At 75.7% G+C, this 227,786-nt stretch carries 197 protein-coding genes, 1 other RNA gene and 18 pseudogenes (1 of these 216 only partly in view); 106 read left to right on the forward strand and 110 right to left on the reverse strand.

All coding sequences use genetic code 11. The features are described 5' to 3' along the window. From AC1VL8_RS09810 to AC1VL8_RS09850, 9 genes are all read right to left on the reverse strand, one after another. A protein-coding gene (locus tag AC1VL8_RS09810; RefSeq protein ID WP_483075035.1) for a GH1 family beta-glucosidase crosses the window boundary here: on the reverse strand, window positions 1–414 show its beginning. 1,113 nt of this gene lie to the left of the window's left edge; the window shows 414 of its 1,527 coding nt (coding positions 1–414); the start codon lies at window positions 412–414; its stop codon lies beyond the left edge, outside the window. Further along, on the reverse strand, window positions 411–611 hold the full coding sequence (locus tag AC1VL8_RS09815; RefSeq protein WP_483075036.1) for a hypothetical protein: 201 nt from the start codon (window positions 609–611) through the stop codon (window positions 411–413). The genes AC1VL8_RS09810 and AC1VL8_RS09815 overlap by 4 nt, the downstream gene beginning before the upstream one ends. Beyond that, window positions 577–3,000: a glycoside hydrolase family 2 protein gene (locus AC1VL8_RS09820; protein ID WP_483075037.1), complete on the reverse strand. Its 2,424-nt coding sequence runs from the start codon at window positions 2,998–3,000 to the stop codon at window positions 577–579. The genes AC1VL8_RS09815 and AC1VL8_RS09820 overlap by 35 nt, the downstream gene beginning before the upstream one ends. A gap of 48 nt (window positions 3,001–3,048) precedes the next feature. Next, complete coding sequence (locus tag AC1VL8_RS09825; protein WP_483075038.1) at window positions 3,049–5,118, reverse strand: beta-galactosidase; 2,070 nt, start codon at window positions 5,116–5,118, stop codon at window positions 3,049–3,051. A 10-nt stretch (window positions 5,119–5,128) separates the two neighbouring features. Further along, the gene (locus tag AC1VL8_RS09830) at window positions 5,129–6,061 is read right to left on the reverse strand and encodes an ABC transporter ATP-binding protein (RefSeq protein WP_483075039.1); all 933 of its coding nucleotides are present in this window, start codon (window positions 6,059–6,061) and stop codon (window positions 5,129–5,131) included. Beyond that, on the reverse strand, window positions 6,058–6,957 hold the full coding sequence (locus AC1VL8_RS09835; RefSeq protein ID WP_483075040.1) for an ABC transporter ATP-binding protein: 900 nt from the start codon (window positions 6,955–6,957) through the stop codon (window positions 6,058–6,060). Before AC1VL8_RS09835 ends, AC1VL8_RS09830 begins: the two co-directional genes overlap by 4 nt. Beyond that, on the reverse strand, window positions 6,957–7,967 hold the full coding sequence (locus AC1VL8_RS09840; RefSeq protein WP_483075041.1) for an ABC transporter permease: 1,011 nt from the start codon (window positions 7,965–7,967) through the stop codon (window positions 6,957–6,959). Before AC1VL8_RS09840 ends, AC1VL8_RS09835 begins: the two co-directional genes overlap by 1 nt. Before the next feature lie 12 nt (window positions 7,968–7,979). Continuing rightward, the gene (locus AC1VL8_RS09845) at window positions 7,980–8,969 is read right to left on the reverse strand and encodes an ABC transporter permease (protein WP_389226413.1); all 990 of its coding nucleotides are present in this window, start codon (window positions 8,967–8,969) and stop codon (window positions 7,980–7,982) included. An 82-nt stretch (window positions 8,970–9,051) separates the two neighbouring features. Continuing rightward, window positions 9,052–10,770, reverse strand: coding sequence for an ABC transporter substrate-binding protein (locus tag AC1VL8_RS09850; protein ID WP_483075042.1), 1,719 nt, complete (start codon window positions 10,768–10,770; stop codon window positions 9,052–9,054). Between the two features lie 120 nt (window positions 10,771–10,890). Here AC1VL8_RS09850 and AC1VL8_RS09855 point away from each other — a divergent pair, with 120 nt between their 5' ends. The 3 genes and pseudogenes from AC1VL8_RS09855 to AC1VL8_RS09865 all read left to right on the forward strand — a co-directional run bounded on the left by AC1VL8_RS09855 (window position 10,891) and on the right by AC1VL8_RS09865 (window position 14,406). Next, window positions 10,891–12,126 (forward strand): ROK family transcriptional regulator, encoded by a 1,236-nt coding sequence (locus tag AC1VL8_RS09855; protein ID WP_389226419.1) that lies wholly within the window; start codon window positions 10,891–10,893, stop codon window positions 12,124–12,126. Between the two features lie 175 nt (window positions 12,127–12,301). Beyond that, a pseudogene (locus tag AC1VL8_RS09860) lies at window positions 12,302–12,574 on the forward strand (glycoside hydrolase family 36 N-terminal domain-containing protein); the annotation flags it as partial. Between the two features lie 80 nt (window positions 12,575–12,654). After that, window positions 12,655–14,406 carry an alpha-galactosidase gene (locus AC1VL8_RS09865; protein WP_483075043.1) on the forward strand — a complete coding sequence of 584 codons (1,752 nt, stop codon included), beginning with the start codon at window positions 12,655–12,657 and terminating at the stop codon, window positions 14,404–14,406. A gap of 43 nt (window positions 14,407–14,449) precedes the next feature. Here AC1VL8_RS09865 and AC1VL8_RS09870 read toward each other — a convergent pair whose 3' ends face one another. After that, entirely contained in the window at window positions 14,450–15,319 is an 870-nt protein-coding gene (locus AC1VL8_RS09870; protein ID WP_483075044.1) for a LacI family DNA-binding transcriptional regulator, read from the reverse strand. A 137-nt stretch (window positions 15,320–15,456) separates the two neighbouring features. Between AC1VL8_RS09870 and AC1VL8_RS09875 the strand changes: the two genes are divergently transcribed. Then, on the forward strand, window positions 15,457–16,791 hold the full coding sequence (locus AC1VL8_RS09875) for an ROK family transcriptional regulator (RefSeq protein WP_483075045.1): 1,335 nt from the start codon (window positions 15,457–15,459) through the stop codon (window positions 16,789–16,791). A gap of 324 nt (window positions 16,792–17,115) precedes the next feature. On the opposite strand, the pseudogene AC1VL8_RS09880 reads toward AC1VL8_RS09875, so the two are convergent. From AC1VL8_RS09880 to AC1VL8_RS09895, 4 genes and pseudogenes are all read right to left on the reverse strand, one after another. Then, window positions 17,116–17,855, reverse strand: a pseudogene (locus tag AC1VL8_RS09880) (YoaK family protein). A gap of 63 nt (window positions 17,856–17,918) precedes the next feature. Next, window positions 17,919–18,785, reverse strand: coding sequence for an ABC transporter permease (locus tag AC1VL8_RS09885; protein WP_483075046.1), 867 nt, complete (start codon window positions 18,783–18,785; stop codon window positions 17,919–17,921). Beyond that, window positions 18,772–19,749, reverse strand: a complete 978-nt coding sequence (locus AC1VL8_RS09890) for an ABC transporter ATP-binding protein (protein WP_483075047.1) — start codon at window positions 19,747–19,749, stop codon at window positions 18,772–18,774. Before AC1VL8_RS09890 ends, AC1VL8_RS09885 begins: the two co-directional genes overlap by 14 nt. Beyond that, entirely contained in the window at window positions 19,746–20,999 is a 1,254-nt protein-coding gene (locus AC1VL8_RS09895; RefSeq protein WP_483075048.1) for a LolA family protein, read from the reverse strand. Before AC1VL8_RS09895 ends, AC1VL8_RS09890 begins: the two co-directional genes overlap by 4 nt. Window positions 21,000–21,093: 94 nt before the next feature. Between AC1VL8_RS09895 and AC1VL8_RS09900 the strand changes: the two genes are divergently transcribed. From AC1VL8_RS09900 to AC1VL8_RS09920, 5 genes are all read left to right on the forward strand, one after another. Further along, entirely contained in the window at window positions 21,094–21,747 is a 654-nt protein-coding gene (locus AC1VL8_RS09900) for a response regulator transcription factor (RefSeq protein WP_483075049.1), read from the forward strand. Continuing rightward, the gene (locus tag AC1VL8_RS09905) at window positions 21,744–23,144 is read left to right on the forward strand and encodes an ATP-binding protein (RefSeq protein ID WP_483075050.1); all 1,401 of its coding nucleotides are present in this window, start codon (window positions 21,744–21,746) and stop codon (window positions 23,142–23,144) included. The genes AC1VL8_RS09900 and AC1VL8_RS09905 overlap by 4 nt, the downstream gene beginning before the upstream one ends. A gap of 83 nt (window positions 23,145–23,227) precedes the next feature. Further along, window positions 23,228–23,626, forward strand: a complete 399-nt coding sequence (locus tag AC1VL8_RS09910) for a peptidase inhibitor family I36 protein (protein ID WP_483075051.1) — start codon at window positions 23,228–23,230, stop codon at window positions 23,624–23,626. 19 nt (window positions 23,627–23,645) lie between these two features. Then, on the forward strand, window positions 23,646–24,242 hold the full coding sequence (locus tag AC1VL8_RS09915; RefSeq protein ID WP_483075052.1) for an RNA polymerase sigma factor: 597 nt from the start codon (window positions 23,646–23,648) through the stop codon (window positions 24,240–24,242). Continuing rightward, complete coding sequence (locus AC1VL8_RS09920; RefSeq protein WP_483075053.1) at window positions 24,239–25,483, forward strand: CU044_5270 family protein; 1,245 nt, start codon at window positions 24,239–24,241, stop codon at window positions 25,481–25,483. Before AC1VL8_RS09915 ends, AC1VL8_RS09920 begins: the two co-directional genes overlap by 4 nt. Window positions 25,484–25,498: 15 nt before the next feature. Here the strand turns inward: AC1VL8_RS09920 and AC1VL8_RS09925 are convergent, their stop codons facing one another. From AC1VL8_RS09925 to AC1VL8_RS09940, 4 genes and pseudogenes are all read right to left on the reverse strand, one after another. Continuing rightward, complete coding sequence (locus AC1VL8_RS09925; protein WP_483075054.1) at window positions 25,499–26,359, reverse strand: NAD(P)H-hydrate dehydratase; 861 nt, start codon at window positions 26,357–26,359, stop codon at window positions 25,499–25,501. After that, on the reverse strand, window positions 26,352–27,074 hold the full coding sequence (locus tag AC1VL8_RS09930; protein WP_483075055.1) for a histidine phosphatase family protein: 723 nt from the start codon (window positions 27,072–27,074) through the stop codon (window positions 26,352–26,354). Before AC1VL8_RS09930 ends, AC1VL8_RS09925 begins: the two co-directional genes overlap by 8 nt. Before the next feature lie 265 nt (window positions 27,075–27,339). Continuing rightward, window positions 27,340–28,880, reverse strand: a pseudogene (mqo, locus tag AC1VL8_RS09935) (malate dehydrogenase (quinone)). A 249-nt stretch (window positions 28,881–29,129) separates the two neighbouring features. Then, window positions 29,130–29,399, reverse strand: coding sequence for a hypothetical protein (locus AC1VL8_RS09940; RefSeq protein ID WP_483075056.1), 270 nt, complete (start codon window positions 29,397–29,399; stop codon window positions 29,130–29,132). Here AC1VL8_RS09940 and AC1VL8_RS09945 point away from each other — a divergent pair. From AC1VL8_RS09945 to AC1VL8_RS09955, 3 genes are read left to right on the forward strand one after another with little or no spacing between them, the layout of a single operon-like run. Continuing rightward, window positions 29,398–29,649: a hypothetical protein gene (locus tag AC1VL8_RS09945; RefSeq protein ID WP_483075057.1), complete on the forward strand. Its 252-nt coding sequence runs from the start codon at window positions 29,398–29,400 to the stop codon at window positions 29,647–29,649. The genes AC1VL8_RS09940 and AC1VL8_RS09945 overlap by 2 nt on opposite strands. After that, window positions 29,646–30,677, forward strand: coding sequence for an NAD-dependent epimerase/dehydratase family protein (locus AC1VL8_RS09950; RefSeq protein ID WP_483075058.1), 1,032 nt, complete (start codon window positions 29,646–29,648; stop codon window positions 30,675–30,677). Before AC1VL8_RS09945 ends, AC1VL8_RS09950 begins: the two co-directional genes overlap by 4 nt. A gap of 50 nt (window positions 30,678–30,727) precedes the next feature. Further along, complete coding sequence (locus AC1VL8_RS09955) at window positions 30,728–31,237, forward strand: DsbA family protein (protein ID WP_483075059.1); 510 nt, start codon at window positions 30,728–30,730, stop codon at window positions 31,235–31,237. On the opposite strand, the gene AC1VL8_RS09960 is transcribed toward AC1VL8_RS09955, so the two are convergent. Together AC1VL8_RS09960 and nhaA are read right to left on the reverse strand one after the other, a co-directional pair. Further along, entirely contained in the window at window positions 31,234–31,923 is a 690-nt protein-coding gene (locus AC1VL8_RS09960; RefSeq protein WP_483075060.1) for a hypothetical protein, read from the reverse strand. The two genes, AC1VL8_RS09955 and AC1VL8_RS09960, sit on opposite strands and share 4 nt — an antisense overlap. A 40-nt stretch (window positions 31,924–31,963) precedes the next feature. Next, a complete protein-coding gene (gene nhaA, locus AC1VL8_RS09965; RefSeq protein ID WP_483075061.1) occupies window positions 31,964–33,364 on the reverse strand; it encodes a Na+/H+ antiporter NhaA in 1,401 nt (466 codons plus the stop codon). A gap of 126 nt (window positions 33,365–33,490) precedes the next feature. On the opposite strand from nhaA, the gene AC1VL8_RS09970 reads away from it, so the two are divergent. Then, window positions 33,491–34,345 (forward strand): SDR family NAD(P)-dependent oxidoreductase, encoded by an 855-nt coding sequence (locus AC1VL8_RS09970; protein ID WP_483075062.1) that lies wholly within the window; start codon window positions 33,491–33,493, stop codon window positions 34,343–34,345. Between the two features lie 17 nt (window positions 34,346–34,362). Here the strand turns inward: AC1VL8_RS09970 and AC1VL8_RS09975 are convergent, their stop codons facing one another. The 3 genes from AC1VL8_RS09975 to AC1VL8_RS09985 all read right to left on the reverse strand — a co-directional run bounded on the left by AC1VL8_RS09975 (window position 34,363) and on the right by AC1VL8_RS09985 (window position 36,100). Continuing rightward, window positions 34,363–34,809 carry an HIT family protein gene (locus AC1VL8_RS09975; protein WP_483075063.1) on the reverse strand — a complete coding sequence of 149 codons (447 nt, stop codon included), beginning with the start codon at window positions 34,807–34,809 and terminating at the stop codon, window positions 34,363–34,365. Between the two features lie 154 nt (window positions 34,810–34,963). Next, the gene (locus AC1VL8_RS09980; protein ID WP_483075064.1) at window positions 34,964–35,533 is read right to left on the reverse strand and encodes a DUF1697 domain-containing protein; all 570 of its coding nucleotides are present in this window, start codon (window positions 35,531–35,533) and stop codon (window positions 34,964–34,966) included. A 3-nt stretch (window positions 35,534–35,536) separates the two neighbouring features. Continuing rightward, window positions 35,537–36,100: an NYN domain-containing protein gene (locus tag AC1VL8_RS09985; RefSeq protein ID WP_389226492.1), complete on the reverse strand. Its 564-nt coding sequence runs from the start codon at window positions 36,098–36,100 to the stop codon at window positions 35,537–35,539. Window positions 36,101–36,219: 119 nt separating this feature from the next. On the opposite strand from AC1VL8_RS09985, the gene AC1VL8_RS09990 reads away from it, so the two are divergent. The 4 genes from AC1VL8_RS09990 (at window position 36,220) to hemQ (ending at window position 39,436) form a co-directional block, all read left to right on the forward strand. After that, entirely contained in the window at window positions 36,220–36,729 is a 510-nt protein-coding gene (locus AC1VL8_RS09990; protein WP_483075065.1) for a MarR family winged helix-turn-helix transcriptional regulator, read from the forward strand. A 174-nt stretch (window positions 36,730–36,903) separates the two neighbouring features. After that, window positions 36,904–37,428 (forward strand): flavodoxin domain-containing protein, encoded by a 525-nt coding sequence (locus tag AC1VL8_RS09995; RefSeq protein ID WP_389226498.1) that lies wholly within the window; start codon window positions 36,904–36,906, stop codon window positions 37,426–37,428. An 80-nt stretch (window positions 37,429–37,508) separates the two neighbouring features. After that, a complete protein-coding gene (locus AC1VL8_RS10000) occupies window positions 37,509–38,702 on the forward strand; it encodes a ferrochelatase (RefSeq protein WP_389226501.1) in 1,194 nt (397 codons plus the stop codon). Then, a complete protein-coding gene (gene hemQ / locus AC1VL8_RS10005) occupies window positions 38,699–39,436 on the forward strand; it encodes a hydrogen peroxide-dependent heme synthase (RefSeq protein ID WP_389226504.1) in 738 nt (245 codons plus the stop codon). Before AC1VL8_RS10000 ends, hemQ begins: the two co-directional genes overlap by 4 nt. A 28-nt stretch (window positions 39,437–39,464) precedes the next feature. Here hemQ and AC1VL8_RS10010 read toward each other — a convergent pair whose 3' ends face one another. From AC1VL8_RS10010 to AC1VL8_RS10040, 7 genes and pseudogenes are all read right to left on the reverse strand, one after another. Continuing rightward, window positions 39,465–39,827, reverse strand: coding sequence for an META domain-containing protein (locus AC1VL8_RS10010; RefSeq protein WP_483075066.1), 363 nt, complete (start codon window positions 39,825–39,827; stop codon window positions 39,465–39,467). A gap of 43 nt (window positions 39,828–39,870) precedes the next feature. Beyond that, entirely contained in the window at window positions 39,871–40,911 is a 1,041-nt protein-coding gene (locus AC1VL8_RS10015; protein WP_483075067.1) for an LLM class flavin-dependent oxidoreductase, read from the reverse strand. A gap of 101 nt (window positions 40,912–41,012) precedes the next feature. Next, window positions 41,013–42,287: a Glu/Leu/Phe/Val family dehydrogenase gene (locus AC1VL8_RS10020; RefSeq protein WP_389226513.1), complete on the reverse strand. Its 1,275-nt coding sequence runs from the start codon at window positions 42,285–42,287 to the stop codon at window positions 41,013–41,015. A gap of 108 nt (window positions 42,288–42,395) precedes the next feature. Next, window positions 42,396–43,451, reverse strand: a complete 1,056-nt coding sequence (locus tag AC1VL8_RS10025) for a M15 family metallopeptidase (protein ID WP_483075068.1) — start codon at window positions 43,449–43,451, stop codon at window positions 42,396–42,398. Continuing rightward, window positions 43,448–44,233 carry an aldo/keto reductase gene (locus tag AC1VL8_RS10030; RefSeq protein WP_483076227.1) on the reverse strand — a complete coding sequence of 262 codons (786 nt, stop codon included), beginning with the start codon at window positions 44,231–44,233 and terminating at the stop codon, window positions 43,448–43,450. Before AC1VL8_RS10030 ends, AC1VL8_RS10025 begins: the two co-directional genes overlap by 4 nt. Beyond that, window positions 44,230–44,673, reverse strand: coding sequence for a helix-turn-helix domain-containing protein (locus tag AC1VL8_RS10035; RefSeq protein WP_483076228.1), 444 nt, complete (start codon window positions 44,671–44,673; stop codon window positions 44,230–44,232). Before AC1VL8_RS10035 ends, AC1VL8_RS10030 begins: the two co-directional genes overlap by 4 nt. A 130-nt stretch (window positions 44,674–44,803) precedes the next feature. Continuing rightward, window positions 44,804–45,067: pseudogene (locus AC1VL8_RS10040) on the reverse strand (AraC family transcriptional regulator); the annotation flags it as partial. Between the two features lie 111 nt (window positions 45,068–45,178). Between AC1VL8_RS10040 and AC1VL8_RS10045 the strand changes: the two are divergent. Beyond that, window positions 45,179–48,565 (forward strand): proline dehydrogenase family protein, encoded by a 3,387-nt coding sequence (locus tag AC1VL8_RS10045; protein WP_483075069.1) that lies wholly within the window; start codon window positions 45,179–45,181, stop codon window positions 48,563–48,565. A gap of 137 nt (window positions 48,566–48,702) precedes the next feature. Here AC1VL8_RS10045 and AC1VL8_RS10050 read toward each other — a convergent pair whose 3' ends face one another. From AC1VL8_RS10050 to AC1VL8_RS10070, 5 genes are all read right to left on the reverse strand, one after another. After that, on the reverse strand, window positions 48,703–49,725 hold the full coding sequence (locus AC1VL8_RS10050) for a LacI family DNA-binding transcriptional regulator (RefSeq protein WP_483076229.1): 1,023 nt from the start codon (window positions 49,723–49,725) through the stop codon (window positions 48,703–48,705). A 115-nt stretch (window positions 49,726–49,840) separates the two neighbouring features. Further along, the gene (locus tag AC1VL8_RS10055; protein ID WP_389226528.1) at window positions 49,841–50,764 is read right to left on the reverse strand and encodes a carbohydrate ABC transporter permease; all 924 of its coding nucleotides are present in this window, start codon (window positions 50,762–50,764) and stop codon (window positions 49,841–49,843) included. Then, window positions 50,761–51,861 carry a carbohydrate ABC transporter permease gene (locus tag AC1VL8_RS10060; RefSeq protein ID WP_483075070.1) on the reverse strand — a complete coding sequence of 367 codons (1,101 nt, stop codon included), beginning with the start codon at window positions 51,859–51,861 and terminating at the stop codon, window positions 50,761–50,763. Before AC1VL8_RS10060 ends, AC1VL8_RS10055 begins: the two co-directional genes overlap by 4 nt. Continuing rightward, window positions 51,812–53,260: an ABC transporter substrate-binding protein gene (locus AC1VL8_RS10065; protein WP_483075071.1), complete on the reverse strand. Its 1,449-nt coding sequence runs from the start codon at window positions 53,258–53,260 to the stop codon at window positions 51,812–51,814. Before AC1VL8_RS10065 ends, AC1VL8_RS10060 begins: the two co-directional genes overlap by 50 nt. A 295-nt stretch (window positions 53,261–53,555) precedes the next feature. After that, window positions 53,556–54,062 (reverse strand): DUF2505 domain-containing protein, encoded by a 507-nt coding sequence (locus AC1VL8_RS10070; RefSeq protein WP_483075072.1) that lies wholly within the window; start codon window positions 54,060–54,062, stop codon window positions 53,556–53,558. A 169-nt stretch (window positions 54,063–54,231) separates the two neighbouring features. Here AC1VL8_RS10070 and AC1VL8_RS10075 point away from each other — a divergent pair, with 169 nt between their 5' ends. Next, entirely contained in the window at window positions 54,232–55,713 is a 1,482-nt protein-coding gene (locus tag AC1VL8_RS10075; protein ID WP_389226540.1) for a sensor histidine kinase, read from the forward strand. 543 nt (window positions 55,714–56,256) lie between these two features. Here AC1VL8_RS10075 and AC1VL8_RS10080 read toward each other — a convergent pair. After that, window positions 56,257–56,505 (reverse strand): WhiB family transcriptional regulator, encoded by a 249-nt coding sequence (locus AC1VL8_RS10080; protein WP_122151410.1) that lies wholly within the window; start codon window positions 56,503–56,505, stop codon window positions 56,257–56,259. A 401-nt stretch (window positions 56,506–56,906) separates the two neighbouring features. On the opposite strand from AC1VL8_RS10080, the gene AC1VL8_RS10085 reads away from it, so the two are divergent. Further along, window positions 56,907–57,356, forward strand: a complete 450-nt coding sequence (locus tag AC1VL8_RS10085; protein WP_483075073.1) for a hypothetical protein — start codon at window positions 56,907–56,909, stop codon at window positions 57,354–57,356. A gap of 88 nt (window positions 57,357–57,444) precedes the next feature. Here AC1VL8_RS10085 and AC1VL8_RS10090 read toward each other — a convergent pair whose 3' ends face one another. From AC1VL8_RS10090 to AC1VL8_RS10105, 4 genes and pseudogenes are all read right to left on the reverse strand, one after another. After that, window positions 57,445–60,069 (reverse strand): ABC transporter permease, encoded by a 2,625-nt coding sequence (locus AC1VL8_RS10090; RefSeq protein WP_483075074.1) that lies wholly within the window; start codon window positions 60,067–60,069, stop codon window positions 57,445–57,447. After that, a pseudogene (locus AC1VL8_RS10095) lies at window positions 60,069–60,795 on the reverse strand (ABC transporter ATP-binding protein). The gene AC1VL8_RS10090 and the pseudogene AC1VL8_RS10095 overlap by 1 nt, the downstream one beginning before the upstream one ends. A gap of 275 nt (window positions 60,796–61,070) precedes the next feature. Continuing rightward, window positions 61,071–61,784 carry a response regulator gene (locus AC1VL8_RS10100; RefSeq protein WP_389226553.1) on the reverse strand — a complete coding sequence of 238 codons (714 nt, stop codon included), beginning with the start codon at window positions 61,782–61,784 and terminating at the stop codon, window positions 61,071–61,073. 10 nt (window positions 61,785–61,794) lie between these two features. Then, window positions 61,795–63,066, reverse strand: a complete 1,272-nt coding sequence (locus AC1VL8_RS10105) for a sensor histidine kinase (RefSeq protein ID WP_483075075.1) — start codon at window positions 63,064–63,066, stop codon at window positions 61,795–61,797. Window positions 63,067–63,266: 200 nt separating this feature from the next. Here AC1VL8_RS10105 and AC1VL8_RS10110 point away from each other — a divergent pair, with 200 nt between their 5' ends. The 3 genes from AC1VL8_RS10110 (at window position 63,267) to AC1VL8_RS10120 (ending at window position 66,750) form a co-directional block, all read left to right on the forward strand. Beyond that, window positions 63,267–63,959, forward strand: coding sequence for a response regulator transcription factor (locus AC1VL8_RS10110; RefSeq protein WP_389226559.1), 693 nt, complete (start codon window positions 63,267–63,269; stop codon window positions 63,957–63,959). 3 nt (window positions 63,960–63,962) lie between these two features. Next, on the forward strand, window positions 63,963–65,288 hold the full coding sequence (locus tag AC1VL8_RS10115; RefSeq protein ID WP_389226562.1) for an ATP-binding protein: 1,326 nt from the start codon (window positions 63,963–63,965) through the stop codon (window positions 65,286–65,288). A 100-nt stretch (window positions 65,289–65,388) separates the two neighbouring features. After that, window positions 65,389–66,750 (forward strand): hypothetical protein, encoded by a 1,362-nt coding sequence (locus AC1VL8_RS10120; RefSeq protein WP_483075076.1) that lies wholly within the window; start codon window positions 65,389–65,391, stop codon window positions 66,748–66,750. A 13-nt stretch (window positions 66,751–66,763) separates the two neighbouring features. On the opposite strand, the gene AC1VL8_RS10125 is transcribed toward AC1VL8_RS10120, so the two are convergent. Both AC1VL8_RS10125 and AC1VL8_RS10130 read right to left on the reverse strand, forming a co-directional pair. Further along, a complete protein-coding gene (locus tag AC1VL8_RS10125) occupies window positions 66,764–67,066 on the reverse strand; it encodes a GtrA family protein (protein WP_483075077.1) in 303 nt (100 codons plus the stop codon). Then, window positions 67,051–67,377 carry a GtrA family protein gene (locus AC1VL8_RS10130; protein ID WP_483075078.1) on the reverse strand — a complete coding sequence of 109 codons (327 nt, stop codon included), beginning with the start codon at window positions 67,375–67,377 and terminating at the stop codon, window positions 67,051–67,053. Before AC1VL8_RS10130 ends, AC1VL8_RS10125 begins: the two co-directional genes overlap by 16 nt. 102 nt (window positions 67,378–67,479) lie before the next feature. Between AC1VL8_RS10130 and AC1VL8_RS10135 the strand changes: the two genes are divergently transcribed. The 4 genes from AC1VL8_RS10135 to AC1VL8_RS10150 all read left to right on the forward strand — a co-directional run bounded on the left by AC1VL8_RS10135 (window position 67,480) and on the right by AC1VL8_RS10150 (window position 70,592). Continuing rightward, window positions 67,480–68,652 (forward strand): 5-(carboxyamino)imidazole ribonucleotide synthase, encoded by a 1,173-nt coding sequence (locus AC1VL8_RS10135; protein ID WP_483075079.1) that lies wholly within the window; start codon window positions 67,480–67,482, stop codon window positions 68,650–68,652. Between the two features lie 34 nt (window positions 68,653–68,686). After that, entirely contained in the window at window positions 68,687–69,226 is a 540-nt protein-coding gene (gene purE / locus AC1VL8_RS10140) for a 5-(carboxyamino)imidazole ribonucleotide mutase (RefSeq protein ID WP_389226574.1), read from the forward strand. A gap of 119 nt (window positions 69,227–69,345) precedes the next feature. After that, window positions 69,346–69,600: a hypothetical protein gene (locus tag AC1VL8_RS10145; RefSeq protein WP_483075080.1), complete on the forward strand. Its 255-nt coding sequence runs from the start codon at window positions 69,346–69,348 to the stop codon at window positions 69,598–69,600. Next, on the forward strand, window positions 69,597–70,592 hold the full coding sequence (locus tag AC1VL8_RS10150; protein WP_483075081.1) for an acyltransferase family protein: 996 nt from the start codon (window positions 69,597–69,599) through the stop codon (window positions 70,590–70,592). The genes AC1VL8_RS10145 and AC1VL8_RS10150 overlap by 4 nt, the downstream gene beginning before the upstream one ends. A gap of 52 nt (window positions 70,593–70,644) precedes the next feature. Here AC1VL8_RS10150 and AC1VL8_RS10155 read toward each other — a convergent pair whose 3' ends face one another. Then, complete coding sequence (locus tag AC1VL8_RS10155; RefSeq protein ID WP_483075082.1) at window positions 70,645–71,595, reverse strand: LCP family protein; 951 nt, start codon at window positions 71,593–71,595, stop codon at window positions 70,645–70,647. A gap of 365 nt (window positions 71,596–71,960) precedes the next feature. Here AC1VL8_RS10155 and AC1VL8_RS10160 point away from each other — a divergent pair, with 365 nt between their 5' ends. Further along, a complete protein-coding gene (locus AC1VL8_RS10160) occupies window positions 71,961–72,245 on the forward strand; it encodes a hypothetical protein (RefSeq protein ID WP_483075083.1) in 285 nt (94 codons plus the stop codon). Here the strand turns inward: AC1VL8_RS10160 and AC1VL8_RS10165 are convergent. Next, the gene (locus tag AC1VL8_RS10165) at window positions 72,229–73,521 is read right to left on the reverse strand and encodes an LCP family protein (RefSeq protein ID WP_389226586.1); all 1,293 of its coding nucleotides are present in this window, start codon (window positions 73,519–73,521) and stop codon (window positions 72,229–72,231) included. The genes AC1VL8_RS10160 and AC1VL8_RS10165 overlap by 17 nt on opposite strands. A 97-nt stretch (window positions 73,522–73,618) precedes the next feature. Here AC1VL8_RS10165 and galE point away from each other — a divergent pair, with 97 nt between their 5' ends. After that, complete coding sequence (galE, locus tag AC1VL8_RS10170) at window positions 73,619–74,638, forward strand: UDP-glucose 4-epimerase GalE (protein WP_483075084.1); 1,020 nt, start codon at window positions 73,619–73,621, stop codon at window positions 74,636–74,638. 70 nt (window positions 74,639–74,708) lie between these two features. Here galE and rfbB read toward each other — a convergent pair whose 3' ends face one another. After that, the gene (gene rfbB / locus AC1VL8_RS10175) at window positions 74,709–75,704 is read right to left on the reverse strand and encodes a dTDP-glucose 4,6-dehydratase (protein WP_389226592.1); all 996 of its coding nucleotides are present in this window, start codon (window positions 75,702–75,704) and stop codon (window positions 74,709–74,711) included. A 190-nt stretch (window positions 75,705–75,894) separates the two neighbouring features. On the opposite strand from rfbB, the gene AC1VL8_RS10180 reads away from it, so the two are divergent. From AC1VL8_RS10180 to AC1VL8_RS10215, 8 genes and pseudogenes are all read left to right on the forward strand, one after another. Continuing rightward, the gene (locus AC1VL8_RS10180) at window positions 75,895–76,737 is read left to right on the forward strand and encodes an ABC transporter permease (protein ID WP_483075085.1); all 843 of its coding nucleotides are present in this window, start codon (window positions 75,895–75,897) and stop codon (window positions 76,735–76,737) included. Then, the gene (locus AC1VL8_RS10185; protein ID WP_483075086.1) at window positions 76,734–78,035 is read left to right on the forward strand and encodes an ABC transporter ATP-binding protein; all 1,302 of its coding nucleotides are present in this window, start codon (window positions 76,734–76,736) and stop codon (window positions 78,033–78,035) included. Before AC1VL8_RS10180 ends, AC1VL8_RS10185 begins: the two co-directional genes overlap by 4 nt. Further along, window positions 78,032–78,226, forward strand: coding sequence for a hypothetical protein (locus AC1VL8_RS10190; protein WP_483075087.1), 195 nt, complete (start codon window positions 78,032–78,034; stop codon window positions 78,224–78,226). Before AC1VL8_RS10185 ends, AC1VL8_RS10190 begins: the two co-directional genes overlap by 4 nt. Window positions 78,227–78,228: 2 nt before the next feature. Next, window positions 78,229–79,065, forward strand: a complete 837-nt coding sequence (locus AC1VL8_RS10195; protein WP_483075088.1) for a rhamnan synthesis F family protein — start codon at window positions 78,229–78,231, stop codon at window positions 79,063–79,065. Window positions 79,066–79,336: 271 nt separating this feature from the next. Continuing rightward, window positions 79,337–80,620 (forward strand): annotated as a pseudogene (locus tag AC1VL8_RS10200) (glycoside hydrolase family 99-like domain-containing protein); the annotation flags it as partial. Between the two features lie 238 nt (window positions 80,621–80,858). Beyond that, the gene (locus tag AC1VL8_RS10205) at window positions 80,859–81,158 is read left to right on the forward strand and encodes a glycoside hydrolase family 99-like domain-containing protein (RefSeq protein ID WP_483076230.1); all 300 of its coding nucleotides are present in this window, start codon (window positions 80,859–80,861) and stop codon (window positions 81,156–81,158) included. 46 nt (window positions 81,159–81,204) lie between these two features. Next, window positions 81,205–83,085: a methyltransferase gene (locus AC1VL8_RS10210; protein WP_483075089.1), complete on the forward strand. Its 1,881-nt coding sequence runs from the start codon at window positions 81,205–81,207 to the stop codon at window positions 83,083–83,085. Window positions 83,086–83,205: 120 nt separating this feature from the next. Further along, window positions 83,206–86,058 (forward strand): SpoIID/LytB domain-containing protein, encoded by a 2,853-nt coding sequence (locus tag AC1VL8_RS10215; protein ID WP_483075090.1) that lies wholly within the window; start codon window positions 83,206–83,208, stop codon window positions 86,056–86,058. A 13-nt stretch (window positions 86,059–86,071) separates the two neighbouring features. Here AC1VL8_RS10215 and AC1VL8_RS10220 read toward each other — a convergent pair whose 3' ends face one another. From AC1VL8_RS10220 to AC1VL8_RS10250, 7 genes are all read right to left on the reverse strand, one after another. Then, window positions 86,072–87,634, reverse strand: coding sequence for a DUF2142 domain-containing protein (locus AC1VL8_RS10220; RefSeq protein WP_483075091.1), 1,563 nt, complete (start codon window positions 87,632–87,634; stop codon window positions 86,072–86,074). A 62-nt stretch (window positions 87,635–87,696) separates the two neighbouring features. Continuing rightward, a complete protein-coding gene (locus AC1VL8_RS10225) occupies window positions 87,697–88,719 on the reverse strand; it encodes a glycosyltransferase family 2 protein (protein ID WP_483075092.1) in 1,023 nt (340 codons plus the stop codon). Continuing rightward, window positions 88,716–90,029, reverse strand: coding sequence for a lipopolysaccharide biosynthesis protein (locus tag AC1VL8_RS10230; protein ID WP_483075093.1), 1,314 nt, complete (start codon window positions 90,027–90,029; stop codon window positions 88,716–88,718). Before AC1VL8_RS10230 ends, AC1VL8_RS10225 begins: the two co-directional genes overlap by 4 nt. Beyond that, window positions 90,026–90,406 carry a DUF2304 domain-containing protein gene (locus tag AC1VL8_RS10235; protein WP_483075094.1) on the reverse strand — a complete coding sequence of 127 codons (381 nt, stop codon included), beginning with the start codon at window positions 90,404–90,406 and terminating at the stop codon, window positions 90,026–90,028. The genes AC1VL8_RS10230 and AC1VL8_RS10235 overlap by 4 nt, the downstream gene beginning before the upstream one ends. Continuing rightward, the gene (locus AC1VL8_RS10240) at window positions 90,403–91,143 is read right to left on the reverse strand and encodes a glycosyltransferase family 2 protein (RefSeq protein WP_483075095.1); all 741 of its coding nucleotides are present in this window, start codon (window positions 91,141–91,143) and stop codon (window positions 90,403–90,405) included. Before AC1VL8_RS10240 ends, AC1VL8_RS10235 begins: the two co-directional genes overlap by 4 nt. A 10-nt stretch (window positions 91,144–91,153) precedes the next feature. After that, window positions 91,154–92,101, reverse strand: a complete 948-nt coding sequence (locus AC1VL8_RS10245; protein WP_483075096.1) for a glycosyltransferase family 2 protein — start codon at window positions 92,099–92,101, stop codon at window positions 91,154–91,156. Then, window positions 92,094–92,711 carry a dTDP-4-dehydrorhamnose 3,5-epimerase family protein gene (locus AC1VL8_RS10250; RefSeq protein WP_483075097.1) on the reverse strand — a complete coding sequence of 206 codons (618 nt, stop codon included), beginning with the start codon at window positions 92,709–92,711 and terminating at the stop codon, window positions 92,094–92,096. The genes AC1VL8_RS10245 and AC1VL8_RS10250 overlap by 8 nt, the downstream gene beginning before the upstream one ends. A 106-nt stretch (window positions 92,712–92,817) precedes the next feature. Between AC1VL8_RS10250 and rfbD the strand changes: the two genes are divergently transcribed. After that, the gene (gene rfbD / locus AC1VL8_RS10255; protein ID WP_483075098.1) at window positions 92,818–93,669 is read left to right on the forward strand and encodes a dTDP-4-dehydrorhamnose reductase; all 852 of its coding nucleotides are present in this window, start codon (window positions 92,818–92,820) and stop codon (window positions 93,667–93,669) included. A gap of 43 nt (window positions 93,670–93,712) precedes the next feature. Here rfbD and AC1VL8_RS10260 read toward each other — a convergent pair whose 3' ends face one another. From AC1VL8_RS10260 to pseI, 5 genes are all read right to left on the reverse strand, one after another. Beyond that, entirely contained in the window at window positions 93,713–95,098 is a 1,386-nt protein-coding gene (locus AC1VL8_RS10260) for a hypothetical protein (RefSeq protein ID WP_483075099.1), read from the reverse strand. A gap of 42 nt (window positions 95,099–95,140) precedes the next feature. After that, window positions 95,141–95,803 (reverse strand): formyltransferase family protein, encoded by a 663-nt coding sequence (locus tag AC1VL8_RS10265; RefSeq protein WP_483075100.1) that lies wholly within the window; start codon window positions 95,801–95,803, stop codon window positions 95,141–95,143. A gap of 1 nt (window position 95,804) precedes the next feature. Next, a complete protein-coding gene (locus AC1VL8_RS10270) occupies window positions 95,805–96,104 on the reverse strand; it encodes a hypothetical protein (protein WP_483075101.1) in 300 nt (99 codons plus the stop codon). 700 nt (window positions 96,105–96,804) lie between these two features. Beyond that, entirely contained in the window at window positions 96,805–97,557 is a 753-nt protein-coding gene (locus AC1VL8_RS10275; protein ID WP_483075102.1) for a cytidylyltransferase domain-containing protein, read from the reverse strand. After that, window positions 97,554–98,639: a pseudaminic acid synthase gene (gene pseI / locus AC1VL8_RS10280; protein ID WP_483075103.1), complete on the reverse strand. Its 1,086-nt coding sequence runs from the start codon at window positions 98,637–98,639 to the stop codon at window positions 97,554–97,556. Before pseI ends, AC1VL8_RS10275 begins: the two co-directional genes overlap by 4 nt. A 117-nt stretch (window positions 98,640–98,756) precedes the next feature. On the opposite strand from pseI, the gene pseB reads away from it, so the two are divergent. From pseB to AC1VL8_RS10320, 8 genes are all read left to right on the forward strand, one after another. Beyond that, entirely contained in the window at window positions 98,757–99,545 is a 789-nt protein-coding gene (gene pseB, locus AC1VL8_RS10285) for a UDP-N-acetylglucosamine 4,6-dehydratase (inverting) (RefSeq protein WP_483075104.1), read from the forward strand. Beyond that, on the forward strand, window positions 99,542–99,739 hold the full coding sequence (locus tag AC1VL8_RS10290) for a hypothetical protein (RefSeq protein ID WP_483075105.1): 198 nt from the start codon (window positions 99,542–99,544) through the stop codon (window positions 99,737–99,739). Before pseB ends, AC1VL8_RS10290 begins: the two co-directional genes overlap by 4 nt. A 10-nt stretch (window positions 99,740–99,749) precedes the next feature. Further along, window positions 99,750–100,880: a UDP-4-amino-4,6-dideoxy-N-acetyl-beta-L-altrosamine transaminase gene (gene pseC, locus AC1VL8_RS10295; protein ID WP_483075106.1), complete on the forward strand. Its 1,131-nt coding sequence runs from the start codon at window positions 99,750–99,752 to the stop codon at window positions 100,878–100,880. A 7-nt stretch (window positions 100,881–100,887) separates the two neighbouring features. Next, on the forward strand, window positions 100,888–102,330 hold the full coding sequence (locus tag AC1VL8_RS10300) for a lipopolysaccharide biosynthesis protein (RefSeq protein ID WP_483075107.1): 1,443 nt from the start codon (window positions 100,888–100,890) through the stop codon (window positions 102,328–102,330). A gap of 1,150 nt (window positions 102,331–103,480) precedes the next feature. Beyond that, window positions 103,481–104,902 carry a hypothetical protein gene (locus AC1VL8_RS10305; protein ID WP_483075108.1) on the forward strand — a complete coding sequence of 474 codons (1,422 nt, stop codon included), beginning with the start codon at window positions 103,481–103,483 and terminating at the stop codon, window positions 104,900–104,902. A gap of 36 nt (window positions 104,903–104,938) precedes the next feature. Continuing rightward, window positions 104,939–105,610 (forward strand): glycosyltransferase family 2 protein, encoded by a 672-nt coding sequence (locus tag AC1VL8_RS10310; RefSeq protein ID WP_483075109.1) that lies wholly within the window; start codon window positions 104,939–104,941, stop codon window positions 105,608–105,610. 4 nt (window positions 105,611–105,614) lie between these two features. Beyond that, the gene (locus AC1VL8_RS10315) at window positions 105,615–105,992 is read left to right on the forward strand and encodes a DUF2304 family protein (RefSeq protein WP_483075110.1); all 378 of its coding nucleotides are present in this window, start codon (window positions 105,615–105,617) and stop codon (window positions 105,990–105,992) included. Next, window positions 105,989–107,851: a DUF6077 domain-containing protein gene (locus AC1VL8_RS10320; RefSeq protein ID WP_483075111.1), complete on the forward strand. Its 1,863-nt coding sequence runs from the start codon at window positions 105,989–105,991 to the stop codon at window positions 107,849–107,851. The genes AC1VL8_RS10315 and AC1VL8_RS10320 overlap by 4 nt, the downstream gene beginning before the upstream one ends. Here AC1VL8_RS10320 and AC1VL8_RS10325 read toward each other — a convergent pair. The 8 genes from AC1VL8_RS10325 to AC1VL8_RS10360 form a co-directional block, all read right to left on the reverse strand. Next, a complete protein-coding gene (locus AC1VL8_RS10325) occupies window positions 107,794–110,136 on the reverse strand; it encodes a hypothetical protein (RefSeq protein WP_483075112.1) in 2,343 nt (780 codons plus the stop codon). The two genes, AC1VL8_RS10320 and AC1VL8_RS10325, sit on opposite strands and share 58 nt — an antisense overlap. Beyond that, entirely contained in the window at window positions 110,124–112,451 is a 2,328-nt protein-coding gene (locus AC1VL8_RS10330; protein WP_483075113.1) for a hypothetical protein, read from the reverse strand. Before AC1VL8_RS10330 ends, AC1VL8_RS10325 begins: the two co-directional genes overlap by 13 nt. Then, window positions 112,448–113,386: a WxcM-like domain-containing protein gene (locus AC1VL8_RS10335; protein ID WP_483075114.1), complete on the reverse strand. Its 939-nt coding sequence runs from the start codon at window positions 113,384–113,386 to the stop codon at window positions 112,448–112,450. Before AC1VL8_RS10335 ends, AC1VL8_RS10330 begins: the two co-directional genes overlap by 4 nt. After that, window positions 113,383–113,799 carry a hypothetical protein gene (locus AC1VL8_RS10340; RefSeq protein WP_483075115.1) on the reverse strand — a complete coding sequence of 139 codons (417 nt, stop codon included), beginning with the start codon at window positions 113,797–113,799 and terminating at the stop codon, window positions 113,383–113,385. The genes AC1VL8_RS10335 and AC1VL8_RS10340 overlap by 4 nt, the downstream gene beginning before the upstream one ends. Continuing rightward, window positions 113,792–114,754, reverse strand: a complete 963-nt coding sequence (locus AC1VL8_RS10345) for a glycosyltransferase family 2 protein (RefSeq protein ID WP_483075116.1) — start codon at window positions 114,752–114,754, stop codon at window positions 113,792–113,794. The genes AC1VL8_RS10340 and AC1VL8_RS10345 overlap by 8 nt, the downstream gene beginning before the upstream one ends. Further along, window positions 114,741–115,844 carry a DegT/DnrJ/EryC1/StrS family aminotransferase gene (locus tag AC1VL8_RS10350; protein WP_483075117.1) on the reverse strand — a complete coding sequence of 368 codons (1,104 nt, stop codon included), beginning with the start codon at window positions 115,842–115,844 and terminating at the stop codon, window positions 114,741–114,743. The genes AC1VL8_RS10345 and AC1VL8_RS10350 overlap by 14 nt, the downstream gene beginning before the upstream one ends. After that, window positions 115,841–116,713 (reverse strand): glucose-1-phosphate thymidylyltransferase RfbA, encoded by an 873-nt coding sequence (gene rfbA, locus AC1VL8_RS10355; RefSeq protein ID WP_483075118.1) that lies wholly within the window; start codon window positions 116,711–116,713, stop codon window positions 115,841–115,843. The genes AC1VL8_RS10350 and rfbA overlap by 4 nt, the downstream gene beginning before the upstream one ends. 62 nt (window positions 116,714–116,775) lie before the next feature. Then, a complete protein-coding gene (locus AC1VL8_RS10360; protein WP_483075119.1) occupies window positions 116,776–119,610 on the reverse strand; it encodes an N-acetylmuramoyl-L-alanine amidase in 2,835 nt (944 codons plus the stop codon). 216 nt (window positions 119,611–119,826) lie between these two features. Here AC1VL8_RS10360 and AC1VL8_RS10365 point away from each other — a divergent pair. Continuing rightward, window positions 119,827–120,231, forward strand: a pseudogene (locus AC1VL8_RS10365) (type I phosphomannose isomerase catalytic subunit); the annotation flags it as partial. Window positions 120,232–120,445: 214 nt separating this feature from the next. After that, window positions 120,446–121,045, forward strand: coding sequence for a hypothetical protein (locus AC1VL8_RS10370; RefSeq protein WP_483075120.1), 600 nt, complete (start codon window positions 120,446–120,448; stop codon window positions 121,043–121,045). 164 nt (window positions 121,046–121,209) lie between these two features. Here the strand turns inward: AC1VL8_RS10370 and AC1VL8_RS10375 are convergent. Both AC1VL8_RS10375 and AC1VL8_RS10380 read right to left on the reverse strand, forming a co-directional pair. Beyond that, a pseudogene (locus AC1VL8_RS10375) lies at window positions 121,210–122,022 on the reverse strand (GDP-mannose 4,6-dehydratase); the annotation flags it as partial. After that, window positions 122,019–123,002 (reverse strand): GDP-mannose 4,6-dehydratase, encoded by a 984-nt coding sequence (locus tag AC1VL8_RS10380; protein ID WP_483075121.1) that lies wholly within the window; start codon window positions 123,000–123,002, stop codon window positions 122,019–122,021. The pseudogene AC1VL8_RS10375 and the gene AC1VL8_RS10380, both read right to left, overlap by 4 nt. 123 nt (window positions 123,003–123,125) lie before the next feature. On the opposite strand from AC1VL8_RS10380, the gene AC1VL8_RS10385 reads away from it, so the two are divergent. The 3 genes from AC1VL8_RS10385 to AC1VL8_RS10395 all read left to right on the forward strand — a co-directional run bounded on the left by AC1VL8_RS10385 (window position 123,126) and on the right by AC1VL8_RS10395 (window position 127,035). Beyond that, window positions 123,126–124,076 carry a glycosyltransferase family 2 protein gene (locus AC1VL8_RS10385; protein WP_483075122.1) on the forward strand — a complete coding sequence of 317 codons (951 nt, stop codon included), beginning with the start codon at window positions 123,126–123,128 and terminating at the stop codon, window positions 124,074–124,076. An 86-nt stretch (window positions 124,077–124,162) separates the two neighbouring features. Continuing rightward, a complete protein-coding gene (locus AC1VL8_RS10390; protein WP_483075123.1) occupies window positions 124,163–124,915 on the forward strand; it encodes a class I SAM-dependent methyltransferase in 753 nt (250 codons plus the stop codon). Further along, window positions 124,912–127,035, forward strand: a complete 2,124-nt coding sequence (locus tag AC1VL8_RS10395) for a hypothetical protein (protein ID WP_483075124.1) — start codon at window positions 124,912–124,914, stop codon at window positions 127,033–127,035. The genes AC1VL8_RS10390 and AC1VL8_RS10395 overlap by 4 nt, the downstream gene beginning before the upstream one ends. A gap of 123 nt (window positions 127,036–127,158) precedes the next feature. Here the strand turns inward: AC1VL8_RS10395 and AC1VL8_RS10400 are convergent, their stop codons facing one another. Next, entirely contained in the window at window positions 127,159–127,920 is a 762-nt protein-coding gene (locus tag AC1VL8_RS10400; RefSeq protein WP_483075125.1) for a TIGR03089 family protein, read from the reverse strand. A gap of 278 nt (window positions 127,921–128,198) precedes the next feature. Between AC1VL8_RS10400 and AC1VL8_RS10405 the strand changes: the two genes are divergently transcribed. From AC1VL8_RS10405 to AC1VL8_RS10420, 4 genes and pseudogenes are all read left to right on the forward strand, one after another. After that, window positions 128,199–128,444 (forward strand): WhiB family transcriptional regulator, encoded by a 246-nt coding sequence (locus AC1VL8_RS10405; protein ID WP_389227836.1) that lies wholly within the window; start codon window positions 128,199–128,201, stop codon window positions 128,442–128,444. Window positions 128,445–128,477: 33 nt separating this feature from the next. Next, a complete protein-coding gene (locus tag AC1VL8_RS10410; protein ID WP_483075126.1) occupies window positions 128,478–132,389 on the forward strand; it encodes a glycosyltransferase family 2 protein in 3,912 nt (1,303 codons plus the stop codon). Continuing rightward, window positions 132,386–132,931 (forward strand): annotated as a pseudogene (locus AC1VL8_RS10415) (DUF5719 family protein); the annotation flags it as partial. The gene AC1VL8_RS10410 and the pseudogene AC1VL8_RS10415, both read left to right, overlap by 4 nt. Before the next feature lie 28 nt (window positions 132,932–132,959). Next, window positions 132,960–134,033 (forward strand): annotated as a pseudogene (locus tag AC1VL8_RS10420) (DUF5719 family protein); the annotation flags it as partial. 69 nt (window positions 134,034–134,102) lie between these two features. Here the strand turns inward: AC1VL8_RS10420 and AC1VL8_RS10425 are convergent. Continuing rightward, on the reverse strand, window positions 134,103–134,999 hold the full coding sequence (locus AC1VL8_RS10425; protein WP_389226718.1) for a glycosyltransferase family 2 protein: 897 nt from the start codon (window positions 134,997–134,999) through the stop codon (window positions 134,103–134,105). 12 nt (window positions 135,000–135,011) lie between these two features. Next, on the reverse strand, window positions 135,012–135,476 hold the full coding sequence (locus AC1VL8_RS10430) for a metallopeptidase family protein (protein WP_483075127.1): 465 nt from the start codon (window positions 135,474–135,476) through the stop codon (window positions 135,012–135,014). A gap of 73 nt (window positions 135,477–135,549) precedes the next feature. Between AC1VL8_RS10430 and AC1VL8_RS10435 the strand changes: the two genes are divergently transcribed. The 5 genes from AC1VL8_RS10435 to AC1VL8_RS10455 all read left to right on the forward strand — a co-directional run bounded on the left by AC1VL8_RS10435 (window position 135,550) and on the right by AC1VL8_RS10455 (window position 138,972). After that, the gene (locus AC1VL8_RS10435) at window positions 135,550–135,945 is read left to right on the forward strand and encodes a DUF3499 domain-containing protein (protein ID WP_389226724.1); all 396 of its coding nucleotides are present in this window, start codon (window positions 135,550–135,552) and stop codon (window positions 135,943–135,945) included. Window positions 135,946–135,950: 5 nt separating this feature from the next. Then, complete coding sequence (locus tag AC1VL8_RS10440; protein ID WP_483075128.1) at window positions 135,951–136,235, forward strand: hypothetical protein; 285 nt, start codon at window positions 135,951–135,953, stop codon at window positions 136,233–136,235. Window positions 136,236–136,302: 67 nt separating this feature from the next. After that, a complete protein-coding gene (locus tag AC1VL8_RS10445) occupies window positions 136,303–137,775 on the forward strand; it encodes a phosphomannomutase/phosphoglucomutase (RefSeq protein ID WP_483075129.1) in 1,473 nt (490 codons plus the stop codon). Window positions 137,776–137,777: 2 nt separating this feature from the next. After that, entirely contained in the window at window positions 137,778–137,984 is a 207-nt protein-coding gene (locus tag AC1VL8_RS10450; protein WP_483075130.1) for a Trm112 family protein, read from the forward strand. 64 nt (window positions 137,985–138,048) lie between these two features. Then, window positions 138,049–138,972: a cation diffusion facilitator family transporter gene (locus AC1VL8_RS10455; RefSeq protein ID WP_389226736.1), complete on the forward strand. Its 924-nt coding sequence runs from the start codon at window positions 138,049–138,051 to the stop codon at window positions 138,970–138,972. Window positions 138,973–139,190: 218 nt separating this feature from the next. Here AC1VL8_RS10455 and AC1VL8_RS10460 read toward each other — a convergent pair whose 3' ends face one another. The 3 genes from AC1VL8_RS10460 to AC1VL8_RS10470 form a co-directional block, all read right to left on the reverse strand. Next, window positions 139,191–140,108, reverse strand: a complete 918-nt coding sequence (locus tag AC1VL8_RS10460; RefSeq protein WP_483075131.1) for a glycine betaine ABC transporter substrate-binding protein — start codon at window positions 140,106–140,108, stop codon at window positions 139,191–139,193. Window positions 140,109–140,194: 86 nt separating this feature from the next. Then, window positions 140,195–141,097: an ABC transporter permease gene (locus AC1VL8_RS10465; RefSeq protein ID WP_483075132.1), complete on the reverse strand. Its 903-nt coding sequence runs from the start codon at window positions 141,095–141,097 to the stop codon at window positions 140,195–140,197. Continuing rightward, window positions 141,094–142,344, reverse strand: coding sequence for a quaternary amine ABC transporter ATP-binding protein (locus AC1VL8_RS10470; RefSeq protein ID WP_483075133.1), 1,251 nt, complete (start codon window positions 142,342–142,344; stop codon window positions 141,094–141,096). Before AC1VL8_RS10470 ends, AC1VL8_RS10465 begins: the two co-directional genes overlap by 4 nt. A gap of 517 nt (window positions 142,345–142,861) precedes the next feature. On the opposite strand from AC1VL8_RS10470, the gene AC1VL8_RS10475 reads away from it, so the two are divergent. The 7 genes from AC1VL8_RS10475 to AC1VL8_RS10505 all read left to right on the forward strand — a co-directional run bounded on the left by AC1VL8_RS10475 (window position 142,862) and on the right by AC1VL8_RS10505 (window position 148,253). Next, window positions 142,862–144,292: a sensor histidine kinase gene (locus AC1VL8_RS10475; RefSeq protein ID WP_483075134.1), complete on the forward strand. Its 1,431-nt coding sequence runs from the start codon at window positions 142,862–142,864 to the stop codon at window positions 144,290–144,292. Window positions 144,293–144,335: 43 nt separating this feature from the next. Continuing rightward, window positions 144,336–145,001, forward strand: a complete 666-nt coding sequence (locus tag AC1VL8_RS10480) for a response regulator transcription factor (RefSeq protein WP_389226751.1) — start codon at window positions 144,336–144,338, stop codon at window positions 144,999–145,001. Between the two features lie 160 nt (window positions 145,002–145,161). Then, entirely contained in the window at window positions 145,162–145,575 is a 414-nt protein-coding gene (locus tag AC1VL8_RS10485) for a hypothetical protein (RefSeq protein WP_483075135.1), read from the forward strand. A gap of 133 nt (window positions 145,576–145,708) precedes the next feature. Further along, complete coding sequence (locus tag AC1VL8_RS10490) at window positions 145,709–146,947, forward strand: acyltransferase family protein (RefSeq protein WP_483075136.1); 1,239 nt, start codon at window positions 145,709–145,711, stop codon at window positions 146,945–146,947. A 39-nt stretch (window positions 146,948–146,986) separates the two neighbouring features. Beyond that, a complete protein-coding gene (locus AC1VL8_RS10495; protein ID WP_389226757.1) occupies window positions 146,987–147,235 on the forward strand; it encodes a type II toxin-antitoxin system Phd/YefM family antitoxin in 249 nt (82 codons plus the stop codon). After that, window positions 147,232–147,486, forward strand: a complete 255-nt coding sequence (locus AC1VL8_RS10500; protein ID WP_389226759.1) for a Txe/YoeB family addiction module toxin — start codon at window positions 147,232–147,234, stop codon at window positions 147,484–147,486. Before AC1VL8_RS10495 ends, AC1VL8_RS10500 begins: the two co-directional genes overlap by 4 nt. 80 nt (window positions 147,487–147,566) lie before the next feature. After that, window positions 147,567–148,253 carry a hypothetical protein gene (locus tag AC1VL8_RS10505; RefSeq protein WP_483075137.1) on the forward strand — a complete coding sequence of 229 codons (687 nt, stop codon included), beginning with the start codon at window positions 147,567–147,569 and terminating at the stop codon, window positions 148,251–148,253. 54 nt (window positions 148,254–148,307) lie between these two features. Here the strand turns inward: AC1VL8_RS10505 and AC1VL8_RS10510 are convergent, their stop codons facing one another. Beyond that, window positions 148,308–149,297, reverse strand: a complete 990-nt coding sequence (locus AC1VL8_RS10510) for a stage II sporulation protein M (protein ID WP_389226764.1) — start codon at window positions 149,295–149,297, stop codon at window positions 148,308–148,310. A 34-nt stretch (window positions 149,298–149,331) separates the two neighbouring features. On the opposite strand from AC1VL8_RS10510, the gene AC1VL8_RS10515 reads away from it, so the two are divergent. Together AC1VL8_RS10515 and gdhA are read left to right on the forward strand one after the other, a co-directional pair. Continuing rightward, on the forward strand, window positions 149,332–150,171 hold the full coding sequence (locus AC1VL8_RS10515) for an RDD family protein (protein ID WP_483075138.1): 840 nt from the start codon (window positions 149,332–149,334) through the stop codon (window positions 150,169–150,171). A gap of 105 nt (window positions 150,172–150,276) precedes the next feature. Beyond that, a complete protein-coding gene (gene gdhA, locus AC1VL8_RS10520) occupies window positions 150,277–151,617 on the forward strand; it encodes an NADP-specific glutamate dehydrogenase (RefSeq protein WP_483075139.1) in 1,341 nt (446 codons plus the stop codon). A gap of 4 nt (window positions 151,618–151,621) precedes the next feature. Here the strand turns inward: gdhA and AC1VL8_RS10525 are convergent, their stop codons facing one another. Then, window positions 151,622–152,071, reverse strand: a complete 450-nt coding sequence (locus AC1VL8_RS10525; RefSeq protein WP_389226773.1) for a MarR family winged helix-turn-helix transcriptional regulator — start codon at window positions 152,069–152,071, stop codon at window positions 151,622–151,624. Window positions 152,072–152,141: 70 nt separating this feature from the next. On the opposite strand from AC1VL8_RS10525, the gene AC1VL8_RS10530 reads away from it, so the two are divergent. Next, window positions 152,142–154,034: an ABC transporter ATP-binding protein gene (locus AC1VL8_RS10530; protein WP_389226776.1), complete on the forward strand. Its 1,893-nt coding sequence runs from the start codon at window positions 152,142–152,144 to the stop codon at window positions 154,032–154,034. Between the two features lie 33 nt (window positions 154,035–154,067). Here the strand turns inward: AC1VL8_RS10530 and AC1VL8_RS10535 are convergent, their stop codons facing one another. From AC1VL8_RS10535 to AC1VL8_RS10570, 8 genes and pseudogenes are all read right to left on the reverse strand, one after another. After that, the gene (locus AC1VL8_RS10535) at window positions 154,068–154,835 is read right to left on the reverse strand and encodes a serine hydrolase domain-containing protein (RefSeq protein ID WP_483075140.1); all 768 of its coding nucleotides are present in this window, start codon (window positions 154,833–154,835) and stop codon (window positions 154,068–154,070) included. Beyond that, a pseudogene (locus tag AC1VL8_RS10540) lies at window positions 154,798–155,151 on the reverse strand (serine hydrolase); the annotation flags it as partial. The pseudogene AC1VL8_RS10540 and the gene AC1VL8_RS10535, both read right to left, overlap by 38 nt. Before the next feature lie 75 nt (window positions 155,152–155,226). After that, window positions 155,227–156,432, reverse strand: coding sequence for a winged helix DNA-binding domain-containing protein (locus AC1VL8_RS10545; RefSeq protein WP_483075141.1), 1,206 nt, complete (start codon window positions 156,430–156,432; stop codon window positions 155,227–155,229). A 33-nt stretch (window positions 156,433–156,465) separates the two neighbouring features. Beyond that, window positions 156,466–157,758, reverse strand: a complete 1,293-nt coding sequence (locus tag AC1VL8_RS10550) for a DUF58 domain-containing protein (protein ID WP_389226785.1) — start codon at window positions 157,756–157,758, stop codon at window positions 156,466–156,468. Window positions 157,759–157,768: 10 nt separating this feature from the next. Then, window positions 157,769–158,914, reverse strand: coding sequence for an AAA family ATPase (locus tag AC1VL8_RS10555; RefSeq protein ID WP_483075142.1), 1,146 nt, complete (start codon window positions 158,912–158,914; stop codon window positions 157,769–157,771). After that, window positions 158,911–160,134, reverse strand: coding sequence for a DUF4350 domain-containing protein (locus tag AC1VL8_RS10560; protein ID WP_483075143.1), 1,224 nt, complete (start codon window positions 160,132–160,134; stop codon window positions 158,911–158,913). Before AC1VL8_RS10560 ends, AC1VL8_RS10555 begins: the two co-directional genes overlap by 4 nt. Beyond that, window positions 160,131–160,829 (reverse strand): DUF4129 domain-containing protein, encoded by a 699-nt coding sequence (locus AC1VL8_RS10565; RefSeq protein ID WP_483075144.1) that lies wholly within the window; start codon window positions 160,827–160,829, stop codon window positions 160,131–160,133. Before AC1VL8_RS10565 ends, AC1VL8_RS10560 begins: the two co-directional genes overlap by 4 nt. Continuing rightward, window positions 160,826–162,178 (reverse strand): glycerophosphoryl diester phosphodiesterase membrane domain-containing protein, encoded by a 1,353-nt coding sequence (locus AC1VL8_RS10570; protein ID WP_483075145.1) that lies wholly within the window; start codon window positions 162,176–162,178, stop codon window positions 160,826–160,828. Before AC1VL8_RS10570 ends, AC1VL8_RS10565 begins: the two co-directional genes overlap by 4 nt. A gap of 183 nt (window positions 162,179–162,361) precedes the next feature. On the opposite strand from AC1VL8_RS10570, the gene mtrA reads away from it, so the two are divergent. The 7 genes and pseudogenes from mtrA (at window position 162,362) to secA (ending at window position 172,911) form a co-directional block, all read left to right on the forward strand. Further along, a complete protein-coding gene (mtrA, locus tag AC1VL8_RS10575; RefSeq protein ID WP_389226797.1) occupies window positions 162,362–163,045 on the forward strand; it encodes an MtrAB system response regulator MtrA in 684 nt (227 codons plus the stop codon). After that, complete coding sequence (gene mtrB / locus AC1VL8_RS10580) at window positions 163,042–164,928, forward strand: MtrAB system histidine kinase MtrB (protein ID WP_483075146.1); 1,887 nt, start codon at window positions 163,042–163,044, stop codon at window positions 164,926–164,928. Before mtrA ends, mtrB begins: the two co-directional genes overlap by 4 nt. After that, complete coding sequence (locus AC1VL8_RS10585) at window positions 164,925–166,703, forward strand: LpqB family beta-propeller domain-containing protein (RefSeq protein WP_389226803.1); 1,779 nt, start codon at window positions 164,925–164,927, stop codon at window positions 166,701–166,703. Before mtrB ends, AC1VL8_RS10585 begins: the two co-directional genes overlap by 4 nt. A gap of 113 nt (window positions 166,704–166,816) precedes the next feature. After that, window positions 166,817–167,662 (forward strand): ComF family protein, encoded by an 846-nt coding sequence (locus AC1VL8_RS10590; protein WP_483075147.1) that lies wholly within the window; start codon window positions 166,817–166,819, stop codon window positions 167,660–167,662. Window positions 167,663–167,829: 167 nt separating this feature from the next. After that, entirely contained in the window at window positions 167,830–168,492 is a 663-nt protein-coding gene (gene hpf / locus AC1VL8_RS10595) for a ribosome hibernation-promoting factor, HPF/YfiA family (RefSeq protein WP_389226809.1), read from the forward strand. 130 nt (window positions 168,493–168,622) lie between these two features. Next, window positions 168,623–169,939 carry a winged helix-turn-helix domain-containing protein gene (locus tag AC1VL8_RS10600; protein ID WP_483075148.1) on the forward strand — a complete coding sequence of 439 codons (1,317 nt, stop codon included), beginning with the start codon at window positions 168,623–168,625 and terminating at the stop codon, window positions 169,937–169,939. A gap of 171 nt (window positions 169,940–170,110) precedes the next feature. After that, window positions 170,111–172,911, forward strand: a pseudogene (gene secA / locus AC1VL8_RS10605) (preprotein translocase subunit SecA). A 254-nt stretch (window positions 172,912–173,165) separates the two neighbouring features. Here the strand turns inward: secA and AC1VL8_RS10610 are convergent. Beyond that, window positions 173,166–173,915, reverse strand: a complete 750-nt coding sequence (locus AC1VL8_RS10610) for an Rv3235 family protein (protein WP_483075149.1) — start codon at window positions 173,913–173,915, stop codon at window positions 173,166–173,168. A 227-nt stretch (window positions 173,916–174,142) separates the two neighbouring features. Between AC1VL8_RS10610 and AC1VL8_RS10615 the strand changes: the two genes are divergently transcribed. Beyond that, complete coding sequence (locus AC1VL8_RS10615) at window positions 174,143–174,628, forward strand: DUF6912 family protein (RefSeq protein ID WP_389226821.1); 486 nt, start codon at window positions 174,143–174,145, stop codon at window positions 174,626–174,628. 20 nt (window positions 174,629–174,648) lie between these two features. On the opposite strand, the gene hisN is transcribed toward AC1VL8_RS10615, so the two are convergent. The 4 genes from hisN to AC1VL8_RS10635 all read right to left on the reverse strand — a co-directional run bounded on the left by hisN (window position 174,649) and on the right by AC1VL8_RS10635 (window position 178,529). Then, window positions 174,649–175,443 (reverse strand): histidinol-phosphatase, encoded by a 795-nt coding sequence (gene hisN / locus AC1VL8_RS10620; RefSeq protein WP_483075150.1) that lies wholly within the window; start codon window positions 175,441–175,443, stop codon window positions 174,649–174,651. A 10-nt stretch (window positions 175,444–175,453) separates the two neighbouring features. Beyond that, complete coding sequence (gene rsgA, locus AC1VL8_RS10625; protein ID WP_483075151.1) at window positions 175,454–176,554, reverse strand: ribosome small subunit-dependent GTPase A; 1,101 nt, start codon at window positions 176,552–176,554, stop codon at window positions 175,454–175,456. 16 nt (window positions 176,555–176,570) lie between these two features. Beyond that, a complete protein-coding gene (gene aroA / locus AC1VL8_RS10630) occupies window positions 176,571–177,878 on the reverse strand; it encodes a 3-phosphoshikimate 1-carboxyvinyltransferase (RefSeq protein ID WP_483075152.1) in 1,308 nt (435 codons plus the stop codon). Window positions 177,879–177,950: 72 nt separating this feature from the next. Continuing rightward, window positions 177,951–178,529 carry a DoxX family protein gene (locus AC1VL8_RS10635; RefSeq protein WP_483075153.1) on the reverse strand — a complete coding sequence of 193 codons (579 nt, stop codon included), beginning with the start codon at window positions 178,527–178,529 and terminating at the stop codon, window positions 177,951–177,953. A gap of 137 nt (window positions 178,530–178,666) precedes the next feature. On the opposite strand from AC1VL8_RS10635, the gene AC1VL8_RS10640 reads away from it, so the two are divergent. Both AC1VL8_RS10640 and rsrA read left to right on the forward strand, forming a co-directional pair. Beyond that, the gene (locus AC1VL8_RS10640) at window positions 178,667–179,425 is read left to right on the forward strand and encodes a sigma-70 family RNA polymerase sigma factor (RefSeq protein ID WP_389226836.1); all 759 of its coding nucleotides are present in this window, start codon (window positions 178,667–178,669) and stop codon (window positions 179,423–179,425) included. Next, window positions 179,422–179,715 carry a mycothiol system anti-sigma-R factor gene (gene rsrA / locus AC1VL8_RS10645; RefSeq protein WP_483075154.1) on the forward strand — a complete coding sequence of 98 codons (294 nt, stop codon included), beginning with the start codon at window positions 179,422–179,424 and terminating at the stop codon, window positions 179,713–179,715. Before AC1VL8_RS10640 ends, rsrA begins: the two co-directional genes overlap by 4 nt. A 93-nt stretch (window positions 179,716–179,808) precedes the next feature. Here the strand turns inward: rsrA and AC1VL8_RS10650 are convergent. Continuing rightward, a pseudogene (locus tag AC1VL8_RS10650) lies at window positions 179,809–179,884 on the reverse strand (50S ribosomal protein bL37). Between the two features lie 375 nt (window positions 179,885–180,259). Here AC1VL8_RS10650 and AC1VL8_RS10655 point away from each other — a divergent pair. The 3 genes from AC1VL8_RS10655 to AC1VL8_RS10665 all read left to right on the forward strand — a co-directional run bounded on the left by AC1VL8_RS10655 (window position 180,260) and on the right by AC1VL8_RS10665 (window position 182,708). Continuing rightward, window positions 180,260–181,111, forward strand: coding sequence for a type IV pilus twitching motility protein PilT (locus tag AC1VL8_RS10655; RefSeq protein WP_483076231.1), 852 nt, complete (start codon window positions 180,260–180,262; stop codon window positions 181,109–181,111). A gap of 116 nt (window positions 181,112–181,227) precedes the next feature. Next, window positions 181,228–182,070: a DUF4097 family beta strand repeat-containing protein gene (locus AC1VL8_RS10660; protein ID WP_483075155.1), complete on the forward strand. Its 843-nt coding sequence runs from the start codon at window positions 181,228–181,230 to the stop codon at window positions 182,068–182,070. Continuing rightward, a complete protein-coding gene (locus tag AC1VL8_RS10665; RefSeq protein ID WP_483075156.1) occupies window positions 182,070–182,708 on the forward strand; it encodes a PadR family transcriptional regulator in 639 nt (212 codons plus the stop codon). The genes AC1VL8_RS10660 and AC1VL8_RS10665 overlap by 1 nt, the downstream gene beginning before the upstream one ends. Window positions 182,709–182,792: 84 nt before the next feature. Here AC1VL8_RS10665 and AC1VL8_RS10670 read toward each other — a convergent pair whose 3' ends face one another. Beyond that, window positions 182,793–183,392, reverse strand: a complete 600-nt coding sequence (locus tag AC1VL8_RS10670; protein ID WP_389226851.1) for a GDSL-type esterase/lipase family protein — start codon at window positions 183,390–183,392, stop codon at window positions 182,793–182,795. 125 nt (window positions 183,393–183,517) lie between these two features. Then, window positions 183,518–183,673: a hypothetical protein gene (locus tag AC1VL8_RS10675; protein ID WP_389226854.1), complete on the reverse strand. Its 156-nt coding sequence runs from the start codon at window positions 183,671–183,673 to the stop codon at window positions 183,518–183,520. A gap of 93 nt (window positions 183,674–183,766) precedes the next feature. On the opposite strand from AC1VL8_RS10675, the gene AC1VL8_RS10680 reads away from it, so the two are divergent. Next, window positions 183,767–184,741 (forward strand): GlxA family transcriptional regulator, encoded by a 975-nt coding sequence (locus AC1VL8_RS10680; RefSeq protein ID WP_389226857.1) that lies wholly within the window; start codon window positions 183,767–183,769, stop codon window positions 184,739–184,741. Window positions 184,742–184,880: 139 nt separating this feature from the next. Here AC1VL8_RS10680 and AC1VL8_RS10685 read toward each other — a convergent pair. The 5 genes and pseudogenes from AC1VL8_RS10685 to AC1VL8_RS10705 all read right to left on the reverse strand — a co-directional run bounded on the left by AC1VL8_RS10685 (window position 184,881) and on the right by AC1VL8_RS10705 (window position 192,896). Then, window positions 184,881–188,820: pseudogene (locus tag AC1VL8_RS10685) on the reverse strand (multifunctional oxoglutarate decarboxylase/oxoglutarate dehydrogenase thiamine pyrophosphate-binding subunit/dihydrolipoyllysine-residue succinyltransferase subunit). Window positions 188,821–189,124: 304 nt separating this feature from the next. Beyond that, window positions 189,125–189,943: an ABC transporter permease gene (locus AC1VL8_RS10690; RefSeq protein ID WP_389226863.1), complete on the reverse strand. Its 819-nt coding sequence runs from the start codon at window positions 189,941–189,943 to the stop codon at window positions 189,125–189,127. Continuing rightward, complete coding sequence (locus AC1VL8_RS10695; protein ID WP_483075157.1) at window positions 189,940–190,947, reverse strand: ABC transporter ATP-binding protein; 1,008 nt, start codon at window positions 190,945–190,947, stop codon at window positions 189,940–189,942. The genes AC1VL8_RS10690 and AC1VL8_RS10695 overlap by 4 nt, the downstream gene beginning before the upstream one ends. 81 nt (window positions 190,948–191,028) lie before the next feature. After that, window positions 191,029–192,084 (reverse strand): sensor histidine kinase, encoded by a 1,056-nt coding sequence (locus AC1VL8_RS10700; RefSeq protein WP_389227843.1) that lies wholly within the window; start codon window positions 192,082–192,084, stop codon window positions 191,029–191,031. Window positions 192,085–192,113: 29 nt separating this feature from the next. Further along, entirely contained in the window at window positions 192,114–192,896 is a 783-nt protein-coding gene (locus AC1VL8_RS10705; protein WP_389226869.1) for a response regulator transcription factor, read from the reverse strand. Between the two features lie 156 nt (window positions 192,897–193,052). Here AC1VL8_RS10705 and AC1VL8_RS10710 point away from each other — a divergent pair, with 156 nt between their 5' ends. The 3 genes from AC1VL8_RS10710 (at window position 193,053) to AC1VL8_RS10720 (ending at window position 196,526) form a co-directional block, all read left to right on the forward strand. Further along, window positions 193,053–194,387 (forward strand): hemolysin family protein, encoded by a 1,335-nt coding sequence (locus AC1VL8_RS10710; RefSeq protein WP_389226872.1) that lies wholly within the window; start codon window positions 193,053–193,055, stop codon window positions 194,385–194,387. Next, on the forward strand, window positions 194,384–195,430 hold the full coding sequence (locus AC1VL8_RS10715) for a hemolysin family protein (RefSeq protein ID WP_483075158.1): 1,047 nt from the start codon (window positions 194,384–194,386) through the stop codon (window positions 195,428–195,430). The genes AC1VL8_RS10710 and AC1VL8_RS10715 overlap by 4 nt, the downstream gene beginning before the upstream one ends. 250 nt (window positions 195,431–195,680) lie before the next feature. After that, window positions 195,681–196,526, forward strand: a complete 846-nt coding sequence (locus AC1VL8_RS10720; protein ID WP_483075159.1) for a M15 family metallopeptidase — start codon at window positions 195,681–195,683, stop codon at window positions 196,524–196,526. Window positions 196,527–196,608: 82 nt separating this feature from the next. Here the strand turns inward: AC1VL8_RS10720 and AC1VL8_RS10725 are convergent, their stop codons facing one another. Then, a complete protein-coding gene (locus tag AC1VL8_RS10725; protein ID WP_389226882.1) occupies window positions 196,609–197,532 on the reverse strand; it encodes an aldose 1-epimerase family protein in 924 nt (307 codons plus the stop codon). Window positions 197,533–197,609: 77 nt separating this feature from the next. Between AC1VL8_RS10725 and prfB the strand changes: the two genes are divergently transcribed. From prfB to smpB, 5 genes are all read left to right on the forward strand, one after another. Continuing rightward, window positions 197,610–198,726, forward strand: a protein-coding gene (gene prfB, locus AC1VL8_RS10730; RefSeq protein ID WP_483075160.1) for a peptide chain release factor 2 whose coding sequence is annotated in 2 segments (ribosomal slippage) — window positions 197,610–197,807 and window positions 197,809–198,726 — 1,116 coding nt in all. Because the reading frame shifts where the segments join, the coding sequence is not laid out codon by codon here. Window positions 198,727–198,891: 165 nt separating this feature from the next. Further along, window positions 198,892–199,581 (forward strand): cell division ATP-binding protein FtsE, encoded by a 690-nt coding sequence (gene ftsE / locus AC1VL8_RS10735; protein WP_389226888.1) that lies wholly within the window; start codon window positions 198,892–198,894, stop codon window positions 199,579–199,581. Between the two features lie 12 nt (window positions 199,582–199,593). After that, window positions 199,594–200,511 (forward strand): permease-like cell division protein FtsX, encoded by a 918-nt coding sequence (gene ftsX, locus AC1VL8_RS10740; protein WP_389226892.1) that lies wholly within the window; start codon window positions 199,594–199,596, stop codon window positions 200,509–200,511. A 266-nt stretch (window positions 200,512–200,777) separates the two neighbouring features. Further along, window positions 200,778–201,848, forward strand: a complete 1,071-nt coding sequence (locus AC1VL8_RS10745) for a peptidoglycan DD-metalloendopeptidase family protein (protein WP_483075161.1) — start codon at window positions 200,778–200,780, stop codon at window positions 201,846–201,848. 94 nt (window positions 201,849–201,942) lie between these two features. Next, window positions 201,943–202,413 carry an SsrA-binding protein SmpB gene (gene smpB / locus AC1VL8_RS10750; protein WP_389226898.1) on the forward strand — a complete coding sequence of 157 codons (471 nt, stop codon included), beginning with the start codon at window positions 201,943–201,945 and terminating at the stop codon, window positions 202,411–202,413. Window positions 202,414–202,440: 27 nt separating this feature from the next. Here smpB and AC1VL8_RS10755 read toward each other — a convergent pair whose 3' ends face one another. After that, the gene (locus tag AC1VL8_RS10755) at window positions 202,441–204,558 is read right to left on the reverse strand and encodes a thioredoxin domain-containing protein (protein ID WP_483075162.1); all 2,118 of its coding nucleotides are present in this window, start codon (window positions 204,556–204,558) and stop codon (window positions 202,441–202,443) included. Between the two features lie 122 nt (window positions 204,559–204,680). Between AC1VL8_RS10755 and AC1VL8_RS10760 the strand changes: the two genes are divergently transcribed. Both AC1VL8_RS10760 and AC1VL8_RS10765 read left to right on the forward strand, forming a co-directional pair. Beyond that, window positions 204,681–205,433 (forward strand): alpha/beta fold hydrolase, encoded by a 753-nt coding sequence (locus tag AC1VL8_RS10760; RefSeq protein WP_483075163.1) that lies wholly within the window; start codon window positions 204,681–204,683, stop codon window positions 205,431–205,433. Continuing rightward, a complete protein-coding gene (locus AC1VL8_RS10765) occupies window positions 205,430–206,278 on the forward strand; it encodes an esterase/lipase family protein (protein ID WP_483075164.1) in 849 nt (282 codons plus the stop codon). Before AC1VL8_RS10760 ends, AC1VL8_RS10765 begins: the two co-directional genes overlap by 4 nt. Before the next feature lie 13 nt (window positions 206,279–206,291). On the opposite strand, the gene AC1VL8_RS10770 is transcribed toward AC1VL8_RS10765, so the two are convergent. From AC1VL8_RS10770 to AC1VL8_RS10790, 5 genes and pseudogenes are all read right to left on the reverse strand, one after another. Then, a complete protein-coding gene (locus AC1VL8_RS10770; protein ID WP_483076232.1) occupies window positions 206,292–207,662 on the reverse strand; it encodes an NAD(P)/FAD-dependent oxidoreductase in 1,371 nt (456 codons plus the stop codon). 72 nt (window positions 207,663–207,734) lie between these two features. Next, window positions 207,735–208,805: pseudogene (locus AC1VL8_RS10775) on the reverse strand (ATP-dependent DNA ligase); the annotation flags it as partial. A gap of 44 nt (window positions 208,806–208,849) precedes the next feature. Continuing rightward, window positions 208,850–209,614 carry a histidine phosphatase family protein gene (locus AC1VL8_RS10780; RefSeq protein ID WP_483075165.1) on the reverse strand — a complete coding sequence of 255 codons (765 nt, stop codon included), beginning with the start codon at window positions 209,612–209,614 and terminating at the stop codon, window positions 208,850–208,852. 81 nt (window positions 209,615–209,695) lie between these two features. Then, window positions 209,696–210,430 carry an ABC transporter permease gene (locus AC1VL8_RS10785; RefSeq protein WP_483075166.1) on the reverse strand — a complete coding sequence of 245 codons (735 nt, stop codon included), beginning with the start codon at window positions 210,428–210,430 and terminating at the stop codon, window positions 209,696–209,698. Then, a complete protein-coding gene (locus AC1VL8_RS10790; protein WP_483075167.1) occupies window positions 210,427–211,443 on the reverse strand; it encodes an ABC transporter ATP-binding protein in 1,017 nt (338 codons plus the stop codon). The genes AC1VL8_RS10785 and AC1VL8_RS10790 overlap by 4 nt, the downstream gene beginning before the upstream one ends. 276 nt (window positions 211,444–211,719) lie before the next feature. On the opposite strand from AC1VL8_RS10790, the pseudogene AC1VL8_RS10795 reads away from it, so the two are divergent. Together AC1VL8_RS10795 and AC1VL8_RS10800 are read left to right on the forward strand one after the other, a co-directional pair. After that, window positions 211,720–211,974: pseudogene (locus AC1VL8_RS10795) on the forward strand (TetR family transcriptional regulator); the annotation flags it as partial. A 338-nt stretch (window positions 211,975–212,312) separates the two neighbouring features. Then, window positions 212,313–212,456: a hypothetical protein gene (locus AC1VL8_RS10800; protein WP_483075168.1), complete on the forward strand. Its 144-nt coding sequence runs from the start codon at window positions 212,313–212,315 to the stop codon at window positions 212,454–212,456. 52 nt (window positions 212,457–212,508) lie between these two features. Here the strand turns inward: AC1VL8_RS10800 and AC1VL8_RS10805 are convergent, their stop codons facing one another. Both AC1VL8_RS10805 and AC1VL8_RS10810 read right to left on the reverse strand, forming a co-directional pair. After that, complete coding sequence (locus AC1VL8_RS10805) at window positions 212,509–212,712, reverse strand: DUF6328 family protein (RefSeq protein ID WP_483075169.1); 204 nt, start codon at window positions 212,710–212,712, stop codon at window positions 212,509–212,511. A 64-nt stretch (window positions 212,713–212,776) separates the two neighbouring features. Beyond that, window positions 212,777–213,013: pseudogene (locus AC1VL8_RS10810) on the reverse strand (DUF6328 family protein); the annotation flags it as partial. Between the two features lie 195 nt (window positions 213,014–213,208). On the opposite strand from AC1VL8_RS10810, the gene ssrA reads away from it, so the two are divergent. Beyond that, window positions 213,209–213,575: a transfer-messenger RNA gene (gene ssrA / locus AC1VL8_RS10815) on the forward strand. A gap of 76 nt (window positions 213,576–213,651) precedes the next feature. On the opposite strand, the gene AC1VL8_RS10820 is transcribed toward ssrA, so the two are convergent. Next, entirely contained in the window at window positions 213,652–213,999 is a 348-nt protein-coding gene (locus tag AC1VL8_RS10820; RefSeq protein ID WP_483075170.1) for a type II toxin-antitoxin system PemK/MazF family toxin, read from the reverse strand. Between the two features lie 175 nt (window positions 214,000–214,174). Here AC1VL8_RS10820 and AC1VL8_RS10825 point away from each other — a divergent pair, with 175 nt between their 5' ends. The 6 genes from AC1VL8_RS10825 to AC1VL8_RS10850 all read left to right on the forward strand — a co-directional run bounded on the left by AC1VL8_RS10825 (window position 214,175) and on the right by AC1VL8_RS10850 (window position 221,222). Continuing rightward, entirely contained in the window at window positions 214,175–214,825 is a 651-nt protein-coding gene (locus tag AC1VL8_RS10825) for a TetR/AcrR family transcriptional regulator (RefSeq protein ID WP_483075171.1), read from the forward strand. Window positions 214,826–214,891: 66 nt separating this feature from the next. Then, window positions 214,892–215,749, forward strand: a complete 858-nt coding sequence (locus AC1VL8_RS10830; RefSeq protein ID WP_483075172.1) for a DUF5692 family protein — start codon at window positions 214,892–214,894, stop codon at window positions 215,747–215,749. A gap of 135 nt (window positions 215,750–215,884) precedes the next feature. Then, window positions 215,885–217,666, forward strand: a complete 1,782-nt coding sequence (locus tag AC1VL8_RS10835; protein WP_483075173.1) for an HNH endonuclease signature motif containing protein — start codon at window positions 215,885–215,887, stop codon at window positions 217,664–217,666. 153 nt (window positions 217,667–217,819) lie between these two features. Continuing rightward, window positions 217,820–218,755: an aldo/keto reductase gene (locus AC1VL8_RS10840; protein WP_389226953.1), complete on the forward strand. Its 936-nt coding sequence runs from the start codon at window positions 217,820–217,822 to the stop codon at window positions 218,753–218,755. Between the two features lie 356 nt (window positions 218,756–219,111). Further along, window positions 219,112–220,746: a carbohydrate-binding module family 20 domain-containing protein gene (locus tag AC1VL8_RS10845; protein WP_483075174.1), complete on the forward strand. Its 1,635-nt coding sequence runs from the start codon at window positions 219,112–219,114 to the stop codon at window positions 220,744–220,746. Between the two features lie 179 nt (window positions 220,747–220,925). Beyond that, entirely contained in the window at window positions 220,926–221,222 is a 297-nt protein-coding gene (locus AC1VL8_RS10850; protein WP_483075175.1) for a DUF1905 domain-containing protein, read from the forward strand. A gap of 62 nt (window positions 221,223–221,284) precedes the next feature. On the opposite strand, the gene AC1VL8_RS10855 is transcribed toward AC1VL8_RS10850, so the two are convergent. Beyond that, the gene (locus AC1VL8_RS10855; protein ID WP_389226962.1) at window positions 221,285–221,644 is read right to left on the reverse strand and encodes a CBU_0592 family membrane protein; all 360 of its coding nucleotides are present in this window, start codon (window positions 221,642–221,644) and stop codon (window positions 221,285–221,287) included. Between the two features lie 154 nt (window positions 221,645–221,798). On the opposite strand from AC1VL8_RS10855, the gene AC1VL8_RS10860 reads away from it, so the two are divergent. Beyond that, window positions 221,799–222,701: a LysR family transcriptional regulator gene (locus AC1VL8_RS10860; RefSeq protein ID WP_389226965.1), complete on the forward strand. Its 903-nt coding sequence runs from the start codon at window positions 221,799–221,801 to the stop codon at window positions 222,699–222,701. A gap of 64 nt (window positions 222,702–222,765) precedes the next feature. After that, entirely contained in the window at window positions 222,766–224,013 is a 1,248-nt protein-coding gene (locus tag AC1VL8_RS10865; RefSeq protein WP_483075176.1) for an NAD(P)/FAD-dependent oxidoreductase, read from the forward strand. A gap of 178 nt (window positions 224,014–224,191) precedes the next feature. Here the strand turns inward: AC1VL8_RS10865 and AC1VL8_RS10870 are convergent. The 3 genes and pseudogenes from AC1VL8_RS10870 to AC1VL8_RS10880 all read right to left on the reverse strand — a co-directional run. Then, window positions 224,192–224,662: pseudogene (locus AC1VL8_RS10870) on the reverse strand (GNAT family N-acetyltransferase); the annotation flags it as partial. Continuing rightward, window positions 224,619–225,737: a glycosyltransferase gene (locus AC1VL8_RS10875; protein ID WP_483075177.1), complete on the reverse strand. Its 1,119-nt coding sequence runs from the start codon at window positions 225,735–225,737 to the stop codon at window positions 224,619–224,621. The gene AC1VL8_RS10875 and the pseudogene AC1VL8_RS10870, both read right to left, overlap by 44 nt. A gap of 3 nt (window positions 225,738–225,740) precedes the next feature. Continuing rightward, entirely contained in the window at window positions 225,741–226,748 is a 1,008-nt protein-coding gene (locus tag AC1VL8_RS10880; protein ID WP_483075178.1) for a phosphodiester glycosidase family protein, read from the reverse strand. Between the two features lie 156 nt (window positions 226,749–226,904). Here AC1VL8_RS10880 and AC1VL8_RS10885 point away from each other — a divergent pair, with 156 nt between their 5' ends. Further along, a complete protein-coding gene (locus AC1VL8_RS10885) occupies window positions 226,905–227,762 on the forward strand; it encodes a class I SAM-dependent methyltransferase (protein ID WP_483075179.1) in 858 nt (285 codons plus the stop codon). Window positions 227,763–227,786: the final 24 nt, after the last annotated feature.

Below are 227,786 nucleotides of genomic sequence, written 5' to 3' on the forward strand. Positions count from 1 at the left end.
GCGCTCGGGCCACCCGCCGGCGTCCTCCAGCGGCTGCGGCAGGTCCCAGTGGTACAGGGTGACGACGGGCGCGATGCCGCGGTCCAGCAGCCGGTCGGTGAGCCGGCGGTACAGGTCGAGCCCGCGCTGCTCGGCGGGGCCGCGGCCGGTGGGCTGGACGCGCGGCCAGGCGACGGAGAACCGGTAGGCGCGCAGCCCGAGGTCGGCCATCAGCGCCACGTCCTCGTCGAGGCGGTGGTAGTGGTCGGTCCCGGTGTCGCCGGTGTCGCCGTTCAGCACGGCGCCGGGGGTGCGGGAGAACGTGTCCCAGATCGACGGGCCGCGGCCGTCGGCGGTGACCGCGCCCTCGATCTGGTACGCGGCCGTCGCGGCGCCCCAGAGGAAGTCCGGCGGGAACCGGCGGGGCGCGGTCACCGGACGGCCTCGGCCTCGAGCGGAGCCGGTGCGGCGCCGAGGTCCTGCGGGATCTCGCGCTGCGCGACGCCCCGCAGGTCGTTCGCGGACCGCAGCACGGGCGCGGCGACGAGCGCCGCGAGGTCGAGGACCTCCGCGGTGCGGACGTGGAACGTGGCGCGCTCACCGGCGGGCAGGGTGACGAGGGCCCGGTCCACGGTGGCGTCGGCGGCGAGCCGGTCGACGTGCAGCGTGACGTCGGCGGCGTAGGACCGGGCGACGACGTCGACGCGGTAACCGCCGGGTTCCCGGGCGGCGGTGGCGCGCACGGCGTCCGGGTCGAGGTGCAGGTCGACGTCCTCGACGGCGGTCCACGTGGCGAGCCGGGCGTCGGGCCCGGTGCCGCACCGCGCGAGGACGACCTCCGCCGCCGGGTCGCCGGGGGTGGCGACGTCGCGGGGGACGGGCAGCACGGCCACGGACCGCGGCGCGACCTCGACGGGCAGGTGCGCGGCCGCGGCGACGACACCGACCAGGGACTCGCGCCGGACCTCGGCGGTGCCGGTCCACGGCTCGTCGGTGTCGTTGGTGACGACCACGTGCAGCACGTCGTCGCGCTCGGTGAGGAACACCGCGCGGGGCTCGCCGGCCGCGCGCAGGGCGAACCACAGCGGCTTGGGCCGCCCGGCGCCGTCGACGGCCGCCCAGGAGGTGACGGGCCAGCAGTCGTTGACGCTGCCACACGATCCAGCCGGCGGTGCGCGGCCACCAGGACCGGTAGTGCTCGACGGCGTGCCGGACCGCGCGGGCCTGGTTGAGCTGGGCCGCCCAGTGCCAGTCCGCGAAGTCGGCGGGCACCCCGAGGTGCGGGGCCATGCCGCGGTCGAGCTTGCCGTTGCCGTCCTCGGCCTTCTGGTGCACGAGGAACACCGGGTCCTCCTGCGGGGCGGGCGCGTCGGCGAGAGGCCCGCCGTCGGCGGCGTGCACCGACTCGGTCAGGGTGCGCCAGGCGGGCGGTCCCTGGAAGCCGAACTCCGAGCAGAACCGGGGGATCTCCGAGCGGTACACGGTGTAGTCGACGCGGTTCCACACCTCCCACTGGTGGTGCGAGCCGTGGTCCGGGTCGTTGGGGTGCACGTCCTCGGGGTCGCGGCGGGGCGTGAACGGGCTGTTCGTCGCGTACGGCCGGGTCGGGTCGAGCTCGGCGAGCACGGCGGGGAACAGCTCCGCGGCGTACCACCGGCCCCAGGTGGCGTCGCCGAGCTCCTGCTTCCAGCCCCAGTCCTCGTGGCCCCACAGGTTCTCGTTGCCGCCGTTCCAGAGCACGAGCGAGGGGTGCGGCATCAGCCGGACGACGTTCTCCCGCGCCTCGGCCTCGATCTCGGAGCGCAGCGGCTCCTCCTCGGGGTAGGCGGCGCAGGCCAGCAGGAAGTCCTGCCAGACGAGCAGCCCGCGCTCGTCGCACGCGGCGTAGAAGTCCTCGGACTCGTACATCCCGCCGCCCCAGACGCGCAGCAGGTTGAGGTGCGCGCCGAGCGCCTGGTCCAGCCGGGCGTCGAGGCGCTCGCGGGTGATCCGGGTGACCAGGTGGTCGTCGGGGATCCAGTTGGCGCCGCGCACGTCGACCGCCCGGCCGTTGACGACGAGCGTGAACCGGGTGCCGTGCTCGTCGTCGGCGGTGTCCAGCACGACGGAGCGGAACCCGATCCGGCGCCGCCAGGTGTCGAGCGGCGCGCCGGCGAGCGGCGCGTCGGCGGACGGCGCGTCGGCAGCCAGCGTCACCTCCAGGTCGGCGAGCGGCTGCGCGCCGTGCCCGACGGGCCACCACACGGGGGCGTCGGGGACGGCGAGCTCGACGGCGGCGGTGTCCGCGCCCGCGGGGACCTCGACCGACGCCGACACCCCGAGCACCGTCGCCCGCACGGTCAGCGGGCCGGCGGGCGCCAGGCCCGAGCGCTCGACGTCGACGTGCACGGCGACGCGGCCGGTGCCGTCGGGGTCGAGCGCGACGAGCGGCCGGACCCGCGCGAGCCGTGCGACGGACCAGCGCTCGACGCGCACGGGCTTCCACAGCCCGAGGGTCCGCAGGTCGGGCCCCCAGTCCCAGCCGAACGAGCAGGCCATCTTCCGGACGAAGTTGAACGGCCGGGGGCTGTAGGCGGACGGCCGGGCGCCGAGGGCGTCGCGGAGCTCGTCGCCGTAGGCGGTCGCGGACCGCAGGTCGACGGTGAGCAGCCGGGAGCGGCCGTCGGCGAGGTCGCGCACGTCGTAGCGGTAGGACCGGTGCATGTTGGCGGACGCGCCCAGCACGCGGGTGCCGACCGCGACGGTGGCGACGGTGTCGACGCCGTCGAGCACGAGGTCGACGCGCTCGCCGTCCGCCGCGGGCGCCAGGGTCAGGCCGCGCTCGTACTGCCAGTCGGTGTCGTGCAGCCAGCGCACGGCGTCCTCGTGCGCGTCGAGGTACGGGTCGGGGATCAGGCCCGCGGCGAGCAGGTCCGTGTGCACGGAGCCGGGGACGGCCGCGTCGAGGGTGCCGATGCCCGCCGGGACGGGGCCGGCGGTGGGCGTGACGGTCCAGCCGTCGGTCAGGTCGTGGTGCTGCACGGGGTCGCTCCCGGGTGTCGCAGGGTCTCAGGGCTTCGCAGGGGTGGGTCAGGGGGTCGCGGGGTGCTCGCGCAGGACGCGCACCCCGCCGGCGGGCACGGTGGTCACCGGGCCGTGGTCGGTGCCGGTGAGCAGGTCGGTGCCTGCGGCGGTGGCCTTCCGGTCGGAGTCGGTGCGGTTGAGCAGGAACAGGTACGACCCGCCCGCGCCGACCCGGCGGACGGCCTCGATGCCGTGCTCCGCCTCGGCGGTGCGCGGCAGCCCGGCCTCCTCGACCAGCCGGTCGACGACGCGGTCGACGCCGTCGCGGGGGAGCGCGGCCGACACGTACCAGGCGGCGCCGTCGCCGACCTGCCGCCGGGTCACCGCCGCGCCGCCGGCCAGGGACGACGTCGCGTACCGGACGACGGCCTCCGCGCCGTCGAGCTCGACGCGCTCGGTCCAGTCCTCGACGGTGCTGCCGTCGTCGAGCCGCACCTGCTCGCCGGCCTGGAGGGGGTAGAACTCGTCGGTCCACGCGCCGAGCACGTCCGCGAGCGCGCCCAGGCCCGGGCGCACGCGGCCGGTGGGCTCGCACACGCCGGTGAGGTACGTGACCAGCAGGGTGCCGCCGCGGGCGGGCACGGCGCGCAGCCGGTCGGCCTCGGCGTCGGACAGCACCTGCAGGGTCGGGGCGAGCACCAGGTCGTACCCGTCGAGGTCGGTGCCGGGCGGGACGACGTCGCAGAGCACCTGCCGCTCCCACAGGGCGCGGTGCCAGGTCCGCAGCTCGCGCCCGTACCGCAGCGCGCGGTGCGGCGCGAGCCCGTGCTGGAGCGCCCAGCCGGCGACGTCGTCGACGACCATCGCGGCGCGGGCGGGCTCGACCACGGAGCCCTGCACCTCGGCGAGCGACCGCAGGTGGCCGCCGAGCTCGACGACCTCCCGCCAGATCCGGGACCGGGTCCCGCTGTGCGGCACCATCGCCGAGTGGAACTGCTCGGCGCCCGCCGTGGACGCGCGCCACTGGAAGAACAGGGCGCCGTCCGACCCGCGGGCGACGTGGGCGAGGGCGTTCCGGGCGATCTCGCCGGGGTCCTTCGCGCGGTTGCGCTGCTGCCAGCTCGGCGCGCCCGTGGAGTGCTCCATCAGCAGCCACGGGCGGCGCGAGGCGGACATGCCGCGCATCCGGTCGCCCGCGAACGCGAGGTCCTGCTCGCGGTCCGGGTCGTCGACCAGCGTGTAGTGGTCGTTCGCGACGAGGTCGGTGTGCGGCGCCCAGGATGCGTAGTCGACGACCTGCGCGCCGGGGCCGACCATCATGTTCGTGGTCACGGGCGCGTCGGAGTGCTGCTCGAGCACCGCCTTCTCGGCGAGGTAGTGCGCGAGCAGGGCGTCGGAGGAGTACCGCTCGTAGTCGAGGTACAGCCCGGGGTTGGGTGCCCCGTGCTTCCCGCGCGGCGGCAGGATCTGCTCCCACGCGCCGAACCGGTGGCCCCACTGCGCGGTGCCCCACGCCGCGTTGACGGCGTCGACGGACCCGTACCGGTGCGCGAGCCAGTCGCGGAACGCCGCGGCGGACACGTCGCAGTAGCAGCGGGCGTTCCCGCCGCCGAGCTCGTTGCTGACGTGCCACAGCCGGACCGCGGGGTGCCGGCCGTACCGGCGGGCCAGCGCCTCGACGAACCGCAGCGCGTACCGCCGGAACACCGGCGAGCTCGGGCACCAGGCCAGCCGCCCGCCCGGGGGCTGCTGGTAGAGGTCGGCGTCGAACGGCAGCACCTCGGGGTGCGCGGTGTGCAGCCAGGACGGCGGCGCGGCCGTCGGGGTCGCCAGGTCGATCCGGATGCCGTGGTCGTGCAGCAGCGCGACGACCTCGTCCAGCCAGGTCCAGTCCCACACGTCGTCGGCGGTCTCGACCAGGCCCCAGGAGAACACGCCGAGCGTCACGACGTTGACGCCCGCCTCGGCCATCAGCCGGACGTCCTGCTCCCACACCTCGCGCGGCCACTGCTCGGGGCTGTAGTCGCCGCCGTAGGACAGGCCGTCGGTCGGCCACTCGACGGCGCGCGGCGGTCCGGCCGCCGGGACGACGGCGCTCGCGAACACCGCGTCGGCCACGGGCGTCGCCTCAGCCACGGACGCTGCCTCAGCCACGGGTCCGCTCCAGCCGGGCGGCCTGACGCGCGGCGTCCTCGGCGTCGTCGATCGGCACCCAGGCGCCGAGCCCGTGGTCGTAGCAGACCGAGTTGTCGATGGCGTCCCGCGCGACGGCGGTGTCCCCGTCGCGGCCGACGCTGCCCACCCGGTCGGGGTCGGGCGCGGCCATCGCGAGCATCTTCGTGTAGTCGTGGTGCGGGTCGAGGATGACGGCGTCCGCGGGCCCGCGCTCGACGACCCGGCCCCGGTAGAGGACCAGGATCTCGTCGGAGAAGTGCCGCGCGGTCGCGAGGTCGTGCGTGATGTAGAGGACCGCGAGGTTGTCCTCGCGCTGCAGCCGGCCCAGGAGGTTGAGCACCCCGAGCCGGATCGACACGTCGAGCATGGACACCGGCTCGTCCGCGATCAGCACCTGCGCGCCGGGGGCCAGGGCCCGGGCGATGGCGACGCGCTGGCGCTGCCCGCCGGACAGCTCGTGCGGCCGGCGCGCGGCGATGTCCTCGGCCGGGTGCAGGTTGACCCGCTCGAGCATCTCGACGACCCGGGCGTGCGTGCTCGCCGCGTCGTGGGTGCGGTGGTGGATCCGCAGCGGGCGGGCGACGTGGTGCTCGATGGTGTGGAACGGGTTCAGCGACGCGAACGGGTCCTGGAACACCATCTGCACGTGCCGCTGGTAGACCGAGCCCATCACGGGGGTGCGGTCGTCGAGCTGGACGTCGATCCGCCCGGACGACGGCTTCTCCATCCGGGTCAGCAGCTTGGCGATCGTGGACTTGCCGGAGCCCGACTCGCCGACGAGCGCCACCGTCCGCCGCGGCACGAGGTCGAACGACACCCGGTCGACGGCCCGCAGCCGGGTGCGCCGCAAGCCCGAGCGCAGCGCGTAGTCCTTGGTCAGGTTGGTCACGTGCACGCTGGTCATGCCAGATCTCCTTCGACCGGGCGGTCGTCGCCCTCGCGGATGAACGCGCCGCGCTCGCCGGACAGGCTCGGGAACGAGCCCAGCAGACGGCGGGTGTACGGGTGCGCGGGGGCGCGGTGCAGCCGGGCGGCGGTGTCCAGCTCGACGATCTCCCCGGCGAGCATGACCGCGATCCGGTCGCTGATCTCGAGCAGCAGCGGCAGGTCGTGGGTGATGAACACGACGGCGAAGTCGAGCTCGTCGCGCAGCCGGACGATCTCCCGGAGGATCTCGCGCTGCACCACGACGTCGAGGGCGGTGGTCGGCTCGTCCATGATCATGATCTGCGGCTCGAGCAGCATGGCCATCGCGATCATCACCCGCTGCCGCATCCCGCCGGACAGCTCGTGCGGGTACGACCGCAGCCGCCCGGGGTCGACGCCGACCCGGGTGAGCACGTCCGCGGACCGCGCACGCCGCTCGGCCCGTGACATCCGGGCGTGCGCCCGCAGGGTGTCGTCGAGCTGGGCGCCGATGGTCCGCACCGGGTTGAGCGAGTTCATCGCGCCCTGGAACACCATCGACAGCTGCGACCAGCGGAACCGGCGCAGCGGCTCGTCGTCGAGGGCGAGCAGGTCGACGTCGGTGCCGTCCCGGTCGTGGAACACCACCGAGCCGCCGGCGATCCGGGCGGGTGCCTGGTGCAGCCGGTTGATCGCGTACGCCAGCGTCGTCTTGCCGCAGCCGGACTCGCCGGCCAGGCCGAGGATCTCCCCGCGGCCCAGCTCGAGCGACGCGTCGCGGACGGCGGTGACGGGCGGGTCGACGTCGTAGACGACCGTGAGGTCGCGGACGGTGAGGACGGGCCGGCGCGCGGGCGCGGAGGCGGCCGGGGCGGACTCGGAGAGGGCGGTCATCACGCGGCCTTCCTGGCGGACCGTGCCGACGCCCTGGCGCGGCGGCGCGCGGTGCGGGCGGTCTTGAGCCGGGGGTTGATGATCTCGTCGATCGAGAAGTTGATGAGCGACAGCCCCATGCCGAACAGGGCGATCACGAGGCCCGGCGGCACGAACCACCACCAGGCGCCCAGCGGGAGGGCGAACCCGTTCTGGGCGTAGAACAGCATCGTCCCGAGGGTCGAGGAGTTCGAGGCGCCGAGGCCGAGGAACGACAGGCCGGCCTCGCCGAGGATCGCCGCGATCACCGCGTACACGAACTGCGACGCCAGCACCGGCAGCAGGTTCGGCAGGATCTCGACGCCGATCACCCGCCACGGCTTCTCCCCGGACAGCCGGGACGCGGCCACGTAGTCGCGGGACCGCACCGACAGGGTCTGCGCGCGCAGCACCCGGGCGGACGCCGCCCACGACGTCAGGGCCAGCACCACGGCGATGGTCCACAGCCCGCGGCTCTCCCGGGGCACGAACCCCGAGATGACGATGACCAGCGGCAGGCCCGGGATCACCAGGAACACGTTGGACAGCAGCGAGAAGCCCTCGTCCGCGACGCCCCCGAGGTACGCGCCGTAGATGCCGAAGAACGCGGACAGCACGGTGGCGATCACGCCGACCATGAGGCCGATCTGCAGCGAGCCGCGGGTGGCGTGCGCGAGCTGGGCGAGCACGTCCTGCCCGGTCTGGGTGGTGCCGAGCCAGTGCTCCGCGGACGGCCCCGACAGGCCGATGTCGCCGATCGCGTCCGGGTCGCCGACCAGGTACGGCCCGACGAGGCCGAACAGCGCGATCGCGCCGACCAGGACCAGGCCCGTGGCGAGCCAGGGGGTCATGGTGGGCAGCAGCAGCCGCCACGCGGCGCGCGGCCGCCGGCCCGGCGCCCGGGGTTCGGGCGCGCGGTCCCGCCCGGTGGTCTCGATCGGGCCGCCGGGTCCCTCGACGGCCACCTGCACGTCCGGTCCGATGTTCGTCATCGCCGGCTCCCCTCAGGCCTTCGCGCGGGTGCGCGGGTCGATGAGGCCGTACAGGAGGTCGACGACGAGGTTCGCGCCGAGCACGGCCAGGGTGATGAACAGGAACACGCCCTGCATGAGCGCGTAGTCGTTGTTGGTGACCGCCGCCAGCAGCCGCGAGCCGATGCCGGGGTAGGAGAACACCTGCTCGGTGACGACCGACCCGGACACGACGAACCCGAGCGAGATCGCGAAGCCGGCGATCGACGGGAGCACGGCGTTGCGGGCGGCGTAGTTCCGCAGGATCTGGTTCTGGGGCAGGCCCTTGGCGCGGGCGGTCAGCACGTAGTCCTCGGACAGCGTGGAGACCATCATGTTGCGCATCCCGAGCAGCCAGCCGCCGATGGAGGCGATCACGATGGTCAGCGCGGGCACGAACCCGTACTCGATCGCCGAGCCGATGAACTCCGGCGTCCAGCCGGGGTCGAGCACCACGTCGTACCCGCCCTGCGACGGGAACCAGCCGAGCACCCGGGACAGCAGGTAGACCAGCACGAGCGCGAGCCAGAAGTACGGCACGGCCGCGAGCAGCGTGGTCACCGGGACCATCGAGTCGAGCCAGGTGCCGGGGCGCCAGCCGACGAACGCGCCGAGCAGCACGCCGATCGTCGCCGCGAGCACGGTGGCGATGCCGACCAGCACCACCGTCCACGGCATCGAGGTCCCGATGACCTCGTTCACCGGGGCGGGGAAGTAGGTGACCGAGACGCCGAGGTCGCCGCGCAGCAGATTGCCGAGGTATGTGACGTACTGGCTGACCAGCGAGTCGGTGCTGTCGCCGCCGAGCAGCGCGGCGTAGGCGGCGCGGGTCTCGGGGGTCACGGTGCCGCCGCGCTGCTGCAGCTTGGTCAGCATGATGTCGACCGGGTTGCCGGGCAGCAGGCGGGGGATGAGGAAGTTCAGGGTGACGGCGGCCCAGAGGGCCACGGCGTAGAAACCGAGCTTGCGCAGGACGTAGTTCACTTCGGCGACCCCTTGGGTAGGCGAGGACGGGGTGGGGCTCCGGGCCGCCGGCACCACGGGGGTGCCGGCGGCCCGCAGGCGCTCAGCCCGCCGCGGGCTCGAGCCGCTTGAAGATCTCGGCTGCGTCGAACGCGGACCAGACCGCCGGGAACGCGTACATGTCGTCCTGCGTGGGCCAGCCGGTGAACCGCTCGACGTTCCACTCGCTCGTGGTGCCGCCGGTGAGGATCGGGATGTACGGCATGTCCTCGACGACCGCGGACTGGATGGTGTCGAAGTGCGGCTGCCGGGCGGCGGCGTCGTCGAGCGGCAGCGTCTTCAGCGCCTCGAGCGCGGCGTCGACCTCCGGGTTCGCGAACCGGGAGTAGTTGTTGCCCGCGGCCTCGCCGACCGGGGCCGACGCGGCCGAGGAGAAGAAGTACGTGTAGAGGTAGTACGGGTCGGGCGCGGGGCCCTGCCAGAGCGAGTCGATCGCGAGCTGGAAGTTGCCCTGGGTGCGGCGCTCGGTCCACTCGTTCCACGACGACTGCGCGGTCTGCAGGTCGATGCCCGCGGCCTTGGCCTGCTGCGCGATGGTCTGCACGGCGGTGATGTAGTCGGTCCAGCCGGAGACGACCTCGACGGTGACGGTCAGCTTCTGGCCGTCCTTGGCGTAGATGCCGTCGGAGCCCTTCGCCCAGCCGGCGGCCTCGAGCACCGCGGCGGCGCCGTCGGGGTCGGCCTTCTCGGGGGCGACCGGCTGCTCGACCGCGTCGGAGATGAACGACTCCTGGGTGGAGGTCAGCGCGAACGTCGGGGAGATCTCGGACGCGGTCTCCTCGAACGCCAGCTGGTTCAGCTGGGTCCGGTCCATCGCGAGGTAGAGCGCCTGGCGCACGGCCGGGTCGGTCTGCGGACCGGAGCAGCCCAGCTCGACGCTGGAGCAGGTGGCCAGGACCATCTGGTTCTGGGCGGCGGTCAGCGTGTCGTAGCCGGGGAAGTTCTCGGCGACGTTCTGGATGTCCGGCACGGGGCCGGTCTGCCAGTCGATGGTGCCGTTCGCGATGCCGTCCGCGCCGGCGGTGTTGCCGGACAGCGACAGGAACCGGATGGTCTTCACCTCGGGCTCGCCGCCCCAGTAGTCCGGGTTGGCGGTGTAGGTGAACGCCTGCGGCTTGAAGTCGCCGAGCTCGAACGCGCCGGTGCCGACGGGCTGCTCGACGACGTCGGCGGTCGGGTCGACGTCGGCCCACAGGTGCTCGGGGACGATCGGCACGGCGGACAGGACGTCCGGGCCGCCGACGAACGCGGGGGCGTCGAACGTGAACACGACGTGGGTGTCGTCGGTGGCGGTCGCGGTGCCCTGGTAGCCGATGTTGTTGATCGCGGGGGTGTCCTTGAGCAGGTCGAACGTGAACACCACGTCGTCGGCGGTGAAGGGCTCGCCGTCGGTCCAGGTGACGTCCTCGCGCAGGGTGACGGTGAGCTCGGTGCCGTCGTCGTTCCAGGCGTACTCGGTGCCGAGCAGCGGGACGGGGTCGGACTCCTGGGCCTTGTTGATGAAGAACAGCTGCTCGTAGATCGGGCCGAGGCCGCCGATCCGGGACGGGGAGAACGGGTTGAAGTTGATCTGGTAGTCCCCGGACTGGCCGGTGTAGGCGACGAGGGTGCTGCCGTCGCCGGAGGCGCCGGTGCTGCCCGAGCCGCCCGAGCTGCCGCCGCTGCACGCGGTGGCGAGCAGGGCGACGGCGGCGGCGCCGGCGACGACGCCGGTGACCTGACGGGGACGGCGCCGGGGCGCCCGTGCTGACCTGAGGAACATCGCTGGTCCTTTCCACCCGTCGCGGCCGACGGTCTGGTCGTGGCCGCGGCAGTGCGGCCCTGGGTGACGCCCGCATATCGTTACGTGCGTAAATTAACCATGTCAAGATATGGTCGCGACATGCGAGCCCCGTCCCGCGCCGCGACCGGCGCGCTCGTCCTCGACCTGATCCGCACCCACGGGACGGTCAGCCGCGTCGAGCTCGCCGACCGGTCCGGCCTCACCGCGGCCACCATCACGCACGTCGTCCGGGACCTCATCGGCGAGGGCCTGGTGCACGAGGTCGGCCGCCTGACCGGCGGCGTCGGCTCGCCCCGCCGGCTGATCGGCCTCGACGCCACCGCCTGGTACGCCGTCGGCGTGCAGCTCGACCGGTGCGCCAGCAGCGTCGTGGTCACCGACTTCGCCGGACGGCGGATCGCGTCGGCCGGGGTGCGCGGCGTGGGCCGGGGCGCGCCCGCGGACACGCTGCCCGAGCTCGCCCGGCACATCGACCTGCTGCTGGCCGGCACCGGCATCGCGCGCGAGCGGGTGCTCGGCGTCGGCCTCGTCACCCACGGGCCGCAGGACCGCGAGGCCGGGATGGTGCTCACCGGGCAGCCGACGCCCGAGTGGCGCGAGTTCCCGCTGACGGCGACGCTGTCCGCGCTGCTCGACCTGCCCGTGCTGCTGGAGAACGACGCGACCGCCGCCGCCGTCGGTGAGCAGTGGGTCGGCGCGCTCGACGTCGACACGTTCGGGGTGCTCTACATGGCGACCGGCATCGGCGGCGGTGTGATCGCCGAGTCCGAGGTGTACCGGGGTCGCACCGCCAACCCCGTCGAGATCGGGCACGTCCCCGTCGACCCCGCCGGCCCGGCGTGCGCGTGCGGCAGCCGCGGCTGCGTCGAGGTGCTCGCCGGCCCCGGGGCGGTGGTGCACCGCGCGCTCGACGACCCGGCGCTCGCGGCCCGGCTCGGCCTCGACGGCGGGCTCGACGCGCAGCTCGCGGACTTCCAGCGCGTCGCCCGCGCCGCCGTCACCGGGGACCGGGCCGCGCTCGCGCTCGTCGACGACTCCGCGCGCCGGCTCGGCACCGCCGCGGTCACGCTGATGAACCTGTTCGACCTGGATACCGTGGTGCTCGCCGGTCCCGGGTTCGGCGTCGCCGGCCCGCTCTACGTCGAGCGGGCGCAGGAGGCCGTCGAGGCGGGCGCGCTCGCGCGGCTGCTCCGGCCCGTGCACGTGCGGCTGTCCCGCGACGTCCGGGTGTCCGCGGCCGTGGGCGGCGCGCTGGTCGTGCTGCGGTCGCCGCTCGGACGACCCGCCGCCGCGCCCGCGGCACCCGCGGCGCCCGTCGCGCTCAGCTCCGCGTGATCCCCGTCCCGCCGCCCGCCGCCCGCCCTGAATCGCACCGCATCGCACCGCACCCGCACCGCACCGACTCGAAGGAGAGCCCGTGACCGTCGCCGTCCCCACCCCCGCTCCCGTCCCCGCTCCCACCCCCGCGATCACCGGCTGGGCCGTGCTCCGGCGCGACGGCGTCGCGGTCGTGCTCGCGCAGCCCGCCGCCGGGCTGCCGCAGGTCCAGCACTGGGGCGCCGACCTCGGCCCGCTGACGCCCGCGGACCTGACCGCGCTGCGGGCCGCCACCGACCGGCAGACCCCGCCCGGCACGCTCGACGCCGCCGCCCAGCCGAGCCTGCTGCCCCAGGAGACCGACGGCTGGCCCGGCCGGCCCGGGCTCCAGCTGGTGCGCGACGGGGTGCCGCTCACCCCGGCGTGGGTGACCGCGGAGGTGCGGGCCGACGCCGACGGGCACGCCGCCGAGGTCGTGGCGCACGACCCGGCGGCCGGGCTGACGCTGCGCTCGCGCGTGCACCTCGAGCCGGGGGACTCGTCGGGGTGGTGCACCGGCTGGCGCTCGACGCCGACGCCCCCGGACCCGTCGAGGTGCACGCGCTCGAGGCCACGCTGCCCGTGCCCACCCGTGCGGACACCGCCACGACGTTCGCCGGCCGGTGGACCCGGGAGAAGGCCCCGGCGACCGGGCCGCTCGCCCGCGGCAGCCTCGCGCGCCAGACCCGCCGCGGACGCCCCGGGCACGACCACCCGTGGCTGCTCGCGCTGTCCGACGGCGAGGGCCGCCCGCGCGACCGGTCCGGCGCCGTGTGGGCGGTGCACCTCGCCTGGCCCGCCGACGCGACCTACCGGACCGACCGGCTGCCCGACCAGCCCACCGTGCTCGGCGCCGGCGAGCTGGTCCGGCCCGGGGAGGTGGTGGTCGCGCCCGGCGAGGAGCACGCCGCACCGGTCGCCTGGTTCGCGTGGTCGGACGCCGGGCTCGACGGCGTCACGGCGCGGTTCCACACGTCCCTGCGCGCGCGGCCGCAGCACCCCCGGCGCCCCCGGCCGCTCGTGCTGAACACCTGGGAGGCCGTGTACTTCGACCACGACCCCGCCACCGTGCTCCGGCTCGCCGAGCGCGCCGCGGCGATCGGCGTGGAGCGGTTCGTCCTCGACGACGGCTGGTTCCTCGCCCGGCGGGACGACACCCGCGGGCTCGGCGACTGGGAGGTGGACCGCGCGGTCTGGCCCGACGGGCTGGCGCCCCTGGCCGAGCGGGTGCACGGCCTCGGCATGGAGCTCGGGCTGTGGTTCGAGCCCGAGATGGTCAGCCTCGACTCCGACGTGGCCCGCGCGCACCCCGACTGGCTGCTCCAGGACCTCGCGCAGGTGCCCGCGCCCGACGGGCTGTCGTTCCGCACGCAGTACGTGCTCGACCTCGCCCGGCCCGAGGCGTACGCCCACGTCCTGCGGCAGATGGACACCCTGGTCGGGGAGCTCGGCATCGACTTCATCAAGTGGGACCACAACCGCGACCTCGTCGACGCCCGGCACGACGGGCGACCCGGGGTCGGGGTGCAGACCCGCGCGGCGCTCGCGCTGATCGCCGAGCTCAAGTCCCGGCACCCGGGCCTGGAGATCGAGTCCTGCTCGTCCGGCGGGGCGCGCAGCGACCTCGGCGTGCTCGAGGTGACGGACCGGGTGTGGGCGTCCGACTCCAACGACGCCGTCGAGCGGCAGGACATCCAGCGGTGGACCCAGCTGCTGCTCCCGCCGGAGCTCGTCGGCGGCCACGTCGGACCGCCCACCGCGCACAGCTCCGGCCGGACCGTCGACCTGTCCTACCGGCTCGCGACCAGCCTGATGGGGTCGGCCGGGTTCGAGTGGGACGTGCTGGGCTGCCCCGACGAGGAGGTCGCCGTGCTCACCCGGTTCGCCGCGCTGTACCGGGAGCTGCGCGGGCTGATCCACACCGGCGTCGCCGTGCACGCCGACGTCCGCGACCCCGCGCTGCGCGTCACCGGCGCCGTCGCACCCGACCGGTCCGCCGGCGTGTGGACGGTCGCGACCGTCGCGACGCTCGAGGACGCCCGCCCCGAGCCCGTCCGGCTGCACGGGCTCGACCCCGACGCGCGCTACCGGGTGCGGCTGCGCGACGAGGTCGGCCCCGCGCGGTGGGGCTGGATCACGCCGCCGTGGCTCTCCGTCGGGGAGGTGGTGCTGCCCGGTGCCGTGCTCGGGACCGTGGGGCTGCAGATCCCCGCGCTGTGGCCCGCGCAGGCGCTGGTGCTGCACGCCGTGCGGGTCTGAGGCGGGCGGGTCCGAGGCGGGCGGGGGTGAGGCGCAGCCCCGCTCAGGCGCGGGGCGGCGCCGTCGAGCCGCGCGGGACGACCCGGACCCCCGGGGTGCGGGTCGTCCCCGGGGCGCCGCCCTCGACCGCGCGCAGCAGCACCTCCGCGGTCAGGGCGCCGAGCTCGTGCACGTCCCGGCTCACGACCGACAGCGGCGGGTGCGAGATGCGCACGTTCGCGGAGTCGTCCCACGCCAGCACCGACAGGTCCTGCGGCACCCGCACGCCCCGGCGCTCCGCCTCGCGCAACCCCGCCAGGGGCATGAGGTCGTTGTCGTAGACGATCGCCGTCGGCGGCTCCGGCAGCGCGAGCAGCTCCGCGGTGCCGGCCGCGCCGCTCGCCTCGCCGTAGTCGCCCTCGCGGTGCACGCCCTGCGCGCCGGCCGCCGCGACCGCCTCGGCGAACGCCGCCGCGCGCACCTGCGTGTGCCGGTAGCGCTGCGGGCCGGACACCCAGCCGATCCGCCGGTGACCCAGGTCGGCGAGGAACGCGACCGCGGTCCGCATCGCGCCGTCGTTGTCGTAGTCGACCACCCAGCGGCCGTCGCCCGGCTCGCCGCCGAGCAGCACCGACGGCAGGCCCAGGTCCCGGCACGCCTGCTCGCGCGGGTCGGAGTCGACCAGGTCCGAGATCACCACGGCGTCGACCAGGCCCTCGCGCGCCCACCGCCGGTACGCCACCAGCTCCGCGTCGAGGTCCGGCACCACGTGCACGAACACGCTCGCGCCCCGCGCGTCGAGCGCCTCCTCCATGCCCGCGAGCAGGTCCGCGTAGAACGGCTCCAGCGTGCCGTCGTCGTCCGCGGGCAGCAGGGCCAGGCCCACCCGGACGCCCGGTCCGTGCCGGTCGGGGGTGCCGGGGTTCCTCGTCATGGTCGCCCAGCATGGCACGGCGGCCGGGCCGGGGGAGCGGTCCCGGCGGCACGCGTCGCGGGGGCGCCACGACGTCACCCGCCCGGGGGTGCCGTGGGGGTCGGGCAGGGGGTCGCGCGCGTGCCATGCTGAGCGGCATGGACGGTGTCGAGGGTGGGCAGACCGTCCCCCGACGCGGTGGCCGCGCCCCGTCGAGCAGCCGCGCCCGGGTGCTGGACCTCGTCCGCACCCGCGCGCCGATCAGCCGCGTCGAGCTCGCCGAGCTCACCGGGCTGACGCAGGCCGCGATCTCGCACGCCGTGCGCGCGCTGCTCGACGAGGGCCTGCTGCGCGAGACCGGCGACCGCGAGTGGACCGGCGGCAAGCCGCGGGTGATGCTCACCCTCGACCCCCTCGCACGGTGCGCCGTCGGGGTGCAGCTCGGCGCGGACTGGCTCGTGGTGGTGCTCACCGACGCCCGCGGCGCCGTCGTCGCCCGCACCCGGGTCCGCGGCGCCCGCCTGCACCAGCCCGACGCCGTCGTCGCGACCATCGCCCGGCACGTCGACGTCCTGCTCCGTGCCTCCGGCGTCGGCCGGCGCGGGGTCGTCGGCCTCGGCCTCGCGGTGCCCGGGACGCTCGACCTCGACGCCGGGGCGATCGCGGTGTCCCGGTCGCTCGACCGCTGGCAGGGCTTCCCGGTGCGCTCCCGGCTCGGCGCCGCGGTGGGGCTGCCGGTCGTGATGGACAACGACGCCACCGCCGCGGCCGTCGGCGAGTACTGGGCCGGCCGCACCGCCGGCTCCGTCGCGCACTGCACGCTCTACATGGGGGCGGGCCTCGGTGCCGGCATCGTGGTCGGCGGCACCGTCTACCGGGGTGCGAGCGGCAACCCCGGGCCGATCGGGCGGATGCACCTGCACCGGTCCGCGGCGCCGGGCGCCGGCGGTGGTGCGCCGGGTGCCGGCGGTGGTGCGCCGGGTGCCGGCGGTGGTGCGCGGGGTGGGGGCGCCGCCGTGCCGGGCGCCGACGGTGCCGCGACGCGCGACCCAGGGCCGACGCTCGAGGAGCTCGCCGCCCCGCACGCCGTCGCCCGCCGGGCCCGGCGCGCCGTCGCCGCCGGTCGCCGCACCAGCGCCCGGCTCAGTCCCGACGGCGACCCGATCGTCGACTTCGGTGCCGTCGCCACCGCGGCCGTCCAGGGCGACGCGCTCGCGGTCGAGCTCGTCGAGGAGTCCGCCGGCTACCTCGCCGACGCGGCCGTGACCGTCGCGAACCTGCTCGACGTCGACTCCGTGGTCCTCGCCGGTCCGGCGTTCAGCACCGCGGGCTCGCTCTACGTGGACGTGGTCGCGCGCCGGCTCCGCGCCGAGCTGCACGCCGGCGGCCAGCACGGGGTGCGGGTCGCCCTCGCCGCGCACGTCGCCGACGCCGCCGCCGTCGGCGCCGCGGCCCTGGTCCTCCAGCAGGACCTGGCCCCCCGCCGCCGCTGACCTTCCCGCGCCGCCCACGCCCCCCCCGCGCCCTCCGCCCCCGCCGCGCGCCCCGACCCCGCCGCGCCCCGATGGCGAGAGGTCACGACTCGCGGGTGCGGCGGGACGCGCCCCAGCGTGTCGTGACCTCTCGCCATGCGCGGAAGGCGTGCGGTGCGGGTCCTCGGGTGCGGCGGCGCGCCCGAGTGCCCCCGCCCCGCCGCGGGCGAGAGGTCACGACACGCTGGCGCGGTGGGACGCGTCCCAGCGTGTCGTGACCTCTCGACGCAGGGCCGACGCGCGCGTGGGCCGGGCGGCGGCGTGCGGGGCGGGCGGCGGCGCGGGTCAGTCGTCGGCGGCGGGTGGGAGCGGGGTCGTCGGCGGGGGCGAGGTGGTGCCGCGGCGGCGCAGGTGCCGGGTGTGGGTCTCGACGGCGGCGAGCACGACGGCGAGCACCGCGGCGGCGACCAGCGTGGCGCGGGTGCCGAGCGCGTCGGGGCCGCTGACCAGCGCGCCGATCCCGGCACCGCCGGCGAACGCCAGGACGATCACCGCGAGCCGCCCGGCGACGACGCGCTGGGCCCGGTCGTAGCCGCTGAGCCACTCGTAGGCGGCCGTCACCAGCGTGCGGAGGTTCCCGGTGGTCATCGTCGTGCTGTAGTCGTCTCGCCGACCAGCCGGAACGTCGTCACCTGGAGCGCGGCGACGAACGCGACGGCGGTGGTGGTCCACAGCGACGGGGTGCCGACCGGCAGGCACGCGACGGCGACGAGCACGGCGATCTCGGCGGCCAGCACCGCGCGCGTCGGGTCGGAGAGCCAGCGGCGGTGCCGGCGGGCCGCGAGCGACTCGGCGGCGAGCAGGCCCAGGACGAACGCGCCGATGATGGGCAGGTACCGCGCGGCGTCGGCCCAGCGGCCCTGGGCGGCGTCGATCGCGACGAACACGACGTTGCCGGTCTGGGCGTTGGCGAACACGCCGCCGTGGGCGACGTAGGTGTACGCGTCGAGGAACCCGCCGACGACGGCGAGCGTCGCGCCGGTGGCCAGGTGCTCGGGGCGGTTCCGGACTCTCACACCCGCCATTGTCCCGCAGTCGTCCCATGACTGCGCACGGGGTCGTGCCTCAGCGCGCCCCGGCCCCGCGCGTCAGGACGTCACGTCCGCCGTCGTGAACCGCGCCCAGGCCAGCGACCCGAACACCGCGACCCACGCGACCTGCACCAGCAGCCCGCCGCCGAGCACGCCCCAGTCGACCTGGATCCGCAGGAACTCCGCGAAGTCGAACCAGTGGTGCGTCAGCAGGCCGGGGTGGATCGCCGACACCTGCGGCAGGGAGTCGAGCACGGTGGACACGATCGCGACCACGACGGTCGCGGCCATCGCGCCGACGGGCACCTCGGTGAGGGTGGAGAAGAACAGCCCGACGGCGACCAGCCCGGTCAGGGACAGCGCCACGTAGGCCACGACGCCGGCGACGCGCAGCACGCCCTCGCCGACGGGGACCGAGCCGCCGGACAGCAGCGTCACGTCGTGCAGCCCGAAGTACGCCGCACCGACGACGATCCCGGTGACGGCGACCGCGAGGACGGCGGCGCCCGCGAACGCCAGGGCGGCGACGGCCTTGACGGTCAGCAGCCGGGTGCGCGGCACGGGGACGACGAGCAGGTAGCGCAGCGTCCCGGCCTGCGCCTCACCGGCGACGGCGTCGCCCGACGCGATCCCGACGCACAGCGGCAGCAGGAACGGCAGGCACAGGAACAGCGCGGCGATCACGAGGAACAGCCCGTTGCCGGTGACCTGCCCGACGAACGACGGTCCCTGCCCGGACAGCGCGCTGTCCCGGGTGACGAACAGGACCGTGCCCAGCAGCAGCGGGACGAGGGCGAGGCCGACGAGCAGCACCTGGTTGCGGCGCCGGCCGAAGACGAGCCGCAGCTCGGAGCGCAGCAGCCGGGACCACGCGACCGGTGCGGGTGCGGCGACGGGAGCGGCCGGGGCCTCAGCGAGCGACATCGAAGCCCTCCCCGGTCAGACCCACGAACACCTGCTCCAGGCTCGGGCGCGCGACCTCGAGGCCGAGCAGGTCGACCCCGGCGTGCACGAGCGCCGCGGCGACCTTCTCCGGCGGCGTCGGGCCGAGCGCGGCGGTCACCCGGGCGGGCACGTCGCGGGACGCGTCGCCGGGTGGTTCGTCCGGGGGCTCGACCTCCGTCAGCCCGAGCCCGGTCAGCACCTCCGCCGCGGCGCCGGCCTGCGCGCCGCGGGTGGTGACGACGAGGCGCGCGGCGCCGCGGTCGAGCAGCTCGGTGCGGTCGCCCTGGAGCAGCAGGTGGCCGCGGCTCATGATCCCGACGTGGCTGCACACCTGCTCGATCTCGGCGAGCAGGTGCGACGAGACGAGCACGGTCGCGCCGCCGTCGGCGAGCTCGCGCACCAGGTGCCGGACCTCCCGGGTGCCCTGGGGGTCGAGCCCGTTGGTCGGTTCGTCGAGCACGAGCAGGTCCCGCGGCTGGAGCAGCGCGGCGGCGAGGCCGAGCCGCTGCTTCATGCCGAGCGAGTACTGCCGGTACGGCTTGGCGGCCGCCGCGGTCAGGCCCACGCGCTCCAGCGCCGACTCGGCGCGACGGCGGGAGGTGCGGGGGTCGGCCGTGGCGTCGCCGGCGTCGAGCCGGGCGAGGTTCGCCCGACCGGTCAGGTACGGGTGGAACGCGGGGCCCTCGACGAGCGCCCCGACGCGCGGGAGCACCCGCGTGGCCTCGTGCGGCACCTCGGCGCCGAGCAGCCACGCCCGCCCGCTCGTGGGGCGGGCGAGGCCCAGCAGCATCCGGATGGTCGTCGTCTTGCCCGAGCCGTTCGGCCCGAGGAACCCGTAGACCGCCCCGCGCGGCACGGCCAGGTCGATGCCGTCGACCGCGACCTGCCCGGACCGGAAGCGCTTGGTCAGCGCCTGGGTCCGGATCGCGAGCCCGTCGCTCATGCCGCGGCGCGCAGCGTGTCCGCGGGCACCGCGCCGACCAGCACGCGGCCGTCGTCGGTGACCAGCACGCTCAGCAGGGTCGAGCTGAGCAGCCGGCCCTCGGGCACCTCGGTGGTGAGCTGCTCGTAGAGGGCGGTGCCGTCGAGCTCCGGGCGGGCGGGTCGGCCGTCCTCGTCGCTCGGCACGAACTCGCCGATCAGGTCCTGCGCGGCCTCGGAGCCGAGGACGCGCTCGCTGCCGGGCACGGTGCCCAGCGAGGCGGGGTCGCCGCCGACCAGGCCCGCGACGTCGACGTCCGCCAGCGAGACGACGGTCGACCAGCCGGAGCCGGCGACGGTCACGCCCTCGGGCAGCGCGGGGACGCCGGACCGCTCGGCCAGGGCCGCCTCGTCGACGTCGGGCAGCGGCACGACGACCTCCTCGGTGGTCGCGCCGGCCGGTGCGGAGAACGCGAGCACGGAGTCGTCCGGCGCGGTGAACGCGACGTCCGTGAACCCGACCTCGAGGGAGGGGGCGTCGCCGTCCTGGACCGCCCAGACCTGCACCCGCAGGGGCGCGGAGGTCGCGGCGTCCACGGCGACGACGACGCGGGAGACGAGCGTCGCGTCGTCGGTCGGGCTCACGACGAGCTGGTAGGCGTCGCGCCCGGCGACGGTGGTCGGACGGTCCACGGTGACGTCGCTGTCCTGCTCGGCGCGGGCGAGCACCTGGGCGGCGGCCTGGTCGGGGGTCGGCAGGTCGGCGCCCTCGGGGACCAGGGCGCCGGAGCGGGCCTGCTCGGCGAGCGCGTCGTACCGCGCCTGGTCGGCGGGGTCGAGCGCGAGGTGAGTCACGGCGTCGTCGGTCGACGAGTAGGTCCACGCCTGCGCGCCGTCGCGGACCACCGAGTACTCGGAGGTCGCACCGAGCAGCGACACCCGCGACCGGTCGGCGCCGTCGGACCAGACCCGCAGCGTCGAGGACCCGCCCAGCAGGTTGAGCGGGTCGGCACCCGTCATCTCGGAGATCGGCAGCTCGGGCAGCCCGAGCCGCGCGGTATAGACCACGGTGCCCTGCACGGGCGTCGACTCGGCGGACGCGACCCGGCTCAGCAGCTGCTCGGCGGTGACGTCCGGCAGGCCGGCGCCGTCGGCGGACGCGAGCGCGGGGACGCCCACGGCGGCGGCCACCGCGGCGACGACCACGCCGGGCACGGCCCAGCGTGCACGGGGGGAGAAGGTGCGGCGGGGACGGGGCGTGGACTCGGACATGCGTCCACTGTGCGCCCCCGACCCTGAGGCGGTGCTGAGAGGACCCGGGCCCGGCGGGACGCGCGCGGCGACGCGGGGGTGCGATGCTGCCGGGGTGCGGGTGCTGGTGGTGGACGACGAGCGGGGCCTGGTGAGCGCCCTGCGCCGCGGGCTGACCGCGGAGGGCTTCGCCGTCGACGTCGCGCACGACGGCCGGACCGGACTGGACCTCGCGACGGACCGCGACTACGACGTGGTCGTGCTCGACGTGATGCTCCCGCGTCTGAGCGGGTACGACGTGCTGACCGGGCTGCGCGCCGCTGGGGTCACCACCCCGGTGCTGCTGCTCAGCGCGAAGGACGGCGAGCACGACGTCGCCGACGGCCTCGACATCGGGGCCGACGACTACCTCACCAAGCCGTTCTCGTTCGTGGTGCTGGTTGCCCGGCTCCGCGCCCTGCTGCGCCGTCCGGCGCAGGTGCGGCCCGCGGTGCTCGCCGCGGGCGACCTGGTGCTCGACCCCGCCGCCCGGACGGTCACGCGCGCGGGGCAGCCGGTGGACCTGACCACCCGGGAGCTCGCGCTGCTCGAGTACCTGATGCGGCACGCGGACCGCGTGGTGGGCAAGGTCGAGCTCCGCGACCACGTGTGGGACGGGCCGGGCGAGGACGGCAACGTCGTCGAGGTGTACGTCGGCTACCTGCGGCGCAAGCTCGGCCGGGACGCCGTGCTGACCGTGCGCGGCGCGGGCTACCGGGTCGCGGGGTGAGCGCGGCCGCGCGGCCGGCGGGCTGGTCGCTGCGGGTCCGGCTCACGGTGGTCACCGCGGGGCTGCTGTGCGTGGCGCTGGTCGTCGGGGCGGTGGTGCTCAGCACCGTCCTGTCGCGCGGGCGGGTCGCCGCGCTGGACGCGGTGGTCCGGGCGCGGGTGCTGACGGTCGCCGACCTGGTCCGCAGCGACCAGGTGCCGGACGCGCTGCCCGTCGCCGAGCCGGGGGAGATCGTGCAGGTGCTCGACCCCGACGGCCGCGTGGTGGCGTCGTCGACCACGGCGAGCCGGACGCTGCCGGTGCTGCCGTCGGACCTGCTGCGGGACCTCGTGACGCGCGCCGACGGCCCCGACCCGCTGCTGGTCAGCACCTCGGCGTCCGGGTACGACGACGCGGTCCGCGCCGCGGTGCTGGTGCCGGACGGCGGGGACGGCGCGGTGGTCGTCGCCACCGTGCCGCTCACCGAGGTCGAGGGTCTGGTGCGGGCGCTGCGGCTGTCGCTGGTGGGCGTCGTGCCGGTGCTGACGGCGCTGCTCGCGGCGGCGATCTGGCTGGCGCTGGGCCGTGCGCTGCGCCCGGTCGAGGAGCTGCGCGCCGCCGCGGCGCAGGTGGCCCGGTCCGGCGGCCCGGGCTCGCTCCCGGACCCCGGCACGGACGACGAGATCGGCGCGCTGGCGCGGACGCTGAACGAGATGCTCGACCGGCTCGAGGTCGCCGCGGCGCGGCAGCGGGCGTTCGTGGCGGACGCGGCCCACGAGCTGCGCACGCCGCTGGCGGCCGTCGTCGCCGCGCTGGACGTCGCCCGCACGCACCCGGACGCGTACGAGCGGGACGAGCTCGTCGCGGACCTCACGGCCGAGGCGCAGCGGATGCGGGCGCTCGTGGACGACCTGCTGCTGCTCGCGCGGGTCGGCTCGCGCCCGGTGCCCGCGCAGGACGTGGACCTGGGCGCGGTGGCCCGGGACGCGGTCGCGCTGGCGCGGGCCGCGGCGGGCCGGGCGGACGTCGGGGTGGAGGTCCGCGGCGCGGGTCGGGCCACCGGGGACCCCGGCGCGCTCGGACGCGTGGTGCGCAACCTCGCCGACAACGCGCTGCGGCACGCGGTGTCGCGGGTGCTCGTGGAGGTGACCGACGGCCGGGTGGTCGTCGACGACGACGGGCCCGGGCTGGACCCCGCGGACCGGGAGCGGGTGTTCGAGCGGTTCGTGCGGCTGGACGACGCCCGGGCGCGCGAGGGCGCGGGCACCGGTGCGGGCGGCGTCGGGTCCGGCAGCGGGCTGGGGCTCGCGATCGCCCGGGAGATCGCCCGGGAGCACGGCGGCGACGTGCTGCTGTCCGGCGGACGCGGGGGTGTCGGGGGCGGCCTGCGCGCCGAGCTGCGCCTCGGGCCGCGGTGACGACACGCCGTCGCTGCGGCGCTGTGGGGTATCTCACACCGAGCCCGCGTGACGTGACGTGGCCACCCGCGGAGTTCCGGGGTGTGTCCCCGACCTCCCCCGCGCGTCCCCGTCCGCTCGCCGTCACGGCCGTCGCCCTGCTGCTGTCGGCGGCTGCAGGACCGGTGGCGCGCGCGGACGACGCCGTGGGCCCCGACGTCCCGCCGCCGACGGCGGTGAGCAGCGGGCAGTGCCCCGCGGGCCACTTCTGCCTCTGGTCCGGCACGGGGTTCTCCGGCCTGTTCTGGTCGACCTCCGGTGCGGGCCTGCGCGACGTCGGGATGGTGGCGGGCTCGCTGTGGAACCGCCAGACGGTCGACGTCCGGACGTTCACCGGGTCCGGCGGGACCGGGACACCGACCTGCTGGAACGCGGGCGCCCAGGCCACGTCGATCGCGCTCGGCGTCGGATCGGTCCGTACGATGACGGCGACGACGTGTTAGCGGACGATCTGAAGGTGGCGTGGGGACGCACGGCGACGACGGGCCCGCTGACGGCACGTCGTCCCGCGACGCCGCAGCCGCGTTCGCCGACGTCTACCGGCTGCTCGCCCCGCAGGTCCGGGGGTACGCCCGCCGCCAGGTGCCCGACGACCTCGCCGAGGACGTGGTCGCCGAGACGTTCCTGGTGCTGTGGCGCCGCTGGTCCGACGCGCCCGCCGGCACCGACCTGCGGCCCTGGGTGTTCGGCGTCGCCCGGAACAAGATCCTGCGCGTCCGCGAGCAGCAGCACCGGGCGCTGCGGTCCGTGGCGCACGTCGCCGCCGCCGAGCCGGCCCGCCCGCACGGCGCCGACCCCGCGGACGACGTCGCCGCGGCCGACCGCGCCCGCCGGCTGCTCGCGCATCTGCCGCCCGCCGAGGCCGAGGCGATGGCCCTGACCGTCTGGGCCGGGCTCGCCCCGGCGGAGGCCGCTCAGGTGCTGGGGTGCTCGGTCACCGCCCTCACCTCGCGGCTGAGCCGCGCCCGCACGCGGCTCGCCGCGGTGCTCGGCGCACCGGGCACGACCGACGACGCCGGGGGCCGCCGGGACGACCGCGCGCGGGAGGGAGGACGATGACCGGGCACGAGCACGAGCACGAGCACGAGCAGGACGACGCCGCCCGCGCCGAGGTCGCCGCGCTCCGTGCGCTGCTGGCCGGGGAGGGGCTGGCCGGGGAGGGGCTGGCCGGCGAGGGGCCGGCCGGCGTCGACCCCGCCGACCGGCGCACCGAGGCCGACGACGCGGCGGCGGTCGCGCGGATCCTCGCGCGCGCGGCAGCGGACCCCGTCGACCCCGACGCCGCACCCCGTGCCGCCACCGACCCCGGCGCCCACCCCGCGCCGGTCGTCCCGCTGCGTCGGCGCGCCGCGCGGCGGTGGTTCGTCGCCGCCGGCGCCGCGGCCGCCGCGGTGGCCGCGGTCGTGGTCGGGCTGGGCGTGCTGCCCGGCGACGAGCCGCCGGCGGCCGTCGCGACGGGCTCGCCGCCGATGCTCGCGTACCCGCTCGCCCCCGACCGGCTCGCCGCGGGGGAGGGCGAACCGGCCCGGGTGACCCTCCTCGAGCTGGCCCGCACGGCAGCCGCGCAGACCGACCCCGAGCCCGCGGGCGAGGTCCAGCACGTGCTGTCGCAGAACTGGTGGACGAGCACCACGGTGCACGCGGACGGCTCGACGACGACGATCGACCCGACGGTCCTCGAGACCTGGCTGTCCCCGGACGGCTCCTACGCCGCCGCGGAGTGGCGGGGTGCGCCGCTGGGGGAGGACGGCCTGCTCGAGCCCGTCGACACCGCGCCCGGCAGCGCCGCGGTCGACCGGCTGCCGGCCGGCACGTTCGACGCGGGGCTGGTCGACGCCCTGCCCACCGACCCCGCGCTCCTGCGCGACCGCCTGCTGGAGCCGTACGCGGGGTTCGGCTGCGGGCCCGACGCGGACCCGTCGACCGAGGCGTGGTGCGTCTACACGGCGATCACGGACCTCGCCCTGCGGTACGTGCTCCCCTCGGACGTCGAGGCGGCGGTCTGGACCCTGCTCGCCGAGCAGCCCGGGGTGCGGGTGGCCGGCACGGTCGTCGACCGCGTGGGGCAGGAGGCCGTGGCGCTGTCGGTCCCCGCCGGCCCCGCGGACGTCGACCCCGTCGTCCGGGTGCTGCTCGTGGACCGGGGCACCGGACGGCTGTCGGGGCGCGAGGAGGTCACGCTGTCCTCCGAGGTGCTCGGGTTCACCGAGCCCACGGTGTCGCTGTTCGAGTACGTGATCGCCTCGGACCGGGTCGCGGAGGTCGGGGGCGTCGCGGGCGGGAGCGCGGCCGGCGGCTGACCGGCGAGGACCGCGTCAGGGCTGCAGCTCGACCAGCACCGCCGGCACCTCGTCCGCGAGCTCGCGCGCGAGGTACCCCAGCGGGCCGACGCGCGCCGCCAGCCGGTCGCCCGCCGCGCCGTGGACGGCGGTGCCCCAGCACGCGGCCTGCTCGGGCGGGCAGTCGCCGGCGAGCAGTCCCGCGACCGCCCCGGCGAGCACGTCCCCGCTGCCGGAGGTGCCGAGCCCGGCGTACCCGGTCGCGGAGGACCACCGGCGGCCGTCGGGGTGCGCCACGAGGCCGGCGCACGTGACGACCACGCCCCAGCGGTCGGCGACCCGGGCGGCGGCGTCGGCCGGGTCCGCGTCGTCGGTGCCGAGGAGCCGGGCCGCCTCGGCGAGGTTCGGGGTGAGGACGGTGCGGCCGGCGGGCGGCGTCACGCCGAGCCCCGGCAGCACGCCGAGCGCGAACGCGTCCAGCAGCACGGCGGTGCCCCGGTCGGCCACGGCGTCGAGCACGGTGCGGACCAGCGCGGCCGTGCCGTCCGGCTCGTCCAGGCCGGGTCCGACGACGACCACGTCCGCCCGGTCGATCTCGTCCGCGAGGTGCGGGCCCGGGGCGCCCGTCGGCGACCCGCCGGGGTCCTCGGGCAGCGCTAGCACGCCGGCCTCGGGGGTGGCGACGGCCTGGGCCACCTGGACGGACGCGGCGACCGCGAGGGTCAGCCGGCCCGCGCCGATCCGCAGCGCGGTGATCCCGGTGAGGGCGGCGGCGCCGGGCGTGCGGCGTGCCCCGCCCACCACGAGCACGCCGCCGCGGTCGTCCTTGCTGCCGTCGCGCGCGGGCAGCGGCCAGTCGCGCAGCAGCGCCGGGGTGAGGGCCGGTGCGTCAGTCATCGCCCTGGCCCGGGTGCTCGGTAACAGCCGCGTCGTGGCCGCCGAGGTGGGCGACGTCGTCGACGGACTCCGCCCGCCACAGCCGTGGGCCGCCGACCAGCACGGTCACGGACGCGTTCCGCACGCTGCGGGCGTCGACCTCGGCCATGAGCCGGTCCTCCGTCATCTGCTCGCACACGTAGCGCAGCAGCCAGATCACCGCGTCGTGGCAGACGACGAGCACCCGCCGGTCGGGCTCGGCACGCACCAGGTCGCCGACGACCGAGCGGAGCCGCAGCGCGACGTCGGCCCAGGACTCGCCGCCGGGCGGCCGGTAGTACATCTTGCCGAGGTGGTCCCGCCGGGCGGCCTCGTCGGGGAACCGCTCGGCCACGCCGTGGCTGGTCAGCCCGTCGAGGACGCCGAGCTCCCGGTCGCGCAGGCGCTCGTCGACGACCGTCGGCAGGTCCAGGCCCGCGGACCCCAGGGCGAGCGCGGCGGTGCGCCGGGCGCGGACGTACGGGGAGCACCACACGACCTCGGGGGCGTCCTCGGGCGGCAGCCCGGCTAGGTGGTCGCCGAGCGCCCGCGCCTGGTCCTCGCCGCGGGCGGACAGCGGGGTGTCGGCGTCCCGCGTGGCGATGCCGACGAGGGACGCGCCGCTGCGCTCCGCGCGGGTCGCGGCGACGTTCCCCTCGCTCTCCCCGTGGCGGACGAGCACGAGCCTGCTGGTCATGGACCCACCCTCACAGCGCTCCACGCGGGTCGCATCCGGGCGGGGTCACGACGACCTGTGACGCACTGTGAGCCACATCACACGACAGCGGTGTGACGGATCCGGTAGTGCGCGGGATGTCGGGGAGGTAGACGGTCGGCGGGCGCGGAGGGTGCCCACCGGCGCACGGTGGCCCGTCCGAGCCCGCAGGGGGCGGCTCGGCCGGGCCACCGGTCTGCGGGCCCACCGGTTCGCGCTGGAGCGACCGGGACCCCGCCCGCAGCCGTCAGGCGACCGGCGTGTCCCGGCGGCGCGGCGGCGTGGGGCGCGACGGGCGGCCGGGTCGCGACGCGGTCGTCCGCGCGGCGTCGGCGTCCCGGGGCGCCGACGCCCCCTCGCCGGCGTCCAGGTCCGGGTCGGCGTCGGGCGCCTCGCCGGTCGTGGCGCTGTCCGGCGCGGCGGCGTCCCGGGCCAGCCCGGGCATCATCCGCTCGAGCCGCGGCCGCCAGGCGGGGTACCGGTCCGGGTAGCAGCGCTCGAGCAGGTCGAGCATCGCGGACGCCGCCGTCGACGCGCCGGGCGAGGCGCCCAGCAGGCCGGCGATCGACCCGTCCGCGGCGGTGACGAGCTCGGTGCCGAACTCCAGCACGCCGCCACCCTTGCCGCGCTTGATGACCTGCACGCGCTGGCCCGCGGTGATGAGCTTCCCAGTCGCGGTCGCGGGCCGTCGGCATGAACCCGCGCAGCGTGCGCAGGCGAGCCGCTCGCGACGCGACGACCTCGGTGACGAGGTACTTCAGCAGGTCGAGGTTGTGCAGGCCCACGGCGACCAGCGGCACGAGGTTGCCGGGCCGGATGGTGCGGAGCAGGTCGGTCCACGAGCCCTGCTTGAGGAACTTCATGCTCCAGCCGGCGTACGGCCCGAACAGCAGCGCGGGGGTGTCGTCGACGACCCGGGTGTCGAGGTGCGGGACGGACATCGGCGGCGAGCCCACGGCGGCCTTGCCGTACACCTTCGCGGTGTGCCGGGCGACCAGCGCCGGGTCGGTGGTGCGCAGGAACTGCCCGCTGATCGGGAACCCGCCGTAGCCCCGGGCCTCGGCGATCCCGGACGACTGCAGCAGCCGCAGCGCGCCGCCGCCGGCGCCGATGAACACGAACCGCGCGTCCAGCGTCGACCGCCGGGGGCTGGCGTTCCAGGTGCGGTCGGTGAGGTGCAGCCGCCACCCACCACCGCGCCGGCGGGTCACCCGGCGGACCTCGTGCTGGAGCCGGACGCGGGTGCCGCGGGCGACGAGGTCGTCCACGAGGTGCCGGGTGAGGGCGCCGAAGTCCACGTCGAGGCCGTCGGCCGCGCGGGTCGCGGCGACCGGCTCGTCGGGGTCGCGGCCCTCGAGCACGAGCGGCGCCCAGGTCGCGATCGTCGCGGGGTCGTCGGAGAACTCGAGGTGCGCGAACCGCGGGTGGGCGGTCAGCGCGGCGTGCCGGCGGCGGAGGTAGTCGACGTCCGCCGCGCCGCGCACGAAGGTCAGGTGCGGCACGGGGGAGCGGAACCGGTCGTCCGGGATCCGGCCCGTGGCGCGCAGGTGGTCCCACAGCTCGCAGGACAGCTCGAACTGCTCGTTGATCGTGACGGCCTTGGCGATCTCGATCGTGCCGTCGGGCCGCTCGGGGGTGTAGTTCAGCTCGCAGAGCGCGGCGTGCCCGGTGCCGGCGTTGTTCCAGCCGCCGGTGCTCTCCAGGGCGATCCCGTCCAGCCGCTCGACGATCTCGATCCGCCAGGACGGCTCGAGCTTCCGAGAGCAGCGTGGCGAGGGTCGCGGACATGATGCCGCCACCCACCAGGACGACGTCGACCGGTTCCACCGTTGAGGACACCGCTCGATGGTAACCAGCGCGAGGGCCCCCTCGTGCACCATCGCCGCGACGCGGACGCCAGGGACCTCGGTCCCAGGGGTGGCACCGGCTCGGGGTGCGCCGGGGGTCCGGCGGTGCCAGCGTGGGTGGATGAGCACCCGCGACAGCGCGCACGGCCCGGTCGACCGCGTCCTCCTGCAGTCCTACCTGGGCGACCACCTAGGCGGCGCCGTCGGCGGCAGCGCGCGGTTCGCCCGGATGGCCGAGGCGTACGCGCGGACGCCGCTCGGCCCGGCGCTCGCGCGGATCGCGCAGCAGGTCGCCGACGAGCGCGAGTGGCTCCGGGAGACGGCGCACCGGCTCGAGGTCCGGCCGAGCCTGGTCAAGCGCGTCGGCATCGCCGTGACCGAGCGCGTCGGCCGGCTCAAGCCCAACGGGCGGCTGACGGACGCGTCCCCGCTGTCCGCCGTCCTGGAGCTTCGACCTCATGCGCGCCGCGGTCACCGCCAAGCGCGGCCTGTGGGAGACCCTGGAGATCTGGGCCGACGACCTCGACCTGGACGACGCCACGGTGCAGCGCATGCTGACGCAGGCCGACGACCAGATCGCCACCCTGAAGCGCCTCGGGGCGGTCGCCCGCGAGCAGGCGTTCACCCGCCGCGCGGAGCCCGGTGGCGACGGCCCGCCCGTGCAGCCGGTCGGCACGCTGCGCACCACGCCGCCGCTGGACCCGGCATGAGGGTCGTCGTCATCGGGGCCAGCGGGAACGTCGGCACGGCCCTGCTGCGCCGGCTGCGCACCGACCCGACCGTCACGTCGCTGGTCGGCGTCGTCCGTCGCCCGCCCCGGGGGGAGGTCCCCGCGCCGTACGACACCGCCGAGTGGCACGGCATCGACATCGGGGCGCCCGGCCCGGACGGTCCGGTCGTCGAGCGGCTGGCCCGGGTGCTCGCCGGCGCGGACGCGGCCGTGCACCTCGCGTGGCTGATCCAGCCGAGCCACGACCGCGACCTCCTGCGGCGCACGCACGTCGACGGGACGCGCCGGGTCCTCGCCGCCGTCGTCGCCGCGGCCGTCCCGCACCTGGTCGTCGCGTCCTCCGTCGGCGCGTACGCCCCGTCGTACGGCGAGCAGCCACGGGACGAGGACTGGGACCTCGGCGGCGTCCGCACGTCGTCGTACAGCGTCGACAAGGTGGCCGTCGAGCGGCTGCTCGACGAGGCCGAGCTGCGCCACCCCGGTCTCGCGGTCGCCCGGCTGCGCCCCGCGCTGGTGTTCCAGCGCGCCGCGGGGTCGCAGATCAAGCGGTACTTCCTCGGGCCGCTGGTGCCGACGCGGCTCCTCGAGGGCCACCTGCCGACGCTGCCGTGGCCCGCGGGGCTGCACGTGCAGGCGGTGCACGCCGACGACCTCGCCGACGCCTACCGGGAGACGGTCGTCCGGCAGGCCCGCGGGCCGTTCAACATCGCCGGGCCCGGCCTGGTGCGCGCGTCCGACGTGGCCGACGTCCTGTCGCAGGGCCGGTGGCGCGAGGTCCCGCACGCGCCGGTCCGCACGGCGCTGGCGGCGGCCTGGCACGCGCGCCTCGCACCGGTCGGCCCGGGCTGGTTCGACCTGGCCGTCGCCGCACCCGTGCTCGACACGGGGCGCGCCGAGCGAGAGCTGGGGTTCCGGCCCCGGTACACCGGCGTGCAGGCGGTCCGGGACCTGCTCGACGGCCTGGTGCGCGGCCGGGGCACGGCGAGCCCGCCGATGCGCCCCCGCTGAGCCGGGCGTCCCCGGCGTCCCGGAGCGCCCGACGCGGCATGCTGGGACCCATGCCGACCGACCGCCTGCCGACCGACCGCCTCGTCCTGGGCGACCCCGCCGCGCCCGTCACCGTCGCCGAGTTCGGCGACCTCGAGTGCCCGTACTGCCGGTCCGCCGCCCCCGTGCTGCGCGCGCTCGTGGAGGAGTCCGGCGGCCGGGTGCGGCTCGTGTGGCACCACTTCCCGCTGTTCCAGGTCCACCCGCACGCGCTGATCGCGGCGCTCGCGGCCGAGGCCGCCGCCGAGCAGGGCCGGTTCTGGGAGATGCAGGAGGCGCTGTTCGCCCAGCAGGACCGGCTCGCGGAGCCCGATCTGCGCGCCGTCGGCGCCCGGCTGGGGCTGGACCCGGACCTCGTCGCCGGGCCGGGCGCGCAGCGGTTCGCCGACCTCGTCGAGGCGGACTACCTCGGCGGGCTCGACCTGGGCGTCCGGGGCACGCCGACGCTGCTGGTGCAGGGGGAGCGGTACCGCGGGCCGATCGAGCTGCCGGCGCTGCGGGCGGCCGTCGCCGCGGTCTAGTCCCGGACCACCCGGAACGTCACGACGTCCAGCGCGGCGTCGGGCGGCAGGTCCGGGTAGTGCCGCAGCAGCGACCCGTGCAGGGCCACGTCCGCGGGGACGCCGGGGTCGAGCCGCCGGGGCTCGACAGCGTCCACCACGCCGCGGAGCCGACGCACGGGGGTGTCCTCGCCCTCCTCGAACACGAGCCACGCCGGCCCGGGGTCCACCGGGTCCTCGTACCGCACGGTGGTGGTCTTGCGCCCCGCGACGACGTCGTCGTAGTACGCCGGGCTGAACCGGACGAGCCGCTCCGGCGCGGCGTCGGGGTGCCGGTACGACGTCGGCAGCAGCGTCCGGACCGGTACGGCGTCGGGGCCGTCGGCGCCCGGCACGAGCACGTGCGCGTCGGGGTGCAGGTCGAGCAGCACCTGGCGGCAGCGCCCGCAGGGCGGCAGGACGTCGCGGCCCCCGTCGCCGACCGCCGCCACCAGGAGCAGCGGTCCCGCGCCGGCCGCGGCGGCGACGCCGAGCACGACCAGCTCCGCGCAGGGCCCGCCGGTGAAGTGGTGCACGTTCACCGCGGTGTGCACCCGCCCGGTGGTGTCCACCGCCGCCGCGGCGACGGTGTGCTCGGGACGGCCGGTCAGGACGGCGGCCTGGGCGCGCGCGGCGTCGAGGACGCGCCGCTCGTCGGGGTGCAGCATCGGCCCATCCTCACAGGTCGGGGGTGCGTGCGGGCCCGGTTCAGGACCCCGCGACCCAGGGCCGCGGCGGCAGCCCCGGCGGCGGGTCCTCGGCGGGCGAGCAGAGCGGGAGCCGGTCGCCGAGGATCCGCAGCAGCACGGTCCCGATGACGGCGGCGATCAGCGACCCCGCGAGGATGCCGATCTTCGCCTGCTCGCGCAGCGCCCCCTCGAACGCCAGCTCCGCGATGAACAGCGAGATCGTGAAGCCGATGCCCGCGAGCACCGCCCCGCCGACCAGGTGGCCCCACCGCACGCGGCCCGGCAGCACGCCCAGCCCGGTGCGGATCGCGAGCGTCGCCGCGCCGGTGATGCCGATCGTGTTGCCGAGCACCAGCGCCACCGCGACGCCGATCGTCACCGGGGAGGTCGCGGCGGCGCGCAGGGCCTCGGCGTCGAGGCGCACGCCCGCGTTCGCCAGGCCGAACACCGGCACGATCACGTACGCGGACCAGGGGTGCAGCACCCGCTGCAGCCGCTCGCTCGCGGGCACCGCCGCACGTGCGGCCAGCTCGGTCAGCCGCTCGCGCGCCGCGGTGGTGTCCGCGACCAGCCCGTCCGCCCAGCGCGGCACGGCGTCGACCTGGGACTGCGGCATCGCCCGCGACGGCAGCAGCAGGCCGACGAGCACGCCCGCCAGGGTCGCGTGCACGCCCGAGGCGTTCACCGCCAGCCACAGCGCGATGCCGACGAGCGCGTACGGCGTCAGCCGCCAGACCCGCAGCCAGCGCAGCGCGACCAGCCCCGCGACCAGCACGCCCGCCACCGCCAGGGCCACCAGGTCGACGCCGTCGTTGTAGAAGACCGCCATCACGGTGATCGCGCCGATGTCGTCGACGATCGCGAGCGTCAGCAGGAACAGCCGGAGCCGGTCCGGGCACGCCGGGCCGAACAGCGCCAGGATGCCGACCAGGAACGCCGTGTCCGTCGACATCACGACGCCCCAGCCGTGCGCGGCCTCGGTGCCGGCGTTGAACGCCAGGTAGATCAGCGCGGGCACGGCGAGCCCGCCGAGCGCCCCGAGCGCCGGGACCGCGATCGTGCGCCGGTCGCGCAGCTCGCCGCTGGTGACCTCCCGGTTGATCTCCAGCCCGACGACGCAGAAGAACACGGCCATCGCCGCGTCGTTCACCCAGTGGTGCAGGTCGAGGTCCAGGCCGAACGGTCCCAGGTGGAACCCCGCGGACGTCGACCAGAGCGTGTCGTAGGAGCCGGCCAGCGGCGAGTTCGCCCACACCAGCGCCAGCACGGTCGCCGCGAGCAGGAAGATCGCGCTGCCGGCCTCCGTCGCGAGGAAGTCCCGCACCGACGGGCTGACCGAGGGCAGCCGCACCCGCAGCGGCGGGCCGGGGAGCGTCCGCTCGGCGTCGGTGCTGGGCGGTCCGGCGGCGTCCGTGGCCACGGCGGCTCCTTGGGTGACGGCTGAGGGGGGCGGCGGGACACCGTGGCCCCGTCGCCGGTCAACGTCCCTGCGTGCGCCAGTATGCCGACCGGGCGCCGCCCGCGTCAGGTGCGCGACGATGGGGACATGACGACGCGCACGACGCCCACGCCGCACCCCGCCCCCCGCACCGCCCTCGTCACCGGCGCCGGTCGCGGCATCGGCCGGGGGATCGCCCTCGGCCTGGTCCGCGCGGGCTGGGACGTCGCGCTGGTCGGCCGCACGCGGGCGCACCTCGACGCGGTCGCCGCCGAGGCCCGGGCGGTGCTCGACGCCGAGGGGCGGGGCGCGGCGCGGGTGCTCGTCGCGCAGGCCGACGTCGTGGACGCCGAGGCGGTCGCCGGGGCCGTGGCGCGCGTCGAGGGCGAGCTCGGCGGGATCGGGCTGCTCGTGAACAACGCCGGCGTCATCGAGCAGCGCGAGACGGACCTCGCGGCCGACGACGTCGAGGACGTGTGGCGGGTCATCGAGGTCAACGTGCGCGGGCCGCTGCTGGTCACGCACGCGGTGCTCCCCGGGATGCTCGCGCGCGGGTCCGGGCACGTGGTGAACATCAACTCCGGCTCCGGGCACCGGCCCTCGCCCGTCTACACCGGCTACGGGATCAGCAAGGGGGCGCTCGCCCGGCTGACCACGATGCTCGACCGGCAGTACGCCGACCGCGGGGTGCGGGTGCTCGACGTCGCGCCGGGCGTCGTCGTCACGGACATGACCCAGGCGATGCCGCTGCACGACGAGCGCAGCGAGTGGACGCCCGTCGAGGCGACCGTCGAGCTGGTCGACGCGTTCGGGTCCGGGCGCCTCGACGCGCTGTCGGGGCGGTTCGTGCGCGCCGGCACCGACACACCGGACACGCTCGCGGCGGTCGCCGACCGGATCCTGGCGGCCGACGCGCGCACGCTGCGGCTCGCCGCGTACGGCGACGACGACCCGGTGGCCTGACACCGCACGCCGGCAGGTCAGAGCGCCGGGGACCCCAGTGCCGCGGGGACGTGCGCCCCGTGACCGGCGGCGCGCAGGGCGGCACGCAGGCGCTCGGCGGCCGCGTCGAGCTGCTCGGCGGGCAGGTCGTGCCGGGCGTTCGCGAAGCTCAGCTCGCCCTCGCCCCACACCGGCAGGACGTGCAGGTGCAGGTGCGGCACCTCGAACCCGGCGACGACCAGCGCGGCCCGGGGGGCGTCCCACGCGGTCTCCTGCGCACGGCCGATCGCCTTGGCGACCCCCGTGAGGTGCGCGAGCAGGTGATCGTCGGCGTCGGTGAACCGGGGCACCTCGGCCCGCGGGACCACCAGCACGTGGCCGTCGGTGATCGGCGCGATGGTCCCGAAGGCCACCGCGTGCTCGTCGGCCCACACGAACCGGCCGGGGATCTCGCCGTCGATGATGCGGCTGAACAGCGTCGTCATGCCGCCCACGCTACCCACCCCGCTCCGCGCGCCGCCCACCCCGCTCCGCGCGCCGACGAGAGGTCACGACACGCTGGCGCACCCGTGGCACGACCCGCGTGTCGTGACCTCTCGCGCGGGCGCAGGGGTCGGGCGCAGGGGTCGGGAGCAGGGGTCAGGGCGCGAGGCGGGTGTGCAGGGCCTGGACCGTGCGCCAGCTGCGGCCCGTGCCGGTGCGGCCGGCGAGGCGGTCGAGGACGGCGGCGGTGACCTTCGACCGGCCGATGCCGTCGGGGTAGTGCACGTAGCCCTCCCGGCCGCGGACGGTGCCGCGCTCGCGCCCGTACCGGCCGAGGTCGAGCGGCCCGGGCGGCACGTCGCCGTCCCAGAACACCACGACGAGGTGCGCGGGGTCGGCGGCCGCCTCGTCGGGGTAGGGGTTGCCGGCCACGACGTCGTCCACCTGCGCGCGGGTCCGCACGGTCAGCGCGAGCGGCCGACCCAGGCGGTCGCCCAGGTCGGCGGTCAGCGCGCCGGCGAGCGCGTCGACCGTCCCCGGCGAGCCCGCGGCCGGGGTCAGCAGCAGGTTGCCGGTGGCGAGGTGCGTCGCGACGTCGGTGTGCCCGAGCGCCGTCGCCGCCGCGCGGAGGTCGGCCATCGGCAGCGTGCCCGTCCCACCGACGTTGACCGCGCGGAGCAGCACGAGCACGCGCTCGCCCGCCGGGACGGGGACGTCGGCGGCCACGGGTTACAGGTAGCGCAGCGGGTCGAACTCCTCCAGCGGGATGATCCGCAGGCGGGGGAGCGTGACGTTGAAGGCCTTCACGTCGGACTCGAGGTCGAACGCCTGGAGCCCGCGCTCGGCCATGCTGGACAGCTGGGTGCTGGTGAACTCGCGGAACGCGAGCAGCCCGACGCGGCGGTCGGTGCCGAGCAGCGCCTCGATCTCCGGGGCGAAGTCGCCGTCGTGCGAGGCCAGCAGCACGTCGCCGTCGCGGGAGGCCAGCGCCTCGAGCGTGCGCTTGATGCCGATGTCGACGACCTTGCCCTCGCCGGCCAGCGGGATCGGCTGGTACCCGATCGCCAGCAGCGCCTGCACGAACGACATCGGCAGCGAGCCGGAGGTGGCGTTGAGGAAGAACAGGCCCTTGGTCGGCCGGCCCCACTGGCGCTCCGCGAAGTCGAGCACGCGCTCCCAGCGGGGGCGCTGCTCGGGCGTCGGCCGCCCGTTGAGGATGGACGACCCGAGGGTCGCGTCGATGTTCTCGCCGTCGACCAGCACGTACGTCGAGCGGACGCCGTCGTTCTGCATGTCGGCCAGCGTAGGCGGTCGGCGGCCCCGCCGGGTGCCGACGGGCGGAACAGCGACGGGGGTGCCCGGGTTGGGGCAGGGTGGATGCGAACGCATGGACCGACCGGACCGGGGACCTGATGGACGAGCAGACCGACGAGCGCCCGGCCGACGAGCACCCCGTCGACGTGCGCGCGGCCGCCGCCGCGTGGGAGGAGCTGTTCCGCGCGCAGGTCGCGATCATGCGCCGGCTGCAGCGCGACCCGATCTGGGAGCGCGTCACCCTGCGCGAGTACGACGTGCTGTTCACGCTGTCGACCGCGCCGGGCGGGCTGCGGCTGCGCGACCTCGCGGAGCACAGCCTGCTGAGCCAGCCGAGCCTGAGCCGGATGGTCGAGCGGCTCGCGGACGCGGGCTGGGTGCACCGGGGGCCGGCCGCGGGGGACGGGCGCGGCGTCGTCGTGACGCTGACCGACGCCGGGGCGGCCCTGCAGCGGGAGGTCGGCCGTCGGCACGTGCAGGCGATCGCCCACTACGTCGGTGGGGCGCTGGACGACGCGCGGCTGGCCGAGCTGACCGCGCTCACCGGCGCGCTGCGCACCGCCCAGCGCGGCATCCCCGACCTGGTCCGGCCGCCCGCGGGAGCCTGAGGGCCGGGCACCGGAGCGGGGCATGACCCCGGTCACACCCGACGCGCGGACGGCCCCGCAGGGACCTCCGGCCCACGCGCCCGGGCGCGGCGCCACGGACGATGGTGCAGGCGGGACGGGCACGTGCTCGGTCCGTGACCACCACCGACCGAGCAGCCGCAGGAGGGCAGAGGGATGCAGATCCTGGTGACGGTGGCCTCGCGCCACGGGGCCACCGCGGAGATCGGCACCGCCGTGGCGGACGTGCTTCGCGCCGACGGCCACGTCGTGGACGAGGTCGCGCCGCAGGACGTGACCGACGTCGAGCGGTACGACGCCGTGGTGCTCGGGTCCGCCGTGTACACCGCGCACTGGCTGTCGCCGGCGCGCGACCTCGCGGCCCGGCTCGCCCCGCAGCTGCGCGACCGCGCGGTCTGGGTGTTCTCCTCCGGTCTCGCCACGCAGCCCGCGGCGTCCGCGAACAGCCCGCACGAGCTCCGCGCCCTGATCCAGGACGTCGGCGCGCTCGGGCACCGGGCGTTCGCCGGCCGGCTGCGGCGCGCGGACCTGGCGTTCGCCGAGCGCGCGATCATCGCCGGCGCACGCGCCAAGGAGGGCGACCACCGCGACTTCGAGGCCGTCGAGGCGTGGGCCCGGCAGATCGCCGCCGAGCTGCGCACCCGCGAGGGCGCCGTCGCGGGGGCCGTGGCCGGGTTCTGACACCGCGTCGCGACAAGATCACGCCCCGGGTCGACCGGGCTCGACAGGGCCGTCCCGGCGGTCGGTGGGATGATGGCGCGGTGACTTCCCCCACCCTGACGTCGTCGTCGCTCGCACCGTACGACGCCGTGCTCCTGCTCTCGTTCGGCGGACCGGAGAAGCCCGAGGACGTGCTGCCCTTCATGCGCAACGTCACGCGCGGCAAGGGCATCCCCGAGGAGCGCCTGGTCGAGGTCAGCCAGCACTACGCGCTGTTCGGCGGGCGCAGCCCGATCAACGACCAGAACCGCGCGCTGCTGGCCGCCCTGCGGGCCGAGCTGGACGCGCGCGGCGTCGAGACCCCGCTCGTCTGGGGCAACCGGAACTGGGAGCCGTTCACCGACGGCGCCCTGGCCGGCCTCCGGGACGCGGGCGCCCACCGGGTGCTCGCGCTCGTGACCAGCGCGTACGGCTCCTACTCGGGCTGCCGCCAGTACCGCGAGCACGTCGCCGCGGCGCTGGAGGAGGTCCCCGGCACGCAGGACGTGCGCGTCGACAAGCTGCGGCACTACTTCAACCACCCCGGGTTCGTCCGCGCGAACGCCGACGCGGTGGTCGAGGCGTTCGGCACGCTGAGCGAGCGCACCGGCCGCCCGGTCGCCGAGCTGCTGGCCGACGCCCCGCTGCTGTTCGTCACGCACTCCATCCCGCTCGCGATGCAGGACGGCTCCGCCGCGGCCCGCCCCGGGTACGTCGCGCAGCACGAGGACGCCTGCCGGCAGGTCGCCGACCTGGTCGCCGCCGAGCTGGGCGCGGCGCCGTCGTGGAGCCTGGCGTTCTGCTCCCGGTCCGGCCCGCCGTCGCAGCCGTGGCTCGAGCCCGACGTCAACGACGTGCTCACCGAGCGGGCCGCGGCGGGCACCACCGCGTTCGTGATGTCGCCGATCGGGTTCGTCTCCGACCACATGGAGGTCGCCTACGACCTCGACACCGAGGCGATGGCCACCGCCGAGGGGCTGGGCGTCACCGCGGTGCGCGCCGGGTCGGCCTCGACCCGGGCGCCGTTCGTCGCCGGCCTGGTCGACCTGCTGCTCGAGCGTGCCGCCGCCGAGCGCGGCGAGGACCCCGAGCGCGTCACCGTCGGCGACCTCGGCCCGTGGCCCGACGTCTGCGCCGTGGGGTGCTGCTTCCAGCGCGCCGGCGTCGAGACCGGGCTCCCCGCGATCTCCGGGGCGGGCGACGTCCCGCCCCACGCCGGAAGCACCGACAGCCCCGAAGGAGCACCCGCACGATGACCAGCACCACCGAGCACGCCGGAGGCCACGGCCCCGAGGTCGCCGACGAGATCAACGCCTCGATCCGCTACGCGATGTACGCGGTCTTCGAGACGTCCTCCGGTCTGCCCGCCGACGCCGCCGAGCGCCGCCGGGTCGTCGACGCCGCGCTGGCCGCGCTCACCGGGCCCGACGCGCCCGAGGGCCTGGTCGTGCGCGGCTGGTACGACGTCGCGGGCCTGCGGGCCGACGCGGACCTCATGGTCTGGTGGTGGGCGCCGACGGTCGAGGCCGTCCAGGAGGCGTTCCACCGGCTGCGCGCCAGCGAGCTCGGCGAGCACCTGCTGCCCGTCTGGTCGGTCGTGGCGATGCACCGCCCGGCGGAGTTCAACCGCGGCCACGTCCCGGCGTTCCTCGCGGGGGAGTCGGCGGGGGCGTACCTGTGCGTGTACCCGTTCGTGCGGTCCTACGAGTGGTACCTGCTCAGCGACGAGGAGCGGCGCGAGCTCCTGCGCGAGCACGGCCACGCCGCCCGCGACTACGCCGACGTCCGGGCCAACACCCTGTCGTCGTTCGCGCTCGGCGACTACGAGTGGATCCTCGGGTTCGAGGCCGACGAGCTGCACCGGATCGTGGACCTCATGCGTGACCTGCGGGCCACCGGCGCGCGCCGGCACGTCCGCGAGGAGGTGCCGTTCTACACCGGCCCGCGCGTCGAGCTGGCCGAGTGGGCGGAGCGGCAGCCGCGGGGCTGAGCGGCGCACCGGGGTCGACCTGCGCAGGTCAGACCTCGGACTCCTCCGGCGGGGCGGGCAGCAGGCGGCTGACCCGCCCCTGCCCGTCGGTGAGCAGCAGCGCGCCGTCGTCGACCTCGGCCCGCAGCGGCCCGGCCAGCAGGTCCAGCACCACGCGCTCGCGCGCGGTGTGCTCGGGCGTCCCGGCCATCAGCGTCGTCACCACCGGCCCGAACCGCAGCAGCCCGTCCTCGACCGCCCAGGTCCCGCGCAGGCGGTTCACCCCGCCGGTGCCGTAGACCTGGCCGTCGCCGGAGAACGTCAGCGACGGGTGCGCGCGCTCGGGCCCGTCGGCGAGCGCCACCCCCGCGAGCTCGGTGAACCGCCACGTGTGCCCGACGACCTCGTCCATGCCGCCGATCCTGGCACCCCGCCCCCTGCGGCGCACCTGCCCGTCACCAGGCGGTGGCGAGGGCCTCCAGGGTGGCGACGCGGTCCGCTACGTCGTGGGTCGTGGACGTGACCAGCAGCTCGTCGGCGCCGGTGCGGCGGACCAGCTCGCGCAGGGCCTCGACGGCGGGGCCGACGGTGGTGGCGACCTGGGTGCCGGGGGACCGGGCGAAGAAGTCCCGCGCCTGGTCGGGGTCCAGCGACGCGAGCAGGTGCTCGGCGTCCTCGGGGGTCTCGATCGGCGCGAGGGCACCGCCGGTACGCAGCCGGACGGCCATCACCTTGCTCGGGCCGGCGAGCCACGCGGCGCGCTCGTCGGACTCGGCGACGATCACGGACGCGGACACCATCAGGTGCGGGGCGTCGAGCACCGCGGACGGCCGGAACGACGCCCGGTACACCTCCGCTGCCTGCGTGGTGATGCCGGTGCCGAAGTGGTGCGCGTAGGAGAACGGCAGCCCGAGCTCGCCGGCCAGCTGGGCGCTGAAGGTGCTGGACCCGAGCAGCCACACCTGCGGCGTGCCGGTGGGTGCCGGGGTCGCGGCGAGGCGGCTCGCGGTGGCGCTCGGCGCCTTCCCGGCGGGCAGCTGGCCCAGCAGGTGCAGGACGTCGAGCAGCTCGGCGGGGAAGTCCTCGGCGCCCAGGCCCTCGACGGTGCGGCGCAGCGCGGCGGCGGTCGCGGGGTCCGCGCCGGGTGCGCGGCCGATGCCGAGGTCGACCCGGCCGGGGTGCAGGGCCTCGAGCATCGCGAACTGCTCGGCGATCACCAGCGGCGGGTGGTTGGGCAGCATGACGCCACCGGAGCCGACCCGGATCCGCTCGGTCGACGCGGCGAGGTGCGCGAGCAGCACGCCCGGGGACGTCGACGCGACCGCCGGCATCGAGTGGTGCTCCGCGACCCAGAACCGGCGGTAGCCCAGCGCGTCGGCGCGCTGCGCGAGGACGGTCGAGTCGGCGAGGGCCTGCGCGCTGGTGCGCCCCGTCCCGACCGGGGACAGGTCGAGGACGGACAGGGGGACGGCGGTGGTCTGCGGGTCGGTGCTCACACCAGGGCCAACGCGGCGGGCCGGGAGGTGCTTCCCGGCTCCGCCGCGTCGCGGGTCACACGCCGGGCCGCGGGCCCGGGCCGGTGGTCACGGGCCGGTGGTCACGGGTACAGGCCGCGCAGCTGGTGCGCCTCGGCGACCCGGCGGACCCCGATGACGAGCGCCGCGTCCCGCAGGGTGATCCCGTCGGCGCGGGCCCGCTGGGCGACGGCGGCGTACGCGGACCGCATCCGGTGCTCGAGGCGGTCCTCGATCTCCCGCTCGGTCCACCAGTAGGCCTGGTTGGCCTGCACCCACTCGAAGTACGACACGACCACGCCGCCCGCGTTGGCGAGGATGTCCGGCACGACGGTGATCCCGCGCTCGGCGAGCACCCGGTCGCCGGCGCTGGTGGTGGGGCCGTTCGCGCCCTCGACGACCCAGCGGGCCTTGACGGTGCGGGCGGTGTCCTCGTCGAGCACGTCCTCGACGGCGGCGGGGATCAGGACGTCGACGTCGAGCGCCAGCAGGGCGTCGTTGTCGATCGGGTCGGCGCCGGCGAAGTCCACGACGGACCCGGTCTCGGCGACGTGCGCGAGCAGCGCGGCGACGTCGAGCCCGCCGGGTGCGTGCACGCCGCCGTACTGGTCGCTGACGGCGACGACGCGGGCGCCGCCCTCGGCGAGGAACCGTGCGGCGTGCGAGCCGACCTTGCCGAACCCCTGGACGGCGGCGGTCACCTCGGCGAGCTCGGTGCCGGCGTCGGCGAGCGCGGCGGCCGTGGCGTGCACGACGCCGCGGGAGGTCGCGGTGGCGCGGCCGAGGGAGCCGCCGACGGCGAGCGGCTTGCCCGTGACGACGGCGGGGATGGTGTACCCGGAGTTCACCGAGTAGGTGTCCATCACCCAGCTCATCGTCTGCTCGGTGGTGCCGACGTCGGGCGCCATGATGTCCCGCTCCGGGCCGATGATCGGCATCACCTCGGAGGTGTACCGCCGGGTGACCCGCTCGAGCTCCGCGGGGGAGTAGCCCCGCGGGTCGATCGCCACGCCTCCCTTCGCGCCGCCGTAGGGCAGCTCGACGACCGCGCACTTCCACGTCATCCACATCGCCAGGGCGCGCACCTCGTCGATGTCCACGCCCGGGGCGTACCGCAGGCCGCCCTTGCCGGGACCGCGGGAGATGTTGTGCTGCACCCGGTAGCCGGCGTGCAGCTCGACCCGCCCGTCGTCCCGGCGCAGCGGGACCGCGACGTGCAGCTCGCGGCGCGGGGTGGCGAGCATCTGGTGCAGGCCCTCGTCGTAGCCGAGCAGCTCGACGGCCGACGACAGCTGGGCGAGGGCGGTGGTCAGGGGGCCGGTGGGGGTCCCGGTGGGGTCCGGCTCGTGCGCGGTCATGCAGGCGCCTCCTGGGCATCTGGTCCGCCGGCCCGGGCGCGGCCTCGTCGCCGCCCCCACGGGTGAGCCGCCGGGTCGGGGCCACTGTGCCACACCGGCACCGGCCGCTCAGGACGTGCGGCCGGGCCCGTACTCGAAGTGCCAGTACTCCGCGTACGGCTGGCCCTGCCGGACCCGCGCGGGGGCGTACCAGCCGTAGGTCGGGCCGTTCGCGACCAGCCAGTCGTACCGGGCGGTGCCGAACCCGTAGGTGCCGGGCCACTCCTGGACGTCGAGCGCGGTGCCCAGGCCGTGCGACGACGTGCCCGGTGCGGCGGCGAGCCCGCCGAACGCGGCCTTCATCGCGACCTGGTCGTCGTAGGACCGGTAGGTCAGGTCGAGGTCGAGCGGCGCGCCGAACGCGGCGGTGAACGCGTCGTTCAGCGCCGTGAGCGCGTCGGCGGCGTCGCACCGCAGGTACTGGGCGAACCCGAGCTGGTCGGTGCCCCACGGGACCCGGCACATCGCCGACATCGGCATGTGGCCGTTCGAGCCGTCGCCGTCGGCGGTGGGCACGGACGTCACCCACAGGACGTTCCCCGCCGCGTCGACGGGGCGGCCGTCGCGGTAGCCGGCGATGCCGGGGGCGCCGGCGGTCCCGGAGGAGCCGGGCTTCGCCGCGGCGTCGCGGGCGGCCTGGGCCTGCGCGGCGGCCTCGGCGGCGGCCTGCTCCTCGGCGACGCGTGCGGCCTCGGCCTCGGCGGCGGCCTGCGCGACGGCGGCCTCGGCCGCTGCCTGCTCGCGTGCCGCCCGGGCGGTGTCGGACGAGCGCAGCGACGCGTCCAGGAGCGCCGCGCGCCCGCGGTCGGTCAGGAACGCGTCCTCCTGCGCGGCCAGCTCGGCCTGCAGCCCGAGGGCCACGGCGGTGCGCTCGGCCTCGGCGGCCCGCTCCCGACCCGCGTGCAGCTGGACGCCGGCGACCGCCACGGCGGCGACGAGCAGGGCGCTGGTGGCCGACGCGACCACGACGCGGGCGCGCCCGGCCCCGCGGCCCTCGCCGCCCTGCCGCCGCCCGCCCTGCTCCCGCCCACCCTGCTGCCGCCCGCCTTGCCGCCGCCCACGCTCCGCCACCCGCCGGGCGCGACGGCCGGGCGGGGCGGCGGGTGCGGGTGCCGGGTCGGTCACGCGCCGCCCAGGCCGTCGATCCGCGCGACCTCGTCGGCGGTCAGCGTCAGGTCCAGCGCGGCGAGGTTGTGCTCGATCCGCTCGCGGCTGGTCGACTTCGGGATGACGACGACCTCGTGCGCGAGGTGCCACGCCAGGACGACCTGGCGGGTGCTGGCGTCGTGCGCGGCGGCGACCTCGGTGAGCACCGGGTGGTCGAGGTCGGTGCGCTTGAACGCGCTGTACCCCTCGATCCGGACGCCGCGGGCCTCGTGCTCGGCGACCAGCGCGGCGTCCCAGTCGGTCGGGCTCCACGGGATCTGGTTCACGGCGGGGGCCTCGCCGGTCGCGGCGATCAGCTCGTCGATCTGCGCCACCGAGTAGTTCGAGACGCCGATCGACCGGACCAGGCCCTCGTCACGGGCGGCGATGAGCTGCTCCCACGTCGCGGGCGTCGCCTGCTTGTGCGGCGGCCAGTGGATCAGCCACAGGTCCAGGTGGTCGGTGCCGAGGTGCGCGAGCGACTCCATCAGCGTCTGGCGCTCGCGGCCCGCGTGGTCCGGCGGGAGCTTGGTGGTGACGAACACGGCGTCCCGGTCGATGCCGACGGCGGCGAGCGCGCGGCCGACCTCGGCCTCGTTGCCGTACCCGGTGGCGGTGTCGACGTGCGTGTAGCCGAGCTCGAGGGCGGCGATGACGGCGCGTTCGGCGTCGGTGCCCTCGGACTGCCAGGTGCCGAGGCCGAGCAGCGGCATCGCGCCGCCGGGGAGCTGGACGGTGGGGGTCCGACGGTCAGCTGTCATGGCTCCATCGTGTCCCAGGCCGCCGGACGCGGCCACGGCAGCGGGTCGGCGGCGGGCGCCACGGGGGTCGGGGCGGTGCGCGCGGCGCGGCGGAACTGGGCCGGGGTCTCGCCGGTCAGCCGCCCGAACGTCCGCGTGAACGACGCCTGGTCGTAGAACCCGGCGGCGGCCGCGACCTCGGCCAGCGGCAGGTCCCCGCCGCCGAGCAGCGCCGCGGCGTGGTCGACCCGCGCCCGCAGCACGTACTGCTGGGGCGACAGCGCGTACACCCGGCGCACCCGGCGGTCGAGCGTGGACGTCGAGCATCCCGCGGCCGCGGCGAGCTCCGCGACCGTCGGCGGCGTCGCGAGCCTGGCCTGCACGAACGCCGCGACGCGGGACAGCGCGGCCACGGTCGCGGCGTCGGCGTCGCCCGCGCGCAGGGCCTGGGAGATGCTCACCAGCCCGACCACGGCGCCCGCGTCGTCCCGGACCGGGACCTTGGACGACAGGTACCACCCGGGCGGACCGCCGGGCCGGCGGATCAGCTCGAGCTTCCCGGTGCATCGAGCGCCCGTCCGCGAGCACGTCGCGGTCCTGGGCGTCGTACCGCTCCGCGAGGTGCGGCTCGAACAGCTCGCTCGCGGTGCGCCCGACCACCGCCCGCCGCGACCGCTCGGGGGTGCGGCGCACGAACGCCTCGTTGACGACGACGTACCGGCCGGTGACGTCCTTGGCGCAGAACATCGTGCCGGTCAGGTCGTCGCACAGGCGCAGCAGCGCCGGGGTGAGGGCGCGCAGCAGCGCACCGGCCTCCGGGGAGGCGGCGGTCGTGAGCGGTGGACGGCGTGCCATGTCGCAGGCAGCGTAGGCGGTGCGGATGACGCGCACGTGTCACGGATCCGGGGCCGTGGCCCGCGTGATCGGTGCAAGACGCGCCCCGGCCCGCCAGGGAAGGATCCCGCCATGACGACGACCGACCCCGCGGCCCCCGCCGCGCACCCCGGCAGCCCCGCGCCGGCCCCTCAGCCCGCCGCTGTGCCCGCCGGTCCCGACGCCGACCTCACCGCCGCCGCCGTGCACCTGGCCCGCCGCTGGATGTCGGCCACCGCCGCCGACGAGACCCCGGCCGAGCGCCGCGCCACGGGCCGGCTCGCCGCGCTGGTCGCCGACCCGGCGGGCCTCGAGCTCGCGGTGCGGTTCGTCGACCGGGTGGCCCGCCCGCAGGACGTGCGGGTCGCCGCCGCGGAGCTCGCGGACCTGGGCGACCGGGCCGCGGACGCCGCCGGGTTCCTCGGCGCCGTCGACCGCGTGCTGCTGGGGGTGGGCGCCCGCGTCGCCCCGGTGCTGCCCTCGGCGGTCGTCCCCGCGGCCCGGATCCGGCTGCGTCAGCTCGTCGGCCACCTCGTCGCGGACGCCGGCCCCGGGCTGGCGGGCCACATCGCCCGCGCGCGCCGCGACGGGTTCCGGCTCAACCTCAACCTGCTGGGCGAGGCCGTGCTCGGGGAGGACGAGGCGAACCGGCGGCTGCAGCGCGTCGCCGAGCTGGTCGCGCGCCCCGACGTGGACTACGTGTCGGTCAAGGTGTCCGCGGTCGCCAGCCAGCTGTCCACCTGGGACACCGAGGGCAGCGTCCGGCGCGTCGTGCAGCGGCTGCGCCCCCTGTACCGGGCCGCCGCGGAGTCCGGCACGTTCGTCAACCTCGACATGGAGGAGTACCGCGACCTCGCGCTGACCGTCCGGGTGTTCGACGAGCTCGTCTCCGACCCTGCCGTCCGGCACCACGAGCTCGGCATCGTGCTCCAGGCGTACCTGCCCGACACCTCCGCCGCGCTCGAGGAGATCACCGCGATCGCCCGCCGCCGGGTCGCGGCCGGCGGTGCCCGGCTCAAGGTCCGCCTGGTCAAGGGCGCGAACCTCGCGATGGAGCAGGTCGAGGCCGAGCTGCACGACTGGGAGCAGGCGCCGTACGCCGACAAGCCCGAGGTCGACGCGCACTACGTCCGGCTCGTGCGCCGGGCCCTCGACCCCGACCGCACCGGCGCCCTGCGGGTCGGCGTCGCCAGCCACAACCTGTTCCACGTCGCGTACGCGCACCTGCTCGCGGAGGCGCGCGGCGTGACCGAGGCGCTCGACGTCGAGATGCTGCAGGGCATGGCGCCGGCGCAGGCCCGCGCCGTGCAGCGCGAGGTCGGCCAGGTGCTCCTGTACACGCCGGTCGTCGCGAAGCAGGACTTCGACGTCGCGATCTCCTACCTGGTGCGCCGGCTGGAGGAGAACTCCGCCCACCAGAACTTCCTGCACGCGCTGTTCGCCGAGGGCGAGGTGCCCGACCCCGACCGCGGGATCGGCGGGCAGGAGCGCGCGTTCCTCGCCTCGGTGCACGACGCCGAGGCCGTGCCCACCGAGCGTCGCCGGCTGCCGCGGGCCGAGTCCGTGCACGAGGTGCTGCCCGGCGCGTTCCGCAACGCCGCCGACACCGACCCGGCCGTCGCCGAGTCCCGGGCCTGGGCCGCGGGGCTCGTGGCGCACGACGTCGAGCCGCCCGCCGGGGCCGTCGAGGTCGCCACCACCGCCGAGGTCGACGCCGTCGTGGCCCGCGCCGCCGCCGCCGCGCCCGTGTGGTCCGCCCGGACCCCCGCCGAGCGCGCCGAGGTGCTGCGCCGCGCCGCGGACGCGCTCGAGGCCGCCCGCGGCGACCTGGTCGCGACGATGGTGCACGAGGGCGGCAAGACCGTCGCCGAGGCCGACCCCGAGGTCAGCGAGGCCGTGGACTTCGCCCGGTACTACGCCGACCGCGCCGAGGACCTCGCGGACGGCCGCGTCGCCGGCGCCCGGTTCACGCCGCACGGCGTCACCGTCGTCACCCCGCCGTGGAACTTCCCGGTCGCGATCCCGGTCGGCTCGACGCTCGCGGCGCTCGCGGCCGGGTCGCCGGTGCTGGTCAAGCCCGCGCCCCAGACCCCGCGGTGCGTCCGGGTGGCGATGGCCGCCGTCCAGGGCGCGCTCGACGCGGCCGGCGTCACCGAGCCGGCGCTCCAGGTCGTGCTGTCGCCCGAGGGCGAGGTCGGCCGGCGCCTCGTGACGCACCCCGACGTCGCGCGGGTGCTGCTGACCGGCTCGTTGGAGACCGCGCAGCTGTTCGCCGGCTGGCGGCCCGACCTCGACGTGCTCGCGGAGACGTCGGGCAAGAACGCGCTGGTCATCACCCCGTCCGCCGACGTCGACCTCGCCGTCGCGGACCTGGTGCGGTCGGCGTTCGGGCACGCGGGGCAGAAGTGCTCGGCGGCGTCGCTGGCGATCCTCGTCGGCTCGGCCGGGACGTCCGACCGGCTGCGCCGGCAGCTCGCGGACGCGGTCACCTCGCTGCGGGTCGGCTGGTCGGACGACCTCGGCACCGCGATGGGCCCGCTGGTCGAGCCCGCGTCGGGCAGGCTGCTGCGGGCGCTGACCACGCTGGACGAGGGCGAGGGCTGGCTGGTGCGGCCGCGCCGGCTCGACGACGAGGGCCGGCTGTGGACGCCGGGCGTGAAGCACGGCGTGCGCCCCGGGTCGTGGTTCCACCTGACGGAGTGCTTCGGGCCCGTGCTCGGCGTGATCCGGGTCGACACCCTGGACGAGGCGATCGCGGTGCAGAACCAGGTCGCGCTCGGGCTGACCGGCGGCCTGCACTCGCTGGACGAGGCCGAGATCGCGCACTGGCTCGAGCGGGTCGAGGTGGGCAACGCCTACGTCAACCGGCACATCACGGGGGCGGTCGTGCAGCGCCAGCCGTTCGGTGGCTGGAAGGCGTCCGTCGTCGGACCCGGCGCCAAGGCCGGCGGCCCGTCCTACGTCGCGCAGCTCGGCACCTGGGCGGACGACGACGACGTGGCCGCGCTGGACGACGACGCGTGGCTCGCGTGGGCGCAGCGCGACGACGCCCGGGTGTGGCAGGACGAGCTCGGCGTCGACCGCGACCCCACCGGCCTGGCCGCGGAGGAGAACACGCTGCGGCACCGCCCCGTGCCGCACCTGACCGTGCGGGTCGGCGCCGACGCCCGGGACCGCGACCTGGCGCGCGTGCTCGGCGCCGCCCGGACCGTCGGGGTGCCGGTCACCGTCAGCCGGGCCGCGGACGAGCCGGACGACGCGTTCGCCGCCCGGGTGGTCGCGGGCGAGGTCACCGGGCGGGTCCGCGTGGTCGGCACCGCCCCCGGCCTGCGCGCCGCGGCGGTCCTGCGCACCGGCGAGGTCACCGTCCTGGACGCCCCGGTCGTCGCGAGCGCCCGACGCGAGCTGATGACGGTCGTCCGCGAGCAGGCGGTCAGCCGCACCCGGCACCGCTTCGGCCACATCGACCGCACCCGCTGACCGCACCCGCTGACCGCACCCGCGGCCCGCTGACCGCGGCCGCCAGGGCGCATCCGACGCCACGAGGGCGTACTCCACGGAGTACGCCCTCGTGGTGTCTCGTGCGCCCTCGCGGGGCGGGAAACGCGCGGGGTGGGTCAGGCGGAGCCGCGGACGACGAGCTCCGGCTCGAAGATGTGCGGGTCGCGGCGCGGCTCGCGGCCCTGGAGCTGGGCGACCAGCTCCTCGCCGGCGGCGCGGGCCATCGCGATGACCGGCTGGGTCACCGTCGTGAGGTTCGGCTTCGTGGTGGTGGCCAGGCCAGAGTTGTCGTAGCCGACGACCGCGACGTCCCCGGGCACGTCCCGACCCAGCTCGGCGAGCACGGGCAGCGCACCCGCGGCCATCAGGTCGGAGGCGATGAACACCGCGTCCAGGTCGGGGTGCCGCTCGAGCAGCTCGCGGACGCCCGCCGCACCGCCGTCGACGGTGAAGTCGCCGTGCACGACGGCGTCGTCGGGCAGACCCGCCTCGGTGAGCGCGGCGCGCCACCCGGCGAGCCGGTCGATGCCCGCGGACATGTCCGCGGGCCCGGTGATCGTGCCGATCCGCCGCCGGCCGAGGCCGATCAGGTGCTCCGTGGCGAGGCGCCCGCCGCGCACGTTGTCGGTGTCGACCACGGCCGCCGTCTCGCCGCCGGCCAGCGGGCGGCCGATGAACACGGTCGGGAGCCCCGAGCCCTGCAGGGCGCGGTCGATGGAGTCGTCCCGGTGGTGGGACACGACGATCGCGCCGTCGACGTGCCCGGCGCGCAGGTAGCGGGCGGTCCGCTCGGACTCGCCGGGCCGCGCGATGATGAGCAGCAGCTGCAGGTCGGACTGCGCGAGCGGGGTGGATACGCCGTTGAGCACGCCCGCGAAGAACGGGTCGGACAGCACGCGCTCGTCGGGCTCGGGCACCACGAGGGCGACGGACTCGGTGCGCCGGGTCACCAGGGACCGCGCGGCGCGGTTCGGCGTGTAGCCGAGCTCGGCGACCGCGGCGGCGACGGACTCCATCGCCTCGGGGGACACGCGCAGGCCGCCGTTGATCGCGCGGGACGCGGTGGACCGCGAGACGCCGGCGCGCTCGGCGACCTGCTCGAGGGTGGGCGCGGTCGTCGACGGGACAGTCTGGTCGATCACGGTGGATCGCCCCCTTGCTGGGATGACGGGTGGCCGGGCGGGGGCACGGGCCCACGGCTCGCCGCTGGTGCGCGGGGACCCGGGTCCGGGCCCCCGCGCGGAAGCGTAACGGTCAGCCCTTGACGGCCCCGGCCATGATGCCGGCGACGAGCTGGCGACCGGCGACCAGGAACAGCAGGAGCAGCGGGATGATCGACAGGACGACGCCCGCCATGATCAGCGGCAGGTCCTGGAAGAACCCGGCCTGCAGCAGCTTCAGCGCCACCGGCAGCGTGGGGTTCTGGGTGCCGAGGACGATCGACGGCCAGAAGAAGTTCGTCCACGACGTGATGAAGGTGAACAGCGCGAGCATCGCGGCGGCGGGCCGGGCGGCCGGCAGCGCGACCGACCAGAACGTCCGGAACATCGACGCGCCGTCCACGCGGGCGGCCTCGATGAGCTCGTAGGGGAGCGCGGAGTCGAGGTACTGGGTCATCCAGAACACGCCGAACGCGGTGACCAGCGCCGGCAGGATCACCGCCAGCAGGTTGCCGGTGAGGCCGAGCTGGCGCATCACGATGTAGAGCGGCACGACGCCGAGCTGGGTCGGCACGGCCATCGTCGCGATGACGAACACCAGCAGCGGGCCGCGGCCCTTGAACCGCAGCTTGGAGAACGAGTACCCGGCGAGCGTGGAGAAGAACACCACGGACGCGCTGGTCACCAGCGCCACGACCAGCGAGTTGCCGGTGGCACGCACCAGGTCGATGTCGGCGTCGAACACGCGCTGCAGGTTGTCGAGGAAGTGCCCGCCCGGCAGGAACGCCGGGATCGGGTTCTGCGCGACCTCCGCGGACGTCGAGGACGCCAGCTGGAACGTGAAGTACAGCGGGTACGCGGAGATCAGCACGAACGCGCCGAGGACCAGGTAGGTCACCCAGCCCGGACGCCGGTCGGCGCCGCCGCCGTTGCCGCCGCGGCCGCGCTTGCGGGCCGCCGCGCGCGCCGCGCCCTTGCCGGCGGTCTGCTCGATGACGGGGATGGACGGGGCGCTCATCGGGGATCCACCTCGATCGGGGCCGCGGCGGTGACCGCGGCGTCGGACGTCTGCTTGACGCGCCGGGTGAGCTCGCGGCCGTTGCGGCGCGTCTGCCTCCGGGCGGCCTTGGCGGAGCGGCTCATGTCGTCCGCCGACGCGATCCGTCGCGTCAGCCAGTTGTTGAGCAGCGCGAACAGGATGATGATCAGGAACAGCAGCCAGGCGACCGCCGCCGCGCGTCCGAGCTGCTGCTTGTTCCAGCCGAGCTCGTACAGGTAGAGCGTGACGGTCTTCCACTGGCCGTTGGAGCCGCCGAGGCCGGTCGCGTCGTACATGCGCGGCTCGTCGAAGATCTGCAGGCCGCCGATGGTCGACGTCAGGATCACGAAGATCATCGTGGGCCGGACCATCGGGACGGTGATGGAGAAGAACTGCCGCAGCCGGTTGGCGCCGTCGAGCGTGGCGGCCTCGTACAGGTCGCGGGGGATCGCCTGCATCGCGGCCAGCAGGATCAGCGCGTTGTAGCCGGTCCAGCGGAAGTTCACCATCGAGGAGATGGCGAGGTGCGACGCGAGCGCGTCCTTGTGCCAGCCGATCGGGTCGATGCCGATGTGGCCGAGGATCGTGTTGATCATGCCGGAGCCGTCGGCGAACATCTGCGAGAACACCAGGCCGACGGCCACGGGGGCGACGACGTAGGGGAGCAGGACGCCCATCCGCCAGAACGTCTTGGCCCGCAGGTTCGCGTCCAGCATCGCGGCGATCACGAGGGCGGCGACGACCTGGGGGACGGTCGACAGCAGGAAGATGCTCAGCGTGTTGCGCAGCGCCTTCCAGAAGAAGGTCTGGCCGAGCACGAAGGTGAAGTTGTCGAACCCGACGAACTCGCCCTTGCCGCCGATGAGGCTCCACTCGTGCAGCGAGACCCAGCCGGTGTAGAGCAGCGGGAACAGGCCGACGACGGCGAACAGCAGGAAGAACGGCGAGATGTACAGGTAGGGCGAGACCTTCACGTCCCAGCGGCCCAGCGTCTGCCGGAAGCCGATCTTGCGGGGTGGGCGGTCGTCACCGCTGCGCGGTGCCGCGCCCACCGGGGGCGCCGTCTGGGTGGCCATCGTGTTCCTTCGTGCGGGGTGGGACTGCGGGGTCGAGCGGGCGCGCGACGGGCCGCGCGCGACGGGCCGGGCCGCCGGGGTGTCCCGACGGCCCGGCCCGGAGGGTCAGCCGATCGCGGCGACCGCGTCCTCGAAGCCCTTCCAGGACTCGTCGGGCGTCATCGACTTGTCGACGTCGACGCGGTTGAAGGCGTCGGACAGGCCGTTGCGGACGGTGAAGTAGTTCTCGCCCTTGAACGGCTGGGTCGAGATGCCCGCGGAGCGGTCCGTGTAGATCGCGCCGGTGGGGGCGTTGTTGAAGAACTCGCGGGTCATGCCCTGGAAGCTCGTCCGACTTCTGCGCGTCGATCTGGCTCGGGAAGTTGCCGTTCACCGCGAACGCCTTGAGCTGCTGCTCGGGGGCGGTCAGCCAGTCGGCGAGCGCCTTGGCCTCCTCCGGGTGCTCCGACATCGTCGGGACGGTCAGGAACGAGCCGCCCCAGTTGCCGCCGCCGCCGGGGAAGACGTTGGCGATGTCCCAGCCCTCGACGCCGGCCGCGTTGCCCTCGATGTTGCCGAGGAACCAGGCCGGGGCGAGCGCGACCGCGAAGCCGTTGCTCTGGAAGGCGTTGGTCCAGTCGGTCTCCCACTGCTTGAGACCGGCGGACTGGTTGCCGTGCGACAGGATCGTGTCGTAGATGTCGCGGATCTCGGGGTTGTCGAGCGCGATGATCTCGCCGGAGTCGGGGTCCTCGAAGGGCACCTCGACCTGGTTGATCATGCCCTGGGCGATCGCGTCGGCCGAGTCGAAGAACGCCGGGCCGGTGCCCGCGGCCATGAACTGGTCGCCGACGGCGAAGAAGTCGTCCCAGGTGGCGTCGTCGCCGCCGAAGAGGTCGGCGACCGCCTCGCGGTCCGTCGGCAGGCCGGCGGCGGCGAACAGGTCGGCGCGGTAGGCGATGGCCTCGGGGCCGATGTCGGTGGGGTAGCCGAGCAGCGCGCCGTCCTGCGACGTCGCCTGGTCCAGGGTCCACTGGTTCCAGCGACCGTCGACGGAGTCGCTGGTCAGGTCCACGAACTGGTCCGAGTACTGGATGATCTGCGGCATCCAGTCGACCTCGGCGCCCACGACGTCCGCGAGGCCCGAGCCGGCGCCGAGCGCCGTCTGGAACTGCTCCTTGGCGTCGTCGGACTTGCCGAACTTGTTGTGCTCGATCGTGATGTTCGGGTGCTCCTCCTCGTACTGCTTGAGGAGGTCCTCGTAGCCGAACTGGTTGAACGTCGAGATGGTCAGCGTGACCTTCCCGCCGTCATCGCCGGCGGCGTCGTCCGACGACCCGCCGCCGCACGCCGTGGCGAGCAGGGCCACGCCCGTCGCTCCGGCCACGGCCACCCACGTCTTGCGCGTGCTCCTGCGCACCTTGACTCCCTCGTCATCCGGCGGCGTCATCGCCGCGTCCGTTGTGGCGCCGTCGCTGGCGCCTGGAGCGCCATCGCTGGCGCCTGGAGCGCCATCGCTGGCGCCGATCGTGAGAGCGTTCCCAACACCAGGTGCGGGAGCGCTTCCACGCCCATGACCTGACCCTCGCGGGCGGAGGGGAGGGGTGTCAAGCCACGGGTCGCCCGAACGGGTGTGGAAACGCTTCCACGGGTGCATCCGCGCAGGTCAGCGACCTGACGGGGTGAGTCGCGTTACGGAATCGTTACGCGTCCGCTCAGGCGCGGGAGGTGCCGGCGACCCAGTCGCGGGCGACGGCCTCCTCGGCCTGCAGCGCACCACGCACCGCGCCGGCCGCGGCCTCCTCGACGGCCGCGCCGAACAGCGGCACGTTCGCCCGCAGGTCGCCGTCGTACGTGATCCGCGACCCGTCGCCGTCACCGCTCAGCACCACCGTGCCGGTCAGGCGCACCGGCGCGCCGGCGATCTCCACCGCGACCGTGCCCGTGCGCGAGCCGTCCGGCGTGGCAGGCTCCCACGCCTCCACCTGGCGCACCTCCAGGCGCGACCCGACGAACGCCCGCGCCTGCGGCGGGATCTGGTCGGTCGGCAGCGACCGGCGGGTGGTCACCGTGAACGAGCCGTCCTCGCCCGGCGCGACGTCGACCGCCAGCTCCTCGGCGCCGCTCGCGCGCACCTTCGCGGCGACGTACGCGGGGTCGGCCAGCATCGCCCCGGTCGTCCGGGGGTCGGCGGGGACGGAGAGGGTGACCTGCAGGTGCACGACGGGTCCTTCCAGGAGCGCGGGACGCGGGGGTGCGGGGTGCTGAGGCGACATTATCCGCCGGGTGACCGCGGCGCGTGCGCAGGCGGGCGGCGGGCGTGGCGTGGCGGCGCGGGTGACGCGTGGACGCCCCGCGCCCGGGCCCGGCGGTGGTGTCTACGCTGGGACGGTGTCCACCCTGAGCGAGCTCGTGCAGCGCCACTCCGACCTCGACGCCGCGGACCTCGAGTGGTTGCACCTGCTGGTCGGCGACTGGCAGGTCATCTCCGACCTCGCGTTCGCCGACCTGGTGCTGTGGCTGCCGGTCGCGGAGGGCGACTTCGTCGCGGTCGCCCAGTGCCGACCCAGCACCGGCGCCACGGTGCACTACGACGACGTCGTCGGCTCCCGCGCACCCGACGGCCAGCGCCCGCAGCTCGCACGCTCGCTCAGCGAGGTGAAGTCGCTGCGGTCGCGCGAGCCCCGCTGGTTCGGCTCCTACGCCGTGCGGGAGGAGGCCGTCCCCGTCGTGCGCGACGGCCGGGCCATCGCCGTCATCGCCCGGCAGACCAACCTCGGCGGCGCGCGGACCCCCAGCCGCCTCGAGCTCAACTACGTCGAGGCCGCGGACGACCTGATGGCGATGATCGCGCGCGGCGAGTTCCCGCTGCCCAACGCCGCCACCGGCCCCCGGCGGGGCGCACCCCGGGTCGGCGACGGCCTGGTGCGGCTCAACTCCGAGGGCGAGGTGCTCTACGCCAGCCCCAACGCCCTGTCCTGCTTCCACCGGCTCGGCGCGATGGACGACCTCGTGGGCCGGTCGCTGGTCGAGGTGGTCGCCGACCTGGTCGAGCAGAAGTCCACCGTCGACGAGTCGATGCCCCTGGTGCTCATGGGCCGCGCGCCGTGGCGGACCGACATCGAGGCGCACGGCGTCGCGCTGTCCCTGCGTGCCGTCCCGCTCACCGAGGACCACGAGCGGATCGGCGCCGTGCTGCTGTGCCGCGACGTGTCCGAGCTCCGGCGTCGCGAGCGGGAGCTCATCACCAAGGACGCGACGATCCGCGAGATCCACCACCGCGTGAAGAACAACCTGCAGACCGTCGCGGCGCTGCTGCGGCTGCAGGCCCGGCGCATCAAGGTCCCCGAGGCCCGGGCCGCCCTCGAGGAGGCCATGCGCCGCGTCGCCACCATCGCGCTGGTGCACGAGACCCTGTCGCAGACCCTCGACGAGACCGTGGTGTTCGACGACCTGGTCGGCCGGTCCCTGCGGCTCGCCGCCGACGTCGCCTCCGCCGGCAACAGCGTCCGCACCGTCGTGCGCGGCACCTTCGGGCCGGTCTCCGCCGAGGACGCCACGGCCCTCGCGCTGGTGCTCACCGAGCTGGTGACCAACGCCGTCGAGCACGGCCTGGCGGGCCGGGAGTCCGGGACCGTCGAGGTCACCGCCGACCGCGTCGACGACGAGGTCACGGTCATCGTCGCCGACGACGGCGCGGGCATCCCCGCCGACGCGGGCGCGGGCACCGGGCTCGGCACCCAGATCGTCTCGACCCTCGTCACCAACGAGCTGCGCGGGTCCATCGCGTGGTCGGCCCGCGAGGGCGGCGGCACCCAGGTCGAGCTCCGCGCCACCCTGCGCACCCCGAACCACGCGAACACGGTCGCGTAGCGCGGCGACGCCGCGCACCCGCACCCGCGCTCTCCCGGCCCCGCGCCGCCCCGCGCCCGCGCCGCGCCGCCGAGATGACACCGCCCGCCTGCGTCGCCACCCGCGCGCCCAGGCGGGCACTGCCATCTCGGCGTCGGCGTCGGCGTCGGTCTCGGCGTCGGGAGGCGCGTGGCGGCGAGAGGTCACGACACGCGGGTGGTCCGGGGCGGGCGCCGGCGTGTCGTGACCTCTCGTCGCCCGGGCCCCGGGGGAGCGGGTGGGTGGGACCGGGCGAGCGCCCGCACCGCCGAGATGACACCGCCCGCCTGCGTCGCCACCCGCGCGCACAGGCGGGCGCTGCCATCTCGGCGTCGGCGTCGGGAGGTGCGTGGCGGCGAGAGGTCACGACACGCGGGTGGTCCGGGGTGGACGCTCGCGTGTCGTGACCTCTCGTCGCCCGAGCCCGGGGGAGCGGGCGCGCGGGAGCGGCCCGGGGTGGACGCGACGACGCCCGCCTGCCCCGGAAGGGGCGGCGGGCGTCGGCGGCGGGTGCGCGGCGGGTGGTCAGCCGGCGCGGCGCTGGCGGGCGGTGCGGCGCTTGAGGGCGCGGCGCTCGTCCTCGGACAGGCCGCCCCAGACGCCGGCGTCCTGACCGGACTCGAGGGCCCACTTGAGGCACGTGTCGACGACGTCGCAGCGACGGCACACGGCCTTCGCCTCCTCGATCTGCAGCAGGGCCGGGCCCGTGTTGCCGATCGGGAAGAACAGCTCCGGGTCCTCGGTCAGGCACGCTGCGCGGTGGCGCCAATCCATCGAAAACACTCCTCAGCACGGGGGCATGCCACTCACCAGGGGGCTGGGTGGCGTGGGGGCGCAGAAGCACACGTCGACGCAAGGGATTCGCGGGGGCGTGAGCGTCGGCGCTCGGGATTCGAACTGCTGAGTACAAGATTCACATGGGCGCAGACGGCGCACAAGGGGTTACGCGGAGGTTTCTCGCGCGTAACGACTGAGGCGTCGGTCACACCTGTGGGGATCCTGGACGCCTCGGCCGCAGGCTACTCCGGTCGGCGCTCCCGGCGCCAATTCCACCCGCACGCTGGGACGAAGGTCCCGACGGCGGAGGGCCCCGGCGCGCTGACCTGCGGCGACGTCGAGACCGTCGAACCCCGGGAGACGGGGCGTGGCGGGACCGGCGCCGCTAGGGTCGCGACGTGACCGCCACGCCCCCGCCCGCCCCGCTCCCGCCCCGGCCCGCGCGCCCCCCGGTCCCGGTCCGCGTGCTCACCGCGCTGGTGCTCGCCCAAGCCGCGGCGCTGCTCGTCGCGGCGGTGGCCTGCGTGGTCGCGCTGGTCCGCGGGACCGACCTGCCGGGGCCGGTCGTGTTCCTCGCGGTCCTCGCGGCCGGGATGGGCGCGCTGCTCGGCGGCGCGGGCCGCGCCCTGCTCCAGGGCCACCGCTGGGGCCGCGCACCGGTGATGACGGTCCAGATCCTGCTGGTGGTGCTCGCGATCGGCTGGCTGGGCGTCGAGGTGGCGCCCTGGTCGGTCGGGGTCCTCGTGCTCGCCCTCGTCACCGGCGGGCTGCTGCTCGTGCCCGCGGTGGTGGGCTGGACGTTCGGCACGCCGGGGGAGCGCCGCGACGGCGAGGCCGACCGCGGCTAGGTGAACGGCGGGTGGACGACGGCGGGGCCGCCCGGTCCACGACCGGACGACCCCGCGCGGGTCGGACGCCGTCGGGCGCCCGGGCCGCTCAGTCCACGGCGAGCGCCGCGACCGGCGGGGTGCGCGCCGCGCTGCGGCCCGGGAGCACCGACGCCAGCACCCCGGCGACCAGTGCGACCAGCAGCACCGCGGCGAGGTCCCGCCACGGGACCCGGAGCTGCACGTCCGACAGGGACGCGAGCACCGAGGCGGAGCCCAGCCAGCCGTAGGCCAGCCCGAGCAGGACGCCGACCACCGCGCCGACCCCGGCGATCAGGGCGCCCTCGACCGCCATCGACGCCCGCAGCTGCCGCCGGGTCAGACCGAGCGCGCGCAGCGTCGCGGACTCACGGCGGCGCTCGATGACCGACAGGCTGAGGGTGTTGGTCACGCCGATCAGGGCGATGACGACCGCGACCGCGAGCAGCCCGACGACCACGGCCAGCATCACGTCGATCGTCCGCTGGTAGAGCGCGCGCTCGACCGCCGCGCCGGAGATGTCGAGCACCGAGTCCAGCGTGAGGTCCTGGACGCCCTGGACCACGCGCCCGGAGGCGTCGATGTCGGCGACCCGGACCCACGCCGTCGACGGCGTGCCGGCGGAGCCGATCGCGTCGAGCGTGCCGGGCGTCACCAGCACCGACCAGTCGTCCAGGTCGCTGACGACCACCCGCAGGTCGGTGCTCGCGGCGCCGGGCTCCGCCTGGCCGGTGAGCGCGTCCCCGAGGGCGAGCGAGAGGGTGTCGCCGTCGCTCAGGTGGAAGTACGAGGCCATGCTCGACGGCACGACCACGGTGGCGTCCGTGACCGCCTCGACGAGGTCGGGGTCGCGGAGCACGTCGGCGGCCTGGTCGGGGCTGACGGCGACGGCCGTCGCGGTCTCCCCGGCGTCCCCGATCGCCACGGTGGCGGTCGGCAGGACGGCGACGTCTGACACGCCCGCGACCTCGCGCAGCCGGTCGGCGGTGCCGGCGGGCAGCGGCTCGATCACGGTGCGACCCTCGGCGTCGACGGAGGTCGGTGCCGAGACCTGCAGGTCCACCGGGAACCGGGCGTCGAGCTCGCCGTCGAGGGTGGCACGGGAGGTGACGGCGCCGGTGCTCATCATCGTCACCAGGGTGACGCCGATCAGCAGCGCGGTGCTGGTCGCGGCCGTGCGGGCCGGGTTGCGTCCGGTGTTGGCGGCGGCCAGCCGGGCCGGCACCCCGGTGCGGCCGACGAGCCCGCCGGTGGCGGCCACGACCTTCGGCATCCAGAACACGGCGCTGACGAGCACGCCGACGAACGACGCCGCACCGCCGAGGAACGCGACGCCGAGGGCGAGCGCCGGGTCGACGGTCCGGGACAGGACGACCCCGGCGGCCAGCAGCACCGCGCCGCCGACGACGGCGAGCAGGCTCAGCACCAGCCGGACCCGACCGGCCCCGCTGCCGAGCGCCGGCGCGTCGGCAGGGCGCAGGGCCGCGACCGGGGCGACGCGGGTGGCGACGCGGGCGGGCGTCAGTGCCGCCAGGACGGTGACCACGGTGCCGACCAGCAGCGGCGCGAGCACGCTCGCGACGGTGGGCCGCACGACCGCGGGGACCGGGAACGGCAGGTCCGCGCCCCGCATCGCGAGGAGCGCGAGCTGGACCAGGAGCGTGCCGAGCAGCGCACCGGCGGCGGACGCGACCGCGCCGAGGATCGTCGCCTCGAGCAGGACCGACCGCCGGACCTGGGACCGCACCGCGCCCACGCAGCGCAGCAGCGCGAGCATGCGGGTGCGCTGGGCGACCAGCACCTGGAACGTGTTGGCGATCACGAGGCCGGCGACGACCATCGCGACGGCGGCGAACGCCAGGACCACCAGGAGGATGGCGCTGGTGCCGTCGCCGGAGATCGCGCGCTCGGCCGCGGCGTCGCGGGTGAGCACCAGCGGCTCGCCCGCGCCCGTCGCGAGGACGCCGCGCACGGCGTCCTGCACGACCGCGGTGTCGGCGCCCGGCTCCAGGGCGATCAGCACCTGGTTGGTGCCGGCGACCTCGAGCGGCTGGGCCTCGGGGCCGCGGCCCCAGCCGGACCAGCGCAGCACCGCCTCGGTCGTGGACATGCCCACGCCGTCGTACTGGGCCCACGCGGCCGTGGGGTCCGTGGTCAGCGCGACGACCGTGACGGCCTGGTCGCGCTCCAGGACGGTCGCCCCGTCGTCCTTCTCGTCGGGGGTGCGCTGCCACTCGTTGTAGGACACCGTGACGCGGTCGCCGAGCGCGACGCCGAGCCGCTCGGCGGAGCGCTCCGGCAGCGCGATCTCGTCGTCGCCGGCGGGCAGCTCGCCCGCGGTGACCTGCTGGGTGTCGAAGGCGTCGTCGCTCGGCACGGGGACGAAGGTCTGCGTGATCTGCTTGTCGCCCGCGGTGAGGTGCACGTACGGGACGATCACGCGGGGATCCGCGCCGGCGACGCCGGGCTGGGACCGCACCGCGTCCATCGTCGCGTCGGTGAGCGCCTGCGGGGAGCTGCCGATCAGGTCGGCGGTCCCGTACGACGCCGTGATGGAGTCGTAGGAGATCCGCCGCATCACGTCACCGGCGAGCAGCGTCGCCGCGACGAAGGCCGTGCCGATCGCGATCGCGATGCCCGCGGCGGTCAGCCGCCCGAGGCTGCGGCGCATCTGCGCCAGGGTGAGGCGCCACATCAGGCACCTGCCGGGACGTCGGCGACCTCGAGCTGGCGCAGCGCGTCCAGCCCGGCGAGCACGGCCTCGGGCGTCGGGTCGACGATGTCGCCCGCGATCCGGCCGTCGGCGAGCAGCACCACGCGGTCGGCGTAGGCGGCGGCCGTCGGGTCGTGGGTGACCATGATGATCGTGCGGCCCAGCCCGCACCGAGCGGCGCAGGAAGCTCAGCACCTCGGCGCCGGAGCGCGAGTCGAGGTTACCGGTGGGCTCGTCGGCGAACACGACCTCCGGCTTGGCGATCAGGGCGCGGGCGATCGCGACGCGCTGCTGCTGCCCGCCGGACAGCTCGGAGGGCCGGTGCGTGAGGCGCCGGGTGAGCCCGAGCGTGGTCACGAGGGTGTCGAACCAGGCGCGGTCGACGGGGGCGCCGGCGAGCTCCAGCGGCAGCAGGATGTTCTGCTCCGCGGTGAACATCGGCAGCAGGTTGAACGACTGGAACACGAAGCCGACGCGGTCGCGGCGCAGCCGGGTCAGGGCGTCGTCGTCGAGGGTGGTGACGTCGGTGGGGCCGAGGAACGCGGAGCCCGCGGTCGCGGCGTCCAGCCCGGCGAGGACGTGCATCAGCGTGGACTTGCCGGAGCCGGACGGGCCCATGATCGCGGTGAACTCACCGGCCGCGAAGTCGACGTCGACCCCGGCCAGGGCGCGGACCTCGGCCTCGCCGCGCCCGTAGACCTTGGTCAGGCCCCGGGCGCGGACGGCGGCCTGGGCGGCCGGCGCGGCGTGGGCCGGCGGTCCGGCGGGGGGTGCGGCGTGCGGGGCGGGTGCTCCGGCGGGGGTGAACGGGTCCACGGCAGTGCTCCTGGTGATCGGCGTATCCGGTGCCCTCGACGCTACGGAGCGGCGTGGCGCGGTGTCGTCCACCCGGGGCCCGGTCCGGGGGTCATCCCGGGGTACGACCTGGGTCGCACCGGGTCGGGCCCGGGGTCGCAGGAGGTCGGTCCCCGGGTCGCAGGAGGTCAGGCCCCCGGGACGACCAGGCCGGTCTCGTAGGCGACGACGACGGCCTGCACCCGGTCGCGGGCGCCGAGCTTGGCGAGGATCCGCCCGACGTGCGTCTTGACGGTGGCCTCCGCGACGAACAGGTCCGACCCGATCTCGGTGTTCGACCGGCCGCGGGCCATCAGCACCAGCACCTCCCGCTCGCGCTCGGTGAGCGAGGCGAGCTGCTCCTGCGCCGCGGCGGTCTGGGGCTGCTCGGCGGGCAGCGCGGTGACGAGGTGCTCGAGCAGGCGGCGGGTGCTGGACGGCGCGATCACGGCGTCGCCGCGGTGCACGGTGCGGATGGCCTCCAGCATGTCCTCCGGCGGCGCGTCCTTGAGGAGGAACCCGCTGGCGCCGGCGCGGATCGCGGACAGCACGTACTCGTCGAGGTCGAACGTCGTCAGCACGATGATCCGGGGCGCGGGGTGCTCGGGGGTGCCGGCGGCGACGATCCGCTCGGTGGCGGCCAGCCCGTCGAGCCCGGGCATCCGGACGTCCATCAGCACGACGTCGACCGGACCGAGCACCTGGGCCTGCGCGGTCGTCGGGGTGAGGGCCTGCACGGCCTGCACGCCGTCGCCGGCCTCCAGGACGACGGACAGGTCGGGCTGGGAGTCGATGACGAGCCGGAAACCCGCCCGCACGAGCTGCTGGTCGTCCACCACGCCGACGCGGATCGTCTCGGTCATGCGGGCCAGCCTAGGGCTGCGCCGCAGGTGCCGGCGCCGCCGCGTCCAGCTCGGGGGCTCCCGGGGGCAGCGGCAGCTCGACCCGGACCCGGAACCCGCCGCCCGGACGCGGCGCCGCGGTGAGGGCCCCGCCGACCATCGCGGCCCGCTCGCGCATGCCGAGCAGGCCGTGCCCGGCGCCGTCGGAGTCGGCGGCGGCGCCGCGCCCGTCGTCGTCGACCTGGAGCACCAGGGCGGACGGCTGCCACTGCACCAGCACGGTGACGGCCGGGGCGGGTCCGGCGTGCTTGAGCACGTTGGTCAGCGCCTCCTGGCAGATCCGGTAGACGGTCAGGCCGATGCCCGGCGGCAGCCGGCGCGCGGTGCCCATCCGGACCAGCGACACCCGGGCGCCGGACCCGCGCACCTGCTCCACGAGCGACTCGAGGTCCTGCTCCGCGGGCTGCGGCGTGTAGGGCGTCGCCCCGGTGCCGGGCGCCGCACCACCGGCGGCCGGGTCGCGCAGCACGCCGAGCAGCCGGCGCATGTCCGCCAGGGCGGCGCGGCCGGTCTCGCCGATCGTGGTGAGCGCCCGGGTGGCCGCGTCGGGGTCGGCCGCGGCCGCGTAGCGCCCGCCGTCGGCCTGCGCGACCACCACGGACAGGGAGTGGGCGACGATGTCGTGCATCTCCCGGGCGATGCGGGTGCGCTCGGCCGCCGTGGCGATCTGGGCCTGCTGGTCGCGCTCGACCTCGAGCCGCTCGGCCCGGTCGCGCAGGGTGGTGATCATCTCGCGGCGGGACCGGCGCATCAGCCCGAACGCCCAGGCCGCGACCGCGCAGGCGCAGCAGAACACCCACAGCGCCATCATCGTCGCGGCGAGCTCGGGGGCGTTGCGGTACCCGACCGTGGCCATCAGGGCCACCGACATCACCAGGGCGCCGACCACGGCCGACGCGATCGCGGTCCAGTGCGCCCAGCGCGGGCCGTGCACCGTGACGGAGTACAGGGCGACCAGCACCGCCAGGTCGGCGGGCATCAGCGTCGGCATCCCGAGCAGGATGTGCAGCAGCCCGGCCGCGTAGACGGCGATGACGGAGGCGACCGGGTTCCGGCGGCGCCAGGCCAGCGGCAGCCAGACCAGCGCCGACAGCACCACCCCCGCGACCGGGGTCCGGTCCCAGCCGGTCGCCACACCGGCGCCGAGCGGGATCATGACCAGCCCGGTGAGCACCGTGACGGTCGCGTCGATCCCGAGCTGGTGCCGCTCCTCCCAGGTCTGCAGCCGTTCCCACCACGTCATCGGGCCAGCGTAGGTCGGGCCTCGGGGCCGTCGCGTGCCCCCGCAGGCGGACCGGGCCGGCGCCGACGTCGTCCTACGGGCGGAGCGCGACGGCGGGCGGACCCGCCACGCGGCCCGAGGAGGCCGCCTGAGGACGACCCGACCGGACTGTGACCCGGTTGTGCCGTGTGCCAGACCGTTCCGTGACCTAACATGGCGCCATGACCCAGGTGCTGCTGGCCGAGGACGACCCCGCGATCGCCGAGCCGCTGGCCCGCGCGCTGGGCCGCGAGGGCTACGACGTGCGCGTCCAGGGCACCGGTCAGGGTGCCATCGACCGGGCCAGCGAGGCCGACCTCGTGGTCCTGGACCTCGGGCTGCCGGACATGGACGGCCTCGACGTCGCCCGCGCGATCCGCAACCAGGGCCTCACCACGCCGGTGCTGGTGCTGACGGCCCGGGCGGACGAGGTCGACCTGGTCGTCGGCCTCGACGCCGGCGCCGACGACTACGTGACCAAGCCGTTCCGCCTGGCCGAGCTGCTCGCCCGCGTCCGGGCGCTGCTGCGGCGCACCGGTGGCGACGCCCCCGACGAGGACGAGCTGCGCAGCCAGGACGTGCGCGTCGACGTCGCCGCGCACCGCGCGTTCCAGGCCGACCGCGAGCTGCACCTGACCGCCAAGGAGTTCGACCTGCTCCGCGTGCTGGTCGGCGCCGCGGGCACGGTCGTCGCCCGCGAGACCCTCATGCGCGAGGTCTGGGGCTCCGACCCCACCGGCTCGACGAAGACGCTCGACATGCACGTGTCCTGGCTGCGCCGCAAGCTCGGCGACGACGCGAGCGCCCCGCGGTACATCAGCACGGTGCGTGGCATGGGCTTCCGGTTCGAGTCCGGCGAGGGCACCCGGGGCTGACCCGTGCGCCGCCGCGTCCTCCAGGCCACCATCGCGGCCGTCACGGTCGCGGTCCTCCTGCTCGGCTTCCCCCTCGCGTTCCTCGGCGCCCAGTACGTCCGGGACAACGAGATCGGGGCGCTCGAGACGCGCGCGTCCGACCTGGCGCGCCAGATCGACAGCCGCGACCAGGAGAACCAGCCGCTGTCCGACCGCGTCCTCGAGCCCTACGTGGAGCGCGGGGGCGGCATCGCCGTCAGCGTGTTCGTCGTCACCGCCGACGGCGCCCGGTACCAGGCGGGACCCGAGGTCCCGGACCGCACGGTGACGATCACCGACGTGTCCTCGAACGGCACGCGCATCACGATGTACGCGTCGTGGTGGGAGGTGTTCCTCGCCAGCGCGCAGATCATGGGGCTCGTCGTGGTCGCCGCGGTCGTGGCGTTCGCCGCGGGCATCTCGATGGCGATCTGGCAGGCGAACCGCCTCGCGGCGCCGCTGGTCTACCTCGCGGCGTCCGCGGAGCAGCTGGGCTCCGGCCAGGTGCGCCCGCAGCTCGAGGCGTCCGGGGTCGAGGAGATCGACCTCGTCGCCGCCGAGCTGGCCCGCAGCGCCGACCGGATGGCCGGGCGGCTCGCTGCCGAGCGGCAGTTCGCGTCCGACGCGTCCCACCAGCTCCGCACGCCGCTCACGGCGCTCACGATGCGGCTGGAGGAGATCATGCTCGCCTCCGACGACGAGGCGATCCGCGAGGAGGCCCGGATCTCGCTGGAGCAGGTCGAGCGGCTGGTGACGGTCGTCGACGACCTGCTGACCCGGTCCCGGCGTGCGCAGGGCGGCACCACCGAGGCGATCCGGCTGGTCGACGTGGTGCACCAGCAGGAGGAGGAGTGGCGGCCGACCTTCGAGGCCGCGGGACGCCACCTCGTCATCGAGGTCGACCCCGCGGCGCAGGTGCTGGCCACGCCCGGCGCGCTCGCGCAGGTGCTCGCGACGCTGATCGAGAACTCGCTGCGGCACGGCGGCGGCACGACCACGGTGCGGTCCCGGCCGGGGGCGTCCCGCGCTGTCGTGGTCGAGGTCGCCGACGAGGGCGACGGCGTGCCCGACGACCTGGCGCCGCGGATCTTCGAGCGCGAGGTGACCTCCGGCCAGGGCACCGGCCTGGGGCTGGCGCTCGCCCGCGACCTCGCGTCCGCGGACGGCGCGCGGCTCGAGCTCGCGCAGCGCCGGCCCGCGGTGTTCGCGCTGTTCCTCACCGGCGTGCCCGCGGCGATGGCGCCCGACGTGGTGCTGCCGCGCGGGTCGGTCATCTCGCCGCGCAGCGAGCGGCAGCGCCGGCGGCGGTGACGGCACGTCGCGGGCTCGTCCGCCGCGGGTGGTGCGGTGCCCGTCCCGACGTGCGTAGGTTCGCCCTCGGGGATCCCACGAGGAGCGGGCGGGTGGCGCGGTGGAGGAACGACGGCAGGACGCGGGTGCGGACGACGTCGACGCGCTGACCGCGCGGGTCGCGGCGCTGGAGGCCGAGAACGCCCGGCTGCGCGCGTCCCACGCCGCGCAACCGGCTCCCGGCGACCCGCAGCGCCGCCGTCCCGGCCGGTCGGCGGCGGTGGTCGCCCTGCTGGTCGTCGCAGGCCTGCTCGCCCCGGTCGCGGTGGTCGCGACCTGGGCGCGGGACCTGCTGACCGACACCGACCGGTACCTCGCCACCGTCGGGCCGCTCGCGCGGGACCCGCAGATCCGGTCCGCCGTCACCGAGCGGGTCACCGCGGCGGTGGTCGACGCGGTCGACGTGCCCGGGCTGGCCGCCGACGCCACCGGGGCGGTCACCGGGCTCGGGCTGCCGCCGCGGGTCGCGGGCGCGGTCGACGCGTTGCAGGGGCCGCTCGTGACCGCCGTGACGGGGTTCGTCCGGCAGACCGTCGCCCGGGTCGTCGACTCCGACGGGTTCGCCACGGTGTGGGACGGGGCGAACCGCGCGGTGCACGCCCAGCTCGCCGCGGCCCTGAGCGGGGACCCGGACGCGCTGGCGACGATCGGCGCGGACGGGACGCTCACCGTGGACCTCACCGACGTGGTCGTGGCGGTCCGTGCCGCGCTGTCCGACGCGGGGTTCACCGTCGTCGACCGGCTGCCGACCATCGGCGCGAGCTTCCCGCTGCTGACCAGCGCCGACCTCGTCCGGGCGCAGGGCGCGTACCGGCTGCTGGACGTGCTCGGGGCGTGGCTGGTCTGGGTCGTGCTCGGGCTGCTGGTCGCGGCGGTGCTGGCGGCGCGGCACCGGTCCCGCGCCGTCGTGGCGGCCGGGCTGGCACTCGCCGGGGGGATGCTGCTGCTCGGGGTCGCGCTGACGGCCGGGCGGCAGCTCTACGCCCGGGCGCTGCCCCCGACGGTGCAGCGGCCCGACGCCGCGGTGGCCGTCTACGACCAGGTCGTCACGCTGCTGCGCGTCACGCTGCGCACGGGGCTGGTGCTCGGGCTGCTGGTGGCGGCGGTCGCGTTCGTCGCCGGCGGCAGCGCGCCCGCCCGGGCGCTGCGGGCGTCCTGGTCCCGCGCCGCGGCCGGGCTCGCCGCGGCGGGCGACCGGCGGGGCGTGGGCACCGGCAGGGCCGGGGTGTGGCTCGCCGAGCAGCGCACGACCGTGCGGGTCGTGGTCGCGGGCGCCGCCGCGGTGGCGCTGGTGCTGCCCGACCACCTGACGCCGGGGTACGTCGCCGGGGTCGCGGTCGTGGCGGTGGCCGTGCTGGCGGTCGCGGGGCTGGCGGCGCGGCCGGGGTCGCCGCCACGACCGGGCGGGCGTCCGCCCGGGTGAGCGGGGGACGCGGTCAGGCGTCGTCGGCCGGGTGCGGCCGGGGGTGCGGCACCTCGTGGGAGCGGGCCTCGTGCGTGCGGGCCTCGTGCGTGCGGGCCTCGTGCCCGACGTCCGCGAGGGCGACGGGCAGCGCCGACGTGCCGGTGAACACGAACATCTTGTAGCCCGCGTACCGCGCGATGGTGCCGAGCCCGATGCCCACCACGTTGGCGACGTTGTCCGCGAACGGGCCCTGCTGGCCCAGCACGTAGTGCGAGAACGCCAGCGTGCCGATCGTGATGCCGGAGCCGAGGACGTTGATCAGGGCGAACAGCACGAGCTCCGCCCGTGCCGGTGGGTCCGCTGGTCCGCGAAGGTCCAGTGCCGGCTGCCGAGCCAGGACACGAGCGTCGCCAGGACGACCGCGATCACCCGCGCGGTGAGCGGCTTGTCGTGCAGCACGGCGACCGGTCCGAACCGCAGCAGGTTGTACGTGCCGAGGTCCACGACGAACGCCACGCTGCCCACCGAGCCGAACCGGGCGAGCTCGAGCAGCCGGGCGCGCAGGGCGTCGCTCAGCAGTCCGGGACGGGCCTCGGGGGCGGGTCCCGGTGCGGCCGTGAGGCCGGGCGCACCGGAGGAAGTCACCGCCCCACGGTATCTCCCCGCACTGGGTGGGTGCTGTGCGGGAGGTCCCGGGACGGACCGGCGCAGCGAGGTCGGCGGCGCGGCCGGGTAGGCTCACCGGTCGTGGCAGCACCCGTGGTGGCAGTGGTCGGTGGTGGGCAGCTCGCCCGCATGATGGCGCCCGCGGCGACCGCGCTCGGCGTGCACCTGCGGGTCCTGGTGGAGGACGCGGTGTCGTCGGCCGCCCAGGTCGTCGTGGACGCCCCCGTGGGCGTGGCGTCGGACCCGGTCGCGGTGGAGCGGCTGGTGGTGGGCGCGGACGCGCTGACCTTCGAGCACGAGCACGTGCCGAACGGCCTGCTCACCGAGCTCGAGGACCGCGGCGTCGCGGTGCGCCCCGGCCCGGACGCGCTCGTGCACGCGCAGGACAAGATCGTGATGCGCACGCGGCTGACCGCGCTCGGCGTGCCGTGCCCGCGCTGGGCGCCGCTGGCGACCGCCGACGACCTGACGGCGTTCCTCGCGGCCGGTGACGGCACGGCCGTGGTGAAGACGGCGCGCGGCGGCTACGACGGCAAGGGCGTGCGGGTCGTGCGGTCGGTCGACGAGGTCGCGGACTGGTTCGATGCCGCCACCGCCGGCACCGGGGCCCCGCTGCTCGCCGAGGAGCGCGTCCCGTTCACCCGCGAGCTCGCGGTCCTGGTCGCGCGGACGCCGTCGGGCGAGGTCCGGACCTGGCCGGTCGTGGAGTCCGTGCAGCGCGACGGCGTCTGCTCCGAGGTGGTCGCGCCCGCACCCGACCTCGACCCGCGCACCGCCGCGACCGCCGAGGGGATCGCCCGCGAGGTCGCCGGGGGGTTGGGCGTCACCGGCGTGCTGGCCGTCGAGCTGTTCGAGGTCGCGGACCCCGATGGCGGGGCGCCGCGCGTGCTGGTGAACGAGCTCGCGATGCGCCCGCACAACTCGGGCCACTGGACGATCGACGGCTCCGTGACGAGCCAGTTCGAGCAGCACCTGCGCGCCGTGCTCGACCTGCCCCTCGGCGGGACCGCGGCGCGGGCGCCGTGGACGGTGATGGCGAACGTGCTCGGCAGCACCCGCGCGGCGCTGACCGACGGGCTCGCCGAGGTCGCGGCGCTCGACCCGGACGCCAAGGTCCACCTGTACGGCAAGGGCGTGCGGCCGGGCCGCAAGCTCGGGCACGTCACGGTGTCCGGCACGGACCTCGACGACGTGCGCCGCCGGGCCGTGGCCGCCGCGGCCGTGCTGCGCGGCGAGGCACCCGCCCCCGCCTGACCCCCCGCTCCACCACCAGCACCCGGAGGTACGCATGTCCCCGCTCGTCGGCATCGTCATGGGCTCGGACTCGGACTGGCCCGTCATGGAGGCCGCCGCGCAGGCGCTGGCCGAGTTCGACGTGCCGGTCGAGGTGGACGTCGTCTCCGCGCACCGGCAGCCGGACAAGATGGTCGAGTACGGCCGCACCGCCGCCGACCGCGGGCTGCGCGTGATCGTCGCCGGCGCCGGGGGAGCGGCCCACCTGCCGGGGATGCTCGCCGCCGTCACCCCGCTGCCGGTGATCGGCGTCCCGGTGCCGCTCGCGCGCCTGGACGGGCTCGACTCCCTGCTCTCGATCGTGCAGATGCCCGCCGGCGTCCCGGTCGCGACGGTGTCGATCGGCGGCGCGCGGAACGCCGGCCTGCTGGCCGCCCGGATCCTCGGCTCGGGCACGGACGAGACCGCCCGGCGGGTCGCCGCGCAGATGCTGACGTTCCAGGACGGGCTCCGCGAGCAGGCCGACGCGAAGGGCGAGCGGCTGCGCGCCCAGCACGGCGGCGGGCGCCGGCAGGGCGTGGGCTTCGGGTCCTGAGGACCCCGCGCCGGGTACGCGCCGGGTACGCGCCGGGCTCGTGAAGGTCTCGTCGAGGACCGTGCGGTGGCCCGGATCTCGACGGGCGGCCCCGGCGGGTCCGACCTACCGTCGAGCGGGTGACGACCACCGCGCCGCCCCGGCAGCTCCCCGACGCGACCACCACGCAGCCCCCCGCCCGGACCCCCGCACCGGCGCGCGCGCCGCGCCTGGCGGCCCTCGACGGCCTGCGGTTCCTCGCCGCCGTCGGGGTCGTGGCGTACCACTTCACCACGCGGGAGACGACCGCCTGGGGCCGTGATCTCGCGGAGGTCGCACCCGCGGTGTCGTCCTGGGCCGTCTACGCCTCGCTCGGGCCGAGCTGTTCTTCGTGATCAGCGGGTTCGTCATCCTGATGACCGCGTGGGGGCGGTCCGTCCCGGACATCGTCGGCTCGCGGGTGGGCCGGCTCTACCCGGCGTACTGGGTGGGTGTGCTGGCGACGGGCGCGCTGCTGCTGCTGGTCTGGCCGGGCAAGGAGATCACCGGCGGCCAGGTGCTGGTCAACCTCACGCTGCTGCAGAGCCTCGTGGACGTCGGGCACGTGGACGGCGTGTACTGGACGCTCTGGGTGGAGCTGCGGTTCTACCTGCTGATCACCCTGTTCGCGGCGTTCGGCATCACCCGTGCGCGGGTGCTGTGGTTCGCGGCGCTGTGGCCCGCTGCGGCGATGCTGGCGCGCACCCTCGGCTGGTCCGACGCGGTGACGTGGCTGGTCGCCCCGTACGCGCCGCTGTTCGCCGCCGGGATGGCGCTCTACGTGATCCACCGGACCGGGCACGCCCTGGTCCCGTGGCTGCTCGTCGGCGTGAACGCCGCCGTCGCGACCGCCGCCCTGGTGCCTGCGCGGATGGGCTCGCTCGGCGCCAACTCGGTCGTGCCGCCGCAGCCGGTCCTGCTCGGGGTGTGCCTGGTGGCGTGCGTGGGCCTCGTCGCCCTGGTGTCGCTGACGCCGCTCGCGCGGTGGCGGTGGTCCGGGCTGACCGCGGTCGGCGCGCTGACCTACCCGCTGTACCTCACGCACGAGTACTGGGGGCTGTGGGCCATCCACCTGCTGCACGACCGGGTGCCGGTGTGGGCGGCGCTCGGCGCGGCCGTGGCGTTCTCGGTGGCGCTGGCCTGGCTGGTGCACCGGTGCGTGGAGCGGCCGTTCGGCCCGCTGTTGCGCCGTGCCACCACCCGCGCGTGCGAGCGCGTGCGGGACGGGGTCGTCGCCGTGTGGGACCAGGCGGTCGCGGTGCAGGAGCGCCGCCTGCGGGCCGACCGGGCGTCGGCGTACGACCGCGGCTCGTCGGGGGCGCCGACCCGCTCCGCCGCCGCCCGCTGACCGCGACCGGCCAGGCGCTCGGCAGCGCACCCGCCGCCCGCCGGGACGTCCGTCAGGGGGCGGGGACGCCGCCGTACACGCCAGGGGCGAGGGTGCCGTCCGCGATCGAGGAGAAGAACGTCGGCGTCTGGTCCGGGTCGAGCCGGACGGTGGAGCCCGCGCCGCCGGGGCGGTAGTCGAGGTCGGAGATCGGCGGGGTGCCGGTGATGCCGCCGGGCCCGGTCGCGGACCGGAACGCCAGCGCGAGGCGCCCGAGGTCCACGATGCCGGTCTCGTCGCTGGCGGTGAGCGCCCCGGTGCCGGAGTCGATCAGCGCGACCTGCTTGCCGGGCTGCAGGAGCACGGCGGGGTCGGCGGCCTTCGCGGCGACCGCGCTGATGAGCTGCCGCTGCCGCAGACCGCGGCCGATGTCGCCCGACGGGTCCGCGTACCGCATGCGCGAGAACGCGAGGGCCTGCACCCCGTCGACGGTCTTGCAGCCGGGGGTGTCCCAGATCAGACCGGACTTCGGCTCGTTCACCGGGAACGCGATGCCGGTGCTGCCGTCGAGGCACAGCTCGACCCCGCCGAGCGCGTCCACGATCTCCTCGACGCCGCCGAAGCCGACCTCGACGTAGTGGTCGACCGTCAGGCCGGTGAGCTCCTCGACCGTCTGCACGAGCAGCGGCGCACCGCCCCACGCGAACGCGGCGTTGATCTTGTTCGGGTCGTAGCCCGGGATGTCGACGTAGGCGTCGCGGGGGATCGAGATGAGCGCCGCGGGGCCCGACTCCGGGACGTGCAGCACGAGGATCGTGTCCGTGCGGGCGCCGACCGTCTCGGTGTCCTCGATGACGCCGTCGGCGCGCGAGTCCGACCCGGCGAGCAGGTAGGTCGTGCCCGGCGTGTTCGCGGCACCGGACAGCGCGGCGGTGTGCTGGATCTTGCCGTCCGCCCAGACCAGCAGCCCGACCGGCCAGGCGATGACGAGCAGCAGCACCAGCACGAGCACCGCGGCGACCACGCGGCCCCGGCGTCGGCGGCGCGGCGCGGTGGCCGCCGGACCGGGTGTGCCGGGCGTGCCGGGCGTCCCGGGGGAGGACGGACGGGCGGGCGACCCCGCGCCCGTGGCCCGACGCCCCGGTCCCGTCGGCGCCGACTGCCGGGGCGCGCGCGGACCGGCCGGGTCGGCGGCGGTGCGCGCGGCGGGGGACCCGGTCCGGCCCGGCGCGGGAGAAGCTCGCCCGACCCGCCGCGGGCGAGCCCGTCCGGCCCGCCGCGGGAGAGCCCGCGGTCCGACCGGCGACCCGGACCGGGCGCGGGGCGTCCTCGGGCCGGGCGCCCTGCGGCGCGAAGCTGCCCGGCGTCCCGGAACCGGCCTCGGGTGCGGTGGGCCGCCCCTGCTCGCGGGGGGTCGACGGCCGGGCGACGGGCGGCGTCACCGCGGGGCGCGCCGTCGACGACCGGGCCGGTGCGCTGGGTCTGGTCGGCCGTGCGGGCGGGGTCGAGCGCCGGTCCGGTGCCGCGCCGGTCGGCGGTGTGCCCACCGGCGTGGCGCCGTCGGGGGACGGCCGGCGGCTCCCGGTCGCGGGGGAGAAGCTGGGCGGCGTCCCCCGGGACGGGTCCCGCGGGTTCTGGTCCTCGGCGCGCGCCACGGTCAGCAGACCGCGGTGACGTCGCCGGCGGAGAACGCCTCCTTGCCGGCCTCACGGGTCTGGGTGGGGGCGGGGGCCGCGGGCGCCTCGGTGGCGGTCTGGCCGGGGGCGGGCGCCGACGCGCCGGGGTCCGGGGTGCCGGGGTCGGTGGTGCCCCCGCCGGCGGCGGCGTCCGGGTCCTGGCTGGTGCCGGTGAGCATCGGCTGGTCGGACGCCACGTTCGCCCAGATGGTGTCGGCCTCGGAGGTCCACACCACCCGGTTCGGGTCGCTCGGCGCGGTCGCGAACGGGATCGTCATGAAGGAGATGTTCCCAGCCGGGGTGCTGCGCAGGCTGTAGGCGAGGCCGGCCATGTCGGTGATCGAGCTGAACCCGCTGTCGATGGACAGCGACTCCGTCGCGGAGTCCAGGAACCGGATCAGCTGCGTGATGTCGGTGAGCATGTTCTTGCCGAGCACCTCGCGCACCACGCCCGCGAGCAGCTCCTGCTGACGACCGAGCCGGTTGGTGTCGGAGCCGTCGCCGACACCGACGCCCGTGCGCGCGCGGGCGAACGCCAGGGCCTGGGTGCCGTCGAGCGTCTGCTGGCCGGCGGACAGGGACAGGCCGGCCTTGGGGGCGACCATGTCGTTGGGCACGCACATCGGGACGCCACCGACCGCGTCGACCATCTTGGTGAACCCGGCGAAGTCCACGACCACGAAGTGGTGGATCGGCACGCCGGTGTTCTCCATGACCGTGTTGACCGTGCAGGCGGCGGCCGAGGCGATGTCGCCGCCGCGGTCGGCACCGAGCGCGAACGCGGAGTTGAACATCGCGCTGCGCTGCGGGCTGGTCGTCGAGCCGTCGGACATGGTGCAGGTCGGGATCCGCACGAGGGAGTCGCGGGGGATCGAGATGAGCTCGACCCGGGTCCGGTCCGCGGAGATGTGGGCCACGATCGTCGTGTCCGACCGCATGCCGTCGACGTGGCCGCCGATGGCCTCGTTCTCGCCGTCGCGCTCGTCCGATCCCATGAGCAGGATGTTGACGGGCTGGCCCGCGTTCGGGTCGTCCGGGTCGGCCGGGCCGGTGGCCGTGACCTCGGGCTCGGGCAGCGCCTGGATGAGGTCGCTCGCGTCGATGGTGTTGATGTTCCCGTTCAGGCGCACGTACAGCGCGGAGGCGCCCGACGCGCCGAAGCAGAGCACCGCGACGGCGGTGAGCGCGACGCCCCGCAGCACGGCGTGCGAGCGACGCGGCCGACCGTGCCGGACGGTGCGGGGGCGTGCGGGAGCAGCGTGGCGGGAGGTCACGAGGACCGAGCATAGGAGCAGCGACCGGGCAGGTGAGGGACCCCGGGGGGTGAGCGCGTGGAGGAATCGTGCAGGCGCCGCTGGTTAGGGTGGCGGGATGACCGTCCTCGTCACCGGTGGTGCCGGCTACATCGGCACGCACGTCGTCCGCCTCCTGCGGGCGACCGGCCGGGACGTCGTGGTGGTCGACGACCTGTCGTCGGGGCGCGCGGAGCGGGTCGCCGGGACCGAGCTGGTGCGCCTCGACGTGGCCGGGCCGGGAGCGGTCCGGGCGCTCGGCGACGTGGTGCGCCGCCGCGGCGTGTCCGCGGTGGTGCACCTCGCGGCGCGCAAGCGCGTGGACGAGTCCGTCGCGCAGCCGCTGCGGTACTACCGCGAGAACATCGAGGGGTTCGCGGCCGTGCTGGCGGCCTGCACGGAGCACGGGGTGCGGTCGGTGGTGTTCTCGTCGTCCGCGGCGGTGTACGGGGACGTCGCGGGTGGCCTGGTCGGCGAGGACGCGCCCACGAGGCCGGTCAACCCGTACGGCCGGTCGAAGCTGGTCGGCGAGTGGCTGCTGCGGGACGTCGCGGCCACCGGTGTGCTGCGGGGCACCGCGCTGCGGTACTTCAACGTGGCCGGGGCGGGTTGGCCCGACCTCGGGGACCCGGCGGTGACGAACCTCGTGACGCTCGTGCTCGACGCGGTGCGGCACGGCCGGGCGCCGCGGGTGCTGGGCACGGACTTCCCGACGCCCGACGGGTCCGGGGTGCGGGACTACGTGCACGTGCTGGACCTGGCGCGCGCGCACGTGGCGGCGCTGGACGGCCTGGCGGGCGCGGGCGCCGGCACGGACGCGGGCGCCGCGCCCGCGCCGCCGTTCCGGGCGCTGAACGTCGGCACGGGCGTGGGGACGTCGGTGCTGGCGGTCATCCGGGGGCTGTCCGCGGCGATGGGCGTGCCCGTGGTGCCGGAGCTCGTGGACCGGCGGCCGGGCGACCCCGCGGAGGTGGTGGCGGACCCGCGCGCGATCGAGGCCGCCCTGGGCTGGCGCGCGGTCGAGCCGCTGGACGCCACGCTGGCCAGCGCGTGGGCGGCGTGGCAGCACGCGCACGGCGGCGAGGGCACCGGGGCCTGACCGCTCGCACGCGACGGGGCCCGCCGCACCTGCCGGTGCGACGGGCCCCGTCGGTCGTGCGGGCCGCGGGTCAGCGGCCGAGCTGGGCGTACTTCGCCTCGGTCGCGTCCTTCTGCGGCCGCCACCACGCCTCGTTGGCCTGGTACCACTCGATCGTCGCGGCGAGGCCGTCGCGGAACGTCGTGTAGCGCGGCTCCCAGCCGAGCTCCGTGCGGAGCTTGGTCGCGTCGATCGCGTAGCGCAGGTCGTGACCCGGGCGGTCGCTCACGAGGTCGTACGCGTCGGACGGCTGGCCGGTGAGCTCGAGGATCAGCTCGACGACGGTCTTGTTGTTCTCCTCGCCGTCGGCGCCGATCAGGTAGGTCTCGCCGAGGCGGCCCTTCGTGATGATGTCCCAGACCGCGCTGTTGTGGTCCTCGACGTGGATCCAGTCGCGGACGTTCTCGCCCGTGCCGTAGAGCTTGGGGCGGATGCCGTCGACGACGTTGGTGATCTGGCGCGGGATGAACTTCTCGACGTGCTGGTACGGCCCGTAGTTGTTCGAGCAGTTCGACAGCGTGGCGCGCACCCCGAACGACCGCGCCCACGCCCGGACCAGGAGGTCCGAGGAGGCCTTGGTCGAGGAGTACGGGCTGGACGGGTTGTACGGGGTGTCCGGCGTGAACTTCGCCGGGTCGTCCAGCTCGAGGTCGCCGTAGACCTCGTCGGTGGAGATGTGGTGGTAGCGCACGTCGTGCCGGCGCACGGCCTCGAGCAGCGTGTAGGTGCCGATGACGTTGGTGTGCACGAACGGCCACGGGTCGTGCAGCGAGTTGTCGTTGTGCGACTCGGCGGCGAAGTGCACGACGACGTCGGCGTTCTTCACGAGGTCGTCGACCAGGTCGTGGTCGGTGATGCTGCCCTTGGCGAAGGTGATCTGCTCCCAGACGGGGGCGAGGCTCTTCTCGTCGCCCGCGTAGGTGAGGGCGTCGAGCACGGTCACCTGGACCTCGGGGTGCTCGCGCACCACCTGGTGGACGAAGTTGGAGCCGATGAACCCGGCTCCGCCGGTGACGAGCATGCGCACGAGAGGACCTCCGTCGGATGGTGAGAGTGACCGAGTCTAGGGGACGGGCTCTCGCTGCTAAGGTCTGGTGTCCGGCCGTCCTGGCCCGGGGGCCGTCCGAGGTCGCCCCGCCGGGGGTCCAGGTCCGCAGGCCCCGCCCGGCACCCGCCGGCGCGTGGGGGCCTCCCTTCGTCAGAGCAGGAGCGTCGGTGTGACGCAGGTCGACTCGGTCCCGGTGCGGGAGGTGCGCCACTCGGCGCCCCTGTGGCGCCAGTGGAACCTGATCTGGAACTTCGCCCAGCGGGACCTCAAGTCCAAGTTCAAGGGCTCCGCCCTGGGCTGGGCGTGGTCGCTGGTCGTGCCCCTGGCGACGCTCGGGGTCTACACCATCGTCTTCTCCGTCGTGTTCCGGGGCAGCCCGCCCGACTTCGGCAACGGCGAGAAGGGCATCTTCGTCATCTGGCTGTTCGCCGGCCTGACCGCGTGGTCGTTCTTCTCCGCCACGGTCAACGGGGGGATCAGCGGGCTGATCGGCACCGGCGCCCTGCTGAAGAAGATCTACTTCCCGGCGTACGCGCCGGTGCTCGGCTCGACCGTCGCCCAGGGCGTGCAGAGCCTCATCGAGCTCGGGCTGTACCTGCTGGTGCTGCTGGTGATCGGCAACGTCGGCGTCAGCTGGCTGCTCGCCCCGGTGGTCGTCGGCCTGCTCGTCGTGTTCAGCGCGTCGGTGGCGACGGCGCTCGCGATCCTCAACGTGCACGTGCGGGACCTCGCGCACCTGGTGTCCGTCGCGCTGCAGCTGCTGTTCTACGCGACGCCGATCATCTACACGCTGGACATCGTCCCGGTGTCGGCGGGCGGCATCCCGATGCGGGCGATCGTCGAGTGGCTGCCCACCGGCCTGTTCGTCGAGATCCTGCGGGACGTCACCTACGGGCTGACCGCCGGGCCGTGGCAGGCGTGGGCCGGCCTGGTCGGCTGGACCGCCCTGGCCCTCGGGCTGGCCGTGCTCGTGAACCGCCGACGGGGCGGCGACCTGGGGGAGGAGCTGTGAGCGTGCGTCCGAACGGTCCCGCGATCCGGGTCGAGGGGCTGTCGAAGTCCTTCAAGCTGCACAAGGAGCGCCGCAACTCGCTCAAGGAGCGCGTGGTGCGCGGGCGCGAGCGCACCGACGGCATGTTCCACGCCCTCAAGGACGTCACGTTCGAGGTGCCCCGCGGCACGACGATCGGGCTCATCGGGCACAACGGCTCGGGCAAGTCGACGCTGCTCAAGGTGCTCGCGGGGGTCTACCGCCCGACCAGCGGCTCCGTGCTGGTCGACGGCCGCGTCTCGGCGCTGCTGGAGCTCGGCGCCGGGTTCCACGGCGAGCTGACCGGCCGCGAGAACATCCACCTGAACGGCTCGATCCTCGGTCTGAGCAAGAAGCAGATCGAGGCGTCGATCGACGACATCATCGAGTTCGCCGGCCTCGGGGAGTTCATCGACTCGCCCGTGAAGATCTACTCCTCCGGCATGTACGTGCGCCTCGGTTTCGCCATCGCGGTGACGCTCGAGCCCGAGATCCTCATCGTCGACGAGATCATCGCGGTCGGCGACGAGGAGTTCCAGCGCAAGTGCTTCGACCACCTGTTCAAGCTGCGCAACCAGGGCACGACGATCGTGCTGGTCACGCACTCGATGGGCCTGGCGGCGGAGCTGTGCGACTCGGCGGTCTGGCTCGACCACGGTGACGTGCGGGCGATCGGCAAGGCGCCCGAGGTCATCGACGCGTACCTCGCGGAGGTCAACGAGCGCGAGGCCGAGGCCCGGCAGGACGACGAGACGGCCGCGGAGACCGCCCCCGGCGTGACGCGCACCGGCTCCGGCGAGATCCAGGTGACCGGCGTCGAGCTGCTGGGCTCCGACGGGGAGCCCGCGCCGATCCTGCTGACCGGTGAGCCGCTGACGGTGCGCGTCGAGTTCACCGCGCGGCAGCGGGTCGAGGACGTCGCGTTCTTCCTCGGGTTCGTGCACGAGAACGGCGTCGGGATCACCGGCACCAACACGCGCATGCACCACCGTGGCGCCGTGTCGCTCGACCCCGGCTCCGGCTACGTGGACTACACGTTCGACGCGCTGCCGCTGCTGCCCGCCAACTGGCGGCTGTCGGTCGCGATCCGCAGCAAGGGCCACACGTACGACCACCTCGACAAGGCCTACCCGCTCGCGGTGCGGGCGTCCGGCGACACCGAGAACGGCGCCGTGCGCATCTCGGGCCGGTGGAGCGACCCGGTCGTCGGCGGGGCGGTCGCCCCGACCACGCCGACCCCCACCACCGTCGGCCCGACCGGCGGGTCGGTGACGCCGTGACGGCGCCGACGACGGGCGCGGGCGCCGACGGCCCGGCCGAGGACCCGCGGGTGACGGAGCTCGAGCGGGAGGTCGCCGCGCTGCGCGACCAGCGCGACCGCGCCTGGATGGAGCTGCAGGCCATGCGCCGCAGCACCTCCTGGCGCGTGACGTGGCCGCTGCGGCGCCTGCGCACGCTGGGGCGGCGCTGAGCGTGCGCGCCGGGACCAGCCGGCCGCGCCGCGCGCTCGACCTGGTCGCCGGCCGGACGCACGTCGAGCGTGCCGGGAGCGACCTGGGCGGCTCCGACCGGGTTGCGGTGCTCGTGCACCACGGCGCCCGCCCGGAGGTGACGCGGTCGTTCCGCGAGCTGGTCGGGGCGTTCGTCGCGCAGGACTACCGCGTGCTCGTCGTGTCGAGCTCGGAGTTCCGCGAGCCCCTGGTCTGGGGCGACGGCGGTCCCGACGGCGCGGTGACGGTGCTGCGCAAGCCCAACATCGGGTACGACTTCGGCTCGTGGGCGGTCGGCCTCGCGACCTACCCGCAGCTGCGGGCCGCCGGCACGGTGGTGCTCGCGAACGACTCGCTGGTGGGGCCGTTCGCCGGTCTCGACGGCGTGCTCGGCCGGCTGCACGCGTCGCCCGCGGACGTGTGGGGGCTCACCGAGACCCTCCAGTTCGCCCGGCACCTGCAGAGCTACTTCGTCGGGTACCGGGGCGGGGTGCTCGCCGACGCGCCCCTGGACTGGTTCTGGCGGAGCGTGCGGCACCACGCCGACAAGCAGGCGATCATCCACCGCAACGAGATCGGGCTGGGGCGGCTGCTCGAGACCGAGGGCTACGCCGTGGACGCGATGTTCGGCGCCGGGCAGGTCGTGCCCGCCGCGGACAACCCGACGATCGCGGGCTGGCGGACGCTGCTCGAGCGCGGGCTGCCGTTCGTGAAGCGGGAGATCGTCCGGTCTCCCGAGCTCGCGCCACGCGGGCAGGAGATCCCGGCGGAGCTGCGTGCCCGGTACGCGGTGGACGTCGAGCAGTGGCTGGACCGATGAGGGTCGAGGTGGCACGAGGCCGCCTCGCAGGAAGGTGTCGTGCATGAGAAGGATCACGCGAGCGGGCCTCGTGGGCCGGGTCAAGCGGCTGCGGATCGCCGTCGGCATCAGGATCGCCGGGACCCGACCTCGGCGGCCCGACACCGGTGCGCCCACGAGCATGGCGTCCTGGCAGCGGCGGCAGCGCGGCCGCCGCACCGGCACCTTCCCGGACGCGTGGCGCGTGCACCCGGCCCTGCCGTTCGAGGGCCCGAGCCGCGTGGCCGTCCTCATGCACGTGCACTTCCCGGAGCTGGTGCCCGAGCTGCTGGGGCAGCTGCGGCACGTGCCGGTGGACGTCGACCTCGTCGTCACGAACTCGTCGGGCACCGTGCTCGACCTCGACACCGCGGCGCTGCCGCAGGTCAAGCACGTCGCCGTGCTCGACGTCGAGAACCACGGGCGCGACGTCCTGCCCACGGTGGGCGTGATCAACGCGGGTCTGCTCGACCCGTACGACCTCGTGCTCAAGATCCACACGAAGCGCAGCGCCTGGCGCGACACCCGTGACGACCTCGCCGGGACCGGCGAGGAGTGGAAGGACGCGTTCCTCACCGCGCTGCTCGACTCCCGGGAGAACGTCGAGGCGATCCTCGACGCGTTCGCCGCGGACCCGGACCTCGGCCTCGTCACGGCCGACGGCAGCCTGCACGGGCCGGAGCACTGGGGCGGGGACGAGGAGATCGTGCGCGACCTCCTGGACCGGATCGGCCTGCCCGTGGACCACGACGGCCTGTGGTTCCCCGGCGGCTCGATGTACTGGATCCGGGGCTTCGTGCTCCAGGGCCTGCGCTCCCTCGCGCTGACGTCGGACGACTTCGCCGCCGAGGCCGGGCAGATCGACGGCACGACGGCGCACGCCGTCGAGCGCCTGGTCGGCATCCTGTCGAAGGAGGCCGGCCTGCGCATCTCCGACCGCAGCTCGCTGCCCGCCGCGCCCACGTCCGTCGCCGGCACGGGCGTCGAGCGGTACGCGACCGGCTCCGAGCCGCCGCGACGCATCCGCCTGGTGCCGTTCTACCTGCCGCAGTTCCACCCGTTCCCCGAGAACGACCGGTGGTGGGGGACCGGGTTCACGGAGTGGGCGAACGTCACTGCCGCGCACCCGGTCTACCCGGGCCACGAGCAGCCGCTGCTGCCGGCCGACTTCGGGTTCTACGACCTGCGGCTCGACGTCGTGCGCGACGCCCAGCAGGACCTCGCGACGACGTACGGCGTCGAGGGCTTCATGTACTACTACTACTGGTTCGCGGGCAAGCGGCTGATGTCGATGCCGGTCGAGAAGCTCGTCGCGGGCTCGACGCCGAAGACGTTCTGCCTGATGTGGGCGAACGAGAACTGGACCCGGCGCTGGGACGGCCGGCAGTCCGACATGCTCATCGGCCAGAACTACGACGAGGTGCCGGCGACGCAGTTCATCGAGGACATCCTCGAGTTCCTGCGCGACCCCCGGTACCTGACGGTCGACGGCCGCAAGGTCGTGTCGGTCTACCGCATCTCCCAGATCCCGGACTACCCGTCGGTGCTCGAGCACTGGCGTGCGCGGGCCCGCGAGGAGGGCCTCGGCGAGCTTGCTGCTGGTGAACGTGGACGTCGCGCGCGAGTTCGACGGGCTCGACCGCGCCGCCGCGACCGCCGGCCTGGACGGCACGCACTGGTTCCCGCCGCACAACGCCAAGTGGGACTGGATCGACTACGGCGACCTCGGGGCGGACGCGGAGTTCCGCGGCAACCTGCTGAGCTACGGCTCGCTGGTGCGCGACGCCGAGAAGCGCCTGGAGCGGCTCGAGCCCGACATCTACCCGGCGGTGATGGTCAACTTCGACAACACCGCCCGGCGGCAGTGGGGCGCCGACATCTGGCACGGCTCGAACCCGTACACGTTCCGCCGCTGGCTGTCCGCGACGGCGCGGGCGGTGCAGAACCGTCCGGTCGAGCAGCGTCTCGTGATGTGCAACGCCTGGAACGAGTGGGCCGAGGGCGCCGTCCTCGAGCCGACGACCCGGCACGGGCACGGGTATCTTGCCGCTGTGCGGGACGTCGTGCGGGGGTGACGGCGTCCCGTCAGCCGCCTGTCCGCACCACCGAGAGCGAGATGCCATGACCAGCACCACCCCCCTGCGGGCCCTGCCGGCCGAGGTCGTCGACGGCGTCCGGGTCCTGCGGGCCGCGACGACGCCGTGGCTCGACGGCTCCGAGGCGGAGCTCTACGACCGGATGGGGTCCGGCCTGCCGCTGGACTCGCTGTCCGACGAGCTGTACGCCACGGCGACGAGCTGGCCCGAGCGCTACCACCTGTCCCCGTCCCGGGCCAACGTGGTCCGGGCGCTCGACCTCCCGGCCGACGCCACCGTGCTCGAGATCGGGGCCGGTTGCGGCGCGATCACGCGGTACCTGGGCGAGACCTGCGCCACCGTCGACGCGCTCGAGCCCACGTTCGAGCGCGCGCGTGTCGCGGCGCGGCGCACGGCGGAGCTGCCGGGCGTCACCGTGCACAACGCCGAGGTCGCCGACCTGCCGGCCGAGCCCGCGTACGACCTGGTGGTCGTGGTCGGCGTGCTCGAGTACGTCGGTGGCGGCGGGCGGGACGAGCGCCCCTACGTCGAGTTCCTCGAGGCGCTCCGGCGCACGCTGCGGCCCGGCGGCCGGCTGGTCCTGGCGATCGAGAACGAGCTCGGCGTGAAGTACCTCGCCGGCGCGCCGGAGGACCACTCCAACCAGGTCTTCCACTCGGTGCAGGGCTACCCGGTCGACGGCCCGGCCCGCACGTTCTCCCGCCGTCGGCTGGCGGAGCTGGCGCGGACCGCGGGCTTCACCGGCACCGAGGTGCTGGGCGCGTTCCCGGACTACAAGCTGACCCGCGCGGTGCTGGCGGAGCGGCTGTACGACCGGGCGCCGGAGCTCGCGGAGGACCTGCCCGACTTCCCGAGCCCGGACTGGACCACGCCGCGCCCCGAGCTGCTCGACGAGGCCGCGCTGTGGGGCGAGCTCGTCGCCGCCGGCACCGGACCGGACTTCGCCAACTCGTTCCTGCTGGTCGCGGGGACCGGGGGCGACCCCGCGCCGCTGTGGCCCGAGGACCGGCTGGCCCGGTACTTCTCCCTGCACCGCCGGCGTGCGCTCCAGGTGCGCAAGACCGTGCACGAGGACGGCGACGACGTCGTGATCACCAGCGAGCGGCTGGGTTCCGGGGCGCAGGACGGCGTGGAGGTGCTTGCGTACTCCGAGCGCTGGCGCACCGGCGAGCCGCTGGCCCGGCTCGCGCTGCGCGACCCGGCGTCCCTCGACGCGCTGGTCGGGTCGTGGGCGGGGCTGCTGCGCGAGCGCGCGGCGGCCAGCGCGCCGACGCAGCCGTTCGACGTCGTCCCCGGGAACGTGCTCCGGAGGGACGACGCCGCGTGGGTCATCGACGACGAGTGGCGGTCGTCCGGCAGCAGCCTGGACGAGGTCGTGCTGCGCGGGGCGCTGCTCCTGGCGCGCGACCTGCTCGCCGAGGCGCCCGCGTCGAGGTGGGGCTGCGAGGACGGCCGGGCGCTGGTGCGCCGGGTGGCCGCGGCGGCCGGACGCGCGGACGTGACGGACGCGGACGTCGAGTCCGCCGTCGAGCGCGAGGCGGTGCTCCAGGCCATCATCGGCGGTGGCGCCCCGGGCACCCCGGTGCACGAGCGGACCCGCGTGCTGCTGGCCGACGAGCTGCGCACGCGGCTCGACGAGCCGGTGGCCGGAGCCGTCCCGGAGCGCGTCTGGGAGGCGGAGGCGCGGCTGCAGCACGAGGCCATCGAGGCACGCGACCTGCTGCTGTGGACCGGCACCCAGCTCGACGAGGCGCGCGCGGAGCAGGACGCCCTGCGGGCGGAGCTCGAGCGGACGACCGCGGCGCTGACGCGTGCGCACGACGACATCCGGCAGATGCGGGCCAACCCCGGGGTGCGGGTGGCGACGGCGGTCGGCAACCGGCTGCGCCGCGGCCGCACCGACTGACCCGACCGGGACGAACCACCACGACTCGGACGTCCGTGCGTGCCCCGACCGGGGGACGCACGGACGTCCGCTACCGTGCACCGGGGGTCGGCCGCCGGAGCCGTCCGGCACGGAGGAACCATGGTCCCGCGCGTCGTCACCGCGCTGCGTCTGCTGCTGCGCACCGTCGGCGGGCTCGCCGCCGCAGGTCTGCTCGTCCTGCTCGGCGGCGCCGCCGCGCAGGCCCAGGACGAGGTGCTGGTCCCGCCCTCGTCCGGCTCGTGGTCGGTCGCCGGCCACGGGTGGGGCCACGGCATCGGCATGTCCCAGTGGGGTGCGCAGGGCGCCGCGCTGAAGGGGCTGAGCGCCGAGCAGATCCTCGACTTCTACTACCCGGGCACCGTCCGCACCGACATCGGGCAGGACTACCCGCTGCGGGTCCGGCTGCTGTCCGCCTCGGGCGGCGCCACGGTCACCGCGGGACCGGTGCCCGGTGCCGCCGTCACCGTCGTCGACGGGGCCTCGGGCGTCCGCGTCACGCTGCCCGTGGGTGCGCGGGCGGTCATCACCCGGTCCGCGGGCTCGTTCACCGTCGACTCGCTCCAGGGCACGAGCCGCACCCCGGTCACCTTCAACGGCGCGCGCACCGTCGCGGGCGCCGTGTGGCTGGACGGCGGCGCGCCCGGTCAGGTCTGGGTGTACCAGCCGTCGGGCGCGGGCTCGCGGTACGTGGGCTCGATCCAGGTCAACGCCACCGGGGCCGGCACCGCCGAGACGATCAACCACGTGCCGATGGAGCAGTACCTGCGGGGCGTCGTCCCGCGCGAGTCCCCGTCCTCCTGGGCGCCGGCCGCGCTCCAGGCGCAGTCCGTCGCGGCGCGCTCGTACGCCCTGAGCGTCCGCGCACCGAGCGGGAGCGCCGACCTGTGCGACACCACCCAGTGCCAGGTGTACTCGGGCTCCGCGTCGGTCACCGCCGCGGGGGTGGTCACCGAGCTGCACGCCGCCGGGACCGACGCCGCCATCGCCGCGACCGCACGCATCGCGCGGTACTACGGCGGCGGGCCGGCCTTCACGCAGTTCTCCTCGACCAACGGCGGGTTCAGCAAGGCAGGCTCGCGCCCCTACCTGGTCGCGCGGCCCGACCCCTACACCGGGACCGCGCCGGGCGACAGCCGCTCCTCCTGGACCGGCACCCTCACCGTGGCGGCCGTCCAGCAGTCCTGCCCGGCGGGCGGCACCCTCCAGCGCCTCACCCTGTCGCGCGACGGCAACGGCGACCTCGGCGGCCGGATCACCCAGGCGCGCCTGGAGTGCTCGACCGGGGTGGCCACCGTCGCGACCCCCGCGTTCGGGCTCTACTCGAGCTGGTGGAAGGCGACGTCCGTCGGCCAGCCGTTCGGCAACCTCGAGGCCGTCGAGGGCACCACCGGCGGGGTCCGGGTCAAGGGCTGGGTCATCGACCCGGACACCACCGGCGCGCTCACCGTCACCGTGCAGTACGGCGGGAGCTCGTTCACCACGGTGGCCCGGCTGCCGCGGCCGGACGTCGGCGCGGCCTACCCCGCCGCGGGGCCGCTGCACGGCTTCGACGTGACGCTGCCGGCCGGGGCCGGGGCGACCACGGTCTGCGTCACCGCGCGGAACGTCGGCCAGGGCAGCGACCTGCCGTTCCCGTGCACGGCGATCACGGTGCCGCCGGGCGGACCGTACGGCTCGCTCGACGCGGCGACGGGCGTGCCCGCGGTGGGCGGCGCGACCGGCCGGGCGACCGTGCGCGGCTGGGCCGTGGACCCCGACGTCCCGACGCAGCCGATCGACGTCGAGGTGGTCGTCGACGGCGCCACCGTCACCCGCGCCACCGCGTCCGAGCAGCGGCCCGACGTGGGCGCCGCGCTGCCGGGCTTCGGCGCCGCCCACGGCTACACCGTCACCGTGCCCGTCGGGGCCGGCCGGCACGAGGTGTGCGTCCGGGCGGTCAACGTCCCCTCGGGCGGCTCGCCGACGCTCGGCTGCTCGTGGGTCACGCCGCCCGGCGGGTCGCCGGTGGGGAACTTCGAGCGTGCGACCGGTGAGAGCGGCGCCGTCCGGGTCTCCGGCTGGGCGCTCGACCCGGACACGGTCGACCCGGTCTACGCCTACGTGACCGTCGGCGGCTCGGGCGGGTACGTGCTCGCGAACGGCACCCGCGCCGACGTGGGCCGCGCGTACCCCGCGTACGGCGACGGCCACGGCTTCTCCGGCACGGTGCCCGCTCCGGAGGGCACGCACGCGGTCTGCGTCACGTTGTCGAACGTGGGGACGGGCGCGCACACGTCGCTGGGCTGCCGCACCGTGACCGTGCCCGGCAGCTCCCCGGCCGGGAACTTCGAGTCGCTGACGGCCGCACCCGGGTCGCTGTCGGTCACCGGGTGGGCCGTGGACCCGGACACCGCCGCGCCGATCTACGTGTGGGCGGGGGTCAGCGGGCCCACGGGCTCGGTCTACAACGGCCCGGTGCGCGCCGCAGCGACCCGCACCGACGTGGGCCGGGCGTACCCGGGGGCCGGTGACGCCCACGGCGTCGCCTGGACGCTGCCCGTGGACGCCGGCAGGTACACCGTGTGCCTCACCGCGGTGAACGTCGGGGCCGGCGCCGACCGCGACCTCGGCTGCCGGGCGGTCGTCGTCCCGGGCGGGTCCCCGGTCGGCAACCTCGAGTCCGTCCGGGCGGTCCCCGGCGGCGTGCAGCTCACCGGGTGGGCGCTCGACCCCGACACGGTGACCCCGCCGTACGTCCTGGTCACCGTGGACGGGGACGGCGGCTACGTCCGCCCCGCCGTCGCGCGCGCCGACATCAGCCGCGTGTTCCCGGGGTACACCGGCGCGTACGGCTTCACCGCGACGATCGCGACCGAGCCGGGCGCCCGGACGGTGTGCGCCACGGCCTCGAACGTCGGGGCCGGGACGCACACCGCGCTGGGGTGCAGCACCGTGGTGGTGCGCGCGGGCTGACGCGCCGTGCGGCTCAGGCGCCCCGCGGCGCCTCGAGCCGCTCGGCCGCGTCCCCCGCGAGGGACGCGGCGCGCACGTGCCGCACGGCCAGCCAGGCCGCCAGGGCGATCAGGACGGCGTAGAGCGCCACCGCGGGCAGGAACCCGAGCGGCGGCGCCCACTCGGGGGTCAGCGTCGCCCACGTGCCGTCCATCCCGTCGGCGTACCGGCGGGCGGCCCAGTAGAACGCCGCCACGTGGCCGACCGCGACCAGCACGAGCGTGACCACCACGAGCCGGTCCACCAGACGGGCGGCCTCGGCGCGCAGGGAGGTCATCAGCAGGCTGGCGAGCAGGGGCAGCCCGACGGCGATCGGCAGCGTGTACCGGCCCTGCCAGATGATGCCGGCGGCCTCTGCCGTGGGGATCGACAGCGCGACCGGGACCAGGGCCACCGCCGCCAGCAGCAGCGCCATCGCCGCGCGGGGTCGGCGGGCGCCGCGCTCGGCGAAGGCGAGCAGCACCAGGGCGCTCGCCGCGGCGTACCACGCGAGCTCCGTGGGGTACGGGGAGCCCGTGTCCAGCCAGCCGAAGTTGCCGATCATCTGCGCCACGAACGACGGGGTGGACAGCAGGACGACGGCGACCACCAGCTTCGGGTCGGCGTACTCCGGGAACAGGCCCGAGGTCGTGACGATCTCGTTGTGCGTGAGGATCCACCCGACGGCGGCGCCGCCGGCCAGCAGCGCGGCGACGGCCGACCAGCGGGCGGTGCGGAGCCGCGCCAGGGCGGCCACCGCACCCGGCCGCGCGGCGACCACGGCGACCGTGAGGGCGATCAGCGCCCAGAGCGGCCCGGAGGTGCGCAGGTTGATCAGGACGGCGCCCGAGACCACGGCCTGCACGAACCACGCGGTGGGCGGCGGGACCGACACGTCGGCGTCCGAACGGCGCCGCGCGAGCGCGAGGCAGGCGGCCCAGAAGCTGAACGCGGTCGCGATCTCGAGCGCGTTCGGGTTCACCGAGCCGCTGATGAACATCGCCATCGGCGTCAGCGCGACGGCGACGCCCCAGATCGCGCGGCGGGGCTCGAGCTCGACGACGCGCCGGATGCCCCAGGTGAGGAAGAACGCGCACAGCGCCGCGCTGACGAGGCGCATGGCGTACACCGCGACCTCGCCGGACAGCGGGATCGTGGTCCAGCCCACGAGCACGTAGTAGAGCGGCGGGTACTGGCCCGCGTACGTGCCGGCCTCGGTGAGCCCCGGCTCGCGCTGCTCGAGCGGGTCGACGCAGTCCGCGGAGCCCTTCTTCTGGAACCGGAAGCAGTCCGGGTAGTCCTCGAGGTCGGCCACGTCCGACGGGACCTGCACCCAGGTCGGCGCGCCCGGCTCCGACGTGTCCTTCGGCGCCTCCCCGAGCTCCCCGCCCAGCTGGCCGCGGACGACCGCGGCCGCCTTGATCACGTGGCTGGGCTCGTCGGGCGCCGCCATCAGCGGCATGGTGAGCGACCACATCGCGGTCAGCGCGAAGAGCAGGAGACCGACCGGCCCCCAGGTCCGCAGGGAACGGGGCGCCCGGGCGCGGGGCAGGTCCATGGTGTCCTTCGGTCGTGGCGGTCGGGTCGGGGCCGGTGAGCCGGCCGGGCGGGCTCCGGTGGTCACAGCAGGCGGCGGGCGACGCCCCAGTAGGCGGCCAGTGCGGCCTGCAGCAGCCCGCCACCCGGGGGCAGCGGGAACTGCGCGGGGTCGAACCGCGTGCTGAGCAGGTGCGCGAGCTCGCGGTCCGGCACCACGCGCGCGGCCTGGACGGCGCGACGGCGCTCCCGCACCCACCCCTGGTGGGACAGGAACCAGCGCCAGCCCGCCAGCTTCTGCCGGCCCCAGCCCTGGGTGAGGGCGACGGCCGTGATCGCGAGCTCGAAGGCGACGAGCGGCACCGCGAGCAGCGCGAGGGTCCGGGCCGAGTGGCACGTCGCGAGGAACAGCAGGCGGTTGCGCTCGACCAGGTACATCTTGAGCGGCGTGCGGCTGAACTCGTAGTGGTGCACCGCGCGGGCGGTGGGCACGTAGCGCACCGCCAGGCCCCGCTGCCAGGTGCGCCAGCTGATCTCCAGGTCCTCGAGGTACGCGAAGTACTCCTCGGGGAACCCGCCGAGCCCGGCCCAGGTGCTCGCGCGCACCCCCATGAGGGCGCCCGTGGTGGACGGGATGGTCGTCGGGGCCGCGTGGTCCGCCGCGGGCTCGCCCATGTGGCCGGCCCACGACAGGCCGAGCACGTGCACGGGGTTGCCCACGGAGTTGACCGTCGCGGTGTCCTCGCCGAGCGTGACCAGGCCGCTGACCAGCCCGGTGCCCGGGTCGTCGAGCGCCTCGGCCAAAGCCAGCAGCGCGCCCGGGTCGACCACGGCGTCGGAGTTGACCAGCACCAGGACCGGCGCGGTGGCCTGCGCGGCCCCGAGGTCGACGCCGCCGGTGAACCCGAGGTTCCGCTCCGGGGTGAGCAGGCGCACCCGGGGGTCGGCGGGCAGGGTCGCGACGGCGTCGGTGGTGCAGCCGTTGTCCACCAGCAGCACCTCGACGTCCACGTCCCGGGAGGCGAGCACGGCGGCGACGGCCTCGTGCAGGTAGGGCTCGGCGCCGAACGCGAGCATGATCGCGGAGACGTGCCGCCGGTCGGTCATCGGGTGTGCTCCTCGGGGGAGGTCGGGGACGCGACGGGGGCCGCGTGCGGCCAGGCGCGCAGGACGCCGCGGAGGCGGACGGCGGCGACGACGAGCGCGGCGGCCGAGCCGAGCGTGAGCGCCACCGACACCCGCATCTGGAGGTCGAGGGGCAGCAGCAGCGCGACCAGGAGCCCCACGAGGCCCGCGGTCCACACGACGATCGCCGCGCTGTCGCGGCCGTGGGCGAGCAGCGCCTGCACGAGGACCTGGACGAGCATGAACAGCACGGCCGAGACGGCGAGCACGACGATGACGAGCCGGCCGATCGCGAAGCCGGGTCCGAACAGCAGCCGCACCGCCTCGGGTCCGAGCACGGCGGTGGCCGCGACGCCGAGCGCCCCGATCGCCCCCGTGGCCAGCAGCGCCGTGCGCAGGGCGCCCGCGAACGGGGCCCGCTCGTCGCGCGCGACGTACGCCGCCAGCCGCGGCAGGAACACCGCCTGGACGGCGGCGAACAGGAACAGGGGGATCCGCGCGACCGTCAGGGCGTTGACGAGCTGGGCGGTCGCGGCGGCCTCGTCGGGCCGCTCGAGCAGCTGGGCGGCCACCGGGCCGGCGTTCGCGAGCAGCTGGGAGGCGACCGACGCCGCGACCAGCGCCCGCATCCCGACCGCGGTGCTCCCGTCGGCGGGGGACCGGTCGAGCAGCCGCCCCGCGCCGAGCAGCGCGAGCGCCGTCGAGACCAGCGGGGCCGCGGCGAGCACCGCGCCGTAGGCCAGGGCCGAGCGCACGTCGAGCGCCGCGAGCAGCACGACGCCCGCGATGCGCAGACCCCCGTCGAGGGCCAGCTGGACGCCGTACCGGGGGAACCGGCCGGTCCCGCCCAGGATCCCGCGGGCCAGGTACGCGACGGCCATGCCCAGCAGCGCCAGGCCGAAGACCGTCGTCATCCCGCGCACGCCCTCGAACAGGACGTCCCGGAGCCAGCGGTCGCCGACCAGCAGCACCAGCGCGACAAGCACCAGCGACCCGCCGGCGTAGACCACGGGCCCACGCACCGCGCCGGCCGTGCCGCGGCCGTGCGAGCGCAGGGCCGACACGCGACGCGACGTCTCCTGCTCGACGGGCAGGTAGAGCCCGATGCCGAGCGCGTTCAGCAGCGTCCACAGCAGGGCGAGCGCCGTGTACCCGGGGCTGTCGCCGAGCGCCTGGGCGCACAGCGCGAGGAACGCGAAGGACGCGAGCCCGTAGACCCCGATCCCGCCGCCGACCCAGAGCACGTCCGTGCCGAACCTGCGGGTGCCGGTGCCGTCCGGCGCCGCGGTCACGCCCGTTCGTCCCCGGCGACGTCGGCAGGTCGCTGGTGGCCCTCGACCACGTCCAGCCTGCGCCCGAGCAGGGCGACCTCCTCCGCGAGCGTCCGGGTCTCCTCCTCGAGCTGGGACACCTCGGTGCTCAGCTGGATGCACACGAGCAGGAGCACGACGATGCTCGTCGCGAACAGCAGGTTGGACGGCGTCTGCACGCCCACCAGCTCCGCGAGCCGGGTCAGCACGGCCGGGAACCCGCCGAGCACGAGGACCGCGACCAGCACGATCAGCCAGATCGCGGCGTACTTCTCGCGCAGCCGCCGGGTGCGCAGGAGGTGCACGATGACGACGAGCGCGATGGCGCACAGGACGAGGGCGTACGGGTAGCCGGTCACGACGGGGTCCTCGATGCGGGGCTGGCGGGTCGGCTCAGGGCGACGACGAGCGCGAGGAACGCGCGCATCAGGAAGATCCCGGCCTTGACGGGGCTGTGCGACGGCTCGCCGCCGGCGCGCGGGCGCATGGACACGCCCGCCTGGCGCACCCGGAGACCGGCGCGGTGCGCGATGACGAGCGACTCGACGGTGTCGCCCAGGTACTCCGCGGGGTAGTCGCGGGCGAAGACGGCCACGGCGCGCGGTCCCGCCGCCTTGAACCCGGAGGTGGTGTCGGTCAGGCGCGTCCCGAGCAGGCGCGACAGCACGGTCGAGAGCCCACGCATCGCCCACCGCCGCGGTCCCCGGGACCGGTAGGTGCCCGTGCCCGCGAAGCGCGCGCCGATGGCGATGTCCGCCTGCTCCGACTCGAGCAGGTCCAGCAGCTCCTGGACGTCGCGCGGGTCGTGCTGGCCGTCGGCGTCGAGCTGGACCACCACGTCGTAGCCGGTGCGCAGCGCGTACTTGTACCCGGCGCGCATCGCGCCGCCGACGCCGAGGTTCACCGGCAGGTCGAGGACGGCGACCCCGCACGAGCGGGCGACGCGGGAGGTCCCGTCGGTCGAGCCGTCGTTGACGACGAGGACGTCCGTCCCCGGTCGGATCTCCTGCACCTCGGCGAGGACGCCGGGGAGGGCCACCTGCTCGTTCCACGCGGGGATCACGATGAGTGTCCGGCGCGCGCTTCCGGTCGACACCTGCGGCACTCTAGCCCACCTCGCCGGGTCCCGAGGGCGTCCCTGCCAGCGCACCTGTCCGCCCGCGGACGCCGTCGGCGAACCCGCGCAGCAGCAGCCGGGCGCGTCCGAGGCGGGGTGTCACGGCCAGCACGTAGAACACGGCGTACTTGGTGATCCAGGCGAGGTAGCCCAGCTGCCACGCGCGCGGGAGCAGCCCGGAGCGGACCAGCAGCACGGTGTTGCGGGCCATGTAGTAGTTCCGGACGGGCGAGTGGATGTGCACGTCGCGCTCCCGGCCGGGGATGCGCTGCACCCGGTCGCCCAGCGCGTGGGCCAGCCGGGCGCCGACCACGCCGAACACCGCCCAGCCCGCCTGCCGGGCGCGCAGCCCCCACTCCAGGTCGATGTGGTCGATGAACCAGTCGGCGTTCATGTCGCCGACCTCCGCGAGCGCGGCGACGTCGACCAGGCAGCCCGACGCGATGAGGAACGTCGCGGGCACGAGCGCGCCGTCCTGCGCCGGGACGTCGGCGCGGCGCGGGCCCCAGCGGTGGTCGGAGAACAGCAGCGCGGCCCCGGCGTTGCGCTCGTCGACGGTGACGGGACCGACCGCCGCGACCCGGCCGTGCTCGGCGCGCGCCCGGTCGAGGCCGTCGAGCAGCCGCCGGACCATGTCCGGGGCGGGCACCGAGTCCTGGTCGGAGAGCAGCACGGCCTGGGCGCCGAGCGCCCGCGCGCGGTCCAGGCCGAGGTTCTGCGCCGCGGCGATGCCGCGGTTCGCGCCGAGCGGCACCAGCTCGCCGCCGGCCGGCTCGAGCTCGGCGCGCAGGGCCTCGACGGTGCCCGCCGGGCTGCCGTTGTCCACCAGCACCACCCGGTCCACCTGGGGGGCGAGCGCGCGCAGCAGGACGGTCGTCGCGGCGACGTCGGGCCGGAAGGTGACGACGACGGCGACGACGCCGGTCGGTTCAGGCACGCAGGCTCGCCAGGTACGCCTCGACGTCGGCCAGCTGCGGCAGGAGGCCGTCGGCGCGGGCCTGGTCGAGCGTCGGCGCGACGGTGTCCTTCTCGGACAGCTGCGGCGTGATCGGGCTGCCGTCGCGGCCGGTGGTGGGCCAGTCGATGCCGATCGCGGGGTCGAGCGGGTGGATGCCGTGCTCGCGTCCCGGGGAGTACCCGGTGGAGCACAGGTACAGCACGGTCGAGTCGTCCTCGAGCGACATGAACGCGTGGCCGAGCCCCTCGCCCAGGTAGATCGCCCGGCGGTCGACGTCGTCCAGCAGCACCGAGTCCCACCGGCCGAAGGTGGGCGAGCCGACGCGGATGTCCACGACGACGTCGAGCACCGCGCCCTTGGCGCAGGTCACGTACTTCGCCTGGCCGGGGGGCACGTCGGCGAAGTGGATGCCGCGCAGCACGCCGGCGGCCGACACCGACAGGTTCGCCTGCTGCAGGTCGAGCGCGTGCCCGGCCGCGTCCGCGAACGGCGCGGACTTGAACCACTCGAGGAACACCCCGCGCGGGTCGCCGAACTGCTTCGGGGTGATCTCCCACGCCCCGGGGACGGCGAGCTCGCGGTACTCCACGGTGGTTCTCCTTCGGTCGGTGCGCGCGGCTCGCGCAGCGGCGACCAGCCTACCGGGGCCGACTAGGCTGGCGGCCGGACCGCTGTCGAGACGAGATGGGGATGTTGTGCGCTGGTTGGTGACGGGGGCCCGCGGGATGCTGGGCCAGGACCTGGTCGCGCGGGTGCGGGAGGGTGGGCACGACGTCGTCGCCCTCGACCGCGACGAGCTCGACATCACGGACGGTGCCGCCGTCCTGGACGCCGTCGCCGGGTACGACGTGGTGGCGAACTGCGCCGCGTGGACGGCCGTCGACGACGCGGAGGCGCGCGAGGGCGACGCGTTCGTCGTGAACGCGGTCGGGCCGCAGTCGCTCGCGCGGGCGGCGCACCGGCACGGCGCGCGTCTCGTGCAGGTCTCGACCGACTACGTCTTCGACGGCCACGCCACCGAGCCCTACGCGGAGGACGGGTTCGCCGCGCCGCGGTCGGCCTACGGGCGCACCAAGCTCGCCGGGGAGTGGGCGGTCCGGGCGGAGGCGGCCGACCACCTGATCCTGCGGACCGCGTGGCTGTACGGCGCGGGCGGGGGCTGCTTCCCGAAGACCATCGCGCGGGTCGCGGCCGAGAAGGGCGGCCTGGACGTCGTCGACGACCAGGTCGGGCAGCCCACCTGGACCGTCGACGTGGCCGACCTCGCGGTGCGGCTGGTCGACGCGGCGGCCCCGACGGGGACCTACCACGCGACGTCGTCCGGACTGACCTCGTGGTTCGGGTTCGCGCGCGACGTGGTGGCCGCCGCCGGCCTGGACCCCGAGATCGTCCGGCCGACGACCAGCGAGGGGTTCGTGCGGCCGGCGCCGCGTCCCGCGTACTCGGTGCTCGGGCACGACGCGCTGCGGGCCGTCGGGGTCGAGCCGATCGGTGCGTGGCAGGAGCGCTGGGCGCGCGCCGGCGCCTCGGTGCTCGCGGGCCGCTGACGACCGCGGGCGCGCGGGCCCCTGGTGGTGCGCGCGCCCGCGGTCACGTGCTCGCGCAGACCGCGGGGGTGACGTCCCCCGGGGGTGCGGGGTGGGCGGTCCCGGCGTACCCGAGCGCCAGCACGCCGACGACCGCCAGCAGGGCCCCCACGAGCAGGCGGGGGTGCGTCCGGAACGCCGCCGGCGGGTGACCGGCCGCCGCGACGACGCCCACGACGCCCAGGAGCACCAGGGGGAGCGCGAACCGCGTCTCGGGTGTGGAGCCGACGAGGACCACGACCGTGCCGGCACCGACGGCCAGGACGCGGGCGGTGGCCCGCACGAGCCCGGGGTCCACCGGCCGCCGGCGCACCGGTGCGACGAGCAGGTACCCGCACCCGAGCACGGCGAGCGCGGTGACCCCGGCGGCGTTCAGCGCGTCGAGCCCGGGCGAGCTGTCCGCGTACGGCGTGGCCAGGGGCCAGTGCAGCGCGGCCGCGACCTTCTCGAGGGCGAGCACGGCCGAACCCGGCAGGTGCCGCACCATCGCGAGCGCGAGCTCGCCCGCCGACTCCGGCAGCGGTTCGGCGACCCGGGCCGCGCCCGGCGAGCAGAAGAACTGCTGCGGCGGCTCCGGGCGCCACCGGTAGGTGTCGTACCGGACCACGTACGCGGCGTAGCCGGTCTGCAGGCGGACCAGCGCACCGCCCAGCGGGGGCGTCAGGCCGACGCTGCCCGAGACGGCGGCGGTGACGACCGCCTGGGGGGCGAGCGCCGCCGCGAGCCCCGGGAGGACGAGCAGGGAGCGGGCCCGCAGCGTCGGCACGGTGACGACCCCGAGCAGGACAGCGGCGACCACGGACGCCGGCCGGAGGTTCACGGCGCAGCCCAGCGCGAGTCCGGCGAGCCCCAGGCGGACCGGGTCGCGGCGCCCGAGGAGCACGACCGCGACCAGCACCGCCACCGCCGCGGGGAGGTCGACCAGCGGGTACGGGGCGAAGCCGTGCAGCACCGCCCAGGTGAGCCCGCCGGCGAGCCAGCGCCCGCGCACGGAGACCGTCCGCCACGGTCTGACCAGGGCCGGGACGAGGAACGCGGCGGTCGCGGCGACCAGGAGCGCGTTCTGGCCGAGGACCGCCGCGCCCGCCAGGTGGTCTCCGCCCACCACCGTGACCAGCGCCGCCGGGGCGTAGACCACCGCCGTCAGCACCCCGCGCACCTCGAGCTGGCCCGGCACGAGCAGCGGCACCCCGCCGCCGGTGACCCACCACAGGGTCGAGTTCCAGTACAGGGCCGCGTCCTGGACGGCCTCCCCGGTGCCCCCGAGCAGCGTGGCACCCAGCACCGCGGCGAACACCGCCCACGCCGGACCGGGCCGGCGCCCCGTGGGGGTGCGGCCGTGCGGGCCCCTGCGCCCGGCGCTCGGCGTCACGATCGCGTGCTCGATCACCAGGCCGCGAGCGTACTGCGGGTGGTCGCGGCGGCGCCGCGGTCAGCGACCGGTGGTGCCGTCCCCGTCCAGCGGTCGCAGCACGACCGCGAACCGTCGCCCGCGCAGCTCCACGAACGCCGGGTACCGCTCCGGGTCGGACACCCGGATCACGTCGAACTGCTCGGCCAGGGAGCGGTCGGGGTCCAGCCGGGAGTCGGCCGGCCGGCGCCGCGGGTAGTACGTGGCCTCGCCCACCTGCGGGACCGGCGACGCGGTGTCGCAGTGCGCCAGGGCCCAGTCCATGAGCTCGATCTCCGCGGCGAACAGCGCCGCGTCGATCTCGGCCGCGAGCGCGTCCGGCGGGGCGGCGAAGGTCCGCTGCGCCCACACGTCGCCGGTGTCGTACGGGTCGGCCGCCTGGAGCAGTGTCAGGGTGACCTCCGTCCTGCCCTCCAGGACCTGCCACACGACCGGGGACATGCCCCGTCCTCGCGGGAGGTCGCTCCCGTGCAGGACGAGCGTGTGCCGGAACCGCTCACGGACCTCGGCCGGCACGATCTCCGTGCACGAGACGAGGAAGAGGAAGTCGCCGGAGCCGACCTCCGCCACCCGTCGGCGCAGCACGACCTCGTGTTCGGCGCGGGCGCGGTCCGCCCACCGCTCGAGCCAGGCGTTGACCGGGTGCCGGTCGTCGCTGCAGATGACCTCGATGACGTGTCCCATGTCATGTCCCTCCCGAGACGACGGCGGTGATGCGCTCGACCAGGCGCGCCGCACCCCGGCCGTCGACAGCGGACCGTCCGCGACGCGCGGCCTCGGTGCGCGCAGGGGCGTCCGTGAGCAGTCGCTCCGCGCCCGCGGCCCAGTCCGCGGGGCGGTCCAGGTCGCCCAGGCCGACGACGATCCCCGCGGCGACCGCCGCGTCGTAGCCGGCGCGCTGGTTGTCTGTGACGCACAGCGCCGCGGTGGGCACCCCGATGCACGCGACCTCGAGCAGAGTGGTCCCGGCGGCGGTGAAGGCCACGTCGGACGTGGCGAGCAGAGCGGCGAGGTCGAGCGTCGGGGGCCGGAATCGCAGCTAGCTGCTCCGCGCCGGGATCCGAGCTCCCGCTCGAGCGCGGCGGCGTCCGGGCTGAGCACCTCGAGCACGAGCGGGGACCTAACCACGTCTGCGACCGCCCGCACCACGTGCGGCGTCGCGCCGAAGGGGTCGGTGCCTCCCATCACCACGACGCCGCGGGCGGGATCGCGGGTGTCGACGGCGCGCCGGGTGTCGCGTGCGCGCAGGACGTCGGGTCGCAGCAGTGCGTACGTCGGGCCGGTGAGCTCGCGCCAGGAGCCCGGACCGGGCGCACCGAAGTTCGGGTTGACGGTGAGGTCCGCGGCGCGTCGACCGAAGCCGAAGTCGGCGACGTTGCTGACCACGATGTCCCGGGCCCCGCACGCGCGGAGCAGCTCGTCACCGCCGGGGAGGCCGTAGTGGTCGACGTGCACGGCCGTGGCGCCGGCGTCGTGGGCGAGGGCAGCGACCTCCGCGGGCGTGTCGCCGGGGCCCAGCACGGTCAGGCCGGCCTCGCGGACGCGGTCGTGCGCCCACGGGGTGCCGAACCTGCCGACGAGCGCGACCTCCCAGCCGGCGTCGCGCGCTGCCGCGTGCACCGCGAGGGAGCGACCGAGGTGCCCGACGCCCAGGGCGGGCGCCGCATCGCACCGCAGCACGAGCCTCACCCGGCCTCCAGGGGCTTCTGGCGGACCTCGGAGTTGAGCGCCGCCACCTCGGGGTGCTGGTCGAGCCACCGGACCACGTCACGCCACGCAGGCGGGGCGTCGCCGAGGGCGGCGACCACCGCGTCGATCACGCGTGCGTCCGCGTCGGTGTCGAGCGTGGCGCGCAGGGTGTTCTCGCGCGGCGCGAAGACCAGGCCGGTGAGGCCGAACTCCTCAGGGTGCGTGTAGACGTACGACGTGACGTGGACGCGGTGGTGGTCGCGGGCGACCCGGTCGGCGCGCCGGAGCGCCTCGGCTGAGACGACCTCGACGTCCAGGCCCCGGGGAAGCGTGCGGAACAGGATGGTGCTCACGTAGTCCGCGTCCGGGGCGTGCCGCCACGTCGCGACGGCGAGGTCGAGGACGGCGGGGTCCAGCAGCGGGCAGTCGGCGGTGAGCCGCACGACCGCGTCCGGCTCGTACGCTTCCACGGCCAGCAGGTAGCGGCTGAGCACGTCGTCCTGGGCGCCACGCACCACGCGCGCGCCGGCCCGCTCGGCGTGCTCCGCGATCGCGTCGTCTTCCTGGAGGGTGGTCGTCGCGACGACCACACCGGCCACCTCGTGGCTCTGCTCGGCCGCGCGGAGCACCCAGTCGAGGGTGGTGCGGCCCGCAAGAGGCCGCAGCGACTTCCCAGGGAGCCGGGTCGAACCCATCCGGGCCTGCACGACGGCGAGCACCGTCGCGCCCGACCGGTCGGGCGAGGTCACACCAGGTCCCACGACAGCGGCGTCCCCCGCGCCACGTCCTGCACGAACCGGCGGCCGACGACGACGCGCGCGAGATCCGGGGCCAGACCGCCGGCCGGGCGGATGGAGCGGACGTTCTCCGCGGTGACCTCGTCACCCGCGCGCACGTCCTGCACCACGTAGAGCGACCGCCGCAGGGCCAGCATCTGGGCCTCCGACTGCGCGGGCCCGATGCGGGGGGACCCGAGCGCCTGCCACGCCCGCTCGGTCTCCGTCGCGAGGGCGGCGAGCTCCTGGGGCTCCAGCGAGAACGCGGAGTCCACTCCGCCGTCGGCCCGCGACAGGGTCACGTGCTTCTCGATCAGGCGGGCCCCGAACGCGACCGATGCCACCGCGACGCCGATCCCGAGGGTGTGGTCCGACAGCCCGATCACGCAGTCGAACAGGTCGCCGATCATCGGCAGGCCGCGCAGGTTGGTGTCGCTCGGGGACGCCGGGTACGAAGCGGTGCACCCCAGGACGACGAGCTGCTCGCAGCCGCCGTCCCGCGCGGCCTGCACGGCCGCGGCGATCTCACCGATCTGAGCCGTGCCCGTGGAGATCACCAGGGGCTTGCCCGTGCTCGCCGCCAGCCGGATCAGCGGCAGGTCCACGATCTCCGCGGACGCGATCTTGTACGCCGGCGCGTCCAGGTCCTCGAGGAGCTCGATCGCCGTGGCGTCGAACGGGCTGGAGAACACCGTCAGACCGCGCTCGCGGCCGCGAGCGAAGATCTCCGCGTGCCACTCCCACGGTGTGTGGGCACGCTGGTAGAGCCGGTACAGGTTCTCCCCGCCCCAGAGCTCGTGGTCCGCGCCGATCCGGAACTCGGGGCGGTCCGAGTCGATCGTGATCGTGTCGGCTCGGTAGGTCTGGAGCTTGAGGCCCTGGGCGCCCGAGTCGGCGACGGCGTCGACGATCGCGAGCGCGCGGTCGAGGTCGCCGTTGTGGTTGCCGGACATCTCGGCGAGGACGAACGGGCGGTGGTGCTCGCCGATCAGGTGCTCGCCGAGGCGGACCTCGGGGGACTCGGTGCGGGCGCGGTCGCGGTCGTGTGGCTGCACCTCGCCATCGTAGGGCGCGCGCGGCGGGTGGTCGTCGGGCTCGGGACGGCCGGGTGCGTCGTGAGAGCATGGACGCTCGCCACGGAGCGCTGACGGCAGCGCGGACGAGAGGGATGTATGTCTGAGCTCACCGGGTCCTCGATCCTCATCACCGGAGGCACGGGGTCCTTCGGCAAGGCGTTCATCCAGGAGGTGCTCGACCACCACGACCCGCGCCGGCTCGTGGTGTTCAGCCGCGACGAGCTCAAGCAGTACGAGGTCCGGCGCCAGTTCGGCGACGACCCGCGCCTGCGCTGGTTCATCGGCGACATCCGCGACCGGCAGCGGCTCGACCGTGCCATGCACGGGGTCGACCACGTGGTGCACGCGGCCGCCCTGAAGCAGGTCGACACCGCGGAGTACAACCCGTTCGAGTACGTCCAGACGAACGTCAACGGGTCGCAGAACATCATCGACGCCTCGATCGACGCGGGTGTGCAGAAGGTCGTGGCGCTCTCGACCGACAAGGCGTCCAGCCCGATCAACCTGTACGGCGCCACGAAGCTGTGCGCCGACCGGATGTTCGTGTCCGGCAACCACTACGCCGCCGCCTACGACACCCGGTTCTCCGTCGTGCGGTACGGCAACGTCATGGGCTCGCGCGGCTCGGTGATCCCGGTGTTCCGGAAGCTGGCCGAGGAGGGCGCGTCCCTGCCGATCACGGACCTGCGGATGACGCGGTTCTGGATCACCCTGCCGCAGGCGGTGCAGTTCGTGCTCGACTCGTTCGAGATGATGACCGGCGGCGAGCTGTACGTGCCGCGCATCCCGAGCATGCGGGTCACCGACCTCGCGCAGGCCGTGGCGCCCGGCTCGGCGATGCACGAGATCGGCATCCGACCGGGGAGAAGCTCCACGAGGAGATGATCGCGCCCGACGACTCGCGCCGGACCGTGCGCCTGGGCGACCGGTACGTCGTCATGCCCTACGTCGGCGGCTGGGGCTACGAGACGCCCGCGGACGGCGAGCCCGTCGAGGACGGGTGGACCTACCGGTCGGACACCAACGACCTGTGGCTGGGCCAGGACGAGCTGCGCGACATGGTCGCGCGGTTCGCCTGAGGGGGCCGGCGTGCTGCCCTACGGCCGCCAGTCCATCGACGAGGCCGACGTCGAGGCCGTCGTCGCAGCGCTGCGCAGCGACTGGCTGACCACCGGTCCGGCGGTCGACGCGTTCGAGCAGGCGATCTCCGCGCACGTCGGCGGGGGTGCCGCCGTCAGCGTCACCTCGGGGACCGCGGCGCTGCACGTCGCGTACGCGGCGGCGGGGATCGGCGCGGGTGACGAGGTCGTCACGACGCCGCTCACGTTCGTCGCCACGGCGGCGGCCGCCGCGCTGCACGGCGCGACCGTGGTGTTCGCGGACGTGGAGCCCGACACCGGCAACCTGGACGTCGAGGCAGCCCGCGCCGCGATGACGGACCGCACCCGCGTCGTGGCCGCCGTCGACTACGCGGGCCTGCCCGCGAGCCCCGACGCGTTCGCCGCGCTGGCCCACGAGCACGGCGCGCTGTTCCTCGAGGACGCGGCGCACTCCATCGGCTCCCTGTGGCAGGGGCGGCCGGTGGGGTCGTTCGCCGACCTCACGACGCTGTCGTTCTTCCCGACCAAGAACCTCACGACCGCGGAGGGCGGGGCGGTCGTCACGGCGGACGCCGAGCTCGAGCGGCGCGCTCGCGGGTTCAAGAACCACGGCCTCGTCCGCGACCGGGACCGGCAGCGGTTCCCCGACGAGGGTCCCTGGCACCAGGAGGTGCACGAGTTCGGCCTGAACTACCGCCTGCCGGACGTGCTCGCCGCCCTGGGGACGTCGCAGCTGCGCCGGCTCGAGGCGTTCCGGACCCGGCGCGCGGAGATCCACGCCCGCTACGACGAGGGCCTGCGCGACCTCGACGGCGTGCTCACCCCGGCGCACCGCGACGGTGCCGAGCCCGCCTGGCACCTCTACCCGCTGCGGGTGACCGGCGGCCGGCGGCGCGCGGTGTTCGAGAGCCTGCGGGCCGCGGGCATCGGCGTGCAGGTCAACTACATCCCCGCGTACTGGCACCCCGTCTTCGCGGACCTCGGGTACCGGCGCGGGATGTGCCCGAACGCCGAGGCGTACTACGAGCAGGAGATCTCCCTGCCGCTGTTCCCCGACCTCACCGACGCGCAGGTCGACCGCGTCGTCGACGAGGTGCGTCGCGCGGTCGCGGGCCGCTGAGCCCGCGGTGACGGCAGCGCCCGCGCCGTCGGCGAGCCGTGCCGTGCTCGGCCGCGGCTCGCTGTACACGGTCGCCACGGCCGGTCCGGCCCTGGCGTCGCTCGCGGTGCTGCCGGCCGTGACGCGGCTGCTGCCGGTCGCGCAGTACGACCTGGTCGCGGTCGCGACCGTGGTGATCCAGGTGTCGTTCATCCTGGTCGCGCTCGGGCTCGGCGCCGCCGTCACCCGGCAGTACATCCTGGACGAGGACGGGGCGGCCGGCGCCCGGGGCGTGGTGCTCGCCGGCGCGGGCCTCGCCGCGGTGCTGTCCGCGCTGCTGGCGCTCGCCGGTCCGGTGTGGGCGCCGCTGCTGCTCGGCCGCCCCTTCACCGTGGAGGTGCTGCTCGCCCTGGTCGCCGGCGCGGGCGGGGCCTGGCTCGTGCTCGCGCAGGCGTACCTGCGCGGCGCCGACCGACCCGGTCCGTTCGTGCTCCTCGCGGCGGTCGCGAGCGTCGTGGGTCCCGCCGCGGGCCTGCTCGCGGTCGCGGCGACCGACCGGTCGGCGGTCGTGTACCTCGCCGGCGTGACGGGCGGCTACCTCCTGGCCGGGGCGGCCGGGCTCGTGCTGGTGCTGCGCGCGGGGCGGCCGCAGGCGGGCCGGCGGGGTCTCGTCCGCGCGCTCCGGGTCGGCGCCCCGACGGTCCCGCACCAGGTGTCGCTCTACCTGGCCCTCGCGGGCCTGGTCGTCGTGGCCGACCGGGTGCTCGGTGACGGCGGCCGGGCCAACGTCGTGCTGACGCTCGGCGCCGGTGCCACCGTGGTCACCGCGGGGCTGAACAACGCCTGGGCGCCGCTGGTCTACCGGGCCGCCCCCACGGACCGCGGCCGCGTGCTGGACGAGACCTCGCGCGTGATCGCCCTGGTCGCCGTCGTGCTCGCGGGGGGCGTGGCGCTCCTGGCGCCGTGGCTGGTGCGCGCCGCGGCACCCGCCGCGTACCGCCCGGAGGACCTGGTGCCCGCGGTCGCGGTGACCTGCGCGGCGGCCCTGCCGTCGGTCGTCTACCTGGCGAGCGGGCACCTCGTGTTCGCGAGCGGGCGCACCGGGCTGCTGGCGCTCAGCACCCCCCTCGCGGTCGGTCTCGGCCTCGCGGCGGCGGCCGCGCTGGCGCCGGTCGCCGGCCTGCTCGGCATCGGGCTCGGGTACCTCGTCGCCTACGTCCTGCTCGCGCTGGGCACCACGGCCGTGCAGCGGCGGGTGGCGACCACGGCCTGGTGGCCGCCGCTGCTGCCCGCCACGACGGCGCTCTGGCTGGGCGTCGGCGCCGCGGGCGCGCTGCTGCCCACGGCCGGGCCGTGGTCGGTGACCCGGCCGGTCGCGGCCGTGCTGCTCGCCGCGGTCGGCCTGCTCGGGGTGCGCCGGCTCGCCTGGCGGACCCCCGGGTCGGGTCCGGCGCCCGCCGCACCCGCCTGACGGTTGCGGCGGGTCAGGCGGGGCGGGTCACGGCGAGCGGCGCGCCCGGCTCGGCGGGCGCGGCCCCGAGCGGGCGGGGGAGGTAGCCGGTCGCCGCGGCGAACCACGCGCTGAACGGGAGCGACGGGACGTCGCCGGCCGGGGCGTCCGCGGCGGGGCCGGTGCCGCGCCGGCCGAGCTTGCGTGACCGCACGGGACAGGGGGGACCGCACCCAGTGGTCCAGCCAGGGCCCCGGGCGCGGGCGGTCCCAGCCCAGCAGGGACCGCAGCTCCTGCGGGGGCAGCAGCGCGTCGGCGCCGGTCTCGTCCCGGGCCAGCGCGGTCCGGTCGGCGAGCGCCGTGCCCCGGTCGTAGAACTCGGGCCAGCGCGCGGCGAGCGCACCGGCGTCGTCGGGCGCCTCGCCCGCGAGCCGCATCGCGTCCCCGGTCACGGTCGCGTCGATCCCGAGCGAGGCCGCGTACACCACGGGCGTCGACAGCCGGTTCGAGACCACGCGCGCGGCACCGGTCAGCAGCGTGTGCAGCCGGCCGAGGAACGCCGGGTCGGTGCGGCTGCCGAGGGTGACCAGCGTGTGCCCCGCGTCGGCGTAGGCGGCGACGACAGCGGGGTCGCGCGCCTCGACGTGGTACAGGCACACGGTGCTCGGGCCCTCGGTCTCGGCCCACGCCCGTGCGACCGCCGCGTGGTCGCCGAGCAGGGGCTGCGTGGCGATCCCGTGCACCGGCAGGATCACGGTCCCGCTGCCGGCGGGCCGCGGACCGACGACCGCGCACAGGTGGTGCCACGGCGCCCCGATCGGCACGGTGCGCCGGTCCTGCGTCGCCGGGTCCCACGCGCGCGACCGGTGGGTCCACACGAACAGGGACCGCCCCGCGGGTCCGGCAGGCGTGCCGAGCGTGGGGAAGTCGCGGAAGTGCGTCCCCACCGGCGACGCGGCGGTCCACCCGTGCTGGAGCAGCCCCGGCAGGTGCCGAGGGCGCGGGAGGCCGACGTACCGGGCGAGGGCGCTGCTGTGACCGTAGTAGTGGTTCTGGGACTCCACCCGCCGGACTCTACGCGGACGCGCGGGCCGGGGGTCGCGGGCCCCGGCCCCGTAGGCTGTCCCGGACCGGGCCCGTGGGGGCGGGACGACGCGAGGTGGGAAGCAGCGTGACCGAGCAGCACGACCCGTCGCCGCGACGGGCCCGCCTGGTCCGCGCGACCACCTGGGCGCTGGCCGTCGCCGCAGCCGTCCAGGTCGCCCTCGGCGTCGTGTGGTGGTGCGGCAACCAGCGCGCCGTCCCGGGCTACGGGGACACCGGCGAGTACCTCGCGCAGGCGCAGTCGTTCGCGCTCGACGGCTACCGCACGCTCGCCTACCCGCTCGCGATCCGCGCCGCGGACGAGCTCGGCGCCGCGCTGCACGTCCCCTGGACCGTGCTGCTGTACCAGGGGCAGCTCGCCGCGTGGTGCGTCGCCGCGTGGTACCTGGTCCGCACGGTCGTCCCGCGCGCACCCCGGCGGCGGGTCCTGGCGGTCACGGCGGCCGTGGTCACGGTCCCGCTCCCGCTGCACTACGCGGCCACCGTCCTGACCGACTCGCTGGCGCTGTCCACGCTCGTGGTGCTGGTCTGCGCCGCGGCCCGGGTCGTCGCGCGCGACCAGCTGGTGCCCCGCACGGTCGTGGTCCTCGTGCTCGCCGCCGCCGCGGCGGTGTTCGTGCGTCCCGACCGGCTGTACGTGGCCGCCGCCGTCGCGCTCGGGTCGGCGGTCGTCGCCCTGCTGCGCACCCGCCGTCGGGCCCGGGCGCGCGTGACCCGGTCCCGGGCGCTCGTCCTCGCCGCCGTCGTCCTGGCCGGGGTCGTGCTCCCGGGGCTGGCGACGACGGCGTTCAACCGCAGCACGCAGACGGCCGACCTGGGGCGCTCCCAGCCGTCGGCCGCGTCGTCGCTGTTCGGCCGCGTCGCCGGCCCGCACGTGGACGAGATCCGCGACCTCGTGCCCGAGGAGGTCGCCGCGGTGTACCCGCCGCGCGGTGCCTCGCGCTGGGAGATCGCCGACGCGCTGGCCGAGGCCGGCGGCGACCGCTACCTGCTCGCGGCGGTGCGGACGACGATGGACTGCTGCGGCACGGCCGTGGTGCTCCGGTCGGGTCGCGACGTCGCGCACGGCGTCGGCGGGCCCTACCAGGTCGCGTACGACTGGGCGACCTCGTCGAACAGCAGCGCCAACTGGGACTTCACCAGGATGGCCGAGCACCGTCCCGACCTGACCCGCGCGGTGATGGCCTGGTCCGTCGCCGGCGCCGGGGTGCTCGCGGTCGCCTCGGTCGTCGCGGTCCTCGAGGCCCGCCGCCGCGACGACCCCGGGATCGGCGGGGTGACGGCGGTGCTGCTGGGCTCCTGCCTGGTCGTCGCGACGTTCTTCGGGCTGATCACGAGCTCGGTCCCGAACCCCCGGTACACGCTGATCGCGCAGGCGGTGGCCTGGGCCCTGCCCGCCGCGGTCCTGCTGGCCCCGCCCCGCGCGGCCCGGACCGCCCCGGCGGCCGACGCGCGCGCCCCGGAGGCCGACCCGGGCCGGGTACTGTAGGGCGTCATCCCACGCGAGGCTCAGGAGCGCACACCGGTGACGGACAGCACCGACACCTGCCTGGTGGTCCCACTCTTCAACGAGGGGGCCGTCGTCGGCGACGTCGTCTCCGACGCGCTGGCCGTCTTCCCGCGGATCGTGGTCGTGGACGACGGCAGCTCCGACGACTCCGCCGCCATCGCGCGGCGCGCCGGCGCGATCGTCGTCGAGCACCCGCTCAACCTCGGCCAGGGCGCGGCGCTGCAGACCGGCTTCGACGCCGCCCGCCGCCTCGGTGCCCGCTACGTCGTGACGTTCGACTCCGACGGGCAGCACCGCACCGAGGACGCCCTCGCGATGGTGGAGCGGCTGCGCCGCGACGAGGCGGACGTGGTGCTCGGCTCGCGGTTCCTCGACGGCCGCACCCGCACCGGCGGCCTGAAGCGGCTCGTGCTCAAGGCCGCGGTGCAGTACTCGAACCTCACCACCGGGGTCCGGCTCACCGACACGCACAACGGCCTGCGCGCGCTGAACGCCACCGCGCTCGCGACCATCCGGATCCGGCAGAACCGGATGGCGCACGCCTCCGAGATCATCGACCAGATCGGACGCTCGGGCCTGCGCTGGGTCGAGCACCCCGTGCACATCCTGTACTCCGACTACTCGCGCTCGAAGGGCCAGTCCGTGCTCAACGCCGTCAACATCGTCACCGAGCAGCTGTACCGGTGAGCCGATGCTGATCAAGGGACTGCTGCTCGCCGCCATCGCCGTCGTCGTGGTGCTCAGCCTGCGCGCGCCCGCGGGCGCCCGGCACCTCGCGGTCCGGCGCGTCGCGGTCATCGCGTTCGCGGCGCTGGCCGTGCTGTCGGTGCTGTTCCCCGACGCCTGGAACGCGGCGGCCGAGGTGGTCGGCGTGGGCCGCGGCACGGACCTGCTCCTGTACGGGCTGATCGTCGTGTTCCTCGGCTACATGGTCACGAGCTACCGCAGGTTCCGTGACCTGGAGGGGCAGATCACCCAGCTCGCCCGGCGCCTCGCGCTGGACGAGGTCGCGACGGAGCTGCGGCCCCCGGACGAGGTGCCCCCGGCGGGACCGGGACCGCGGGCGTGACCCCGCAGGCCCCGGCGCCGGTCCCCGCGACCGCGCGCGCCGGCCGGTTCGTCGACGGCTGCCTCGACGTGGCGGTCGCCGCGCTCGGGATCTGGACGCTGCTGTACTGGGGAGTCCTCGCGGGCCTGCCCCTCGTGCCGGCGCTGGGCGGCTGGGCCGTCGCCGTCGCCGCGACGGCGTGGTGGCGGGTCCGGCGCCCCTGGCTGGTCGGGTTGCCCGAGGCGGGGCGCCTGACGACGTGGGCCGCGCTCGCCACCGCCGCCGCGACGGCGCTGCTGGCCTCCGCGGTCTCCCGCCCGGACGGGGACGACGCGTCGTTCGTGGCCCGGGCCACCTGGATCGCGGACCACGGCCGGCTGCCGCGCGGCGACTTCGTGTTCGGGGAGGTCGGGTGGCCCGCGACGTTCGGCTCCGAGCCGAACGTGAGCTCGGTCGAGGCGCTGCACGGCGCGCTCGCGCGGGTCACGGGGCTGCCGACGGGCGACGTGGTCTACCGCTACGCGGTCCCGCTCGCGGCGTTCGCCGCGGTGTGGGCGCTGTGGGTGCTGTACCGGGCCTGGGGGGCCCGGCGCCCGGTCGCGTCGCTGCTCCTGGCGCTGCTGTTCCTGGTGCTCGGCGGCTACGCGCACTCGACCTGGGGGAACCTGCACCTCGCGCGGATCTGGCAGGGCAAGGTCGTGCTCCTGGCCGTGCTGGTGCCCTACCTGTACGCGGTGGTCGCGACGCGGTGGCGGGCCACCGGGCCCCGGGTCCCGCGCGCCGACCTCGTGCGGGCGGCCGCGGTGCTCCTCGGCGCGGGGCTCGCGGGGGTCGGCGCGTCGTCCACGGCGGTGTTCCTGGTCCCGCTGGTCGCGGGCGTGACCGGTCTCGGTCTCCTCGTGGCGCGGCGCTGGGTCGAGGCGGGGCTGGTCGTGGTCGCGGCGAGCGCCGGGCCGCTCGTCGCCGGGGTGATGACCGTGCTGTCGCCCGCCGGTGCCCGCAACGAGACCGGCCGGGCGGCCGAGTGGCTCTGGACCCGGGTGCTGGGGGACGCACCGACGGTCTGGGTGCTGGTCGCCGTCGCCGGCCTGGTGGTGGTCGCCGGCGTGCTCGTCCCGCGGTGGTGCGCGGCGGTGGACAGGTCCGCGCAGGTGGGTCTGGCCCTCGCGCTGCTGGCCGGGTTCGCGTGCACCGTCCCGCCGCTCTACGGGGTGCTCACCGCGCTCACCGGCGGGGACGCCATCGCCTACCGCATCGCGTGGGTGCTGCCGGTGCCGGCTGTCGTGGGGCTCGTCGCGAGCCTGCCCGGACGCCGCGGCCTGCCGGTGGTCCCCGCGGTCGCGCTCGCCGTCGCCGCCGTGCTCGTGGTGGCGCAGCCGCTGTGGTCGGCGGAGAACGGCGCGAGCCTCGGCCGCCCCGGCACCTGGAAGGTGCGCGACCAGTCCGACCTCGCGGCGGCGCGCTGGGTCGTCGACCAGCACCCGGAGGGCCGGTACCTCGCGGCGAACTGGGTCTCCATGATGACGGCCGTGCTCACGTCCGAGCTTGCGGCCCGTCGGCACGCGGATGGACTACGTCCGCTCGCTGGACGCGGTCCCCGGGTCGCGGGTGGACCAGCGGGTGCTCCTGCAGGCGGTGGCCGACGGGGACCCCACGCTCCGGGTCGCCGAGAACACCGTGCGGGTGACCCGGGCCCTCGACGACCTCGACGTCACCGCCGCGTGCGTCGCCTGGTCGGACGCGTTCACCGCGGAGGTGTTCGCCGACTGGGAGCCCGGCTTCGCGTACGGCCCGTGGACCTGCTGGAGCAGGTGAGCGGCGGTCAGCCCCCGACGCGGTACACCGCCGCGCCGGGCCGTTCCCACACGAGGTGGGCGTAGCGCGCCAGGTCGGGGTGCTCCGGGGCGACGGTGCGGTCCACGACGAGCCACCGGACGCCGTAGGCGGACGCGAGGTGGTCGACCGCCTGCCGGGTCGGCGCCGTGAACACCACCTCGTTCTCGGCGAACCGCTGCTCGTCCCAGAACGGGTTGGTCCGGCTCCACTCGCGGTCCGGGTCCCGGCCGTCCGGGTACGCCCAGCCCTCGACCAGGACGCGCCGCTCGCTCAGCGCGGCGACGGTGAACTGCCGCGCGTCGCACGCCTCGGGCACGCCGAAGCAGTGCACGTTCGTGGCGACCACGTCGTCCACGGCGGAACCGTCCCGGACGACGCGCGCCGCGTCCGCCAGGTCGGGCGCGACGACGACGCCCTCGCCCTGCCACGGGACGGGCCCGGGCAGGTCGAGCACCGCGCCGCCCACCTCGTCCGCGCGGGTCGCGCAGGCGGCCCCGACGAGGAGCCCGAGCACGAGCGCGCCCGCCACGGCCGCAGTGCCGGCGGACGCCCGGGCGCGGGCGCTGACCCCCGTGAGCACCGCCGCGACGGCCAGCAGGCCCACGACGAGCAGGCCCGCCGGGGGAAGCAGCACCTCGGCCGTCGCGACGGCGCCCGCGGGCGGCTCGACGGGCGGCGTGGCGCTGCCCGCGCGGACGAGCAGCGTGCCGACGACCCCGGCGGCCCCCGCGAGGGCCACGACCGCGGGGTGCAGGCGCGACCGGCGGGCGCTCTCGACGAGCCCCCACGCGAGCAGCACCGCGACGACCGGCCAGGCGCCGTACAGGAAGTACACCTGGCTCACGCCGTTGGCGCGGGTCAGCAGCGCCCCGGACACCCCCGCGACGACGCACCCCACCAGGACGAGCAGGCCCGGCTCGAGGTACCCGGGTCGGCGCCGCAGCGCGGCGAGCGCGGCGACCGGGGGAGCGAGCCAGACCACCAGCGCGGCGGCGAGCAGCAGCAGCGTGGTCGCGCCGCCCGGCTCCGGCGCGAGCAGCCGTGCGAGGGGGACCGAGTCCAGGAGCGCGAGGGGGCGCACCTCCACCCGCTCGGTGCTCGTGCCGATCACCAGCAGCGCGACGAGGACGAACGCGGCCACGGACGCCCCGGCGAGGACCGCGGCGGTCCGCCAGGCGGGGTGCCCGCGGCGCCGGAGACCGGCCACCGCGGCGAGCAGGAACCCGCAGACCAGGACCGGGAGCAGCGTCGACTTCGCGCCGCCCGCCACGACCAGCACCGGCACCGCGACGAGCAGCAGCCCGGTCCGGTCGCGGCGGTCCCGGGACCGCACGGCGGCCACGCCGACGACGAGCGCGGCGAGGAAGAGGCAGGACCCGAAGGTCTGGGTGGGGGAGCGGAACGTCGCGAACGTCAGCAGGCCCGGCGAGAACAGCGGGTCGGGCACCAGCCCCCACGGCGCGGCGGAGGACGCGAGGACCGCGAGGACCGCGGCCACGGGCCCGGCCGCGGCACGACGGGACGCGCGGACCGCGAGGACGGCCACCAGCACGACGCCCAGCACGACGGACGGCAGCACCGCGAGCCGGTACAGCACCCACGTCAGGTCGATCCCGGTCGCCTGCGCCATGACGGCGAGGTGCTCGTAGGCGAAGAAGTGGTAGTCGAGCCGCTCGTCGTAGAGGTACGGGTACACGAGCGGCCAGAACGAGCGCACGCCGGCGGTGAGGCTCTGGTGGTACGTCATGTCGACGTAGGACGTCAGCGGGACCGCGCCCGCGTCGAGCCCGCCGCCGCCGGTGGGGCGCAGGATGTTCCGCGCGAACGAGGTCGACCCGACCCACAGCGCGGCGGCGCCGGCGGCACCGGCGAGCCACCACAGGTGCCCGGTCCGCCACGGGCGACCGGCCCGCCGGGTCCAGACGGCCCTCAGCCTCGGGTGCAGCGACGCGACCACGACCAGGGCGGGCCAGGCGAGCGAGGGCCACAGCCCCAGACGGGCCGGGCCGGCCGCCCACACCACGAGCACCTGCAGCGCGAGCCCGAGCGCGGAGCCCACGGCGAGGTCCTCGACGAGCGACGCCGAGCGGGTGCGCGCGGCCCGCCAGAGCAGGGTCCCGGGCAGCGCCACCAGGACGGCCCAGGCGAGGAGGTAGGTCACGGCCAGCAGCGGCGGGGTGCCGTAGCGGTGCAGCACGCCGACCAGGGCCGCCGCCGCGGCGAGGGCCGGCAGCGCGCGGGCGAGCAGCGGCCACCCGGCCCGGCCGCCGGCGCCCGCGGACCGCCCGGGACGCGCGTGCCGCACCGGCGAGCCCGTCAGCGGCGCCACGCGGCGTCCGCGCGGGGTCCGTCTCCGGCACCGGACGCCGGAGCGTCGACGCCGGACTCCGGAGCGCCGGGCGCCGGAGCGCCGGGCGCGGCGTCCGCCTGGCGACGTCGGCGGCGGCCGAGCAGCGCCGCGCCGACCGCCCAGAGCGCCGAGCCGGCGAGCCCCGCCCAGAACAGCAGCCACGCGCTCGTCAGCCCCGGCGTCACGTACCGCGCGGTCAGGGTGAGGTCGCCCGCGGGCAGCTCGGCCTCGATGACGCCGGCGGGGCCCATCCGCACCGGCACGTCCGAGCAGGTCCCGCCGTCGGTGCAGGCCTGCACCTGCCACCCGCGGTAGTACGCCTCGTTGAGCAGGACCGTGCCGCCGGACCCCGCGACCCGGTAGCGGAGCTCGCCCGGCCGGTAGCCCGCGGCCTCGACGGTCAGGTCCCGGCCGCAGGCGGTCGACGTGGCGCAGGCGTCCATCACCTCGAGCGGCGGCAGGCCCCCGTCGCTCGCGACGACGAATCCGGGCGCGGTGTAGAGCGCACGGGCGTCGACGGTGGTCGCCGGGTCCTGGAAGGCGCGCATCGCGGCCTCGAACGCGGCGTTGCCCTTGAGGTTGGAGTAGCCGCCGACCGACGCGAGCCCGGTGTAGTACGACGTGTTCCAGCGCTTCTGGTACTCCACGACCGGGACCGGGTCGTCGGTGAGCGCGGTGCGGGCCGGGCGGCGCTCGCCGGGCAGGACCGCGCTGGCCGCGGCGGTCCCGGGGTCGGCCCGCTGGGCGATCAGCGCGTCGGAGGTGGTGCCCCAGGTCTCGACCTCCGCGACGACGCGCTCCGCGCGCCACGGCCGGGTGGTGGAGAACGCCCAGTCGGTCCCCGAGAGCAGCGTCAGCGCCACGAGCACCGCCGCGAGGACCCGGCCGTCCGGTGCGGCGACGCGCCAGCGTGGGCTGCCGACCGCCGCGAGCCCGGCGACCACGACGGCCGAGGCGAGCAGGATCGTCCACGGGGTCGACCACCGGGGCGCGGTGAACCCGGCGACCTGGCCCACCGCGGCCGCGAACGCCAGCACGGCGCCGAGGGTGACGAGCACGGGCCAGCGTCGCCACGACAGCGTCGCGACCTCGCCGGACCGGCGCGCCAGGGCGTCCCGGCGCAGCGTGTCCGACAGCCCCCACAGGGCCAGCAGGACCAGGCAGGCGAGCAGCACCGGCCGGTAGTCGCTGAACCGGAACCGGCTCAGGTCGAAGCCCGGGAGCTCGCCCAGCAGGCGGAACCAGGGCCACAGCGGCAGCGACACCACCAGGCACGCGAGCGCCGTCACGAGCGCGGGGCGGGTCCGGCGGTCGCGCCACGGGACGAGGGCGAGCAGGACGACGCACGCGGCGGGCAGGAAGTAGGACCGCAGCGACATGTCCGTCGGCAGGTTCTCGCCGTCGTAGGGGAAGAACACCGTGCCGAGGATGCCGAGGCCGAACACGGAGGCGTCGGGGCCCGCCGGCTCGACGGCGTCCCGGACCGCGAGGGCCGGCAGGAACTTCAGGCACGCCATCATCCCGGCGAGCAGGACGGTGGCGGCCAGCGGGACCAGGTAGGCCGTCGGCCGCGGGCGCAGCCACACCTGGTGCGCGATCACCCAGGCCAGGCCGACGTAGACGAAGGCCACGACCATGCCGGGGTAGATGCCGATCAGCACCTGCCAGAGCAGCAGCGCCGCCACCGGCACGGACCACCAGCGGCGCCAGGGCCAGGCGGGCGACAGCACCAGGAGCACCCACGGCACCCAGGCGTAGCCGCGGACGATGTCGACGTGCTGCGCGTTGGCGAAGAACCCGGGGGCGAACGACCACGCGACGAGGCCGAGCGACGCCGCCACGCGACCGAGCCGCATCCGCCGGGCGAGCACGTACATGCCGAGGGCGCCGAGCACGACGTGCAGCGCCTGGACGACCGCCGCGACCCGCACCGAGTAGTCGGTGAGCTCCGCCGCGATCCCGACCGGGAGGTACCAGGCCGAGCTCTGCAGGGCCGTGCCGCTCGGGTAGCCGCCCCAGGTGTAGGGCATCCACTGCGGCGGGTCGAAGAACCCGCCGTCCCGCCACCAGGCGAACGCCTCGGTGCTGTAGGAGCCGAGGAAGTCGAACTGCGGGCTGATGTCCCCGCGGTAGTACCCGAGCAGCACCAGCAGCTGGGGCAGCGCCAGCAGGACGACGACCACGGCCGACTCCTGCGCGAGCGCGCGCACGCGCGGGCCGACCCGGAACCCGCGGGCCGCACGGTCCCGGGCGCCGGCGGGCTGCTCCGGGGCCGTCGTGCCCGCGGCGGTCACCGCCCGGCCGCCGCCGCGTCCTGCTCGGCCACGAGGGCGAGGAACGCGTCGTACTCGCGGATGTAGTCGTCCGAGTCGTACGGCAGCGAGGCGAAGACGCCGAGCACGGCGTCCTCGGAGTAGCGGTACTGCGTGCCCCACGTCATCGCGGGCATGTGCAGGCCGATCTCGGGACGGTCGAGCACGACGGTGCGGCGGGTGCGGCCGTCGTCGACGACGCAGGTGACCGAGCCGCGCAGGGCGACGAGGAACTGCTCGCAGGCCTTGTGGGCGTGCTCCCCGCGCACGTCGCGGGAGGGGACGTCGAGCACCGCGAAGAAGCGGCGGGGCACGAACGGCAGCGCGGACTCGAACTCGACGGCCGCGAGCGAGCCGCGCAGGTCGCGCGCCACGGTGACGGGGTGCAGCAGCGGGTCGTCGGTCGGCTCCTCGGACGACGGGGCCGCCGCCGCGGGCCGGGGCGACGCCTCGGTGCCGGTGTACCCGGTGATCCGCGCGGGGTTGCCGACGACCACCGCGTTGGCGGGGACGTCGCGGGTGACGACGGCGCCGGCGCCGACCATCGCGCCGCGACCGATCCGGATGCCGGGCAGGACGACCGCCCCGGACCCGATCGAGGCGCCGTCGCCGATCGTCGTCATGAGGAACTCGTCGGGGTACTGCTTCGAGCGCGGGAACCGGTCGTTCGCGAACGAGGCGTTCGGGCCGATGAACACGTCGTCGCCGACGCGCGTGCCGTCCCACAGCTGGACGCCGCACTTGATGGTGACCCGGTCGCCGAGCACCACGTCGTTCTCGATGAACACGTGGTCGCAGATGTTGCCGTCGGCGCCGATGCGCGCCCCGGGCAGGACGTGCGCGAACGCCCAGACGCGGGTGCCCTCGCCGACGGTCTCGCTCTCGCAGAGCGCCTGCGGGTGGACGAAGTGGTTCACGAGCTGCTCCGATCGGTCGTGGTGGTGCGCCGGTCGTGCAGCACGCGCGTGATGATCCGGCCGCCGACGAACGTCAGCGGCGCGGTCGCCAGCACGACGAGCCCGCTCGAGCCCCCCGGCAGCCCGGCGTCCTGCATCAGCTCGATGACGCCGAGCCCGACGAGGAACACCAGGAGGTACATCAGGACGTAGGCGATCGTGCCCGCACGTCCCAGCGGTACACCGTAGACGAACCGGTGGGCCAGGTACGTCGAGAGCGCGATCCCGCTGAGGAACACGATCACGTAGGCCATCGTCGGGTCGATGACCATCGCCAGCAGCGTCAGCGCGATCCCGGTCGCGGCGGTGTTCGCGAGCCCGGCCGCGGCGAACCGCCACGCGGCGGCGACCAGCGAGCGGGGCTGCTCAGGCATCGTCGCCGTACACCCGGTGCGACATGGCGACCGAGGTCGGCCGCGCCTTGCTGTTCTCGTACGTGCGCCACACGTAGGACCCGATCACGCCGAGCCCGGCGAGCAGCACGAACGTGGAGAACAGGACGACGAGCATGAGCGGGGTGTAGCCGACCTCGGTGATGGACCCGGTCAGCCAGGACACGAGCACCACCAGGCCGACGACCGTGGTGACCGCGGTCCCGAGCACGCCCACCGTGGTCAGCGCGCTGATCGGGATGTCGGTGAACGCGAACACCGAGTCCAGCAGGTACCGCACCCGCTTGCGCAGGGTCCACCCGGACTTGCCCGTCGTGCGCGCGACCCGGCTGTACGGCACCTCGGTGCGGCGGTAGCCCAGCCAGTAGAGCAGTCCCACGAGGCTCGAGTGCGACTCCTCGAGGGCGAGCAGGCGCTGGGCGACCGTCCGCGTGCAGCCGAAGACGTCCACCCCGCCCGGGGGGATCTGCGGGTTGATCGTCCGCCGGTACAGCGACCAGAACGTCCGGGACAGCAGGGACGTCATCGCCGGGTCGTCACGCGACTCGCGTCGCCCCACGACCACGTCGGTCTCGCCCGAGGCGAGCGCGGCGAAGAACGCGGCCATCAGCTCCGGGGGCTCCTGCAGGTCCGCGGCCATCACGCCGACGTACTCGCCCCGTGCCGCGGCGAGGCCGGTGCGGATCGCGGGGAACGACCCGAAGTTCCGCGAGTGCACCAGCAGCTGCGTCGGGATCGGCGCGTCCGGCAGCAGGCGCTCGAGCAGCACCTGGGAGCCGTCGGGGGACCCGTCGACCACGAACACCGCCTCGAGCGGTGCGTCCAGGCCCGCGGCGACCTCGGCCAGCCGTCGGACGACCTCCGCGAGGGTGTCCTGGTTGCCGTAGACGGGGATGACGACCGAGTAGGTGATCGTCCCGGGATCAGAAGCGGGCAAGAGCGTCTCCCACGCGTGCGACCTCGGCGTCCGACAGCTCCGGGAAGCAGGGGACGGACAGCACCTGCGTCGCGAGGCGCTCGGTGACGGGCAGCGAGGTCCCGGCGTGCTCCGCCGCGAACGCGGGCTGGCGGTGGTCCGGCGTCGGGTAGTGCACGTCGTGCCCGATGCCGAGCGCGGTGAGGTGCTCGCGCAGCGCGTCCCGGTGCTCGGTGGTCAGCACGGCGAGGTGCCCGACGTGCCCGGGGCCGTCGGCGGGCAGCACGTGCAGGCGGTCGGAGGCGCGCGCCGCGTAGTGGCCGATGATCTCGCGCCGGCGGGCGTTGCCCGCGTCGAGCCGGACCAGGCGGGTGCGCAGCACGGCCGCCTGCAGCTCGTCGAGCCGGGAGTTGCGGCCGCCGTCCTGCGCGATCAGGTACTTGCCGGACCAGCCGTACTGGCGCAGCCGGGCGACCCGCTCGGCGACCTCCGGGTCGGACGTCGCGATCGCACCGCCGTCGCCGACCGCCCCCAGGTTCTTCGTCGGGTAGAAGGAGAACGTCGCGACGTCGCCCAGCGACCCGGCCGCGCCCTGCGCGGTGCGGGCGCCCGCGGACTGCGCGCAGTCCTCGAGCAGGCGGATGCCGCGCTCGGCGCACAGCGCCCGCAGGGGGGCGACGTCGGCCGCACGCCCGTAGAGGTGCGTGACGACGACGGTGCCGACCCGGTCGTCCAGGACCGCCTCGACCGTGGCGGCCGTGAGCAGGTGCGTCTGCGGGTCGACGTCGGCGTAGCGGGGGGTGAGGCCGGCCCGGCGCGCCGCGGTGGTCGTGTAGCCACCGCAGTTCGCGGCCGTGACCACCACGGGTCGGGCCGGGTCGGTGACCGCGCGCAGCGCGATCTCGAGCGCGTCGGTGCCCGAGGCGACCCCGAGGACCCGGTCGGTCCCGAGGTAGGCCGCGAGCTCGGCCTCGAACGCCGCGTGCTCGGGGCCGTGCACGAGCCAGCCGGACGCCAGGACCCGGGACAGGGCGGCGGTGAGCTCCGCGGACTCCGCCGTCAGGGCGCGTCCGAGGTCGTTGACCGGGACGCGGGGGAGGTCCGCGGTCACTTCTCGCCGCTCTCGAGCAGCCCGAGCAGGTAGGCGCCGTAGCCGGACTTCACCAGGGCCTCGCCACGCACCCGCAGCTCGTCGTCGCTGAGGAACCCGCGTCGCCACGCGACCTCCTCCGGGGCGCCGATCTTCAGGCCCTGGCGGTGCTCGATCGTCCGGACGTAGTCGGACGCCTCGATGAGCGAGTCGAAGGTGCCGGTGTCGAGCCACGCCGTGCCGCGCGGCAGGACCTCCACCTGGAGCCGGCCCTGCGCGAGGTACTCGCGGTTGACGTCGGTGATCTCGTACTCGCCGCGGGCGGACGGCTTGAGGTCCCGGGCGATGGCCACGACGTCGTTGTCGTAGAAGTAGATCCCCGGCACGGCGTACGAGGACCGCGGCTTCGCGGGCTTCTCCTCGAGCGACAGCGCCCGGCCGTCGTCGTCGAACTCCACGACGCCGTAGCTCGTCGGGTCGGCCACGCGGTACGCGAAGACGGCGCCGCCGTCGATGCCGTCGAACCGGGTCAGGGTCGAGCCCAGGCCGGGGCCGTAGAAGATGTTGTCGCCCAGCACGAGCGAGGCGGACTCGTTGCCGACGAAGTCCGCGCCGAGCACGAACGCCTGCGCGAGCCCGTTGGGCTCGGCCTGCACCGTGTACTGGATCGAGACGCCGAACTGCGACCCGTCCCCGAGCAGGCGCCGGAACTGGTCGGCGTCGTGCGGGGTGGTGATGATGAGGATGTCCCGGATGCCCGCCAGGATCAGCGTCGACAGCGGGTAGTAGATCATCGGCTTGTCGTAGACGGGGACCAGCTGCTTGCTGACGCCGAGGGTGATCGGGTGCAGTCGGGTGCCCGAGCCGCCGGCCAGGATGATTCCACGCATGGGGGCCAGTGTGCCGCACCTCGCGCGTCCGCAGGAAACGCACGCGCGAGGTGCGGCACGGTTCAGGACGTGACCGTGCGGCAGCCGAGCCAGTGGGCGCGGCCCGGCCCGTTCGAGTTCGCCGCGACGCACACCTCGTGACGACCGGGGGCGACCGGGGCGCTGAACCGGAAGCCCTTGTCGGGCCCGGCGCCCGGGACCGCCGCCGCCACGTCGGGGCGCGCGACGCCCGTGGTGGTGAGGTAGCCGCGGCCGTCGACGAGCACGGTCATCGTGACCCGCCCGGCGACGAACGGGTCGTGCGCCCACCCGACGACCTGCACGGAGCCCGCCGACGCGGTGACCTGCTCCAGGTTGCCGATGGGCTCCGGCACGACGATCCGCACCGTGCGGCAGCCGAGCGAGGTGTTCGGCCCGGCCGGCGCGTTGACGGCCGTGATGCACACCTGGTTGTCGACGTCGAGCTGCCCGGGCACCCGGAGCGTGAAGCCCTGGTTCGGTCCGGCGCCCGGGACGGAGCGCGCGACGTCGGGCCGGGCGGTCTGGGTGGTCGTCCAGTAGCCGCGGCCGTTGACGTACACCGCGAGGCCGACCGGCGCGGTCGTGTCCGCGTCGAACGCCCAGCCGGACACGGTGATGTCGCCCTGCGCGCCGACGGCGGACTCGAAGTTGCCCGTGGGCGGGTTCGCGTCGAGCGCGACGGTCCGGCACCCGAGCGAGGTGTTGGGCCCGGCCGGGGTGTTGACCGCCGTGGCGCAGACCTGTCGGACGCCGCTGGCGGCGGGCACCGTGAGCGAGAAGCCCTGGTTCGGGCCGGCGCCGGGCACGAGGCGCGCCACGTCCGGGCGCGCCACCTGCGTGGTCGTCCAGAAGCCGCGGCCGTCGACGTAGACGGCGACCCCGACGGGGCCCGTCGTGTCCCGGTCGAGGGCCCAGCCGGACACGGTGATCCGGCCGTCCCGGCCCGCGGCGGCCTCGAGCTGTCCGGTCGCCGCCTGGTTGGAGACCGAGGCGGTCCGGCAGCCGAGCGACGTGTCGTAGCCGGCCCCTGCGGCGTTGTACGCCCACAGGCAGATCACGTTCCGGCCGCCGGCGAGCGGCACCGCGAGCTGGAAGCCCTGGTTCGGCCCCGCCGTGCCCGGGTACGCCGCCTGCACGTCGGGACGCGCCACGTTGGCGAGCGCCTCGGTGCGGACGCCGTTGACGAACGCGGCCACGTAGATCGAGCCCCGGGTGTCGGGGTCGTGCGCCCATCCGCGCAGGTTCACGGTCGAGCCGCTGACGGACATGCCGTCCCAGCTGCCGAACGGGGACGCGACCACGCCCGCGTCGACCAGCTGCGCCACGCGGGCGCGGATGTCGGGGAGCGCGTTGTAGAGGTTCTGCCCGGGGCACGACGTCAGGTTCGCGTCGCGGTGGGCGTAGATGGTCGGGAACGTCACGACGGTGCCCGCGGGGAACTTCGTCGCACCCCCGCCGGACACCATCGAGACCGAGGCGTTGCCCCGGACGCGCAGCTGGGAGAACTTCCAGGCGATCGTCTGGGAGATGGCCTCGAGCATCGCGGCGGGCGCCGCGGCGCTGCCGTACTCGCCGATGGCGGAGACGCCGAAGGTGCGGCTGTTGAACCCGCCCGTGTGCACGCCCACGACCGCCTGGTCGATGGACCCCGCGCGCCCCTCGAAGACGCGGCCGAACTTGTCGACCAGCATGTTGTAGCCGATGTCGCACCAGCCGCGGCCGCCGGAGGCCTCGGGACGCGTGTGGTAGGCGTAGAAGCCGCGCAGCAGGCCCGGGACGTCGGCGGCGGCGTAGGAGTTGGACGACGCGGTGTGGTGCACGGCGGCGGAGACCATCTCCGTGGTGACGTCGGACTGGCAGGTGCGCAGCGACTCGTCCGCGCCCCACGCGGCCCGCGAGATGATCGCCGGGCCGGGGTAGGCGGCGGCAGGCCGGGCGGCGGACCCGGTCGCGGTCCCGTCCCCGGTGCGCAGGACCGCCGAGGTCACCGTCGCGGTACCGGTCGCGGCGGCGGTGGCGGCGCTCGGACGGACGTCGGCCACCACGGGCGCGGGGTCCTCGCCCGGGTCGATCAGCACGGCCTTGAGGCCGCGGACGGTCCCGGCGTCGGCCTCGGCCCAGATCTGCAGGCCGTCGGCGTCGACCGCCACGATCGGGTCGGTGGCGCCGCGGGTGCCGGTCGCGTCGGTCCGGCTGTTCCCGTCGGGGGCGATGTCGGAGGCGCCGGCCGCCTCCCAGTCGGTCCACTCGCCGGCCGTCCGGTAGCGGTACCGGACGACGACGCCCTCGAGCCCGGGGTCGGCGTCCCAGGTGATGCCCAGGACGGAGAAGGGGTCGGTGTCCAGCTCGCGGGTCAGCACGTCCGGGGCGGGGGCCTCGGTGGCCTCCGGCGTCGGCTCGGCGGTGGGCTCCGCGGTCGGCCCGGCGGTCGGGCCGGCGGTCGGCCCGGCCGCGGGCGCGGACGCGCTCGGTGCGGGCTCGGGGTCGGTGGTCGCGTCGGGCTGCGCGGGGGCTGCGGGCTCGGTGGGCTCGGCAGGCGCTGCGGTCGCGCCCGGCGCGGCGGCGTCGTCGGCGGCGTCGTCGGTCGTGACGGCCGCGGTCCGGAACACGGCGCCGACGTCCGCGGACGCACCGGTCACCTGCGCGTCGGGCAGGACGGACTCGGTCGAGTCGAGCTCCTCGGCGGGCAGCGGCGCCTCGTCGGGCAGGGCGGCCACCTCGGCGGCGACGACGCCCCCGAGGTCGAGCTCCTGGACGGAGACCTCCGGCGCGGTGGCGGTGGTGGTGGTGTCGGCGGTCGCGACGACCGCCATCGGGGCGACCAGCCCGCCCGTGAGTGCCAGGACCGTGCCGGCCCTGCCCCAGTGTTGCGCCATGCGAGCGCCCCCATTCGTGTGTCTCGGTGCGCCTAGGGGACCATCTCGCGGCCGCGCGCGTCCCGCGCGACACGCGTCGCGCCTGCCACAGCCGGGCCGGGATCGCCACCCGGGGTGTGGAATCGTGGGTGAACCTGCGGGCCGGACGGGTGACAGGGCCCCGGACCCTGTCCGATATGTGCCAATCTGTCCCCATTCCAAGCCGAGGGGAGCGTGATGATCCGGATCTCGAGTGCCGAGCTGCACTACGCCTGGGGGTCGCCGTCCGCGATCCCCGACCTGCTGGGCACGCCGGCGACCGGCGGACCCGTCGCCGAGGCGTGGTTCGGCGCCCACCACGCCGGGCCCTCCCGGATCGTGCCGGACCCGGCGGGCCACGACCGCGCGGCCCCGTCCGGCACGCTCGCGGCGGCGATCGCCGAGGACTCCCGGCGCCTGCTCGGGGACGACGTCGTCGCCCGGTTCGGCCCCACGCTGCCCTACCTGCTGAAGATCATCGCGGCCGACCGCCCGCTGTCCCTGCAGGTGCACCCGAACATCGAGGCCGCGCGCGAGGGGTTCGACCGCGAGGAGGCCGCCGGCGTGCCGCTGGACGCGCCGCACCGCTCCTACCGCGACCGCAACCACAAGCCGGAGCTCGTGTACGCGCTGACGCGGTTCGAGGCGGTCAGCGGGTTCCGCGCCCCGCGCCGGGCGGCGGAGCTTCCTGGCGGGCCTCGACGCTCCCCTGGCCAAGGAGCTGCACGACGAGCTCGCGGCCCAACCGGACGCGCGCGGCATCGAGGCCGCGTTCACCTGCCTGCTCCAGCCCGGCACCCGGCCCGGCCCGGAGGCGGTGGAGGAGGTCGTGGCGGCGTGCGCGGCGCGGCTCGCGCACGGGTCGCCGTCACCGCGCGCCGACCGCACCGTGGTCCGCCTCGCCGAGGCGTACCCCGGCGACCCGGGCATCGTCACGTCGCTGCTGCTGAACCCCGTGACCCTGCACCCGGGCGAGGCGCTGTTCGTCCCCGCGGGCGGGGTGCACGCGTACCTCAGCGGGGTCGGCGTGGAGATCATGGCGTCGTCGGACAACGTGCTGCGCGCCGGGCTCACCCCCAAGCACGTGGACGTCGCCGAGCTGCTGCGCAACGTCGACTACGTGGCCGCCCCGCCGATCCGGATCGCCCCCGAGCGGTTCCACGGCGCCACCCGCGTCTACTACGCGCCCGTCGACGACTTCGAGCTGTCGATCACGACCGTCGAGGACGACGGCCTGCACCCGCTGCCCGGCCGCGGGCCCCGCGTCCTGCTGTGCCTCGACGGCGCCGCGACCGTCCGGGGTGCCTCCGGCGCGACGCTCACGCTCCAGCGTGGTGAGGCGGCCTTCGTGCCGGCCTCGGACGGGGCGCTGCAGGTCGAGGGCCGGTCGCGGCTGATCCAGGCCGACGTGCCCTGACCCGGGTCGACGCGGGTCAGGCGGCCCCGCCCGCGACCGCGAGGTCGTGGTCGACCATCGCGCCGACCAGCGCCTCGAAGTCGTGCGTGCGGGTCCAGCCGAGCTTCCCGCTCGGCGCGGCCGGGGTCGCCGACGAGCTCCGGCGCGTCGCCCGGACGCAGCAGCCCGGTGTCGACGTGGACGTACCGCTCCCAGTCGTCGATCCCCGCGCGCGCGAACGCGGCACGCACGAAGTCCTCGACCGCGTGCGCCTGCCCGGTCGCGACCACCCAGTCGCCGGCGCCGTCGTGCCGGGCGGCACGGACCATCGCGTCCACGTAGTCCGGCGCCCAGCCCCAGTCCCGGCGCGCGGCGAGGTTGCCCAGGACCAGGCGGTCGTCCAGCCCCCGCGCGATCCGGGCGGCGCCGCGCGTGATCTTGCGGGTCACGAACGTCTCCGGCCGCCGCGGCGACTCGTGGTTGAACAGCACGCACGACGCGACGTGCAGCCCGCGCTCGCGGTAGACCGCGGCGAGGTGGTGCGCGAACGCCTTCGCCGCGCCGTAGGGGTTCCGGGGGGCCACTGGCGTCGACTCGTCCTGCGGGACCCGGTCGGGGTGCCCGAAGATCTCGGCGGAGGACGCCTGCACGACCCGCACCGCCCGGCCCGACGCGTCCTGCACCGCCAGCGCGGCGTCGAGCAGCGCGAGCGGCGCCAGCCCGGACAGCTCGGCAGTCGCCTCCGGCTCCGCCCAGGACCGCGCGACCGAGCTGATGCCGCCGAGGTTGTACACCTCGTCCGGGGCGAGCCGCAGCACCAGCGCGCGCAGCCCGTCCCGGTCGGCCAGGTCCACCGCGTGCGGGGTCCAGCCGACGCGGACGGGCACCTCGTCCCCGGGGCGGACGGTGCCGTGCACCACCACGCCCTCCGCGAGCAGGCGCTCGACCAGGTACGACCCGTCCTGCCCGGTCGCGCCGGTCACCAGCGCGACGGTCACGCCACCCGCCCGCGCTGCTCCGCGAGGTCGTGCTCCACCATCATCGCGACGAGCGCGGGGAAGTCGACCGTCGGCCGCCAGCCGAGCCGCTCGTGCGCCTTGGACGCGTCGCCGACGAGCAGGTCCACCTCCGCCGGGCGGACGAACTCGGCGTCCGTGCGGACCAGGCCGGACCAGTCGTCGATGCCGACGTGCCCGAACGCCGCGTCCAGCAGGTCGCGGATCGAGTGCGTCTGCCCCGTCGCGACCACGTAGTCGTCCGGCTCGTCCTGCTGCAGCATCCGCCACATCGCCTCGACGTAGTCGCCGGCGAAGCCCCAGTCGCGGCGCGCCTCGAGGTTCCCCAGCACGAGCTCGTCCTGCAGGCCCAGCGAGATCCGCGCGACCGCCTGGGACACCTTGCGCGTGACGAACTCGGGCCCGCGGCGCGGCGACTCGTGGTTGAACAGGATCCCCGACGACGCGTGCATCCCGTAGGACTCGCGGTAGTTGATCGTCATGTAGTGGCCGAACACCTTCGCGACGCCGTACGGCGACCGCGGCCACAGCAGCGTGGTCTCGCGCTGCGGGACCTCCTGGACCTTGCCGAACATCTCCGAGGAGGACGCCTGGTAGAACCGCACCCGGCCGGGGTCGTCCCCGGCGTGCAGACGCACCGCCTCGAGCATGTTCAGCACGCCCGCCGCGGTGACGTCGGTCGTGATCCGGGCGTTCTGCCACGAGTACGCCACGTACGAGATCGCGCCGAGGTTGTAGACCTCGTCGGGCCGGGACGTCGCCAGCGCCGCCATCAGGCTGGGCGTGTCCGTGAGGTCGCCGGTCAGCACGTGCACGTCCGGCACGGCCTCGCGCACCAGGGCGATCTTCGGGTTGTTCTGCCCGCGCACCAGCCCGTAGACCTCGTACCCCTTCGCGAGCAGCAGCTCGGCGAGGTACAGGCCGTCCTGGCCGGTGATGCCCGTGATGAGTGCGCGTGCCATGTGGTCTCCGGTTAGTCGTCGGTCACCGGCGCGGCGGCGGCGCACCCCGGTCCGGTGGCTAGGCTACCGACGACCTCGGGATACGGACGGCACGGGCGGGCGTGGGACAGGCGTGAGCAGAGCATGAAGGTCGTCGTGCAGGTGCCCTGCCTCGACGAGGAGCAGACCCTGGCGGCCGTGCTGTCGTCGGTGCCCACGCACATCGACGGGGTCGACGAGATCGCCGTCGTGGTCGTGGACGACGGCTCCACCGACCGGACCGCCGAGGTGGCGCGGGCCTACGGCGCGACCGTCGTGCGGCACGCGCGCACGATGGGCCTTGCGCGCTCGTTCCGGGACGGCGTCGACTGGGCGCTCGCGCACGGCGCCGACGTGGTCGTGAACACCGACGGCGACGACCAGTACCCGCAGGACCGGATCGGCGACCTCGTGCGCCCGATCCTCGAGGGCGTCGCCGACGTGGTGATCGCCGACCGCCAGACGGCGACGATCGCCGAGTTCTCCTGGTTCAAGAAGCGGATGCAGCGGTTCGGCAGCGCCGTCGTGAACGGTGCCGCCGACACGCGGCTGCCCGACGCGGCCAGCGGCTTCCGCGCGTACTCGCGCGCCGCCCTGCTGCGGATCAACGTGGTCACCGACTTCTCCTACGCGATGGAGACGATCATCCAGGCCGGGCACAAGCGGCTCCGGATCGTCAGCATCCCCGTGGTCACCCACCCGAAGACCCGGGAGTCGCGGCTGTTCCGCAGCGTGTTCCACCACATGGCCCGGTCTGCGTCGGCGATCGTCCGCTCGTACCTGATGTTCAAGCCGTACGTCGTGTTCGCGACGCTCGCGGTGGTGTTCGGGGTCCTGGCGCTGGTGCCGATGGTCCGGTTCCTGGCGCTGTGGCTGGTGAACGGCGAGGCGGGCAACGTCCAGTCGCTGATCTTCGGGGCGATCATGGCTGTGGCGTGCCTGCTGTCGGGCGCCCTCGGCGTCCTGTCGGACCTGCTGCGCACCAACCGGGTCCTGCTCGAGGAGCAGCTGGAGCGGATCAAGCACCTGCAGTACGACGGCCGCCCCGGCGCCTGAGCGGCACCCGGGGCCCGGCGGGTCGTGGCCGCTACGCTCGCCTGCGTCGCACCGCGACCCCTGCACCCTCCCCGGAAGGACGCGCCGTGCCCGGACCCGCCTCGCTCGCCCGCAGCGCCTACGTGGGGTTCTGGCGGTCGGCCCGGCGGGTCGCCCGGACGACCGGCGCGCTCGACGCCCTCGACGCGCGTCGCGCGGCCCGGCCGCGCGGGGCGGCGGCACAGCTGCGCTCGCTGTTCGCGATCCACGACGCCGCCGACCTGGTGGCGCTGGACGTCCCCTGGTGGACGTACGGCGCGACCGACCGGGTGGCCGCGCACCTCGCCGCGCTCGGCGGCACGGCGCGCGTCCTGGAGTACGGATCGGGTGCGTCCTCGGTCTGGCTGGCCCGGCGCGCCGCGCACGTGACGAGCGTGGAGCACCACGTCGGCTTCGCCGCGCTCGTGCGCGAGCTGGCGCGCGACGCCGGGGTCGCCGACCGGCTGGAGGTCCTGGAGGTGGAGCCGGACCGGTCGCCCGACCCGGTCGTGCCGTCGGGCAAGCGGGGCGAGGAGGGGCTGGACTACGCCGCGTACGTCCGCGCCGCGGAGCGGGTGGGCGGCGAGGTGGACCTGGTCGTCGTCGACGGCCGGGCGCGCGCCGCCTGCGTCGAGGTGGCGGCCCGGCGGCTGGCGCCGGGCGGTCTGCTGCTCCTCGACGACAGCCAGCGACCCCGGTACGCCGCCGCGGTCGCGACCTCGGGCCTGGTCGTCGAGCGCTACCGCGGCTGGGTGCCGTCGCTGCCGTACCCGCGCGAGACCGCCGTGCTGTCGCTGCCGTCGACGCCCCGCCGGCCGTGAACCGGGAGCGTCGCCCGCGCCTGCTGCCGCGCGCGCTCCTGGCCGTCCCCGACCGGGCGCCGGTGCTGCTGGGCTGCCTGGGCGTGGCCGAGGTGCTCGCGGTGCTCGTCGGACAGCTGCGCCCGGTCGTCGTGCTCCCGCTCGCCGTGGCGCTCGCGGCGGTGACCTGGCGGTGGGTGCCCCGCACGCCGCGGGCGACGCGCGGTCACGTCGGCGCCACCGTGGTGGTGCTGGTCCTGTGCGCCGCGTGGTGGGGCCTCGGGCTCGCCTCGGTCGCGCAGTACGTCGTGGTGAACCGCGACCCCGGGTTCCTGACGCTGCGGGGGCTGTGGCTCACCGACCACCCCTCGGCGCTGGTCCCGGTCGGCGGTGCGGCCGCCGTGGACGCCGCGGTCCCCGCCGCCTCCGCCGGCACCGAGGCGTTCTGGCTGCACGACGGGCAGCTCTACGCGCAGGGCAACACGATGCTGCCCTCGTTGCTGGCGGTGCAGGGCTGGGTCGGCGGCGAGCGCGCGGTGCTGGCGGGCAACCTGCTGATCGGGGTGGTCGCCCTGCTCGCGGTGTTCGCGGCCGCCCGCCGGTTCGCCGGGCCGTGGTGGGCGCTGGTCCCGACGGTCGCGCTGGGCCTGAGCCTGCCGTTCCTCACGTTCACCCGCGCCGCGTACACGGAGCCGCTGACCGTCGCCCTGCTGTGCGGCGCCCTGGCGGTGGCGCACGGGGCCTGGCACGGCGGGCCGCGAGCGCCCGGGGCCGTGCCGACGTCGGCCCGGGTCGTGCCGACGTCGGCCCGGCTCGTGCCGACGTCGGCGGGGGTCGCCCGGGTCGGGCCGCACGTGCTGGTCGGCGCGCTGGTCGGTGCCGTGGGCACCGCGCGGATCGACGGGGCCGTCGCCGTGGTGGGTCTGGCCCTGGGCTACCTGCTGGTGGCGCTCGGCCCGCTCGGGGCCGCCGACCGGCGCGCAGCCACGCGGGCGGCCCTCGCGGCGACCGGCACGGGCGCGGCGCTGGTCGCCCTCGGGATGGTCGACGTCCTGCGCCTCAGCCCCGAGTACGTGCGGGTGCACCAGACCCAGCTCACGGCGTTGCTGACCGCCACGGGGACGCTGCTCGTGCTGGCCGTGCTGGCGCTCGTCGTGCCGGGGCGGTGGTGGCGGGGCCCGCGGCGGGCCGTGCACGCGCACCGCCGCACGCTGGGGTCCGGGGCCGCCGCGCTCGTGCTGGTCGTGGCCGCCGGGGTCGCGTCGCGGCCGCTGTGGTGGCAGGGCCGGTTCACGGACCCGGCGTCCGGGTACGGCTACGCGGTGCAGGTGCTGCAGGCCGCTGCCGGGCAGCCGCTCGACCCCGCGCGGTCGTACGACGAGCAGACGCTCACCTGGGTCGCCTGGTACCTCGGCGTCCCGGCGGTGGTGCTCGGCGTCGTGGGGCTCGCCGTGCTGGCCCGACGCGGCGTGGCGCGCCGCGACCCCGCGGCGACCCTGCTGGTGGCGGTGGTCGGCGTGGCGGCGGTCTTCCCGCTGCTGCGGGTGAGCATCACCCCGGACCAGATCTGGGCGGTGCGCCGGCTGCTGCCCGCGACGTTCCCGGGGCTGCTGATCGCGGCGGCGTGCGCGCTGGCGGCGCTCGCGGGGCCGCGCGCGTCGGTCGGGGGGCGCGGAGCGGTGGTGGCGCGCGGGGCGTCCGGGGGAGCGCGCGAGGCGTCCGGGGGAGGAGCGCGGGGGGCGTCCCCGGGTGCGCGCCGTGCCGCTGCCGCGGTGCTGGCGCTGGCCGTGGTCGCCTTCCCCCTGACGACGTGGCGCCCCGGCGCGGACGTGGTCGAGCTGTCCGGCCGGGCGACGCAGGCGCACGCGGTCTGCGACGCGCTGGACGACCTCGGTGTCGACCGGGTGGTGTGGACCCACTCGAGCCCCTTCCGGTACCTGGCGACGCTCCGGGTGGTCTGCGACGTCGAGGTGGTCGAGGTGCTCGAGCCGCCCACCGCGGCGGACCTGGCGGCGATCCGCGCCGCGTGGGGCGGGGAGCCGGTGGCGGCGCTCAGCTTCGACGCGACCGACTACCCGTGGACGACGCCGCCGACGACCTCGGTCGGGGGACGGCGTCGACGACCCTGGGCCGGACGCTGACCGGCGTCCCGCGCACCGTGGACACCACGTGGAGCGAGGTCTGGGTCGGCCTGGTCCAGCCGGACGGGACCGTGCGACCCGCGATCCGACCGTGAGAGCCGCCGGGGCGGGCGCTGCCGTGGCTCAGAGCCGGGCCGTGACCCGCTCGGTCGCGGCGATCCGGTCGGCGCGGTCGGGCGCGTCGCCGGGCTGCGGGCGCAGCAGCACGACCGACCCGCCCGCCGCGAGCACGCCGAGCGTGGTGAGCAGCGTGCCGGGCGTCGCGGTGCGGGCGTCGCCGACTGGCAGGAGCGCCCGGTCGCCCGCGGCCACGGGGGCCGTGCCGCGGGCGGCCGCGACGAGGTCGGCGTGCGGCACCGCGGTCGCGCCCACGTCGAGCGCGGCGCGTGCGGGCTCGACGGCGGGCACCCAGCCGATCACGTCGCCGTAGGTCATCACGGACTGCGCGGCGTCCAGGGCGCCCGCCGGCAGGGGCCCGTCGAACCCGCGGGCGAGCGCCGGCAGGGCCACCGCGACGACGCCGTGCCGGGGGAGCGCGAGGGCATCGGGGCGGTCGGTGACGACCACGTCGGCGGCGGTCGCGTCCCGGTCGTCGGCGTCCAGCACCGCGACGGTCGCCCCGGTGCGCCACGCGGCCAGCGCCCACACGACCGTGCGCCAGTGCGGCGGGAGGTCCAGCAGCACGCGGGTCCCGGGCCCGGCGTCCAGCTCCTCGACGAGGAGATTCGTCGACTTGCTCACCCAGTTGTCGAGCACCGCGCCGGACAGCTCGATCCGCTCGCCGGCGGGGCCGTACCAGGTGAGCCGGGGGCGCCCCGGCTCGCTGAGCAGGGCCGACAGGACATCGGCGACGGAGGCGGCGGTACGGGGGCTGGCGGCTGTCACGCGCCCAGCCTAGGTGCGGGCGCCCATGAGGAACCGGACATACCGCCCAGAACTGCTCGCACTAGCACTCTTCCGCTTGACTACGCGGAACGACACGCGTGTAATTCCCTGGAACGGGTGGTCCTGGGACGTGATCGGGAGCCTGTGGCCGCACGGCCCATCATCTCGCAGCACGACGGGGGGAAGCACACATGTGGAGTCTGCTCGACGACGAGGGACCCTTCCCGTCCGACGCCGGCACGACCCGGCCCGACGCAGGGGTGGCCGACGTGCTGCCGATGTTCGGGACCCCCGAGGACGACGGCATCATGGGCTGGCAGGAGCGCGCGCTGTGCGCCCAGACCGACCCCGAGGCGTTCTTCCCCGAGAAGGGCGGATCGACCCGCGAGGCCAAGAAGGTCTGCACCGGCTGCGACGTCCGGTCGGAGTGCCTGGAGTACGCGCTGGCCAACGACGAGCGGTTCGGCATCTGGGGCGGACTGTCCGAGCGAGAGCGCCGCAAGCTCAAGCGGCGTGTGGTCTGAGCCGCGCCCGCCGGGGCGCATGATGTCGTGAGCATGTCCGACACCTCGCACTCCGGCACGCCCGCGACGGCAGCCCCCGCCACGGTCGTGGTCGTCGCACGTGGCGCGACCCCCTTCCTGCCGACGACGCTGCGCGCGCTCGCCGGCCAGACGCGCGCCCCCGCCCGGGTGCTGCTCGTCGACGTCGGCGACCGCCCCGACCCCGCGCTCGCCGGGGTGATCCGCGACGCCGGTCTCCCCGCGGGCGCGACCACGCTGCTGAGCGCCCCCGGGGCCCGGACCTTCGGCGACGCCGTCCGCACCGCGGCCGCCGCGGAGGACGGGCTGCCCGGCGGCCCGCAGCGCTGGCTGTGGCTGCTGCACGACGACGCCGCGCCCGAGCCCACCGCGCTCGCCGAGCTCGTGCGCGCCGTCCAGGCCGCCCCGTCGGTGGGCGTCGCCGGCGTGAAGCAGCGCACCTGGACCGCGCCGGCCCGGCTGCTCGAGGTCGGCGTCCGCACCTCCCGCTCCGGGCGCCGGATGACCGACGTCGAGCCCGGCGAGGTCGACCAGGGCCAGCACGACGGCCGTGAGGACGTCCTCGGCGTGGGACTGGTCGGGGCGCTCGTACGCCGCGACGTGTGGGACGAGCTCGGCGGCACCGACCCGGTGCTCGGGCCGTTCGGGGACGGGCTCGACCTGTCCCGCCGCGCGCGGCTCGCCGGTCACCGCGTGCTCGCCGTGCCCGCGGCGGTCGTCCGGCACGCCCAGGCGACCTACCACGGCCTGCGCACCTCGGGCACCGAGGCGGACGTCGACGCGGTGGTCGACCTCGACGCCGACGGCGAGCCCGACGGCGCCGACCCCCGCCGCTCGTACGCCGCCCGACGCACCGCCCTGCTGCACACGCGTCTCGTCTGGGCGCCGCTGCCGCTGCTGCCGCTGGTCGCGGTGATGGCGGTGCTCGCCGGGCTGGTCCGGGTGCTGGTGCGGATCGCCACCAAGGAGCCCGCCCTGGCCGCCGCCGAGGTCGTCGCGCCGCTGCGCGCGCTCGGGCGGCCCGCCGCCGTCGTGCGCGCCCGCGGCCGCGCCCGGCGGACCCGCCGGATGCCCCGCCGGACCCTGCGTCCGCTCCAGGCCGACCTGCGCACGGTGTGGCGGCAGTGGCGGGACCGGCGGCTGACCCGCGCGGAGGCGCGCCGCGTCGTCCGCGCACCCTCCGAGCTCGAGCTCCGCGAGCTCGCCGCTCTCGCGCTACGCCGCCGCGTGGCGCTGGGCGCCGTCGTGGTCGCGCTGGTCGTCGTCACGGCCGCGGCGCTCGGACCCCAGCTGCTCGGCGTGCTCGGCGGCGCGCACCTCGTCGGCGGTGCGCTCGTCCGCGCCGCGTCCGGGGTCGGCGACGTGTGGACCGCGGCGACCGGGGGCTGGGTGTCCGGCGAGCTCGGCGCCGCCGCGCCCGCCGACGCGCTGCTCACCGCGCTGCTGCCCGGCACCGTGCTCGCCGGCGGCAGCCTCCAAGCGGCGCTCGCCGTGCTGCTGCTCGGCTCGGTGCTGCTCGCCGGGCTCGGCGCCTGGTTCGCGGCCGGCGCCGCGACCCGGTCGGTCGGGGTGCGGATGTGGGCCGCCGTCGTGTGGGCCGCGCTGCCGAGCCTGCTGCTCGGTGTCGGGCAGGGCCGGGTCGGGGCCGTGCTGGTCCACCTCGCGCTGCCCTGGCTGGTCCTCGCGCTGGCCCGCGCGGTCGGGGCGCACCAGGTCGACGCGGTGCTCTCCGGCGTCGCGACCGCCGCGCCGGTGCACCCCGACGGCGAGCACCGCACCGACCCGGGCGCGCAGGAGTGGCCCGACCCGGAGGCCTGGGCCCGCGCCGGCGAGCCCGCGCCCACCCGGCGCGCGCGGCGTGCGCGTCCGGCGAGCCTGTCGGCGGCGGACGAGGGGTCCTCGGGCACGGGCGACGACGCCGCTCCGGACGCCCCGGCTGCGCCCGGCACGACGGCGCACGACCGCGCACCGGACGCCGTCCGCGACGAGGCGACCGACGCCACGCCCGTGCGCGGCACCCGTGCGGTGGAGCAGAGCCGTCCCGCTTCCGTGACCGCGCAGCTGCCGCGACCGGCTGACGACGCCGAGCACGCGGCGACCGCCGACGCCGACCGCGCTGCCGACGCCGACCGCGCTGCCGACGCCGAGCGCGAGCCCACCCCCGGCCGGCCCGCCGACGACCCCGACCGGACCCCCGCCCCGCCCCGGCGCCGGACCGACCACCTCGACCCCGAGCCCGTCGCCGCCCCGGCTGCCCCCGCGCGCCCGACCGGCTCGGTCGCCGCCGCGGCCGCCGCGTCGCTCGCGTTCGCGGCCGTCGCGGCCGGTGCACCCGCGCTGCTGCTGCCCGGTGTCGTGCTGCTGCTGCTCGTCGCCGCGTGCGCCCCCCGCGGCCGCCGGCTGCGGGTGGTGCTCGCCGCGGCCCCGGCGCTCGTGCTGCTCGGACCGACGCTCGCCGAGGCGCTGTCGCGGGGCGTGGCGGGCGTCCGGCTGCTGCTGGCCGACCCCGGCACCCCGCTCGCGTCCCGGCCCGCGACCGCGGTCGGCGCCCTGCTGGGGATCCCGGGCGACGCCGACGCGCTCGTCCCCGCCTGGCTGCCGAGCGGGGTGCCCGACGCGGTGCTGACGTGGTGGCCGGCGGCCACCGGCGTGGCGGTGCTGCTGCTGGCTCTGCTCGCCCTGCTCCGGGGTGCGCCCCAGGCGCGGGCCGTGCGGCTCGGCTGGGCGGTCGGGGCGGTCGGCGTGGCGGTGGCGCTCCTCGCCGGACGGGTCGCCGTCGGGCAGGACGAGGGCGCGGTGGTCGTCGGCTGGGCCGGGACCGGGCTGTCGCTGGCCGCTGCCGGGCTGCTGACGGCCGCCGTGACGGGGACGCGCGGACTGCGCGGGCGGCTCGACCGGGTGTCGTTCGGCTGGCGACAGGTGACGGCCGCCGTGGTCACCGTGCTGGCCGTCGCGCTGCCGCTGGCGACGTGGAGCGGATGGGCCACCCAGCTGCGGTCGGGTGCCGGCGACCTGACCACCCGGTCGCGCGCCGTGGTCCCCGCCATCGGGCGGCAGACCCAGGACTCCGCGGACGCGCCGCGGGTGCTCGCCGTCGTGCCGACGGTCGACGGCGTCCTCGACTGGCAGCTGCTCCGCGGCGACGGGCCCCAGGTGCTCGAGGACGCCGCCGCGGTCCGCACCGCCATGGTCTCCGGGCCGCCCGACGCGGCCGAGGTCGCGGACCCGGACGACGCGACCGCCGAGCTGCAGGCCGTCGTCGGCACGCTGTCGGTGGGATCCAGCACCGACGTCGCGGCCGACCTCGCCGCGCTGGCGGTCGCCGACGTGCTGGTCCCGCCGCTGACCGCCGACCAGGTCGACGACACCGCGTGGCAGCAGCAGCGGTCGGCGCTCGTCGGTCGGCTCGACGCCACACCCGGGCTCGAGCGGATCACCGACGTGGCCGCGGGCGTCATCTGGCGCGTGCAGCCCTCCGGCGGCGCCGTCGGCGAGAACGACGACGCGTCCGCCGGGACCCCGGGCGCCGTGCCCGCCGCGGTGACGGCGTGGGCGCGGCTCGTCCCCGACGCCGGGACGGCAGCCGACGCCGAGGGGCTCGCCTCGACCGGTGCGAGCGCGGTGCCGGCGGTGCCGGGCGTGGTCAACCACGTCGACACGACGATCGAGCCGGGCGAGCCCGGCCGGCTGCTGGTCCTGGCGGAGCGCTCCGACGTCGGCTGGCGGGCGACGCTCGACGGCCGGCCGCTGCGCGCGGTGACCGAGGGCTGGCGGCAGACGTTCGAGGTCGGGGCGGACGGCGGCCGGCTGGTCGTCGCCCACCGGGCACCGGACCGGACGGTGTGGACGGTGGCGCAGGTCGCGGTCGGCGCGCTCGCGCTGCTCCTGGCGCTGCCGGTACGACGCAGGCGGGCGGGGAGACGATGACCACGGACGGCACGACGACGGGCGCGGAGCGCGGGACCGACGCGCGGCGGGCAGCCGGGCGCGTGGCCCGGGTCCTGTCCGGCGTGCTGGTCCTCGGTCTCGCCGGGGGCGTGGTGGCTTTCGCCGGCACCCGCCCCGCCGACGAGCCCGGCCGGGTGCCCGCCGACGTCGTCGAGGTCGGGGCGACCGCGACCACGCTCGTCTGCCCGGGCCCGCTGCGGCTCCCGGACGAGACGGGCTCCGGCGACTCCGCGTTCCGGCGGGTGCCCGTGGACCCCGTGGAGTCCGTCACCGTGGCGAGCACGTCGACGTCGGGGACCGTGTCGCTCACGCCGCTCGCCGCGCCGTCGCAGGACCTCGCGGGCGGCGCGGGCGTGCTCCGCGCGCCGGGGGCGCCGGTCGTCGTGCGCGCCGAGCCGGTCGACGACCTGCCCGTCCCGGTCGCGGGCGCCAGCGCCTCCGTGGTCACCGAGGGCGACCTGCGCGGGTTGTCCGCGGCGTCGTGCTCCCGGCCGGGTTCCGACGCCTGGCTCGTGGGCGGCAGCACCGCGCTCGAGAAGCTCCGCGGACCTCGTCGTCGTCAACCCGGGCGCCACGGCCGCCGACGTCACCGTCGAGGTCTGGGGCCCGGCCGGCCCCGTCGACCTCGCCGGTGGTGCGTCCGCGCTGGTCGCCCCGGGCGAGCAGCGGACCCTGGTCCTCCCGGGCGTGGCCGCGGAGCAGCGGCGCCTGGTCGTGCACGTGACCTCCGCGGGTGGCCAGGTCGCGGCCTACCTGCAGGACTCGCTGCTCGACGGCTTCACCCCGCGGGGCACCGACCTCGTCACCGCGGGCAGCGCCCCGGCGACCACCCAGGTGGTGCCCGGGATCGCCGTGTCCGGGTCCGGCGTCGACTCGGTCGACGCCGGTGCCCTGCGCCTGATGGCCCCGGACGCGGACGGGACGGTGTCGGTGCGCCTGCTCGGCGCGGACGGCGACGTGGTGCTGCCCGGAGCCGAGGCGGTCGACCTGGCCGCGGGCGAGGTCACCGACGTCTCGCTCGGCGGGCTGGCCGCGGGGACCTACACCGCGGTCGTCGAGGCGGACGTCCCGGTGGTCGCGAGCGCGATGATCACGCGGACCGGGACGCCCGGTGAGCTCGACGAGCAGCCCCGGCTCGAGCGCGCGTGGGCGGCGGCCACACCGAGCGGCAGCGGGGTGGCCGCCGTGCCGCAGGGCACCGCCGCGACGCTCGCGCTCGGCGCGGTCCCGACCGGACGCACGCCCACGCCGGAGCCGTCGGCGACGCCGACGCCCGAGCCCACGCAGGGCCAGGTACCGGACCCGACCGAGGACGCCGAGCCCCAGGGCCCCTCGGTCACCGTGACGGTCCGCGGCTACGGCGCCGACGGGCTCGTCGGCGAGGAGCAGGTCCCGGTGGGCGTCGGGTCGACCGTCGCGTTCCCGGTGGCGTCCCTCGGTGACGGCGTGCTCGGGGTCGAGGTCCTCACCGGCGACGACCCGCAGGCCGACGTCGCCTGGGCCGTGGTCGCGTCCGTCGGACGGCCGGACGGCCGGCTGGTGTCGGTGCTGCAGCCCCTGGTCGAGACCGACGCGGTCACCGGGGCCGAGGTCCGGGCGGCTCGCCGGCTCGGCGTCGGCTGAGCCGCGACCGCCTCAGCGCGCCGCGGGGGCGCCCGACCGGCTCAGCGCGCCGCGACGCGCCCGACCGGCTCAGCGCGCCGCGCGCAGCTCCACGCGCTCGCGGACCTTGAGCCCGACGCTGATCGCCGCGCGGACCGGCCACTCGTACCAGCGGTGGTAGCGCCGGTGCAGGTAGCGCTCGGCGGAGGCGTGGTGCGCGGAGATCATCCGCGCGGGCTTCGCCTTCCAGGACACGCCGCCGACGTGCACGACGCGCGCCGACGGCACGTACACGTTCGCCCACCCGGCCAGGGTGAGGCGCTCCCCGAGGTCGACGTCCTCGAAGAACATGAAGTAGTCCTCGTCGAACCCGCCGACGGCCTCGAAGGCCTCGCGGCGCAGCAGCAGGCACGCCCCGGACAGCCAGCCCGCCACCCGCTCGGTGCCGGCCGACTCCTGGCGGCGCTGGTACGCGCGGGTCCACGGGTTCCCGGGCCAGACCCTGCCGAGCAGCGCGTGCCCGACGCCCTGGGTCAGCGACGGCAGCTCGCGCGCCGACGGGTACACGGAGCCGTCCTCGTTGAGCAGCGCCGGTCCGAGTGCGCCCGCCGTCGGGTGCCGTCGGGCGGCGGCCAGCAGCGTGTCCAGCGAGCCCGGCTCCCAGACCACGTCCGGGTTGGCGACGACCAGCCAGTCCTGGTCGGCCCCGCGGGCCCCGGCGTTGGCGCCCCCGCCGTACCCGAGGTTCTGCCCGGTGCGCAGCACCCGGCCGCCCGCCTCGGCCGCGACCCGGTCGGCGACCGCACCGTCGGCACCGTTGTCGACCAGCACCAGCTCGACCGGCGCGGACGTCGCGGCCGCGAGGGAGCGGGTGAAGTCGGCGAGCTCCGCGCCCGGGTGGAACACGATGCTGATGACGCGGACACCGCCCGGGACGGCGACGTCGGGCGCGGGGTCCGGGGCGGGCGCGGGGGAGGGGGTCGTCATGGCCCGGACAGGCTATCGCCCGTCGCCGTGCTCGGGGTCCACCTCGTCCGGGGACCGGCCCAGCAGGTGCGCGACCTGCTCGACGACGACCTCGTGCACCAGGTCGTCGAGCTCGTCGGCGTCGCCGACCCGGCTCTCCACCGGCCGGCGGTACAGCACGATCCGCGGCGGCAGGCCGGGCTGCGCGGGGAAGTACCGGCCCAGCGGGACACCGCCGGACTCCCACGGCGCGGGGTTCGACGGCGGCACGTCCTCGACGGCGAACTCGACGCCGTCGAGGTAGGTGCCCCACCGCGTCTCGAGCCGCTCGACCGAGTCCAGCACCAGGTCGTCGAACCGCTCGGCGCGGGTGCGGTGGGCGGGCAGGGAGCTCGGCAGCAGGGGGCCGCGGATGCCCCGTCCGCGGCGGTCCCGGCGCCGGACCGGGCCGACCACGCGGTCGCCGGGCAGGGCGGGGACGAACCGACGTGGAGCCATCCCGGCACTGTATCCGGGACGGGGCGCGGGTCGCGCACGCTGCGGGGGCGCCCGCACGGGTACCGTCTACCCCGTGAGACCCGTCCGCCAGTGCTCCCGCACCGCGTGCGGTCGACCGGCGGTGGCCACCCTGACGTACGTGTACGCCGACCAGACCGCCGTCCTCGGCCCGCTCGCGACGCTCGCCGAGCCGCACTCCTACGACCTGTGCGCCGAGCACGCGTCGCGGCTGACCGCCCCCCGCGGGTGGGAGGTCGTCCGCCTGACGCCGGAGTTCGTCGAGTCCGGTCCCAGCCACGACGACCTGCTCGCGCTCGCCGACGCCGTGCGCGAGGCCGGCCGGCCCGCCCCGGACCGGTCGCGGCACTCCGCGGCGGTCCCGGACGGCCTGCCGCCGGCCTCGCAGCTCGCCGACACCGAGACCCGTCGCCGCGGGCACCTGCGGGTGCTGCGCGGCGAGGACGGCTGACCGGCGTGGCCACCGCGGGGGGCGGTCGGCGCAAGGGACGCCGGGCCGAGCAGGACACGACGCCGCTCGGCTCGCTCAGCAGCCCGGGCCAGCAGCACGCGCCGGGCACCGAGGTGTGCGAGGTGTGCGCCTCGCCCCGGCTGACCCGCCTGCACCTGGCGCTCGCCGACGGCACGGACGTCACGTTCGTGTCCTGCCACGAGTGCGAGCACCGGGCGTGGTTCCCGATCGCCGGCGACGGCACCCCGCTGGACCGGGACGAGGTCGTGCGGCGGTCCAGCAGGGCCTGAGACCCGGGTCGGCCGCGGGCACGGTCACCCGCAGCGGGCAGGGGCGGCGCAGGTCCGATGGGATACCGTGACGGGCGTGACCGACACGTCCTCCGCGCTGCCCGACCTGACCGGCCTCATCAAGGCGTACGACGTCCGGGGCACGTTCCCGGACCAGCTGAACGCGGAGGTGGCCCGCGCCATCGGCGCCGCGTTCGCCGACGTCGTGGTGCTGCCCGAGGTGCGCGACGGCGCCGCCCCCCGCGTCGTGATCGGCAACGACATGCGCCCGTCCGGCCCCGAGCTCGTCGCGGCGTTCGCCGACGGCCTGGCCACCCGCGGGGTCGACGTCGTGACGATCGGCCTGTGCTCCACCGACGGCCTGTACTTCGCGTCCGGCTCGCTCGACATCCCCGGCGCGATGTTCACCGCCAGCCACAACCCGGCGCAGTACAACGGCATCAAGCTCTGCCGCGCGGGGGCCCGCCCCGTCGGCCAGGACTCGGGCCTGTCGCGGGTCCGCGACCTCGCCGCCGAGTACCTGCGCGACGGCGTCGTCACCGCCGAGGGCGTCACGCCCGGCACCGTGACCGAGCAGGACCTGCTGCTCGCCTACGCCGAGTTCCTGCGCGGCCTGGTCGACCTGTCCGGCATCCGCCCGCTGAAGGTCGTCGTCGACGCGGGCAACGGCATGGGCGGGTTCACCGCCCCGGCGGTCCTCGGCACCGGCGCCGGCCTGGCCGCGCTGCCGCTGGACGTCGTCCCGCTGTACTTCGAGCTCGACGGAACGTTCCCGAACCACGAGGCGAACCCGCTCGAGCCGGAGAACCTGCGCGACCTGCAGAAGGCCGTCGTCGAGCACGGCGCCGACATCGGCCTCGCGTTCGACGGCGACGCCGACCGCTGCTTCGTCATCGACGAGAACGGCGACCCGGTCAGCCCGTCCGCGATCACCGCCCTGGTGGGCCTGCGCGAGATCGAGCGGGAGAAGGCCGCCGGCCGCACCCCGACCGTGATCCACAACCTCATCACCTCGATGGTCGTCCCGGACCTGGTCACGGCCGCGGGCGCCAAGGCCGTGCGGACCCGCGTGGGCCACTCGTTCATCAAGGCGCAGATGGCCGAGTCCGACGCCGTGTTCGGCGGCGAGCACTCCGCGCACTACTACTTCCGCGACTTCTTCTTCGCGGACACCGGCATGCTCGCGGCGCTGCACGTCCTCGCGGCGCTCGGCGGCCAGCCGCACCCGCTGTCCGCGCTCGCCGAGCAGTACCAGCCGTACGTCGCGAGCGGGGAGATCAACTCCACGGTGACCGACGTCCCCGCCGCGCGGGCCCGCGTCGTCGAGGCCTACGTCGAGCAGCAGGGCGCCGGCCCGGTCGTCGTCGACGAGCTGGACGGCCTCACGGTGTCGCACTGGGACTCCCAGCCGCAGTGGTGGTTCAACCTGCGGGCGTCGAACACCGAGCCGCTGCTGCGCCTCAACGTCGAGGCCGCGGACGAGGACATCATGGAGAAGGTGCGCGACGACGTGCTCGCGCTCGTCCGGAAGCAGGCCTGACCATGACCTCGTCGACCACCGGCACCACCGGACTCGCCCCCTGGGTGCGGGACCTGCTGCGCTGCCCCGTGACGGGTGCGACGCTCGTCGACGGCGTCGGCCCGGGCGGGCAGCCCGAGCTGGTGTCGACCGATCCCGAGCGCCCGCTCGCGTACCCCGTGCGTGACGGCATCCCCGTGCTGCTCGCCGACGAGGCCCGCCAGGTCTAGCATCTCCGCTCGGGCCGCTCACCGGCCCCCGCGCGACGCGCGGTGGCACGGCGGAGGGACGGGCATGGCACACGGAGGCGGGAACAAGGCGATCATCGCCGCGCTGGCGGCGAACCTGGGGATCGCGGTGACGAAGTTCGTCGCCTTCCTGCTCACGCAGTCCAGCTCGATGCTCGCCGAGTCGGTGCACTCGGTCGCGGACTCCGGGAACCAGGCGCTGCTGCTGCTCGGCGGCAGGCGGGCTCGGCGGGCCGCCGACGAGGAGCACCCGTTCGGCTACGGGCGCGAGCGGTACATGTACGCGTTCATCGTGTCGATCGTGCTGTTCAGCCTCGGCGGCCTGTTCGCGCTGTACGAGGCCTGGCACAAGTTCGCCGAGCCGCACCCGATCGAGTCCTGGCACTGGGTGCCGATCGTCGTGCTGCTGGCCGCGATCGGCATGGAGGGCTTCTCCTTCCGCACCGCGATCGTCGAGGCGAACCACACCCGCGGCAAGCAGGGCTGGGTGTCGTACATCCGCACCGCGAAGGCGCCCGAGCTTCCCGTCGTGCTGCTGGAGGACTTCGGCGCGCTGGTCGGCCTGGTGCTGGCGCTGTTCGGCGTCTCGATGACCCTGGTGACGCACGACGGCCGCTGGGACGCGATCGGGTCCGCCGCGATCGGCGTGCTGCTCGTCCTGATCGCGATCGTGCTGGCCGTGGAGACCAAGAGCCTGCTGCTCGGGGAGTCCGCGACCCGCAAGGACGTCGACGCGATCCGCGCGGCCCTGGTCGGGGCCGGCGTCCCGTCGGTCATCCACCTGCGCACCCTGCACCTCGGCCCCGAGGAGCTGCTGGTCGCCGCGAAGATCGAGGTCGCCGCGACGGCGAGCGCCGCCGACGTCGCGGACGCCATCGACGCCGCGGAGCAGCGGGTCCGCGCCGCGGTCCCGATCGCCCGGGTCATCTACCTCGAGCCGGACCTCCGCCGCGCGGTCGCCGCGGGCTGACCCGCCCCGCGCCCGCGCCGCCCCGCGCCCGCGCCGCCCCGCTCCGCCTCCGCACGTACCCGGTGCGCCGAGACAGGGCCTGCGCGCCGAGACAGGTCCACCCAGCGTCCTACGTCGGCGCGGCGGTCCTGTCTCGGCGGCGGTGCGGAGCCGGCCACGCGACGACGCCCCCGGCACCGCGTGGGTGCCGGGGGCGTCGTCGGGGGAGCGCCGGGGCGTCAGACGCCGGCCTTCTCCTTGAGGTCCGTGACGAAGTCCGGGTTCTCGTCGAGCCAGGCCTGGGCCGAGCCGAGGGTGTCGGAGCCGCCCTCCTCGTTGAACATGAGGTTCTCGAGGGAGAACAGCTGCTCGTCGGTGAGGGTGAACGCCTCGATGAGCTTGGTCAGCGTCGGGTAGTCCTCGGCGAAGCCGGTGCGGCCGACCGTGTGGATCTCCTCGGCCTCGCCCATCGCGCCCTCGGGGTCCTCGAGGTCGCGCACGGGGTACTCGTCGTAGGCCCAGTGCGGACGCCACAGCGTGACGGCGATGTTCTCGCCGGCCTCGGTGGCGCCCTTGAGCTCGGCGAGCATCGCGGGGGTCGAGGACACGACGAACTCCATGTCGTCCAGGCCGTAGGTCGGGATGGCCTCGTCCTGGGTGATCCGGGTCAGGCCGGCGCCGGACTCGATGCCGACGATCCGGTTGCCGAACGCGTCGGCGTTCTCGGCGAGCTCGTCGAGCGACGTGATCGGGGCGTCCTCGTTGACCGCGACGGTGAGCTTCGCGTCGTCGTACCAGACGCCGAGCTGCTCCATGTCGTCGCCGTACTGGTCGAGGTAGTCGGCGTGCGTGTTCGGCAGCCACATGTCGAAGTTGACGTCGAAGTCGCCGCCGGTCAGCCCGGTGTAGACGACGCCGGGGTCGGCCTCCTGGGACTCGACGGTGTAGCCGTCCTCCTCCAGCATGGCCTGGAACAGCGCCGACACGGCGATGCCCTCGTCCCAGCCGGAGTGCACGCCGATCGAGACGGTCGAGAGGTCGCCGTTGTCGAGGGTCTCGGCGTCGGCGCTGCCGGAGCCCGAGGAGCAGGCGGCGAGCGCGGCGGTCAGGCCCAGCGCGGTGGCGGCGAGGGCGGTACGACGGGTGCGGGTGCGCATCGTGTCCTTCCGGTGGGCGTGCGGCATCGTGCCGTGCGCCCGGGTTGGGGTCGGTGGGGGTGCTGCGGGCGCCGGGGCCCGCGGGGTCAGGGAGCGGTCGCCGCGGCGACGGCCCGGGCCGTCCGGGACCGGGTGCTGAGCGCAGAGGTCACGCGGTCGAGGAACATCGCGAGGATGACGACCGACAGGCCGGCCTCGAACCCGAGCGACACGTTGACGCGCTGCAGGGCCTGGACGACGTCGCCGCCGAGGCCGCCGGCGCCGACCATGCCGGAGATGACCACCATCGACAGCGCGAGCATGATCACCTGGTTGACGCCGGCCATGATGGTCGGCATCGCGAGCGGCAGCTGGATCTGGCGCAGGATGCGGCCCTCGGAGGACCCGAAGGCGTGCCCGGCCTCGACGACCTCGCGGTCGACCTGGCGCAGGCCCAGCTCCGTCATCCGGACGCCCGGGGCCATCGCGAAGATGACCGTCGCGACGATGCCGGGGACGACGCCGACGCGGAAGATCACGACGGTCGGGATGAGGTACACGAACGCCGGCATCGTCTGCATGAAGTCGAGCACCGGACGCAGCACCCGGGACACGCCGTCGTTGCGGGCGGCCCAGATGCCGAGCGGGATCGCCACGACGAGCGCGACGGCGCTGGCGAGGATCACCAGCGCGAGGGTGTCCATCGCGTTGCCCCACTGGTTCACGCCGGCGATGACCAGCAGGCCGACCAGCGTGCCGACGGCGAGCTTCCAGCCCTTCGCGAACAGGGCGATCAGCGCGAGCACGACGGCGATGATCCAGAACGGCGGACCGCTGAGCACGGTGTCCAGTCCGTCGTAGGCGCCCTCGAGGACGCCCTTGATCGCGGCGAACACCGCGCGGAACGTGGTCGTCACCCAGCTGATGGCGGTGTCCACCCACTCGCCGAGCGGCAGGCGGGGGACGCCCTGGTCCGTGGTGTCCAGAGCGAGGATCGCGGCGGCGTTCACGCGAGCACCTCCGTCGTGGTCGTGGTGGCGGGCGTCGCCTCGGTGGCGGGGGTCCCGTGCGGCGGCGTGCTCGTCTCCGGGGGGACCATCGCCTCGAGCAGGATGGCGCGGGGGATCACCCCGACGAGCCGGCCCTTGTCGTCCGTGACCGGCACGGGCAGCGGGGACTCGGCGGCGGGCGCGAACACCTCGGCCAGCGGGGTGTCGACGGACACCGACGTGAGGCTGGTGTCGACGAGGCCCTCGAGGGTGTCCTTGCCGGCTCGGGTGGCGTCGACGGCGTCGGCGTCCCGGATGATGCCCTTGAGCACGCGGGTGCGGTCGACGACGTACGCGGCGGCGACCTGCGCGTCGCGCATGGTGCGCAGCGCGAGGCGCGGCCCGCCGGCGGCGAACGCGACGGCCGCGGGGCGGCGCATCACGGAGGACGCGGTGAGCACGCGGGTGCGGTCGACGTCGGCGATGAACTGGGCGACGTAGTCGTCCGCCGGGTTCGACAGGATCTGCTCGGACGTGCCGACCTGGACGATCCGGCCGTCGCGCATGACCGCGATCCGGTCGCCGAGGTACATCGCCTCGTTGAGGTCGTGGGTGATGAACACGATCGTCTTGCCGAGCGTCTGCTGGAGCTCCAGGAGCTGGTCCTGCATCTCGCGGCGGATCAGCGGGTCGAGGGCGCTGAACGCCTCGTCCATCAGCAGGATGTCGGTGTCGGCGGCCAGCGCGCGAGCCAGGCCGACGCGCTGGCGCATGCCGCCGGACAGCTCGTGGGGGAGCGAGTCGCCCCACTGGCCCAGGCCGACGAGCTCCAGGGCCTGCTGCGCCTTGTCGCGCTGCTCGGCCTTCGGCACGCCCTGCAGCGCCAGCGGGTACGCGGCGTTGTCGCGCACCGTGCGGTGCGGCAGCAGCGCGAAGTGCTGGAACACCATCGACACCTTGCGCTGGCGGATCGAGCGGAGCTGGGCGGCGTTCACCGCGCCCAGGTCGTCGTCGCCGAGCAGCACGCGCCCGGCGGTCGGCCGCCAGAGCCCGTTGAGCATCCGGATCAGGGTCGACTTCCCGGAGCCCGAGAGGCCCATGACGACGAACGTCTCGCCGCTGGCGATCTCGAGGCTCGCGTCGATCACCGCCGCGGTGCCCCACGGGCGCACGTCCTCGCGGGACGCGCCGTCCTTGAGCCGCTTGACGGCCTCGCCCGGCCGACGGCCGAACACCTTGTACACGCCTTCGACGCGCAGTCCTGTCACTTCTCCACCCTCGTCACGTCATGACGCTCCGGCCGCTGCCCTCGGGGACGAGGTCGGGCGCTCCCCTCGCGGGGGCGCACCGGGGCGGTGCGTCGTGGTCGGCTGGCCCGCGCGGACCGCCCCGCGAGGGGTGGTCGCACCGGTGGCGGACGCACCGCGGCCCTCGCTCCGGCAGCCCCGTGCGGGGCGCTGCGAGGGCCGAGATCTGGGCGTCACGCGCCGACCGTTCGTCGATCTGGTCGTGCTCCACCGTGCCCCATTTCCCGCTCGTTGGCGAGGCGAACCGGTGGATATCCGGTGGATCCTGGGATGACTTCGCCGCGCCGCACGTCCTCTGACCTGCGGTTTTACCTGTTCTTGGATCGTTACTCCTTTGTGACCTTGTGGTCGGGATCTCGGCGCCCGCGCCGGGGGGATGTCCCCCGGGAGACCGGTGGGAGCACCGGGTGCCGCCGGGGGCGCGCGGCGCGGGACGATGGTGCCCGCAGCCCGCCCCGCCCCCGCCGAGGAGCCCCCGATGTCGTCAGCCCGCCCGACCACCGCCGAGCCGTCCGCGTCCGCCGCGGACGCCGTCGGGGACCCCGCCGCGGGTGAGCGTGCGGCCACCCCGCCGGCCCGCGGCGCGATCTGGGACCCCGGCGTCCTCGCGCGCACCTGGCGGGAGTACGTCTACCTGTTCTCCGTGCTGCTGCTGGCGCCGTTCGCGTTCGCCTACGCGGTGCTCGCCGTGGTGCTGCCGCCGTCGCTCGCGGTCACGGTCGTCGGCCTCCTGGTGACGGGCTGGGTCGTCGTCGGCGGGCGGATGTGGGGTGCGCTCTACCGCCTGATGTCGCGCGGGATGCTCGCGACGCCCGTCCCGCCGCCGCTGCCCCGTCGGCGGGTGCGCGGGTTCTGGCGCCGGGTCGGGGCGCTGCTGGGCGACGCCCCGGGCTGGCGGGCGATCGCGTTCGGCGCGCTGACCCTCCCGCTGTCGATCATCGGCTTCGTGACGAGCACCGTGTTCCTCGCGGTCGCGCTGGGCGGCGTGACGCACTGGTACTGGTACCGGTTCCTCCCGGAGCAGGAGGCGCCCGACGGCACCCTGCACCGCGGCGCGTCGCTGAACAGCAGCTACTTCATCGACACGCCCGCGCGGCAGTGGATCCTCGTCGTCCTCGGTCTGCTCTGCTTCCTCGCCTGGCACCGGATCACGCTCGGGTTCGGGCACCTGTTCCGGCTGCTGTCCGCCGGCCTGCTCGGCCCGACCGAGGCGAGCCTGCGCGTCGCGCACCTCGAGCAGACCCGCGGGTCGGCGGTCACCGACGCCGACGCCCGGCTGCGCCGCATCGAGCGCGACCTGCACGACGGCACCCAGGCGCGGCTCGTGACCGTCGCCATGCAGATCGGCGACGTCCGCGACCGGCTGGCGCAGGGCGCGGCGGCCGACGCCGCGCTGGACCCCGCGCTGGAGCGGGCCCGCGCCGAGGCGCTCGCCCTGCTCGACGACGCGCACGGCGGCCTGAAGCTCACGCTCGTCGAGCTGCGGGAGATCGCCCGGGGCATCCACCCGCCGGCCCTCGACGACGGGCTCGCCGTCGCGCTGGAGACGCTCGCCGCCCGGTGCCCCGTCCCGGTCACGGTCGACGTGGACCTGCCCGGCCGCCCCGCGCCCGAGGTCGAGACCATCGCGTACTTCGCGGCCGCCGAGCTGCTGACGAACGTCGTCCGGCACTCCGGGGCCAGCGGCGCGTACGTGCGGCTCGAGACCCAGGACGGCTGGCTGCGGCTGCGGGTCCGCGACGACGGCCACGGCGGCGCGCGGTTCGGCCTGCCCGGCGCCTCCGGGGGGACCGGCCTGGCCGGGCTGGCCGACCGGGTCGCCACGGTCGACGGCCGGATCGAGCTGGACAGCCCGCAGGGAGGTCCTACGGTGGTCACCGTGCACCTGCCGCTGAGCGCCACCCGATGACCCGCGCGCCGCGCGCCGCCCACGTGACCCGCGGGGGTGCCGCGTGCGGATCGTGATCGCCGACGACTCCGTGATCCTCCGCGACGGCCTCGCGGCCCTGCTCGCCCGGCGGGGTCACGAGGTCGTCGCCGCGGTCGGGGACGGCGACGCGCTGGTCCGCGAGGTCGAGGCGCTGGCCGCCGCCGACGCGCTCCCGGACATCGCGGTGGTCGACGTCCGGATGCCGCCGGGGTTCACCGACGAGGGCCTGCGCGCGGCGCTGACCCTGCGCGCCGCCCACCCCGCGCTGGGCGTGCTGCTGTTCTCCCAGTACGTCGAGACCCGGTACGCCGCGCAGCTGTTCGGCGGCGACGCCCGCGGTGTCGGGTACCTGCTGAAGGACCGCGTCGCCGACGTCGCCGACTTCCTGGACGCGCTCGAGCGGATCGCCGCGGGCCGCACCGTCCTCGATCCCGAGGTGGTCAGCCAGCTGATGGGCGCCGCGCGCGTCGACCCCGGCGTCTCCCGGCTCACGCCGCGCGAGACGGAGGTGCTGGAGCTGATGGCCCAGGGCCGCTCCAACGGCGCCATCGCCGAGGCGATGTTCCTGTCCTACGGCGCCGTCGAGAAGCACGTCACGTCGATCTTCGGCAAGCTCGGCCTCGCCCCCGACGCCGGCGACCACCGCCGCGTCCTGGCCGTCCTGCGCCACCTCCGCCTGGACGCGTAGCGGCCGCGGCACGCGGCGGCAGCCGAGGTCGAGGGTTTGCCGCGAGGTCGAGGGTTTCAGCGGCGTGCTGGAGGCCGAACCCTCGACCTCACCAGGGGCGACGGCGGTAGGGTCGCGGCGGCGGGCGCGCGTCCGTCGAGGTCGCGTGGAGGGAACCGTCATGCCGAAGCTCAGTGCGCCGCAGATGCTCTGGACCGGGGTGGGTCTGCTGCTGTTCGGGGCCGTCGGCGGCTGGATCGGCCAGGTGGTCTTCATCCAGTACGCGTACCGGGCGTCGTGGGCGTACGGGATCGGCGCGGCGTTCGGCAACGGGTTCGTCGTGGTGGGCGCGGCGCTGATCGCCGGCGCGTTCGTCGTCGCAGCGGTGCAGCGCGGGCCGGTGCCGCAGCAGCAGCCGGGCGTCGGTGCTCCTTACGGCGCCCCCGGTGCTGCCTACGGCGGCGCGGCCCCGTACGGCGCCCCCGGGCCGCAGGCGCCCCAGCAGGTGGCACCCCAGCACCCCCAGCACCCGCAGCAGGCGCCCGGCGCGCCGTCGCCGCACGGCCGGCACCCGGGGGACAACCCCCGTCCCTGATCGGGCTGACCCTCGGCGGACGTCGGGGGCTGCACCCGTTCTGACCTGCGGCGGGACTCGACAGGCTGGGGTCGTGCCCGATCGCCGGGCTCCCGTGCGGACCACCGCGCGGCGCCCTCGCGGGAGCTTCCGCATGTCGATCGCCCTGCCCGTCCGCCCCGCCGGCACCCGGCCCGACCCGGCCGTCCGGCGCGACCCGGCCGTCCGGCCCGACCCTCTCGTCCGGCCCGGCCCCGTCGCGCGACCGACCCCGGCGGCGGCGCCTGCCCGTGCCCCGCGCGACCCGTACGTCGACGGCGTCCGCGCGGTCGGCACGCTGCTGGTCGTCGCGCTGCACTGGCTGATGGTCGAGGCCACCTGGGACGGGTCCGACCTGGTGGTGGGCAACGCGCTCGGGCACGGGTGGGCGTGGCTGCTGACCTGGCTGCAGCCGCTGCCGCTGCTGTTCTTCGCCGCCGGTGCCGCCGCGCGCTACGACCGGGTGCGGCACCCGGACCAGCCGGGCTGGCGGTTCGCCGGGGTGCGGCTGCTGCGGATGGCCCGGCCGGTCGCGGTGTTCGCGGGCGTCTGGGCGCTGCTGCTGGTCGCGCTGCCGGTGCTCGGGGTGCCCGAGGCGGCCGTGGACCGGGTCGCGCGGATCGTGCCGCAGCCGCTGTGGTTCCTCGGCGTGCAGATCGGGCTCCTGGCGCTGACGCCCGTGCTGCTGTCCGCGCTGCGGCGGTGGGGCGGCGCGCGTGTGCTCGTCGTGCTCGCGGTGCTGCCGGTGGTCGTCGACCTGCTGCGGTTCTCCGACCTCGTCACGTTCCCCGGGGCGCCCAACGTGCTGCTGGTGTGGGCGGTCCCGTTCGTCGGCGGGCTGCTCTACGCGGAGCGCCGGGTGTCCCCGGCCGGGCGGCGGCGTCCCGAGCTCGTGCCCGAGCGGACCGTCCTGCTGCTGCTCACCGGCGGCGGCCTGGTCGCCACGGTGCTGCTGCTCGCGGTGGGCCCGTACCCGTGGTCGCTGATCGGGATGCCGGGCGACGCGATGTCGAACCTCGCGCCGCCGACCGCGCCGGTGGTGGGGTTCGCCGTCGCGCAGGTCGCGGCACTGCTGCTGGTCCGGGACGCCGTGGCGCGCTGGGCGGGGCGGTCCCGGGTGGTGCGCTGGGTCGGCGCCCGCTCGATGGGGCTGTACCTGTGGCACCTGACCGCGATGTTCGTGGTCGCCGGGGTCGTGCTGCTGGGGGTCGGCGAGGTGCTGCCGGAGCCGTGGACGTGGGACTGGTGGACCTCGCGCGCGGGGTACCTGGGCGCGGCGGGGGTGGTGCTGGCGGGGCTGGTCGCCGGGGCGGCGCGGATGGAGCGCGCTGGGATCCGGCGACGCACGCCCTGAGTGGTACCGTATCCTGGTACGACTGACACTGGAGGGGCGATGTCCATCTCGGCGAGCGAGGCCCGCAAGACGCTGTTCCCGTTGATCGAGCAGGTGAACGACGACCACCTGGCCGTCGAGATCGTGTCCCGCAAGGGCAATGCCGTGCTCATGCCCGCGGACGAGTACGCCGCGTGGCAGGAGACCGCCTACCTGTTCCGTTCGCCCGCCAATGCCCGACGGATCCTCGACGCCTACGAGCGCGCGACCGCGGGAACGGTCGAGGAGCACGAGCTGGACCGCGGGTGAGGCTGGTCTGGGACGCGACCGCCTGGGAGGACTACGTCCACTGGCAGACCGCCGACCGTCGGGTGCTCAAGCGCATCAACACCCTGCTCGACGCCTGTCTGCGCGACCCGTCCGGCGGCATCGGGAAGCCCGAGCAGCTGAAGTACGGCGCGGCGGGGGCCTGGTCCCGGCGGATCACCGACGAGCACCGGCTGGTCTACCTCGTCCAGGGTGACGACCTGGTCGTCCTGCAGGCGCGCTACCACTACTGACCCGACCCGGGGTGAGGCTGGACGCACCACCCGCAGCGCGCTTCCAGCCCGCTCCCAGGTCCGCGTGCTGCGATGACGGGGTGCTGACCGACGACGCCCGCCGCCCCGCCGACCTCGCGACCGTCCCCGAGCCGACCCCGTGGCAGGTCCGCCGCGCGGGGCTCGTCGACGTCAACCGGATCGCGCGGATGATCGACGAGCACCGGCCGTTCATCGACCTGGACGGCGACGGCCGGCCCGACGAGGTGCCGCACCCCGAGCACGCGGCGACCGCCACCCGGTTGGTGCTGAGCCTCGGCGGCCTGGAGCACGGCGAGCTGTGGTTCGCCCAGGAGGACGACAGGGTCGCGGCGGTGGCGTTCTGGCTGCCGCCGGACGCGGAGCACCTGGCGCAGGACCTGCACCGCGTCGTGGCCCGCGAGCTCGACGTGGTGCCGGAGCGCGACCCCGAGCCGGCGCACGCCCCGCTGCGGTCGATCGTCGGGGCGACAGCGCAGACGCTGGCCCTGATGCGGACGACGGACGCGGAGCGGGTGCTGATCCTGCTGTCGGACGACGGCGAGCGGGCAGGGGAGCGGCGCCTCGCGCTGCTGGCCGACGTGCTGGCACCCGTGGTCGAGGCGCAGGCCGCCGCCGGGCGGGACGTGCTCGCGGTGACCGTGGACCCGACGCAGGTGGCCGACCTGGTCGCGCTCGGGTTCGCGGAGCTGGGCCGGGCGCCGCTGGGCGCGGCGTCGCTGTGGCTCGGGGTGCGCCGGGCGGGCTGAGCCGGGTCGGACCGAGCCGGGGTCAGGCCGGGCCGGGGTCGGGCCGAGCCGGGGTCAGGCCGCGATCGCGACCTGGTACCCCGCGGCGTCCTCCTCGAGGTCACCCGTCTCCCCGTCCCGCACCGCGCGGCGGCCGAGGACGATCGTGTAGGTCCAGAACGCCGCCAGCGCGAGCGCGCCGATGGCGATCTTGACGCCCCACGGCAGGGCGGAGCCGGTGACGAACCCCTCGACCAGGCCGGACAGCGCGAGCGCGCCGGCCAGGCCGATCGCGACGGTGACGAGCGCCCGGCCCTCCTCGGCGAGCGCGCGCGACCGCGGGCGGCCCTGCGGGTCGACCCACGCCCACGCGAGCCGCAGACCGGCGGCCCCGGCGACGAAGATCGACGTGAGCTCGAGCAGCCCGTGCGGGGCGATGAGCTGCAGGAACACGTCGAGGCTGCCGTGGGCGGCCATCATCCCGCCGGCGGCACCGACGCTCACCGCGTTCTGCGCCAGCACGTAGAGCGGGCCGACGCCGGTGACGCCGAGGCCCACGCACAGCGCCGCGATCCACGCGTTGTTGGTCCACACCACCGCGGCGAACCCGGCGCCCGGGTCGTAGTACTGGGCGAACTGGTTGTCGACGTAGTCCTGCCGCTGGGAGGGGGTGCCCATCGCGGCGAGCGCGTCGGGGTCGGTCGCCACCCACCAGCCGGCGACGGTGCCGACGGCGAGGAACGCGACCATGACGGCGACGGTCCACCAGCGGATCCGGTACAGCGCCGCGGGCAGCGACACGACGACGAACCGCCGGACGTCCCGCCAAGCGGGCTCGTGCGTGCCGGCGATCCGCGCCCGGGACCGCGCGAGCAGCTGCGAGAGGCGGGTGACCGTGTCCGGGTCGGGCGCGGACGAGCGGACGGTCGACAGGTCGGTGGCGACCGACTGGTAGAGCCGGACCATCTCGTCGGCCTCGGCGCCGTCGAGGCGGCGCTGCCGGGACAGGGCGTCCAGACGCGCCCACGCGGGCTGCCGCACGGCGGTGAAGGCGTCGAGGTCCACGCCCGATACCCTGCCACAGGCAGACGACCCGGCGGTGGCGGAGGTGGACGTGCAGGACGAGGGCATCGTCATCGGCGAGGGCGTGCTGCTGGACGCCCGGCCGACGTCGTTCGCGAACCGGGTGCTGGCCGCGCTGATCGACCTGGTGGTGCTGGCGGTCGTGGTCGTGCTGCTGCTGCTGGTCGCGTTCCGGGTGGTGGTGCTCGCGCCGGACCAGGACGTCCTGCAGATCACGTTCGTCGTCTTCATGGTGACCGTGCTGGTGGTGCTGCCGACGACGGTGGACACGCTCACCCGGGGCCGGTCGCTGGGCAAGCTCGCGGTGGGCATCCGCATCGTGCGTGACGACGGCGGCCCGATCCGGTTCCGGCAGGCGCTGGTGCGCGCGCTGGTCGGCGTCCCGGAGCTGTGGCTCACGGCCGGGTCGGTCGCGCTGATCACGTCGCTGGTGAACCCGCAGGGCAAGCGGCTGGGCGACCTGCTCGCGGGGACGTACGCGGTCCGGGTGCGCGGTCGCCAGCAGAAGCCGTCGGTCGTCGTGATGCCGCCGTTCCTGGCGGGCTGGGCGACGAGCGCGGACGTCGCGCGACTGCCCGACGGGCTCGCGCTCGAGGCCCGCCAGCTGCTCGGCCGCGCCGCGGGCCTGCACCCGGGCTCCCGGCACGCGCTCGGCCAGCGGCTCGCCGGTGAGGTCGCCCGCTACGTGTCGCCCGGCCCGCCGCCGGGTACCCACCCGGAGGCGTTCCTCGCGGCGGTGCTGGCGACCCGGCGGGACCGGGAGTACGCGGCGTCGACCCGGGCGGCGGAGCGGGCCGCCGTGGAGTCCGCGACGCTGCACCGGCTGCCGCACGGTGTGCCCGACCCCGCGCGCTGACGTCGCCTGGCGGCGCGCCGTCCCGATCTGGACACCGCAGCGCCCTGGCCGTGCGCGCGGCTAGCGTGGCCGTGACCAGGCGGTACGGCGGGACGGGGTAGCAGCGTGCAGGGACAGCTCGACGGGGTGCTCGACCAGGTGCTGGCGCGGAACCCGGGGGAGCCCGAGTTCCACCAGGCCGTGCGCGAGGTGTTCGCGAGCCTGGGCCCGGTGCTCGCGCGGCACCCGCGGTACGTCGACGCCGCCGTGCTGGAGCGGCTGTGCGAGCCGGAGCGGCAGATCGTGTTCCGGGTGCCGTGGGTGGACGACGCCGGCCGGGTGCGGATCAACCGCGGGTTCCGGGTGCAGTTCAGCACCACGCTCGGTCCGTCGAAGGGCGGGCTGCGGTTCCACCCGTCGGTGAACCTCGGGATCGTGAAGTTCCTCGGGTTCGAGCAGATCTTCAAGAACTCGCTGACGGGCATGCCCATCGGCGGCGGCAAGGGCGGCTCGGACTTCGACCCGCGCGGGCGGTCCGACGCCGAGGTGATGCGGTTCTGCCAGTCGTTCATGACCGAGCTGGCGCGGCACATCGGCGAGTACGTGGACGTGCCCGCGGGGGACATCGGCGTCGGCGGTCGGGAGATCGGCTACCTGTTCGGGCAGTACAAGCGGATGACCGGCCGGTACGAGTCCGGCGTGCTGACCGGCAAGGGCGTCACGTGGGGCGGCTCGCTGGTCCGCACCGAGGCGACCGGGTACGGGGCCGTGCTGTTCGCGCAGGAGATGCTGCGCACCACGGGCCGGTCGTTCGACGGGCAGCGCGTCGTGGTGTCCGGCTCCGGCAACGTCGCGGTGTACGCGATCCAGAAGGCGCAGCAGCTCGGCGCGCAGGTCGTCGCCTGCTCGGACTCGCGCGGCTACGTCGTGGACGACCGCGGCCTGGACCTCGACCTGCTGCAGCAGGTCAAGACCGTCGAGCGCGGGTCGCTGGAGACGTACGCCGAGCGGCGGGGCGGCGGTGCGCGCTACGTCCCGGGCCGGCGGGTCTGGGAGGTCGGCGCCGCGGTGGCGCTGCCGTGCGCGACGCAGAACGAGCTGGACGAGTCCGACGCCCGCGCGCTGCTGGCGTCCGGCCTGGTCGCGGTCGCGGAGGGTGCCAACATGCCCACGACGCCCGGGGCGGTGGCGCTGCTCCAGGAGGCCGGCGTGCTGTTCGGCCCGGGCAAGGCGGCGAACGCCGGCGGGGTCGCGACGTCCGCGCTGGAGATGCAGCAGAACGCCAGCCGCGACTCCTGGTCGTTCGAGTACACCGAGGACCGGCTCGCCGCGATCATGCGGGACATCCACGACCGGTGCGCCGCGACGGCCGACGAGTACGGCTCGCCGGGCGACTACGTGGTGGGCGCGAACATCGCCGGGTTCCTCAAGGTCGCGGACGCGATGCTCGCGCTCGGGGTGGTCTGAGGCGCTAGCAGGGGTCGGCGCCGTCGGGGTCGTCGACCAGGCGGTGCAGCAGGCGCAGCAGCTCGCCGCGCTCGGCGGGCTCGAGCCGGCCGAGCAGCTCCTCGGCGTGCCGGCGGCGCTCGCGGTCCGCGCCGGCGAGGACGGCGCGGCCCTCCTCGGTGAGCGCGACGAGGGTGGCCCGCCGGTCGGTGGGGTCGGGCTGCCGGGCGACCAGGCCCGCGCGCTCCAGGTCGTCGACCAGCGAGGTCACCGACCGGGGGACCACGTCGAGCGCGGCCGCCAGGGCGGTCTGGCGCTGCGGCTCGCCGGCGCGCGCGACCACGCGGAGCAGCCGGTGCCGGGAGGGCGTCAGGTCGACCTGCTCGCGCACGTCGCGGCGCATCGTGTGCAGCGCGCGGCGCAGCAGCCAGAACAGCTCGTCGCCGGGGTGGGCGGGCGGGGTGACCGGGCTCATGGTCCCCACGATAGCGAATGTGGCACATAGAGAGGTACCCTCCCTAAAGTTCCAGCCCCAGGGAGGCTCCATGTCCATGCACGGACCCCAGGGCGGCGGAGGTGGCCGGGCCATGTACCGGTCGTTCCGCCTCGACCCGTCCGTCACCGGGCGCCGCGTCACGCGTGACGTGCTGCGCCGCATCCTCACCTTCGCCCGGCCCTACCGCCGGCTCATCACCGTGTTCCTCGTGATCGTGGCGCTCGACGCCGCCATCGGCGCCGTCACCCCGCTCGTCTACCAGCGGATCATCGACCACGGCATCGCGCAGGGCCGCACCGGCCTGGTGCTCGGCCTCGCCGGCGTCGTCGCCCTGCTCGCGGTCACCGCCGCCGGCCTCACGCTCGCGTCGCGCTGGTTCTCGTCCCGGATCGGGGAGGGCCTGATCCTCGACCTGCGCACGCAGGTGTTCGACCACGTGCAGCGGATGCCGCTCGCGTTCTTCTCCCGCACCCAGACCGGCGCGCTCGTGCAGCGGCTGAACGGCGACGTGCTCGGTGCGCAGCAGGCGTTCACGTCCACGCTGTCGAACGTGGTGTCCAACGTGCTGACCGTCGTGCTGGTGATCGCCGCGATGCTGTCGCTGTCCTGGCAGATCACCCTGGTCTCGCTGGTGCTGCTGCCGGTGTTCGTGCTGCCGGTGCGTGCGATGGGCCGCCGGCTCGCGGCCGTGACGTCCGAGTCGTACACGCTGAACGCCGAGATGGGCCAGACGATGACCGAGCGGTTCAACGTCGCCGGCGCGCAGCTGGTCAAGCTCTACGGCCGCGCCGACGACGAGACCGCGGTGTTCTCCGGCCGCGCCGCCCGGGTGCGGGACATCGGCATCACCAGCGCGATGTACTCCGCGGTGTTCCGGGTCGGCCTCACGCTCGTCGCCGCGGTCGCGGTCGCGATCGTCTACGGGCTGGGCGGCGTGCTCGCCATCCAGGGCTCGCTGACGGTCGGTGTCGTGGTCGCGCTGACCTCGTACCTCACGCGGCTCTACGGGCCGATCACCGCCCTGTCGAACGTCCAGGTCGACGTCATGACGACGCTCGTGTCCTTCGAGCGGGTGCTCGAGGTCCTGGACCTGAAGCCGACCGTCGCCGACGCCCCCGACGCGGTGCCGCTGCCCGACGACCTCGCGTCGACCGCGAGCGTGCAGCTCGACGACGTCTCGTTCCGGTACCCGGCCGCCTCCGAGGTGTCCCTCGCCTCGCTGGAGTCCGTCGCCCGGCTCCAGACCGAGGTCCCCGGCACGACGCTCGAGCACGTGTCGTTCACCGTGCCCCACGGGCACCTCGTCGCGCTGGTCGGCCCGTCCGGCGCGGGCAAGACCACGGTCTCCGCGCTGGTCGCCCGGCTGTACGACGTCACCGGCGGCACGATCCGGGTCGCCGGGCAGGACGTCCGTGCCACGACGCAGGCCAGCCTGCGCGACGCCATCGGGATCGTCACCCAGGACGCCCACCTGTTCCACGACACCATCCGCGCGAACCTGCTCTACGCCCGGCCCGACGCGACCGACGCGGAGATCGAGCAGGCCCTCGAGCGCGCGCAGATCGCCGACCTCGTGCACCGGCTGCCCGACGGCGTCGACACCGTCGTGGGCGACCGCGGCTACCGGCTCAGCGGCGGCGAGCGCCAGCGGCTCGCCATCGCGCGGCTGCTGCTCAAGGCGCCGCCGATCGTCGTGCTCGACGAGGCGACCGCGCACCTCGACTCCGAGTCCGAGGCCGCCGTGCAGCGGGCGCTCGCCGAGGCCCTCGAGGGGCGGACCGCGATCGTCATCGCGCACCGGCTGTCGACGATCCGCGAGGCGGACTCGATCGTGGTGCTCGACCGCGGGAAGGTCGCCGAGCAGGGGACCCACGCGGAGCTGCTGGCCCGCGGCGGGCTCTACGCGGAGCTGTACGAGACGCAGTACGCGTCGGCGGGCTGAGCGGCCCGGCTCATGTGGGCTGGACGGCCCGGCTCAGGCCGCCCAGCCACGCGCTCCCGCGAGCCGGCGCAGCATCGCACCCACCACCGACGAGGCCTGGTCCACCCCGGGGTCGGCGTTGGTGAGCACCGCCAGCACGCCGCCCTGCTGCGGGTACACCCGCGCCTGGCACTGGAACCCGTCGCCCCAGCCCTGCGTCATCACGCAGACGCCGCGCGCCGCCCCGAGCACGAACACCCCGAGGCCCACACCCGGCTCGGCGGCGTCGTCCAGCATCGCGGCGGCGTGCCGGGCGTCGAGCAGCACCGCGTCGTCCGCGCCCGCCCACGCCCGACCCAGGTCGGTGAGCAGCACGCCGAGCTCCGCGGGCGTGGTCCACAGCCCGGACGCGGCGAGCCCGGGGTAGTGCCGGCGGACGCCCGGCACGCGGCTGCCGTCCGTGCGGTGCCCCGCGGCCGCCCGGGCCGCCACCCGGTGCAGCACCTCCCGCAGGGCGGGGTCGGCGCTCGCACCGGGGTCGGACGCGGCCCCGGGGTCGGTCCCGGCCCAGAACGCCGTCGCGGTCAGCCCCAGCGGCGCGACCACCGCCCGGTGCGCCGCGGCCGCGAACGGCAGCCCGGTCGCGACCTCGACGACCCGCTCGAGCAGGCAGTACCCGCCGTCGGCGTACCGGAACCCGGACCCGGGGGCGTGCGCGACCCGGACCGGTCCCGGGTGCGCGCCGGGGCGGCCGGCCAGCACGTCGAGCAGCGGCGGCGCCGCGCCGTCCGCGGGTTCGAACGACCCGGCGGGGTCGGTCACCCCGCCCGCGTGCCGCAGGAGCTTCCCGCAGGGTCGGCCCGCGCCCGCCCGCCGCGGGGTCCAGCGGCACGGGCACCCAGCGGCGCACGTCGTCATCGAGGTCGAGCAGCCCGTCCTGCGCGAGCCGCAGCACGACGACGGCCGTCACCGCCTTCGCGGCCGAGCACGCGTGCAGCACCGTGCCGGCGTCCGCGAGCCGGCCGATCGCCGTGTCGGCGTACCCCGTCACCGCGACCGCCGGGTCCTGGCCCGGCTCGACGACGACCGCGGCGACCGCGGGGGAGCGGGGGACGGCGGCGTGGTCGAGGGGCGGCACGTCCAGCAGTCTCGCGCGCGACCCACGGCCCGGCGGGGGACCTTCGTTCCGGGCTCGGGCACCGGGCCCCTGCCGTCAGGGCACCGCGACCTGCACGGCGTGCTCGGCGGCGTCGTCGGCGACGAACCGCGCGAGCACCTCCGCCTCGGTGACCGCGGCGGCCCGCTCGGCGTGGCTCCAGGGCCGCAGCGGGGTGAGCGTCAGGTGCGCCCGCTCGCGGCGGGTGCGGGGCGCGCCCGCGAGCCGGGGCAGGGCCTCGCGGCGCAGGGCCCAGGTCCCGGCGACGACGCCGTCCACCAGCACCGCGGCCGGGGGCACGCCGTTCGGGCTGGCGAGGGCGGGCCGGGCCGCGGCGGGGACGATCCGGCTGCGGTCGTCGTGCCCCAGCAGGACGTCGTCGTAGTCGGGCAGCAGCCGGACCGGCGCGGGCGCGTCCTCGGGCGGGCGCGGGGCGTCCGGCAGGTCGAGGAGCACCCGGGTGCGGCCCCGCGTGCCGGCCGACGCCCGACCGTCCGCCGACGTGGGCGGGTCGACGTGCTCCACCTCGACCAGCTCGGGCCGGGGCCGGTCGACGACCGCGCCGAGCCGGGTGAGCCCGCACCAGCGCTGCAGGTCGGCGACGGTGGCCGGCCCGTACGCCGCGAGGTACCGGCGTGCCAGGTCGGCGAGCACGTCGTCGGGGTCCGCGGCGGTGAGCGTCCGGCCGAACCACGTCTCGGCGGTGGTCCAGGTCGTCGCCATGCTGCGCCCCCAGACCCCGCGGGGTGTCACCTGCACCAGCGGCAGCAGCCCCCGGGCGCCCTGCGCGAGCGCCCGGGGGTCGACGTCCGGCCAGGTGGCGGCGAGCCGGTCGCCGAGCGCAGCGGCGGTCAGCGGCCCGTCCGCGAGGGCGTCCCGGGCCGCGCGGGCGAGGTCGTCGAGGTCGAGCCCGCGCAGCGCCGGACCGGCGGTCGCGTGGCCGGCGAGGTTCCGCCGGAACAGCGGCACCAGGACGGGCCACAGCGTCAGGACGTCGTCGGCGGTCGCGAGGTGCACGGTGTCCCGCAGCAGCGCGAGCCGCCCGACGCGGCGGTCGGTCATCGCGTCCGCGAGGTCGTCGTGCGCGAACCCGGCGACCCGGGCGTGCAGGGCGAGGTACGCGGACGGCGGGTTCTGGGACTGCAGCGCCACGAGGTGCGCGACCACGTCGACCGCGGGTTCGGGCGTGCGGTCGAGGAGGTGCTGGCGCGCGAGCAGCGCGCGCCCGAGCCCCCGGGTGGTCACGCGCTCGCGGTCGGTCACCCGGTCACGGTACGGCCCGCCACCGACGACCGGTCAGAGCCGCCCGGCGGCCTTGAGCGCGAGGTAGGTGTCCGCCAGGCGCGGCGCGAGGTCGTCGGGCAGGGCGTCGACGACCTCGACCCCGTGGCTGCGGAGCCGGACGGCCACCGCGGACCGCTCCAGCTCGGTGCGCTCGGCCGCGGCGGCGTCGAACAGCGCGGCGACGTCCTCGCGCCCGGTGCGCAGCCGCTCGACCTCGGGGTCTCGGACCGACGCGAGCACGACCTGGTGACGGGACGCGAGCCGGTCGACCACGCTCAGCAGCCCCTGCTCCACGGCCGACGGCTCCAGGGCGGACAGCAGCACGACGAGCGCGCGCTGGGACAGCCGCTCCTGCACCTGCGCGACGACGCCCGGCCAGTCGGCCTCGACCAGCGACGGCTCGACCCCGGCGAGGGCGTCGGCGATCGCCGGCATCAGGCGGGGCCCGGACGCGCCCGCGACCCGGGCGCGCACCGTGCGGTCGTACGCCAGCAGCTCGACCCGGTCGCCGGCGCGGGACGCCAGCGCGGCGAGCAGCAGGGCCGCCTCGACCGACGTGTCCAGGCGCGGCTCCTCGCCGGTGCGGGCCGCGCTGGTGCGGGACGTGTCGACCACGATCAGCACCCGTCGGTCCCGCTCGGGGCGCCAGGTGCGGACCACGACGTCGGACCGGCGCGCGCTCGCCCGCCAGTCGATCGACCGCACGTCGTCGCCGATCACGTACTCGCGCAGCGAGTCGAACTCCGTGCCCTGGCCGCGCACCTGGACGGCGGCGCGCCCGTCCATCTCCCGCAGCCGCGCGAGCCTGCTCGGCAGGTGGCGCCGGGAGGCGAACTCGGGCAGCACCCGCAGCGTGCCGGGCACGTCGAACGACGCCTGCCGGGCCGCGAGCCCCAGCGGCCCGAGCGTCCGGACGGTGACCCGGTCGGCGTGCAGGTCACCGCGCCGGGACGGGCGCAGCGGGGTCTCGAGGCGGCGCGACTCGCCGGGCGGCAGGTCGACCTGGTGCCGGTTGCGCTCCGCGTGCGCCGACGGCTGCCACGCGTCCCGCACGACGCCCCGCAGCCGGCGCGCGCCGGTGTGCGTGAGCGTCAGCCGGGACCGGGCCGGCTCGTGCAGCCGGACCGACCCCGCGGGGTCGCGCCGGATCGCCACCGCGCGCGGCGACGCGGCCAGCAGCGCGTCGCCGACGCACAGCAGCACCGACAGCACCGCCCAGACCAGCACCGTGCCCGGCACCGGCAGGAGCAGCACCGCGACGGCGCCGACCGCGGTCAGCGCGACCGCGCGCCAGGTGATCGCCACGCGGCCGACCTCAGCGGGGGACCGGGACGGACGCCAGGACGGTGTCGAGCACCGACTCGGCGGTCACGCCCTCGAGCTCGGCCTCGGCCCGCAGCTGCACCCGGTGCCGGAGCGTCGGGTGCGCGAGGGCCTTGACGTCGTCCGGCGTCACGTACGGCCTCCCCGACAGCCACGCCCAGGCGCGCGACGTCGCGAGCAGCGCGGTGGCGCCACGCGGCGAGACGCCCAGCGACAGGGACGGCGACTGGCGGGTGGCGCGGACCAGGTCGACGACGTAGCCGATGACCTCGGGCGCGATCTGCACCTGCGCGACCTCGGCCCGGGCGCGGTCGAGCACGTCCTTGCCCGCGGCGGCGCGCACCCCCGCCCGGACCAGGTCCCGCGGGTCGAACCCGGCGGCGTGCCGCGCGAGCACCTCGATCTCCTCGTGCCGCTCGGGCAGCGGCAGCGTCAGCTTGAGCAGGAACCGGTCGAGCTGCGCCTCGGGCAGCGGGTAGGTGCCCTCGTACTCGACGGGGTTCTGGGTGGCGATGACGATGAACGGGTCCGGCAGCGGGCGCGGCGTGCCGTCGACCGACACCTGCCGCTCCTCCATCGCCTCCAGCAGCGACGCCTGGGTCTTGGGGGGCGTGCGGTTGATCTCGTCCGCGAGCATGAGGTTGGTGAACACCGGGCCCTCGCGGAACGAGAACTCGGCGGTCCGGGCGTCGTAGACCAGCGAGCCGGTGACGTCGCCGGGCATCAGGTCGGGGGTGAACTGGACGCGCTTGGTGTCCAGGTCCAGGGCCGCCGACAGGCTGCGGACCATGAGGGTCTTCGCCACGCCCGGGACGCCCTCGAGCAGCACGTGGCCGCGGCAGAGCATCGCGATCACCAGGCCGGTGACGGCTGCGTCCTGGCCCACGACGGCGCGCCCGACCTCGGTGCGCACCGCGCCGAGCGCCTCGCGCAGGTCCGCGGACGGCACCGGCGGGGCGGCGTGGGCCGGGGCGGGCTGCGGCGCGGGCTGGTGCGTCGGCGCCGGCTGGTGCTGCGGCGCGGGCTGCGCCTGGGGGGCCGGCGCGTACCCGGGGTACGGCTGCGCGGCCGGCTGCTGCTGGGGCGGCGTGCCGGGCTGCTGCTGCCACGGGTTCGGGGCGGGGTGGTCCTGGGTCACGTGGGGTGAACCTCGCTCTCGAGCTGGTCGAGCCGGCGGGCCAGGTGCTCCAGGCCCGCGTCTGACGTGGGGGGTGGTCCGTACAGGAGGTCGCGCACGTCGTCCTCGGCGCGCCCGGTCGCCCGCGCGAGCGCCGCGATCACGTCCGGCGCGGCGGCGGACCGGGGGAGCCCGAGCCGACGCGCACTGCGGTCGGCGGTCCCGGCGCGCAGGGCCGCGGCCGCGTGCCCGTAGGCCCGGGACGTCCGGTAGAGCCGGCCCCGACCGCGGGTGGTCTCCGCGGACCGGACGACGACCGGCAGCCGCTCCGTGACCACCCGGCCGAGCCGGCGGGCGCGCCACCCGGCCAGGGCGAGCAGCACCAGCAGGGCCTGCAGCCCCAGCACCGAGGCGACGGGCGGCAGCAGGTCCCCGAGCCCCGGCGCGGCGGGGGCGACCGAGGTGTCGGTGGCGGACGGGACGTACCAGACCAGGTCGGCGTCCCGGCCGAGCGTCCGCAGCACCAGCGCGGCGTTGCCGGCCTCCGTGACGCGCGCGTTGGTGAGCATCGTGGCGTCGCCGAGCACGCTGACGGTCCGGCCGTCCGTCTGGGTGACGGACGTCAGGTAGGCCTGCGGGTCGGTGCCCGGCAGCGGGAAGCACAGCGTGGTGCCCGCCGGGGGCGTGCCGTCGACCGGCACCACGCCCGCGCCGGTCGCGGTGACCGTCCCGGCGGCCTCGGCGTCGGGGTCGGTGCAGGTGGCCGCCAGCGACGCGGCGGTCCCGCCGCCGGACCACCCGGTCTCGAGCCCGGGCACCACCTCGGCCAGCAGCGACGACGCGTCCAGCAGCACCAGGTCCGCCTCGGTATCGGCGAGCGCGTCCACCTGCTCGGGCGTCAGCCACCAGTCCGACGTCACCAGCAGCGTGCTGCCCGCGGCGGCGGCGTCGCGGGCCTCGGCCGTGGTGCGCACGTAGGTGATCGTCACGCCCTGGTCGCGCAGCACCTCGGCGACCGCCATCGCTCCGTCGTCCCGCGGGTTGTCGGGTGCGAGCGGGGTGGTCGACCGGGCCGGTGCGGGCAGCAGCGACACCCCGACGCCCACGCCGAGCACGACCGCGACGCCCACCAGCCAGCGGGACCGGCGCCAGCGGCCGCGCGCGCGGCTGCGGGCCGTGGTGCCGTCGCCGAGCACGGTGCCGTCGGCCTCCGGGGGACGGGTCGCGGTCGGCGCGGTCACGGCGCCACCCCGGTGCCGGGGCCGGCGGACGACCCGGTGGACACGGCGGTCCCGGCGGTCAGGCCGGCGGGCAGCGTCGGGCGGGCTGCGGCGACCCGGGAGTCGAGCTCGCGCAGCAGCGCGTCGTCGCCGGCGCCCGGGGTGCGCTCGCCGTACACGACGTCGTCGAACAGCCGCCCGGCGGCCTGCAGGTCCCCGGCCAGCGCGGGCAGGCGCAGGCCGGCGTCGGCCACGGCCTCGTGCGCCGTCCGGCCCGGGCGCTCGTCGAGCACCGCCCGCTCCTCGAGCCCGCGGACCACGGCGCGGAACCGGTCCGCCACCGCGCCCGCCCAGTCGCCCCGCGCGGCGGCGGCGTCCGCGGCGGACCGCAGGTCGGCGGCCGTGCGCCGGTCGTCGTCCGCGAGCACCGACCCCGGGCCGCCCACCCGGCGGCTGCGGCGCACCGGACCCGTCACCAGGAACGCCACCACCACGAGCAGCGCGAGCACGCCCGCGACCAGCAGCAGCGTCCCGACGTTGCCGAGCGGCACGCCGTCCGCGCCCTCGAACAGCCGCCCGAGCCAGTCCAGGACCATCTGCAGCAGGCTCGGCCGCTGGTGGTACACGGGGTCGGCGAGCTCACGCTCGAGCCAGCCGCGCGCCTCCTCGGCATCGGGCACCACCGGGACGCCGGACCCGCCGGCCAGCCACCTCACCGACCGGAGTCCGCCGCCGCGCGCGCCAGCTCGACGTCCAGGCCCTCGCGCCGCATGCGCACGTCGATGTACGCGAGCGCGACCACGCCGGCCATGAACACGGTGCTGATCGTGCTGGCGATCGCGGTCCCCACGGCGGTCAGCGCGATCGCGCCGCCGCTCGTGCCCAGGGGGTCCTGCAGCACCAGCGCGGTGATCATGCTGACCGGGAACACGATGACGTAGGCGACGACCTGCACCACGACCGCCGCGAGCAGGTAGACGCCCAGCAGGCGCCAGAAGCTTCCACGCGTCAGCCGCCACGCCCGCGCGACCGTCGTCCCGAACGACCCGCCCTCGAGCATGATCGCGGCCGGCGCGAGCAGCGTGCGCACCGTGATCCAGAACGCGCCGACGACCAGCGCGAGCACCGACAGCAGGCCCACGACCACGGTCGCCCACTCGTTCTGGGTCGCGACCCAGGTCAGGACGGTCAGGCCGACGAGCGCGCCCGAGAGCACGAGGACCGCGAGGACCTGGAGCACGCTGAACAGGACGACCTGGGCGAGCCGCTTGCCCGAGCCCCGCAGCACGTCGCCGATCGCGACGCGCTGGCCGATCACCGAGCGGCTCACCGAGAGGATCAGCAGGCCGGTCAGGACCAGCGTCGCGAGCGACGTGAGCGGCAGCGTGACGAGCTGGGCGAGGGAGGTGCCGAACGAGCTGCCCAGCACCTCGGTGTCCTGGGCGGTGAGCCCGGCGGTGCCGCCGAGCAGGTCGTCGACCTCGCCCGCGAGCAGGCCCGCCACGTACCACTGCAGCAGCGCGCCGAGCGCGGTCGAGATGGCGACGACCGCGGCGGTCAGGCCGAACATCGTCGTCGGGTTGTGCCGGATCGCCCGGAACGTGCCGTCGAAGATCTCCCAGATGCTCAACGGCCGCAGCGGGACGATGCCGGGGCGCGCGGCGGCCGGCTGGTACGGGGTCGGACCCCAGCCCTGGCCGGGCTGCTGCCCGTAGCCGGCGGGCTGGCCGTAGCCGGGCTGCTGGCCGTACCCGACGGGCTGGCCGTACCCGGGCTGCTGGCCGTACCCCGGCTGCTGACCGGAACCCGGCTGCTGCCCGTACCCGGGCGGGGGGTAGCCGGGCTGCTGGGGGTAACCGGGCGGGGGGTACCCGGGCTGCTGCCCGTACCCGGGCTGCTGCGGCTGCTGCGCGGGCGGCCCGTCACCCGGACGGCCCGCACCCGACGGGGTGCCGGGAGCCTGCCACCCGGCGGGCGCGAGCTGCCCGTACCGCGGGGCGGGCCGGTCGGCCTCGCCGGGCGCGGGCACCGGCTCGGGGCGGCCCTCGTCGTGCGGCGTGCTCATCGGGTGGCTCCCTGCTGCTCGGGTGGAGTCGGTCGGCGCCGGTGGACCGGGGTGCGCCCGGGCGCGGCGCGGCGCGGCTGACGCCATCGTGCCACGTCAGGCCCGGGCCGGGAGCCTGCTCCGACCGGGCGTCCCGGGGCGTGCGCGGACCCGCCGGACCGATCCGGATGCCATCATGGGGCGATGAAGGGACGCGTTCTCGTGGTCGACGACGACACCGCCCTGTCCGAGATGATCGGCATCGTCCTCCGCTCGGAGGGTTTCGAGCCGGTGTTCTGCGCCGACGGCGACGAGGCCCTGGAGATCTTCCGGGCCTCCCAGCCGGACCTCGTGCTGCTGGACCTCATGCTCCCGGGCAAGGACGGCACCGAGGTGTGCCGGCTGATCCGCGCGGAGTCGGGCGTGCCGATCGTCATGCTCACCGCCAAGGCGGACACCGTCGACGTGGTGCTCGGCCTGGAGTCCGGCGCCGACGACTACATCGCGAAGCCCTTCAAGCCGAAGGAGCTGATCGCCCGGGTGCGCGCGCGCCTGCGCCGCAGCGACGAGCCCGCCCCCGAGCACCTGCGCATCGGCGACCTGTCGATCGACGTCACCGGGCACCGCGTCACGCGCGACGGCGTCCCGATCCCGCTGACCCCGCTCGAGTTCGACCTGCTGGTCGCCCTCGCGCGCAAGCCCTGGCAGGTGTTCACGCGCGAGGTGCTGCTCGAGCGCGTCTGGGGCTACCGGCACGCCGCCGACACCCGCCTGGTCAACGTCCACGTGCAGCGGCTGCGGTCCAAGATCGAGGCCGACCCGGAGAGCCCCGAGATCGTCGTCACCGTCCGCGGCGTCGGCTACAAGGCGGGCGCGACGCCCTCGTGAACGCCGGCCCGACCGGTCGCGGCGCCGGTGCGGGCGCCCGGGCGGGGCGTGCGTGGCGCCTCGCCACGGTGCGGTCCGCGTCCCGGGCCCGCCGGCTGTCCCGGGCGTGGCGCGGGTCGCTGCAGGCCCGGGTCATCACGCTGACGCTCGCGGTCGGGCTCGCGGCGCTCGCGGTCCTCGGCGGCTACCTGTCGGTGAGCGTCCGGGACGGGCTGTTCACCCAGCGGGTCGACCAGGTGCTCGCGGAGGCCGCACGCGGCACCGCCCAGGCGCAGGAGACGTTCGACGCGTCGACCGCCACGACCGCGCCCGAGGTCCAGCAGCTCCTCTACGACATGGTGCGGGCGCTGCAGTCCGGGGGGTCCGGCGAGCGCGAGGTCTTCGTGCTGCGCACCCGCGGCCAGCAGCAGCCGATCCTCGTGACGGCGGGCGCCACCGACTCGGCGCTGGTGCCCCTGGTGTCGGACGACCTGCGGGACGCCACCGCCCGGGACGAGGGGCAGCGCTGGGAGTCCGTGGCCTGGCCCGCGTCGGCGTCGGCCACGGGGCAGGTCGAGCCGGCCGTGATGGTCGGCCAGGCCGTCACCGTCCCGGCGGCCGGGTCCTACGAGCTGTACTTCCTCTACTCGCTGCAGGCCGAGCAGGAGCGCCTGTCGTTCCTGCAGAGCGTCCTGTCGATCGGCGCGGTCGCCCTCGTGCTGCTGCTCGTGACGATGACCTGGATCGTGACCCGGCAGGTCGTCCGTCCCGTGCGGCTCGCGGCGCACGTCGCCGAGCGGCTCGCCGACGGCAGCCTCACCGAGCGCATGGCCGTGCGCGGCGAGGACGAGATGGCCCGCCTCGGGCGGTCGTTCAACGAGATGGCCGAGAGCCTGCAGGACCAGATCGCGCGGATGGAGCACCTGTCGGCCATGCAGCGCCGGTTCGTCTCCGACGTCTCGCACGAGCTGCGGACCCCGCTGACCACCGTGCGGATGGCGGGGGAGATGCTCTACGACTCCCGCGAGGACTTCCCGCCCGCGGTCCGGCGGTCCGCGGAGCTGCTCCAGCAGCAGCTCGACCGGTTCGAGGAGCTGCTGGGCGACCTGCTGGAGATCAGCCGGTTCGACGCCGGTGCTGCGGCCCTGGACGCGGAGGCGTGCGACCTGCGGTCGGTCGTCGCGTCCGCGGTCGACCAGGCGGTGCCGCTGGCGGCCCGCAAGGGGTCGTGGCTGTCGGTGGCGGAGCCCGCGGAGCGGTGCGTCGCCGACGTCGACCCGCGGCGCGTCGAGCGCGTGCTGCGCAACCTGCTGGTCAACGCCATCGAGCACGCCGACGGGACGGACGTCGACGTGACGGTCGGGGCGGACGACCGCGCCGTCGCCGTCACCGTCCGCGACCACGGGGTCGGGATGACGCGGGACGAGGCGGCGCACGTGTTCGACCGGTTCTGGCGCGCGGACCCCGCCCGCGCGCGGACCACCGGCGGCACGGGGCTGGGACTGGCGATCTCGCTCGAGGACGCGCACCTGCACGGCGGCTGGCTCGAGGCGTGGGGTCGCCCGGGGGAGGGCGCCTGCTTCCGCCTCACGCTGCCCCGGCGGGCCGGCATCGTGCTGGACGGGTCGCCGCTGCCGCTCGAGCCGCCCGCCGACGCGGACGCCGACGCCGACGCCGTGCACCCCGGCGAGCGCGACGGCGGCGACCCGGCGGCTCTGCCCGACCTCCCGCCGACGACCGGGTCGTTCGACGTGGTCGAGCGCGTGCGCGAGGCGCAGCAGGCCGTCGCCCGGGCCCGGGCGCGCGAGCAGCAGGCGTCCGCCCCGGACCGCGGCGACCGCAGCGGCGCGTCCGACCCCCACGGCGCGTCCGACCCCCACGGCCCTGCGAGGGAGCACCGATGAGCCGCCTGTCCGTGCCCGGCCCGCCCGCGTCCCGCACCGCGTGGTCCCGTCCAGCGTGGTCCCGCTCGTCCCGTCCCGCGCGACCGGTCGCCGCCGTGCTCGGGCTGCTGGGCGCGCTGGCGCTGCTGGCCGGGTGCGTGGGCATGCCGACCTCGGGCCCGGTGGGCGTCGGCGTGGAGCGCGTCAGCGACCAGGGCGGCGTCGAGCCGCTGGGCGACCCGCCGCCGCAGGACGGCTCGCCGGAGGACATCGTCCGCGGGTTCCTCGGCGCCAGTGCCGCCGGGTTCAGCCGCGACACCACCTCCGCCGACTCCGCCGACGACTTCCGCAACGCCCGCGAGTACCTGTCGGGGGAGAGCCGGCGCACCTGGAGCCCGCGCGAGCGCGTGGTCGTGTACTCCACGGCGTCCAGCCCCGACCTCGTCGTGCGGGACTCCCGGGTCGAGGTCACCCTGCGGGTCGCGGCGCGCATCGACGCCGAGGGCCGCTACCAGCAGGGCGGGGTGGACACCCAGGAGACCGTCGCGTTCGACATGGTCCAGGACAGCGAGGGGCAGTGGCGCATCTCCGGCCTGGAGGACGGCGTCGTGCTGTCGGAGCCGAACTTCGAGGCCATCTACCGCTCCGCCACGCTGTACTTCCTGTCGCAGGACGACCGGTTCCTGGTGCCGGAGACGCGGTGGTTCCCGCTGCGGAACCTCGCCACGTCGATCGTGCGCGCGGTGATCGCCGGCCCGTCCGACTGGCTGCGCGACGGGGTCCGCAGCGCCGTCCCCGAGGGTGCGGTGCTCCAGCCCGACGCGGTCTCGGTGGACGACGAGGGCGTCGCGGCCGTGAGCCTGTCCACCGGCGGGCTGCCCGCCGAGCCCGCGGACCGCGCGCTGATGCAGGCCCAGCTCGAGGCGTCGCTGCGGATCGCGCGCGTCCGGACCGTCGAGGTCTCGGCGGGCGGGGTGCCGCTGGGGGTGGACGCCGCGGAGCTCGAGCGCGGCCAGGACTGGGGCGGCGGCGTCGAGGTGATCCAGGACGACCGGCTCGCGCAGATGTCGCAGGGCGAGCTCGTGCCCGTCGACGGCATCGGCTCGCTCGCCGGGCTGGACGCCCGCGACCCCGCACGGGACGGCTCCGCGGCGCTGCGCGTCATGCTGTCCGGCCCCGACCGCCTGGTGACGGTCCCCACCACCGCGGCCGCGTCGCGCGAGCTGCTCGCCGAGCCCGCCCTCGTGGCCCCCTCGGTCGACCGGCACGGCTGGGTGTGGACCGCCTCGGCGCAGCGCCCCGGCGAGCTGCTCGCCGTCGACGGCGGCGGCACGGTGGTCGAGGTCCCCGTCGAGTGGCTGAACGACCGGACCGTCCGGTCCCTGCGGGTCGCCCGGGACGGTTCGCGCGCCGCCGTGGTCTCCGTGGGCTCCGACGGGGTGCGGGTCGACGTGACGAGCGTGGTGCGCGACGACTCGGGCACGCCCCAGATGCTCGGGGCGGCGTGGCGCACCGGTGCGACCCTCGTCGACGCGAGCCGGGTGGTGTGGGTCGACGAGTCCACGCTCGGCGTCCTCGGCCGGTCGGGGACGGCCACCACGGCGATCTACCACCTCGTCCCGCTGTCCGGCGAGGTCCAGGCCCGTCCGCCGCTGGCCGACTCCGTGGACATCGCCGGCGGGAAGGGCGACTCCGCGCTGTACATCGCCAGCTCCGAGGGCGAGCTGTTCGCGCGCGGCGGCGCGAGCTGGAAGAGCGTCGGGACCGGGGTCCGCGACCCGTCCTTCGCGGGCTGACCCGCCGGGGGAGCGGGCGCCGAGCCGTCCCCAGGCGGGTGCGCCGCGGGGACGGGCCCCGTTCTGGGGACGACGCCCGGGCGCGTGCGGGCCACGGGTGCACGGTGGGCCGCATGCCGATCACCGACCGCGTCCCGGTCCCCGCCCCCACCGCCGGACCCGACCAGCCCGACCAGCCCGACCAGCCCGACCAGGTGCGGCTCCGCCCGGCCCTCGCGCTGCTCGACCTCGTCCTGCCGGTGACCTGCGCCGGCTGCGGGAGGCCCGGGCCCGCGCTGTGCCCACGCTGCCTCGGCCGCTGGTCCGGGCCGCCCCGGCGCTGCGAGCACGGCGCCGCGCGCCTCGACCGGATGGACGGCACGGTGCTCCCGGTGTGGGCGCTCGCGGCCAACGACGGGCCGGTGCGCCGGGCGGTGGTCGCCTGGAAGGACGGCGGGCGGGCGGACGTGACCCCGTGGTTCGCGGAGCTCGCGGGCCGGGCGGCGCGGTGGCTCGTGGCCGGTGCCCCGGGCTCGGGCGTCGACCCTGCCGGCGGGGCGTTGCGCGGCCCGGTCGTCGTGGTGCCCGCCCCGCCGTCCCGTCGCGGGCACGCGGCGCGCGGCGAGGACCTGGTGGCGGCGCTCGCGCGGGCGTGCGCCGCCCGCGCGTCGCCGGGCTCGACGACGTCGCGCGCGCTGCGGCTCGCCGGGCGGGGGCGGGACCAGGTCGGGCTGGGGCTGCGCGCCCGCGCGGCCAACCTCGACGGCCGGGTCCGCGTGCGTCCGCGGGTCCGCGCGGCGCTCGTCGGGGCCCGCGTCCTGGTGGTCGACGACGTGCTGACGACGGGCGCGACCCTCGCCGCCTGCCGCACCGCCCTGGAGCGGGTGGGTGCGCAGGTCGCGGGCGGTCTGGTGCTCGCCGTCACCCGTCCGCCCGGCGCGCCGACCGCCTGGTTGGTCCGCGCGACGGACCCGGGCTAGCGTGGGGTCCCAGAGCAGTCGGGCGGCACTGTCGTCGCCCCGCTACGAGCACTCGGTGGGCCTGCGCCCGCACGAGGAGGTGGTGCCGGCAGTCCGCCCCACGAGGGCGTGAACAGCATGCTGCCGGGCGGGCAGGGTCCCGCCCCCGGACCTCCAGGAGGTATCCCATGGAGATCGTCGTCGCAGGTCGTCACACCGACGTCCCCGAGCGGTTCCGACGCCACGTCGAGGACAAGCTCGCCAAGCTCGAGCAGCTGGCGCCCCGCGCCCAGCGCATCGACGTCGAGGTGACCCACGAGCCCAACCCCCGGCAGGCCGCGGCCGCCGAGAAGGTGGAGCTGACCGTGGTCGGCAAGGGACCGGTGATCCGGGCCGAGGCGTGCGCGGACGACCGCTACGGGGCTTTCGACCTGGCGATCGACAAGCTGTCGGAGCGGCTGCGCCGAGCGCGCGACCGCCGCAAGAACCACCGCCGCACCCCGGTGCCGCCCACCGAGGCGCTGCCGCCGCTTCCGGAGCCGGAGCCCGAGGTCGAGCCCGCACCGCAGCGCTCTGAGGACGGCGTGCTGGAGACCACGCTCGGCGACTCGCCGGTCGTGATCCGCGAGAAGATCCACCTCGCCGAGCCGATGACCATCGACGACGCGCTCTACGAGATGGAGCTCGTCGGCCACGACTTCTTCCTGTTCGTCGACGCCGAGACGGCCCAGCCGTCCGTCGCGTACCGGCGCCGCGGCTGGAGCTACGGCGTCATCAAGCTCGACGCCGCCGTCACGACGACCGGCGGCACCGGCGGGGCCGCACCAGCGGGGGCCGCGGCCCAGCGCTGACCACCTGACCCGTGGGCCCTGCCCCACGGGCGCCGCGCCCGTCGACCCCCGCGGTCGGCGGGCGTGGTCGCGCGTGGACCCGCGCGCGGGCGGGCCGGTGCGTGTCGGTGCCCCGGTGCACGATGGGGCGATGACCAGCAGCCCTGTCGTCGCGCGGACCGGCACCGCGCACCGTCCCGCGGGCACCCTGTCGCTCGCCCAGGCGCGGCGGGTCGCCCTGCGCGCCCAGGGCCTGGACCGCCCGCGCGCGGAGCGACGCGGCCCCGCCACGATGCGGCACCTCCAGCAGGTGGTCGACCGCGTCGGGCTGCTGCAGATCGACTCGGTCAACGTGGCCGCACGCGCGCACCTCATGCCGACGTTCTCGCGGGTCGGCCCCTACGACCCGGCCCTGCTCGCCCGGGCGTCCGGCACGGCACCCCGGCGGCTCGTCGAGACCTGGGCGCACGAGGCCTCGTACGTCCCCCCGGAGACCTACGCGCTGCTGGGCTGGCGCCGGCGCGCCTACCGCGAGCACGCGTGGGGGGTGATCCGCGACGTCCCGCTGCGGCACTCGCCGCTGGTGGACGACGTGCTGGCGATGATCGCCGAGGACGGCCCGCTCACCGCCAGCGAGGTGCACGCGCGCGTCGAGGGGCCGCAGCCCCGGGACCGGACCGAGTGGGGCTGGAACTGGACCGCGGCGAAGCGGGTCCTGGAGTACCTGTTCTTCACCGGCCAGGTCGCCTCCGCGCGGCGGAACGCGCAGTTCGAACGCTGCTACGACCTCGTCGAGCGCGTGCTGCCCGCGCACGTGCTGGCGGCGCCGGAGCCCGACGACGACGACGCCCTGCGTGAGCTGCTGCGGATCGCGGCGCGCGCGCACGGCGTCGCCACGGACCGCTGCCTGCTCGACTACTTCCGGCTGCGCGGTCCGCGCGCGAAGGGGCTCGTGGCGGACCTCGTCGAGGAAGGCACGCTCGTGCCGGTCGCGGTCGAAGGGTGGGACCGTCCCGCGTACCTGCACGCGGCGGCGGACCTCCCGCGCCGGGCCACGGGCCGTGCGCTCCTCAGCCCCTTCGACCCCCTCGTGTTCGAGCGGCGCCGGCTGGAGGAGCTGTTCGGGCTGCGGTACCGGATCGAGATCTACGTGCCCGAGGCACAGCGGGTCCACGGGTACTACGTGCTGCCGTTCCTGCGCGGGGAGCAGGTCGCCGCCCTGGTGGACCTCAAGGCCGACCGCCGCGCCGGCGTGCTGCGCGTGCACGCCGCGCACCTGCCCGACGCCGTCGGCGGCGCGCGGGGTGCCGGGGACGGGACTCCCGCCGAGGTCGCACGGGACCTCGCGGCCGAGCTGCGCCTGATGGCCGGGTGGCTGGCCCTGGACGACGTCGTCGTCGGGGACAGGGGCGGGCTGCCGCGCGGGACGCTCGCACCGGATCTCGCCTCGGCGCTCGCCGCGGGCTGACGGCGCACCGGGCCGGACCGGCAGCGCACGGGGCGCCGCGCACCGCCCGGGTACCTACCTGGGTGTCCACGGCCACCGTGGCTCACCTACGATGGTCCGGGCTCGGCTGTGCGGTCGGGCTGCCAGGACGACGCACGTGGCCACGTGCGGCGCAGCGAGTCGGGAGTGCACGTGCCTGCGATCCTCGAGAAGGTCCTCCGCCTGGGCGAGGGACGGATCCTCAAGAAGCTGTCGGGCATCGCCCAGCAGGTGAACGCGCTGGAGGACAGCTTCACCTCGCTGTCGGACGCCGAGCTGCGCGAGGAGACCGACCGGTTCCGGGCCCGCCTCGAGGACGGCGAGAAGCTCGACGACATCATGGCCGAGGCGTTCGCCGCGGTCCGCGAGGCCGCACGACGCACCCTCGGTCAGCGTCACTTCGACGTCCAGCTCATGGGCGGCGCGGCGCTGCACCTCGGCAACATCGCCGAGATGAAGACCGGTGAGGGCAAGACCCTGGTCGCCACCGCTCCGGCCTACCTCAACGCGCTGACCGGCAAGGGCGTCCACGTCGTCACGGTCAACGACTACCTGGCGAGCTACCAGGCCGACCTCATGGGCCGCGTCTACCGGTTCCTGGGCCTGACCACGGGCGTCATCGTCAGCGGGCAGACGCCCGCCGAGCGACGCGTGCAGTACGCCGCCGACATCACCTACGGCACGAACAACGAGTTCGGCTTCGACTTCCTGCGCGACAACATGGCGTGGAGCACCGAGGAGCTCGTGCAGCGCGGCCACCACTTCGCGATCGTGGACGAGGTCGACTCGATCCTCATCGACGAGGCCCGCACGCCGCTCATCATCTCCGGGCCCGCGTCGGGCGACGCGAACCGCTGGTACGCCGAGTTCGCCAAGGTGGTGCGCCGCCTGCAGCCCGAGCGCGACTACGAGGTCGACGAGAAGAAGCGCACCATCGGCGTCCTCGAGCCCGGCATCGAGCGCGTCGAGGACTACCTCGGCATCGAGAACCTCTACGAGTCCCTCAACACCCCGCTGATCGGGTTCCTCAACAACGCCATCAAGGCGAAGGAGCTGTTCAAGCGCGACAAGGACTACATCGTCGACAAGGGCGAGGTGCTCATCGTCGACGAGCACACCGGCCGCGTCCTGCCGGGCCGCCGCTACAACGAGGGCATGCACCAGGCCATCGAGGCGAAGGAGGGCGTGACGATCAAGGCGGAGAACCAGACGCTCGCCACGATCACGCTCCAGAACTACTTCCGCCTGTACGACAAGCTTCTCCGGGATGACCGGTACCGCCGAGACCGAGGCCGCCGAGTTCCAGGGCACCTACAAGCTCGGCGTGGTCCCGATCCACCCGAACCGCGGCATGCAGCGCATCGACCAGCCGGACCTCGTCTACAAGGCGGAGGAGGGCAAGTTCGACGCGGTCGTCGCGGACATCGTCGAGCGGCACGCGAACGGCCAGCCCGTCCTGGTCGGCACCACCAGCGTCGAGAAGTCCGAGCTGCTGTCCCGCAAGCTTCCGCAAGGCCGGGGTCCCGCACGAGGTCCTCAACGCCAAGCAGCACGCCCGTGAGGCGTCGATCGTCGCCCAGGCCGGCCGCAAGGGCGCCGTCACGGTCGCCACCAACATGGCCGGCCGCGGCACGGACATCATGCTCGGCGGCAACGCCGAGTTCATGGCGGTCGCCGAGATGGCCTCGCGCGGGCTGGACGCGAAGGAGAACCCCGAGGAGTACGAGGCCGCCTGGCCGGAGGTCCTCGAGAAGGCCAAGGCCGCCGTCGCCGCGGAGCACGAGGAGGTCACCGAGCTCGGCGGTCTGTACGTGCTCGGTACCGAGCGGCACGAGTCCCGTCGGATCGACAACCAGCTCCGCGGCCGCTCCGGCCGTCAGGGCGACCCGGGCGAGTCCCGGTTCTACCTGTCGCTCCAGGACGACCTCATGCGCCTGTTCAACTCGGGTCTCGCCGAGTCGATGATGACCCGCGCGGGCTTCCCCGACGACATGCCGCTCGAGTCGAAGATCGTCACCCGCGGCATCCGGTCCGCGCAGTCGCAGGTCGAGTCCCGCAACTTCGAGATCCGCAAGAACGTGCTCAAGTACGACGACGTGCTGTCCCGGCAGCGCGAGGTCATCTACGAGCAGCGTCGCCGCGTCCTCGAGGGCGAGAACATGCAGGACCAGGTCGGGCACTTCCTGGACGACGTGCTGGACGACTACGTCACCGCGGCGACCGCGGGCGGGCACCCGGAGGACTGGGACCTCGAGCAGCTCTGGACCACGCTGAAGACGGTCTACCCGGTGTCCATCGAGGTCGACGAGGTCGTGGAGCAGGCCGGCGGCATCGGCCGGCTCACCCCCGAGCTGCTGAAGACCGAGCTGCTGTCCGACGCCCGCATCGCCTACGCGGAGCGGGAGGCGTCGCTCGGCGAGGACAACATGCGCCAGCTCGAGCGCCGCGTCGTGCTCTCGGTCCTGGACCGCAAGTGGCGTGAGCACCTCTACGAGATGGACTACCTCAAGGAGGGCATCGGCCTGCGCGCGATGGCCCAGCGCGACCCGCTGATCGAGTACCAGCGCGAGGGCTACCAGCTGTTCCAGGCGATGACGGACTCCATCAAGGAGGAGGCCGTCGGCTACCTGTACAACCTCGAGGTCAAGGTCGCCGACCCGGCAGCCGCCCAGGCCGAGGGCGCCGCCCCCGTCGCCGGGGGTGCGGCCGACGGCGGTCCGGTGCTCGTCGCGAAGGGGATCGACGGCCCGGAGCGGAAGGTCCCGCTGCAGTACTCCGCGCCCAGCGTGGACGGCGACGCCGGCACGACGGTGAGCCGGAGCGGCCGTCGTGCCGCTGCGCCCACCGGTGGTGCGGCGCCCGTCGCCGGTACGTCGGGTGAGGACGGCGCCGTCGAGGACGCCGGCAACCGCGAGGCGCGCCGCAAGGCCGCCAAGCAGCGCCGCCGCGACTGACGACCGCCGCCTGAGGCCACGGCGCCCGTCCCCGGTTCGCGGGGACGGGCGCCGCTGCCGTACGCGGCCGGACAGCACCGGCGGCTCGAGACCGCGCCGCCGGTGCGAGACCGGGCGCCGCCCTGCGACCGGCCGCCGTCGTGCGACCGGCTGTCGCGCCGAGACGGGGCCGTCGCACCGAGACAGGACTCCCGCGGGACCTGCCTCGGTGCGGACGTCCTGCTTCGGCGGTCGACCTCGCCCGGCGGGTCGCCTCAGCCGACGACGAGCGCGGCGGCGCGCCACCGCCCGCTCGCCCGGGTGAGCCGGACGGCCACGGCCTGCACGCGGTCGAGGTGCGCGACGACCACCGACGCCTCGACGGCGTGCTCGTCGACCGGGCACGCGCGCAGGCGGCGCACGCTGGGCCGGCGGGGTCCGGTGCGAGCGACCACGGTCCGGTCGCCGTCCGACGTCCCGGGTCGGGCGGCAGGGCCGGACGCGGGCTCCGGTGGCGCGGCGAGCGCCGCGCGCCGGCTCAGGGAGTCGTAGACCTCCGGCGTCACCCAGCGCGCCAGCTGGGCGAGCGGGCGCGTCCCCGCGAGCACCTCCACAGCGGCGATCGCCACCATGCAGCACGCCTGCCGGACGTCGAGGGTGCCGGCGCCGCCCGGGGCGGTCCCCGGCGGGAGCGCCGGGAGCGGGACCGGAGCGCGGACGTCGCCCGCCTCGGGCGTCGCGTGGCTGTAGGCCGCGAGCCGGGCTGCGCCGAGGCGCACGACCTCGGGGGCGCAGGCGCCGACCCCGGCCTCGACCGCGAGTGCGGTGGGACGCGCGCGGCGCGCGGCCCGGGGCCGCACCCGTGGGCCCGGCGGCGGCGCGCTCGCGGGTGCCACCGCGCGCGGGTCGCGCTCGGAGGAGCGGGCGGGAGTCGGCAGCACGGCCGTGGGCAGCACGGGTCCGGGCAGCACCGCCTCAGGGAGCACAGCCTCAGGCACCACGCGGACGTCCACCGCGGTGCTCATCGGCGGGTTCGCGGGCTCGGGGGCGGCAGGTGGGGGGTCCTCATGGTGTCCTCCGTCGTCGGATGGTCCGCAAGCGTGGGGCTGGTCTACCGGTCCCGCACCCGTCCGTCCAGACCGACTTCGTCGCCTGTGGACGACGCTCGGCGTGTCTGGCTGCGACCTACGGAGATCGCCCCGGTTGGTCCCGAAGTGCGCCGATGGCATCGCCGACCGGGCACACTGGACCCGTGCGCCTCTACCTGCCTGCCACCCTGGACGAGCTCGACGACCTGCTGCGCGACCGCGCGCCCCTCGCCGCGCCTCGACGCGCGCACGCGGTGACCCCCGCGCTCGTCGCGCTGCTGCCCGAGGAGGACGAGGAGGGCGTCGAGTTCGCCGCCCAGCTGATGGCCGCCGACGACGCCCTGGTGCTGCTGGCCTCCCGTCCCGACGCGCCCGGCCTGCGCCTGGTCGTCACGGTCGAGGTGCCGGACGACGCCGTGGGGGAGGCCGTGGCCGACGACGGCGGCGACGTGGACGACGAGCCCGCGACCCTGGTCACGCTCACGGCCCCGGTGACCCGTGCCGAGGTCGTCTGCGCGCACGTGGACGAGCCCGAGGCGCGGGCCGAGGTCGCCCGGGCGCTCGACGGGGACGACGCCGCGCTCGACGCGCTGGCCGAGCGCGACCTGCTCTGGTATGACGCGACCGAGCTGGACCGCATCCCGCGCTGACGTGGACGGCCGCCCGGCGGTCAGGCCTCCAGCAGCGGATCCAGCGCCTGGAGCGCCGCGTGGTGCAGGAGGCCGTTGGAGACCAGCGCGGACCCGCCGAACGGACCGTCCACGCCCTGCACAGAGGTGAACCGGCCGCCGGCCTCGGTCACGATCGGCACCAGCGCGGCCATGTCGTGCAGCGCGAGCTCGGGCTCGGCCGCCAGGTCCACGGCGCCCTCGGCGACCAGCACGTACGACCAGAAGTCGCCGTATCCGCGGGTGCGCCAGACCCGGCGGGTCAGGTCGAGGAAGTGGTCGAGCCGGCCGCGCTCCTCCCAGCCGCTCAGGCTGGAGTAGGACAGCGACGCGTCCTGCAGCCGGCCCACCTCGGAGACCTGGAGCCGGGTCGCGGCCGCGAGCGACCGCCCGGTCCACGCGCCGGTGCCCTGGGCCGCCCACCAGCGCCGCCCGAGCGCGGGGGCGCTGACCAGGCCGACGACCACCTCGTCGCCGTCGAGCAGCGCGATCAGCGTGGCCCACACGGGCACGCCGCGCACGAAGTTCTTGGTCCCGTCGATCGGGTCGACCACCCAGCGGCGCGGGCCGTGGCCGGTGTCCGCCATCTCCTCGCCGTGCACCGCGTCACGCGGGCGGGCGCGCGCCAGCTGGCCGCGGATCAGCTCCTCGGCGGCCCGGTCCGCGTCCGAGACGGGCGTGAGGTCGGGCTTGGTCTCGACGCGCAGGTCCTGCGCCTTGAACCGCGACATCGTCAGGTTGTCGACCTGGTCGGCGATCACGTGGGCGAGGCGCAGGTCGTCGTCGTACCGGGTCATGGGCACCAACCTAGCGTCGCCGTTCGGCCTCCGAGGCCTCGGCCACCGGGTCGGCGGCCCCCGTGCGGCTTATCAGCAGCCGCCGGAACGAGTCGAGCCGCGCGGACCGGGCCTCGCGGGTCACGTCGTCCTGGGCGGCCCGGACCCAGTCGTCGAGCGCGCAGTCGGGGGCGTCGGAGGCGTGCGTGCAGCCGCGGGGGCACTCCTCGGCGACCTCCGCGAGGTCCGCGAACGCCCCGAGCAGGTGGTCCGGGTCGACGTGCGCCAGGCCGAACGACCGCACGCCGGGCGTGTCGATCACCCAGGTCCCCGGCGGGCCCGGGACGCGCAGCGCGACCGCGGACGTCGAGGTGTGCCGGCCGCGCCCGGTGACGTCGTTGACGACCCCGGTGGCGCGGTAGGCGTCCGGGACCAGGGCGTTGACCAGGGTGGACTTGCCGACGCCCGAGTGCCCGACGAGCACGGACGTGCGGCCGGCGAGGGCGTCGCGCAGGGTCTCGAGCCCGTCGATGCCCTCGGGTGCGCCGCCGCTCGCCGCGCCGTCCGCCGCCCAGCGGGTGACCACGACGCGCACGCCGATCGGCTCGTACATCTCCCGCAGCTCGGCGGGGTCGGCGAGGTCGGCCTTGGTGAGCGCGAGCAGCACCTGCATGCCGGCGTCGTAGGCGGCGACGACGCAGCGGTCGATCATCCGGGTCCGCGGTTCCGGGTCGGCGAGCGCCGTGACGACCACCAGCTGCTCGGCGTTGGCGACGATGACGCGCTCGACGGGGTCGGTGTCGTCCGCGGTCCGGCGCAGGACGGTGCTCCGGTCGGTGATCCGGACGATCCGCGACAGCGAGCCCGTCGACCCCGAGGTGTCGCCCACCAGGTCCACGAGGTCGCCGGGCACGACGCGCTCGCGCCCGAGCTCGCGGGCCTTCATGGCGATCGCCACGCGCTCGTCGGGCCCGTCGGGGTCGACCAGGACCGTGTAGCGGCCGCGGTCCACACCGGTGACCAGCGCGCGGTCGGCGTCGGCGTGCTCGGGCCGGGTCTTGGTGCGGGGTCGCGAGCCCCGGCGGGTCGGCCGGACCCGGATGTCCGACTCGTCGAGCGCCCGGCGCGCCACGGTCAGCGCCGCCCGGTCATGCGAGCATCCCGGACCACAGGCCGACGAAGTCGGGGATGGTCTTGGCGGTCGTCGCGACGTCCTCGACGAGCACGCCCGGCACCGCGAGCCCGATCATCGCCCCGAACGTGGCCATCCGGTGGTCGGCGTACGTCCGCACGGTCCCGCCGTGCAGCGGGCGCGGGGTGATGACGAGGCCGTCGGCGGTCTGCTCGGCCTGGCCGCCGAGCCGGGTGATCTCGGCCGACAGCGCGGCGAGGCGGTCGGTCTCGTGCCCGCGCAGGTGCGCGATGCCGCGCAGGCGGGTGGGGGAGTCCGCGAGGGCCGCGAGGGCCGCGACCGTCGGGGCGAGCTCGCCCGCGGCGTGCAGGTCGAGGTCGACGCCGCCGACCGAACCGGTCCCGGTGACGGACAGCACGTCGCCGTCGAGCCGCGTGGTCGCGCCCATCCGCTCGAGGATCCCCGGCAGCAGGCCGCCCGGCTGGGTGGTCGCGGCGGGCCACCCGGGAACGCGCACGGTGCCCCCCGCGATCAGCGCGGCGCACAGGAACGGGGCCGCGTTCGACAGGTCGGGCTCGATGCGGACGTCGCGCGCGGCGACGGGCCCCGGCTCGACCTGCCAGATCGTCGGCCGCGAGTCGTCGACCTCGACGCCAGCGGCCCGCAGCAGCGCGACGGTCATCTCGATGTGCGGCAGGCTCGGCAGCGTCGGGCCGGTGTGCCGGACGGTCAGCCCGCGCTCGAACCGCGCGGCGGCGAGCAGCAGGCCGGACACGAACTGCGACGAGCCGGACGCGTCCACGTCGACGGTGCCGCCCGCGACCGCGCCGGTGCCGGTGACCGTGAACGGCAGGTGCCCCGGCTCGCCGTGCTCGGCGACGTCGACGTCGAGCGCGCGCAGCGCCGTCAGGACCGGTCCCATCGGGCGGACCCGTGCGCCGGCGTCGCCGTCGAACCGCACGGCCCCGTCGGACAGCGCGGCGACGGCCGGCAGGAACCGCATCACGGTGCCGGCGAGCCCGCAGTCGACCGTCACGGGACCGGCGGCCGTCCCCGGGGTGACCAGCCAGTCGCCGGGGGCGGCGGGGTCGTCCTCGATGCGGGTGCCCAGCGCCCGCAGCGCGCGTGCCATCAGCAGGGTGTCCCGCGACCGCAGCGCGCCGCGCAGGCGACCGGGCCCGTCGGCGAGCGCGGCCAGCACCAGGTACCGGTTGGTGAGCGACTTGGAGCCGGGCACCTCGACGGTCGCGTCGAGCGGCCCGTCGGCGGTGGGGGCGGGCCAGTCGGGGGCGGCGTCCGGCACGGCGACGTCGGGGGAGGTCATGCCCACCAGGTTATCGGCCCGGCCCGTACGCCCGCGGCGGCGTCCAGGGCGCGCGGGTGGTGCGTGACCGGCTCAGTGCACGGCGTCGGTGAGCTTCTGCTTCGCCGACCGCTGCGCCGCGGCAGCCGTCGCGGCGGCCGACGAGGCGGCGGCTGCCGCGGCCCGGGTCGCCCGGGCGTGCTCGACGCGCCACCGCATCCCCGGCCGCCCGGCGGTGTCGGCGGCGGCGATCAGCGCGCCGCCGGACAGGGACAGCCCGCGCAGGAACCGCGCCTTGCGGTCCTTCTTCTCCTGCTCGGTGAGGTGCGCCCTCTCGGAGCGCGACGGCGGGGCGTCGGCAGCGGCGAGCGGCAGCGTGAGCGCGGCGAGGGCGAGCGCACCCGTCCGCGGTGCCCGGCCGGTGGCGAGCAGCAGCGCCGCCAGCGCGGTCGCGCCGCCGTGCACGCGCACGACGAGCCGGAGCTGGGAGTCCGAGGGGTGCCGGTACGCGTCGAGCGCCCCGCCGAGCGCCCCCGCGGGCACCCGTGCCTCCAGGCGGCCGATCGCGTCGCGCGCGACCGCGACGTGCGGGGCGGGGCGGCGCAGGGCGTCGACGCCCTGGGTCAGGAACCACGACGCGAACAGCGGTCGGGCGATGCGGCGCAGCAGCATGACGTCCTCCTCGGGGTCGTCCGCGACGTGCGGACACCTGCGGATCAACCTAGCGGGGCGTGCCCGCCGCGTCCTGCCCGGGCGCTCTCGGGGCTCGACCGGGAATGCGCCGGGGGCCGGGCCGTGTTGGGACGACCATGAGCTGTTCCACCCTCGAGCGGCCGCTCGCCCCGGCCGCCTCCGTCGCCGTGCTGCCCCCGCGGGCCGCCGGCGGCGCACCGCCCGTGCTCGGACTAGGCTCGGGGGTGATGAGCGAGGACACGACACGCGCCCCGGAGTCCGAGGACGACGCGGCGCGCAGCGAGCGGTTCGAGGCCGAGGCGCTGGTCTACCTGGACCAGCTGTACGGCGCCGCCCTGCGCATGACGCGCAACCCCTCGGACGCCGAGGACCTGGTCCAGGAGACGTTCGCGAAGGCGTTCGCCGCGTTCCACCAGTACCGCCCGGGGACCAACCTCAAAGCGTGGCTGTACCGGATCCTCACGAACACGTTCATCAACACGTACCGCAAGAAGCAGCGCGAGCCGCAGCAGTCCCAGGCCGACGACATCGAGGACTGGCAGATCGCCCGCGCCGAGTCGCACACGTCGACCGGCCTGCGGTCGGCCGAGGCCGAGGCGCTGGACCACCTGCCGGACTCCGACGTGAAGGACGCGCTCGCGCGGCTGCCCGAGGACTTCCGGATGGCGGTGTACCTCGCGGACGTCGAGGGCTTCGCCTACAAGGAGATCGCCGAGATCATGGGCACGCCGATCGGGACGGTGATGTCCCGGCTGCACCGCGGCCGCGGGCAGCTCCGGGACATGCTGGCCGACTACGCCCGCGACCGCGGGCTCGTCGCGGCGACGCCGTCGGCACGGGAGCAGGGCACGGGAAGCGCAGGGGGGACGCGATGACGGGGGACGACGCAGCAGCGGTGGCGCCGGGAGCCGAGGCGGGCTGCGGCCCGAACTGCGAGCAGGCCCTCGGCCGGCTCTTCGCCTACGTGGACAGCGAGCTGCCCGCCGACGACGCCGCCCAGGTGCGCGCGCACGTCGAGGACTGCCGGCCCTGCCTGGACGAGATGGCCGTCGAGACGATGCTCAAGGAGCTCGTGAAGCGGTGCTGCCAGGAGCAGGCGCCCGCGGACCTGCGGCTGAAGATCCACGCGCGGCTCACGGAGATCCGGGTCACCCGGACGGTCTGAGGCCGCGGACGCGGACACGGCTGCGAACACGAGGAAGGGCCCGGTGCAGGTGCACCGGGCCCTTCCTCGTCGCTACGGCTGCGCCGGTGACGGTCAGGCGTTGGGACGCTTGCCGTGGTTGGCGGAGCTTCCCGGCGCGGGAACGGCGCTTGCGGCCACGCTTGCTCATCGATCTCTCCCTGGTCAGGCTTCCGGCCGGACGGAGGATGCCCCGACGGCCCAGTGACTCCCCATCGTCCCACATCCGGGCGGGGTCGCCCGCACCGGTGCCTCAAGGACGACCACGTTCCGGCCGATGGGAGAGGGGTGACCGACCAGCCGCAGTCCGTGGTGCCCCTCCTGCACGCCCTCTCCCAGGCGGGCGGGTCCGACCTGCACGTGAAGGTCGGCTCCGAGCCGCGCGTGCGCGTCGACGGCCGCCTCCGCCGCCTCCAGGTGCCCAGCCTGACGCCGCGCGACACCGAGCACATGCTCGGCGAGGTGCTGCCCGACGAGCTGCACGGAGACGTTCGTCCGCACCCACGAGGCGGACTTCGCGTTCTCGCTGTCGGGCGTCGGCCGGTTCCGCGTGAACGCCTACCAGGCCCGCGGCACCTACGGCATGGTGTTCCGCCTGGTCGCGATGGGCGCCGAGTCGCTCGCGGAGCTGGGCCTGCCCGAGGTGCTGGGCGAGCTGGCGCTGGAGCCCCGCGGCCTGGTGCTCGTCACCGGCCCGACCGGCTCGGGCAAGACGACGACGCTGGCGTCGATGATCGACCTGATCAACACGACGCGCGAGGCCAACATCGTCACGATCGAGGACCCCATCGAGGTCCTGCACCACGACAAGCGGGGGATCGTCTCGCAGCGCGAGGTCCGGCAGGACACGGCGGACTTCACCGTCGCGCTCCGCGCCGCGCTGCGCCAGGACCCGGACGTGATCCTGGTCGGCGAGATGCGTGACCTGGAGACCGTACGGGCCGCGATGTCGGCCGCGGAGACCGGGCACCTCGTGCTGTCGACGCTGCACACGATCGACGCCGCGGAGTCCGTGAACCGGATCGTCGACTTCTTCCCGCCGCACGAGCAGCAGCAGATCCGTGTCGCGCTCGCGCAGTCGCTGCGGGGCATCGTCTCGCAGCGCCTGGCCCGTCGCGCCGACGGCCAGGGGCGGATCGCCGTGGTCGAGGTGCTCGTCAACACCGGGCGGACCGCGGAGGCGATCCTCGACCCGTCGAGCAGCGAGCCGCTGATCGACCTGATCCGCCAGGGCGACTACTACAAGATGCAGACCTTCGACCAGCACCTCGTCCGGCTCGTCGTGGACGGCACGGTGACGTTCGACGAGGCGCTCGCCGTGGCCACCAACCCGCAGGACCTCACGGTCGAGCTGCGGTCGGTCGGCCTCGTGTCCTGACGCCCGGGCCACGCCCGTGGGCGCCGGTCCCCTCGGGGGTCCGGCGCCCTTGTGCTGCCCGGGGCGGCGACGTACGGTGTCGGGACGCGATATATCTCGACACGGAGGAGCGCGGCATGGCCACGGAGTCCTGGGTCGTCCTCGGCCCGCAGGTGATCGACGTCGACGACGTGCGCTCGGTGCGCGTCCAGGTGAACGGCGGCCGGGTGGACGTCGTGGCCCACGACGACCCGGCGCGGACCGACGTGCGGATCGAGGTGCACCGGGTCGACGGGCTGCCGCTGGAGGTCACCTACGCCGACGGGGCGCTGTGGGCGGGGGTGCGGTCGGTGACGGGGCTCGACGGCTTCCTCGACCGGCTCCGCGGCCCCCGCCAGCGTGACGGCGTCGACGTGCACCTGGCGGTCCCGCGCGCGGTCGCCGCCTCGATCTCCTCGGTGAACGCCGACCTGCTGCTGACCGGGGTCCAGCAGGACGCGTCGGTGTCGACGGTCGGCGGGAGCGTGCTCGTCGACGGGACCCGGGGTGCGCTGACGGCCAAGAGCGTGTCGTCCGACGTCGTCGTGCGGGACCACGCGGGCGACCTGAACGTCGCCACCGTGTCGGGGGCGGCGACCGCAGCCGGGGCCCTGTCCCGGGTCACGGTCACGACCGTGTCGGGCGAGGTCACGCTGGACTGCCTCGCCGCGACGTCGGTGTGCCACGCACGCACCGTCTCGGGCGACGTCGCGGTGCGGCTCCCCGCAGGGCACGGCGTCGCCATCGAGGCGCGCAGCGTGTCGGGCCGGGTCGTGGTCGACGGGGTGGAGCACGGCGACCGGCGCCCCGGGCGGACCAGCCTCGACCTGCGCGACCCGCAGGCGACCTGCTACGTCTACGCCCAGACGGTCTCCGGGCACCTCACCGTGCTGCACGGTGCGCCCCTGGCCGAGCCGGTCGTGCCGCCCGCCGCGGGCTGATGGCGGTCTTCGGGCACGGGCAGCTGCGGCTCTACCTGCTCTCGCTGCTCGCGACCGGACCGCGGCACGGGTACGAGCTCATCACCGCGCTGTCGGACCGGTTCGGCGGCACGTACCGGCCGAGCGCGGGGACGATCTACCCCCGGCTGGCCCGCCTCGAGGAGGAGGGCCTGGTCGAGCGGACCGCGGCCGGGCGCAAGACGCTCTACGCGCTCACCGATCGCGGGCACCGGGAGCTCGCCGACCACGGCGAGGAGCTGACGCTCCTGGAACGCGAGCTCGCGGCCACCGTGCGGGACCTCGCCGCACGGGTGCGCGCCGAGGTGGCGGGGTCGATGGCGGGGATGCGCGCCGACGTCGCCGCGGCCGCCCAGCAGGCGCGAGCCGTGGCTGCCCAGCAGGCGCGGTCGGACGGGGGTCACGCGGGGGAGACCCCGACCGCCCGTGCGCGGCGCCGGTCGCAGTCGCGCGACCGTCGGGTGCAGGTCGAGACCGAGCTGGCGACGTTCCGGGCGGAGGTGCGCGCCGCGCTCCGCGAGGCCGACGCGCGCGGGGAGGTCCCGGCGCTGACCGTGGACACCGTGCGGACCGTGCTCGCCAGCGCCCGGTCGGCCATCACGGCGACCCTGCCCCGCTGAGCCGGGTGCTGCCGCGCGGGGCCGGGTGCTGCCGCGTCGGGCCGGGCGCTGCCGCGCGGGGCCGGGTGCTGCCGTGCCAGGCCGTCAGACCACGTCCTCCGGCAGGCCGAGCCAGGCGTTCCAGTGCGAGTGCAGGACCAGCCACGCCATCAGCCCGTAGCCGGCCTGGCCGGGGAGCGACCCGTCGCCCGCGGCGAGGTCGGCAAGCCACTGCTCGTGCCCGGCGAGCGGGCTGAACGTGTCGACGTAGGGCACGCGGCGCCGGGTCGTGACGTCGGCGAACGCGGCGGACAGGTCGGCGAGCACCGTGGGGTCGACGCCGGCGCCGGGCGGCGGGCCGACGACGAACGCGGGCACGCGGCGCTGCTCGGCGGCGTCGAGGATGTTCGCGAGGTTGAGCCGGCTGCGGGCCAGCGAGAGCCCGGTCAGCGCGTCGGCGCGGCCGAGGGCGACGACGAGGCGCGTGTCGGCCTCGGGGGAGACGCGACGCAGGACCTCGTCCTCCCACCGGGCGGACAGGCCGGAGGTCGACTCGCCCGGCACCGCGAGGGTGAGGACCGTCGGCGGCACGGGGGTCGTCGTGCGGGCTGCGACCCGGCCCACCCACCCGAGCGCCCGGGGGTCTCCGGCTCCCGCGGCCAGCTCGTCGCCGACCACCACCAGCCGCAGCGGCAGCTCGCCCACCTCGGTACCTCGTCCCTCGTCCGTCGTGCGTGCGGCGCGGCCCGGCGGGCGCGCCCGGCCCAGTGTCGCAGGGCCGCGCCGCCGACGCGCAGCCGCCCCGCCGTGCGGGTGGCGAGCGGACGGGTTCAGCGGAGGTACGCGTCGGTGTCCTCGGTCCAGTCGTGGTGCGAGGCGGGTGGGCGGCGGGTGCCGGCGCCGTCGAGCCGGATCCAGTCGGCGAGGCGTGCGGCGAGCCACACGGTGAGGGTCAGCAGGGCCAGGGCGATCAGGAGTGCGGTCATGGCAGAAATCATGTGCCGGTCGAATACGCGCCACGAGTGGCAGGACGGCCGTACCCCATCGAGATCCCGCCAGTTCCGTGGCAGACTGCCCAGATGCTGCAACGCGTCGCCGCCATCGCGGTCCCCGGGGTGTCCGCCTTCGAGCTCGGGCTCGTGTGCGAGGTCTTCGGCATCGACCGGTCGGGCACGGGCGGGCCGACGTTCGACTTCACGCTCTGCACCCCCGAGCCCGGCCCGCTGCCGATGGACCCGGGTGGCCTGACCATCGAGATCGCCGCCGGGCTCGAGGCCGCGGCCGACGCGGACCTCGTCGTCGCCCTGCCGTTCAAGGCGCCCTACGTGCTGCCCGACGGCGTGGTGGACGCCCTGCAGGCCGCGCACGCACGCGGTGCCTGGGTGATGAGCATCTGCTCCGGGACGTTCGCGCTGGGGGAGGCCGGGCTGCTCGACGGTCGTCGGTGCACCACCCACTGGATGTACGCCGACGACCTCGCCCGCCGGTTCCCGACCGCCGAGGTCGACCCCGCGGTGCTGTACGTCGAGGACCGCGGCGTGATCAGCAGCGCCGGCACCGCGGCGGGCATCGACGCCTGCCTGCACCTGATCCGCCGCGAGCTCGGGGCCCAGCAGGCCGCCGCCGTCGCCCGGCGGATGGTCGTGCCCCCGCACCGGGACGGGGGCCAGGCGCAGTACGTCGACACGCCGCTGCCCTGCGACGCCGACACCCTCGCGCCGCTGCTGGCGTGGATGACCGACCACCTCGACGAGGAGCTGACGGTCCCGGACCTCGCGTCGCGGGCGCTGATGTCCGAGCGGACGTTCGCCCGGCGGTTCCGCGCCGAGACCGGCACCACGCCCGCGGCCTGGGTGACCCGGCAGCGGCTCGTGCGCGCGCAGGAGATGCTCGAGCGCACCACCGTCGGCGTCGACGAGATCGCCCGCGCCAGCGGGTTCGGCAGCGCCGCGATCCTGCGGCACCACTTCAGCCGGGTCCTGGGCACCAGCCCGCAGGCGTACCGCCGCCAGTTCACCTGCGCGGACGACCCGGCCACGACCTCGGTCGCCTGACCCGCGCCAGCCGTCGCCCGCACCGAGACAGGACCGCCGCGCCGAGACAGGACTCCCGAAGGTCCTGACTCGACGCGGCGGTCCTGTCTCGGCGGGGCCGGCGGGGCCGGGCGGGGCCGGCGGGGTCGACGCCCCGCCGTCAGCGCTCGAACGCCGCCCGGAGCAGCTCGGCCTGCTCGGCCTGGTGCGCCTTCGCGGAGCCGGCGGCGGTGGACGCCGACGCCGGGCGGGACACCGCGCGGACCGGGGCGCCGACGACCTGCGGCATCGCGAGCGACACGTAGCCCCACGGGCCCTGGTTGCGGGGCTCGTCCTGCACCCACACGAGGTCGGCCCCGTCGAACGGCGCGAGCGCCGCCCGCAGGCCCTCGTGGTCGAGCGGGTACAGCTGCTCGAGCCGGACGATGGCCGTGCGGTCGTCGCCGAGCTTGTCCCTCTGGGCGACCAGGTCCCAGTAGAGCTTGCCGGAGCATAGCAGCACCCGGTCCACGCGTCCGGCGTGCTCGGCGGCCACGGGGTCGCCGACCACGGGGCGGAACGTGCCGGAGGTGAACTCCTCGACCTTCGACGCGCCGGCCTTGAGGCGGAGCATCGACTTCGGGGTGAACACGACCAGCGGGCGCCGCGGTCGGGTGTAGGCCTGGCGACGGAGCAGGTGGAAGTACGACGCGGGCGTGGTCGGCTGCGCGACCGTCATGTTGCCCTCGGCGCACATCTGCAGGAACCGCTCGATGCGGGCCGACGAGTGGTCCGGCCCCTGGCCCTCGTAGCCGTGCGGCAGCAGCAGCACGACGGAGGAGTGCTGGCCCCACTTCTGCTCGGCGGAGCTGATGAACTCGTCGATGACGGTCTGGGCGCCGTTGACGAAGTCGCCGAACTGCGCCTCCCAGAGCACCAGGGCGTCCGGGCGCTCGACGGAGTAGCCGTACTCGAACCCGAGCGCGGCGTACTCCGACAGCGACGAGTCGTAGACCCAGAACTTCGCCTGGTCCGCCGACAGGTAGAGCAGCGGCGTCCACTCGGCGCCGGTCTCCCGGTCGTGCAGGACGGCGTGCCGCTGCACGAACGTCCCGCGCCGGGAGTCCTGCCCGGCGAGCCGCACCGGGGTGCCCTCGATCAGCAGGGAGCCGAACGCGAGGATCTCGCCGAAGCCCCAGTCGATGCCGCCCTCGCGGGACATCTGCTCCCGCTTGGCCAGCAGCTGCGCGAGCTTCGGGTGGATGGTGAAGCCCTCGGGGGCGCGCACGTGCGCGGCCCCGATCCGCTCCAGCACCTTGCCGGGCACCGCGGTCTGCCAGCCGATGATGACGCCGGCGTCCTCGCGCTGGGACTCCGGGCGCTCCAGGCCGGCGACGGGCTCCGCGTCCGGGGACGGCGGCGTCCAGCCCTCCTCGCGGGTCTCCGCGAACACCCGCTCGAGCTGCGCCTGGTAGTCGCGCAGCACGTGCTCGGCCTCCTCCAGCGTGATGTCCCCGCGGGACACCAGCGCCTCGGTGTAGAGGCTTGCGGACGGACCGCTTGGCCTCGATGAGGTTGTACATCAGCGGCTGGGTCATCGAGGGGTCGTCGCCCTCGTTGTGCCCGCGGCGGCGGTAGCAGACCATGTCGATGATGACGTCGCGGTCGAACTGCTCGCGGTACTCGAACGCCAGCTCCGCGACCCGGACGCACGCCTCGGGGTCGTCCCCGTTGACGTGGAACACGGGCACCTGCAGGCCCTTGGCGATGTCGGTCGCGTACTGCGACGACCGCGAGGACGACGGACCGGTGGTGAACCCGACCTGGTTGTTGATGACCAGGTGGATCGTGCCGCCGGTGCGGTAGCCGCGCAGCTGCGCGAGGTTGAGCGTCTCGAACACCACGCCCTGCCCCGCGAACGCCGCGTCGCCGTGCAGCAGGATCGGCAGCACGGAGAACCCGTCGCCGCCGAGGTCGATCCGGTCCTGCTTGGCGCGGACGATGCCCTCGAGCACCGGGTCCACGGCCTCCAGGTGCGACGGGTTGGCCGCCAGGTACACGCGGGTGCTGGCGCCCGACTCGGCGGTGAAGACGCCCTCGGTGCCGAGGTGGTACTTCACGTCGCCGGAGCCCTGCACCGACTTCGGGTCCTGGTTGCCCTCGAACTCGCTGAAGATCTGCCCGTAGGACTTGCCGGCGATGTTCGCGAGCACGTTCAGCCGGCCGCGGTGCGCCATGCCGATCGCGACCTCGTCCAGACCGCCCTCGGCCGCCCGGGACAGGATGGCGTCGAGCAGCGGGATCGCCGACTCGCCGCCCTCCAGGGAGAACCGCTTCTGCCCGACGTACTTGGTCTGCAGGAAGGTCTCGAACGCCTCGGCGGCGTTGAGGCGGCGCAGGATGCGCAGCTGGTCCTCGCGCGGGGTGGGGGCGTAGCCGGCCTCCAGCCGCTCCTGGAGCCAGCGGCGCTGGCGCGGGTCCTGCAGGTGCATGTACTCGATGCCGGTGGTGCGGCAGTAGGAGTCGCGCAGCAGCGCGAGCACCTGGCGCAGCGTGGCGCGCGGCTTGCCGGTGAACCCGCCGGTCGGGAACGTGCGGTCCAGGTCCCACAGCGACAGGCCGTGCGTCTGGACGTCCAGGTCCGGGTGCTTGCGCAGCCGGTAGGCCAGCGGGTCGGTGTCGGCCATGAGGTGGCCGCGCGACCGGTAGGCGTGGATGAGCTCGGCGATCCGGGCCGGCTTGATCGCCTCGGCGTCGGGGTCGTGCGAGGCCTCCTTGACCCAGCGGATCGGCTCGTAGGGCACGCGCAGCGACGCGAACACCCGGTCGTAGAAGCCGTCCTCGCCCAGGAGCTTGCGGGACAGGATGCGCAGGAAGTCGCCGGACTGGGCACCCTGGATGACGCGGTGGTCGTAGGTCGAGGTCACCGTCAGGACCTTCGACACGCCCATCCGGTTCAGCTGCTCGTCGGACGTGCCCTGGAACTCGGCCGGGTAGTCCATCGCGCCGACGCCGATGATCGTGCCCTGGCCCTGCATCAGGCGCGGGACGGAGTGCACGGTGCCGATGGTGCCGGGGTTGGTCAGCGACAGGGTGGTGCCGGCGAAGTCGTCCACGCCGAGCTTGCCGCCGCGGGCGCGCCGGACGACGTCCTCGTAGGCGGTCCAGAACTGCGCGAAGTCGAGCGTCTCGGCCTGCTTGATGCTCGGCACCAGCAGCTGGCGCGTGCCGTCGGGCTTGGCGAGGTCGATCGCCAGGCCGAGGTTGACGTGCGCCGGCGTGACGTAGCCGGGCTTGCCGTCGACGAGCGTGTAGGCGCTGTTCATGGCGGGCATCTCACCGACCGCCTCGACCAGCGCGAAGCCGATCAGGTGGGTGAACGAGATCTTCCCGCCCCGGCCGCGGGCCAGGTGGTTGTTGATGACGATGCGGTTGTCCACCAGCAGCTTCGCGGGGATCGCGCGCACCGACGTCGCGGTGGGGACCTCGAGGCTGGCCTCCATGTTGGTGACCACCCGGGCGGCGGGGCCGCGCAGGCGCTGCACCTGGTCCTCGCCGGTGGGGACCTGCTGCTCGGCCTCGCGCGCCGCCTTCGCCGCGGGGGCGTAGGGCGCGGTCGCGGGCTGGGCGGTCGCCACGGGCGACGCGGCCGGCACGGCCTGCTCGGGGTCGCGCGGGGCGGGCTGCTCCTGGGGTCGACCCGACTGCGGGGTCGGCGCCGGGGGGACCGGGTCGCCGGGCGCGGTGTGCGCGGGGCGGTCGGCCGCCGCCGGGGCGGGTGCCGTGACCGCCGGGGCGGAGGCAGCCGCGGGGGCGGCCGGCGCGGGGGGCGTCGGTGCGGGCGCAGCGGGTGGCGTCGCGGCCGCCCCGTCGTTCCCGGGTGCGCCGTCGCTCCTGGCGGCTCCGTCGGTCGCTACCGCGCCGTCGCCGCCCGGGGCACCGCCCGGTGCGCCCGAGGTCGTCGCCGCGGGGTTCGACGGCTTGTAGCCCTCGAAGAAGTCCCACCACGCGGGGTCGACCGCGGTCTTGTCCTGGAGGTACTGCTCGTACAGCTCGTCCACCAACCACGCGTTCGCGCCGAAGTCGGCCCGGTTCACGTCTGGCTCCGCATGCTGGGACACGCGAGGATCGCCCACTTCCTCCGCGGCCGTGACCGCGTCTTCGCCGGATCAGTACGCGCCCAACCCTACGTCCTGACCGGACGTCATCTCCCCTCGGGAGCGGCGCGCCGCGGGTGGTTCACACGGTTGTCACACGACGGGTCGCCGGGGGGTGTCCCGCGTCCCATCTGCACGTCTACCCCGGGCATGGATCTGACCAACTCGGTCATGGCGGGGTCTGCGGGGCCCGGCGCCGGACGACGACGCCCCCGCCACCGGACCCGCGCGGGGTGGTGACGGGGGCGTGCGTCGCCGGGCCGGGCGCTCAGGTGATGTCGCGCTTCAGCGTGGTCAGCCGGCCGAGCAGGGCCAGCAGCAGCGCGTAGCCGACCAGCACCGCGGCGCCCGCGACCGGACCGAGGATGTCCCCGGCGCCGCTCGCGGAGTAGAACGACCCGCCGCTGACGGCCTCGCCCGCCGCGCCGGGCAGGAACTTGGCGATCGGCGCGGTCGCGTCGCTGAGGGCCAGGCCCACGCGGGCGATCGGCTCGACGAACTGCGTGAACGCCAGGACCACCACGATCGCGACGACCTGGTTCGGCATCGCGAACCCGAGGCCGACGCCGAGCACGCACCAGACGGTCAGCGCGAGCGCGGTGCGGGCGATGATCGCCCAGATGCTCCCGTCGCCGAGCGAGGCGGGCGTGTCGGTCAGCGCGAACACCACCGCGCCGGCGCCGACGGTCGCGAGCGTCCCGAGGACGCCGTAGATCAGCCCCATCGGCACGCCTGCGGCGAGCTTGGCCGCGACGAACCGGGTCCGGTCCGGCTGCGCGAGCAGCGTCGGGGTCAGCGTGCGGTGCCGGAACTCGGCGGTGACCGACAGGACGCCGACCAGCAGCGGCAGCACGTAGCCGAGCGACGCGGGCAGCGTGTACACCGCGATCGCGACGTCCCGGTCGGCGAGGCCCTGCGGCGTGCCGGTCGTCGTCGGGCCGCCGGTCGCGGCGCCGCCGTCGAACGTGAACACGAACGCCATCAGGGCGCCCAGGAACACCATGTAGCCGACCATCACGATCAGCAGGACCCACCAGGTGCGGGTCGTGACGATCTTGCGGTACTCGGAGACCAGCGTGTCCTTCATCGCGCACCTCCGGCGGGCGTCGTCGTGGTGGCGTCGGGGCCGGCGGGCGCTCCGGTTGCTGCGGGCGCCGCGTGCGCGCCGTGCGGGCGGTCCGCGGGCCGGGGCGCGGTCAGGCGGAGGAACACGTCCTCGAGCCCGACGGCGTGCGGGGCCAGCTCGTGCAGCTCCAGGCCGGCGGCGAACGCCGCGTGGCCCACGGTCGACACGTCGGTGCCGACCAGCTCGGCCAGGCCGGGGCCCTGCGGCAGCGCGGCGCGCTGCCAGCCCGACCGGGCGACGAGGGCGTCGAGCCCCGCGGCGTCGGGGGAGGCGACCCGGACCCGGGACTCGGCCAGGCGGCTGAGCTCCTCGAGGGTCGAGGCGTGCACCAGCCGGCCGCCGGCGATGATCACCACGTCGTCGACCGTCTGCTGGACCTCGGACAGCACGTGCGACGAGACCAGCACGGTGCGGCCCTGGGCGGCGAGCGCGCGCAGCAGGTCGCGCAGCCAGCGGATGCCCTCCGGGTCCAGGCCGTTCGCGGGCTCGTCGAGCAGCAGCACCGGCGGGTCGCCGAGCAGCGTCGTCGCGAGCGCGAGCCGCTGGCGCATGCCGAGCGAGAACCCGCCCACGCGGCGCTTCGCGGCGGCGCCGAGGCCCACGAGGTCGAGCACCTCGGCCGCCCGGGCGTCGGGCACACCGGCCTGCGGCGCGTAGACGCGCAGGTGGTCCAGGGCGGTGCGGCCGGGGTGGAAGTCGGCGGCCTCGAGCGCGGCGCCGAGCGTGCGCATCGGCCGGTCGAGCTCGGTGTAGCGGCGGCCCTGGATCGTCGCGGTCCCGCTGGTCGGCTGCACGAGCCCGAGCAGCATCCGCAGGGTCGTGGTCTTGCCGGCACCGTTGGGGCCGAGGAACCCGGTGACCCGGCCCGGGCGGACCGTGAAGCTCAGGTCGTCGACGGCTCGGACCTGGCCGAACGTCTTCGTGAGGTGCGAGACCTCGATGGCGTGCGTGGCGTCGGGTGGCATGCCTCGACCCTAGGAGGCGCGGGTGCGCCCCGACCATCCGTCGCGAGACGGGTCCTGCGGCTCCGTCCCGAGGGGGAGCGGTCAGAACGCCCCGGTGGCCGGTCGCGACGTGCGCCGGGACGGGAGCATCACCCGCATGGTGCACCCCGTGGGGGTGTCGGCGACCTCGACGGTGCCGCCGTGCAGCGTGACCGCCCAGCGGACGATCGACAGCCCGAGCCCGGTGCCCCCGGTCGAGATCTGCCCGGTGATCGCCGGGCTGTTGCCGCGGGCGAACCGCTCGAAGACCCGCTGCCGCTGGTCCGCGGCGATGCCGGGGCCCGCGTCCACGACGTCGAGCTGCACCCAGCCGCCGGCGCGGCGCGCCTCGAGGCGGACCTCGGACCCGCGGGGGGAGTGCCGCACCGCGTTCTGCACGAGGTTCGCCACCACCTGGTGCAGCCGCTCCCGGTCGGCGGGCAGGGTGAGGTCCGGCGGGTCGACGACGACGGGGAACGTCAGGTCCTTGGACGACCCGACGAGGCGACCCTCCTGGGCGGCCTCCTCGAGGAACTGCTGCATCGGGACGTCGGCGACCCGCAGGTCCACGGCGCCCGCCTCGAGCCGGGACAGGTCCAGGAGCGTCGCCACCAGGCGGCTGAGCCGCTGCGTCTGGGCGAGGGCGGCCCGCATCGCCTCCGGGTCGGGGTCGTCGACCCCGTCCACGATGTTCTCCAGCTGCGCCTGCAGGGCCGTGACCGGGGTGCGCAGCTCGTGGGACACGTTCGCGACCATCTCGCGGCGCACCGTGTCGGCCTGCTCCAGGTCGTCCGCCATCCGGTTGAACGCCTCGCCGAGCTGGCCGACCTCGTCGCGGCTCGTGGCGCGGACCCGCCGGCTGTAGTCGCCCGCGGCCATCGCCCGGGCGGCCGACGTCATCTCGCGCAGGGGCGAGGTCATGCCGCGGGCGAGGATCTGGGTCATCAGCAGGGCGATGACGATGACGATCGGGAACGTCCGGGTCGGTCCGAGGGCGTTGTTCAGGCCGAGCCAGGTGAGCATCGCCGCGACGAACACCGCGGCGGCCACCAGGACGCCGAGCTTGATCTTGATCGAGCGCAGCCGGTCCAGCGGGCGCACGTCGGGCAGGCGGCCCATCCGCGCCGCGCGCTGGTGCCGCGGCACGGTCACGAAGGCGCCCCCGACGCGCCCCCGGCCGGCTCCAGCGCGTAGCCGACGCCGTGCACGGTGCGGATCAGGTCGGCGCCGAGCTTCCTGCGCAGAGCCTTCACATGGGAGTCGACGGTGCGGGTCCCGGAGGCGTCGACCCAGTCCCAGACCTCGGCGAGCAGGCGCTCGCGGGTCAGCACGGTGCGCGGGGAGGCGGCCAGCGCGAGCAGCAGGTCGAACTCGGTGGGCGTGAGGTGCACCTCCTCGCCGGCGCGGTGCACGCGGCGCTGCGCGCGGTCGATGACGACGTCGCCGACCACGACCGGCGGCTCGGCCTCGGGGGCGCCCGCGGCGCGCTCGGCGACCAGCGCGGCGCGCTGCTGGCGGCGCAGCAGGGCCTTGACCCGGGCGACCAGCTCGCGCATCGAGAACGGCTTGGTCATGTAGTCGTCGGCGCCGACGCCGAGCCCGATCAGCATGTCGGTCTCGTCGTCGCGGGCCGTGAGCATGAGCACCGGGACCGGGCGGTCGGCCTGGATCCGGCGGCACACCTCGAGCCCGTCGATGCCGGGCAGCATCACGTCCAGCACCACGACGTCGGGGGTGAGACGCGCCGCGGCCTCGACCGCCTGGAGACCGTCGCCGACGGTCTCGACCTGCCAGCCCTCGGCGGACAGCCGGCGCGCGACGGCGGTCGCGATGGCCGGCTCGTCCTCGACGACGAGCACCGAGGTGGACGCGGCGCCGGGGGCGCCCGCGGGGCTGCCGGCGCCGGCGCCGGGGCGGGATGCGAAGGACATTCCCTCAGCGTAGGACGCGCATGTGGAGGTTTCGTATGATCGAGCCACCATGAGCAGCTCAAGTCGCTGCCGGCGGACGCCCCGGGCCACCGAGCCCGGGGTCGACCATGCCGGCCCCCCTGTTCACCTGACGACCCTCCGCGCGGGCGGTGGGCCGTGCTGACCGAGTGGCTGCTCGTCGCCCTCGGCGTCGCGCTCACGGCCGGGACCGCGGTGTTCGTCGCCAGCGAGTTCTCCCTCGTGACGCTCGACCCGGGCCTCGTCGAGTCGCAGACCGGCCCGGACGACCGGCGCGGGCGGAGCGTGCTCGCCGCGCTGCGTCGGCTGTCGACCGAGCTGTCGGGCGCCCAGGTCGGCATCACGGTCACCACGGTGCTGCTCGGCTACACGACCCAGCCCGCGGTGAACCGGCTGCTGTCCGGACCGCTGCAGGAGTCGGTGCTCGGCGTGGCGGTCGGCGGCGCCGTGGCCGTGGTGCTGACGCTGGTGCTCGTCAACGGGTTCTCGATGCTGTTCGGCGAGCTGGTGCCCAAGAACTTCGCGATCAGCCACCCGCTGGGCACCGCGCGCCAGGTCGCGCCGCTGCAGCGGGGGTTCACCTCCGCGCTGCGGCCCCTCATCACCGTGTTCAACGGCAGCGCCAACTGGCTGCTGCGGCGCGTCGGCGTCGAGCCGCGCGAGGAGCTGTCGGGCGGCCGCTCGCCGCAGGAGCTCGCCGCGCTGGTGCGCCGGTCCGCGCAGGTCGGCACGCTCGACGTCACGACGGCCACGCTGCTGACGAACTCGATCGAGTTCTCCGACCTGACGGCGGTCGACGTCATGACGGACCGCCAGCGGGTCGTGGTGCTGCGGCGCGACGACACCGCGACGGACGTCGTGCGGCTGTCCCGGGAGACCGGGCACTCGCGGTTCCCGGTGATCGGCGACGACTCGGACGACATCGTCGGGCTGGTGCACCTGCGCCGCGCCATCGCCGTGCCGTACGAGCGGCGCGGGGAGGTGCCGGCGGCCGCGCTCATGGTCGAGGCCCCGCGCGTGCCCGAGACGGTGCACCTGGGACCGCTGCTCGTCGAGCTGCGGGACCACGGGCTGCAGATGGCCGTGGTCGTGGACGAGTACGGCGGCACGTCGGGCGTCGTCACGCTGGAGGACGTCGTCGAGGAGCTGGTCGGCGACGTGGCGGACGAGCACGACCGCCGCCGGACGGCCGCGTCCCGGCGGGCCGACGGCGCCTGGGTGGTGTCCGGGCTGCTGCGCCCCGACGAGCTGACCGAGACCACCGGGCTGGTCGTGCCCGAGGACGGCCGGTACGAGACGCTCGGCGGCCTGGTGATGGCCGCCCTGGGCCGCGTGCCGCAGGCCGGCGACGAGGTGCAGGCCGGGGACGTCCGCCTGCGGGTGGAGTCGATGGCGCGCCGCCGGGTCGAGCGGGTGGTCGTCCAGCCGGGCGCCCCGGCCCCGGCCGCGCCGGACGCGGGGGGTGCGGCATGAGCAGCGGACTCGCCCTGCTGATCGCCGGCGCGCTCCTGGCCGGCAACGCGTTCTTCGTCGCGGCGGAGTTCGCGATCATCTCCGCCCGGCGCTCCTCGATCGAGCCGCTGGCCCAGTCCGGCGACCGCCGGGCGGTCACGGTGCTGTGGGCGATGGAGCACGTGTCCCTGATGCTGGCGTGCGCCCAGCTCGGCGTCACGGTGTGCTCGACCAGCCTCGGCCTGGTCGCCGAGCCGGCGATCGCGCACCTGATCGAGGACCCGCTGCACGCCCTCGGCGTCAGCACGTCGCTCGCGCACCCGATCGCGTTCGTCGTCGCGCTGCTCGTGGTCGTCTACCTGCACGTCGTGCTGGGGGAGATGGTCCCGAAGAACCTCGCCGTGTCCGGGCCCGACCGGGCGGTGCTCGTGTTCGGCCCGCCGCTGGTGTGGCTCGCCCGGGTGGTGCGGCCGGTGATCCACGCGCTCAACTGGGTCGCGAACCACGTGCTGCGGCTGTTCCGGGTGGACCCGCGCGACGAGGTCGCGTCCGCGTTCACCGCGCGCGAGGTGCAGTCGATCGTCGAGCAGTCCCAGGCGGAGGGGCTGCTGGACGACGACCAGGGGCTGCTGTCGGGTGCGCTGGAGTTCTCCGACCGGACCGCCGCCGACGTGATGGTGCCGCTGGCCGAGCTGCGTTCGGTGCCGTCCGACGTCACGCCCGACGACGTCGAGCGGCTGGTCGGCCGGACGGGGTACTCCCGGTTCCCGGTGCGGGGGCGCGACGGCAGCCCGACCGGCTACCTGCACGTGAAGGACGTCCTGTACGCCGACGACGAGACCCGGCGCCTGCCGGTGCCGACGTGGCGCGTGCGGGCGATGGCCGTGGTCGCACCGGGGGACGAGGTCGAGGACGCGCTGGCCGCCATGCAGCGGTCCGGCGTGCACCTGGCGCGGGTGGAGGACGGCGGCGCCGCGGTCGGCGTGGTGTTCCTCGAGGACATCCTGGAGGAGCTCGTCGGCGAGGTCCGGGACGCGATGCAGCGCGGTGCGATGCGCCGGTGAGGACCGGGGATAGCACGCGTCCCGCTGGTCCGCACGTGGGACGTAGGTCACACGTCCGGGTGATCCCGGTGGGTGATCTGCGGCGACACGCCGATGATCCGTCACCTACCACCCGGCAGGGGGTTGGAGCGGGCGCCTGAGCCCGTTATGGTTTCGTGATCGTCCTCCCCGGAACGCCGGCAGCAGCGGTGACGCGCGCCCGCCGACCGCGGAGGTAGCCCTCGTCCACGTCATGACTCCCGGAGGTTCCGTGGCGCAGCACCGCGTGCAGCCCGCCGCCACGGGCAACCCCACCCGCCGCCAGCTGCGCGAAGCCGGGAACGCTCCCACCGCCGCGCCGGCCGCGACGGACGCACCCGTGGCCCCCGCCGACCGCCGGCGCGGCAACCCGCTGGCCCGCTGGGGCACCCGCGCCGGCGTCCTGGTGACCCTCGCCGCCGTGACGGTCGCGATCCCGCTGTCCCAGCGCCCCGCCGCCAGCGACGAGACCTTCACCGACGCCCAGGCCGACGCGACCCTGCCGAGCACGGTCGAGGCGCTGACCTCCTCGGCGTCGTCCGTGCTGCCGCCCGCGTCGCTGCTGTCCAGCGACGCGACCGCCGTGCGCGCCCAGGTCGACGTCAGCCGCAGCGAGGTCCGCGAGATCCTGCCGGGCTGCGACGGCGAGGCCGGCACCGCCAGCGCCAACGGCCAGCTCCCGCAGAGCGACCTCTGCTACCTCTGGGACGGCAAGACCGAGATCCGCGCCGACGCCGCCGAGGCGCTCGCCGAGCTCAACGCCATGTGGGTCACCCGGTTCGGCACCGACCTGTGCCTGTCCTCGGGCTACCGCACCCTCGCGGAGCAGCGGGCCGTCAAGGCGCAGAAGGGCGGCCTCGCCGCCCCCGCCGGGCGCAGCAACCACGGCTGGGGCCTGGCGGTGGACCTGTGCAGCTCGCAGACCACCGGCGCGCAGTGGGAGTGGCTGAACGAGAACGCCCCCGTCTTCGGCTGGGAGAACCCCGCGTGGGCGCGCCCCGGCGGCAGCGGCCCGTACGAGCGCTGGCACTGGGAGTTCACCAAGGGCGTCATGGCCGACGGCGAGTACTACGGCTGACGCAGCCTGCTGACGACGAAGGGCCCCGCCGACCGGCGGGGCCCTTCGTGCGTCCGGCAGCCCGGGTCCGGGCGGCGCGGGCCTACACCAGCGTCATGCCCCAGGTGACCTCGTGCGTCGTGCCGGGCTCGAGGCGGACCAGGCGCTCGCCGGTGCGGAACGCGTCCGCGATGCAGCTCATCGGCTCCGCGGCGACGCCCAGGCGGTCGATGCGGGGGATGCCGTTGCCGGTGCAGACCTGCCAGGTGTCCATCGACCCGTCCATCCACAGCGCTGCCCCGCGGCCGTCGGGGGCGCCGAGCACGATCCAGGACAGCCCGTCGGCGTCGCGCGTGACGTCCACGAACGCGTCGTCGAGCGCGACCCCGGCCAGCGGCTGCGGGGTGCGACGGTCCTCGGCGCCGGACAGCGGGCGGGTGCCGGTCGGCAGCAGGCGCGCGTCGACGGTGACCTGCGACGTGGCGTCGACCCGCAGGGTGCAGTCGTCGACGGCGGCGCCGCCGGGGGACAGCCAGGGGTGGAACCCGATGCCGTAGGGCGCGGCGGTCGCGTCGAGGTTCGTGGTCGCGACGTGCACCCGCAGGCCGGCGTCGGACAGCGAGTACGTCACGTCGACGCGCAGCGACCACGGGTAGCCCGGGGTGGGGACCAGGTCGTGACGCAGGGTCACGGAGGTGTCGCCGTCGGGGCCGGACTCGCCCGCGACCTTCTCGTACCGGACCTGGGCGACCAGCCCGTGCAGGGCGGTCGACCGGTCCGGCTCCGTCACCGGGACCTGGTACTGCGTGCCGTCCCAGGTGTACTGCCCGTCGCGCAGCCGGTTCGGCCACGGCGCGAGCACGGCGCCGGAGTAGGCGGGGGCGAGGGTGTCCTCGGCGAACGGCAGCACGACGTCGCGGCCGTCCACGGCGTAGGTGCGGACGCTGGCGCCGACCTCCGCGATCGTGGCGCGGTGCGGGCCGTGCGCGAGGTGGTGCTGACGTCCGGAGGGTGCAGGCGTGTTCACGCTCACACCGTAGTGGGTGGGCGGGTACGGAGGGCCGGGTCCGCGGTCCCGCCCCGCAGCCGGTAGCCTGGACCGTCGTGGCAGCCACCGACTTCCCCGCCGAGATCCGCGACCTGCGCAGCACGCTCGAGTCGATCCAGGCGGTGTCCGACCCCAGCGCCCTGCGGGCGAAGATCGCCGACCTCTCCGAGCAGGCGTCCGTGCCCGACCTCTGGGACGACCCCGACGCGGCGCAGAAGATCACCAGCGCCCTGTCCGCCGCCCAGTCCGAGCTTCGACCGGGTCGACCGCCTCCGCGGCCGGATCGACGACCTCGAGACGCTGGTCGAGATGGCGACGGAGGACGGCGGCGACGCCGACACCCTCGCCGAGGCCGACGCCGAGCTCGTCGGCATCCGCAAGGACCTGGGCGAGCTCGAGGTCCGCACGCTGCTGGGCGGCGAGTACGACCAGCGCGACGCGGTCGTGACGATCCGCGCCGGCGCCGGCGGCGTCGACGCCGCGGACTTCGCCGAGATGCTCATGCGGATGTACCTGCGCTGGGCCGAGCGGCACGGCTACGGCACCGCGGTGCTCGACACCTCCTACGCGGAGGAGGCCGGCCTGAAGTCGGCGACCTTCGAGGTCAAGGCGCCCTACGCGTTCGGCCACCTGTCCGTCGAGGCGGGCACGCACCGGCTGGTGCGGATCTCCCCGTTCGACAACCAGGGCCGCCGGCAGACGTCGTTCGCCGCGGTCGAGGTCATCCCGCTCATCGAGCAGAGCGACGACAACATCGAGATCCCCGAGTCGGAGATCAAGGTCGACGTGTTCCGCTCGTCGGGCCCGGGCGGTCAGTCGGTCAACACGACCGACTCGGCGGTGCGGATGACCCACCTCCCGACCGGCATCGTCGTGTCGATGCAGAACGAGAAGTCGCAGATCCAGAACCGCGCCGCCGCGCTGCGCGTCCTGCAGTCCCGGCTGCTGCTCGTCCGCAAGGCCGAGGAGGACGCGAAGAAGAAGGAGCTCGCGGGCGACATCAAGGCGTCCTGGGGCGACCAGATGCGCTCCTACGTGCTGCACCCGTACCAGATGGTCAAGGACCTGCGCACCGAGCACGAGGTCGGGAACACCGCCGCGGTGTTCGACGGCGACATCGACGGGTTCATCGAGGCCGGCATCCGGTGGCGGATGGGCACCGACGCGGAGTAGGACCGGGACGAACCGGGCACCGTCGCCCGGTTCGCCCGCTCGTGGGCCGACTCACAGGTTCCCGGGCGGCGTGTCACGGTCGGGTCACGGCCGGCGGCTGCCTACGCTCGATCCGGCCCGCGTGAACCACCCCTCCGATCCCCGACCGCCGGCCACCTCCCGCCTGTGATCAGATTCGAGAACGTCACCAAGGTCTACGCGCGCGGCGCCCGCCCCGCGCTGGACCACATCTCCCTCGACGTCGAGCGCGGCGAGTTCGTGTTCCTCGTGGGCGCGTCCGGCTCCGGGAAGTCGACCTTCCTGCGGCTCGCGCTGCGCGAGGAGCGGCCGTCCGCGGGCCGGGTGTTCGTCGCGGGCAAGGACCTCACCACGCTGTCGTCGTGGAAGGTCCCGCACCTGCGCCGCCAGATCGGCGCGGTGTTCCAGGACTTCCGCCTGCTGCACAACAAGACGGTCTTCGAGAACGTCGCGTTCGCGCTCCAGGTGATCGGCAAGCCGCGGCACCACATCCTCACCACCGTCCCGGACGTGCTGGAGATGGTCGGTCTCGCGGGCAAGGAGAAGCGCCGCCCGCACGAGCTGTCCGGCGGCGAGCAGCAGCGCGTGGCCATCGCCCGCGCGTTCGTGAACCGGCCGTCGATCCTGCTCGCGGACGAGCCCACCGGCAACCTCGACCCGACGACCTCCCTGGGGATCATGCGCCTGCTCGACCGGATCAACCGCACCGGCACGACCGTCGTGATGGCCACCCACGACGACGAGATCGTGGACCAGATGCGCAAGCGCGTCGTCGAGCTGTCGGGCGGCGAGCTCGTGCGCGACCAGTCGCGCGGCGTGTACGGCTCGGATCGCTGAGAGGGGACTGACGTGCGACTCCAGTTCATCCTCTCCGAGATCGGGATCGGCCTGCGCCGGAACCTCTCGATGACCATCTCGGTCGTCCTCGTGACGTTCGTGTCGCTCACGTTCGTCGGCGCCGCCGCGCTGCTGCAGCTGCAGATCGGCAAGATGCAGGACGACTGGTACGACAAGGTCGAGGTCACCGTGTACCTCTGCCCGGCCGGGGAGTCCTCCGAGCCGACCTGCGCCGGCGGCGAGGTCACCGCCGAGCAGAAGCAGGCCATCGAGGACGCCCTCGAGGCACCCGATGTGAAGCCGTACATCGCCGAGACCTTCGAGGAGTCGAAGGAGCAGGCGTACGAGACCTTCCAGCGCCAGTTCGAGGGGCAGTTCTGGGCCCAGGTGACGACCGTCGACGACATGAACGAGTCGCTGCGGATCAAGCTGACGGATCCCGAGAAGTTCGAGGTCGTCGCGGACGTGCTGCAGGGGCGGCAGGGCGTCGAGCGGGTGCAGGACCAGCGCGAGCTCTACAACACCCTGTTCCGGGTGCTGAACAGCGCGACGCTGCTGTCCCTCGGCCTGGCCGGCGTGATGCTGCTCGCCGCGGTGCTGCTCATCACGACGACCATCCGGCTGTCCGCGATGAGCCGCCGCCGGGAGACCGGGATCATGCGGATGGTCGGCGCGTCGAACCTGTTCATCCAGCTGCCGTTCATGCTCGAGGGCGCGATCGCCGCGACCATCGGCGCGGTGCTGTCGGTCGCCGGCCTGTGGGCGGGCGTCAAGTACCTGGTCACCGACTGGCTGGGCGGTCAGATCGCCTGGATCCCGTACGTGACCACGGGCGAGGTCTGGCAGGTCGCCCCGTTCCTGGTGGGCGCCGCGATCCTGCTCGCCGCGATCTCGTCCCTGGTCACCCTGAGCCGCTACACGAAGGTCTGAGATGACGACGCCCCGCACCCCGCAGCGCTCCCGGTCCGCCCGGCTGGTCGCCGGCTGCCTGGCCGGCGTGCTGACCGTCCTGGTCGGCCTCACCGCCGCCGGGCCGGCCGCGGGCGACGACCTGGACGACCAGAAGTCGGCCCTCCAGCAGCAGCAGGCCGCGAAGGAGCAGCAGCGGGCCGACGCGGACGCCGCACTGGAGGGGCTGAGCGCGCAGCTGCAGGCGGTGGCCGCGGAGCTGCTGGCCGTGCAGCAGCAAGCTCCCGGTGGCGCAGGCCGCGCTCACCGAGGCGGAGACGGCGCTCGCCGGGTTCGAGCGGGAGGCGGCGCTGATCGCGGCGCGGCTGCAGGACGCGCAGGACCAGGAGACGACCATCTCCGCGACGATCGAGTCCGACTCCGCGCGCTACGCGCAGATCAAGGGCCAGATCGGCCAGATGGCCCGCGAGGCCTACCAGGGCGGCCCCGGGCTCTCCGGGCTGGACATCGTCGTCGGCGCGCAGACCGTCGAGGAGTTCACCCAGCAGTACGGCCTGGCCGCGTCCGCGCAGCGCGCGCAGGAGCAGGTGCTGGACGAGCTCGCGGCCATCGAGTCCGCGAACCGCAACAGCCAGGCGCGCCTCGGCGCGGTGCGCGACCGGATCACCGACCTCAAGGCGGAGGCCGACGCCAAGGTCGCCGAGGCCGAGGAGGCACGCCAGGAGGCCGCGGCCCGCAAGGCCGAGGTCGAGGACCTGATCGCGCAGCAGACCGCCAAGCAGGCGCAGATCGCGAGCCAGAAGGCCGCCGCGCAGGCCGAGGTCGACCAGATCGACGCCGAGACCGCGAGCATCCGCAGCCAGATCGAGCAGGTCGCCGCGCAGCAGCGCGCCCGGGCCGCGGCGGCCGGTCAGGCCCCGCCGGCGCCCAGCGGCTCGGTCGGCACCGGGACGCTGTTCGGCAACCCGACGTCGATCAACCCGATCCACGTCACCAGCGAGTACGGGATGCGCCTGCACCCGATCCTCGGTTACTACCGGCTGCACGCCGGCATCGACCTGCGCACCTACTGCGGCACGCCCATCTACGCCGCCAAGGAGGGCACGGTGCAGTGGGCGAAGTGGCGCAACGGGTTCGGCAACCAGGTGATGGTCGACCACGGGTTCGTGAACGGGAACTCGCTGATGACCTCGTACAACCACATGACGAGCTTCGTCGTCGGGGCGGGGCAGTCGGTCTCGCGCGGCCAGCTGCTCGGCTACTCCGGGAACACCGGGACGTCGGCCGCGTGCCACCTGCACTTCGAGACGTACGTCAACGGCGCGACGGTGAACCCGCGGCCGCTGCTCGGCCTGTAGCGGAATCAGGTGGGCGGTCCGCGGCCCGCCGGATAGGCTGCTGCGTCGCGTCCGCGCACCCGCGGACCCCCCGAACCGATCAGCAGGAGGAGTCATGGCCAAGCAGGGCGGCCGGTCGCTGGTGGCGTCCAACCGCAAGGCGCGCCACGACTACACCATCGAGGACGTGTTCGAGGCGGGTGTCGTGCTGAGCGGCACCGAGGTCAAGGCGCTGCGCGCGGGCCGGGCGTCGCTGGTCGACGGCTGGTGCTCGGTCGACGGCGGCGAGGCGTGGCTCGAGGGCGTGCACATCCCGGAGTACGCGCAGGGCACGTGGACGAACCACGCGCCGCGGCGCAAGCGCAAGCTGCTGCTGCACCGCGAGGAGATCGACCGGCTCGAGGCGAAGACGCGCGAGAAGGGCCAGACGATCATCCCGCTGTCCCTGTACTTCCTCGACGGCCGCGCGAAGGTCGAGATCGCCCTGGCCCGCGGCAAGCGCGAGTACGACAAGCGCCAGGCGCTGCGCGAGCGGCAGGACAACCTCGAGGCCGTCCGCGCGATGCGGGAGAAGCGCGACCGCTGACGCCGGGGCCGGGTCTCAGGCGGGGTCTCAGGCCGGGGCGGTGCCGTCCGGTCCGAGGAGTCCGGTGAGCACCGCGGGATCCGTGGTCGGCAGCGCGCACACGAACCCCCGGCAGGCGTAGGCCGCCGCGCGGCCACCGACCAGCGGTCGGTCCCGGAGCAGGTCGGGGGCGAGCGGGTCGTCCGCGAGCTCCGCCGGGTCGCCCTGCGCGAGCACCAGGCCCGGCGCGGGGGAGTGCACCGCCGCTTGCACCAGGGCCGCGCGCGCCGGGTCGTCCGCCCGGCCGAGCACCGCGACCTCTCGCGGTCCGTCGAGCAGCGCCTCGGCCGCGGCCAGGGCCCAGCCGACCGCCCGCGGGTGCCGGTGCGCGATCGACAGCGGCGCGGCCAGCACGAGCTCCGCGGCCCGCCGGTCGGTGGCCGACCCGGTCAGCGCCGCGCGGGCCAGCAGCGCGGCCGCCGCGGCGGACTGCCCGCCGGCCGACGGCCCGTCGGCGACGTCGGGGCGACCCGACAGCCGGGCCACGACCGGGTCGGTCTGGTCGTCGGCGGTGTCGCGCAGCGCGTGGTCCGGCGCGCGGAACCGCGCCAGCACGGTGTCGAGCAGCGCCGAGCCGCGCGCGGTCCACGCGTGGTCGCCCGTGACCCCGCCGAGCACGCCGAACGCCTCCGCGACGTCCGCGTAGTCGGCGAGGACCCCCGGCGCGGTGCCGACCGCGCCGTCCCGGGACGTGCGGACCAGCCGCGCCAGGCCGTCGCCCCCGTGCAGGGTGTGCACCTCGGCCAGGACCCGCGCCGCGTCGACCGCCGCCGCCACCCAGTCGCGGCGGTCCAGCACGGTGCCCGCCTCGGCCAGCGCGGTGATCGCGAGGCCGTTCCAGGCGGCCACCACCTTGTCGTCCCGGGCCGGCTGCGGCCGCCGGGACCGCGCCGCCAGCAGCGCGCGGCGCACCCGCTCGAACCGCCGCTCCTCGCCCGGGGCGGGGTCGGCGCGCCGCTGCAGCACGGACGTCCCGGCCTCGAACGTGCCCGCCGTCGTCACGCCGAGCAGCTCCGCCGCCCACGCCGCGTCCTGCGGGTCCAGCGCGTCCGCGAGCGTCCCGGGGGTCCACACGTACGTCGCGCCCTCGACGCCGTCGGTGTCCGCGTCGAGAGACGAGGCGAACGCGCCCTCGGGGGTGCGCAGGTCGCGGAGCAGGAACCCGGCGGTGCCCTCGACGACCCGCAGCGCGAGCGGCGAGCCGGTCTGGCGCCACCACCGCGCGTAGACGCGCAGGAGCAGGGCGTTGTCCTCGAGCATCTTCTCGAAGTGCGGCACGGTCCAGGTGGCGTCCACCGCGTAGCGGGCGAACCCGCCGCCGACCTGGTCGGCCATCCCGCCGCGGGCCATCGCCTCCAGGGTGCCCGTCGCCATCGCCAGCGCGCGCTCGTCCCCGGTGCGCGCGTGCCGGCGCAGCAGCCACTCCAGGGTGGTCGACGGCGGGAACTTCGGGGCGCCGCCGAACCCGCCGTGCTCGGCGTCGTACGTGGTCGCGAGCGCGTCCACCGCCAGGGCGGACACCTGGCGGACGGCGCCGAGGTCGAGGGCGGGGGTGTCGGACCCGGTGCCGGCGGGCGAGTCGGCCGGCGGGTCGGCCGGGGGTGTGCCCGTCCCGCCGAGCGCGGCCAGCAGCTCGGCGGCCCCGCCGCGCACCTCGTCCCGGCGCTCCCGCCACGCCCGCGACAGGGCCTCGAGCACCTGGCCGAACGCCGGGCTGCCCCCGACCGGCACCGGCGGGTAGTAGGTGCCGCAGAAGAACGGGTCGCCCTCGGGGGTCGCGAACACCGTCATCGGCCAGCCGCCCTGCCCGGTCATCGCCTGGGTCGCGGCCATGTAGGCGGCGTCGAGGTCGGGGCGCTCCTCGCGGTCGACCTTCACGTTGACGAACCGGCTGTTCATCAGCGCGGCCGTGGCGGGGTCCTCGAACGACTCGTGCGCCATCACGTGGCACCAGTGGCACGCGGCGTAGCCGACCGAGACCAGCAGCGGCACGTCCCGGCGCCGCGCCTCCGCGAACGCCTCCTCGCCCCACTCGAACCAGTCGACCGGGTTCTCCGCGTGCTGGCGCAGGTAGGGGCTGGTGCTGCGGGCGAGGCGGTTGGGCATGGACCCACCCTGCCGCCGCCCCGGCCCGGTCGCGACCGCACCCCTCGGCGTGCGGCCGGGTCCCGGCGCACGAGGCCGGGTCCCGGCGGGCGGGGTCGGGGCGCAGCGGGTAGACAGGGCGGGTGACCGAGGACCTGCTGGACCCCCTGCCCGGCATCGTCCTCACCGAGACCGGGCCCAGGCCCGCGGACGGCCCCGTGGTGGTGCTCGTGCACGGCATCGGGATGTCGGAGCGGTCGTTCCGGGCGCTGACCGCCGACCTCGCCCGCGACCACCGGGTGCTGGTGCCGGACCTGCCGGGGTTCGGCCGCAGCCCGCGCCCCCGCCGGGTGCCGGGCATCGAGGACCTGGCCGACGCGGTGCTCGCCGCCGTGCGCGACCGGGGCGTCCAGCGGGCCGTGCTCGTGGGCCACTCGATGGGTGCGCAGGTGGTGGCCGCCGCGATGCTGCGCGCCCCCGACCTGGTGGAGCGGGTCGTGCTGATCGGCACGGTCGTCGACGACAGTGCGCCCGACGCGCTCCGGCAGGCGCTCCGGCTCGCCCGGGACGGGTGGCACGAGCCCGCGCGGGTCAACGCGCTCGTCGTCGCGGACTACCTGCGCGCGGGACCGTTCTGGTACGGCGCGGTGCTGCCCCACATGCTGCGGTTCGACACGGCCGCGGCGGTCGCCCGGCTGCCGGGGCCGGCGCTGCTGGTGCGCGGCGAGCACGACCCGGTGTGCACGCGGGCGTGGAACCGGCGGCTCGCGGCGCTGGCCCCCGACGGCACCGCGCGGGAGGTGCCGCGCGCCGGGCACGTCGCCCAGGCCACGCACGCGCCGCTGGTCGCGCGCTGGGTGCGGCACGGGGTCGCTGTCGAGGCAGCGCGGGTGTGACCGCGACCCCGGAGGCCGCCCTGGCGGCGTGCGTCCCGGCCGGCCGGGTCCGGCACGCGCTCTGGTGGGCCGCCGACTACGCCTACGCCGCCGGTCGCCAGGTCGCCGGGCTGCTGTCGCGCACGTCGCCGGAGTCGTACACGACGCCGCCGGTCCGGGGCAGCGCGGCGCCCGGCAGCCCGGTCCGGGCGCCGGTGCTGCTGCTGCCCGGCGTCTACGAGTCGTGGCGGTTCCTCGAGCCGCTGGCACGCGCGCTGCACCGCCGGGGGCACGCGGTGCACGTCGTCGCGCCGTTCGGCCTGAACCGGGGGAGCGTGCCCGAGATGGCCGAGCTCGCGGCGACCTACCTGCGGGACGCCGACCTGCGCGGAGCCGTCGTGGTCGCGCACTCCAAGGGCGGGCTGATCGGCAAGTCGCTGCTCGGGCGCGCGGACGTCCGCGACCGGCTGCTCGGCCTGGTCGCGGTGAACACGCCGTTCGCGGGGTCGCCGTACGCGCGGTACCTGCCGCTGCGGGCCGTGCGCGCGTTCCTGCCCGACGACGAGGTGCTGACCGCGCTCGCCGCCCAGCACGCCGACCACGGGCGCATCGTGTCGGTGGCGACCTGCTACGACCCGCACATCCCCGGCGGCAGCGAGCTGCCGGGCGCGAGGTTCGTGCGGCTGGCGACGCCGGGGCACTTCCGGTCGCTCACCGACCCGGCGCTGGTGCCGCTGCTGGCCGCGGAGCTGGCGCGGCTCGCGGCGTGGCCGCCCGCCGGACCGGCCGCGGGGCCCCCGACCGCGGGGCCCGCGGGGCCCGCGACCGCGGGGCCCCCGACCGCAGGGCACCCGGCCGCGGGGTGACCCGGGCGGGGCGTCAGCCGCCGGCGACGTCGCCCGTCGGCCGGGTGGGACGGTCGGCGCCGCGGCTGCGCAGGGCCCCGCGGCCGACCACCTGCTGCCAGGTCGCGGCGCGCTCCGACCGACCGCGGCCGATGAAGCTCACGGCCCAGTGCAGCAGCGTCGTCACCCGGTTCTTGAACCCCACGAGGTACACGATGTGCACCCCGAGCCACAGCAGCCACGCGCCGAACCCCGCGGACTGCACCGGACCGATCTTCGCCACCGCCGCGAACCGGGAGATCGTCGCGAGGCTGCCCTTGTCCCGGTAGACGAACGGCCGGCCGGTGGGCTCGCCGCGCACGTGCCGGACGATCTCCTGCGCCGCGTACCGTCCGGACTGCATCGCCGCGGGCGCGACGCCGGGCACGCCGGGGCGGGACGCCATGTCCCCGACGACGAACACCTCGGGGTGGCCGGGCAGGGAGCCGTTCGGCTCGACGGCGACGCGGCCCGCGCGGTCCACCTCCGCGCCGGTCTGCTCCCCGAGGCTGCGGCCGAGCGGCGACGCGGCGACGCCCGCGGCCCAAATCTTCGTCTGCGCGGGGACCCGGGTCCGGGTGCCGTCGGAGTCCTCGAGCGAGACGCTGTCCGCGTCGACGTCGACGACCTTGTGCCCCGTCAGCAGCTCGACGCCCAGGCCCTCGAGGGTGCGGGCGGCGGCGGCCTGCAGCCGCTCGGGGTAGCCGGGCAGCACCTGCGGGACCGGGTCGACCAGCAGGATCCGGGCCTGCGCCGGGTCGAGGTGCCGGAAGTTCCCGCGCAGCGACCGGTGCGCGAGCTCGGCGAGCTGGCCGGCCATCTCGACGCCCGTGGGGCCCGCGCCGACGACGACGAACGTGGTCAGCCGGGCGCGCTCCTGGGGGTCGGACGTCAGCTCGGCGAGCTCGAAGGCCCCGAACACCCGGCCGCGGATCTCCAGGGCGTCGTCGATGCTCTTCAGGCCGGGCGCGAAGTCGGCGAACCGGTCGTCGCCGAAGTACGACTGCCCCGCCCCGGCCGCGACCACGAGGCTGTCGTAGCGGGTCCGCGTCTCGCCGAGCGGGGAGGACGACACCACGACCCGGTGCGCCAGGTCGATCTCGGTGACGACCCCGAGCAGCACCCGGGCGTTGCGCTGCCGGCGCAGCACGTCGCGGGTGGCCGGGGAGATCTCGCCGACGGACAGCACCCCGGTCGCCACCTGGTAGAGCAGCGGCTGGAACAGGTGCGTCGCGGTCTGGTCGATCACCGTGACACGCACGGGGGCGTCGCGCAGGGCCTGCGTCGCGAACAGGCCGCCGAACCCGGAGCCGATCACCACGACGTCGTGGGGCGTGCCGGGGCGAGCGGGGGCGGTGTGGCTCATCAGGGGTCCTCCCACGGCGGTGAACGGGGCCCGTCCGACCCTACGAGCGGCGCCCCGACCGCGCGCGTCAGGCCGGGGGAGGATCTCCGACAGCCGGAACCCGACCGGCTCCTCGAGCTGCGCGTAGGTGCAGGACGCGGGGTCGCGGTCGGTGCGCCAGCGGCGGAACTGGGCGGTGTGCCGGAACCGGTCGCCCTCCATGTGGTCGTACGCGACCTCGACGACCAGCTCGGGGCGCAGCGGCTCGAACGACAGGTCCTTGGTCGCGTTCCACCGGCTGACCGCCCCCGGCATCCGCTTGTCGCCGTGCGCGGACTGGTCCGCCCAGTCGCCCCACGGGTGGTCGGCGAGGTCGGGGTCGCGGTAGGGCGCGAGCTCGTCCAGCAGCGAGGCCCGCCGGGCCATCGGGAACGACGCCGCGACGCCGACGTGCTGCAACCGGCCGTCCTCGGTCCACAGCCCCAGCAGCAGCGACCCGACCACCGGCCCCGACTTGTGCCACCGGAAGCCCGCGACCACGCAGTCGGCGGTGCGGGCGTGCTTGATCTTGGACATCGCGCGCTTGTCGGGCAGGTACAGCCCGTCGAGCGGCTTCGCGACCACGCCGTCCAGCCCGGCGCCCTCGAACTGCGTGAACCACTGCCGCGCCTGCTCGAGGTCGGCCGTCGCGGGGGTCACGTGCACGGGGGCGTCGGGGCCGCCGCGGGCCGCGTCCAGGGCGTCGACCAGCCGCGCGCGGCGCTGGCGCAGCGGGGAGCCCATCAGGTCGTCGTCGCCGAGCGCCAGCAGGTCGAACCCGATGAACGACGCCGGCGTCTGCCCCGCGAGCAGCCGCACCCGGCTCTCCGCGGGGTGGATCCGCTGCTGCAGCGCGTCGAAGTCCAGCCGGTCGTCGGTGACGACGACGATCTCGCCGTCGAGCACGCACCGCGGCGGGGTGTGTGCCCTGATCTGCTCGACGAGCTCCGGGAAGTAGCGGGTCAGCGGCTTCTCGTTGCGGCTGCCCAGCACCACCTCGTCGCCGTCCCGGAACACGATCGAGCGGAACCCGTCCCACTTCGGCTCGGTGTGCCCCAGGTCGGGGATCTCGGGGACCGCCTTGGCCAGCATCGGCTTGACGGGGGGCATCACGGGGAGGTCCATGCGCCCCATCCTGCTCGGACGCGGCCGTCGCGGCCAGGGGTGGCTCAGCCGGCGTCGGGCCGCTCCGGGGACCGCACGGGCTCGCCCGAGTCCGGCACCGGCAGCCCCGGTGCGCCCTGCGCCGTCGGGTCGAACCCGAACGTCCGCACGGTCCGGTCGCCGTCCGGGCCGATCCGCACGGTCGACACGCTCGCGTTCGGCAGGGCCTCCATCGGGACGGTGCCGGCCATCGACAGGTAGGCGAGCAGGGTGACGCCGTGGCTGACCACGAGGACGTCGCCGCCGCCGGGGTGCGCCTGCTCGATGCGCCCGAACGCGTCCGCCACCCGGTCGAGGTAGTCCCGGGTCGGCTCCGCGCCGGGGAACCCGCCCCAGGTGCCGGTGAGCACGCCGCCGAAGATCGCGGCCGGGTCGCCGAGCGCCAGCAGCTCGGCCTCGGGCCTGGCCTCCAGGTCGCCGAAGTGCAGCTCGCGCAGGCCGTCGTCGCACGCGAGGTCCACCCCCGGGTGCGCCGTCAGGAGCTCGCGCGCCGTGGCGACCGTCCGGCCGGACGGGCTGGCGTACGCCGCGGCGAAGCTCCGGCCCGCCAGGACGCGGGCCGTGGCGCGCACCCCCGCCAGCCCGGCCGGCGTCAGCGGCGAGTCCGACCAGCCCTGCAGCAGGCCGGCGGTGTTGTACTCGGTGCGCCCGTGCCGGACGAGGTAGAGCGTCGTCGCGCCGTCCGGGGTGGGCTCGTCGTCGAGCGCGCCGAGGACGACGCCGCCGGGGCCGTGCTCCGCCGGGTCGGCGGTGGTCGCGAGGAAGGGCATGCCCGCGATCCTAGGCACGGTCCCGGCGGCCGGGCCCGGTGGTCGGGCCCGGTGGCCGGGCTCCCTGCGGGTGGCGCGCGGTCAGGCCCGACGGCGCAGCGCCCACGTCGCGCCGGCCACTGACGCCACGCACCACACCACCAGCACGACCAGGGAGCGCAGCGGCAGGCTGAACGTGTCCTGCACCAGCCCGGCGCGGACCAGCTCCGCCATCGGCTCGATCGGCAGCCAGCCGTGCACCGCCTGCAGCCAGTCGGGCATCCGCTCGGCCGGGTAGGACACCGGGGAGAACAGCAGCACGACGAACACGAGCGCCTGGGTCACCAGGCTCGCCAGCGCCGGCGCCAGCAGCGAGGCCATCGCGTACCCGACGGCCGCCGCGGTGAGCGACACCAGCAGCGAGCCGGGTACCAGCCAGGGCGCCACCGACAGGTCGACGTCGTACCGCAGCACCCCGGCCAGCACGCCGAGCAGCATCCCGGGCAGCGCGAGCAGGGTCCACACCAGCAGGTCGCTGACCAGGAACGCGGTCCGCGGCACCGGGAGCGTGCGCATCCAGTCGAGGCTGCCCTCGGTGCGCGACTGGGACAGCAGCTGCGGGGTGATGACCAGGCCGATCGTGATGAGCGTGACCGTCGGCGCGCCGGTCGCGAGGTAGAGGGCGGTGGTCGGGTCGGGGTCGCCGACCAGCAGGCCGTAGCCGATCACGGTGGCGACGGCCATGAACACCTGCACGACGACCATCAGCGGCAGGTAGGTGGACTGGCGGCGGAACTGCCACTGCGCCAGCAGGAGGGTCTGGCCGACGGCGGTCACGCGGCCTCACCGGCCCCCGCGGTCGTGGCGGTGGCCCGCTCGTCCCCGGGGCGCGTGCCCCCGGCGAGCGCGTCCGCGCCGTGGTGCTCGTCGCCGACGAGGGCCACGTAGACGTCCTCGAGCGAGGCCGGGGTCAGCGCGTAGCGCTCCAGGCGGCCCGCGCCGACCTCGTCCTGCGCCCAGCGCACGACGTCGGCGGCGTCCTGGGCCCGCACGGTGCCGGTGGCCCGGCCCCGGGCGTCGGTCCCGGGCCGCACCGCGGGGTGCCAGGCGAGCGGGGCGCCGGGGGAGAGGTCGACCTCGACCGTGAGCGCGCCCTGCAGCGGAGCGGTGAGGCCGGCGGGGGTGTCCTCGGCGAGCACGACGCCGTGGTCGAGCACCGCGAGCCGGTCGACGACGCGCTCGGCCTCCCGGACGTTGTGGGTGACGAGCAGGACGCCGCGGCCGGAGTCGGCGAGCGCGCGGATCTGCTGCCAGAGCAGCCGGCGGCGCACGGGGTCGACGTCGTTGGTCGGCTCGTCGAGGACGACCAGGCGGCCGGGCTCGACGACGGTCATCGCGAAGGCGGTGAGCCGGGCGATGCCGCCGGAGACCCTCTCGGCCGGGGTGTCCGCCCACGGGCCGAGGTCGAGCGCCTCGATGAGGGTCGCCGCTCCACGCCGGACCGCTCCCCGGTCGCCGCCGCGGATCCGGCCGACCAGCTCGATGGCGCGCCGCGGGGTGAGCCCGGTGATCGGGACGTTCGCCTGGGCCTGGATCGACACGCGCTGCCGGGCCTGGTGCGGGTCGGCGACGGCGTCGATCCCGTCGAGGTGGATCGTCCCCGCGTCGGGGAGCACCAGGCCGACCACCTGGTTGACCAGCGTCGTCTTGCCCGCGCCGTTGTGGCCCAGCAGACCCACGACCTGGCCGGCGGCCACGTCCAGGTCGATGCCGTCGTTCGCCTGCACGCCCCGGCGTCCGCGGTAGCGCTTGCGCAGCCCGCGGACGGTGAGCACGTCGTCGGAGCCCATCGTTCCCCTCCCTCGTCACGTCCCGATCGGCACATTCCGATCGGTACGTGCAGGACGGTAGCAGGGTCGGGGGGTCGGATACCAGGGGGTACATGACGGCTCGTTCGCGCGTTGGTGCAGGTCGCGGGCACGAGCAAGCGCGGCCCCCATCTGGAGATACCGATCGGTACGTCGCACGCCTAGGATGGCCGCATGTCCCGCCACGAGCCCGACCCGCAGGAGACGATCGGCGCCGCCACGCGCGCGCTCGCCGACGCCACGGCCGCCCTCACCCGGATGATCGGGAGCCACGTCAACCAGGTCGTCCCCGAGGTGGGCGAGGCGCTCGCGGCCAGCCTGCGCGAGGCGTCCCGCGGCCTCGCCGACGCCTCCGAGAGCGTCGCGAAGCGCGCCGGGACCGGCCGCGCGGAGGAACGGCGGCGCGAGCGCGTCGACCGGACCCGCGCCGACCTGCTCGACGCCGCGGCCCGGGTGATCGCCGCCCAGAGCTACGAGGGCGCGTCGGTCGGGGACATCGCCGCCGAGGCCGGGTACACCAAGGGCGCGCTCTACGCGCACTTCCGGTCGAAGAGCGACGTGATGCTCGCGCTCGCGCGGGAGCGGCTCGGGATCGCGCTGGAGTCGCCCGAGCTGGACCTGCCCGGGCTCACCGACGACGGCGTGGACGTCGAGGTGCTCGCGGCCTGGCTCGCCGCCGCGCGCGAGGACCCCCGGCTGCTGCTGCAGCTGGAGTTCCTCACCTACGGGCTGCGCCACCCCGACGCCGCCGGGAGCTCGCCGAGCTGCACGTCCGGTCGTTCGAGCTCGCCGCCGAGCAGGTCGCCCGCGTCCGGCTCGTCCAGGCCCACGGCGTCGCCGCCGGGGACGTCGTGCCCACGCAGGACGACCGGGACACCGCCCTCGCCATCATCAGCGTGCTCAACGTCGCGACCCTCGAGGGCAAGCTCACCGGCTCGCCGGACATGTCGCCCGCCGCCGGCGCCCGGATCATCGCCCGGCTGCTCGCGGACTGACGCCCGCCGGGTCGTGCCCGGTTCGTGCCCGGGCCGGGCCGTGCGGGTCGGGTCAGGCGTCCTCGCGGCGGGCGGCTCGGGCCAGGCGCAGCGGGACCGCGACCCACACCAGCGCCAGCCCCGCCAGCACCACGCCGCCCGCGACGTACCCCGCCGCCCGGTCCACCACCACGTCGAACAGCAGCATCGTCGCGCCCGCGAGCACCAGCGCGAGCATCGCCAGCCCGGTCTGCGCGAGCGTGTCGGCGGAGTCCACGAGCTTCCCGCTTCAGGCCGCGGCGGAACAGGATCCGGTGCAGCGACACCGGCGCCACGATGAACCCCGTCGCGGCGACCGACAGCACGACCAGCACCAGGTAGAGGCCCCGCTGGTAGGCGTCGAGGTCGCCGAACCGCTGCTGGAACGGCACCGTCAGCAGGAACCCGGTGAGGATCTGCACGCCCGTCTGCGCCACCCGCAGCTCCTGCAGCAGCTCGTTCCAGTTCCGGTCCATCCGCTCGTTCGCGGTCTCGTCGCGCCCGTCGGCGGGGTCGGCGTCGGCGTGCAGGTCGGTCATGGTGCGTCCTTCGTCCACGGGCGTCCGGCCGGGGGGTGCCGGGCGCTCAGGCCCGTATGGTGCCGCGCCGGGGCGGTCCGCGCGCGGCGACGGGAATCATCGTGCGTCCGCGGTCGTTGGAGCCGTATGCTGGACTTGCTGCGTGCGGTGCACGCGGTGGTCGGCAGTGGTTGACAACTGAACAGCATGATCACTGGGGGTGATCGGTTTCGACGGTGATCGTCGAACCAGGAGAAGCGGGCCGAGGACGCACGGTTATCTCGTCAACGCTCCGTGCAAACCCATAGGTGCCGATAACAAGCGCACCGACTTCGCCCTCGCCGCCTGAGCGAGCCTCGAAGTCCGTCAGCCTGAGCTAGCTTCCGACTCAGATCCTGGCGTCATCTAGGGAGCCACTGCTCGCAGCCTTCGTCACCGGGGCTGCGGGGACTTTCAGGTGACTGAGCCCGTCCATCGCTCGTCTGCGTGACGGTGGGGGCCGAGAAATGCGCAGCAGACTGCGCCCGGAGAAGTCCTGGTCCCACGTCATCGGACGCGGGTTCGATTCCCGCCACCTCCACAGTGCACGAGGCCCGTCCCTTCCGAGGGGCGGGCCTCGTCGTGCGTCCGGCCCCCGCCTCCAGGCCGGCGGGCCGAGGTCAGCGCCCCTGCGCCGCGTCCTCGTACCAGCGGACCCAGTCCCGTCCGGCGTCGCCCGCGCGCCGGCGCAGCGCCGAGCGGCGCAGGTCCAGCGGGCGCAGGTCGACCCAGCTGTCCGCGCGCAGCCCGGGGAGGCGGCCCGGCGGGCGGGTGTACTCCGGGCGGCGGTCCTGGTCCTGCGAGGTGAGGCGCGCGACCCGGCAGGTGCGGCCGCTGACGGACAGGACCACGACGGGTCGGTCCTTCGCGCCGGTGCCGTCGCGGTAGGGGACCATCGCGAACCACACCTCGCCGGGCCGGACCGTCGGCCGCCCCGCGCGCGACAGCAGCCGCAGCACGAGCAGCACGGCGCCGGCGCCGACGACGAGCAGCCAGGGGCGGTCCGCGATCAGGTCGGCGAGCGCGGGGGCAGGGCTGGTCGGTCACGGGACGCGAGCATGCCAGGACCGGGCCCCGGACGCGTTGCCCGGGACGGGACGATCGTCCCGTTGACGATGTGTCAATGAGTCCTACGGTCGTGCTGTGAGCGAGTCGGGGGACGCCGAGCCGGCGGGTCAGCAGCGGACGACGCGCACGGTGCTCGAACCGGAGCGCCGGCGCGCCGAGCTGCTCGACGCCGCCGAGCGGACCTACGCCGAGCGCGGGATCAGCCGCACCACGGTCAGCGACGTCGCCCGCGCCGCCGGAGTCACCCGCGGGCTCGTCTACCACTACTTCCCGACGGCGCAGGACCTGCTCGACGGCGTGCTCGACCGTCGCGTCGAGGCGTTCGCCGGGTCCGTCCGCGACTGGGACACCCACCGGACCGTGGGCGACGTCGCGGGTGCGCTGCGCGACGTCATCGCCCTCTTCCGGGCCCAGACCCGGCCCGACGACCCGCTGCGCGCCGACCTGCACCGCGTCGAGAACGCCGCGCTGTACCAGCGGTTCGTGGACCGGGCGGTGCTCGCCGTCGTCGACACCCTCCAGCTCACGACCGTCGAGGCCTACTCCGCCCGGCACGGGCTCGCGATCGAGCACGTCCGCGCGACCTTCGTCGTCCTCGTGCACGGACTCGTCGGGCTGGTCCGCACCGAGCCCGACGTCCCCGACGAGGTCCTGGCCGCGCTCGTGCGCCAGACGCTCCGGCTCGACATGGTCGGGCGCCCGCCCGCGCCCGACCCGGCCGGGTAGACCCCGCGCCCCACCGACCACGCCGCCGCACGACGCGACGGCACCGTTCCGCAAGGAGGCAGCACCGTGTTCCTGTTCGAGTCGATCCCCTGGTACTCGGGGGTCATGTGGTGCGTCGTGCTCGCGGTGGTGTGGCCCGACATGCTGTGGTTCTGGATCATCCCGTACGACCTGTGGAACTTCGCGTACGTCTACAACTGCGTCGGCGACCACGCCTTCTACGCCGGGGCGGCGCTGCTCATCTCGTGCACGATCCCCGCGTTCCTGCTCAAGCGGGGCGCGTGGCTGCAGCACCGGGCGCACACGCTGGCCCTCTGGATGATGTTCACGATGGCCGTCCCGACCTTCGTGACCTCGTCGCGGTTCGCCGTCGAGGCGTCGCACGACACCACCGCGCTGTTCGTGGTGAGCGCGATCTCGCTGCTGTCCAACGTCGCGCTCGCCGCCTACCAGGTGCACCGCGTCGTCACCACGCGCCGCAACCCGCTCACCGGCACCGAGCCTACCCGGAGCTCGCCGCGTACCAGCGGGTCGTCGCCGAGGAGGGCGCGGGCGGGGAGCGGTCCGTCCGGGAGACCGTGCCCGCCTGAGCCGGCTCGTCGGCCGTCCGGGCGACGGGGCTCGTACCCTGGCGCGATGGAGCTGCGGTTCGAGGGCGAGGTCGTCCACTGGCGGGGTCCCGCCCCGTACCACTTCGTGCGCGTCCCCGACGACGCGGCCGCAACCCTGCGCGCCGCGTCGTCGCTCGTCTCCTACGGGTGGGGCGTGATCCCCGTCCAGGGGCTGCTCGGGCGGACCCGGTTCACGACGTCCCTGTTCCCGCGGGAGGGCGGGTACCTCGTGCCGCTCAAGGACGCCGTCCGGCGGGCCGAGGACGTCGAGCTGGGGGACACCGTCGCGCTGGTGCTGACGGTCGACGTCTGAGTCCGGCGCGCGCGGGCCTGCGGGCGCTCCAGCAGCGGGTGCCGAACCCTGCACAGGCGGGGGAGGTGCGCGTCGTCCCCAGGTCGGGCGGCCGGGATGCCCGGAGTGCCGGCGACGTGTCTTAGCTTCGGGCGCATGGCCGACGACCCGCAGGGACACCCCGAGGACACGCCGCCCGACGTGACCTCGGGTGCGGCGCGGATCGGCGCGTGGAGCGTGGGCACCGACCCGGGCGATCGTCGACCGGGGTTCAGCGTGGGCGCACGGCTCGTGGACGCGGGCACGCCCGCCGCCCCGGACTGGGACGCGCTGCCGGTGCCGCCCGAGGTGCGTGCCGCGTGCCTGGCGGCGCTCGCGGAGGTGCCGACGGGGTCGGCCGAGCGGGACCTCGTGGAGCAGCGGTGGGAGGTCGCGCTGCTGGAGGCCGCGGTCCCCGGTGCCGCGCTCGCGGAGTGGCTCGACGGGCTCGACCCGGGGTCGCTGTCCGCGCGGGGCGTCGTGGAGGCGGTCGCCGCGTCGGCGCGCGTCGAGTCCTGGGCGCACGCACGCACCGCCCGCTGGGCGGGCGTGCTCGCGCGGGAGCCCGAGATGGAACCGCACTGGAGCCGCCTCGCGGGACCGCCCCCACGGCAGCGCTCGGTCGCCGGCGACGAGCTGGCGATGCGGCTCGGGATGTCGCGGATCGCGGCGAACCGGCTGGTCCGCGAGGGGCTCGCGTACGAGGAGGTGCTGCAGGCCACCGGCGAGGCGATGGCGGCCGGCCGGGTCGACGCCTCCCGGGCGCGGGTCCTGGTCGACCGCCTCGCCGAGCTGCCCTGGGACGTCGCGACGCAGGTCGAGGACCGCGTGCTCCCGGACGCGGGCCGGCGGACCGTCGCCGAGCTGGAGCGGGATGTCGCACGAGCGCTGCTCGAGGTCGACCCGGACGGCGTCGGGGAGCTCCATGACCGGGCGTACGCGAGCCGTCGGGTGTCGCGTCCGCGCATGCTCCCCGACGGGATGGCGTCCCTGTCCGTGCTGCTGGCTGCGCAGGACGCCGTCCGCGTGGACGGGGTGCTGCGGCACCAGGCGCTGGCCGCGAAGAACCTCGGCGACCCGCGCACGATCGACCAGCTGCGCGCCGACGGGCTGCGCGACCTCGTCGTCGGCACCGACCTGCCCGTCGACGGCCCGGCCTGGGAGGTCGGGTCGAGCACCGTGGTGCTCGACGGGGAGCGGGCCGGCGTGACGGTGTACCAGCGAGTGCAGGACGACGCTGCCGAGGTCGGTGCGGAGCGCGGGGCGGACGGCGTCGTGGCGGACGGCGCGGCGGGTGCAGTCCATGAGGACGACCAGACGGCTGACCGGCCCGCTCGGAGCGCCGGCGGGATGCGACCCGGGGCGCAGGTGTTCATCACGATCTCGGCCGCGACGCTCCTGGGGATCGACGACCAGCCCGCGGAGCTGCACGGCTACGGCCCGATCGACGCCGTGCGAGCGCGCGCCCTCGCGGCGGGCGGGGTGTGGCGGAGGATCGTCACGGACCCGCGGTCGGGGACCGTCCTGGACGTGGGACGCACCCGCTACCGACCGCCGGCGGCGCTCGCGGAGCACGTCCGGCTCCGGGACCGGACGTGCGTGCGCCCGGGGTGCACGGTGCCGGCCGAGCACGCCGACCTCGACCACACCCGGGGGTTCCACCAGCAGCCCGGCGACCCGCCCGGCACCGAGCCCGGCACCACCTGCGCCGGGAACCTCGCGCCGCTGTGCCACCGCGACCACCGGCTCAAGACCGACGGCGGCCACACCCTGCACCAGTACGCCCCCGGCCTGTTCGAGTGGATCACGCCCACGGGCCAGCGCTACCGGTCACGGCCCGGGACCCGGGACCACGTCCGGACCACGAGCGACGACCCCGGCCGGCCGCCGCCGTTCTGACGCCGGTGCCGACGCTGACGGGTCCGGTTCGCCGGGCTGACACGGTGCCGAGCCGGTGCAGCCCGGGCGCCGCTCGCTCTGGCCTCCTAGGCTCGGGGAGCGCCACGGCTCGTGGCCGCGCCCCTCGCCGTCACCGTCGACCGAAGGACCAGCATGAAGACGTTCACCCTGCCCGGCACCGACATCGTCGCCCCCAACGTCGTGCTCGGGTTGATGCGCATCCAGGACAAGTCAGACGACGAGGTCCGCGAGCTCGTGCGGACCGCCCGGGACGCGGGGATCACGTTCGTCGACCACGCCGCCGTCTACGGGGACGAGAAGCACGGCTGCGAGGCGCGGTTCGCCGAGGCACTCGACCTGACCCCGTCGCAGCGGGACGAGTACGTCATCCAGACCAAGGTCGGCATCATCAAGGACGGTCCCTACTTCGACTTCTCCTACGAGGAGATCGTGTCGTCCGTCGAGGGTTCGTTGCAGGCGCTGCGGACCGACCACGTCGACATCCTGCTGCTGCACCGCCCGGACGCGCTGGTCGAGCCGGACGAGGTCGCGCGGGCGTTCGACGAGCTCGCGGCCGCGGGCAAGGTGCGGGCGTTCGGCGTCTCGAACCACACGCCCCGGCAGATCGACCTGCTGAAGAAGTCGGTCACGCAGCCGCTGGTCGTGAACCAGGTGCAGCTGAGCATCACGCACGCCCCGCTGGTCGCCGCCGGGGTGTCCGCGAACATGGCCGGGCTGGACCAGTCGATCGACCGGGACGGCGGGCTGCTCGACTACTGCCGGCTGCACGACATCACGCTGCAGGCGTGGTCGCCGTTCCAGAAGGGCTTCTTCGACGGCGTGTTCCTCGGCGACCGGGAGCAGTACGCGGAGCTCAACGACGTCGTCGACCGGCTCGCCGCCCGGTACGGCGTCACCCCGATCGGCATCGCGACCGCCTGGATCACCCGGCACCCGGCGCAGATGCAGGTCGTTCTCGGTACGACCACCCCGTCCCGCGTGACCGAGGCCGCCGCCGGGTCGCAGATCCCGCTGACCCGGGCCGAGTGGTACGAGCTGTTCCGTGCGGCAGGTCACCGGGTGCCCTGACACCTGGGCCCGGGGGGGGGCAGACACGAGCGCCGCACGCCTGTACGTTTTGCTGCAACGCTCGGCAAGTCGTTGCAAACGTCGAGCGGGTGGGACGCCCCGGCACCGTCGCCGGGGCGGGCACGCGTCCCGCGCAGGGGGCGCTCGACGACAGGAGCAGGGCAATGACGCTCGTCCGATCACGCACGCACACCGCAGCCGGAGACCGCCGCCGACGGCGCGAGTCACCGGGCAGTGCACGGCGGTGGCTCGGCATCCGCCGGACCGTCGCCGGCCTGGCCGCCTTGACGCTCGGCGCTTCCGGGCTGCTGGCGGCGGCAGTCCCGGCGACGGCGACCGCACCGACCCCCTCGCCCGTGGTGACGTCGCCGAACGGGCGCGGCAACGTCGTGCTGAACCTCTTCCAGTGGACGTGGGACTCGGTCGCCGCGGAGTGCACCAGCACGATCGGGCCCGCCGGTTTCGGGTACGTGCAGGTGTCCCCGCCCCAGGAGCACGTCCGGGGCACGGCGTGGTGGACGTCCTACCAGCCGGTCAGCTACCGCATCGAGTCGAAGCTCGGCACCCGTGCCGAGTTCCAGCAGATGGTCGCGGCCTGCCGCACTGCGGGTGTCGGCGTCATCGCGGACGCGGTCATCAACCACACCACCGGCGCGGACCTGGGTAGTGGGACCGGTGTCGCCGGTTCGTCGTTCGGAGTCGACTCGTTCCCGGGCATCTACGGCTACGCGGACTTCAACGACTGCCGCTCGAACATCGCCAGCTACCAGGACCGTTACCAGGTGCAGAACTGCCGACTGGTCTCGCTGCAGGACCTCCGCACCGGGTCGACCTACGTGCGCGACCGGATCGCCGCGTACCTCAACGACCTGCTGTCGCTCGGTGTCGCGGGTTTCCGGATCGACGCCGCGAAGCACATCCCGGCCGCGGACCTCGCCGCGATCCGGTCCCGCCTGACGAACCCGAACGCCTACTGGGTGCAGGAGGTCATCGGCGCCGCGGGCGAGCCCGTCCAGGAGTCCGAGTACGTCGGCAACGGTGACGTGCACGAGTTCGACTACGCCCGGACGCTCAAGGCGCGGTTCGACGGGCAGATCAAGGACCTGGCCGGCATCGCGAACGGGCTGCTGCCGTCCGCCCAGGCGGGGGTGTTCGTCGACAACCACGACACCGAGCGCAACGGCGAGACGATGACGTACCAGTGGGGGGCCAAGTACGTCCTCGCCAACGCGTTCCTCCTGGCGTACCCGTACGGATCGCCCTCGGTGTACTCCGGGTACCGGTTCACCGACCACGACGCCGGCGCGCCGGGCGCCACGGCCACGAGCGTCCCGGACGCGAGCTGCACCTCCGGCCAGTGGACGTGCACCCAGCGCTGGACCGAGGTCGCCGGGATGGTCGGGTTCCACAACGCGGTGGAGGGCACCGCCGTGACCCGCTGGTGGGACGACGGCGGGAACCACATCGCGTTCGGCCGTGGGAGCAGGGGCTACGTGACGATCAACAACTCCGCGGCGCCCGTGACCCGGACCTACCAGACGTCGTTGCCCGCCGGCACGTACTGCGACGTGGTCGCGGCGGCGGACTGCTCGCGCACGGTGACGGTGTCCGCGTCCGGGACGTTCACCGCGACGGTCCCGGCGTACGGGGCGCTCGCGCTGCACGTCGGGCGCACGACCACCGGTGGCGGTGGACCGGTGCAGGGCGACGCGTCGTTCAACGTCACGGCGACGACCGTCTGGGGGCAGAACGTGTTCGTCGTCGGCAGCATCCCCGCGCTCGGCTCGTGGGCCCCGGCCTCGGCGGTCCCTCTGTCCTCCGCGACCTACCCGGTGTGGCGGGCGACCGTCGACCTGCCCGCCGGGACGACCTTCGAGTACAAGTACGTGAAGAAGGACGGCTCGGGGAGCGTCGTGTGGGAGTCCGGCGGCAACCGGACGGCGACGGTCGGGGCCGACGGGTCGGTCGTGCTGGACGACACCTGGCGCTGACGCGCTCGGGGGACGCCGGGGTCGGCGGCGGTGCCGGGGCGCATCGGCACCGTCGCCGACTCGGGTGGTCCCGGGCCGCTTCCCGTCAGCATGCCGTCGCGGGTCGCGGGTCGAGCACGCAGATCGCTGGACGTCGACCGACGCTTCCTGCTCCCGCCGGGATGCGGCAGCATCGGGGCATGATCGTCGACTTCGAGGCTCCGCTGTGGGAGTGGGACGCGCGTCGCACGGAGCACTGGACGTTCGTGAGCGTGCCGGAGGACGCGTCGGACGAGATCCTGGAGCGCGCGGGGGCGTTCGCGCGGGGGTTCGGGTCCCTGCGGGTGGAGGTCACCGTCGGCGGCACGACCTGGCGGACGTCGGTGTTCCCGTCGAAGACCGCGTACTGGCTGCCGGTGAAGAAGGCGGTCCGGTCGGCCGAGGGGTTGACGGTCGGCGACGCGGTGCGGGTGCGCCTGCGGGTCCTGGACGTCTGAACGTCGCTGAGCCGCGCCGAGCCGAGCCGAGCCGAGCCGAGCCGAGCGGGGCTGGTCCGGGCTCAGGCGGCCAGGTCGACGACGCCGGCCGGCAGCGGCTCGACGGGAGCGGCCGCGATCTGCGGGACGTCGACCTCGGCCGTGCCGACGCCGGCGGCCGCGGCGTCGCGGGCGCGCTGCCGCCGGGCGCGCAGCACCGTCGCCACGGCGTGCACGCCGACGACCGCCCACACCGCGTTCGTGACCACCGACGGCCACACGCCGCTGCTCGCCGCGACCATGCCCATGAAGAGGCCGGACACCACGTTGGCGAGCTGGTAGCGGCCCGAGGTGGGAGCCCACTTCCCGCGGGTGACGAAGACGTAGGCGACGAGGCACGTGACCGCGCCGACCCAGCCGAGCGCGGTGACGAATGCGGACACGGGCGTGCTCCAGGTAGGACAGGGGGGTGGGTGGAGGAGTGCCGGGCTCCCGGGAGGGGATGCGCCGACAGCAGAATTCTGGGGCCGATCCGGGTTCAGCACAATCGAATGATGTTCCGACCGGGGTTCACCAGAACTGAATTAGGATGAATCGGTGCCCACCGATCCACGCCGCCTCGCCGTCCTCCTGGCCGTTCACCGTGCTGGGGGCGTCCTCGCCGCCGCCGACGTGCTACACGTCACACCATCGGCGGTGTCCCAGCAGATCACCCGGTTGGAAGCCGAGGAGGGGGTCGCCGTCCTCGACCGGGGACCCCGCGGCGCCACGCTGACCGCTGCCGGCCGCATCCTCGCGGAGGCTGCGGAGCGTATCGAGTCCGAGCTCGTCGAGGCCCGGAAGTCGCTCGCGGAGCTCGGCGGCGAGCTGTCGGGACGGGTCACGCTCGCAGGGTTCCAGACGGCGATCCGCGCGGTGGTCGCGCCGACGTTCGCCGTGGTGGCGGAGCACCACCCGGGCATCGAGCTGGTCGTCGAGGAGCGCGAGCCGGGGGAGTCGATGCGCCGGCTCCGCGAGGGCGACGCCGACATCGTGCTGCTGGAGCGGGACGAGGACTCCGACACCCACGTGCCCCGCGGGCAGCGTGACGTGGTGCTGCTCGAGGAGCCGTGGCGGCTCGTCCTGCCGAGCGCCGTCGCGACGCCCACGCAGCTGTCCGACCTCGAGGGCGTGACCTGGCTCGCGGCCGAGAAGAACACTGCCGCGGCGCGCGCGATGGGCCGGGTCACCGCGGCTCTCGGTCCGGTGACGGCCCGGCACGTGTACTACGACTTCGACGTCGCGCTCGCGCTGATCGCCGCGGGACAGGGTGTCGGTCTGCTGCCGGCGCTCGCGCTCCAGGGCGAGCTGCCCGAGGCGGTCACCGTCGCGACCGTGCCCGGGCTCGGGTCGCGGCGCCTCGTGGCCCGCCACCGTGCCACCCGCCGGGAGCCCGGCCCCGCGGTCGTCGCGGTGATCGAGGAGCTGCTGGGCGTCGCCTCGGGGCTCGACCTGGTCTGAGGGAGGCGGGTCGGTCCCCGCCCTGCCCGCGCCGCGCCGGACCGCCGCCCCTAGGCTCGCGGACATGGACAGCGACGTGGTGGTCGTCGGCGCGGGCGTCGCGGGTCTGACGTGCGCCCGGGTGCTGCGGCGGCGCGGTCTGGACGTGCGGGTCCTGGAGTCCGGGGACGTCGTCGGCGGCCGGGTGCGCAGCGAGCGGGTCGACGGCTACACGCTCGACCGGGGTTTCCAGCTGCTCAACCCGGCCTACCCGGCGCTGCGCGACGTCGTGGACCTCGGGGCGCTGCGGCTGCAGCCGTTCCTCGCCGGGGTGGCCGTGCGGCGGGACGACGGGCTCGCGCTGCTGGCCGACCCGCGCCGCGCGCCGGCCCGGCTGCGGGAGACGCTCGGCAGCGGCTACCTGCGACCGGGCGAGCTGGTCGCGCTCGCGCGCTGGGCGGCGCCGGCGCTCGGTCCGGTCGCGGCCCTGGAGTCGGGGCCCGACGCGACGCTCGGCGCGTCGCTCACCGCCGCGGGGGTGCACGGCCGGATCCGGCACGAGGTGCTCGAGCCGTTCCTCGCCGGGGTGCTCGGCGACGAGTCGCAGACCACCTCGGCGGCGTTCGTCCGGCTGCTGGTCCGGTCGTTCCTGCGCGGGACCCCGGGGCTGCCGGCCGGCGGGATGGCGGCCCTGCCCGCTCAGCTCGCCGACGGGCTGGACGTGACGACCGGTGCCCGGGTGCAGGCGGTCGCGGGGGTGTCGGGCGGGCAGGAGGTGCACGCCGACGGGTCGGTGCTGCGCGCCCGGGCGGTCGTCGTGGCGGCGGACCCGGTGACGGCGGCGCTGCTCACGGGGCTCGAGCCGCCGCGGATGCGGGGACTGGTCACGACGTGGTGGGCGGCGCAGGGCGTCGCGCGGACCGACGCGGTGGTCGTCGACGGCCGACGCCGAGGACCGGTCGTGAACGCGGCGCTCGTGTCCGCGGTGGCGCCGTCGTACGCGCCGGCCGGTGCGCAGCTGGTCCAGGCGACGTGCGTGCTGCCGCCGTCCGGCGCTGCGGGGCCCGATGCGTCCGAGGTGCGTCGGCAGGCGGGCGAGATGCTCGGCGCCGACCCGCGCGGCTGGCTCGAGCTGGCGACGCACGAGGTGCGCGAGGCGCTGCCGGCGACCCCGCCACCGCTGCGGGTGCGGCAGCCGGTCGACCTGGGGGACGGCCGCTACGTGTGCGGCGACCACCGGGACACGCCGTCGTTGCAGGGCGCGGTGGTCTCGGGTCGCCGGACGGCCACGGCGGTGGCGCGCCGGCTGCTCGGGGACGGGCCGCGGGCGTGACCGGCGTGCCGGCAGCGCACGTCGCCGGCACCCCGCGCACCGGCACCCCGCGCACCGGCAGCAGGTGCACGTCGGGCGGGGGGTCGGTCCGCAGCCGGGCGTGGGTCTCGACGTCGTACCGCCGGTCGCCGTAGCGCAGCCGCGCGCGTTCGACGCCCTCGGGCAGGAACCCGGCGCGGGCGGCGACGCGGCAGGACGCGGGGTTGTCGGTGCGGTGGCCCAGCTCGAGCCGGAACAGCTCGAGCCGGAACAGGTCGAGCCGTCCGAGCGCGAGGTCGGCGGCGGTGGCGAGCGCCCGGGTGGCGAGGCCCTGGCCGCGGACCCCGGTGCTCAGCCAGTACGACAGCCAGGCGGTCCCGTGGTGGGGCTCGACCGACCCGATGCCGACGCTGCCCACGACGCGCCCGGCGACCTCGACCGCGAGGTGGTGGTCGCGCGGCCCCCAGGCGGCGAGGGCGCCGGCGACCTCCGCGCAGCCGTCGAGGTCCCGCAGCGCCGCGGGGGGCAGCTGGCGGTCCAGGTCGGGGGAGGTCCGGACGGCGGTGAGCAGGTCGGCGGCGTCGGCCGGGCGCCAGGGCCGCAGCAGTGCCGTCGTGAGGGCGGCGTCAGGGGAGCGGGGCGGGCCGGCGGTGCGGGGAGCGGGTGGCACGCCCCGACGGTAGGGGCTGCGCGACGGCGGTGCCGGGTCGGTCCACCGGACGGGTGAACACGAACCGCCGCTGCGCCCCGAACCCCACGAGGTAGACGGTGGCCTCGGTGAGCACCTTCGCGGCGAGCAGCCCGACGCCGAGGCCGGTGAGCGCGCGGAGCAGCACGTAGCCCGCCGCGAGCAGCACCGTCGCGAGCAGGGCGTACCGGGTCGCCGACCGGCCGAACGGGGGCCGGTCGCGCGCCCGGCCGAACACCACCCGCCGGTTGACGACGAAGTTCGCGGCGGCGCTGACCACCCGGGCGCCGACCACCGACCCCAGCAGCGACCCGGTGGCCGCGTGCAGGGCGAGCAGGGCGAGGGTGTCCACGGCGAACGCCGCCAGCGACGACAGCGCGTACAGCAGCAGCGGGGTCAGCACCCGGACCGAGTCGGCGAGGGGCCGGAAGTGCGACGAGGCGTTGTGGTCCAGGTAGATCGTCGCGATCTCGACCTCCTCGACCGGCAGGCCCTGCGCGGCGGCGCGCAGCAGCAGGTTCAGCTCGTACTCGAACCGCTCGCCTCGCACCGACCGCAGCCAGGGCAGCAGCGCGGCGGGGTAGCCGCGCAGGCCGGTCTGCGTGTCGCGCAGCCGCAGCCCGGTCGTCAGGTGGAACGCCCGGGCGGTGACCCGGTTGCCGAGCACCGACCGGGCCGGGACGTCGCCCCGGAACGACCGCCGGCCGAGCACGGTCGCCGGCCGGTCCGCCGGCTGGGCGTCGAGCGCCGCGGCGACCCGCAGCACGTCGGCCACGGAGTGCTGGCCGTCGCTGTCGGCGCAGACGACCGCCTCGCCGGGGTGCTGCCGCTGCACGTGGGCGAACCCGGTCTTGAGCGCGCAGCCCTTGCCCCGGTTGCCCGGGTGGGTGAGCACCGTGCAGCCGGGGCCGCGCAGCCGGTCGAGCAGCGGGCGGTACCCGGGCCCGCTGCCGTCGTCGACGACCACGACGTGCACGTCCGGGGCCGTGGCCCGCAGGTCACCGACCAGGCGCACGAGGCGCTCGTCGGGCTCGTAGGCGGGGATGAGCACGATCACCGCTCAGCCCGCCACGTAGAGGATGTCGGAGGTGGCGCGCTCGGCGCCCGCGCCCAGGGGGTCGTTGACGAGCTCCCCGTCGAAGTACAGGGTCGACGAGCCGCCGCCGTCGAGGTTGTACGCGGTGGTCGCGCCGAGCGACTGCATGATCTGCGCGAGCTCGGTGAGGTCGACGCCCGCGCTGTACCCCGGGGACCGGCCGTCGACGACGACGAACACGAGGTGGTTCGCGTCGACGACGCCGACGGCGGTGCGGGGCTGGTCGCCCTGGATGGAGTGGTTGCCGACGTTCGTGTCGACCTCGACGTCCTCGATCCCGTCGACCACCTCGCCGTCGGTGACGATCGCCGGCCCGAACGACAGCGTGTTCCACACCCCGGCCGCCACGAGCTCGTCGGCGGTCGTCGTGGTCTCGTCGTAGACCTCCACGGTGCCGTCCCGGTAGAACGCCAGGCCCTCGCGCGCCCCCTCGTCGCGGTAGACGACGCCGTTGCGGATCACGATGCCCGTGTCGCGGAACCCGTAGTAGTCGCCGTTGACCGCGAACACCGCGTCGTTGGCCTGGGCGATCGCGGACGTCGTCGCGGTGATGTTCGTGCCGAACTGGTTGTTCGCGAACGCCGACCGCAGGACGGTGGCGTCGGACAGCGTCACGTCGGCGACGTAGTACGTGACCTGGTCGTCCCCGCTGCCGGTCACGACCGTGGAGATGCTGATCGAGGCGTCGTCCGAGGTGGCGGTCGTGCCCGTGACGGTCGCGCTCGTCGTCCCGTCCGTGCCCGCGTCCGTGCCCGCGTCGGCGGTGCCGGACTGCGCGGCCTCGTACGCCTGCACGTCGGCGATCTCCACGTGGTCGACGACGAACCGGTCGAGCGCCCAGGCGGTCCCGCCGCCCAGGGCGAGCACGAGCACGAGGGCGGCGGACAGCACGGCGCGGCGGACGCGGCGCGGGGGCCGGTGGTCGCGCGGGCGCCGGGCGGGACGAGGCTGGGAGCGGGGTCGGCGGGTCATGCGGACGAGCGTCGGACGCGGCCCCAGGGCGCACCCGTGCACCGGCTGTGCGGTGGGTGTGAGGCGTCACACGCCCGCGCACACGGCGCCGGTGTTCCGTCGTGGGCACGAGGCCGGCGGACCAGCCGCGGGCCGACGCACGACGAGGTGGACGAGATGATGACAGTGATCGGCGGGGTCGACGCCGACCGCCTGCTCAAGGACTGGCACCGAGCCATGTGGGCGCTCGGGGACTACCCGGCGCTCGCCGCGGAGGTGATCGCCGGGCTCGGGCCGGCGCTGGTCGACGCCGTGGGCGTCCACCCCGGGGAGCACGTGCTCGACGTCGCCGCCGGGTCGGGGAACGCGGCGGTGCCCGCGGCGCTCGCGGGCGGTCGGGTGGTGGCCGCGGACCTGACGCCCGCGCTGCTCGAGGCGGGTCGCCGGGTCGCCGCGGACCGGGGGGTCGCGGTCGACTGGCAGGAGGCCGATGCGGAGGCGCTGCCGTTCGCGGACGGGGCGTTCGACGTGGTGATGTCGTGCGTCGGCGTGATGTTCGCGCCGCACCACGCGACGGCCGCGGCGGAGCTCGTCCGGGTCGCGCGGCCGGGCGGGCGCGTCGGGCTGCTGTCCTGGACACCGGGCGGGTTCATCGGGCAGATGTTCGCGACGATGAAGCCGTACGCGCCGCCGCCCCCGCCCGGGGTGCAGCCGCCGCCGCTGTGGGGCGACGAGGACCACGTGCGTGGGCTGCTCGGCGACGCCGTGACCGACGTGCGCGTGGAGCGGCGGACCCTGACCGTCGACGCGTTCGCGACGCCCGAGGCGTTCCGGGACTACTTCGCGTCCCACTACGGCCCGACGATCGCCGTCCGCGGGGCGGTGTCGGGGGAGCCGGAGCGGGCGGCCGCGCTCGACGCCGACCTGGTGGACCTGGCGCGGCGTGCCGACCGCGGGCCGGTCGGCGGGCCGACGGTGCTCGACTGGGAGTACCTGCTCGTGACGGCGCGGGTGGCGGGCGGGTCGACGGCTTGACGCACGGGACGGGCGGGCGGCAGT

Source organism: Cellulomonas sp. KU4C, from assembly GCF_056868065.1.

Coding starts and splice junctions, on each gene's coding strand:
- AC1VL8_RS10530 (WP_389226776.1), top strand. CDS start 152,142: ATGTCCATGCACGGACCCCAGGGCGGCGGAGGTGGCCGGGCCATGTAC.
- AC1VL8_RS10290 (WP_483075105.1), top strand. CDS start 99,542: ATGATCGCGCCCGACGACTCGCGCCGGACCGTGCGCCTGGGCGACCGG.
- AC1VL8_RS10405 (WP_389227836.1), top strand. CDS start 128,199: ATGTTCGGGACCCCCGAGGACGACGGCATCATGGGCTGGCAGGAGCGC.
- AC1VL8_RS10690 (WP_389226863.1), bottom strand. CDS start 189,943: ATGAAGGACACGCTGGTCTCCGAGTACCGCAAGATCGTCACGACCCGC.
- rfbA (WP_483075118.1), bottom strand. CDS start 116,713: ATGCGTGGAATCATCCTGGCCGGCGGCTCGGGCACCCGACTGCACCCG.
- AC1VL8_RS10660 (WP_483075155.1), top strand. CDS start 181,228: ATGGCCACGGAGTCCTGGGTCGTCCTCGGCCCGCAGGTGATCGACGTC.
- pseB (WP_483075104.1), top strand. CDS start 98,757: ATGTCTGAGCTCACCGGGTCCTCGATCCTCATCACCGGAGGCACGGGG.
- galE (WP_483075084.1), top strand. CDS start 73,619: ATGACCGTCCTCGTCACCGGTGGTGCCGGCTACATCGGCACGCACGTC.
- AC1VL8_RS10715 (WP_483075158.1), top strand. CDS start 194,384: ATGAGCAGCGGACTCGCCCTGCTGATCGCCGGCGCGCTCCTGGCCGGC.
- AC1VL8_RS10640 (WP_389226836.1), top strand. CDS start 178,667: ATGAGCTGTTCCACCCTCGAGCGGCCGCTCGCCCCGGCCGCCTCCGTC.
- AC1VL8_RS10680 (WP_389226857.1), top strand. CDS start 183,767: ATGCTGCAACGCGTCGCCGCCATCGCGGTCCCCGGGGTGTCCGCCTTC.
- AC1VL8_RS10705 (WP_389226869.1), bottom strand. CDS start 192,896: ATGTCCTTCGCATCCCGCCCCGGCGCCGGCGCCGGCAGCCCCGCGGGC.
- AC1VL8_RS10020 (WP_389226513.1), bottom strand. CDS start 42,287: ATGACCGCGCACGAGCCGGACCCCACCGGGACCCCCACCGGCCCCCTG.
- AC1VL8_RS10600 (WP_483075148.1), top strand. CDS start 168,623: ATGACCAGCAGCCCTGTCGTCGCGCGGACCGGCACCGCGCACCGTCCC.
- AC1VL8_RS10790 (WP_483075167.1), bottom strand. CDS start 211,443: ATGGGCTCCGACGACGTGCTCACCGTCCGCGGGCTGCGCAAGCGCTAC.
- aroA (WP_483075152.1), bottom strand. CDS start 177,878: ATGACCTCCCCCGACGTCGCCGTGCCGGACGCCGCCCCCGACTGGCCC.
- AC1VL8_RS10380 (WP_483075121.1), bottom strand. CDS start 123,002: ATGGCACGCGCACTCATCACGGGCATCACCGGCCAGGACGGCCTGTAC.
- AC1VL8_RS09890 (WP_483075047.1), bottom strand. CDS start 19,749: ATGAGCGACGGGCTCGCGATCCGGACCCAGGCGCTGACCAAGCGCTTC.
- AC1VL8_RS09985 (WP_389226492.1), bottom strand. CDS start 36,100: ATGCAGAACGACGGCGTCCGCTCGACGTACGTGCTGGTCGACGGCGAG.
- AC1VL8_RS09830 (WP_483075039.1), bottom strand. CDS start 6,061: ATGACCAGCGTGCACGTGACCAACCTGACCAAGGACTACGCGCTGCGC.
- AC1VL8_RS10885 (WP_483075179.1), top strand. CDS start 226,905: ATGATGACAGTGATCGGCGGGGTCGACGCCGACCGCCTGCTCAAGGAC.
- AC1VL8_RS09855 (WP_389226419.1), top strand. CDS start 10,891: ATGCGAGCCCCGTCCCGCGCCGCGACCGGCGCGCTCGTCCTCGACCTG.
- AC1VL8_RS09885 (WP_483075046.1), bottom strand. CDS start 18,785: ATGTCGCTCGCTGAGGCCCCGGCCGCTCCCGTCGCCGCACCCGCACCG.
- AC1VL8_RS10770 (WP_483076232.1), bottom strand. CDS start 207,662: ATGAGCCACACCGCCCCCGCTCGCCCCGGCACGCCCCACGACGTCGTG.
- AC1VL8_RS09945 (WP_483075057.1), top strand. CDS start 29,398: ATGCGCGCCGCGGTCACCGCCAAGCGCGGCCTGTGGGAGACCCTGGAG.
- AC1VL8_RS10635 (WP_483075153.1), bottom strand. CDS start 178,529: ATGCTGCTGCGCCGCATCGCCCGACCGCTGTTCGCGTCGTGGTTCCTG.
- AC1VL8_RS10425 (WP_389226718.1), bottom strand. CDS start 134,999: ATGACGACCCCCTCCCCCGCGCCCGCCCCGGACCCCGCGCCCGACGTC.
- AC1VL8_RS10340 (WP_483075115.1), bottom strand. CDS start 113,799: ATGCCTGAGCAGCCCCGCTCGCTGGTCGCCGCCGCGTGGCGGTTCGCC.
- AC1VL8_RS10220 (WP_483075091.1), bottom strand. CDS start 87,634: ATGGACCTGCCCCGCGCCCGGGCGCCCCGTTCCCTGCGGACCTGGGGG.
- AC1VL8_RS10360 (WP_483075119.1), bottom strand. CDS start 119,610: ATGGCGCAACACTGGGGCAGGGCCGGCACGGTCCTGGCACTCACGGGC.
- AC1VL8_RS10100 (WP_389226553.1), bottom strand. CDS start 61,784: ATGACCGAGACGATCCGCGTCGGCGTGGTGGACGACCAGCAGCTCGTG.
- AC1VL8_RS09925 (WP_483075054.1), bottom strand. CDS start 26,359: ATGACTGACGCACCGGCCCTCACCCCGGCGCTGCTGCGCGACTGGCCG.
- rsrA (WP_483075154.1), top strand. CDS start 179,422: ATGACGGGGGACGACGCAGCAGCGGTGGCGCCGGGAGCCGAGGCGGGC.
- AC1VL8_RS10265 (WP_483075100.1), bottom strand. CDS start 95,803: ATGGGACACGTCATCGAGGTCATCTGCAGCGACGACCGGCACCCGGTC.
- mtrA (WP_389226797.1), top strand. CDS start 162,362: ATGAAGGGACGCGTTCTCGTGGTCGACGACGACACCGCCCTGTCCGAG.
- AC1VL8_RS09875 (WP_483075045.1), top strand. CDS start 15,457: ATGGACGGTGTCGAGGGTGGGCAGACCGTCCCCCGACGCGGTGGCCGC.
- AC1VL8_RS10525 (WP_389226773.1), bottom strand. CDS start 152,071: ATGAGCCCGGTCACCCCGCCCGCCCACCCCGGCGACGAGCTGTTCTGG.
- AC1VL8_RS09870 (WP_483075044.1), bottom strand. CDS start 15,319: ATGACGAGGAACCCCGGCACCCCCGACCGGCACGGACCGGGCGTCCGG.
- AC1VL8_RS10450 (WP_483075130.1), top strand. CDS start 137,778: ATGACCTCGTCGACCACCGGCACCACCGGACTCGCCCCCTGGGTGCGG.
- AC1VL8_RS10610 (WP_483075149.1), bottom strand. CDS start 173,915: ATGAGCACCGCGGTGGACGTCCGCGTGGTGCCTGAGGCTGTGCTCCCT.
- AC1VL8_RS10430 (WP_483075127.1), bottom strand. CDS start 135,476: ATGGCTCCACGTCGGTTCGTCCCCGCCCTGCCCGGCGACCGCGTGGTC.
- AC1VL8_RS10700 (WP_389227843.1), bottom strand. CDS start 192,084: ATGGGCCGCCTGCCCGACGTGCGCCCGCTGGACCGGCTGCGCTCGATC.
- AC1VL8_RS10030 (WP_483076227.1), bottom strand. CDS start 44,233: ATGACAGCTGACCGTCGGACCCCCACCGTCCAGCTCCCCGGCGGCGCG.
- AC1VL8_RS10850 (WP_483075175.1), top strand. CDS start 220,926: ATGATCGTCGACTTCGAGGCTCCGCTGTGGGAGTGGGACGCGCGTCGC.
- AC1VL8_RS10835 (WP_483075173.1), top strand. CDS start 215,885: ATGGCCGACGACCCGCAGGGACACCCCGAGGACACGCCGCCCGACGTG.
- AC1VL8_RS10045 (WP_483075069.1), top strand. CDS start 45,179: ATGACGACGACCGACCCCGCGGCCCCCGCCGCGCACCCCGGCAGCCCC.
- AC1VL8_RS10385 (WP_483075122.1), top strand. CDS start 123,126: ATGAAGGTCGTCGTGCAGGTGCCCTGCCTCGACGAGGAGCAGACCCTG.
- AC1VL8_RS09950 (WP_483075058.1), top strand. CDS start 29,646: ATGAGGGTCGTCGTCATCGGGGCCAGCGGGAACGTCGGCACGGCCCTG.
- AC1VL8_RS10080 (WP_122151410.1), bottom strand. CDS start 56,505: ATGGATTGGCGCCACCGCGCAGCGTGCCTGACCGAGGACCCGGAGCTG.
- AC1VL8_RS10865 (WP_483075176.1), top strand. CDS start 222,766: ATGGACAGCGACGTGGTGGTCGTCGGCGCGGGCGTCGCGGGTCTGACG.
- AC1VL8_RS10485 (WP_483075135.1), top strand. CDS start 145,162: ATGCCGAAGCTCAGTGCGCCGCAGATGCTCTGGACCGGGGTGGGTCTG.
- AC1VL8_RS09930 (WP_483075055.1), bottom strand. CDS start 27,074: ATGACCAGCAGGCTCGTGCTCGTCCGCCACGGGGAGAGCGAGGGGAAC.
- AC1VL8_RS09850 (WP_483075042.1), bottom strand. CDS start 10,770: ATGTTCCTCAGGTCAGCACGGGCGCCCCGGCGCCGTCCCCGTCAGGTC.
- AC1VL8_RS10455 (WP_389226736.1), top strand. CDS start 138,049: ATGGCACACGGAGGCGGGAACAAGGCGATCATCGCCGCGCTGGCGGCG.
- hpf (WP_389226809.1), top strand. CDS start 167,830: ATGGAGATCGTCGTCGCAGGTCGTCACACCGACGTCCCCGAGCGGTTC.
- hemQ (WP_389226504.1), top strand. CDS start 38,699: ATGACCAGCACCACCGAGCACGCCGGAGGCCACGGCCCCGAGGTCGCC.
- AC1VL8_RS09990 (WP_483075065.1), top strand. CDS start 36,220: ATGGACGAGCAGACCGACGAGCGCCCGGCCGACGAGCACCCCGTCGAC.
- AC1VL8_RS09960 (WP_483075060.1), bottom strand. CDS start 31,923: ATGCTGCACCCCGACGAGCGGCGCGTCCTCGACGCCGCGCGCGCCCAG.
- AC1VL8_RS09835 (WP_483075040.1), bottom strand. CDS start 6,957: ATGACCGCCCTCTCCGAGTCCGCCCCGGCCGCCTCCGCGCCCGCGCGC.
- AC1VL8_RS10880 (WP_483075178.1), bottom strand. CDS start 226,748: ATGACCCGCCGACCCCGCTCCCAGCCTCGTCCCGCCCGGCGCCCGCGC.
- purE (WP_389226574.1), top strand. CDS start 68,687: ATGTCCCCGCTCGTCGGCATCGTCATGGGCTCGGACTCGGACTGGCCC.
- AC1VL8_RS09975 (WP_483075063.1), bottom strand. CDS start 34,809: ATGACGACGCTGTTCAGCCGCATCATCGACGGCGAGATCCCCGGCCGG.
- AC1VL8_RS09920 (WP_483075053.1), top strand. CDS start 24,239: ATGACCGGGCACGAGCACGAGCACGAGCACGAGCAGGACGACGCCGCC.
- AC1VL8_RS10585 (WP_389226803.1), top strand. CDS start 164,925: ATGAGCCGCCTGTCCGTGCCCGGCCCGCCCGCGTCCCGCACCGCGTGG.
- AC1VL8_RS10060 (WP_483075070.1), bottom strand. CDS start 51,861: ATGGCCACCCAGACGGCGCCCCCGGTGGGCGCGGCACCGCGCAGCGGT.
- AC1VL8_RS10210 (WP_483075089.1), top strand. CDS start 81,205: ATGACCAGCACCACCCCCCTGCGGGCCCTGCCGGCCGAGGTCGTCGAC.
- AC1VL8_RS10755 (WP_483075162.1), bottom strand. CDS start 204,558: ATGCCCAACCGCCTCGCCCGCAGCACCAGCCCCTACCTGCGCCAGCAC.
- AC1VL8_RS09895 (WP_483075048.1), bottom strand. CDS start 20,999: ATGTCCGAGTCCACGCCCCGTCCCCGCCGCACCTTCTCCCCCCGTGCA.
- AC1VL8_RS10110 (WP_389226559.1), top strand. CDS start 63,267: ATGACCCAGGTGCTGCTGGCCGAGGACGACCCCGCGATCGCCGAGCCG.
- AC1VL8_RS10055 (WP_389226528.1), bottom strand. CDS start 50,764: ATGAGCGCCCCGTCCATCCCCGTCATCGAGCAGACCGCCGGCAAGGGC.
- AC1VL8_RS10490 (WP_483075136.1), top strand. CDS start 145,709: ATGTCGATCGCCCTGCCCGTCCGCCCCGCCGGCACCCGGCCCGACCCG.
- AC1VL8_RS10840 (WP_389226953.1), top strand. CDS start 217,820: ATGAAGACGTTCACCCTGCCCGGCACCGACATCGTCGCCCCCAACGTC.
- AC1VL8_RS10225 (WP_483075092.1), bottom strand. CDS start 88,719: ATGACCGACCGGCGGCACGTCTCCGCGATCATGCTCGCGTTCGGCGCC.
- AC1VL8_RS10410 (WP_483075126.1), top strand. CDS start 128,478: ATGTCCGACACCTCGCACTCCGGCACGCCCGCGACGGCAGCCCCCGCC.
- AC1VL8_RS10105 (WP_483075075.1), bottom strand. CDS start 63,066: ATGACGTGGTGGGAACGGCTGCAGACCTGGGAGGAGCGGCACCAGCTC.
- AC1VL8_RS10695 (WP_483075157.1), bottom strand. CDS start 190,947: ATGCCACCCGACGCCACGCACGCCATCGAGGTCTCGCACCTCACGAAG.
- smpB (WP_389226898.1), top strand. CDS start 201,943: ATGGCCAAGCAGGGCGGCCGGTCGCTGGTGGCGTCCAACCGCAAGGCG.
- AC1VL8_RS10780 (WP_483075165.1), bottom strand. CDS start 209,614: ATGCCCTTCCTCGCGACCACCGCCGACCCGGCGGAGCACGGCCCCGGC.
- AC1VL8_RS09940 (WP_483075056.1), bottom strand. CDS start 29,399: ATGAGGTCGAAGCTCCAGGACGGCGGACAGCGGGGACGCGTCCGTCAG.
- AC1VL8_RS10315 (WP_483075110.1), top strand. CDS start 105,615: ATGCTGATCAAGGGACTGCTGCTCGCCGCCATCGCCGTCGTCGTGGTG.
- AC1VL8_RS10090 (WP_483075074.1), bottom strand. CDS start 60,069: ATGTGGCGCCTCACCCTGGCGCAGATGCGCCGCAGCCTCGGGCGGCTG.
- AC1VL8_RS10475 (WP_483075134.1), top strand. CDS start 142,862: ATGTCGTCAGCCCGCCCGACCACCGCCGAGCCGTCCGCGTCCGCCGCG.
- AC1VL8_RS10570 (WP_483075145.1), bottom strand. CDS start 162,178: ATGAGCACGCCGCACGACGAGGGCCGCCCCGAGCCGGTGCCCGCGCCC.
- AC1VL8_RS09955 (WP_483075059.1), top strand. CDS start 30,728: ATGCCGACCGACCGCCTGCCGACCGACCGCCTCGTCCTGGGCGACCCC.
- AC1VL8_RS10010 (WP_483075066.1), bottom strand. CDS start 39,827: ATGGACGAGGTCGTCGGGCACACGTGGCGGTTCACCGAGCTCGCGGGG.
- AC1VL8_RS09970 (WP_483075062.1), top strand. CDS start 33,491: ATGACGACGCGCACGACGCCCACGCCGCACCCCGCCCCCCGCACCGCC.
- hisN (WP_483075150.1), bottom strand. CDS start 175,443: ATGACCCGGTACGACGACGACCTGCGCCTCGCCCACGTGATCGCCGAC.
- AC1VL8_RS10215 (WP_483075090.1), top strand. CDS start 83,206: ATGGTCCCGCGCGTCGTCACCGCGCTGCGTCTGCTGCTGCGCACCGTC.
- AC1VL8_RS10590 (WP_483075147.1), top strand. CDS start 166,817: ATGCCGATCACCGACCGCGTCCCGGTCCCCGCCCCCACCGCCGGACCC.
- AC1VL8_RS09995 (WP_389226498.1), top strand. CDS start 36,904: ATGCAGATCCTGGTGACGGTGGCCTCGCGCCACGGGGCCACCGCGGAG.
- AC1VL8_RS09840 (WP_483075041.1), bottom strand. CDS start 7,967: ATGACGAACATCGGACCGGACGTGCAGGTGGCCGTCGAGGGACCCGGC.
- AC1VL8_RS10495 (WP_389226757.1), top strand. CDS start 146,987: ATGTCCATCTCGGCGAGCGAGGCCCGCAAGACGCTGTTCCCGTTGATC.
- AC1VL8_RS10665 (WP_483075156.1), top strand. CDS start 182,070: ATGGCGGTCTTCGGGCACGGGCAGCTGCGGCTCTACCTGCTCTCGCTG.
- AC1VL8_RS10460 (WP_483075131.1), bottom strand. CDS start 140,108: ATGCGCACCCGCACCCGTCGTACCGCCCTCGCCGCCACCGCGCTGGGC.
- AC1VL8_RS10675 (WP_389226854.1), bottom strand. CDS start 183,673: ATGACCGCACTCCTGATCGCCCTGGCCCTGCTGACCCTCACCGTGTGG.